203 protein-coding genes, 3 tRNA genes, 1 other RNA gene, 2 pseudogenes and 2 riboswitches (1 of these 211 cut by a window edge) are annotated in these 230,686 nt (G+C 28.6%); of the genes and pseudogenes, 131 read left to right on the top strand and 78 right to left on the bottom strand.

Going from position 1 to position 230,686, the window contains the following annotated elements:
* Window positions 1–446: 446 nt before the first annotated feature.
* Window positions 447–1,487 carry a tetratricopeptide repeat protein gene (locus tag GQX97_RS07975; RefSeq protein ID WP_232473289.1) on the bottom strand — a complete coding sequence of 347 codons (1,041 nt, stop codon included), beginning with the start codon at window positions 1,485–1,487 and terminating at the stop codon, window positions 447–449.
* A 779-nt stretch (window positions 1,488–2,266) separates the two neighbouring features.
* On the opposite strand from GQX97_RS07975, the gene GQX97_RS07980 reads away from it, so the two are divergent.
* Together GQX97_RS07980 and GQX97_RS07985 are read left to right on the top strand one after the other, a co-directional pair.
* Window positions 2,267–3,427, top strand: a complete 1,161-nt coding sequence (locus tag GQX97_RS07980) for an iron-containing alcohol dehydrogenase (RefSeq protein WP_157151416.1) — start codon at window positions 2,267–2,269, stop codon at window positions 3,425–3,427.
* A 137-nt stretch (window positions 3,428–3,564) separates the two neighbouring features.
* Window positions 3,565–5,622 carry a methyl-accepting chemotaxis protein gene (locus GQX97_RS07985; protein WP_157151417.1) on the top strand — a complete coding sequence of 686 codons (2,058 nt, stop codon included), beginning with the start codon at window positions 3,565–3,567 and terminating at the stop codon, window positions 5,620–5,622.
* Between the two features lie 39 nt (window positions 5,623–5,661).
* On the opposite strand, the gene GQX97_RS07990 is transcribed toward GQX97_RS07985, so the two are convergent.
* Window positions 5,662–6,339, bottom strand: coding sequence for a pseudouridine synthase (locus GQX97_RS07990; protein ID WP_157151418.1), 678 nt, complete (start codon window positions 6,337–6,339; stop codon window positions 5,662–5,664).
* A 216-nt stretch (window positions 6,340–6,555) separates the two neighbouring features.
* Here GQX97_RS07990 and GQX97_RS07995 point away from each other — a divergent pair, with 216 nt between their 5' ends.
* Window positions 6,556–7,386 carry a flagellar filament outer layer protein FlaA gene (locus GQX97_RS07995; protein ID WP_157151419.1) on the top strand — a complete coding sequence of 277 codons (831 nt, stop codon included), beginning with the start codon at window positions 6,556–6,558 and terminating at the stop codon, window positions 7,384–7,386.
* Between the two features lie 24 nt (window positions 7,387–7,410).
* Complete coding sequence (locus GQX97_RS08000; RefSeq protein WP_157151420.1) at window positions 7,411–8,097, top strand: flagellar filament outer layer protein FlaA; 687 nt, start codon at window positions 7,411–7,413, stop codon at window positions 8,095–8,097.
* A gap of 203 nt (window positions 8,098–8,300) precedes the next feature.
* Here GQX97_RS08000 and mfd read toward each other — a convergent pair whose 3' ends face one another.
* On the bottom strand, window positions 8,301–11,894 hold the full coding sequence (gene mfd / locus GQX97_RS08005) for a transcription-repair coupling factor (protein WP_157151421.1): 3,594 nt from the start codon (window positions 11,892–11,894) through the stop codon (window positions 8,301–8,303).
* A gap of 143 nt (window positions 11,895–12,037) precedes the next feature.
* On the opposite strand from mfd, the gene GQX97_RS08010 reads away from it, so the two are divergent.
* The 10 genes from GQX97_RS08010 to GQX97_RS08055 all read left to right on the top strand — a co-directional run bounded on the left by GQX97_RS08010 (window position 12,038) and on the right by GQX97_RS08055 (window position 21,642).
* Window positions 12,038–13,762: a bifunctional 2-polyprenyl-6-hydroxyphenol methylase/3-demethylubiquinol 3-O-methyltransferase UbiG gene (locus tag GQX97_RS08010; protein ID WP_157151422.1), complete on the top strand. Its 1,725-nt coding sequence runs from the start codon at window positions 12,038–12,040 to the stop codon at window positions 13,760–13,762.
* 61 nt (window positions 13,763–13,823) lie between these two features.
* Window positions 13,824–14,357 carry a 5-bromo-4-chloroindolyl phosphate hydrolysis family protein gene (locus GQX97_RS08015; protein ID WP_157151423.1) on the top strand — a complete coding sequence of 178 codons (534 nt, stop codon included), beginning with the start codon at window positions 13,824–13,826 and terminating at the stop codon, window positions 14,355–14,357.
* Window positions 14,358–14,378: 21 nt separating this feature from the next.
* Entirely contained in the window at window positions 14,379–15,455 is a 1,077-nt protein-coding gene (locus GQX97_RS08020; RefSeq protein ID WP_157151424.1) for a toxic anion resistance protein, read from the top strand.
* A 2-nt stretch (window positions 15,456–15,457) separates the two neighbouring features.
* Complete coding sequence (locus GQX97_RS08025) at window positions 15,458–16,054, top strand: 4'-phosphopantetheinyl transferase superfamily protein (RefSeq protein ID WP_157151425.1); 597 nt, start codon at window positions 15,458–15,460, stop codon at window positions 16,052–16,054.
* Between the two features lie 95 nt (window positions 16,055–16,149).
* A complete protein-coding gene (locus tag GQX97_RS08030) occupies window positions 16,150–17,139 on the top strand; it encodes a hypothetical protein (RefSeq protein WP_157151426.1) in 990 nt (329 codons plus the stop codon).
* Window positions 17,140–17,213: 74 nt separating this feature from the next.
* A complete protein-coding gene (locus GQX97_RS08035; protein WP_157151427.1) occupies window positions 17,214–18,344 on the top strand; it encodes a DUF362 domain-containing protein in 1,131 nt (376 codons plus the stop codon).
* A gap of 81 nt (window positions 18,345–18,425) precedes the next feature.
* Window positions 18,426–18,890 (top strand): 3-hydroxyacyl-ACP dehydratase FabZ, encoded by a 465-nt coding sequence (gene fabZ, locus GQX97_RS08040; RefSeq protein WP_157151428.1) that lies wholly within the window; start codon window positions 18,426–18,428, stop codon window positions 18,888–18,890.
* Window positions 18,891–18,904: 14 nt separating this feature from the next.
* Complete coding sequence (gene lpxA, locus GQX97_RS08045) at window positions 18,905–19,699, top strand: acyl-ACP--UDP-N-acetylglucosamine O-acyltransferase (protein ID WP_157151429.1); 795 nt, start codon at window positions 18,905–18,907, stop codon at window positions 19,697–19,699.
* 24 nt (window positions 19,700–19,723) lie between these two features.
* Window positions 19,724–20,845 carry a lipid-A-disaccharide synthase gene (gene lpxB, locus GQX97_RS08050; RefSeq protein ID WP_157151430.1) on the top strand — a complete coding sequence of 374 codons (1,122 nt, stop codon included), beginning with the start codon at window positions 19,724–19,726 and terminating at the stop codon, window positions 20,843–20,845.
* 2 nt (window positions 20,846–20,847) lie between these two features.
* Window positions 20,848–21,642: a hypothetical protein gene (locus GQX97_RS08055; protein WP_157151431.1), complete on the top strand. Its 795-nt coding sequence runs from the start codon at window positions 20,848–20,850 to the stop codon at window positions 21,640–21,642.
* Here the strand turns inward: GQX97_RS08055 and infB are convergent.
* The 11 genes from infB to GQX97_RS08110 form a co-directional block, all read right to left on the bottom strand.
* Window positions 21,639–23,957: a translation initiation factor IF-2 gene (infB, locus tag GQX97_RS08060; RefSeq protein ID WP_157151759.1), complete on the bottom strand. Its 2,319-nt coding sequence runs from the start codon at window positions 23,955–23,957 to the stop codon at window positions 21,639–21,641. The genes GQX97_RS08055 and infB overlap by 4 nt on opposite strands.
* Window positions 23,958–24,035: 78 nt before the next feature.
* A complete protein-coding gene (locus GQX97_RS08065) occupies window positions 24,036–24,758 on the bottom strand; it encodes a SurA N-terminal domain-containing protein (RefSeq protein ID WP_157151432.1) in 723 nt (240 codons plus the stop codon).
* 88 nt (window positions 24,759–24,846) lie between these two features.
* The gene (locus GQX97_RS08070; RefSeq protein ID WP_157151433.1) at window positions 24,847–26,340 is read right to left on the bottom strand and encodes a hypothetical protein; all 1,494 of its coding nucleotides are present in this window, start codon (window positions 26,338–26,340) and stop codon (window positions 24,847–24,849) included.
* Window positions 26,341–26,434: 94 nt separating this feature from the next.
* A complete protein-coding gene (locus GQX97_RS08075; protein ID WP_157151434.1) occupies window positions 26,435–27,307 on the bottom strand; it encodes a class I SAM-dependent methyltransferase in 873 nt (290 codons plus the stop codon).
* Window positions 27,308–27,318: 11 nt separating this feature from the next.
* On the bottom strand, window positions 27,319–28,119 hold the full coding sequence (locus tag GQX97_RS08080) for an OmpA family protein (RefSeq protein WP_157151435.1): 801 nt from the start codon (window positions 28,117–28,119) through the stop codon (window positions 27,319–27,321).
* Window positions 28,120–28,137: 18 nt separating this feature from the next.
* The gene (locus tag GQX97_RS08085; RefSeq protein ID WP_157151436.1) at window positions 28,138–28,929 is read right to left on the bottom strand and encodes a motility protein A; all 792 of its coding nucleotides are present in this window, start codon (window positions 28,927–28,929) and stop codon (window positions 28,138–28,140) included.
* A 43-nt stretch (window positions 28,930–28,972) separates the two neighbouring features.
* The gene (locus GQX97_RS08090; protein WP_157151437.1) at window positions 28,973–29,197 is read right to left on the bottom strand and encodes a flagellar FlbD family protein; all 225 of its coding nucleotides are present in this window, start codon (window positions 29,195–29,197) and stop codon (window positions 28,973–28,975) included.
* 63 nt (window positions 29,198–29,260) lie between these two features.
* Entirely contained in the window at window positions 29,261–30,586 is a 1,326-nt protein-coding gene (gene flgE / locus GQX97_RS08095) for a flagellar hook protein FlgE (protein ID WP_157151438.1), read from the bottom strand.
* Window positions 30,587–30,871: 285 nt separating this feature from the next.
* Window positions 30,872–31,303, bottom strand: coding sequence for a PepSY-like domain-containing protein (locus GQX97_RS08100; RefSeq protein WP_157151439.1), 432 nt, complete (start codon window positions 31,301–31,303; stop codon window positions 30,872–30,874).
* A 100-nt stretch (window positions 31,304–31,403) separates the two neighbouring features.
* Complete coding sequence (locus tag GQX97_RS08105; protein ID WP_157151440.1) at window positions 31,404–31,865, bottom strand: YbaK/EbsC family protein; 462 nt, start codon at window positions 31,863–31,865, stop codon at window positions 31,404–31,406.
* Between the two features lie 19 nt (window positions 31,866–31,884).
* Window positions 31,885–32,745 (bottom strand): DMT family transporter, encoded by an 861-nt coding sequence (locus GQX97_RS08110; protein WP_157151441.1) that lies wholly within the window; start codon window positions 32,743–32,745, stop codon window positions 31,885–31,887.
* Window positions 32,746–32,902: 157 nt separating this feature from the next.
* On the opposite strand from GQX97_RS08110, the gene GQX97_RS08115 reads away from it, so the two are divergent.
* Entirely contained in the window at window positions 32,903–33,787 is an 885-nt protein-coding gene (locus tag GQX97_RS08115; RefSeq protein WP_157151442.1) for an MBL fold metallo-hydrolase, read from the top strand.
* A gap of 214 nt (window positions 33,788–34,001) precedes the next feature.
* Here GQX97_RS08115 and map read toward each other — a convergent pair whose 3' ends face one another.
* The 6 genes from map to GQX97_RS08145 form a co-directional block, all read right to left on the bottom strand.
* Window positions 34,002–34,799, bottom strand: coding sequence for a type I methionyl aminopeptidase (gene map / locus GQX97_RS08120; RefSeq protein WP_157151443.1), 798 nt, complete (start codon window positions 34,797–34,799; stop codon window positions 34,002–34,004).
* A 17-nt stretch (window positions 34,800–34,816) separates the two neighbouring features.
* Window positions 34,817–35,083, bottom strand: a complete 267-nt coding sequence (locus tag GQX97_RS08125; RefSeq protein ID WP_157151444.1) for a hypothetical protein — start codon at window positions 35,081–35,083, stop codon at window positions 34,817–34,819.
* 39 nt (window positions 35,084–35,122) lie between these two features.
* On the bottom strand, window positions 35,123–37,726 hold the full coding sequence (locus tag GQX97_RS08130) for an AAA family ATPase (protein ID WP_157151445.1): 2,604 nt from the start codon (window positions 37,724–37,726) through the stop codon (window positions 35,123–35,125).
* Between the two features lie 15 nt (window positions 37,727–37,741).
* On the bottom strand, window positions 37,742–39,718 hold the full coding sequence (locus tag GQX97_RS08135) for a hypothetical protein (RefSeq protein ID WP_157151446.1): 1,977 nt from the start codon (window positions 39,716–39,718) through the stop codon (window positions 37,742–37,744).
* 127 nt (window positions 39,719–39,845) lie between these two features.
* Window positions 39,846–40,667 carry a histidinol-phosphatase HisJ family protein gene (locus GQX97_RS08140; RefSeq protein ID WP_157151447.1) on the bottom strand — a complete coding sequence of 274 codons (822 nt, stop codon included), beginning with the start codon at window positions 40,665–40,667 and terminating at the stop codon, window positions 39,846–39,848.
* Window positions 40,668–40,816: 149 nt separating this feature from the next.
* Entirely contained in the window at window positions 40,817–41,905 is a 1,089-nt protein-coding gene (locus GQX97_RS08145) for an NAD(P)-dependent alcohol dehydrogenase (RefSeq protein WP_157151448.1), read from the bottom strand.
* A 532-nt stretch (window positions 41,906–42,437) separates the two neighbouring features.
* On the opposite strand from GQX97_RS08145, the gene murB reads away from it, so the two are divergent.
* Window positions 42,438–43,340 (top strand): UDP-N-acetylmuramate dehydrogenase, encoded by a 903-nt coding sequence (murB, locus tag GQX97_RS08150; RefSeq protein WP_157151449.1) that lies wholly within the window; start codon window positions 42,438–42,440, stop codon window positions 43,338–43,340.
* Entirely contained in the window at window positions 43,327–44,313 is a 987-nt protein-coding gene (locus GQX97_RS08155; RefSeq protein ID WP_157151450.1) for a radical SAM protein, read from the top strand. The genes murB and GQX97_RS08155 overlap by 14 nt, the downstream gene beginning before the upstream one ends.
* 18 nt (window positions 44,314–44,331) lie before the next feature.
* Here GQX97_RS08155 and GQX97_RS08160 read toward each other — a convergent pair.
* Window positions 44,332–44,406, bottom strand: a tRNA-Gly gene (locus GQX97_RS08160).
* Between the two features lie 145 nt (window positions 44,407–44,551).
* On the opposite strand from GQX97_RS08160, the gene GQX97_RS08165 reads away from it, so the two are divergent.
* The 4 genes from GQX97_RS08165 (at window position 44,552) to GQX97_RS08180 (ending at window position 47,235) form a co-directional block, all read left to right on the top strand.
* Window positions 44,552–45,136 carry an OmpA family protein gene (locus GQX97_RS08165; RefSeq protein WP_157151451.1) on the top strand — a complete coding sequence of 195 codons (585 nt, stop codon included), beginning with the start codon at window positions 44,552–44,554 and terminating at the stop codon, window positions 45,134–45,136.
* 23 nt (window positions 45,137–45,159) lie between these two features.
* Window positions 45,160–45,756 (top strand): OmpA family protein, encoded by a 597-nt coding sequence (locus tag GQX97_RS08170; RefSeq protein WP_157151452.1) that lies wholly within the window; start codon window positions 45,160–45,162, stop codon window positions 45,754–45,756.
* 94 nt (window positions 45,757–45,850) lie between these two features.
* On the top strand, window positions 45,851–46,957 hold the full coding sequence (locus GQX97_RS08175) for a HEAT repeat domain-containing protein (RefSeq protein WP_157151453.1): 1,107 nt from the start codon (window positions 45,851–45,853) through the stop codon (window positions 46,955–46,957).
* A 5-nt stretch (window positions 46,958–46,962) separates the two neighbouring features.
* A complete protein-coding gene (locus tag GQX97_RS08180) occupies window positions 46,963–47,235 on the top strand; it encodes a hypothetical protein (RefSeq protein ID WP_232473291.1) in 273 nt (90 codons plus the stop codon).
* A 66-nt stretch (window positions 47,236–47,301) separates the two neighbouring features.
* Here the strand turns inward: GQX97_RS08180 and GQX97_RS08185 are convergent, their stop codons facing one another.
* The 6 genes from GQX97_RS08185 to galT form a co-directional block, all read right to left on the bottom strand.
* Window positions 47,302–48,000 (bottom strand): flagellar hook assembly protein FlgD, encoded by a 699-nt coding sequence (locus GQX97_RS08185; protein WP_157151455.1) that lies wholly within the window; start codon window positions 47,998–48,000, stop codon window positions 47,302–47,304.
* A 41-nt stretch (window positions 48,001–48,041) separates the two neighbouring features.
* Window positions 48,042–49,553 (bottom strand): flagellar hook-length control protein FliK, encoded by a 1,512-nt coding sequence (locus GQX97_RS08190; protein WP_157151456.1) that lies wholly within the window; start codon window positions 49,551–49,553, stop codon window positions 48,042–48,044.
* Window positions 49,554–50,098: 545 nt separating this feature from the next.
* Window positions 50,099–50,707: a LemA family protein gene (locus GQX97_RS08195; protein WP_157151457.1), complete on the bottom strand. Its 609-nt coding sequence runs from the start codon at window positions 50,705–50,707 to the stop codon at window positions 50,099–50,101.
* A gap of 85 nt (window positions 50,708–50,792) precedes the next feature.
* Window positions 50,793–51,446 carry a TM2 domain-containing protein gene (locus tag GQX97_RS08200; RefSeq protein ID WP_157151458.1) on the bottom strand — a complete coding sequence of 218 codons (654 nt, stop codon included), beginning with the start codon at window positions 51,444–51,446 and terminating at the stop codon, window positions 50,793–50,795.
* A 27-nt stretch (window positions 51,447–51,473) separates the two neighbouring features.
* The gene (locus tag GQX97_RS08205; RefSeq protein ID WP_157151459.1) at window positions 51,474–52,469 is read right to left on the bottom strand and encodes a glycosyltransferase; all 996 of its coding nucleotides are present in this window, start codon (window positions 52,467–52,469) and stop codon (window positions 51,474–51,476) included.
* A gap of 6 nt (window positions 52,470–52,475) precedes the next feature.
* Complete coding sequence (galT, locus tag GQX97_RS08210) at window positions 52,476–53,450, bottom strand: galactose-1-phosphate uridylyltransferase (RefSeq protein ID WP_157151460.1); 975 nt, start codon at window positions 53,448–53,450, stop codon at window positions 52,476–52,478.
* A 481-nt stretch (window positions 53,451–53,931) separates the two neighbouring features.
* Between galT and GQX97_RS08215 the strand changes: the two genes are divergently transcribed.
* From GQX97_RS08215 to araA, 23 genes and pseudogenes are all read left to right on the top strand, one after another.
* Window positions 53,932–55,080 (top strand): double-cubane-cluster-containing anaerobic reductase, encoded by a 1,149-nt coding sequence (locus GQX97_RS08215; protein ID WP_157151461.1) that lies wholly within the window; start codon window positions 53,932–53,934, stop codon window positions 55,078–55,080.
* Window positions 55,081–55,132: 52 nt separating this feature from the next.
* On the top strand, window positions 55,133–56,272 hold the full coding sequence (locus tag GQX97_RS08220; protein ID WP_157151462.1) for an aminotransferase class V-fold PLP-dependent enzyme: 1,140 nt from the start codon (window positions 55,133–55,135) through the stop codon (window positions 56,270–56,272).
* Between the two features lie 65 nt (window positions 56,273–56,337).
* Window positions 56,338–57,408, top strand: a complete 1,071-nt coding sequence (locus GQX97_RS08225) for an acyl-CoA dehydratase activase (RefSeq protein ID WP_157151463.1) — start codon at window positions 56,338–56,340, stop codon at window positions 57,406–57,408.
* Window positions 57,409–57,608: 200 nt separating this feature from the next.
* Complete coding sequence (locus GQX97_RS08230) at window positions 57,609–59,777, top strand: ankyrin repeat domain-containing protein (RefSeq protein WP_157151464.1); 2,169 nt, start codon at window positions 57,609–57,611, stop codon at window positions 59,775–59,777.
* Between the two features lie 116 nt (window positions 59,778–59,893).
* Complete coding sequence (locus GQX97_RS08235) at window positions 59,894–60,787, top strand: radical SAM mobile pair protein B (protein ID WP_157151465.1); 894 nt, start codon at window positions 59,894–59,896, stop codon at window positions 60,785–60,787.
* A 129-nt stretch (window positions 60,788–60,916) separates the two neighbouring features.
* A complete protein-coding gene (locus tag GQX97_RS08240; RefSeq protein ID WP_157151466.1) occupies window positions 60,917–61,825 on the top strand; it encodes a restriction endonuclease in 909 nt (302 codons plus the stop codon).
* A gap of 674 nt (window positions 61,826–62,499) precedes the next feature.
* Window positions 62,500–64,104 (top strand): peptide ABC transporter substrate-binding protein, encoded by a 1,605-nt coding sequence (locus GQX97_RS08245; RefSeq protein ID WP_157151467.1) that lies wholly within the window; start codon window positions 62,500–62,502, stop codon window positions 64,102–64,104.
* Window positions 64,105–65,025: 921 nt separating this feature from the next.
* Window positions 65,026–65,679, top strand: a complete 654-nt coding sequence (locus GQX97_RS08255) for a transcriptional regulator (protein ID WP_157151468.1) — start codon at window positions 65,026–65,028, stop codon at window positions 65,677–65,679.
* Window positions 65,672–66,864: pseudogene (dpaL, locus tag GQX97_RS08260) on the top strand (diaminopropionate ammonia-lyase). Before GQX97_RS08255 ends, dpaL begins: the two are co-directional and overlap by 8 nt.
* A 54-nt stretch (window positions 66,865–66,918) precedes the next feature.
* Window positions 66,919–68,112: an AraC family transcriptional regulator gene (locus GQX97_RS08265; RefSeq protein WP_157151469.1), complete on the top strand. Its 1,194-nt coding sequence runs from the start codon at window positions 66,919–66,921 to the stop codon at window positions 68,110–68,112.
* Between the two features lie 261 nt (window positions 68,113–68,373).
* Window positions 68,374–68,952 carry an MFS transporter gene (locus tag GQX97_RS15075; protein WP_255447338.1) on the top strand — a complete coding sequence of 193 codons (579 nt, stop codon included), beginning with the start codon at window positions 68,374–68,376 and terminating at the stop codon, window positions 68,950–68,952.
* A 26-nt stretch (window positions 68,953–68,978) separates the two neighbouring features.
* A complete protein-coding gene (locus GQX97_RS15080) occupies window positions 68,979–69,260 on the top strand; it encodes an MFS transporter (protein ID WP_157151760.1) in 282 nt (93 codons plus the stop codon).
* 27 nt (window positions 69,261–69,287) lie between these two features.
* Window positions 69,288–69,461, top strand: coding sequence for a hypothetical protein (locus GQX97_RS15110; RefSeq protein ID WP_198391208.1), 174 nt, complete (start codon window positions 69,288–69,290; stop codon window positions 69,459–69,461).
* A gap of 287 nt (window positions 69,462–69,748) precedes the next feature.
* Window positions 69,749–70,351 (top strand): alpha-L-arabinofuranosidase C-terminal domain-containing protein, encoded by a 603-nt coding sequence (locus GQX97_RS15115; RefSeq protein ID WP_198391209.1) that lies wholly within the window; start codon window positions 69,749–69,751, stop codon window positions 70,349–70,351.
* Between the two features lie 265 nt (window positions 70,352–70,616).
* The gene (gene chvE / locus GQX97_RS08285) at window positions 70,617–71,699 is read left to right on the top strand and encodes a multiple monosaccharide ABC transporter substrate-binding protein (RefSeq protein ID WP_157151471.1); all 1,083 of its coding nucleotides are present in this window, start codon (window positions 70,617–70,619) and stop codon (window positions 71,697–71,699) included.
* Window positions 71,700–71,730: 31 nt separating this feature from the next.
* Entirely contained in the window at window positions 71,731–73,260 is a 1,530-nt protein-coding gene (locus GQX97_RS08290) for an ATP-binding cassette domain-containing protein (protein ID WP_157151472.1), read from the top strand.
* A gap of 33 nt (window positions 73,261–73,293) precedes the next feature.
* A complete protein-coding gene (mmsB, locus tag GQX97_RS08295; RefSeq protein ID WP_157151473.1) occupies window positions 73,294–74,481 on the top strand; it encodes a multiple monosaccharide ABC transporter permease in 1,188 nt (395 codons plus the stop codon).
* A gap of 150 nt (window positions 74,482–74,631) precedes the next feature.
* Window positions 74,632–75,615 (top strand): ABC transporter substrate-binding protein, encoded by a 984-nt coding sequence (locus tag GQX97_RS08300; RefSeq protein WP_157151474.1) that lies wholly within the window; start codon window positions 74,632–74,634, stop codon window positions 75,613–75,615.
* 71 nt (window positions 75,616–75,686) lie between these two features.
* A complete protein-coding gene (locus GQX97_RS08305; protein ID WP_157151475.1) occupies window positions 75,687–77,186 on the top strand; it encodes a sugar ABC transporter ATP-binding protein in 1,500 nt (499 codons plus the stop codon).
* 2 nt (window positions 77,187–77,188) lie between these two features.
* The gene (locus tag GQX97_RS08310) at window positions 77,189–78,241 is read left to right on the top strand and encodes an ABC transporter permease (RefSeq protein ID WP_157151476.1); all 1,053 of its coding nucleotides are present in this window, start codon (window positions 77,189–77,191) and stop codon (window positions 78,239–78,241) included.
* Window positions 78,234–79,208 carry a galactofuranose ABC transporter, permease protein YjfF gene (yjfF, locus tag GQX97_RS08315; RefSeq protein WP_157151477.1) on the top strand — a complete coding sequence of 325 codons (975 nt, stop codon included), beginning with the start codon at window positions 78,234–78,236 and terminating at the stop codon, window positions 79,206–79,208. The genes GQX97_RS08310 and yjfF overlap by 8 nt, the downstream gene beginning before the upstream one ends.
* A gap of 98 nt (window positions 79,209–79,306) precedes the next feature.
* A complete protein-coding gene (locus GQX97_RS08320) occupies window positions 79,307–80,983 on the top strand; it encodes a ribulokinase (protein WP_157151478.1) in 1,677 nt (558 codons plus the stop codon).
* A gap of 19 nt (window positions 80,984–81,002) precedes the next feature.
* Window positions 81,003–82,496, top strand: a complete 1,494-nt coding sequence (gene araA / locus GQX97_RS08325) for an L-arabinose isomerase (protein ID WP_157151479.1) — start codon at window positions 81,003–81,005, stop codon at window positions 82,494–82,496.
* Window positions 82,497–82,773: 277 nt separating this feature from the next.
* Here the strand turns inward: araA and GQX97_RS08330 are convergent, their stop codons facing one another.
* From GQX97_RS08330 to GQX97_RS08340, 4 genes and pseudogenes are all read right to left on the bottom strand, one after another.
* Window positions 82,774–83,985 (bottom strand): FprA family A-type flavoprotein, encoded by a 1,212-nt coding sequence (locus GQX97_RS08330; RefSeq protein ID WP_157151480.1) that lies wholly within the window; start codon window positions 83,983–83,985, stop codon window positions 82,774–82,776.
* A 54-nt stretch (window positions 83,986–84,039) separates the two neighbouring features.
* Window positions 84,040–84,819: an FAD-binding protein gene (locus GQX97_RS15150; protein ID WP_368666567.1), complete on the bottom strand. Its 780-nt coding sequence runs from the start codon at window positions 84,817–84,819 to the stop codon at window positions 84,040–84,042.
* A gap of 18 nt (window positions 84,820–84,837) precedes the next feature.
* Window positions 84,838–85,965 (bottom strand): annotated as a pseudogene (locus GQX97_RS14965) (acyl-CoA dehydrogenase); the annotation flags it as partial.
* 57 nt (window positions 85,966–86,022) lie between these two features.
* The gene (locus GQX97_RS08340; protein WP_157151482.1) at window positions 86,023–87,372 is read right to left on the bottom strand and encodes a butyryl-CoA:acetate CoA-transferase; all 1,350 of its coding nucleotides are present in this window, start codon (window positions 87,370–87,372) and stop codon (window positions 86,023–86,025) included.
* 265 nt (window positions 87,373–87,637) lie between these two features.
* Between GQX97_RS08340 and GQX97_RS08345 the strand changes: the two genes are divergently transcribed.
* Entirely contained in the window at window positions 87,638–88,468 is an 831-nt protein-coding gene (locus tag GQX97_RS08345) for an EFR1 family ferrodoxin (protein ID WP_157151483.1), read from the top strand.
* Between the two features lie 57 nt (window positions 88,469–88,525).
* Here GQX97_RS08345 and GQX97_RS08350 read toward each other — a convergent pair whose 3' ends face one another.
* Complete coding sequence (locus tag GQX97_RS08350) at window positions 88,526–89,188, bottom strand: hypothetical protein (protein WP_157151484.1); 663 nt, start codon at window positions 89,186–89,188, stop codon at window positions 88,526–88,528.
* A 363-nt stretch (window positions 89,189–89,551) separates the two neighbouring features.
* Between GQX97_RS08350 and GQX97_RS08355 the strand changes: the two genes are divergently transcribed.
* The 4 genes from GQX97_RS08355 (at window position 89,552) to GQX97_RS08370 (ending at window position 93,033) form a co-directional block, all read left to right on the top strand.
* A complete protein-coding gene (locus GQX97_RS08355) occupies window positions 89,552–90,736 on the top strand; it encodes an acetyl-CoA C-acetyltransferase (RefSeq protein ID WP_157151485.1) in 1,185 nt (394 codons plus the stop codon).
* Window positions 90,737–90,827: 91 nt separating this feature from the next.
* Window positions 90,828–91,604, top strand: coding sequence for an enoyl-CoA hydratase-related protein (locus GQX97_RS08360; RefSeq protein WP_157151486.1), 777 nt, complete (start codon window positions 90,828–90,830; stop codon window positions 91,602–91,604).
* 92 nt (window positions 91,605–91,696) lie between these two features.
* Complete coding sequence (locus tag GQX97_RS08365; RefSeq protein WP_157151487.1) at window positions 91,697–92,536, top strand: 3-hydroxyacyl-CoA dehydrogenase family protein; 840 nt, start codon at window positions 91,697–91,699, stop codon at window positions 92,534–92,536.
* Window positions 92,537–92,658: 122 nt separating this feature from the next.
* The gene (locus GQX97_RS08370; RefSeq protein ID WP_157151488.1) at window positions 92,659–93,033 is read left to right on the top strand and encodes a group III truncated hemoglobin; all 375 of its coding nucleotides are present in this window, start codon (window positions 92,659–92,661) and stop codon (window positions 93,031–93,033) included.
* 60 nt (window positions 93,034–93,093) lie between these two features.
* Here GQX97_RS08370 and GQX97_RS14970 read toward each other — a convergent pair whose 3' ends face one another.
* Complete coding sequence (locus GQX97_RS14970; RefSeq protein ID WP_368666568.1) at window positions 93,094–93,516, bottom strand: MarR family winged helix-turn-helix transcriptional regulator; 423 nt, start codon at window positions 93,514–93,516, stop codon at window positions 93,094–93,096.
* 82 nt (window positions 93,517–93,598) lie between these two features.
* Window positions 93,599–94,429, bottom strand: a complete 831-nt coding sequence (locus GQX97_RS08380; RefSeq protein WP_157151489.1) for an MBL fold metallo-hydrolase — start codon at window positions 94,427–94,429, stop codon at window positions 93,599–93,601.
* A gap of 179 nt (window positions 94,430–94,608) precedes the next feature.
* Here GQX97_RS08380 and GQX97_RS08385 point away from each other — a divergent pair, with 179 nt between their 5' ends.
* The 13 genes from GQX97_RS08385 to GQX97_RS08440 all read left to right on the top strand — a co-directional run bounded on the left by GQX97_RS08385 (window position 94,609) and on the right by GQX97_RS08440 (window position 110,039).
* Window positions 94,609–95,778: an ankyrin repeat domain-containing protein gene (locus GQX97_RS08385; RefSeq protein WP_157151490.1), complete on the top strand. Its 1,170-nt coding sequence runs from the start codon at window positions 94,609–94,611 to the stop codon at window positions 95,776–95,778.
* Window positions 95,779–95,907: 129 nt separating this feature from the next.
* Window positions 95,908–96,627 carry an outer membrane beta-barrel protein gene (locus tag GQX97_RS08390; protein ID WP_157151491.1) on the top strand — a complete coding sequence of 240 codons (720 nt, stop codon included), beginning with the start codon at window positions 95,908–95,910 and terminating at the stop codon, window positions 96,625–96,627.
* Window positions 96,628–96,766: 139 nt separating this feature from the next.
* Entirely contained in the window at window positions 96,767–98,104 is a 1,338-nt protein-coding gene (locus GQX97_RS08395) for a tetratricopeptide repeat protein (protein WP_157151492.1), read from the top strand.
* Window positions 98,094–99,386, top strand: a complete 1,293-nt coding sequence (locus GQX97_RS08400) for a hypothetical protein (protein ID WP_157151493.1) — start codon at window positions 98,094–98,096, stop codon at window positions 99,384–99,386. The genes GQX97_RS08395 and GQX97_RS08400 overlap by 11 nt, the downstream gene beginning before the upstream one ends.
* Window positions 99,387–99,754: 368 nt before the next feature.
* A complete protein-coding gene (locus GQX97_RS08405; RefSeq protein ID WP_157151494.1) occupies window positions 99,755–103,678 on the top strand; it encodes a tetratricopeptide repeat protein in 3,924 nt (1,307 codons plus the stop codon).
* Window positions 103,679–103,748: 70 nt separating this feature from the next.
* On the top strand, window positions 103,749–104,021 hold the full coding sequence (locus GQX97_RS08410) for a hypothetical protein (protein WP_157151495.1): 273 nt from the start codon (window positions 103,749–103,751) through the stop codon (window positions 104,019–104,021).
* Window positions 104,022–104,059: 38 nt separating this feature from the next.
* Entirely contained in the window at window positions 104,060–104,188 is a 129-nt protein-coding gene (locus GQX97_RS15085; protein ID WP_255447291.1) for a hypothetical protein, read from the top strand.
* A gap of 146 nt (window positions 104,189–104,334) precedes the next feature.
* Window positions 104,335–104,616, top strand: coding sequence for a hypothetical protein (locus tag GQX97_RS08415; protein WP_157151496.1), 282 nt, complete (start codon window positions 104,335–104,337; stop codon window positions 104,614–104,616).
* A 28-nt stretch (window positions 104,617–104,644) separates the two neighbouring features.
* A complete protein-coding gene (locus tag GQX97_RS08420) occupies window positions 104,645–105,397 on the top strand; it encodes a MerR family transcriptional regulator (RefSeq protein WP_157151497.1) in 753 nt (250 codons plus the stop codon).
* A 141-nt stretch (window positions 105,398–105,538) separates the two neighbouring features.
* Window positions 105,539–105,829 carry a Bor/Iss family lipoprotein gene (locus GQX97_RS08425; protein ID WP_014936518.1) on the top strand — a complete coding sequence of 97 codons (291 nt, stop codon included), beginning with the start codon at window positions 105,539–105,541 and terminating at the stop codon, window positions 105,827–105,829.
* Window positions 105,830–105,900: 71 nt separating this feature from the next.
* Window positions 105,901–106,527, top strand: a complete 627-nt coding sequence (locus GQX97_RS08430; RefSeq protein ID WP_157151498.1) for a hypothetical protein — start codon at window positions 105,901–105,903, stop codon at window positions 106,525–106,527.
* A 14-nt stretch (window positions 106,528–106,541) separates the two neighbouring features.
* Window positions 106,542–107,525: a hypothetical protein gene (locus GQX97_RS08435; protein ID WP_157151499.1), complete on the top strand. Its 984-nt coding sequence runs from the start codon at window positions 106,542–106,544 to the stop codon at window positions 107,523–107,525.
* A gap of 924 nt (window positions 107,526–108,449) precedes the next feature.
* Window positions 108,450–110,039 carry an alkaline phosphatase gene (locus tag GQX97_RS08440; protein WP_157151500.1) on the top strand — a complete coding sequence of 530 codons (1,590 nt, stop codon included), beginning with the start codon at window positions 108,450–108,452 and terminating at the stop codon, window positions 110,037–110,039.
* Between the two features lie 54 nt (window positions 110,040–110,093).
* On the opposite strand, the gene GQX97_RS08445 is transcribed toward GQX97_RS08440, so the two are convergent.
* Window positions 110,094–111,404: an MATE family Na+-driven efflux transporter gene (locus tag GQX97_RS08445; protein ID WP_157151501.1), complete on the bottom strand. Its 1,311-nt coding sequence runs from the start codon at window positions 111,402–111,404 to the stop codon at window positions 110,094–110,096.
* 274 nt (window positions 111,405–111,678) lie between these two features.
* Between GQX97_RS08445 and fusA the strand changes: the two genes are divergently transcribed.
* The 3 genes from fusA to GQX97_RS08460 all read left to right on the top strand — a co-directional run bounded on the left by fusA (window position 111,679) and on the right by GQX97_RS08460 (window position 115,077).
* On the top strand, window positions 111,679–113,769 hold the full coding sequence (gene fusA, locus GQX97_RS08450) for an elongation factor G (protein WP_157151502.1): 2,091 nt from the start codon (window positions 111,679–111,681) through the stop codon (window positions 113,767–113,769).
* A gap of 81 nt (window positions 113,770–113,850) precedes the next feature.
* Entirely contained in the window at window positions 113,851–114,669 is an 819-nt protein-coding gene (locus tag GQX97_RS08455; RefSeq protein WP_157151503.1) for a PTS sugar transporter subunit IIA, read from the top strand.
* 3 nt (window positions 114,670–114,672) lie between these two features.
* Window positions 114,673–115,077, top strand: coding sequence for a hypothetical protein (locus tag GQX97_RS08460; protein WP_157151504.1), 405 nt, complete (start codon window positions 114,673–114,675; stop codon window positions 115,075–115,077).
* Between the two features lie 397 nt (window positions 115,078–115,474).
* Here GQX97_RS08460 and GQX97_RS08465 read toward each other — a convergent pair whose 3' ends face one another.
* From GQX97_RS08465 to GQX97_RS08475, 3 genes are all read right to left on the bottom strand, one after another.
* Entirely contained in the window at window positions 115,475–116,014 is a 540-nt protein-coding gene (locus tag GQX97_RS08465; protein ID WP_157151505.1) for a CbrC family protein, read from the bottom strand.
* 189 nt (window positions 116,015–116,203) lie between these two features.
* The gene (locus GQX97_RS08470; protein WP_157151506.1) at window positions 116,204–116,743 is read right to left on the bottom strand and encodes a CbrC family protein; all 540 of its coding nucleotides are present in this window, start codon (window positions 116,741–116,743) and stop codon (window positions 116,204–116,206) included.
* Window positions 116,744–116,881: 138 nt separating this feature from the next.
* Window positions 116,882–117,913 (bottom strand): deoxyguanosinetriphosphate triphosphohydrolase, encoded by a 1,032-nt coding sequence (locus tag GQX97_RS08475; RefSeq protein WP_157151507.1) that lies wholly within the window; start codon window positions 117,911–117,913, stop codon window positions 116,882–116,884.
* A gap of 512 nt (window positions 117,914–118,425) precedes the next feature.
* Between GQX97_RS08475 and GQX97_RS08480 the strand changes: the two genes are divergently transcribed.
* Both GQX97_RS08480 and GQX97_RS08485 read left to right on the top strand, forming a co-directional pair.
* Window positions 118,426–118,797 carry a hypothetical protein gene (locus tag GQX97_RS08480; protein ID WP_157151508.1) on the top strand — a complete coding sequence of 124 codons (372 nt, stop codon included), beginning with the start codon at window positions 118,426–118,428 and terminating at the stop codon, window positions 118,795–118,797.
* Between the two features lie 18 nt (window positions 118,798–118,815).
* Window positions 118,816–120,081 carry a 3-deoxy-D-manno-octulosonic acid transferase gene (locus GQX97_RS08485; RefSeq protein ID WP_157151509.1) on the top strand — a complete coding sequence of 422 codons (1,266 nt, stop codon included), beginning with the start codon at window positions 118,816–118,818 and terminating at the stop codon, window positions 120,079–120,081.
* On the opposite strand, the gene GQX97_RS08490 is transcribed toward GQX97_RS08485, so the two are convergent.
* From GQX97_RS08490 to GQX97_RS08515, 6 genes are all read right to left on the bottom strand, one after another.
* Window positions 120,078–121,214 carry an MFS transporter gene (locus tag GQX97_RS08490; protein ID WP_157151510.1) on the bottom strand — a complete coding sequence of 379 codons (1,137 nt, stop codon included), beginning with the start codon at window positions 121,212–121,214 and terminating at the stop codon, window positions 120,078–120,080. The two genes, GQX97_RS08485 and GQX97_RS08490, sit on opposite strands and share 4 nt — an antisense overlap.
* Before the next feature lie 15 nt (window positions 121,215–121,229).
* Window positions 121,230–121,814: a Holliday junction branch migration protein RuvA gene (ruvA, locus tag GQX97_RS08495; RefSeq protein ID WP_013243636.1), complete on the bottom strand. Its 585-nt coding sequence runs from the start codon at window positions 121,812–121,814 to the stop codon at window positions 121,230–121,232.
* A 4-nt stretch (window positions 121,815–121,818) separates the two neighbouring features.
* Window positions 121,819–122,028 carry a heavy-metal-associated domain-containing protein gene (locus tag GQX97_RS08500; protein WP_157151511.1) on the bottom strand — a complete coding sequence of 70 codons (210 nt, stop codon included), beginning with the start codon at window positions 122,026–122,028 and terminating at the stop codon, window positions 121,819–121,821.
* A 380-nt stretch (window positions 122,029–122,408) separates the two neighbouring features.
* Window positions 122,409–122,681 (bottom strand): immunity 17 family protein, encoded by a 273-nt coding sequence (locus GQX97_RS08505; RefSeq protein ID WP_232473296.1) that lies wholly within the window; start codon window positions 122,679–122,681, stop codon window positions 122,409–122,411.
* 277 nt (window positions 122,682–122,958) lie between these two features.
* On the bottom strand, window positions 122,959–124,374 hold the full coding sequence (gene nhaC, locus GQX97_RS08510) for a Na+/H+ antiporter NhaC (RefSeq protein ID WP_157151512.1): 1,416 nt from the start codon (window positions 124,372–124,374) through the stop codon (window positions 122,959–122,961).
* Between the two features lie 156 nt (window positions 124,375–124,530).
* Window positions 124,531–124,875 (bottom strand): hypothetical protein, encoded by a 345-nt coding sequence (locus GQX97_RS08515; protein ID WP_157151513.1) that lies wholly within the window; start codon window positions 124,873–124,875, stop codon window positions 124,531–124,533.
* A gap of 213 nt (window positions 124,876–125,088) precedes the next feature.
* Here GQX97_RS08515 and GQX97_RS08520 point away from each other — a divergent pair, with 213 nt between their 5' ends.
* The gene (locus GQX97_RS08520; protein WP_157151514.1) at window positions 125,089–126,312 is read left to right on the top strand and encodes a DUF6175 family protein; all 1,224 of its coding nucleotides are present in this window, start codon (window positions 125,089–125,091) and stop codon (window positions 126,310–126,312) included.
* Between the two features lie 46 nt (window positions 126,313–126,358).
* Complete coding sequence (locus tag GQX97_RS08525; RefSeq protein WP_157151515.1) at window positions 126,359–126,901, top strand: epoxyqueuosine reductase QueH; 543 nt, start codon at window positions 126,359–126,361, stop codon at window positions 126,899–126,901.
* Between the two features lie 135 nt (window positions 126,902–127,036).
* Here GQX97_RS08525 and GQX97_RS08530 read toward each other — a convergent pair whose 3' ends face one another.
* Window positions 127,037–128,728, bottom strand: coding sequence for a DNA adenine methylase (locus GQX97_RS08530; RefSeq protein ID WP_157151516.1), 1,692 nt, complete (start codon window positions 128,726–128,728; stop codon window positions 127,037–127,039).
* Between the two features lie 174 nt (window positions 128,729–128,902).
* On the opposite strand from GQX97_RS08530, the gene GQX97_RS08535 reads away from it, so the two are divergent.
* Window positions 128,903–129,901 carry an aldose epimerase family protein gene (locus GQX97_RS08535; protein WP_157151517.1) on the top strand — a complete coding sequence of 333 codons (999 nt, stop codon included), beginning with the start codon at window positions 128,903–128,905 and terminating at the stop codon, window positions 129,899–129,901.
* A 229-nt stretch (window positions 129,902–130,130) separates the two neighbouring features.
* Here the strand turns inward: GQX97_RS08535 and GQX97_RS08540 are convergent, their stop codons facing one another.
* The 4 genes from GQX97_RS08540 to cdaA are packed head-to-tail and all read right to left on the bottom strand — an operon-like array spanning window position 130,131 to window position 132,789.
* Entirely contained in the window at window positions 130,131–130,640 is a 510-nt protein-coding gene (locus GQX97_RS08540; protein WP_157151518.1) for a Gx transporter family protein, read from the bottom strand.
* 31 nt (window positions 130,641–130,671) lie between these two features.
* Entirely contained in the window at window positions 130,672–131,049 is a 378-nt protein-coding gene (locus tag GQX97_RS08545; protein WP_157151519.1) for a NusG domain II-containing protein, read from the bottom strand.
* Window positions 131,034–132,002, bottom strand: coding sequence for a YbbR-like domain-containing protein (locus GQX97_RS08550; protein ID WP_157151520.1), 969 nt, complete (start codon window positions 132,000–132,002; stop codon window positions 131,034–131,036). The genes GQX97_RS08545 and GQX97_RS08550 overlap by 16 nt, the downstream gene beginning before the upstream one ends.
* A gap of 1 nt (window position 132,003) precedes the next feature.
* The gene (gene cdaA, locus GQX97_RS08555) at window positions 132,004–132,789 is read right to left on the bottom strand and encodes a diadenylate cyclase CdaA (RefSeq protein WP_157151521.1); all 786 of its coding nucleotides are present in this window, start codon (window positions 132,787–132,789) and stop codon (window positions 132,004–132,006) included.
* 76 nt (window positions 132,790–132,865) lie between these two features.
* On the opposite strand from cdaA, the gene GQX97_RS08560 reads away from it, so the two are divergent.
* On the top strand, window positions 132,866–133,534 hold the full coding sequence (locus GQX97_RS08560; RefSeq protein WP_157151522.1) for a hypothetical protein: 669 nt from the start codon (window positions 132,866–132,868) through the stop codon (window positions 133,532–133,534).
* Between the two features lie 21 nt (window positions 133,535–133,555).
* On the top strand, window positions 133,556–133,951 hold the full coding sequence (locus tag GQX97_RS08565; RefSeq protein ID WP_157151523.1) for a secondary thiamine-phosphate synthase enzyme YjbQ: 396 nt from the start codon (window positions 133,556–133,558) through the stop codon (window positions 133,949–133,951).
* 196 nt (window positions 133,952–134,147) lie between these two features.
* On the opposite strand, the gene GQX97_RS08570 is transcribed toward GQX97_RS08565, so the two are convergent.
* From GQX97_RS08570 to GQX97_RS08590, 5 genes are all read right to left on the bottom strand, one after another.
* Window positions 134,148–134,618 carry a GNAT family N-acetyltransferase gene (locus GQX97_RS08570; protein ID WP_157151524.1) on the bottom strand — a complete coding sequence of 157 codons (471 nt, stop codon included), beginning with the start codon at window positions 134,616–134,618 and terminating at the stop codon, window positions 134,148–134,150.
* The gene (locus tag GQX97_RS08575; RefSeq protein WP_157151525.1) at window positions 134,602–134,964 is read right to left on the bottom strand and encodes a hypothetical protein; all 363 of its coding nucleotides are present in this window, start codon (window positions 134,962–134,964) and stop codon (window positions 134,602–134,604) included. The genes GQX97_RS08570 and GQX97_RS08575 overlap by 17 nt, the downstream gene beginning before the upstream one ends.
* 62 nt (window positions 134,965–135,026) lie before the next feature.
* Complete coding sequence (locus GQX97_RS08580; RefSeq protein ID WP_157151526.1) at window positions 135,027–136,010, bottom strand: glycosyltransferase family 9 protein; 984 nt, start codon at window positions 136,008–136,010, stop codon at window positions 135,027–135,029.
* The gene (locus tag GQX97_RS08585; protein WP_157151527.1) at window positions 136,010–136,777 is read right to left on the bottom strand and encodes a hypothetical protein; all 768 of its coding nucleotides are present in this window, start codon (window positions 136,775–136,777) and stop codon (window positions 136,010–136,012) included. Before GQX97_RS08585 ends, GQX97_RS08580 begins: the two co-directional genes overlap by 1 nt.
* Before the next feature lie 6 nt (window positions 136,778–136,783).
* Window positions 136,784–137,464, bottom strand: coding sequence for an ATP/GTP-binding protein (locus GQX97_RS08590; RefSeq protein ID WP_157151528.1), 681 nt, complete (start codon window positions 137,462–137,464; stop codon window positions 136,784–136,786).
* Window positions 137,465–137,737: 273 nt separating this feature from the next.
* Between GQX97_RS08590 and GQX97_RS08595 the strand changes: the two genes are divergently transcribed.
* The 8 genes from GQX97_RS08595 to nth all read left to right on the top strand — a co-directional run bounded on the left by GQX97_RS08595 (window position 137,738) and on the right by nth (window position 144,703).
* The gene (locus GQX97_RS08595; protein ID WP_157151529.1) at window positions 137,738–138,391 is read left to right on the top strand and encodes a hypothetical protein; all 654 of its coding nucleotides are present in this window, start codon (window positions 137,738–137,740) and stop codon (window positions 138,389–138,391) included.
* A 6-nt stretch (window positions 138,392–138,397) separates the two neighbouring features.
* The gene (locus GQX97_RS08600) at window positions 138,398–138,883 is read left to right on the top strand and encodes a hypothetical protein (protein ID WP_157151530.1); all 486 of its coding nucleotides are present in this window, start codon (window positions 138,398–138,400) and stop codon (window positions 138,881–138,883) included.
* Window positions 138,884–139,008: 125 nt separating this feature from the next.
* Entirely contained in the window at window positions 139,009–140,259 is a 1,251-nt protein-coding gene (gene ftsA / locus GQX97_RS08605; RefSeq protein ID WP_157151531.1) for a cell division protein FtsA, read from the top strand.
* Window positions 140,260–140,467: 208 nt separating this feature from the next.
* Window positions 140,468–141,433 carry a flagellar filament outer layer protein FlaA gene (locus GQX97_RS08610; RefSeq protein WP_157151532.1) on the top strand — a complete coding sequence of 322 codons (966 nt, stop codon included), beginning with the start codon at window positions 140,468–140,470 and terminating at the stop codon, window positions 141,431–141,433.
* Between the two features lie 115 nt (window positions 141,434–141,548).
* The gene (locus GQX97_RS08615; protein ID WP_157151533.1) at window positions 141,549–142,109 is read left to right on the top strand and encodes a hydrolase; all 561 of its coding nucleotides are present in this window, start codon (window positions 141,549–141,551) and stop codon (window positions 142,107–142,109) included.
* 30 nt (window positions 142,110–142,139) lie between these two features.
* Entirely contained in the window at window positions 142,140–142,901 is a 762-nt protein-coding gene (tpiA, locus tag GQX97_RS08620) for a triose-phosphate isomerase (protein ID WP_157151763.1), read from the top strand.
* 102 nt (window positions 142,902–143,003) lie between these two features.
* Entirely contained in the window at window positions 143,004–144,038 is a 1,035-nt protein-coding gene (locus tag GQX97_RS08625) for a PdaC/SigV domain-containing protein (RefSeq protein ID WP_157151534.1), read from the top strand.
* Window positions 144,039–144,049: 11 nt separating this feature from the next.
* A complete protein-coding gene (nth, locus tag GQX97_RS08630) occupies window positions 144,050–144,703 on the top strand; it encodes an endonuclease III (RefSeq protein ID WP_157151535.1) in 654 nt (217 codons plus the stop codon).
* 483 nt (window positions 144,704–145,186) lie between these two features.
* Here the strand turns inward: nth and GQX97_RS08635 are convergent, their stop codons facing one another.
* Both GQX97_RS08635 and GQX97_RS08640 read right to left on the bottom strand, forming a co-directional pair.
* Window positions 145,187–147,136 (bottom strand): TonB-dependent siderophore receptor, encoded by a 1,950-nt coding sequence (locus GQX97_RS08635; protein WP_157151536.1) that lies wholly within the window; start codon window positions 147,134–147,136, stop codon window positions 145,187–145,189.
* Window positions 147,137–147,142: 6 nt separating this feature from the next.
* Window positions 147,143–147,694 carry a hypothetical protein gene (locus tag GQX97_RS08640; protein WP_232473300.1) on the bottom strand — a complete coding sequence of 184 codons (552 nt, stop codon included), beginning with the start codon at window positions 147,692–147,694 and terminating at the stop codon, window positions 147,143–147,145.
* A gap of 83 nt (window positions 147,695–147,777) precedes the next feature.
* Window positions 147,778–147,916: riboswitch (cobalamin riboswitch) on the bottom strand.
* 121 nt (window positions 147,917–148,037) lie between these two features.
* Between GQX97_RS08640 and GQX97_RS08645 the strand changes: the two genes are divergently transcribed.
* The 3 genes from GQX97_RS08645 to GQX97_RS08655 are packed head-to-tail and all read left to right on the top strand — an operon-like array spanning window position 148,038 to window position 150,472.
* Entirely contained in the window at window positions 148,038–149,084 is a 1,047-nt protein-coding gene (locus GQX97_RS08645; protein WP_157151537.1) for a hypothetical protein, read from the top strand.
* Window positions 149,068–149,595 (top strand): NUDIX domain-containing protein, encoded by a 528-nt coding sequence (locus GQX97_RS08650; RefSeq protein ID WP_157151538.1) that lies wholly within the window; start codon window positions 149,068–149,070, stop codon window positions 149,593–149,595. Before GQX97_RS08645 ends, GQX97_RS08650 begins: the two co-directional genes overlap by 17 nt.
* Before the next feature lie 4 nt (window positions 149,596–149,599).
* On the top strand, window positions 149,600–150,472 hold the full coding sequence (locus GQX97_RS08655; protein ID WP_157151539.1) for a DUF1848 domain-containing protein: 873 nt from the start codon (window positions 149,600–149,602) through the stop codon (window positions 150,470–150,472).
* A 46-nt stretch (window positions 150,473–150,518) separates the two neighbouring features.
* On the opposite strand, the gene mtnK is transcribed toward GQX97_RS08655, so the two are convergent.
* The 4 genes from mtnK to GQX97_RS08675 form a co-directional block, all read right to left on the bottom strand.
* Window positions 150,519–151,781, bottom strand: coding sequence for an S-methyl-5-thioribose kinase (gene mtnK, locus GQX97_RS08660; RefSeq protein ID WP_157151540.1), 1,263 nt, complete (start codon window positions 151,779–151,781; stop codon window positions 150,519–150,521).
* A gap of 36 nt (window positions 151,782–151,817) precedes the next feature.
* Window positions 151,818–152,864: an S-methyl-5-thioribose-1-phosphate isomerase gene (mtnA, locus tag GQX97_RS08665; protein ID WP_157151541.1), complete on the bottom strand. Its 1,047-nt coding sequence runs from the start codon at window positions 152,862–152,864 to the stop codon at window positions 151,818–151,820.
* Between the two features lie 79 nt (window positions 152,865–152,943).
* Window positions 152,944–153,891: an arsenosugar biosynthesis radical SAM (seleno)protein ArsS gene (arsS, locus tag GQX97_RS08670; protein ID WP_157151542.1), complete on the bottom strand. Its 948-nt coding sequence runs from the start codon at window positions 153,889–153,891 to the stop codon at window positions 152,944–152,946.
* 278 nt (window positions 153,892–154,169) lie between these two features.
* Window positions 154,170–154,571 carry a rhodanese-like domain-containing protein gene (locus tag GQX97_RS08675; RefSeq protein WP_157151543.1) on the bottom strand — a complete coding sequence of 134 codons (402 nt, stop codon included), beginning with the start codon at window positions 154,569–154,571 and terminating at the stop codon, window positions 154,170–154,172.
* Between the two features lie 364 nt (window positions 154,572–154,935).
* On the opposite strand from GQX97_RS08675, the gene GQX97_RS08680 reads away from it, so the two are divergent.
* Genes GQX97_RS08680 through GQX97_RS08720 form a run of 9 tightly spaced genes read left to right on the top strand, consistent with a single transcriptional unit; the run spans window position 154,936 to window position 161,073 of the window.
* Window positions 154,936–155,670, top strand: coding sequence for a TVP38/TMEM64 family protein (locus GQX97_RS08680; RefSeq protein WP_157151544.1), 735 nt, complete (start codon window positions 154,936–154,938; stop codon window positions 155,668–155,670).
* On the top strand, window positions 155,660–156,328 hold the full coding sequence (locus GQX97_RS08685; protein WP_232473302.1) for a TVP38/TMEM64 family protein: 669 nt from the start codon (window positions 155,660–155,662) through the stop codon (window positions 156,326–156,328). The genes GQX97_RS08680 and GQX97_RS08685 overlap by 11 nt, the downstream gene beginning before the upstream one ends.
* A gap of 25 nt (window positions 156,329–156,353) precedes the next feature.
* A complete protein-coding gene (locus tag GQX97_RS08690; protein WP_157151546.1) occupies window positions 156,354–157,034 on the top strand; it encodes a YdjY domain-containing protein in 681 nt (226 codons plus the stop codon).
* 41 nt (window positions 157,035–157,075) lie between these two features.
* Window positions 157,076–157,768 (top strand): YdjY domain-containing protein, encoded by a 693-nt coding sequence (locus GQX97_RS08695; protein ID WP_157151547.1) that lies wholly within the window; start codon window positions 157,076–157,078, stop codon window positions 157,766–157,768.
* 23 nt (window positions 157,769–157,791) lie between these two features.
* Window positions 157,792–158,199: a hypothetical protein gene (locus GQX97_RS08700; protein ID WP_157151548.1), complete on the top strand. Its 408-nt coding sequence runs from the start codon at window positions 157,792–157,794 to the stop codon at window positions 158,197–158,199.
* Window positions 158,200–158,213: 14 nt separating this feature from the next.
* Window positions 158,214–158,873, top strand: coding sequence for a TIGR04282 family arsenosugar biosynthesis glycosyltransferase (locus tag GQX97_RS08705; protein WP_157151549.1), 660 nt, complete (start codon window positions 158,214–158,216; stop codon window positions 158,871–158,873).
* Between the two features lie 18 nt (window positions 158,874–158,891).
* Window positions 158,892–159,575, top strand: a complete 684-nt coding sequence (locus GQX97_RS08710; RefSeq protein ID WP_157151550.1) for a TIGR04283 family arsenosugar biosynthesis glycosyltransferase — start codon at window positions 158,892–158,894, stop codon at window positions 159,573–159,575.
* A 10-nt stretch (window positions 159,576–159,585) separates the two neighbouring features.
* Complete coding sequence (locus tag GQX97_RS08715) at window positions 159,586–160,590, top strand: (Fe-S)-binding protein (protein WP_157151551.1); 1,005 nt, start codon at window positions 159,586–159,588, stop codon at window positions 160,588–160,590.
* A gap of 39 nt (window positions 160,591–160,629) precedes the next feature.
* Window positions 160,630–161,073, top strand: a complete 444-nt coding sequence (locus tag GQX97_RS08720; protein ID WP_157151552.1) for a hypothetical protein — start codon at window positions 160,630–160,632, stop codon at window positions 161,071–161,073.
* A gap of 100 nt (window positions 161,074–161,173) precedes the next feature.
* On the opposite strand, the gene GQX97_RS08725 is transcribed toward GQX97_RS08720, so the two are convergent.
* Complete coding sequence (locus GQX97_RS08725; RefSeq protein ID WP_157151553.1) at window positions 161,174–162,142, bottom strand: sulfurtransferase; 969 nt, start codon at window positions 162,140–162,142, stop codon at window positions 161,174–161,176.
* 159 nt (window positions 162,143–162,301) lie between these two features.
* On the opposite strand from GQX97_RS08725, the gene GQX97_RS08730 reads away from it, so the two are divergent.
* From GQX97_RS08730 to GQX97_RS08755, 6 genes are all read left to right on the top strand, one after another.
* Window positions 162,302–165,757: a DUF4132 domain-containing protein gene (locus GQX97_RS08730; RefSeq protein ID WP_157151554.1), complete on the top strand. Its 3,456-nt coding sequence runs from the start codon at window positions 162,302–162,304 to the stop codon at window positions 165,755–165,757.
* A gap of 744 nt (window positions 165,758–166,501) precedes the next feature.
* The gene (locus GQX97_RS08735) at window positions 166,502–167,542 is read left to right on the top strand and encodes an alpha/beta hydrolase (protein WP_157151555.1); all 1,041 of its coding nucleotides are present in this window, start codon (window positions 166,502–166,504) and stop codon (window positions 167,540–167,542) included.
* 192 nt (window positions 167,543–167,734) lie between these two features.
* Entirely contained in the window at window positions 167,735–168,736 is a 1,002-nt protein-coding gene (locus tag GQX97_RS08740; protein WP_157151556.1) for a C45 family autoproteolytic acyltransferase/hydolase, read from the top strand.
* Window positions 168,737–171,408: 2,672 nt separating this feature from the next.
* Complete coding sequence (locus GQX97_RS08745) at window positions 171,409–171,741, top strand: STAS domain-containing protein (RefSeq protein WP_157151557.1); 333 nt, start codon at window positions 171,409–171,411, stop codon at window positions 171,739–171,741.
* A gap of 69 nt (window positions 171,742–171,810) precedes the next feature.
* Complete coding sequence (locus tag GQX97_RS08750; protein ID WP_157151558.1) at window positions 171,811–178,791, top strand: PD40 domain-containing protein; 6,981 nt, start codon at window positions 171,811–171,813, stop codon at window positions 178,789–178,791.
* A gap of 120 nt (window positions 178,792–178,911) precedes the next feature.
* On the top strand, window positions 178,912–179,208 hold the full coding sequence (locus GQX97_RS08755) for a Trp family transcriptional regulator (protein WP_157151559.1): 297 nt from the start codon (window positions 178,912–178,914) through the stop codon (window positions 179,206–179,208).
* Here the strand turns inward: GQX97_RS08755 and hemW are convergent.
* The 4 genes from hemW to GQX97_RS08775 all read right to left on the bottom strand — a co-directional run bounded on the left by hemW (window position 179,203) and on the right by GQX97_RS08775 (window position 183,035).
* The gene (gene hemW / locus GQX97_RS08760) at window positions 179,203–180,330 is read right to left on the bottom strand and encodes a radical SAM family heme chaperone HemW (protein ID WP_157151560.1); all 1,128 of its coding nucleotides are present in this window, start codon (window positions 180,328–180,330) and stop codon (window positions 179,203–179,205) included. The genes GQX97_RS08755 and hemW overlap by 6 nt on opposite strands.
* Entirely contained in the window at window positions 180,330–181,184 is an 855-nt protein-coding gene (locus GQX97_RS08765) for an RNA polymerase sigma factor RpoD/SigA (RefSeq protein WP_157151561.1), read from the bottom strand. Before GQX97_RS08765 ends, hemW begins: the two co-directional genes overlap by 1 nt.
* 18 nt (window positions 181,185–181,202) lie before the next feature.
* Window positions 181,203–182,483, bottom strand: coding sequence for a UDP-3-O-acyl-N-acetylglucosamine deacetylase (gene lpxC, locus GQX97_RS08770; protein ID WP_157151562.1), 1,281 nt, complete (start codon window positions 182,481–182,483; stop codon window positions 181,203–181,205).
* 126 nt (window positions 182,484–182,609) lie between these two features.
* Window positions 182,610–183,035, bottom strand: a complete 426-nt coding sequence (locus GQX97_RS08775) for a MarR family winged helix-turn-helix transcriptional regulator (RefSeq protein WP_157151563.1) — start codon at window positions 183,033–183,035, stop codon at window positions 182,610–182,612.
* Window positions 183,036–183,247: 212 nt separating this feature from the next.
* Here GQX97_RS08775 and GQX97_RS08780 point away from each other — a divergent pair, with 212 nt between their 5' ends.
* The 12 genes from GQX97_RS08780 to GQX97_RS08835 all read left to right on the top strand — a co-directional run bounded on the left by GQX97_RS08780 (window position 183,248) and on the right by GQX97_RS08835 (window position 197,299).
* Complete coding sequence (locus GQX97_RS08780) at window positions 183,248–184,840, top strand: class I adenylate-forming enzyme family protein (RefSeq protein ID WP_157151564.1); 1,593 nt, start codon at window positions 183,248–183,250, stop codon at window positions 184,838–184,840.
* Window positions 184,841–184,864: 24 nt separating this feature from the next.
* A complete protein-coding gene (locus GQX97_RS08785; RefSeq protein ID WP_157151565.1) occupies window positions 184,865–186,454 on the top strand; it encodes an acyl CoA:acetate/3-ketoacid CoA transferase in 1,590 nt (529 codons plus the stop codon).
* 13 nt (window positions 186,455–186,467) lie between these two features.
* Window positions 186,468–187,211, top strand: coding sequence for a 3-oxoacyl-ACP reductase FabG (fabG, locus tag GQX97_RS08790; RefSeq protein ID WP_157151566.1), 744 nt, complete (start codon window positions 186,468–186,470; stop codon window positions 187,209–187,211).
* A gap of 30 nt (window positions 187,212–187,241) precedes the next feature.
* Entirely contained in the window at window positions 187,242–188,423 is a 1,182-nt protein-coding gene (locus tag GQX97_RS08795) for a thiolase family protein (RefSeq protein WP_157151567.1), read from the top strand.
* Between the two features lie 32 nt (window positions 188,424–188,455).
* On the top strand, window positions 188,456–189,301 hold the full coding sequence (locus GQX97_RS08800) for a 3-hydroxyacyl-CoA dehydrogenase family protein (protein ID WP_157151568.1): 846 nt from the start codon (window positions 188,456–188,458) through the stop codon (window positions 189,299–189,301).
* A 21-nt stretch (window positions 189,302–189,322) separates the two neighbouring features.
* Complete coding sequence (locus GQX97_RS08805) at window positions 189,323–189,547, top strand: hypothetical protein (RefSeq protein ID WP_157148876.1); 225 nt, start codon at window positions 189,323–189,325, stop codon at window positions 189,545–189,547.
* A gap of 18 nt (window positions 189,548–189,565) precedes the next feature.
* Window positions 189,566–191,116: a sodium:solute symporter family protein gene (locus tag GQX97_RS08810; protein WP_157151569.1), complete on the top strand. Its 1,551-nt coding sequence runs from the start codon at window positions 189,566–189,568 to the stop codon at window positions 191,114–191,116.
* A 79-nt stretch (window positions 191,117–191,195) separates the two neighbouring features.
* Window positions 191,196–191,708 (top strand): hypothetical protein, encoded by a 513-nt coding sequence (locus GQX97_RS08815; protein ID WP_157151570.1) that lies wholly within the window; start codon window positions 191,196–191,198, stop codon window positions 191,706–191,708.
* Window positions 191,709–191,739: 31 nt separating this feature from the next.
* The gene (locus tag GQX97_RS08820) at window positions 191,740–192,879 is read left to right on the top strand and encodes a glycerate kinase (protein ID WP_157151571.1); all 1,140 of its coding nucleotides are present in this window, start codon (window positions 191,740–191,742) and stop codon (window positions 192,877–192,879) included.
* 939 nt (window positions 192,880–193,818) lie between these two features.
* Window positions 193,819–195,027 (top strand): DegT/DnrJ/EryC1/StrS aminotransferase family protein, encoded by a 1,209-nt coding sequence (locus GQX97_RS08825; protein WP_157151572.1) that lies wholly within the window; start codon window positions 193,819–193,821, stop codon window positions 195,025–195,027.
* 299 nt (window positions 195,028–195,326) lie between these two features.
* A complete protein-coding gene (locus GQX97_RS08830) occupies window positions 195,327–196,232 on the top strand; it encodes a glycoside hydrolase family 3 N-terminal domain-containing protein (protein WP_157151573.1) in 906 nt (301 codons plus the stop codon).
* On the top strand, window positions 196,196–197,299 hold the full coding sequence (locus GQX97_RS08835; RefSeq protein ID WP_157151574.1) for a glycoside hydrolase family 3 N-terminal domain-containing protein: 1,104 nt from the start codon (window positions 196,196–196,198) through the stop codon (window positions 197,297–197,299). Before GQX97_RS08830 ends, GQX97_RS08835 begins: the two co-directional genes overlap by 37 nt.
* Before the next feature lie 23 nt (window positions 197,300–197,322).
* Here the strand turns inward: GQX97_RS08835 and GQX97_RS08840 are convergent, their stop codons facing one another.
* The 3 genes from GQX97_RS08840 to GQX97_RS08850 form a co-directional block, all read right to left on the bottom strand.
* Window positions 197,323–197,619, bottom strand: coding sequence for a helix-turn-helix domain-containing protein (locus GQX97_RS08840; RefSeq protein ID WP_157151575.1), 297 nt, complete (start codon window positions 197,617–197,619; stop codon window positions 197,323–197,325).
* Between the two features lie 203 nt (window positions 197,620–197,822).
* Window positions 197,823–198,464, bottom strand: coding sequence for a cyclodeaminase/cyclohydrolase family protein (locus tag GQX97_RS08845; protein WP_157151576.1), 642 nt, complete (start codon window positions 198,462–198,464; stop codon window positions 197,823–197,825).
* 733 nt (window positions 198,465–199,197) lie between these two features.
* Window positions 199,198–200,247: a helix-turn-helix domain-containing protein gene (locus tag GQX97_RS08850; protein ID WP_157151577.1), complete on the bottom strand. Its 1,050-nt coding sequence runs from the start codon at window positions 200,245–200,247 to the stop codon at window positions 199,198–199,200.
* A gap of 277 nt (window positions 200,248–200,524) precedes the next feature.
* On the opposite strand from GQX97_RS08850, the gene GQX97_RS08855 reads away from it, so the two are divergent.
* The 9 genes from GQX97_RS08855 (at window position 200,525) to GQX97_RS08895 (ending at window position 208,979) form a co-directional block, all read left to right on the top strand.
* Window positions 200,525–200,959, top strand: coding sequence for a PepSY-like domain-containing protein (locus GQX97_RS08855; protein WP_157151578.1), 435 nt, complete (start codon window positions 200,525–200,527; stop codon window positions 200,957–200,959).
* 722 nt (window positions 200,960–201,681) lie between these two features.
* On the top strand, window positions 201,682–202,968 hold the full coding sequence (locus GQX97_RS08860; RefSeq protein ID WP_157151579.1) for a folylpolyglutamate synthase/dihydrofolate synthase family protein: 1,287 nt from the start codon (window positions 201,682–201,684) through the stop codon (window positions 202,966–202,968).
* Window positions 202,969–203,649: 681 nt separating this feature from the next.
* The gene (locus GQX97_RS08865) at window positions 203,650–204,030 is read left to right on the top strand and encodes a MerR family transcriptional regulator (protein WP_157151580.1); all 381 of its coding nucleotides are present in this window, start codon (window positions 203,650–203,652) and stop codon (window positions 204,028–204,030) included.
* Window positions 204,031–204,054: 24 nt separating this feature from the next.
* Window positions 204,055–204,492 carry a cyclophilin-like fold protein gene (locus tag GQX97_RS08870; protein WP_157151581.1) on the top strand — a complete coding sequence of 146 codons (438 nt, stop codon included), beginning with the start codon at window positions 204,055–204,057 and terminating at the stop codon, window positions 204,490–204,492.
* An 82-nt stretch (window positions 204,493–204,574) separates the two neighbouring features.
* Window positions 204,575–205,420 carry an aldo/keto reductase gene (locus tag GQX97_RS08875; RefSeq protein WP_157151582.1) on the top strand — a complete coding sequence of 282 codons (846 nt, stop codon included), beginning with the start codon at window positions 204,575–204,577 and terminating at the stop codon, window positions 205,418–205,420.
* 273 nt (window positions 205,421–205,693) lie between these two features.
* The gene (locus GQX97_RS08880) at window positions 205,694–206,581 is read left to right on the top strand and encodes an aldo/keto reductase (protein WP_157151583.1); all 888 of its coding nucleotides are present in this window, start codon (window positions 205,694–205,696) and stop codon (window positions 206,579–206,581) included.
* A 58-nt stretch (window positions 206,582–206,639) separates the two neighbouring features.
* On the top strand, window positions 206,640–207,611 hold the full coding sequence (locus GQX97_RS08885) for an aldo/keto reductase (protein WP_157151584.1): 972 nt from the start codon (window positions 206,640–206,642) through the stop codon (window positions 207,609–207,611).
* A 396-nt stretch (window positions 207,612–208,007) separates the two neighbouring features.
* Complete coding sequence (locus GQX97_RS08890; protein WP_157151585.1) at window positions 208,008–208,511, top strand: flavodoxin; 504 nt, start codon at window positions 208,008–208,010, stop codon at window positions 208,509–208,511.
* 21 nt (window positions 208,512–208,532) lie between these two features.
* The gene (locus GQX97_RS08895; RefSeq protein WP_157151586.1) at window positions 208,533–208,979 is read left to right on the top strand and encodes a cupin domain-containing protein; all 447 of its coding nucleotides are present in this window, start codon (window positions 208,533–208,535) and stop codon (window positions 208,977–208,979) included.
* A 264-nt stretch (window positions 208,980–209,243) separates the two neighbouring features.
* Here GQX97_RS08895 and GQX97_RS08900 read toward each other — a convergent pair whose 3' ends face one another.
* Window positions 209,244–210,125 (bottom strand): LysR family transcriptional regulator, encoded by an 882-nt coding sequence (locus GQX97_RS08900; protein WP_157151587.1) that lies wholly within the window; start codon window positions 210,123–210,125, stop codon window positions 209,244–209,246.
* 557 nt (window positions 210,126–210,682) lie between these two features.
* Here GQX97_RS08900 and GQX97_RS08905 point away from each other — a divergent pair.
* Together GQX97_RS08905 and GQX97_RS08910 are read left to right on the top strand one after the other, a co-directional pair.
* Entirely contained in the window at window positions 210,683–212,158 is a 1,476-nt protein-coding gene (locus tag GQX97_RS08905; protein WP_157151588.1) for a flavodoxin, read from the top strand.
* A gap of 159 nt (window positions 212,159–212,317) precedes the next feature.
* On the top strand, window positions 212,318–212,980 hold the full coding sequence (locus tag GQX97_RS08910; RefSeq protein ID WP_157151589.1) for a DUF4405 domain-containing protein: 663 nt from the start codon (window positions 212,318–212,320) through the stop codon (window positions 212,978–212,980).
* A gap of 832 nt (window positions 212,981–213,812) precedes the next feature.
* Here GQX97_RS08910 and GQX97_RS08915 read toward each other — a convergent pair.
* On the bottom strand, window positions 213,813–214,352 hold the full coding sequence (locus tag GQX97_RS08915) for a flavodoxin family protein (protein ID WP_157151590.1): 540 nt from the start codon (window positions 214,350–214,352) through the stop codon (window positions 213,813–213,815).
* A 291-nt stretch (window positions 214,353–214,643) separates the two neighbouring features.
* Between GQX97_RS08915 and GQX97_RS08920 the strand changes: the two genes are divergently transcribed.
* From GQX97_RS08920 to GQX97_RS08950, 7 genes are all read left to right on the top strand, one after another.
* A complete protein-coding gene (locus GQX97_RS08920; RefSeq protein WP_232473320.1) occupies window positions 214,644–215,114 on the top strand; it encodes a cupin domain-containing protein in 471 nt (156 codons plus the stop codon).
* Between the two features lie 17 nt (window positions 215,115–215,131).
* The gene (locus tag GQX97_RS08925) at window positions 215,132–215,560 is read left to right on the top strand and encodes a cyclophilin-like fold protein (RefSeq protein WP_157151592.1); all 429 of its coding nucleotides are present in this window, start codon (window positions 215,132–215,134) and stop codon (window positions 215,558–215,560) included.
* A 45-nt stretch (window positions 215,561–215,605) separates the two neighbouring features.
* A complete protein-coding gene (locus GQX97_RS08930) occupies window positions 215,606–216,430 on the top strand; it encodes a carboxymuconolactone decarboxylase family protein (protein ID WP_157151593.1) in 825 nt (274 codons plus the stop codon).
* Between the two features lie 328 nt (window positions 216,431–216,758).
* Window positions 216,759–217,310: a flavodoxin gene (locus GQX97_RS08935; protein WP_157151594.1), complete on the top strand. Its 552-nt coding sequence runs from the start codon at window positions 216,759–216,761 to the stop codon at window positions 217,308–217,310.
* Window positions 217,311–217,347: 37 nt separating this feature from the next.
* A complete protein-coding gene (locus GQX97_RS08940; RefSeq protein ID WP_157151595.1) occupies window positions 217,348–218,175 on the top strand; it encodes an SDR family oxidoreductase in 828 nt (275 codons plus the stop codon).
* A 45-nt stretch (window positions 218,176–218,220) separates the two neighbouring features.
* Window positions 218,221–218,922 carry a flavodoxin gene (locus GQX97_RS08945; protein ID WP_157151596.1) on the top strand — a complete coding sequence of 234 codons (702 nt, stop codon included), beginning with the start codon at window positions 218,221–218,223 and terminating at the stop codon, window positions 218,920–218,922.
* 461 nt (window positions 218,923–219,383) lie between these two features.
* On the top strand, window positions 219,384–220,013 hold the full coding sequence (locus GQX97_RS08950) for a DUF4405 domain-containing protein (RefSeq protein ID WP_157151597.1): 630 nt from the start codon (window positions 219,384–219,386) through the stop codon (window positions 220,011–220,013).
* A 7-nt stretch (window positions 220,014–220,020) separates the two neighbouring features.
* On the opposite strand, the gene GQX97_RS08955 is transcribed toward GQX97_RS08950, so the two are convergent.
* Window positions 220,021–220,950, bottom strand: coding sequence for a carbohydrate kinase family protein (locus GQX97_RS08955; protein ID WP_157151598.1), 930 nt, complete (start codon window positions 220,948–220,950; stop codon window positions 220,021–220,023).
* A 103-nt stretch (window positions 220,951–221,053) separates the two neighbouring features.
* On the opposite strand from GQX97_RS08955, the gene GQX97_RS08960 reads away from it, so the two are divergent.
* The gene (locus GQX97_RS08960) at window positions 221,054–221,614 is read left to right on the top strand and encodes a phosphatase PAP2 family protein (RefSeq protein ID WP_157151599.1); all 561 of its coding nucleotides are present in this window, start codon (window positions 221,054–221,056) and stop codon (window positions 221,612–221,614) included.
* A 386-nt stretch (window positions 221,615–222,000) separates the two neighbouring features.
* On the opposite strand, the gene GQX97_RS08965 is transcribed toward GQX97_RS08960, so the two are convergent.
* The 3 genes from GQX97_RS08965 to GQX97_RS08975 all read right to left on the bottom strand — a co-directional run bounded on the left by GQX97_RS08965 (window position 222,001) and on the right by GQX97_RS08975 (window position 226,039).
* Window positions 222,001–222,951 carry a flavodoxin family protein gene (locus GQX97_RS08965; RefSeq protein WP_157151600.1) on the bottom strand — a complete coding sequence of 317 codons (951 nt, stop codon included), beginning with the start codon at window positions 222,949–222,951 and terminating at the stop codon, window positions 222,001–222,003.
* Between the two features lie 612 nt (window positions 222,952–223,563).
* The gene (locus GQX97_RS08970) at window positions 223,564–225,204 is read right to left on the bottom strand and encodes a peptide ABC transporter substrate-binding protein (protein ID WP_157151601.1); all 1,641 of its coding nucleotides are present in this window, start codon (window positions 225,202–225,204) and stop codon (window positions 223,564–223,566) included.
* Between the two features lie 153 nt (window positions 225,205–225,357).
* Window positions 225,358–225,470: riboswitch (TPP riboswitch) on the bottom strand.
* A gap of 47 nt (window positions 225,471–225,517) precedes the next feature.
* A complete protein-coding gene (locus GQX97_RS08975) occupies window positions 225,518–226,039 on the bottom strand; it encodes a hypothetical protein (protein WP_157151602.1) in 522 nt (173 codons plus the stop codon).
* 346 nt (window positions 226,040–226,385) lie between these two features.
* Here GQX97_RS08975 and GQX97_RS08980 point away from each other — a divergent pair, with 346 nt between their 5' ends.
* Together GQX97_RS08980 and GQX97_RS08985 are read left to right on the top strand one after the other, a co-directional pair.
* Window positions 226,386–227,744 carry an MBOAT family protein gene (locus GQX97_RS08980; RefSeq protein WP_232473304.1) on the top strand — a complete coding sequence of 453 codons (1,359 nt, stop codon included), beginning with the start codon at window positions 226,386–226,388 and terminating at the stop codon, window positions 227,742–227,744.
* A 15-nt stretch (window positions 227,745–227,759) separates the two neighbouring features.
* A complete protein-coding gene (locus GQX97_RS08985; RefSeq protein WP_157151604.1) occupies window positions 227,760–229,181 on the top strand; it encodes a hypothetical protein in 1,422 nt (473 codons plus the stop codon).
* 402 nt (window positions 229,182–229,583) lie between these two features.
* Here the strand turns inward: GQX97_RS08985 and ffs are convergent.
* The 4 genes from ffs to GQX97_RS09005 all read right to left on the bottom strand — a co-directional run.
* An RNA gene (ffs, locus tag GQX97_RS08990) (signal recognition particle sRNA small type) lies at window positions 229,584–229,678 on the bottom strand.
* A gap of 24 nt (window positions 229,679–229,702) precedes the next feature.
* Window positions 229,703–229,787, bottom strand: a tRNA-Ser gene (locus tag GQX97_RS08995).
* 16 nt (window positions 229,788–229,803) lie between these two features.
* A tRNA-Arg gene (locus GQX97_RS09000) sits at window positions 229,804–229,877 on the bottom strand.
* A 79-nt stretch (window positions 229,878–229,956) separates the two neighbouring features.
* Window positions 229,957–230,686 carry the 3' portion of an ABC transporter permease gene (locus GQX97_RS09005; RefSeq protein ID WP_157151605.1) on the bottom strand. Its footprint extends 689 nt past the window's final position, so only the last 730 of its 1,419 coding nucleotides appear in the window; its start codon lies beyond the right edge, outside the window; it ends in the stop codon at window positions 229,957–229,959.

Consider the following 230,686-nt stretch of genomic DNA (forward strand, 5'->3'; position numbering starts at 1 on the left):
TTGAATTTAATTAGACCTAAAGGGGGACTTCATAAAATACAGCCTTTTTGCTTCTTTGTGGCACGCCGCAAGGGCACTTCCTTCGGTCGCAAAAGAAGTGGGGGTGCGGGGGCTAGCCACCGATAACAATAAAAAAATAAATTTTAACAAACTTAAAAATTTTTAGTGCATATTAAAATAATAATTTTATATCAACTTTTTTGTCGCTCAAAAAAGTTGCAAAAAACACAAGTACTATAGCTTTGTATTTTTTAAATATGTATTAAGTATAAAATAATGTTTGCATTTTTGGATATGCTTAAAAGCTAATTTTTTAATGCAGTTCTTTTGCTTCTTTTATACCAATACCGAGTAGGTGCCTATCGGCAAAAGAAGTAGGGGCGTGTACCCTAGGGCACGCTTCGCAGGGGGCAAAGCCACCACAAACAAAAAACTTAAAATATATTTTAATAATCTATATTATTATTTTTTAAGAACTCTATGGCAGGCTCTATATTTTCAGCGGCTAATTCTTTCATATTATCCATAATTGCATTCATTTCATATCCATCATTCTTTTCTAAAGCTATTTCATAAGATTTATTAAAATACTCTAATGCTTCACTATTCAATTTATTATAATTTTCTATATTGTTTTTTTCTTTTAAAGCCAATCTTGATTTCACTTCTCCTATATTATTAGGAGGAAGGGCAAGTTCAGAATTTATTTCTAATGCTTTATATAAATTTTCTAATGCCTTGTCATATTCTTTTAATTTTACATAACAGCTTCCCAAATTATTAAAAGCATATTCATGTTCTTTATTTAATTTCACAGTCATTTCATAATCTTTAGAAGCTTCTTCATAATTGTCTAATGCCTCATTAGCAAGACCCCTATTATAATATGTTTCATAATAATTAGGATTTAATTCTATAGACTTATCAAAATCTTTTACAGCCTCTTCATACAAAGATAAATCAAGTTCAGCAATCCCTTTATCATAATATATTTTATAATTATCCGCGTCTAATTCTATAGCCTTTTTATAATCACTAATAGATTCTTTTATTAATCCTGCATTATATTTGGCAATAGCTCTTTCACAATAACATTCATATCCAAGTTTTATCGCCTTAGTATAATTTTTTATGGCTTCATCATAGTTTTCTGACCTTTCATTTAAAGTGCCTCTCAAATTATATAAATAAGCTTTATCAGAATCTGACTTTGCATTATATAAAACTTTATCAAAATCTTTCATTGCCTCATCATATAAATTCAAATTAATCTTTGCCATAGCTATTTTATAATAAGCCTCTATATAATCACTATCTAATTCCAAAACTTTATTATAATCTTCAATAGCTTCTTCATAAAGTTCTAAATCAGATTTATTATAAATATCAATCATCTTTTGCAAGTTGTAAATAGCTTCTTCGTATCTTTCTTCTATAAAAGCATTTTTACCTAATTTAAATAATTGCTGTATTTCTTTTTCTATCATTTATTTATCCTGAGTAGAAATTTAGAATTCAAATATTAAAATATTTTTATAATTTTTCAATTAAATTGAGGCTTTGCCTTATAAAAATGCAATATATTTATAAGCCAAAGCCATGCAAATAATAAAAATAAAGAAAGTTAAAAATTTGCAGTATATAGTAAAACAATTATTCTATATTAATTTTTTGTTGTTCTTTTTCCCGCGTACGAGCTGTACCACCTTGCCGCACGGTAATGCTATGCTTTAATTATAACTTCTTAGTCGTGCGGGGGAGTGCATTTTAATGTACAATTAAATTATAAAAATTATAATAAAAATGCAGTTATTTTGGTTCTTTTATACCAATAAAAGAAGTAGGGGTTTGGGGACCAGTCCCCAAAATATAAAAACAAAAATTGATAAATTAAAAGTTTTCAAATATATAATAAGTTTTTTTGTCAACTTTTTCCCGCCTTCGCACCATAGGCACTTCCTTCGGTCGCCCTGAAGGACTCCTTTCAGTCGTGGTGCGGACTTCGTCAAAGAACCAAAAAGTGCAAATGTTATAGCTTTATATGTTTGGAATATATAAAGCTAAAATAATATTTATATTTTTTATATATAAAAAAATATACTTCATTAAATGCAGTTATTTTGGTTCTTTTATACCAATAAAAGAACTGGGGGTGCGGGGGCTAGTCCCCGCAAATAAAAAAACATAAAAAATATTATTAATTTGATTTAAATACGGCACAGTTGTATAATTTAAATCATTCATTATTATTAATAGGAGCTATATTATGAATTTTAATTTTTATATGCCAAGTAAAGTAATATTTGGTACAGGTTCTCTGAATAAACTACATGAACAAAAACTTCCGGGCAAAAAAGCATTAATTGTTACAGGCGGTACTTCTATAAAGAAATATGGTTATTTAAATAGATTAGAAGAAGAATTAAAAAAAGCAAATGTAAGCTATGTTTTATTTGACAAAATTTTACCAAACCCTATAAAAGACCATGTAATGGAAGGAGCTGCTTTAGCAAAAAAAGAAAATTGTGATTTTGTAATAGGTATAGGCGGTGGAAGCAGTATTGACTCATCAAAATCTATTGCTGTAATGGCGGCAAATGACGGAGATTATTGGGATTATATATTTGGCGGTACTGGTAAAGGTAAAGCAATACCTAATGACCCTCTTCCAGTGGTAGCAATAACAACAACTGCAGGCACAGGTACAGAAGCTGACCCTTGGACTGTTATCACTAACGGCAATGAAAAAATAGGTTTCGGTTATGAGAAAACTTATCCTTATCTTTCTATAGTAGACCCTGAGCTTATGAAAACAGTTCCTCCTAAACTCACTGCTTATCAAGGTTTTGATGCATTATTCCATAGCACTGAGGGTTATATTAACAAAATTGCAACAGATATGAGCGATTTGTTTGCATTAAAAGCAATAGAGCTTATAGGAAAGAGTTTGGCTGATGCTGTTAAAGACGGAAACAACATGAAAGCAAGAGAAGATGTTGCTATGGCTAATACTTTATCTGGAATAGTGGAAAGTACTTCAAGCTGTACATCAGAACACTCTATGGAGCATGCTTTAAGTGCTTATTATCCAAAACTAGAGCATGGTGCGGGTCTTATTATAATAAGTAGAGAATATTACACTACAATAGCAAATGCTCATGATTGCGATGAAAAAATGATTGATATGGCTAAGGCTTTAGGTAAAAAAGATGCTGCTAAGGCTATGGATTTTGTAGAAGCTTTGGTTGATTTACAGAAGGCTTGCGGTGTAGATAATCTAAAACTTTCCGATTATGGTATTACTAAAGAAGATTTGCCAAAAATAGCTAAGAATGCTAGATTTGCTATGGGCGGATTGTTTGAATGTGATCCTCATAACTTTACTGATGAAGAAGTATTAACTATATTAGAAAAATCTTATAGATAATATTTTTTATTAAAAAACATTTAAAAGCTATAGTATTACATTCATTTTAATGCTATAGCTTTTTTATTATATTCTTTTATAATGGTTTTTATTTTATAATATACAATGCAAGATAGATATTATATTAGGAGTTGTTTATGAAGAAATTAAATAGTTTAGGTTTTAAGATACCGTTTGTAATATGTTCTATAGTTGTTTTAATTATAATAGTGATGTTAATATCTTCTGTTAATATAGCAAGCACTGGTATTAGTAAAAGCAAATTAGGCGGTTTTGACAGCACTATAGCTGGATATGCATCCGTTTTAGATACTTGGTTTGATTTGCAAACATCTCTAATAAGTACATATTCTGTAACTCCTACAGTTGTGAAATATTTAGAAAATGACGTTAATTTTACTGAAGAATTATTGTCTGAAACTATAAATAAATTCAAAGATAATAATCTCTATCTCATTAATTTTGGTATAGCCGATTCTGAAGGGGATATATTTTTAGATTCAATGTCTTCTTCTGCTTTGGGTAAAAACCTTAAAGATTATATTCCCAATGCTTGGAACAAATTGATTGCTTCAAATACAGACAGCGTTGTTTATGCTGATGAACTAATGCAATCAGAAATTACTTCAAAATGGGCTATGCCTGCTATAAAGCCTGTTAAAGATTCGTATAATATTACAATAGGCTATATTTATATTTTCTTAGATTGGTATATGCTTCATCAAACTCATTTCACAGGTATAGATTTAGGTAAAACAGGAGGGCTTTTTATAACTACTGATAAATTATATAATATAATGGATTCTTTATATGAAAATATAGCAGTTATGAAAATAAATCCTGTATATCAAGAAGCTTTTAGAAGCGGAAATGTAGACGGAAATTTAACATATGAAATCAATGGTCAAAAAAGAACAGCTGCATATCATAAATTAAAAAACCAACCATGGATAATTGCACTTGCTATGATGAACTATGAAATATATGAACAAAACATGAAATTAATAATAGCTATAAGCATAATAGGTATAATATCTACTATTATTTTAGCTATACTTGTTAATTTGTTTATAAGAACAATTACTAAGCCATTAGAAATAGTGGTAGAAGAGGCATCAAAAATAGAGCATGGCGATTTAAGCAGTTCAAAACAGCGTATAAAACCAAGAAAAGATGAGATAGGCATTTTATCAAAATCTTTTGTGAGTATGAGAAATAAACTAGTAGAAACTATCACAGAAGTTAATGAGGCTTCTAATAATATAGTTAATGCTGCAAAAGAGCTTTCTACTAGTAATACAGATTTATCAAGAAGAACAGAATCACAGGCTGCAAGTTTGGAAGAGACTGCTAGTTCTATGGAAGAGATGGCTTCTACAATAAAATCTTCTACCGATTATGCTATAACAGGAAATAATATGATGGTTTCTTCAAAAGATGCTATAGAAAATGCTGGAAGTATTATTACAGAAACTACAAAAAATATAGAAGCAGTATTTGAAGCTAGTACAAAGATAAAAAATATTACAAAGATAATAGAAGATATTGCTTTTCAAACTAATATATTAGCACTTAATGCTGCAGTTGAAGCGGCAAGGGCAGGCGAGCAGGGCAAGGGATTTGCAGTTGTTGCTAGCGAGGTTAGAAATTTGGCTCAAACTACTCAGTCATCTGTAAAAGATATTACTGATTTGGTAGATAATACAAATGAAAAAATAAATAAAGCAACAGAAACAGCTCATCAATCACAAGAAATATTTATTGATATTCAGCAAAAAATAGAAGATACTGCTAAAATAATGAAAAACATTAGTTCTACTGCAATGGAGCAACAGGCAGGTGTTGATCAGGTAAATATTGCTGTTTCAGAGATGGATACTGTTACTCAGCATAATGCTTCTTTAGTTCAAGAGAGTGCTTATACTTCTGATAATTTGCTTAAGCAGGCAAGAAGTCTTCAGGAGGCTATTAGCTTTTTTAAATTAAGCAGTGATGATGTAAAAAAATCAAAAGAAGATAAATCTAGTAAAAAAATAGATATTACTCCAAAAAAAGATGATATTAAAAAAGTTAATATAGAGTCAAAACCGTTAAGACCAGTTAAAAAAGATGTAAGTATATCTAATGACAGAGAGTTTGGAGAAACTTTTTCAGGATCTGGCAATATAACAGATGATGGTTTTAGTACTTTTTGATTATAATTATTAATTTTATTTTGATTGTATAATGGAGATTTATGACTTCATTATGCAATCAATTTCTTCTTTTGTTAAATATTCAAAACTTCCTTCTTTAAGTTCATTTAGAAATATATTATTAATTCTTAGTCTTTTTAATATGATAACTTCAAAGCCTATCTTTTGGCACATTCTTCTTATTTGTCTGTTTCTTCCTTCTGTAAGAATTATGTTAAATGAGTTTTTTGCTGCTCTTTTTGTTTTAGCAGGCTTTAATTTTTTGCCATCTAAAGATATTCCGTATTCAAGTTTTTTTAATGCACCATCTGGTATATTATCATTTACCTTAACATAATATTCTTTTTCACAGTTAGAGTTTTCACCTATTATTTTTTTAGCAAATACCCCATCATTTGTAAGAAGTATAAGACCATTACTATCTTTATCTAATCTTCCAACAGGATAAACTCCTTTTACTTCATTATTTAATAGTTGATAAATGGTTTTTCCTTCATCTCTGTTTGTAGATACAACATATCCTCTTGGCTTATTTAATTTGATATATATTTTACTCTCTTCATCCTTATTGCATTCTACTTTATCTGTTTCAGTAACTTGAGTTGCAGGGTTTAGTATTATTTCTCCGTTTACTTTAACTTTGCCGTTTTTTATAAGATTGTCAGCTTCTCTTCTGCTTGCTATGTTTAGAGAAGCAATATATTTGTTTAGTCTCATATTTTTCTATTTCTTTCATTAAAAAATTAAAAATAATATTATCATAATATATATTTAAATCAATTAATATAAATATTATGTTATTGCAATACGATATATTAAGGAATGGAAATTATAATTTTATATTTTATAGTTGACAATTTTTATTATTAATAATATAATTGTGCAAGTTATTGGATATAATTGCTTAGCTATAAATATTAAGGAGAGTGCGCTATGAAATTCTATAGAAGTATGCGAGACATTTCTCGCTACCTCATAATCATTTGTCTATTCATATGCTTAGGTTCATTTGCTGTTTATGGACAAAGTGCTAGTGTTTATTTCGAAACAAGAGTGCTTTATAATTTTGAAACACTAGATGAATGGCAGCCTATATCAAATGGAAGTCGTTTCATGTTTACAGGCGATAGAACAAATGAAAATGGTGTTGTAATGAAATACCCAAATATGAGATTATTTGCAACTAAACCTTTTGGTATGGGTAATCAAGGTTACAATTCCACTAATTCATTATCAGTAAGTGTATCATTCTTTAGAAAAGGATACAATTTCTTTGATTTAGTACCAACAGTACAAAAAATTATCCCTGGTAAAGCTCAAACATTTGATGTATGGGTATGGGGTGGAAATTATGATTACACTATGGAAATGTTATTTGAAGATTATCGCGGTTATACTTATACATTGCCTATTGGTTCTTTAAAATATATTGGTTGGAGAAATTTAAGCACAGCAGTTCCTTCTTATATACCTCAAGAGGAGCCTTATGTTCCTAGAGCTAAAGGTTTAAGATTCTTGAATTTCCGTTTCTGGGCTTCACCTGAAGAAAGAGCTGATAATTTTGTTGTATTATTAGACTATTTCCAAACAGTTACAGATACATTTAGAGAATCTTATGACGGTTCTGATATAGAAACTACTCTTGGTCAAGAAGTAGGCGGAAGTTCTGCTGAACAGTATGCTGAAGGCGGTGCAAAAGTTGTTGGTGAAGACGGTGGTACTACTACTACTGGTGATACTACTCAACAAGAAGCGCAACAATAAGGTTTTAGAAGGAGAAAAAATACAATGAAAAGATTAAGTATTTTTATAACAATGTTGATTTTAACTGTTGCATTCTTGTTATTCGCACAGGATGCAGCACAAGATAATGGTCAAGAAGGAAATAATAATTTTGTTACTGAATCTTATACTAATTTCTTAATAGATGATTTTGAATTTGCTAATACTTGGCAAGCATCTATGCCTAGAGATTATGGTGTTATTAGTATAATTCGTCGCGAAGGCGGTCCTGCTGATGTTACTGCTGAAAACGCTGATGCTAATAAATATATTTTGGGTGCTAAAGTAGAGTATTTTAAAACTGGTTATCCTTGGTTTTCTGTTACTCCTCCTAGACCTGTTAAAATTCCTGGCTTCACTAAAGAAATTAGCGTTTGGGTTGCTGGAAGAAATCATAACAATAGAATGAGCTTCTATATTTATGATATTAATGGTAAACCTCAAAATATTGGTGATGAGCCTCTTAACTTTATGGGTTGGAAAAAAATTACTGTACAAGTTCCTGCTAAAGTTAAACAAGAAGATTTTAGAGGTCAAACTGAACAAGGTATAAGCTTTATGGGTATCAATGTTAAAGTTGATCCTAGAGATTCTTATGGTAAATATTATATTTACTTCGATAACTTGGAAGCTAGAACTGATATGTATTTAGAAACTTATAAAGAAGCTGATGATCCATTAGATACTTGGTAATTAGATTTCTTTTAGATATAATAAAAGGTGAGGTATTATTAATTACTTCACCTTTTATTTTATACAATTTTTTATTATGGAGAAATTATGATTAATAAACTTTTACTAATAGGTTTTGTATTACTTTGTATTTATGCTATTACTACAAGAATAGTAAACAATAGAAAAGACAAGAACAAAGATGATAATAAAGATAATAAAGATTAATTATTTCTTTTATTGATTTTTATTATTTTTCTTTTTCTTGCATTATTTTGCTTATTTTTTTTCTGAGATTCTATATTAACATCTGCTAAACTTTTTTCTTTACTACTTTCTTTATATTCTTCTAAGCTTTCTATTTCTAATATTACTTCACGCACTTTATTTATCTTCCAAACTAAACTATCATCTACTACTGGCATTATTAATTGATTAAGATTCTCTTTATCAAAATAAACCCCAGACCCTTCTAAAGAAACTAATTTTGAAACCTTCTTAGCATCTATTTTAGAATATTTATCAAGTTTTATATACATATTATAATGCCCTTCTATCACTGATAATACTCTAACCCTTTTTAATATAACTTTTAATTTGGCTATACTAAATATATCTTCCATCTCTTTAGGCATTTTTCCATATTTATCTATCATATATTCTTTAGCCATATCAATATCTTCATCGCTTTGTGAACGCATTATTAATTTATAAACAGATATTTTTTCTTTAGGGTCTGATATATATTCATCTGGTATAAATAAATTATGCTTAAAATCTATAACAGTATCAAAAGTAACCTCTTTTATTTCTCCCTTATATTCATTAGTAGCCTCTTCAAGCATTTGTGTATAAAGCTCATAACCAACCTGATAAATCATACCAGATTGCTCTTTACCCAATATATTGCCTGCACCTCTTATTTCTAAATCTCTCATTGCTATCTTAAAACCAGCACCTAAATCTGTGTGTTCTGATATAGCTTGAAGCCTTTTATAAGCTACTTCTGTTAATGCTAAGTTTTCAGGATAAAACATATAAGCATAAGCCTCTCTATCACTTCTTCCAACTCTTCCTCTCAATTGATAAAGTTCTGAAAGACCTAGTTTATTAGCATTGTCTATTAATATAGTGTTGGCATTAGGTATATCAATTCCGTTTTCTATTATTGTGGTGGATACTAATATATCATATTTATGATTAATAAAATCTGACATAATTTTTTCTAACTGAACACCAGTCATTCTTCCATGTGCTACACATATAGAAGCTTTTGGGCATAGTTTTTTTATCATTAAGGCAAATGATTCTATTGTGTCTATTCTATTATACAGATAAAATACTTGACCATTTCTTTTTAATTCTCTCTCTATTGCACTTACAACAGTGTTTTCATTAAACTCCATTACGTAAGTTTTTACAGGTATTCTATTTAGCGGAGGAGTTTCTATTATGCTTATATCTCTTATACCTGTTAATGCCATATTCAATGTTCTTGGTATTGGTGTTGCAGATAATGTAAGCACATCGGTTTCAAATCTAAGTTTTTTTAATGCTTCTTTATGTTTTACACCAAATCTCTGCTCTTCATCTATAACTATTAAGCCTAAATTTTTAAACTTAATATCATCAGATAAAAGCATATGTGTGCCTATGATGATATCACAAGAACCATTTTCAAGCATTTCTTTATTTTTTTTAGCCTGTCTTGAAGAGACAAATCTATTTAAGACTTCTATACGAACAGGAAAATCTTCAAATCTTTTTTTGGCATTATTATAGTGCTGCTGAGAGAGTATTGTAGTAGGGCAGAGTATTGCACATTGTTTACCCGCCATAACAGCTTTAAATATAGCCCTAAAAGCAACCTCAGTTTTTCCAAATCCAACATCTCCGCAAACAAGCCTATCCATCATCTTGTCACTTTCCATATCTGATTTTATATCATTAATAGCCCTTAGTTGATCAACAGTCTCTTCATAACTAAATGAAGCCTCAAAGTCGTCTTGCCACTGAGTGTCTGGTCCATAAATATTTCCATGAACACTAGAGCGAATTGCATATATTTTTATAAGGTCTCTTGCTGTAGCCAAAGCATCTTCTCTAGCTTTACTTTTTATTTTATCCCAAGCACTTCCGCCTAATGCTGTTAATTTTGGCTCTTCTCCGCTTCCAGATATATATTTCTGCACAAAGTTCATCTGCTCTACTGGTATATAAAGTTTATCTCCTTTGGCATACTCTAATGTTAAATAGTCTTTTTCTTTTCCGTTTGAGAGTTTTCTCGTTAAGCCTAAATATTTACCTATACCATAATTTACATGAACTGCATAATCACCTATGTTTAAATCAACAAATGTTTCTATAATATTTTTATTTACTTTCGGTATCTTTTTTACTCTTTTTCTTTTTCTTCCAAATACTTCCCAGTCTGCTATAAATATTGTTTTTATATCATCTTTAATAAAGCCTGATGCTGATTGTGTTGTTATTATATAGAAGTTATTTTTGTTATTAGAGAAATCAAGATTTTCTTCATTATCTATTATATTGTTTTCTTCTATTGTTTTACTCTCTTCATTAATGTTTTCTTCTGAGGCAATTAATTTAGGCTCTAAATTATCCATTATCTTATAGAACCTTTTTGCTTGGTCATAATGACTAGTAGAGAGTATAATAAAATAATCTTTTTTTCTATAATCCTTAATATAATCCAAAAACTCTGTTAGCTTTGATTTGAAAGAAACTCCTTCTTCAAAACTAAATTTATGAATATTATTATCTACTATAAAGGGGCTTAAATTAATTGCATTTTTTATAATGTTTTCAAAATAATTTATATCTATATAAAGTGAGTTTATATTATCATAAATAGATTTAAATATATTATCTATATCATTAAAATTCTCTTCTGTAGTTGATAAAACATTTATTAGCTTATTTTTTAATTTTAATGCATCATCTGTAAATATAATGCTTTCATTAGCATAATCAAATATAGTTTGCAAGTTGCTGTTAAATATTCCAAGTAAGTTCTCATTTCCTGCAAAATATTTACTTTTTTGTATATTGTCTTTTAATTCACTGTCAATATCTTTATCTAAAAACTCTTCTATAAGTGAATCTTTATAAATTGATTCCCTCACAGGATATATTGTAATCTCTTCAATATTTTTATATGACTTTCCATCTTCTATATTAAAAAACCTTATACTCTCAACTTCATCATCAAACAATTCTATTCTAATAGGGTCATTGTAAAGAATAGAATATATATCTATTATACTCCCCCTCACAGCACAAGTACCAACCTCAGAAACTTCTCTCTCTATCACATATCCTAAATCATATAAATTAAGCCTTAAAGAATCAATATTTAATTTGTCATTAACTTTTATGTTGATTGTATTATTTTTTAATGTTTCTTTGTTTGGAAGTTTTCTTGCGATTGATTTTATTGTTGTTATTAAAATAAATTTATCTTCATTAATTAATTTATATAAAATACTTAATCTGTCTTGCACTATATCTGTAATTGGAGACATTTTTGTAAAAGGTACGCTGTCATAATCTGGAAAATAATAATTCTCAATATTATAAAAGTTTAAAGCTTGACTTAAGAGCATAGCTTCATTTTCATCTTCTTTTATAATCATTAAGCTTTTATTTTTATCATTAAAAAGAGCAGCAAAAAAAAGAGAATCGCCTCCTCCTTTTATGCCATATATGTTTTTTACAGTGTTTAAATCAAAAGATTTGTATTCTTCGCTATTTTTAAACTTTTCTATTAAGATATTTGATATTTCAGTATTTTCCATAAATATAATAACTACAACAAAATAAATTATTCTATAAATATAAACAATATTTTATTAAATAGCAATATATTATAATGTTTGTAATTCTAAATTTTTATTGTATAATTTTATTAATTTTTTGATTTTATTATATTAGAGTTTGTATGTTAAATGATATAAAAAAGAATATATGTATAATAACAGATATTAATGGTATATACGGCTATGGACATTTTACCCGTATGAGTCTTATTGCTAATAAATTAAGTGATATATATGATTTTACTTTTTCTTCTATAAATAATGAAAGTGAATTATATAAAAGAACTGACATAAAAACTATTGAGTTTAATAAGATAGGAGAAATAAAACCATACATTATAATTGTTGATGCGAGAGAAGTTGAAGAAAAATATATAAGTTATTTAAAAAAAATATCATCTGTTATAATAATAGATAGTATTGGAAGTGAGAGAAGGTTGGCTGATATTGTAATAGAAATGCTTCCTAATTTGGATAACTCTAAAGAGGTAAATATTAAGCCATTTATTGCTACAATATTAAATAATTCTATAAAACCTATATATAATGAAGAATCTCTAATACTTGTTTATTTGGGGTTCAATAAACAACTAAAAGATAAAGCAATTCAAATAATATCAAAAATAAATAATAAAAGATTTATAGTAATAGATGTTAAAAAAGAAAGTGAGTTTTCTAATATAGAGTATATTGATTTTTCAAAAGATATATTTGCTAATTCATATTCTGGAGTTATAACATATTTTGGGCTTACCGCTTTTGAATGCATAGAATCAAAAATTCCTACTATACTTTTTTCACCTACTAAGTATCATGATGAATTGGCTAATAAGTGTGATGATATATTTTTTAATTTGGGTTTTTTTGAAGAAGCTGATATCAATGAGAGTGTAAAAAAAATAGAAGCTTTTATAAACAATAAAGAAAAGCAAAGTAGTTTGATAGAGAATGCTCGGCAAATAAATACTGATGAATCTATAGAGAGATTAAAGACTATTTTTTATAATATTAAAGATTTTAAAGATATAAAATGTCCTTTCTGTAAAAGCTCTAATATAGAGAGAAAAAACAGAAATTTAGAATCAAATTTATATAAATGTCATCATTGCAATACTTTGTTTAGAAAATATTTTTTATCTCCTTTTACAGATTATTCATCAAAATATTTTGTAGAAGATTATAAAAAACAATACGGCAAAACCTATGAAGAAGATGTTGAAAATTTAAGCCGATTAGCAAAGAGAAGAATAGAAAAAATAAAAAAAATAAAACCAAACGGAAAAGTATTAGATATTGGAAGTGCTATGGGTTTTTTTCTTAAAGAGGCTTCTAAATATGGATATATTACTGAGGGCATAGAGATAAGCGAGTATGCTTCAAATTACTGCGTTAATACTTTACACCTAAATGTGCATAATTGTTCTTTGCTTGATTTTAAGTATAAAGAAAAAGAATATGACATAATTACGGCTTGGTATGTTGTGGAGCATATTTATAATTTTGATAAAATTTTTGAACATATTTTGTATTCCCTAAAGGATGATGGAATATTTGCTTTAGCTATGCCTAATGGTTATGGGGTTAGCGGAAGGTTTAATAAAAATTATTATTCTATAGTTCCTAGTGACCATGCTTTTGAGGCTAATCCTAAATCTTTGGATATGTTTTTTTCTAAATATTCTCTTAAAAGAATTAGTTTAGAAAATCAGAGTGTTTATTATAATAGATTTACTGATGTATTTAAGATTTTTAAAAATTCTAAACTATCAGAAAAACTATATAAAAAACTCGCACAAAAATTTAATTTGGGTGATACGTTTGAGTGTATATATCAAAAGGTGAAATAGTATATTGCAATAATAATTTTATTGTTTATAATAAAAGTTAACATATTTTATTGGTTAAAAAATGGAAGAAGATAAATATATTTTTGAAAAATTAAAACTAAATTTAGACAGAAACTTTCCTGTAGATAATAATATAGATAATGATAAAGAATATTCTAATAATAATTTAAATAATTCTAATGATGAAAGTTTAGTGATATTAGAAACGAAAAGAAATATATCAAAAATAAAAGAATATTCAAAAGAGATTAATGATGCTGAACTTAATCCTGCTTTATCTGAAATGATTTCTATACTTGACAATATGGTTGCTTATTCTAAGGCTAACAAAGAAGGAGAGAAGAAACTTGAAAAGATAAATGAATATCATCTTCCAACTGCTATAAAAATGCTTAAATATTATATTGATTTTTGCAATTTACCTGTTAAAAATTCCAATATAGAAAACACTTCTTTAGAGATAGAAGATGCTATAATAAAATTAAATGAGGCTTTAAAAAAAATGCTTCTTGAGATGAATGAAAATAAATTAATTGACATAAATAGCGATATAGATGTATTAAAAAATATGCTTGAAAAAGATGGATTAATATAATTTTTTTGGAGGTTTTTATTTATGCAAGAAAATAATAATAATTCTTTAAGTTTAGAGATTCAAAAAAGTATTGATTCTAAAATAAGTGAGAATGATAATAACAAAATAAAAGAATTATCTAATAGTATAAATTTAGAAGATTCTGTTTCTATAATGTCTTATGGTTCTGCTGCACAAAGTAAAATGGTACAATTTTCTGAAAATACATTAAGTACTGTGATGAATAAAGATTTGGGAGATATAGGAAACACTATTAGTGATTTGATAGTAGAGCTTAAAGGTTTTGATATAGAAAAAGAATCTAAAGGGATATTTGGCTTTTTTAAGAAAGGAATTAATAATTTGGGTAAATTAAAAACTAAATACTCTAAAGTTGAAGTTAATATTGATGGAATAATAAAGATATTAGAAAATCATCAAAGAACATTGTTAAAAGATATTAGTATATTAGACCAAATGTATGATTATAATTTAGATTATTTAAAAGAGCTTGAATTATATATTAAAGCTGGAAAAGAAAAATTAAATAATGATATAAACAAAAAAATATTAGAACTTGAAGAGAAAGCAAAACAAACCAACACAGCAGAAGATGCACAAGCTGCAAGAGATTATAAAGATTTAGCTAATAGATTTGAAAAGAGATTACATGATTTAGAGCTAACCAAAACAGTATCAATACAAACTATACCTCAAATAAGAATGGTTCAAAATAATAATGTAGTTATGAGTGAAAAGATTCAATCTACACTTGTTAATACCATACCTTTGTGGAAAAATCAAATGGTATTAGCTATAGGGCTTTATCATTCTAATGAAGCAGCCAAAGCACAAAGAGCTGTTACTGATACCACTAATGAACTTCTTAGAAAAAATGCTGACATGCTAAAAACTTCTACTATAGAAACAGCAAAAGAGTCTGAAAGAGCTATAGTTGATATTGAAACATTAAAGCATACAAATGAACAATTAATTTCTACATTGGACGAAGTAATAAAGATACAAAAAGAGGGCAGAGAAAAGAGAAAAAATGCTGAAATGGAATTAGTAAACATTGAAAATGAACTTAAAAACAAGATATTGAGTATAAAAGAGTAATTATGATATATTTAAAATATGTTTTTAATAATGAATATAATGGCAATATAGAAAGTTTATCAAAAGAGATGGCTTACAAGCATTATAATAAAGATGGTTTGGTAATAAAAAGAAATGATAATGGTAAGCCTTATTTTGAAAATGAGAATAATATATTTTTTAATGGTTCTCATACCAATGATTTAATTTGCGTTGGAATGTCTGATAGTCTTATAGGGGTTGATGCTGAGTTTATTAAAGAGAGAAAATTTTTAGATATTGCAAGTGAATATTTTTCTTTTAAGGAGTGCAAGTTTTTAAAGTCTTCAAAAAAATTAGAGATAGATTTTTTTACTTTGTGGACATTAAAAGAGGCTTATGTTAAAAAACTTGGTAAAGTGATTTTTGATATAAAAGATTCTATAGAGATAGATTTAGATGAAAGAGTGATATATAATGCTGATAATTTATTTTTTGCTACATTTATTCTTGATGATTCTTACATAATAAGTTTATGTTCTGATATGAAAGATAGAGATATTATAATAACTACTGATGATTTTAATCTTAATATGCTATTTTCTTATCCTGTGCTTCCTCAGATAGATATTTCTATATAGTAGTTTGATTTTTTATAGCTATTGACTTTTTTTGTTCAAGTGTATACAATTATATTACTTGGCGGAGCTTTGAAGTTTGCCGAGGAGTTATGAGTATGAAAAAAACTATATTATTTTTATTGAATATATTTATACTCTTTAGTAGTAATACACTTTTCTCTCAAGATATAACTTTTAAAATCACAGGTATATCTGGAGTTGCTTTTATAGAAAGAGCTGATAAGTCATTAAGGGTTTTCAGAGGCAGTGAAATACATGAAGGCTATAAATTATCAGCAAACAGTAATACAACAGTAGAAATTACAGTATTAAAAAATGGAAACAATATAGGAAGTATTTCTTTAAATGAAAGAAGTATAATGATGGTTAATTCTTCTATTTCTAGTGAAGATTCTTATATATCATTGTCTTTACTTCATGGATATTGTACTCTTAGTATAGAAGATGATTATCAAGTACATACCGCTAATGTTTCTTCTATGGTTACATATAATAACACTCCTGCAAAGCTTGAGATTGCTTTTTCTGAAGATGGTTCTACTATAGTAATTCCTATTAATTCTAAAGTTAATGTTTATACGGATAATGATGAGAGAGTAATTAATCCTAGAGAAGTTTATATAGCTAATTTCGATGGAAATAATAAGGTAGTAAAACAGGGCAGTGATACAGATCCTTTAGTATTTTTAAATAGAGGTGAAGAGAATGCAAGGTTGGATTCTACTTCTACTATAGAAAGTTTAATTTCTGCTATGGAGGATATTTCTCAAAATGATGTTGCTGCAGTTTCTAGGGTATCATTTACTGACGTAGATAATAGCGAAAAAGATATTTATAGTTTTGAGATGAAAAAAAATAGAATGATAGCTGGTAATGAGGGATATTATAGTTCTATAGTTAGACTTATTAATTCAGACTCTGTAAGGAAAAATGAGATGATACCTTATGCAAGAAAATCATTAGGATTATATAGTGCAAATCAAAGGGCTATTAGTAAGATGGACTCTGCATTAAATAGAACACGCGATAAATTTAACAGAATTAAAAAAGAGTTTGACAGCAAGATGTATGGTGTTTCTGAATAGCTATTAATTTTAAGCTTATAATCTTTTATTCTAATATTTATTTAAAATTCATTATATTATAAAAAAGGTATTAAATGAGTAAGGTAGTTATAATTAAATGTGATAATTATGATTTGGATATGGTTAAATCTGCCATTAATCGCGGTATAGATTTACTTGGGGGTATAGATTTATTTGTTCACAGTAACGATAAGGTATTATTGAAGCCAAATTTATTAGCGGCAGAAACAGCTGATAAATCTGTAACTACACACCCTATTGTTTTTGAAGCTATAGCATCAATTTTACAAGAGAAGGGTTGTAAAGTTTCTTATGGAGATTCACCCGGTGTTGGAAAGGGAAGCAGTGTTGCTATGAAGGCTGGTATTGATGAGGTTGCCAGTAGACTTAATGTAGAATATGCTGATTTTGATGAGCCTGTTGGGGTTAATTTTCCTGAGGGAGTTCAAGAGAAAAGTTTTACTGTAGCGAAGCCTGTTACGGAGGCAGATGTTATAATTAGTTTGCCAAAATTAAAATCGCATGCTTTAACTGTGATGACGGGAGCTGTAAAAAATCAATTTGGATGCATACCCGGTTTTAGAAAGGCTGAGTATCATTTAAAGTTGCCTGATTTTGAAGATTTTTCTACTATGCTTTTGGATTTAAATAAATATGTTAGTCCAAAATTATATATAATGGATGCTATACTTGCTATGGAGGGCAATGGACCAAGAAGCGGAAATCCTAGAAAAGTAAATGCATTGCTATTTTCTACTGATGCTGTTGCTTTAGATTATATTGCTTCAAAGATTATATCTTTTGATTATAATAATATACCTACTTTAAAAATGGGTTTTAAACATAATTTCTCTAATAAAGACAATATAGAAGTTTTGGGGGATGATATAGAGATTGTTAAGGTTCTTGATTTTAAAAAGCCTCATAAAAGAATAGGGATAGGAAGAAGTTTGATGAAATTTGCTAACTTTCCTATGGTGAAAAGGTTATTTTCTTTTATTATACCTAAGCCTGTTATAGATAAAAACAAATGTGTAAAATGTGGGGTATGTGTTAAGGTTTGCCCTGTTACTCCTTTAGCTTTAAATTTCGATAAAAAAGGTAAAAATCATCCTCCTGAATATTATTATGATAAATGCATTACTTGCTATTGCTGTCAAGAATTATGTCCTCATAAGGCAATATTTTTAAAAAGAAAGTTTTAAATTGCTTGAAGTTTAGTTAATATTATGGTATCATTATAGAAATATTATAAGTAGAATTTTTTAAAAAAAAGGTAATTATAAATGGAAAATATTAATATAACTAAAATAATGGAGCTTCTTCCACATAGGTATCCTTTCTTACTAGTAGATAAGGTAATAAGTATAGAAGAAGGCAAAATACATTCTGTAAAAAATGTTACTTTTAATGAACCTCAATTTACAGGACATTTTCCAGAAAGCCCTATAATGCCCGGAGTTTTAATGGTTGAGGCGATGGCACAAACTTCTGGTATATATTGCTATATGAAGCTTTTAAAGCCTGAAGAGATTGGCAAAAAGTTTATGTTCTTTGCTAAAATAGATAATGTTAAGTTTAAAAATCCTGTTATACCGGGTGATGTAATGGATATGTTTGTTACTGTTGAGGCTTTTAATGGAACTTTACTTAAAACACATGGTGAAGTTAGAGTAGGGGAGAGTTTAGCTTGTTCTGCTGATTTGGGGTTATTTTTAGTAGATAAAGAAGCTATGAAAATTAATAAATAATTGGACAATGAAAAATGAAAAAAGATATACATGAAACTGCTATTATTTCAGAATCTGCTAAGATATCTGATAATGTAAAAATAGGTCCTTATAGTGTAATAGAAGGCAACGTAACTATAGGAGAAAATACTGTAATAGGTGCTCATAGTATTATAAAAGAGTATACTAATATAGGTAAAAATAATATAATTCATGATAATGTTGTTTTAGGTGATTTACCTCAAGATATACATTTTGATAGAAAGACTGTTACATTTTTAGAGATTGGTGATAATAATGAGATAAGAGAGTTCGCCAATTTGCATAGAGCATCAAAAGAAAATCAAAAAACTATCATAAAAAATAATTGTTATATAATGGCTACTGGTCATGTTGCTCATGATTGTGAGATTAATGATAATGTTATTATATGTAATGGTGCTTTAGTTGCTGGGCATGTAAAGGTTGGAAAGGGAGCTTTTATTTCTGGTAACTGTGTTGTACATCAATTTTGTTCTATAGGCGAATATGCTATGATTAGCGGAATGTCTGCGGTTGGCAGAGATATACTTCCATATGCTTTAACTGCTCATGCTGGTGAAGCTATTGTATATAAACTTAATTTAGTTGGAATGAGAAGAGCTGGTTTTACTTCAGAACAGATTAGTCAGGCTGAAGAGGCTTATGATATGTGGTTTAATTGGAATAAAACAAAACAAGAGTTTTTAGATAGATATTTAAATGATGATAGTTTAAATGATATAGCTAAAAAAATAGTTGTTTTTATATCAGAGTCTAGAAGAGGCATAACTCCAAGAAAAACAGTATAAGAAGGCAGTTAAAAAGATTAATATATGCGAATATTTATAGCTACAGGAGAAGTATCTGGCGACATTCAGGGAGCCTTAATTGCAAATGAGATAAAAAAGTTAGCACCAGAAACTATATTAGATGGATTTGGCGGCGTTGAGATGAAAAAGGCTAATGTGAATATTTTATCAGATATGTCAACTTTATCTACTATGGGTATATTTGAGGGTATTAATCCCAAATTTGCTTTTAAAAAACTTGGTGCTTTCAATATATTAAAAGAGTATCTTAAAAATAATAAAGTTGATATAATGCTTCTTGTAGATAATCAGGGGGTTAATCTTATATTAGCAAAGTATTGTGCAAAAAATAATATTCCTTATATTTATTATTTTCCGCCTCATGTTGGTATATGGGGGGAGTGGAATGCTAAAAGGCTCTTATCTGCTAAAAAAATAATCACTCCATTTAAATTTGATTATGATGTTTATAAAAAATATAATTGTAATGTTGTTTATAGCGGACATCCTTTTGCTGATATTAATTATGATAGAGAAATATCTCCGTTAAATATGGATAAAAAAGAATATACAGTTGGTGTATTATTTGGAAGTAGGTATCAAGAGATTAGAAAACTTGCTCCTGTGTTTATCAAATCTATGAAGATACTTAATGATATGCTGTTTGGAAATATAAGATTTATTATACCTGTTGCTTATCCTGAATATAGAGAGCCTATAGAAAATATTATTGATAGTTATAAAGATTTATTAAAAGGAGTATGTTACTCTGTTATAGACAATAAAGATGATATTTATATATATTCTGATGCTCTTATAATGTCCAGCGGTACAGCTAGTTTAATAGCTGCTTGTTATGGAAAACCTATGGTTATATGTTATAAAATATCTCATTTAACTTTTTTGCTTGGTAAGCTTTTAACTAATATCAAATATGTTGGTATGCCTAATGTTATGCTTAATGAAGAGGCTGCTCCTGAGCTTCTTCAGAGAGATTGTAATGCAAATGCTATTAGCAGTCATATAATGAAATATTTAACAGATAAAGAATATTATAATAAAACTAGTTCTAATTTACTTAGAGTAAGAGAATTACTCGGTGATAAAAATGTATTAGAACGTGTTGCAAAAGAGATTATTAATTAAAAATGATAAATGATGATTTTTTTAATAATATAGAAGAATATATAAAAAAAACCGATATAGAGTTTAATATTCTTTTTATTAATTCAATTACAAAAGATAAAATAGACTTATTAGTAAATAAAATATTAAATAAATACAAAGTTGAAAAATATTATGAAGATGTTATTTATATATTAATGGAGCTTATTAGTAATGCTATTAAGGCTAGGTATTTACATTTAATTAGTTTAAAAGTACTTAATAAGATGTATCCTAATTATTCTTTAGATGAATATTATAATAATGCTGAAATAATGAAAAAATATTCTGATATATTTAGGGATGATGAAAGCAGGGATAAGTTAAAAAGTATTTTAAAGAATGAAAATAAATTTATATCCTCTAATAAAGAAATAGATATTGATAATTTTTATAATGATATTTTATTATTAAATGAAAATACTAAGAAAAAATTTATTATAAAATTACTTATTCATATTACCAAAAACAATATAGAGTTTGATGTTGTAAATGATTCTCCACTTATTATGTTGGGAAGAACAAGAATAGACAGTAAGAGATTAACTTTCAAGGAATATTACAACAATGATATGGTAGAGAGTTTTTTCTTAGAGCAATTAGATAATACTGAAAGTGCGGGTTTCGGTTTGGCTTTGTGTGACCTTAGATTATATAATGTTGGACTTGAACCAACAAAGTATTTAAAAATATATAATGATAATAATAAAACACATTCAAAATTGATAATACCTATAAAAAGTGTATTTAGTCATTTGGTATTCCATAATAAATATTAAAGCTCTTGAGCAATTTCTTCAATTTTAAATATCTCTAATAAATCACCTTTTTTAACATCATTAAAGTTTTCTATAGAAGCACCGCATTCATATCCGCTAGCAACTTCTTTAACGTCATCTTTAATACGTCTTAAGCTTGATATTTTGCTAGTATAAATAAGAACGTTATCCCTCATTACTCTAACACCAGCATTTCTCTCTATTTTACCGCTAGTTACATAACAACCAGCTATAGTGCCAACTTTAGGTACATGGAATACATCTCTAACTTCAACAGTGCCAATATCCACTTCTTTTTTAAGTCTTTCAAGAGATCCCTTCATAGCATTTTGAATAGATTCTATTGCTTCATAAATAATGTCATATCTCTCTATAGGGATAGCAAGTTTTTCAGCTAACTCTCTTGCCTTACCAGAAGGACGAACTCTGTATGCAATTATTATAGCATTAGAAGCATGAGCTAAGTTTACATCACTCTCAGTAACAGCTCCTGATGCACTATATATTGAAACAAAACGTATTTTATCACTTTGTATTTTGTTTAGAGCATCTCTTAAAGCCTCAGCACTACCCTGAACATCAGCTTTAATTATAACCTTAAACTCTTTCATAGCATCTGAAGCTATTTTCTCATAAAGATTTTCTAAAGTAACTTTAACATTAGCCTTTAAAGCCTCTTGCTGTTTTAATTGTACTCTCTTGTCAGCAATAGCTTTAGCTTCTTTTTCATCAAGCATAACATTGAAAGATTCACCAGCTTCAGGAGTCTTCTCAAAACCTAAAACTTCAACAGGTGTAGAAGGCAAAGCTTTTGTAACTCTCTGACCTAAATCATTAACCATTGCACGTACTTTACCAACAGAAAGTCCGCAAACAAAATAGTCTCCTATTTTTAAAGTACCATTTTGAACTAATACAGTACCAACAGGACCTCTTCCTTGGTCAAGTGAAGCTTCTAATACTATGCCAATAGCTTCTCTATCAGGATTAGCTTTTAGTTCTAGCATTTCAGCTTGAAGTATAATAGCTTCTAAAAGGTCATTAATGCCTTGTTTAGTTAAAGCACTCACTCCAATATATTGAGTATCTCCTCCCCATTCTTCAGGAGTAAGACCATGCTCAGATAAAGCAGCCTTAACCTTATCCATAGAAGCATTAGGTAAATCCATCTTATTAACAGCAACTATTATAGGTACATTAGCTTCTTTAGCGTGATTTAAAGCTTCCAAAGTTTGAGGCATAACACCGTCATCAGAAGCAACAACAAGTATTACTATATCTGTACTTTTTGCTCCCCTTGCTCTCATCATAGTAAATGCAGCGTGTCCCGGAGTATCAATAAAAGCTATCTCTCCGCTAGGTATTTTTACTTTATAAGCACCTATATTTTGTGTAATACCGCCGCTTTCTTTAGCAGTAATATTACTATGTCTTATAGCATCAAGAAGTGAAGTTTTACCATGGTCAACGTGTCCCATAATTGTTACAACAGGAGGACGAGGTTTCAAATCTTCTGGCTTATCTTCTTTTATTTCTATAGTAGCCTCTTCTTGTAATGAGATAACATTAACCTTACAGCCAAAATCATCTGCTATAATTGTAGCTGTATCAGAGTCTATTATATCATTAACTCTAGCCATAGTACCCATACCCATAAGTTTAGATATTATGTCTGAAGCTCTTAAATTCATCTTTTTAGCTAAATCTCCAACAGTGATAGTTTCCATTATACTGATTTCTTTCTCAACACTTGCAAGTCTTTGTTCTTGCTGAAGTTTTTTAGCTTGCATTTTATTAAAGATTTTATTTTCTTGTCTTTGAGCTGCTTCTGCTTTAGAGTCTTTTTGAGAAGATTTTTTATCATATTCTTTTTCTTTCTTCTCATAATCTCTTTTTTTGTTGTCTTTTTTGGTGTCTTTTTTGAAAGATACATCTTCTACCGGTGCAGGAGCAATTTGATTGTTTTTATATTGTTGTTGATGTTTATCTTTACTAAAATCTTTATTAAATTCTTTGTTGGATTCTTTATTATAAGTTTTATTAGTATCTCTATTATCTTTATTGTTATTAAATCTATTAAAGTTTTTATGTTCTTGAGGAGTAGGAGCCTCTTTTACATCTTCTTGTTTTTCACTTTTATTATGTATTATGAATTTCTTCTTTTTAATTATAACTTTTTTTACAGTAGCACTAGCTTGGCTTTCTTCATTAGTATTAGAATTATTAGATTTCTTATTAATAATTACTTTCTTAGGTTTGTTATCAGGTGATAAGTTTTGCTGATTTTTGTCATTACTCTCATTTATTTGAGGCATCATCTTCCTTCTTTATTTATAGTATATTACTTGCAAGATAAATTATATTATCTTGCAAGTTTTATTTATTTATATTTATTAATTTGTTGCTCTAGGCAATAAATTATTAGTTACTTGTCCTTGTGTATTTGGCATAGCAGGAGGAACTATAGTTGCTTCTCCTAATACTGCATTATTTCTCTCTATTACTGCTTTATCTTTTAAATCTATTATATCTCTTTGAACATTTTGTTCAGCATAAACTCTTTTATAGATATCAGCTATATATGGAGCTGTTTGTGTATTGTATTCTGTGATACCATATTGTGCTAATTGTAATTGATCTTTTGCTTGATCAAAGAATGCTTTAGCTTGTTCTGGAGTTGGATTTGGTACATTGCTTGCTGCTTGTTCTATTAATTTTTGATAATAATATTGAGCTTTAATGTTTCTAATAGTAGCATCTATTGTAGATTTAGCTTCTTCTGTTTCAAAGAATTTATCTGCTTCTGCTTTTTTTAGTAGAAGTATTTGGTTTATTAAATCTTCAGCGTAATTTTGTTTATATCTACTATCACTTTCCATCATAGCTATTTGTTCAGGACTTGCTCCTTGTGCTCTGAAGGAATTTAAAAATACTTTATAATCTTTATTAAAATTAGTTTGATTAATTGTGAAATCATCTATTTTTAATACCCATTCTCCTTCCCCGCCTTGAAGATATGCTATTGAATCTGAAGAGGTTGAAGAATTTGTTTTTGAACAAGATACAAAAAATGCCGATAGAATTATCAATGATAAAAATAATTTTTTAATATACATAAAGAATACTCCTTAATTTACAATACAACTTAATAGTTGCAATAGTTTATCATATATATATTATTAGTGCAAGCTATTTTATAAATATTTATTTCTTGCCAGAATACATATTTATCACTAAATTATTAAGCTCTTTTTCTAATATACCATACCAGATAGATTTTCTTCTTTTTAGAGCACTGCTATCTAAGGCATATTTCATTAATTTATTATAAGTTTCATTTGCTTTTTGTACATTTTGAAATATAGGTATATGATTGGCAGGAAATATTTCTGTTAGGTTCATTTCTATTTCTTTTTTAATTACTGTATCATATACAGGTAAAACTTTTTCGTATCCATTGCATATACTTTCTGCATATTCTAATACCATAGGGTCAAAATCTGGAATTGTTTTTAGAAGTTTTATTATAAGTGCGAAAGTATCTATTGCTTCTTTATAATTTTCTTTTACTACGTAGGAGCCATTTGCATTATTGCATAAGTCGCATATAGTTTTATTATCATAAGCAGATATATATTCATTAACTCTTTTATTTATTTGGAATTTAGGCATAGAGCTGGCAGCTTTTGAAATTAAATCTAATATGCTTGTAAATAATCTCTGTTTCCACAAATTGCCTTTTATACTTTTTACAAGTTCTTCCATTTCATTAAAGAAAGCTTCTTTATATTTTTCATTAGGGTTAAATATTGCTTCTACTATAGGAATTTCAGTTCCTTTAAAAGATATCATACCATTATCATAGAAAGATATAATATTTTTTTCAAATATTTCACTTTTTGTTTTACTATTTTCTTTAAGAAAGTTAAACTGCAAATTTTTTGTAACAATTATTTTAGTTTCTTTCGGAGATAGCATATTTGCCCTTGCTTGCATTCTTGCTGCATTATTAATTAGAAAGCCAGATAAATCTCCATCTTCTGTGATTATAAGAGAATTGTTGCTCATTCCGCCAGCTATACCAGCACTTACTTTAAATTCTGGAAATATTGATGTATCTATATCAGGGCATTCTGTTAATATTCTTTTTTTACTTAAAGCTCCAATAATAGCCATAGTAGCACTTAAAGCATCGGTTGCAGATGGGCACATCATTACTATTTCATCGCCTTGTTTTCTATGTGATATAACATTATAAAATTTTGTAAGTTCGCCTATTTTGTTTTGCAACAAATCATCTAAAGCATGCATTTTAGAAAGATTGTTTTTATTCTCTTCACAAAACTTAGTATATCCATGAATATCAAGCATTGCTATATAAATATCAGCTATAGTTAAATTAAGTTTTAAATCTCCAGCAAAATTATATTTATGATTTTCTATAACAAATTGATCCCACAACTTTGGATATGTTTCTTTATCTAAATTATTAAAAAATCCCCAATAAATCTTTCTTATAAGTTTGAATAATCCTTTTAAAATATTATTATGGTCATTGATTTTTTCAAAATTAACATTACTAGCATAAGTAAATATTTCTGAGAATGTTCTTATTTTTCCAGATACTATTTGTTCGCTTAAATGAGTGTATAACTCATATTTTGATGTTGATGGGGTATAATCTTCTATTGTGTTCACATTGTTTCCTTAAAAATTATTAATATATATCTCAAACCCATTTAAAACTTTAACTCATAAACAAAAAAAAGCAATAGTAATTGTACTATAATTTTTATGTAAAAAACCTTGCATATATTCCTGATGGCAGTATTAAATCGCTGTTTTCTATAGGAAGAGCTATCTCTCCGCTTTCAAAAGAACCATTATTTTTAATTTGAGTTTGTAAAATGTTTTTAAGAGATATATGAGAAAAACTTGCAGTATAGCAGTTAATTAAAAATAGAATAGGGGAGCTTGATAATAGTTTAACACATTCTTCTACTAATCTTGTTAAACTTGTCTCTATTTGCCAAAGCTCTCCATTAGGACCTCTTCCATATACTGGAGGATCCATTATAATGACATCGTATTTTCTCTCTCTTCTCACTTCCCTTAAAACAAATTTTATAACATCTTCTATAATAAATCTTACTTTTTTATTTTGAAAATTATTAATTTCAATATTAGTTTTTGCATGCCCAACAATTTTTTTTGAAGCATCAACATGCACTATTTCATCACAATCAGCATAAGCACAAGCAACAGTAGCACCTCCTGTGTATGCAAATAAGTTTAGAGCTTTTATTTCTTTATTTTTATGAGTAGAAGATTTTTTTTCTTTAATTTTGTCTATTATAAATTGCCAATTAACAGCCTGCTCAGGAAAAAGTCCAATATGTTTAAAATTTGTAAACTCAATTTTGAATGATAAGTCTTTGTATTTGATGATAAAGTTTTCTTTTGGACTGTTGATATACTGCCAATAACCTCCGCCCTTATCAGAGCGATGATATATAGCATCTAAATTATTCCATTTATTTAATTGCTTTTGCCAAATAATTTGAGAATCAGGACGCGATACTAAAAAACCTCCTATATTCTCAAATTTTTCGCCATTTCCAGCATCTAAAATTTTATAGTCTTTCCAATCTCTCGCTACAATCATACAATTATTTATTATTTTTGATTATAGTAAGTTACATCATTACGAACAACAACTATATCAACTCTTCTATTTAAAGCTCTTCCATCTGGTAAATCATTAGAAGCCACAGGTCTAGTGTCGGCATAACCCGCAACAGAATATTTATTTATATCCAACTTTCCTGTTTGGTCGCTTTCAAATATTTTTTCTAATACAACAATAGCCCTTGCAGTAGAAAGTCCCCAGTTGTTTCCAAACTTTTGTTCAGTAGCACTTCCTTCTAATATTGCACCTGAGTCTGTATGACCTTCTATTCTTATATCATTTGGTAATGTGCTAAGCACTGAAGCTATTTTTATAAAAGTTTCTGTGTTGTTTTGAGTGTTTACTATGTTTGTGGAAGCTGATTCAAAATATTGGTCTGCTCCTAATGTGATAACAAATCCTCTTTCATCTTCAGATACTCTTACTTTGTTGTTTTTTATTTCTGATTCTAATACAGATACAGCTTTATCTACACTTCTGCCCATAGAATAACCTCTATCCATAGCAGGTAAAGCGTCTACATTAGCACCACCAGCAACTAATTTACTCTGCGATAAGGTAACTCCTCCAGATAAATTACCGAAAGAGCCCTGAAAAGCAGTAGCAAGAAGCTGCATAGTAGAATCACTAATAGATTCAGACATAGTAGAAAGCAGTAATACGAAGAAAGTAAGTACCAAAGTAACGAAGTCTCCATATGTTTGAAGCCATAATGGAGCAGAAGGACCCGGTACCTGTGCTTTATCACCAGCTTTTTTAGCTTTTTTACCAAATTTAATAGTAGCCATTATATATCCTTAAATTATTTATCTGTCTCCAACCTGCTCATTAACTTTTTGACGTTGAGGAGGAGGTAAGAAAGATACTAATTTATCTTTAACAATTCTAGGGTTATCACCAGCTTGTATAGATAATATACCCTCAAGCATAATACTCTGTACAATAGCCTCAGAAGCATGTCTTGCAGCAAGTCTGCCAGCTATAGGCAAAGCAAAACCGTTAGCTATAACCGAACCATAGTAAGTAGTAATAAGTGCTACCGCCATACCAGAACCGATGGCTTCAACACCGCCACCGCCTCCTAAGCTTCTAAGCATTATTACAAGTCCGATTAATGTACCAATCATACCCCAAGCAGGATATAATGAAGCAGCATCTTCAAATACCTTTCTTACTGTATCGTGCCTTGCTTCTACGTTATCTATTTCTGTATTCAAAATGTTTTTTACTAGTTCTGGGTCGGTTCCATCTACTACAAGCTGCATACCTTTTTTAAGAAAAGGATCTGCTACTTCTTGTATATCGTCTTCAAGTACAAGCAAACCTTCTCTTCTTGCCTTTTCAGAGAAACTTATTAAAGTAATAATTATTTGTGCTTCATCATAGTTAGGTTTATTCAAAAGAACTTTAATAGCTCTAGGTACACCCAATATAGTTCCTATGTCATTTGCAACGAAAAGAGAAGTAGTTCCTCCTAGTCCTGTTACAACTGCAGAAGCAATGTCCACCATGTGCCCAACATTACCACCACCTGAAATTATACCAAATAAATTGATACCTATAACTAATAAAAAACCTAAAGGTACTATAATATCCATATTTTTTACTCTCTAATATTTTATTTATTTTTTTATTTTCTTTCTAATCTTCATTACCATAGAAAGAAGGTTTTTTAGTAGAATTTTCATTTACTATTCTAGTTCTATATTCCACTATTCTATTTAATACAGTTTCAAAACTATCTTTAGTTACTACTTTTCTTCCAGATAGCATAGTAATTACCAAATCAGGAGTTTCCTCCATAAACTCTATTTGATGTGGATTAATATATAAAACGCTTCCGTCAAATCTAGTTACATATATCATAAATTAAGAAACTCCTAACCATTATATTATACTAAAAAAAAACAAAAAGTCTAATATTTTTATTTATCTTTTAAGTGCTATAACCTCTTGAAGTAGTTGATCAGCTGTAGTTATAGTTCTAGCATTAGCTTGGAAACCTCTTTGAGTAACTATCATATCTGTAAACTGTTCACTCAAATCAACGTTAGACATCTCTAAAGTACCAGCTTTAATAGAACCTCTTCCTTCAGCAGCAGCAACACCAATATTAGCAGCACCAGAGTTATTGCTCTCTACAAATAAAGTATCTCCTGCTTTTTCCAAACCGCCTGCATTATTAAACTTAGCTAAAGCAACCTGTCCTAAAGTTTTTCTGTTACCATTTGTAAATACTCCAGTAATTTGACCGCTGTCATCAAAGCTGAAGCCTTCAAGCATACCCATAGTATAACCGTCTTGCTCTATAGCTTTAGTTGTAGAAGGTGATTCAAATTGTGTGATACCATTAAATAAACCAACCTCTCCTAAAGTAAGGTTAATAGTTTGATTTACTTCTCCGTCTGTACCTGTATATGTGAAAGATACATTAGGCATTAATACGCCTTCAGTTTGAGTGTTAGTACCATCGCTTACAGAAATTAATGAACCAGCATCATTAAATACTAATTGGAAAGTATTGTTTCCGCCGCCTTCAACAGGATCGCCTGCTGAAACACTTACGCTTCCCTCTGTTGCTTCTGGCACTTCTATTACCATATCCCATCTGTTAACATCTGTTCTGTTGAATGTTGCTCTTAATTGACGAGGTATTCCTGTAGAATCATAAATAGTTAAATCTGCTTGGTGAGTATCGCTATTTTTTTGTAGGTTACAAAAGAACTTAGTGTTTTGTGTAGCACGTGCGGGATCTTTTGAACCTACTGGTATAATTAAATCTTCTACGCCAGCAGCTGTGTTTAATTCCATCATTCCTGTTTCTGGATTAAGTACCGCATTCCAACCTTGTACCTTATAACCATTAGAAGGATTAACTAAATAACCATCTTTATCTAAAGAAAAAGCACCATTTCTTGTATAATAAGAGTTATTTCCTCTCTTTTCAATAAAGAAACCTTCTCCTTGAATAGCTAAATCTGTATTTACACCTGTAACTTGTAAAGCTCCTTGTGTGTGTATTGTATCTATAGTAGCTACCTGCATACCAAGACCAACCTGTTGAGGATTGATACCGCCTCTATCTTCCTGCGGTTTAGCAGCTCCGCTCAAAGATTGGCTTATCATATCCTTGAAAGTTACTCTACCTTTTTTAAAACCGTATGTATTTACATTGGATATGTTATTACCAACAACATCCATTCTAGTTTGGTGATTCTGTAATCCAGATACACCTGCAAATAATGAACGCATCATAAGGCGAATTCCTCCATAAAAGTAATTTTTTTATATTTAATTAATTTGTTATATTCTTATAATTATTTTCGGTATAATTAAAATTTGCTTAATATTTTTTTATATACATTTAGTTTTAATATTATGAAATTAATACTTATTGTTTTTTGATAAAATTAGAAAATATTTATTAATGACTTTTAAATTATTGTTAGATTTTTTTAAACATTGAGATACATAAAAAAGAGACGCTGCCTTTCGCAGCATCTCTTAAAAATAATACTTTTTCATAAACCTTTTATATAATTAATCATCAAATTGCTGTCCCATTAATTGTCCATTAGATGATATAAACATTTCCATCATATTATTGAGTTTTATTTTGTAATTACCCCATTCTTTTTCTACGCTTACCATCATAGCTTGAGGATATGTCTTTTTTACTGTATTAGCAACAGCTTGAGGCAATACACTAAAAGGTACCCCATTATAATCTCCGTCTATATTCACCCAGTCACCATTTGTTAAGAAATCTATACTAGCACCATTCGATAACTCAACATCAAATTTTCTGCCATCTCTTTCTACTTTCCATATTTGAGCACTAGGATATATTTTCTTGATAAATGTTACTGCCTGATTTGGCAATGCTGAAGCAGGAACTATCATATCAGCAAATAGAATTGATGTAGAAAAAATTGATAATACTATTAGTGAAGATAATATTTTCTTTATCATATTAAACTCCTCTATAATTTACTACTATGTTTAGTAGCAAATTACATTTATAAAATTAATATAAACAAAAATTAGATTTATGTCAACATATTTTATAATTTTATTCTGTTAAATCTACTTCTATATTTGAAATTTTATTTATTATTTCATCATAACTCATTTTAGCAAGAGAACTATCGCTTCCGCAAGCTATATATAAATCATCAAATCTCTTCATGCTTTTATCAACTAATACTGTAATTCTTTCATCTATTCCAAATGGGCATACCCCTCCAAAAGTAAAGCCTGTTAAATTAAAAGTATCCTCTGCACTTGCAAAATTGGTTTTACAGCCAAAGTATTCTTTAGTCTTTTTTGATGATATTTTTTTATCTCCAGATGCTATTAGCATAAAAAAATCTTTTTTTACCGGTTTTAATAATATAGATTTAGCAACCTGTCCTTTTTCTATATTTAAAGACTTAGCAGCATCTTCAACAGTCTTTGTAGCACCACTTTCTTCAAATTCTTTATGCTCTATGCCAAGCTCATTTAAAACTTTTAATACTTTATCACTAATCATAAATATTCTCCATTTATATTTAATTTTGTTTATGTTCTTTTAAAAATAATCCTATACCAAATAAAATTACTATTATTCCTATAAGTTGATTAATGCTAATACTCTCTTTTAATATAAAATATCCTAATATACAAGCCCCAACAGCCTCTCCCAATATAGTCATAGATACAACACTAGCAGAGAACCATTTTAAAAGCCACATAAATATAACATGTCCAAGCATTGTAGAAATTAAAGCTAAACCTAGTATATTTAACCAAGTATATGAAGGATATCCAATGAGAGGTGTATTTGTTAATATTACTACAAAAAACAAAAATACTGATGCTGCAAAATAAGTTATAGATGTGTATGTTATGGCAGATATTCTCTTTCGTACATATTCACCCAATACAAAGTTGGCACTCATAAGCCCAGCAGCTATAAAAGCTAAAATGTCTCCAAATAATGCATTTGCACTTACCTGAAAATCTCCCCAGCCTATTATTACTGAACCTACTATTGCTATAATAAATCCAAGTATTGCTAGTTTGGTATATCTCTCTTTAAAAATAAAATAACCTGCTATTATAGAAAATAAAGGCTGAAGTGTTACTATTACAGTAGAGCTTGCAACGGATGTGTATTTTAGAGATTGAAACCATAATGAGTAGTGTGCCGCTAATGATATGCCTGATATTAATGATAATAAAAAATCTTTTTTGCTTATTTTTTTAAACTCTTCTAAGTTTTTTATTAAAAATATAGGCAAAATTATTACAAATGAAAATAATAATCTATAGAAGGCTGTTATTGAAGCGGGGGCATTAGCAAGTTTTACAAATATTGCTGACATTGATAATGCTGTTACTCCAATAAGTAAAAATATACTTTTTCCCATTACTGTAACAATTATATATTAATTTATTTTCCCAAAATTATAATATTTTTTTTCTATTTTTCAATAATTAAAATACTATAAATTGTATTATTATTAGATTGATTTTTTTACTTTATAGTGTATGATTTATATATAAAAATTTGTTTAAGAGTATAATTTGAAAGTTAGATTTTTAGGAAGCAGAGGCTCTATACCAACCCCCGGTACTAGTTTTAGTGAATACGGCGGCAACACGTCTTGCTTACAAGTTATTGACGATGAAGGCAATTATATTATCCTCGATGCTGGAAGCGGAATAAAAAATCTTGGATATTATGCTCTTAAAAGTGAAAAAAAAGAAAGCATCATTTTATTAACTCATTTCCATTGGGATCATATAATAGGCATACCTTTCTTTGCACCATTTTATTCTAATAAATATAGCTTTACAATATACGGCCCTAAAGATAATCATGAAGAGATGTATGAAACAATTAATAATATATTAGCTAAAGATTATTTCCCTATAAATCTTGAGCAGTTTGGGGCTTCTATTAAATTTGAACCTTTCTATGAAGGTAAAAAAATAAATTATGGAAATATGATGGTAGAAGCTTTATGGGTAAATCACCCTTGCTATACTTTATCCTATAAAATAACTTCTAATGATAAAACTGTAGTGTATCTTACAGACCATGAACCTTATAAAAAACGTCTTCATATACAGCATCCGTCATTAGACCATTATAATAATAATGCTAATTTGCTTCATGCAAGGCTTATAGATTATGTAAGAGGTGCTAATGTTTTAATTATAGAAGGGGAGTATACAAAAAGCGAATATCTTAATGGGCATGTTGGATGGGGGCATTCTACTTTAAATGATGCCATACAAGTTGGGCTTGATGCTGAAGTACCTTATGTTATTATTCACCATCATAATCAAGACAGAACCGATGCACAAATAAAATTGATTTACAATAAACTTTTAGCTTTTTTAAGAAAAGAAGGCATAGATTTGCAATTAGCTTTTGCCAAAGAGGGTTCTTATATTATCATTTAAGTATTATATTATTTTAATACATATTCTAGATATACAAAGCTAAAACACTTGCACTTTCGCGAAGCGTGCCAGAAGGGCGAAAACTTTGACGAAGTCCGCACAGCGACCGAAGGAAGTGCCTGTGGGTGCGAAGGCAAGAAAAAATTGAATAAAATCATATAATAAAATAATAATTATTTATGTATAAAAACTTTTAAATCAGAGTTACTATGAATTAATCTATTCCTAATATCTCAACACCATGTTTCTTAATTAAAACAGTATGTTCAAAGTGAGCAGCAAAAGAGTAGTCTGCTGTAGATATTGTCCAACCGTCATTTTCTATTACGTATTTATCAGAGCCTTCGGTTATCATTAATTCTAAAGCCAAAACCATATTCTCTTCTAGTTTTACATCATTATGCGGATGATAAAAATTAAATATATACGGAGCCTCATGATATTCATATCCAACACCATGCCCTGTGAGAGATTTTATTATACTATAACCATATTCATTTACTTTTTTTTCAACCTCTCTTCCATAGGTGCTTAAAAGTATATTTGGTCTTAATTTATATATAGCATATTCTAGTGATTCTTTGCAGGCTTTAATTAATTTATATGCTTTTTTGTTGCTTGAGTTTAATTGATTGCCTTTTACAACCATAGTTCTAGCACAGTCTGCATAGTAGTTATTATATTTAACTYCTATATCTATGCATATAATATCGCCTTGCACTAATATCTTTCTATTGGTTGGTCTTCCATGTGCTATTTCGTTTCCTATAGATATGCTAGTAGAATAACCATATTCAGGTACTTCCAAATTAGCAGGATATGCCCCTTTAGATTTTATAAACTTCTCAACATCTTTATCTATTTTTGAAGCTCTTGTTCCTGATAGAGAATGTTTAAATGCTAAGTCTATAGCTTCTTGTGCTATTTTAGCTGCTTTTCTAATATTTTCTATGGCTTTCTCATCTTTGATAGAAGGCTTTACAATATCTGTTGTATTGCTTTTAATAAACATTATTTTACAGCCTTACTTTATTTTAATGATTTAGGTGTGAATATTCTTAGCAGTATAACTAAAATAATGGCACCTAAAATTGCAGATGATAGATTTATGTTAAAATAACTCACTATCTCAGTTAATCTTGGCAAATAATATGAACCAAGCAAAGCTCCAATAGTAGCTATTATAAACATCATAACCCAACCGCCGAATACTTTTATATGCAAAACATTATAAAAAATTAAGCTTATCACTATTCCTATTAATATATAAGCAGCTACTACTATCAAATATTCCATCTTTACCTCTATTATTTATTTTTGATATATATATTAATATCAATTTGAAGAAAGCCCTATAAAGAAAGATTTTAATTGAGCTTCTTCATCTTGTATAGGTATAAATATCATATGAGAAATATTTTCTCTGTCCTTCTCATCAAATTTAATTTTTAAAGATAATGATGAGAAAGGATCTGATACATATAATGTTTTTCTAGATGATAATATCTTTTTAAATAAAGCTTCATTTTCATCTATTTCTAGTTTATTTTTAGTATCTTCTGTAAGGTTTTTGGAATCTACTATTTTGTATATACCATTTTCATCTTTAGTAAGCATAGCAGAATGTAATATATTAAGCCCAGATTTTTCTTTTATCCAATCTAGCATTTCATATAAATTTTTATTTACAAACTTCTCACCTCTAATTGCTTTAAGAATATTTTTCCAATTTGAAGTCATATTATCTCTTACTTTCTCTTCAGCATCTTTATAATCTTCAGGCATAGCAGGTCTTTTCTCTTCAGGGTCGTATAATTCGCTATCTATTAAATCTTCTGTATCAAATACATCATCTTCGCTTGCTTTTCTTATTACTTCATCACTATCATAATCATGTGATTTATCAAATTCGTTTTTATCATCATCAAATAGAAAATCTTTATTAAGAGCAAGATTAAAAGAATCTAAAGAAGAGAAATAATCATCTTCCTTTTTACTAATTTCATCATCAATTATAGAACCGTGACTTATCAAAATATCCTCCTCATCATCAGAAATAATATCATCTATCCCTCTTATAATATCTTTATCATCATATTCTTCATTCTCTTCTAGTACATTATCTAATGTAGGTACATAATCCAATTCTTTATCTTCTTCAGATACAGTATTTATGTTATTATCCAAATTATCTATATTTGGTATTGAATTATACTCTTCTTCTAAATCTTCATCAAGATTATTTATAGTTTCATTTTCTTTAATATTGTCTTCTATATCTTCTAAATCTTCAATTATATGCTCATCTGCATTATTTTCTACATCATCAATATTGTCTATTTTAATAGCCTCATCATCAATATTATCTTCTATATTTTCTAAATCTTCTATATTATCTATATTCAAATGTTCATCAGTGTTATCTTCTACATCATCAACATTATCTATTTTAATAGCCTCATCGTCATCAATACTATCTTCTATGTTTTCTAAATCTTCAATATTTTCAATATTCAAATGCTCATCAGTGTTATCTTCTACATCATCAACATTGTCTATCTTAATAGCCTCATCATCAATACTATCTTCTATATTTTCTAAGTCATCAATATTATCTATATTTAAATGCTCATCTGTATTATCTTCTACCTCATCAACATTGTCTATCTTAATAGCTTCATCGTCATCAATACTATCTTCTATATTTTCTAAGTCATCAATATTATCAATATTTAAATGCTCGTCAGTGTTGTTTTCCACCTCATCAACATTGTCTATTTTAATAACCTCATCGTCAATACTGTTCCCTATATCTTCCAAATCTTCAATATCTAGTGAATTTTCTTTACTTATATTATTTTCTATTTCATCTAAATCAGGTAATTCTAATTTACTATTCTTATCAATATGTTTCTTATTTTTTGATTCTATTCTATTTAAATATTCTATATCTTCATTTAATGTATCTAAATCATAATTAAAATCATCAAGATTATTATCATCATCAAAATTATTATATTCATCATCTTCTACAATATTATCATTATCTGAATATATAACGTCATCTTCTATATCAGTAACATTTTGTGCTTGTAATTTTTTTCTTTCATATAATACGCTTGATATTAAAAATATTAATGAAGAAGAAAGTATAATAAGCAAAATATATTTTAAATATCTTTGTATAATAGGTACATCAAGTTCTAATATTCCAACATTAAAATTATATATGTCTTTAACATTGCTTGAATGTAATATATATGAATAAGCACCTATATTTATTAAACCGGGATTATTCATATATTGATATAATGCATCTCTTGAAATACTATTAATATTTATAGAAGGGTTATAATATATTACACCATTTGGTATAAGTAGGAAGTTTAAATTATACGAAGTGTTTTCAAAAATCTTTTTAAACACACTTGCTACAATATAGCCAACCTCTAAACCTTTATCATTTTTTATAGGTTTAACAAAATAAACCCCATCAAAATCTTGATCGAAATAAGCCTTTTTATCATTTGCTTTTAATGCATTAAGATTTATGCTTTTTCTATTGTCTGGAGAAGAGAATACTGCCTGCCCATCAGAAAAATAAAGCCCTACAGTATCAAAAGCATAATTGCCGCTTCTGAAAATAGATATAATTCTGTTTTTTTCATCTTCATTCATTCCGTTTAATACCACATTTTGAAGTAGTGAAGGAAAATTATAACTTTCTATTATTTTATCTAATCTATTATCATAATCATTTATTAGGCTTAATATACTATTTTGACATATTAAAGATGTTCTATCAAGTTTTTTAGTATCTATATCAAAAGCATCTTTTTTTAATCCAAATACAAAAGTAATAAATAGAGCAATAATTATAGCATTAAGCAAAATAGCTATATATACAAAAATAGAAATATTATTATGTCTATCAAACATAAAAAACCACCTATATTATTTTTTAGTTATACTTTTTCTTGCATCTTCTTCTGCTTTACTTATTATTGAAGATAACATCTTATCAAAAGCAGCAAATACATCTTCTGTTCTTTTAGTGTCTATATTTTTTATTTTTTCCTCATTATTATTTTCTATATTGTTATATGAATTATATATATCCATATTAATATTATTATTTTCTTCTTTTACTTCTTCTGTTTTATCTATATCTTTTGCTTCACTTGTTTCTTTTATTTCTGAATTAAAAGTATTTTCATTACTGTAATTATTATATGATAATGGCAAGTCGCTTTTAATAATTTTTCTATCTCTTATATCTTCAGCATTAGAATATTCATCATTTAAAGAATAATATTCATTATTTTCTGTTTCTTGATAATTGTTGTATTCTTCTTCAGCTTCTTGAATGATTATCTCTTCATCTTTATATAAATCTATATCATCTTGAATATTTTCTATTTTGTACTCATATTCTTCATTATATTCATCATTATTATATTCGCTATTATAGTCATTATGCTCTTGTGTTTTTTCAATATCTTCTAATGTATTATTATATTCTAATATTTCATCATCTTCTTTTATGTTTTCTTCTTCTACAAATTCTATTACATCTTCTTTTTTATCATTTTCTAATTCTTTATCAACTTCATTTTCTATATAGCTTAATGAATAAATATTATCAAGATTAGCTTCTTCTATATTATTATCTTTTGTTTCTGCTGTTTCTTCTATTTTTTCTATTGCTGTATTATTATTATTTATCTCTTCATTTTTATCAGGATCATATTTATTAAACTTTATCATGTTTACAATACTTGATATATCTTTTGCAATACTAAATTTATTTTCTTTTTCTTCTTCTTTTTTATTATCATCAAAGTATTTTTCTGGTATTTTATAATGAAGTTTTTCTATTATTGGAGGCATATCATCTATTGTAGTAGATTTAGGTATATCTGCCTTTACTAAACTTTCATCTATAAATAACTCATTTTCACCCTTCACACTCTCTAAAAAATCTCTATTAGTTTTAATTTGCATTAAATATTTAAAGAAATTAATTATTCCAGTTAATATTAATTGGAATAATAATATAAGTAAAGCAGTAGCAGCTAATACTATCAATTCAAAATAATTAGGATACTCTTTTCCTATCATAGATACAGATAAAGAATCATTAACTATAAAACTAGGCTGTTTTTTATAGTAAGCAAATCTATTAATAACACTAGATACTTTTTCTATAGATTTCTCTCCAACAGATTCTCTTACATTGTAAACCAAATCTCTAGAATCGCTTATATAAAGTCTTTTATCTGCTACTTGATAATACATAGCTATATCAGAAACATAAGAATAATCATTTCTTGTAGTAACAATAATTTCTCCATGTTTATTTTTAATATATTCCATTATATAGAATGCATTTTCATTTTCAGCATTTAATACCAGAGAGCCTTTATTTTTTATTTCTTTTAATAGATTATCTTGCAATTCTATAGGCCAAGATTTATTATTAGCCGAATATAGATTGAGTCTCATTTTACCATCTATAGAAAAAACGGTCATGCTTCTTAAATAAGGGTTTTCTAAAGTCATTTTATAATAATCATTTTTATATTTTTCTAATTCTGCTTTAGAATAATTTTTATATGGGTTATAGTCTTTTAATATATCAGACGTTTGATACATACTATACCCTACATAATCTGATATAGATTGAGTTATTAAATTTACTTGATATTCTGAAACTGTATTTCTTTTTATTTTTAAATTTGTGGCAAATTTATCCATCATTTCCATCATCATATCTAAATAATCATTAATTAATACAGATACTTTACTATTTTGAGGTAATACTGTATTACTTGCTACTCTTGCAAACATAGCAACTATAAAAATCATTAAAAATGATATCATCAAACTAAGAATTGTTTTAATAATTTTTTGCTTTTTATCATTATTCATAACTCTAACCCTTATTATACTACTATAGCTATATCTTTATTATTATATTTTATCGGATAAAGAGTTTTTTACTTGAAAACTTTATTTCAAAAGAATATTTGGTATTTTTATATGTTTTATTGTATTTTTATAAATTATGGAACTCTGGGATCATATTATTATAAGTGCAAAACTGTTTAAATCCTATATCTTTTAGAATTTCTTTTGCTTCATTTATATGAAAACCTAAATGACTAGGCTGATGGCTGTCGCTTCCTATGGTTATAATATTGCCGCCCAATTTATGATATAGTTTTAATATATCTATAGAAGGAGTTGTATCTTTTAAGCCGTATCTAGTGTAAGAAGTATTAAACTCTATTCCTTTGCCATCTTCTATCACTATTTTTAATATATCTTCTATAATAGGTTTTACTTTTTCAAATGGGTAGATTCCTTTTTTATCATATCTTATGATTAAATCTAAATGCCCTAACACAGAATAATTTTTGAATTTTTTTACAACTTCAAGAATCTCTTTATAATATGCTTTATTATATTCTTTTTGAGTTTTATCTCTTTGAAAATCCTGTGTCCAGAATTCTTTATCATTTACTTGATGAACAGAAAGTATAATAAAATCAAAATCATATTTTTTTAAAAGAGCTTCATATTTATTAATAGTATGAGTTTGTATTCCACATTCAAGACCTGTTTTTATATTAATTTGTTTTGAGTATTTTTCTTTCATTTTGTTAATATCTTCTATATATTTGGGATAATTAACATTTGTAATTGTGCTTTTATCTTTTATTTCAATTTCTTCCCAATCTTTTTTTATGCCATAGTCTACATGGTCAGTTATGCAAATATCATCTATATTTAGTTTTATGGCATCTTTTATAACTTCTTCTAATGGATAATTAGAATCATCACTAAAATCTGTATGTACATGATAGTCGGCAAACATATTAATAATTCCTATTTTTATATATAATTATATATGTAAATAATTTTTATTGTATATATTTTTATGATTTTTTTAATAATTAACTATTAAAATAAAAATTAGGTATTAGTACATAAAATACCAATACCTAATAAAATTATAAATATAAATTATTGTAATGTTTTCATGTCTATTACATATCTAAATTTAGCTTGTCCGCTTGTAAGTTTTTGATAAGCCTCATCTATTTGATTAGCAGCAATAATTTCTGTTTCTGGGTATATTTTGTGTTTAAGAGAAAAGTCAAGCATTTCTTGAGTTTCTTTAATACCGCCAATCATAGAGCCATAAACTTTTTTACCTCCAGAGAATATTAATCTTGCTAAATCTATGCTTTGTTTTAATTCGGCAGGAGGAAGTCCTACAATAGCCATTTCTCCGCCGTATTTTAATAAGTCAACATAATTATTAACATCATATCCTGTAGGAATGGTTGATATTATTAAATCAAAACGAATAGTAACATCTTTTGTAGAAGTAAATAAATCTTTTGCTCCCATCTCTAAAGCTTCTTTTTTCTTTTTGTCGTTACGAGCAAATACATAAACATCAGCTCCCATATTAACAGCATATTTTACAGCCATAGAGCCAAGTCCGCCGAAACCAGCAACACCTACTACATCGCCTTTTTTAACACCAGAAAATTTAAGAGGTGAATAAGTTGTAATTCCAGCACATAAAAGCGGAGCAACTTTTTCCATTGGTGCATCTTTTGGCACTGTGATAGCAAACTTTTCACTTACCACTATATTGTTTGAATATCCGCCGTAAGTAGGCTCATCATTGTGAAAATGATCTTTACAGTCATAAGTAAGTACAGTAAGACCTCTTTCGCAAAATTGTTCATGACTTCTTTTGCAAGCCTCACATTCTCCGCAAGAGTTTACCATACAGCCCACACCTGCATAATCACCAACTTTAAATTTTGTAACATTCTTTCCAACAGCTACAACCTTTCCAGCAATTTCATGACCCGGCACCATTGGATATATTCCCTCATGCCACTCACTTCTTGCAGAGTGTATATCACTATGACATATTCCTGCATACATTATCTCTATTAAAATATCATTGTCTCCCATAGAGTGCCTTGAAAACTCAAAAGGCTTAAATGTATCAGTTTTGCTATGAACTGCGTATCCTTTAGCATTTATTCTTTTTCCAGAATTAGCTTCTTCTAAGTTCTTTTCTAATAACATATATATATCACTCCTCATTATTAAATATGTTTTATTATGGTATTTATTATAACATTGAAGTGCACTCTAATGTCAATATTTTTATACTTTAAAATTTTTAAGTTTGTAAAAATTGATTTTTGTTTTAATTATTTGCAGGGCTTTGCCCCCTGCGAAGCGTGCCCTTAGGGTAGCACCCCATTTCTTTTACGACCGAAGTAAGTGCCTGTGGTATTGGTATAAAAGAAGCAAAAGAACTGCATTTTTAATCTAAGTTTATGGTATTATTTTAATACATATTCTAGTACATGGAGTTAAAATATTTGCACTTTTTGCAACTTTTGACGAAGTCCGCACAGCGACCGAAGGAAGTGCCTGCGACTGAAAGGAGTACCTTTAGGTATGGGTGCGAAGGCGGGAAAAGTTGATAACAATTTTACAAAAATATATTAATTGAGAAAATATAGATGTTTAACTATATAAATTTGAAAATATTTTGACAATTTGGCTTTATTCAAGTATATTATTTTTAGTAATTTTTTAGGATAATTATATGCATAAAATTAACGGTGTTCTATATAAACAAAATTGTTCATTAAAAAAATATAATACTTTTAGAGTAAATGCTAAAGCACTTCATTTTTATATGCCTGAAACTATTAATGGCTTTATAGATTTAATTAAATATTTAAATGATGCTGATAAAAGATATATTATTTTAGGCGGCGGGAGCAATGTACTTTTTTTGGATAAAATAATAGAAGTTCCTATAATACACACTGGATTTTTTACAAGAATAGAGCAGACTAGTAATAATATTTTAGCTTATTCTGGGGCTAATGTTATGGATGTTGTAAAGTATGCTTATAGAAATAGTTTTACAGGTATAGAGTTTTTGTATGGGCTTCCGGGAAGTATTGGGGGAGCAGCGTACATGAATGCCCGTTGTTATGAACATTCTATATCAGAGTTTGTAGATAGTGTGGGCATTATAGATGACAATATTGAATATATGCATATAAAGGCAGATGAATGTAATTATGGTTATAAAAAAAGTATATTCCAAGATAAGAAATATATTATAATAGATGTGAGGCTAAAACTAAATAAAGGCTTAAAAAAGATAATTAAAAAAGATATGAATAAATATATAAGAGACAGAAAAAAAAAGAATCAATATAAATATCCATCTGCAGGAAGCACTTTTTTGAATGATTATGAAACTAATATGATAGCTGGTAAAGTGATAGATTCACTTAATATGAGAAACACTAGGGTAGGGGGAGCTATTGTTTCGCCTTATCATGCTAATTTTATTGTTAATTATAATAATGCTACGGGAAGAGATATTTTTGAATTAATGAAAAAGGTAAGAGAGGAAGTGTATACTAAAACAGCTATAAAGTTGAATGCTGAAGTGCGTATCATAGGAAATGATGAAAATGAAGTTTTTTGATAAAGATTTTAATAATTATAATGAAAAGCATTTATATTATATTGATAGTGCTATAGAAAAAGCTAAGGCACTTTATGACAGCTGTATATGCTGCGGACATTTATGCAGAATAAACAGAAACAATAACAAAATAGGAAGATGTAAGATTTTTGAAGACACTAATCATATAAAAGTAGCTTCTCATACTTTGCATTTTGGTGAAGAGCCTATGCTTGTCGGAAACACTGGAAGCGGAACTGTGTTTTTTTCTAATTGCAATTTATCTTGCGTTTTTTGTCAGAATCATCAAATAAGCTCTGAAGGCATGGGGGAGATTATAGACTTAGATACATTGTCATCTTATTTTTTAGATTTAGAGAGAGAGGGTGCTAATAATATTAATCTTGTAAGTGCAACGCATGTAATTTATCCTGTATTAAAGGCTTTAAAAATTGCATTACTAAATGGCTTAAACTTGCCTATAGTTTACAATACAAATGGTTATGATACTAATGAATTATTAGATTGTTTGAATGGGATAGTTGATATTTATTTGCCAGATTTAAAATATTTTAATAATGAGAAGGCTATAAAATATTCTAGGGCTGAGAATTATTTTGATGTTGCAATTAATGCTATAACTATAATGAAAAATCAGGTTGGGGATTTAATTGTAGATGATAATGATATTGCCAAAAGTGGTATAATAATAAGGCATTTAATTTTACCAAATAATGAATCAGATTCTTATGATATATTAATAGAATTAAAAGAGAGAGGATTTTTAAATAGCTATATTTCCTTAATGTCTCAGTATAGTCCAGAGTTTATGGCAAAAGATTATGATAATATTAACAGAAAACTATATGTTAAAGAATATAATGAAGTATTAAACTTTGCATTAGATTTGGGTTTTGAAAATATATTAGGACAAGAGATGGAAAGCAGTGAAAATTATTTACCAGATTTTAGAAAAGACAAGCCGTTTGAATAAAAAGAAATAAATAAAAAATGGAGCGGGCGAACGGAATCGAACCGTCATCTTTAGATTGGAAGTCTAAGGTAATAACCATTATACGACGCCCGCGATTAAAGTTTATTTATTATAACATACAAATAAAAAAAAGCAAGCTATTTTATATTATTATTACTAATATTTTACCAAGAATTTTACTTATTTATTGTAATATGGTTTTACTGTTTAAGAATAATTTTAAATAATTGGGGAAAAAATGAAAAAAATAATATTAATTCTATCATTTATTTTAACTACAGTAGTTGCTTGTTCTAGTACACCTAAGGCGACTACTCCAGAAACAACATCTGGTTTTAATACTCAATTAAATCTTCCAGATGGTGTTAGGGTGAGAGAAACTCCTAGAGGAAAGGTATTAGAGCTTTATGACCCTAAAGCTAAAAGTGATGTTGGTAAGCAGACAGGAATTTATGAAGTAAAATTCCAATTCGACAAAGCTGTAGAAATAGGAGAGTATAAACAAGCTTATAATTTAGTTTATACTATATTAAACAATAATCCTGAAATAAGAATTATGGTAGAAGGTAATTCTAGTAAAGAAGGTAGAGCTCCTTATAACTACAATTTGTCTGTAAGAAGATCTGATACTAGTTACAATTATTTAATAAAATTAGGCACTAAAAATAACAGACTTCTTAAAAATGCTTTTGGTGAGGCTCTTCCAGAATATCCTACTTTAGAAGCTAATAGAAGAACTGAATTTATAGTAATAATGAATGAAGCGGATTTAAAAAAGTATAATGACTTTGCAAAAACTGTCGATGTTAATAAAGAAAATTAATATCTAAGGTTTTGGTAAAGGCTATGAAAAAATTAATATTTATTTTTGCTTTATTTATTTTTGTAATATCTTGCGGAACTACTCCAGAAATGGCGGCTCCTGTTGAAACTGCAGAACCTGTTGTTTTGGCTGTAGAAGAACCTCAAGTTGTTACTAATACTGCTGAACTCTATTTACCTCAAGGTACTTCTATAAGAGATTCTCAAAGGGGAAGAATACTTGAGACTAATCCAAAAATAATATTTGGATTTGCTAAAACTACTATGCCTGCAAATGCTAATGCTGTTTTTGCTAAAATAATAGAGTTTTTAGATAAGAATCCTAATGTTAGATTAGTAATAGAAGGACATACTAGCAATAGGGGAATAGCTTATCCTTATAATTACAATTTATCTGTTAATAGAGTGAGAAGTGCTAGGAATTATTTGGTTAATAATGGGGTTGATGCTAATAGATTAATTGAAAAACCGCTTGGTGAAGCATTGCCAGAGTCTAGTATTCAAGCTAATCTTAGAAGATATGAATTTGTAATTATTGAAAATCAAGCAGATTTGGATAAATATAATAGTTTTGTATCTACTCTTAATGTGAGAAAGGAAACTGTATATACTGGAAATTAATTAATTTTTATGTATACTATTAAAAATTTAACCTCCTTCTTTCTGTAATGGAAATTGGGAGGTTTTCTAAATTCAATTAAAGGTATTATGTTTTATGAAACAGTTTGTTATTTTATTTTTATTAATTATTTCTTTTAATTTAATTGCACAAAGTACTAATGAAACTTTATCATCATCTACTACTAATGAAGCTGCTTCATCAGGCTATGTTGTAAACGAGGAATTAATCAACACTTTTAAATATGGTACTACTTCTCAAAAAATATCAGCTATTTCAAAAATAAAAAAGACTAAAAATGAAAATGATATTTCTGCTATGGTGGAATATTATCCTAATGAAAAAAATAATAAAATAAAAATAGAGATAATTAATTTCTTTAAGCAAAATGTTAATGATAAAGGAAAAACTATAATAGATTATGCTATAGTAGATGAAGATGATAGTGTGCGAAAAGAGGCTTATTATTTATGTTCTATTTATCCTGATATAAAGTATGAGGCAAGTATTATGTCTTCTATTAGCAATGAATCTGGGCTTATATTAGATAGTATGATAAATGCTTTAGGTGCTATTAAATCCACTTTAGCATCAGATTATTTGGCAGAGAAATACACTAATGATGTGATTGGCTCTAGCACAAAGATAGAGATATTAAGATATTTTTCTGAAACTAAAGATAGTAAAGGTGAAGTTATTTGTAGAAATGTGGCACAAAATACTGGAGAGCCTGCTTTGGTTAGATATATGGGAATAGTGGCAATGGGGGCTTATCCTAGTGCTGAAAATTATGAGATATTACAAAAAATATTAAAAGAGGATTTGCCTGAAGTTACTGCGAGGGTTATTTATATACTTCCAGAGTATAGTGCTTATGGGGATATTAAAACGGATATTGTTGAGGCTTGCAAAAATGATAGCGAATCTGTGAGGATATATGCTATTAAGGCTTTGAAAGATTATAAGACAGAATCAGAGATTCAAGAGCTTTTGCTTTATAGACTTCAAAATGACAATTCTGAAAATATTACTCTTGAGGTATTAAATCTTTATAACGATTCTATGCCTACTGGAGAGATGTTTGATGCCATAAAAAAATTAGCTGACTCTTCTGCAAACAAGAAAATTAAAGAAAAAGCAAAATCAATAGTAGAAGGCTCTAATAATACAACAACAGAAACAACTACAGCTACTGCTTATTAATGTTTATGATTTTAGAAGAAATTGTTAAAGAGTTAGAGATTATTTTGTCGGATATCGCATTTTCTGGAATAGACAATATTGACAGTTCATTTGTAGAGAGAATAGAGATGCTTGAAAATAGTGCTAGAGAAAAAAATATACTTAATCTTAGTAATTTATTAAATGATTTTGTAAGTTCAATTAAAGATTATAAATTAGAAGATTCGAGAGAGAATTTGCAAAAAGTTTTTATCAATGTTTCTAAATTAGATTTTTACATAAAGAATGCATCATATTAAAAAACCTACTTAAACTTTTATAATTTAAGTAGGTTTTATATATGTATAATAATAAATTAAATAGTTTTATTTCTTAATAGTTTTATTTCCTATACTATCTTTCTCATCATTTTGTTTATTATCTTCTTTTGCTGTCATCATAATAGAATTATTAATACTATCACCATTTCCATCGTCTTCTGAAGGTCTTACTATTTGAGCTTTATCTGCTAATGATGATTTAAATATTTTTGTAGCTTCATCTTCGCTTTGATTTTCCATAATTGCAGCAGCGGCAGCAGATTCTGAAGCCATTAAATCTCCGCTAGAGTGTACTATCATAACATCTTCAGGTCTAACAGTGATAAGTCCATTAGAAGTTCTAACAGCCAAAGCAACTCCAGTATCATTTTCCATAACCATCTCAACAGGTCCTAAAAATCTATTTCCCGCCTCGTCCATTACTTCAACACTTTTACCAAGCATAGAATAACCGCTTTGACTAGAATAAAATGTTTTCATAGATTCTAAGTTTTTATTAACTTCAGTCATTTGCTCTACAGAAGAAAACTGTGCAAGCTGTGCTATCATATCTCTGTTATCCATAGGAGCCAATGGGTCTTGATGGCTCATTTGTACTGTTAATAGTTTTAAAAAGTCATCTTTACCTAAGGAGTTTTTAGCAGGATCTCTTTCAAAATTATGCTGCAAGTTAAAAGCTCCAACTTCTTGCTTTAATATTCTTATCTCCTTATCACTCATTCTTAATGCTTCTGCTGATATCATAATTTTTTGTCTCCTAAGTTATTTTTTTATTTAATTATTTTTTATATTAATAAGTTTAATTTTCTCTCTGGAACTATATTATAATTTTGTACGCTTACAGTTTCTTCTTCTATATTGTCTGCTCCAAAGCCATTTAAATTATTGTTGTTACCTTCAAACTCAAACTCTCCATTTTCATTTGGCATGTCCTGTCTAAGCATTACATCAAACCCTTCTATGTTTATTCCAATCTCATTTAAAGAACTAATAACAGTGTCTAAGTTTTTTGTAAATATGTCTTTTATCTCAGCATTATCTACAAATATTTTACCTACTAAATTATTGTCAGCGTCCATGCTTATTTTTAATCTCACCTTACCCAAATATTCAGGATTAAGAGACATCAAAACTTCACTCTTGCCATTATTAACAGCAACCTGTGCTTTCTCTACCAATTTTGACATCAAATCTTGAAATCTAATCATATTCTCAGCAAGATTATTAGTGCTTTGTGATTTAGATACATTGTTGTAATGATTATATCCTTTTAAATTAGAAGAAGAATCTTTCATGTTAATGATTGTAAGTTCGCTTCCTTTTTCATCGGATATAGTGTTATTTAAATTATTATTAGCATTCTCTTTAGCTTCTTGCAATCTCATCTCTCTTTTATCAGCAACATTATCATCATTGCTTATAAGAGTTTCTGTAGAATTATTAATTATATCATCATTTATATTTTCTACTATTTTTGTATCTTTTATATCTTTTGCATCTTTCACATCTGCTTTTTCTATATTTTTAGCTTTTTCTTCTATATTATTATCATCTTTAACTTCTACCAACTCAAATATGTCTGATAATTTTTCAACATTAATATCATCATTTTGATGAGATACAGCAATCTCTTCTAAACTCTCTAAAACAATTATTAAATCAATAATTTCTTTTTTATCTTTTTCATCTAATTCTTCTAAATTAATGTTTTTTAGCTCTTCTTTTATGTTCTCGATATCTTTAAGCAATGAAGATAATTTCTCTTCATTAACTTTATTATCAATATTTTTATCTAATTGAGCCTTTTTATCAGCCTTATAATTTTCTATTATGAGTCCTGCTTTATCAATTAATTTTTTTGCTTTCTCTTTAGAAGACATTATATCTTTTTTAATTTCATTATTATCTGCATTTTCAGTGTTTTCTATATTTTTATTTTCTTTGTTTTCGTTTTCTGATATTTCTTCTTTTTTCTCATTTATAGTTTTTTCTAACTCACTATTTTTTACTTCATCTTTATTATTTTCAATGCTTTCTCTTTTTATGTTTTCAGTGCTATCAGCATTTTGAGAGTTTTCATCTGTTATATTGTTTTTATATAAACTATCTTGATAATCTTCTTCTTTTTCTATAGATTTGTTTGTAACACTTTGAGAATAAATCTCCTCGCTATTTTGTGCTTCATCTAGCATTTTAGCAAAACTATTATTATCATCATATATATTATAAGTTGTATTATTATTAGCAGATATATTGCTGTCATTAAAAGATAATACATTGCTAACTGAGTTTATCATAAACATAACCTCTTAAAAAATAAAAATCATATCACTTACTATAATCGGAAATATGGAAATTTGCTTTATAAAAAATATATTGCTTTTACAACTATATTTTTAATGTAAGTTTTTTGCTGTTCTTTTTCCTGCGTACGAGCTGCACCACCTTGCCGCACTACTCGCCTAGCTGTGCACTCCCTACGGTCGGGGGCTTACCGCACGGTAATGTTATGCTTTAATTATAACTTATTAGTCGTGCGGGGGAGTGCCTTTTAATGTACAATTAAATTATAAAATTTATAATAAAAATGCAGTTCTTTTGGTTCTTTTATACCAATACTGAAGGTACTTCCTTCAGTCGCGGTGTGTACTTCGTCAAAGTTGCAAAAAGTGCAAATACTAGAACTTTATGTTAAAAAATACCTATTAAATGTAGTATAAAATATAAATTTTAGTTAAATGCAGTCTTTTTGCTTCTTTGTTCCAATACCGAGTAGGTGCCTATCGGCAAAAGAACTGGGGGTGCTAGTCACCGCAAATAATTAAATAAAATTAATTTAATACTATTGAAATATATGTGCTGTTTGAGAAATGATATTTGTGCCTGTTTCAAATACCAAAAAAGGAAATTTCCCCATAATGCCGGCTACTATATTTGAAGGGGGCATTGTTGATAATCTATTATATTCATTTACATGTGTATTATACGTTTCTATTGCTTTTTTCTCTTCTTGTATTATTGGTCTTATTACTCTTAAAGCTTCTATATAAAATTGATTTGTCCTTAAAACAGGATAATTCCTTGCTGTATAATCTATTTTATTGATATTCTCTTGTATTCTTGCTTGAACATATTGAAACTCTTGAAAAGTTAGCGGCTTTTCTATTAATTTATCATCTATATCTATTTTACTTAGTCTTATTATATAATTACTTAATGAACTTACGGTGTATGTATCTAATCTTGGTATTTTTGATATGGCATTATAATATTGTATAGAAGCTTCTCTTTTTTTTGAATAAATATTTAATATATTATTTAAATGTTCTCTTGATAATTTTTCTTCTGTGAGAATAGATTCTTTTATAGAAGTAGTAGTTACTATCATAAATATACTAATAGCTATAACATTAACTATTATAAATATAATAGCTACAATAGAACCTTTCATTACTTTCCCTTAAATTTTTTTTGTTTAAACAATAAAACAATTATATATAAATAAAAGTAAATTGTCAAAAATAATATATATTGTATTATCTTTTTGAAGTTGATTTTATAACTTCTATATCACTTGAAATGTCAATAATGTTATTATTATATATCGTGTCTAATATAGTTTTTAATTTTTCTTTTATTGCTATAATAGAGTCCATTATATCATTTTTTAATTTAGTATTATCTTGTTCTATTTTTGATTTTTCTAAGTCTATATATGTATTTATTATTTTTACTATTGTAGGTATATTATATTCTAAAAGTTTTTCTAATTCTTTTATTGCTATTTTATTGTCGCTAGTATCTTTTGCAGATATGTCTATTATATTTTTATAAAGTTCATTTAACTCTTTAATATTTTCTTTTAATTTATTGTCTTTAATTTTCATTGATATAGTGTTTATGAGTTTATTATATTTTAAAGACTGTTTTATGATGTTAGATTCTTTTTTATTATTAGAAAAATTATTAGTTAATTCTATTTTATTGTATTTCTCATCAAACTCCTCTTCTGTCATAAATGTAAACTTTAATAAATCTATTACACAGATAATTGTAGGTATAAAAGTCCAGAAGAATAAAACATGTAATATTCCTCTTTTTGTTTGTCCAAGATAGAATTTTTGTATACCAATACCGCCAAGCATTATAGACAATGCAGAATATATTATGGCATATGCTCTTTTTTTCATTTTACAATTTTACCATATTTTTAATTTTTAAGAAAATGATTTATATTTATTTATATTAAATTTTGTTACTCTCTTATAACCAGTTATAATTCTAAAAATAGCATAAAAAAATCCTAATCCGTAAAACAGATGAGTGATAAAAAACATAAAAGGATATATAAATATTCCTAAAATTTTATTTATAAGTCCTTCATCTCTTATAGATTTTATTATACCCGCCAAAATTGTCATTGCAGAATATACAATAAATGGAATAAAATATAATGCTATATAATTAATTTTAGTATGTAAATAAATAGTTAATATTATAGGTAGTGATAAAATATAAACACTAAAAAAAGCAGGTAATGTAAATATTAAGTTTTTTTTATTGAAGTTTTTATAAAGCTGTTCGAATCTTCCCCTTCCATAGTTAAGAAGCATTTTTATATATGATTTTAAATTTCCTCTAGGGGGTCTTCTTACTATTATTTCAGGGTCATACATTAATTTGTAGCCCAAAGAAAGTATTTTATCAATTAATGCATTCTCTTCATTTGGGTATAAATCTTCATCAAAAAGCCCCGCTTCAAATATTACATCTCTTCGCACAAACAAATTACAAAGTATTACATCTCTATCTGTTCCTTCTCTATAAGTAGAAGAGTTTTTACTGTATCTATTTGCTATAGGCCCTACAGCATAATAAGAACGCATACAAGAGTCAATATATCTCTCTTTTGCATTTGAAATAATATGAATAGCAGGCCCGCCAACTATTGCAACTTTTTCATTGCTTTCAAATATCTCTACAGCCCTTTTTATATTAAGAGGATCTACAAGCGAATCATTATCTATAAAATATATAATATCTCCAGAAGCCTTTTTTAAACATTCATTTCTTTGTACGGTAGGATGAGTACCTTCGGCTTGAAATATTTCTATATTATTTTTATTATAATCAGATAGATAAATTCCTACTAATGTACTTTCTATATTTTCACCTATTCTATGAGGAATAATTACAGTTACTTTTAACGACACTTATATTTACATCCCAATATTTCTAAAATAAGCAGTTCTCAAATTAGCAGCCATCTCTTCAGGGCTAGTAGGGTTACAAGGCGCCCAAGCACCTGTTTCTGATGAAGCATTGAATTTTTGTTTTTCTTTGCTTCTCATAGGCGGAAAGAACTCTATATGATAACGCCATATATCATTATAGTTAAAACCATCATTTACAGGTGCACTATACATACACATCATATAAGGAAATTTCATGTCAAATAATGTGTCTAATGTAGTAGTAGCTTTTTTTATAGTATCAGCTAAAGATAAAGATTCTTTTTCATTAAAATCATTTATAGCTATAACATTTCTTTTGGGCATAATCATAATGCCATAAGGATATTCAGAAGCAAAAGGAAGAAAACATACAAAATCATCATTTTCAAATATGATTCTTCTTCCATCTTCAATTTCTTGTTCAAGCATATCGGCAAATAAATTTTTATTTTTTATATTATAATAGCTTGAAGCCATTTCAATTTTTCTTTTAATTCTTAAAGGTATCCAACTATAACCATATATTTGTCCATGAGGGTGCGGCATAGTAACGCCAACTACTTCTCCTTTATTTTCAAAAGGCATAATATATTTTATTTTTTTATTTTCAGCTATTTTAACCATTCTCTCTTGCCATAATTTAACAAGTTTTAATATATGTTCAACAGGCAATTCTGGAAGGGTAGTATTGTGGTCTGAAGAGTATAAAATTACTTCGCATTTTCCTATAGAAGGAGCAGTTTTAAATAGTTTACCATTATCAACATCATCAGGATAAGGCGGTTCAAAAGATAGAGCAGGAAAGTCATTATCATAACAGAGAACATCATAACTATCAGGCACTTTACCGCTTCCCGGGCAAAAAGGGCAATAGTCTTTAGGCATCTGCGGACGTGCTTGCCTATGACTTGCTATCATAACATAATCACCAAGTAAAGGATTATAACGTAATTCTGCCATAATTAATATACTCCTAAAATATTTATTACTTATTAATTATATATCTATTTTTTATAATAAGCAAATATTTTATATTTTTATTATGATACTCTGGCAAATGTTTTTTATAAAAAAATATATAAAGATTATTTTAAAGCTTTTTTAATATAGCTAACATTGAAAACATATAATAATGATGAATAATTATATTAGTTTTTACAAAATAAATAAAAGACGAATTTTTAATACATTAAAATACATTTTATTCATTAATAATATTATAAAATTAGTAAAAATTATATATTATTTTTAATTGACAAATTAGCATATTTTATTATAATCATAAACTATATGATTATTGATTTTGCTATAAACAAATTGATAGTAGTCTTTTCTTACTTATCCAAAAAATACACAAGACATATAATATAATCTTTTAAATTCTATAGGCTATAGAATCTATTTCTATTTTTTAATTAACAATATATTAGGAGTATATGCTATGTCTAATAATTATTTACCAGAAATTTTTGAAACTTTTAATGATGCCCGCAAAAAAGGCTTTATTACAATGAAAGAAGAGAAAGATAAAGGTAGAAATGTAGTTGGTACTTTTTGTACATATACACCAAGAGAGGTGATATATGCTGCTGATGCTATAGCGGTGTCATTATGTTCTACTAGTGATGAAACTATACCTGAGGCAGAGAAGTATTTGCCTAAGAATTTATGTCCGCTAATAAAATCTAGTTATGGTTTTGCTGTTACAGATAAATGTCCTTATATGTATTTTTCTGATATTATAGTAGGTGAGACCACTTGCGATGGAAAGAAAAAAATGTATGAGCTTTTGGGAGAGATAAAAGACACACATGTTATGCAGCTTCCATATTCAAAAAATGAATTTGCTGTTGCTCTTTGGAAAAACGAAATTAAAGAGCTTATAAAAAAATTAGAAGAAAAATTTAATGTAAAAATTACAGAAGAAAAGTTGAAAGAAGCTATAAAGTTATGCAATGAAGAGAGAAAAGTAATAAGAGAGTTTTTTAATTTAGGTAAACTAGTGCCTTCTCCTATAAAGGGAAGTGATATGCATGAGGCTTTGCAGTCATCTAACTATAAATTTGACAGAAAGCTTTATATAGAAGAGATAAAAAATTTAGTTGACACTTTTAATGATAAATATAAAAAAGGAGAATCTCCATTTAATAAAAACACTCCGAGAATACTTATTACAGGATGTCCTACTGGAGGGCTTGTAGAAAAGATAGTAAAGCAGCTTGAAGAGGTTGGCGGAAATGTTGTATGTTTTGAAAGCTGTGTAGGTACAAAGAGTTTTGAGATGCTTGTAGATGAAAACAAAGATCCTATAGAGGCTATTGCTGAGAGATATTTAAATATACCTTGTTCTGTTATGAGTCCTAACAATGAAAGAATGGAGATTATAAAAAGATATATTGATGAATATAAAATAGATGGTGTGGTAGATGTTACTTTAAGTGCTTGTCATACTTATGCTGTGGAAGGCGAAAAGATTAGACGCACTGTAGAAGAATGCGGAAAGTCATATTTACAAATAGAGACTAATTATTCTAACAGCGACACTGCTCAGCTTAGAACTAGATTAGAAGCTTTTGTTGAAATGCTATAAATATATTATTTTTTAATAAACTTTTTATAATATTTAGTTATGGAATTTAAAAATGATATATTTTGACAATGCAGCAACCACATTAAAAAAACCAGACACTGTTGCTAAGGCAGTTTTTGATGCGATAAACAGCTTTGCAAATGCTTCAAGAGGTTCCTATGAATCATCATTAAATAGCGAGAGAATGATACTTGATACAAGAGAGAGAATAGTTAAACTTTTTAATGGATATAGCCCTAATTATGCTGCATTTACAAGCAATTCCACAGAGGCATTAAACACAGCAATAAAAGGCATAATTAATAAAGATAGCCATGTTATAACCACATCGCTTGAACATAATAGCGTTTTAAGACCTCTCTATGAAATGGAAACTTTAGGAACAGAGCTTACAATAATAAAAGCAAATAATAAAGGTGAATTAAATTATAACGATATAGAAAAAAGCATAAAACCAAACACTAAAGCAATTATTTGTACGCATGCTTCTAATGTTATAGGCGATATTTTGGATATAGAGTTTATTTGCAATTTATGCACTAAACATAATATATTATTTATATTAGATGCTTCACAAACAGCAGGAAGTATTGATATAGATATGAAGAAAAACAATATAGATGTTGTATGTTTTACAGGTCATAAAGGTTTGATGGGACCTCAAGGTACGGGTGGATTATGCATAAAAAAAGGTGTTGATATTAAGCCATTAAAAACAGGAGGCTCTGGAATAAAAACATATTCAAAGACACATCCAGAAAATATGCCTACAAGACTTGAGGCGGGTACATTAAATAGCCATTCTATAGCTGGGCTTAATGCTGCTTTAGAGTTTATAGAAAATGAAACTGTAAAAAAAATTAGAGATAAAGAAATGGAATTAGCAGATTGCTTTTATAATGGTGTGAAAAATATAGAAAACATTAAGCTTTATGGAAATTATAATACAAAACAAAGAACTTCTATAGTGGCTTTAAATATTGGGGATACGGATTCGGCAAAAGTGTCTGATATATTATCAAGCAAATATAATATAGCAACGAGGGCAGGAGGTCATTGTGCACCTCTTATGCATGAGGCTTTAGGCACTGTTAAACAGGGTATTGTGAGATTTAGCTTTTCTTATTTTAATACATTTGAAGAGATAGAAAAAGGAATTGATGCTGTGAGGGAGATAAGTAAAAGTTTATAAGTTATATAATAAAAACTATTAGATAGAATAAAAAAATTAAATTAAAGAAAGAAGGAAGAATAAAAATGTATTATGTTGGCATAGATATTGGATCAACTGCTTCTAAGGTAGCTGTTTATGATGATAAAAAAAATGATTTTGTAGAATTGTTTATGATACCTACGGGCTGGTCTGGAGTGGAAGCTTCTTTGCAGATATTAAAAATGCTTGAAGATAAAAACATTAAAAAAGAAGAATCCTATTTTGTTGGCACTGGTTATGGGAGGGTTGCTATAGAATATGCTGATAAAACTATAACAGAGATTACTTGTCATGCTAGGGGGGCTAATTTTTTATTTTCAAATTTAGACGGCACATTGATTGACATAGGAGGTCAGGATACAAAAATAATAAGTATAAAAAACGGCAAAGTTGACAATTTTATTATGAATGATAAATGTTCTGCTGGCACTGGGAGGTTTATAGAGTTAATGGCTAATTCTTTGGGCTGTTCTATACCTATACTTCTTGAAGAAGCTCAAAAATGTGAAAGCACAGATGTTGTAATAAGTTCTATGTGTACAGTATTTGCTGAAACTGAGGTTATAGGGCTTAAGGCTAGCGGAAAAGAAAAAAATGAGATTGCTTATGCTATAGTAAACTCTGTTGCAAATAAAGTGTCTTCATTATGCGGAAAGTTTAAAGATGATACTTATTTTCTAACGGGCGGATTGTGCATGTTTGATTATTTAGTTAAAGTGTTAGAAAAAGCTTTAGGCGGAAAAGTTATAACTGATAAAAGAGGACAGTATGCTGGTGCTATAGGTGCTGCTATTATAGGCTTTGAAAAAAAATCTAATAACACAGCATCTAACAATACAAAAAATAATACAATAGTAGAAAATAATAATAATAAAGAGAAGAGATTAATCATAACATTTAATACCACAACAGATGTTATGAGAGCAGAAAAGACTTTTAAAAATATTATGACTCAAACTAATGAAGTATTGGGAAAGATAATATCTATACCAAGTGAAATATCTGCAGGGTGCGGTATGTGTTGGGAGAGTGAAGTTGATTTTGAATATAAGTTAATTGATATATTAAAAGAAAATGATATAGAATATGATAATTCTTATAAGATAGAAAAATAGTTTTTGCACATTTTAAATTTGTTAAAAATATTTTTAATATAAGTTTATATAATTTTATTATCATAAAGTATATAGTGTGTTACATAACTTACTAGTTTTTTCTCAAATATATTTAATAAGTTCTATAAATTATTAATAACATTGACAGTGAATATTTTTCAATATACAATCAAATAGGTTTTAAGCTATGTGGGGTATATATGAAAAAAGTATTTATTATATTATTCTTGTTTAATATTCTTTTGTATTCTAAAACTTTAGATGAATCGTTATTTTCCGCTGTAGAAGATAATAATATAAAAAAAGTTAAATCATATTTAGATAAAGGTGCAAACTGTAATGCATTAGATTCTTATAATAGAACGGCTTTAATAAATGCTTCTGTATGCGGATATGATGATATAGCAAAATTACTTATAGAAGAAGGTACAGATGTCAATATTAAAGATAAAGCAGGTGCTACAGCATTAATGTACGCTTCTAGAGATACAAATTATGAAATAGTTGAATTTTTATTAAAAAATGGTGCTGATGTAAACATTAAAGATATTGCAGGAGAAACTGCATTATATTATAGTATTGAGCATAATAGTTACGGACAGGAAAATGAAAGAGAAAATGCTGTAAAAATACTTAATTTATTAATAAAATACGGTGCTGATGTAAATACCAAAAATGATGAAGGTGCATCTCTTCTTGATGTATCCTATAGAATTTCAGAATCTTTTGATAAAAATAAAGAAATGTTTAAAATATTAGTTGAAAATGGTTTTGATGTAGAATCAAAAATAAAGTCGGATAGTACTGATTATGATTATACTCCTTTAATGATTTCTGTTTATAAAGAAGATTATGATATGGTTCAATATTTGCTTGATAAAGGTGCCAATCCTAATGCGGCAAATAATGAAAACAAAACCGCTTTAATGATTGCTAATGATGATGGAAATTTTGATATTTCAAAATTACTTATACAACAAGGTGCTAATATAAACGCACAAGATGAAGACGGCTGTACAACATTAATGACAGCTACTGTAAGCGGAGATTATGAAATGGTTAAATTTTTATTAGAAAATGGTGCTGATATAAATACTAAAGACAATGATGGAAACACTGCATTATATTATAATATTTACTATGATCATTACGGAAAAGAAGAAAGACTAGAAAATGCTAAAAAAATATTTAATTTATTAATAAAATATGGTGCTGATGTAAATACTAAAGACAATGATGGAGCATCACTTCTTGATATATCTTATAGACCTTCAACAGCCTTGATACAAAATAGAGAAATGTTTAAAGTATTAGTAGAAAATGGTTTTGACTTAGAATCAAGAATAAAGGGTGGGGATGATTATCCTACTGATTATGATTATACTCCTTTAATGATAGCAGCTTTAAGAAATGACTATGATATGGTTAAATTTTTAGTTGAAAAAGGTGCCGATGTAAATGCTAAAACACATTCTGAATATAGCTCAGTGGAAACTCCTCTATTACTCTCATTAGATTATGAACATATTGATTCTAGATATGATGAAAATTCATCTGTTGCAGAATTTTTAATAAATAATGGTGCTGATATAAATGTAACAAATGAGGATGGAGAGACACCTTTAATGTATGCTTCCAAAGTTCATAATATAAAAGTGGTAGAACTTCTAATACAAAAAGGTGCTGATATAAATGCTTTCAATAATTATGGAAATACAGCCTTAATATATGGTGTAAATAATTTAGAAACAGTAAAATTATTAGTGGAAAATGGTGCAGATGTAAACTTTTATAAAGGAGGAAGTACTGCTTTAATATCAGCATGTGAGTATAGTCATGAAAGAAATATAGATGTAATAAAATATTTAGTTTCAAAAAATGCCAATATAAATGCACAAGATAATGAAGGATACACAGCTTTAAATAAAACTCTTGATACTTCAGATGAAGGCAGTATTGATATATTAGACTTTGAAATAGCTAATTTTTTAATAGAGCAAGGTGCTGATGTAAACATAAAGAATAAACGAGAATATACTCCTTTGATATATCTTGGTATGGGTGAAGGTAATTTTAATAATAAAAGTTTTCAGGAATATCGTATAAAATTAGCTGAAGTTTTATTAGAAAAAGGTGCAGATATTAATGCAAAAGATTATAATGGATACACTTCTTTAATTTGGGCTTGTTCATCATATGGCTCAAGGTTTGCTGAACCATTTGTTAAATTTTTAGTAGAACAAGGGGCTGACATAAATATTACAAATAACTATGGAGATACCGCTTTAGATATAGCAGAACATCTTAAACTTAGAAAAATTGTAAGCATTCTAAAAAAAGCTCAAAGAACTCAAATAAATAGAAAGTAAGTTTTTATGATTAACCTTTTAATTTTACATTTATATTTAATTTTGTTGTAAAGTTTTGAAGCAAGTATAATATATAAAACTGCTAGAATACAAACAAAACAGGAGACATTCATATAATGGATACTATTATTCGTAATATTGAAGTAAAAAATGTATTAACAAAGTCCAATTTACCAGTAAGTGATTATTCGGTAAATCCTTATATAGGCTGCACTCATGCATGTAAATATTGCTATGCATCATTTATGAAAAGATTCACAAATCATACAGAACCTTGGGGAGAGTTTTTAGACATTAAACTATGGCCTGACATTAAAAATCCGCAAAAATACAAAGGTAAAGAATTATTTATGTCTTCAGTTACAGATCCATATCAGCCTGCTGAAGAAACTGCTTGCAGAACTAGAGCTATTCTAAAACAGATGCAGGGAAGCGGCTGCAGTATTGGCATTGCTACAAAATCGGATCTTGTAGTTAGAGATCTTGATATTATTAAAACATTTCCTAATGCAAGAGTTTCATGGTCAATAAATACTCTTGACGAAAATTTCCGTGCTGATATGGATAAAGCAGTAAGTATTGAGAGAAGATTGTCAGCTATGAAAATATTTTATGATGCTCATGTGCGTACAACATGCTTTATATCTCCAATATTTCCAGCTATAACAGATATACCTGCTATAATAAGAAGAGTAAAAAAGCAATGCAATATGATATGGCTTGAAAATCTTAATCTAAGAGGCGGATATAAAAAGATAATATTAGAATATATAAAAGAAAAATACCCAAAGTTTGAAACTTTATACAATGACATATACATTAAAGGCGATATGAAGTATTGGTATGAACTAGATGCAGAAATGACAAAATTTTGCAATGAAGAAGGACTGCTATATGTAAGAAATGATGATTCAATAAAACGTCCTTTCAATGAACCTCCAATAGTTGTAAATTATTTCTTTCATGAAAAGATTATACCTTCTGCAAAGAAAAAAGAAAAAAAATTATAATAAAAAATGCATTTATATATTTTATAGGTGTGTAATTAAGAAAATAAAGAATAAGTTTAAAAAATATTTTCTTGTAAAAAATTTATTGTTGAAGTATGATTTTTTAATAATGGTTTCGGAGTATATATTATGGCACTTTTAGGAACATACGATTATTGTAAATATGTTTTAAGGTTTTTTTATGAAACTACTGGAGCAGTACATAGAAGTAAATCATATGAGAAAGTAAAAGAATATTCAAATACAAGTGATGAAGATTATAATATAGTTTATGAACATGTAAAATCAAATAAGAATGGATATTCAAAATTTAAAGATAAGATAAATTGGAATTTTACTTTTTTAAAACAAGCAGAATTAATTGAAAACGTTGAGAGGGGAGTATATCAAATAACTGACTTCGGCAAAAAATTCTATGAAGAAAATCCAAACTTTGATTTCAAAACGCTAAAAGAAAAAACTCCGTATTTAGAAAATAGCAAAAGCCATGATAATGAAGAAGATAATGATGACATAGAAGAAGATGAAAACAGAAGCGAGGTTGAAAAGAGCATTGAAGAATATTATGAGGGTGTGGAAAAAGATATATTAGACAGATTGCAGCTAATGGGTGAGAGTAGTGTTGATAAGGGGACTAGGTTTGAAAATATATGTTTAGATTTGCTTGAGAAAATGGGCTATGGTAAAAAATATAGAACAGGCGGAAGCGGTGATAGGGGAATTGACGGCACGCTTACTATGGATAAATTCGGTTTTGATATAGTGGGTGTGCAATGTAAATGCTACAAAGAAAATAACAAAGTTAATGACACAGAAATAACAAAATTTGCACATGGTCTTAAAAATGTTAATGGCATAAGCAGAGGAATTTTTATTACAACTTCAGATTATACTCCGCAAGCAAAGAAGGTTGTAGAAGAGTTAAAAGATATAAAAATAATTCTTATAAACGGATATAAGCTTGCTAAATATATGCGTGAATACGAGGTTGGAGTAAAAGTATTAGAGACAAGGAATATATATGATATTATTATTTAATTTAGATGTAGAGAAATAATTATGTTTTGTCATATAAGTTTTTTATTCAACTTTTTCCTGCAGCAAAAACTTTTCGCCCTTTGGGCACGCTTCGCGAAAGTGCAAATATTTAAGTTTTATATCTAGAAAATATATGAAATAATACCATACATTTTTGGCTATATTTTATAAAAATGCAGTTCTTTTGCTTCTTTTATACTAATACCACAGGCACTTCCTTCGGTCGTAAAAGAAGTGGGGTGCGGGGCAAAGCCCTGCAAGTAATTAAAAAATTCAGTATATATTAAAACTATTATTTTAAATCAATTTTTTATTGTTCTTTTTCCCGCAGCTCGCGGTGCGGACTTCGTAAAAAGAACCAAAAAGTGCAAATGAAAAATACTATTAAGTAATACCAGTTATGTTTTATTAATATAATATCTATGTTTTGTATAAAATGCAGTTCTTCGAAAAGTGTGCTGACGAAGTCTAACTATGGCAGCAACTTTTGCAAATCCCACAGAGAATGTGCGACAAAAAAGTTGATAACATCTATATAATGTACATAAGCTAACAAAAACTAATTGTTTAGTTATATTAACATAAAATAGTTGACATAATTATATATTTGGTTATTATATTTTAAAAATTAAATAAAGTAATATGAATAGTATATATAGTATAAAGAGAATAATATGATAAAGAAAGTTATAATAATTTTGCTTGCAAATATATTTTTATTATCATGTTCTAATAGTAAGTCATCTAATGAAGGAATAGTGGTATCAGTTGGAGGGATGCCAAGCAGTTTAGATCCAGCATTTGCAAAAGGCATTAATACAGCAGTTTACATAACACATGCTTTTGAAACTCTTACTCAAAGAGATGAAGATGGTACTATAATTCCTGCACTTGCTGAAAGCTGGGAAGCTATGAGCAATAATACAGTTTATATATTTCATTTGAGAGAAAATGCTAAATGGTCTGACGGGAAGACAGTAACTGCAAATGATTTTGTATACACTTTAAGAAGATTGATAGATCCTAAAGTTGCTTCCCCATTTTCTTTGGGTTTTGATATAATAAAAAATGCACATTCTATAATGTTGGGAGAGAAGCCATTAGAAGAATTAGGAGTTTATGCTTTAGATGATTATACTTTAAAAATAGAGCTTGATATACCGCTTCCTTATTTTGAGGAGGCTATGGCTAGTGATATTGCTTCTCCTGTGAGGGAAGATATTATAGAAGCTTACGGAGAAGATTGGGCATTAAATAAAGAACATTATATAGGAAACGGTCCTTATATAATAACAGAATATGATAAAGCTGTGAAAATAGTAATGGAGAAAAATCCTTATTATTGGGATAAAGATAATGTTAAGGCTGAAAAAATCACTTTTGAGTTTTTAGAAGATGTTAATACTGCAGTTGCGGCAATTTATGCAGAGAGTATATTATTTTATCCGGAGGCACCAGAAAATGAAAGAGCTTCTTTAATAGAGCAGGGCATAGGGATAGAAGTTGACATAACATCAATAGCTTACTATATGGTTAACTTAAAGAGAAAGCCTTTTACTGATCCTTTAGTAAGAAAAGCATTGGCGCTTGGCATAGATAGAAATTATATAGTAAATAATGTTTTAGGAGGAGGAAGGGTAGCAGCTAATGGTTTTGTTCCTATCAATGTAAAGAATGGTACTAATAATTTTAGAGATAATGCTCCTGAATATTTTTCTCTTAAAGAGAGCGATTATCAAAAAAATATTGAAGAAGCTAAAAAACTTCTTGCTCAGGCAGGATACAGTGACATGAAAAAATTCCCTATAATAGAGTTAATTACAACAACTAATCCTTCTTCATTATTTGTGGCAGAAGCTATTCAAAGTATGTATAAAAATAATTTAGGTATAGATTTAAAACTTAGATATGAAGAGCCCACAAGTTATTTGCAGTCTATAAAGGACGGAAGTTTTCAAATGATTAAGGCTGCTACAAGTGTTGCTTACAATCAGGCTACTGGTTATTTAAGACTTTTTCAGCTTGACGGTTTAGGAAATGACGGTGGATATACTAATGAAGTTTATGATTATTTAGTTGATATTGCTATGACTAATGCCAATGAAGATATAAGAATAAAAGCAGCTTATGATGCAGAACGTATACTTATACAAGAGGATATGGCTATTATTCCTATATATTATGATAAAGCTACTGTTATGCAGAGTAAAAAGCTTCATGGTGTGAAATATGATATTTTCTCAATATATGATTTTAGAAATGCCTATATAAGTGAATAATAATATGATTTTAGTTTATAAAGAAATTTTTTATTGTCATAAAAGAAGTTTATATGCTTCTGATATGCTTCACGAGAACTGCATTTTATACAAAACATAGATATTATATTAATAAAACATAACTGGTATTACTTAATACTATTTTTCATTTGCACTTTTTGGTTCTTTTTGCTGCGGGAAAAAGAACTGGGGGTTCTACCCTACGGGTACGCTTCGCAGGGTGGCTAGTCCCCGAAAACAATAAAAATTAATTTTTAATAAAATATCAAATTTTTAGTGTATAGTTAAATAATTATATTTTATTTTAATGTCCGGGGCTTTGCCCCAGACCCCACTTCTTTTACGACCGCAGGAAGTGCCTTCGGTATTAGTATAAAAGAAGCAAAAAGGCTGCATTTTTAGCTAAAATATAAGTATTATCTTACACTTTATACATATTCCAAACGTACATAGCTAAAACACTTGCACTTTTTGGTTCTTTGACGAAGTCCTCACCGCGACTGAAAGGAGTCCTTCAGGGCGACCGAAGGAAGTGCCTGCGACCGTAGGAAGTACCTTTAGGTATGGGTACGAAGGCGAAAAAAAGAACAATAAAAAATATACAAAATTTTTTATTTAATAAAAAAATCTATAATTTTAAATTAATTATCTATTATATAAATACATCATAGCAGTAAGCACAGCTCCGCCTAAATTCCTTGTCTTGTCTGAAATTGTAAATCAATTATTGTATTCTCATTGGCTGTATAACTATATTAATACTTCCGTAATAATTAGAAAATAAAAAAAGAGATTTGTAGGCAATGCATATAGAAAATCAAAAAAGATTTTATTTTTTATTGAAAATCTAAAAAAAAATTAGTATACTATAAACTAATCAATTAATAATGTTAAAATATTTTATCATTTTGTAGGTATTTTATGAGTTCTAATATAATACTTGAAACATTAATAAGTGTAGCAAATGGCATAGCAAAGCAATTTGGAAATAATTGTGAAGTTTGTATTTATGAATTAAAAGATGAAAGCTTAGAACATACAATACTTTTTATAATCAATGATAGAGTTACAGAAAGAAAATTGGGCGATGGTGTTTCAAATGTAGTATTAAAAACTATAGAAAAGATAAAAAAAGGTGAGCCTATAACTAATCATTTATCATATCTTACAAAATCATCAAATGGCAAAATATTAAAGTCTTCAAGTGTATTTATAAAAGATATGGAAGGAAAATATCGATATATGCTTTCTATAAACTTTGATATAAGCAGTTTTATTCCATTTAAAAGTGATTTAGAGTTATTAATTCAAACAGAAGATAAATCTAAACTTGAAGAGATACCAAACAGTGCTCAGGAGCTTATGGATAAACTTATATTAAAAAGTGAAGAATTAATAGGAAAGCCTGCTTCTATAATGAATAAAGATGAAAAAATAAAAGCTATTAAGTTTTTAAATGATTCTGGGGTATTTTTAATAACAAAGTCAGGAGATAAGGTATCAAATCATTTTGGAATAAGTAAATTTACTCTATATAATTATATAGATTCAAAAAAGGAGGAAGTAAATGAGTGAGCTTAAATGGGCAGAAAATAAAATGCCTAAGTCAGATGATAAAAATGCAGCAATAATGTCTATAGATGAAGTAAAAAAGCAAAAGCATTTCATCAAAGTTTTCCTCAATACACACAAACACCATTATCAGAATTAAAAGAAATGTCAAAATATTTAAGTTTGGGGGCAATAAAAGTAAAAGATGAGTCATATAGATTTGGTCTTAATGCTTTTAAAGTATTAGGCGGTTCTTATTCTATTGCTAAATATATAGCTCAAAAAATGGGAAAGGATGTAAGCGAATTATCTTATGAAGTACTTACTTCAAAAAAATTAAAAGATGAGTTTGGTCAAGCTATATTTTTTTCGGCTACAGACGGAAATCATGGTAGGGGAGTTGCTTGGGCTGCTAATAAATTAGGACAAAAATCAGTAATTTTTATGCCTAAAGGCTCTACAGAAAGAAGATTAAAAAATATTCAAGCTGAGGGTGCAACTGCAACAATAGAAGAATATAATTATGATGAATGCGTTAGAAAAGCTGCTCAAGAAGCCGCTAAAGTTCAAAATGGAGTATTAGTACAAGACACTGCTTGGGAGGGCTATGAAGAGATACCTGCTTGGATTATGCAAGGTTATGGTACTATGGCTTTAGAGGCAGATGAGCAATTTGGTGAAAGACCTACACATATATTTGTACAGGCTGGTGTTGGATCTTTTGCTGGTGCTATGGTTGGATATTTTGCTAACAGATATAAAGATAATCCTCCTATAATGGTTGTGGTGGAAGCTGAAGCGGCTGCTTGTTTATATAAAGGTGCTGCGGCAGGTGATGGAAAAATGAGAATAGTAGAAGGTGATTTAGACACTATTATGGCTGGACTTGCATGCGGTGAGCCTAATATTACTTCTTGGGATATACTTAAAAATCATGCTGATTGTTTTATAGCTGCTAAAGATATAGTTGCTGCAAGGGGTATGAGAATGTTAGCAGCTCCATTAAAAGGAGACCCTCAGGTTGTATCTGGTGAATCTGGTGCTTCTTCTTTTGGCGTTTTGGCTACTATAATGCTTAATGATGAATATGTTGAATTAAGAAAAAATTTAAAACTTGATTCTAATTCTAAAGTATTATTATTCAGCACAGAGGGTGATACTGACCCAATCAGATGGAAAAATATCATTTGGGAAGCAAAAGAGAGATAATATAAAAATAATTTATTATGTAAAAATAATTATTGCTTAATTACTTGAATATGGTTGAAAAATTTATATACTAATATTGGTATGAATAATAGTATAGAATATATATGTAATCATATTTTAAAAATTATTCAATCCCCTGTTAGAATTTTTGATTTATCCAATTCATTAGAAAAAATTATAGGCATTGAATCTTATATAGAAGATTTACTCGATGATAATATCAAAAACTTTTTACTTGATAATTCAAATAAAAATTATCCTATTTTAAATGTTGATAAAGATAATATAGTTTATTGCTGTATTTATCTTATTGATAAAAAGATTATTATAGGACCAAATTGTATAAATAAAAATTATAAAAATGTTAATAAAAAGTATGATAATATATTTGAAATGCCATTAGATATATTTTGTGAGGAAATATTATTCATTCATAATTTATATAATAATACTGAAGTATCTTATGATGAAATGCTTATAAAAAATTTTATTAGTGATGAGTTATTGCATAAAATAAGTAAAGAAATTACAGATACTTATATAAATACTTACTCAAATAATAGTTTTCATAATCCTTATGATAGGGAATTGCGTATATTAGAAAGCATTAGAAATGGAGATTTAAATAATTTAAAACAGAGTTTAGATGAGAAATTTATAGGTCAATATGGTGTCATGGCTAAAGACAAAATACGTTCATATAAGAATGTAGCAATATGTCATATATGTTTATCGAGCAGAGCGGCTATAGAAGGCGGTATTTCATCTGAGATAGCTTTTTCTATTTGTGATAATTTTGTTAGACGATTAGAAGATATGGATAAAATAGAACATATACAATCCATAGAAAAAGAAGCTCAGTTTTATTTTGCTCAATTTGTACATAATGAAAAAAATAATGAGTATATAGACAATAAAAATTATTTAATAAACCAATGCAAAGAAATAATAATAAAAAATATTAATAAAAAAATAATAGTAAAAGATATAGCTAAAAAACTCTGTACCAATTCAGAATATCTTTCAAGAGTGTTCAGTAGACAAGAAGGAATCACAATAAAAGATTATATACAGCGAGAGAAGGTACAATTTTCAAAAAATATGCTGATTTATTATAAATATTCATTTGGAGAAATATCACAGTATTTTTCTTTTTATTCACAAAGCCATTATATAAAAATATTTAAAAAATGGACTGGTACAACCCCAAAAAAATTCAGAGATGAATATGGATTGAAAGAAAGATAAATAGAGTATTTAATTATATATTAATATTTATATATAATTTATAAAAAATATTAACAATAGTTATTCAATTATATAATAAATTATCAGTACGAAATTATACTAATTATATTTATCCTTTATAGATAGCTAAAATACTATTGAATTTATAATTTTATTATACATAAATTAATTATATAAAAATTAGTACAATTTAATACTATTATGAATTCTTATAAAAAATCAAAAATATAATATATAAGTAATTTTTATAGTATAACTATTATTTATTATAATTATACTAATAGGAGGCTTGATAGTAGGAACTTAAAAGCTTATGGTAATACTCAAACAAGTTGGGCTATGGCTTATGGTATTTATAGTATTATAGGAGTAATATTATTCCTTATTACATTTAAATACACCAAAGAAAGAGTTGGAAGTATATCAAGTACAACCAGACAAAAAGTTCCTATAGCTGAAAGTTTAAAAAGTCTTTTAAAAAATAAGTATTGGATTATAATTTTTGTTTATAGCATAGTTCAGACTATAGGTATAATAGTAACAAATACTAGCACAGTATATTATGCTAAATATATTTTCGGCGATGAAAACATAGTAAAATATTTTACAGTAACAAATTTCATTCCTGTAATATTAGGTGTTGTATTTTTGATGCCTTTTCTTATTGAAAAATACGGTAAAAGAAATGTGGGGATAATGGGCCGTATTATATATATAATTTCTACATTTATTATTATATTTGCAGGAAATGATTTTACAATTGTAATGATAGGCAATATAATAAGAGGTTTTTCAGGTTCATTCAATTGTGCGGCTGGATGGGCATTTTCTCAGATATAATAGAATATGGAGAATAGAAAAATGGAATTAGAAATGAGAGCGTTATATATTCTGCTGGCAGTTTTGGACAGAAATTTGGATCTGGAATAGCTGCTGCATTGTTTGGTTGGATATTAACTGCTTTTGGATATCAAGCTAATGCGGAGGTCGTTTCATCTGGTACAATATTTGCTATAAAATTTTTATTCTTATATTTGCCTATTTTAGCTAATGTTATACAGATAATACTTTTATATTTATATAAACTAGATAAACTTTATTCTCAGATAATAAAAGAATTACAAGAAAGAAATTTACAAAATAATTAAACAATTTAAAAAAGAGTAGAATGCAAAATGAAAGCAAAAATAAAAATTGATAGAGATTTTATAATATCAGAAATTGATAAAAGAATATACGGTTCTTTTACAGAGCATTTAGGAAGGGCTTTTTATGGAGGAATATATGATCCTGCACATAGTACAGCTGATGAAAATGGATTTAGGGAAGGATGTTATAGATTTAGTTAATCAATTAAAAGTTCCTATAGTTAGATATCCGGGAGGAAATTTTGTTTCTGGATATAGATAGGAAGATGGAATAGAACCTAAAGATAAAAAACCTAAAAGATTAGATTTAGCTTGGAAAACTGTTGAAGATAATAGTTTTGGGCTTCATGAATTTATGGAATTGGCAAAAAAAGTTAATACAGAAATAAATATGGCTGTTAATTTAGGTACTAGAGGAATACAGGAAGCTTGTAATATACTTTAATATTGTAATCATAAGGAAGGTACTTACCTTAGTGATTTAAGAAATGCTATCTTTCGATGAATGGAATGTTTGGTTTCATTCACAATCTCAAGACAATGAGATTAATGAAAAAACTCCTTGGGGTAAAGCACCAAGATTATTAGAAGATATTTATACTTTTGAAGATGCATTATTGGTTGGTTCTTTAATAATGAGTCTTTTAAGACATAGTGATAGGGTAAAAATAGCATGTCTTGCTCAGCTTGTTAATGTTATAGCACCTATATTTACAGAACCTAATGGAAAAGCATGGGCTCAAACTATATTTTATCCATTTATGCAGGCTTCTAATAATGGTAGAGGAACAGCATTAAGAACAGAGGTTAAATCTCCTAAATATGATAGTAAAAACTTTAATGATGTACCATATTTAGATTCAATAGTAATATACAATGAAGAAAAGAAAGAAATAGTTGTGTTTGCTGTTAATAGATCTGATAAAGAAAGCATTGAGACAGAAATAGAATTAGGAGGATTTAAAGCTAATAAAATACTTGAATTTTCTACTATGACTGGTTTCGATATAAAAGCAGTTAATAGTGCAAATAATGATTCTGTAAAACCTAGTGAATGTAAAGATATAGAGATAAATAATAATATTAATTAACATGATATATTAGCGGCATATTTAGTTATGGTTGTTATATTGTATGCATGTAATGGTAATTTTGCTTGTATTTTATGTTAGCTATTATCAAAACAGAAGAAAATTCTTAAATCTAAAAATCTTTGAGTAAAAAAAATCTATTTTTATAATATTTATTTTTAAATAAATCAAATTTGTAGTATAAAAGTAATAATTATAGTATATAATGCGTTTCATTTTTATATAATAAGAAAATATAATCAATAAAATATTTGGAGGGTTTAATATGATAAAAAAATTATCTATTATTCTTTGTTCTTTCGTATTCTTTATGATTTCTTGCTCTGGAGGAAATGAAAGTAGTGGAGATAAACTTTTAGTAGGTGTTGCTATGCCAACACAATCATCAGAAAGATGGATAAATGATGCTGCTAATATGAAAGCTAATTTAGAGAAATTAGGCTATGCAGTAGACATTCAATTTGCAGAAGATGATGTTCAAACACAAGTATCACAAATTGAAAACTTCATAGCTAAGGGAGTGAATTGCTTAGTTGTAGCTTCAGTAGATTCTCAAGCATTAGTAAATGTTTTGGATCAGGCAAAAAATAACGGTATACCGGTAATAGCTTATGATAGATTATTAATGGATACAGATTCTGTTTCATATTATGCTACATTTGATAATAAAGGTGTAGGAACTAAAATAGCTGAATATATAGTAAAAGCAAAAAATTTAGAAACAGCTAAACAAGAAAATAGAAGTTATACTATAGAATTCTTTATGGGTTCACCAGACGATAACAATGCTCTTTTCTTATATAATGGTATAATGGAAGTTTTACAACCATATCTTGATAATGGTGTATTAGTTTGTAAAACTAAAAGAACAAGTTTCCAAGATACTTGTATTTTAAGATGGTCACAAGAAACTGCACAACAATGGGCAGAAAATTATCTTTCTGGCTACTATAATAATCAAAAATTAGATATAGCTTGCAGCGCTTTTGATGGTTTTGCTTATGGTATACGTTCTGCTTTAGAGGCTTCTGGTTATCAAGTTGGTAAAGACTGGCCAATAATAACAGGACAGGATGCAGATTTGATGGCTATAAAAAATATTATTTCAGGTCATCAAACTATGACTATATTTAAAGATACAAGAATATTAGCTGAGAAATGTGCTACTATGGTAGATGCAGTATTGAAAGGCGGAGAGCCAGAAATAAATGATACTACTCAATATAATAATAATGTAAAAATAGTACCTACTTATTTATGTGAACCTATTGCTGTTGATAAAGATAATTATCAGACAGTAATAGTTGATAGTGGATATTATACAAAAGAACAACTTCAAATTAATTAATATTCTTAATTGATTAAGGGAGGACATTCATATGGATAATAATTATATTCTAATGATGGAAAACATTACTAAAGAATTTTCATCTGTAAAAGCGCTTAATGATGTTAATTTAAAGGTAAGAAAGGGTGAAATACATGCTTTATGTGGAGAAAATGGTGCTGGTAAATCAACACTTATGAATGTTCTCTCAGGAGTTTATCCACATGGCAGTTATACAGGAAAAATATATTATAATGGGGAGGAATGTAAATTTAAAAATATTAAAGATAGTGAGCATAAGGGTATAGTTATAATACAACAAGAACTTGCATTAATTCCTTATCTATCAATAGCTGAAAATATATTTTTAGGAAATGAACAAATTTCTTTTAAAGGTGTTATTGATTGGAATAAAACTAGAGAAAAAGCTATTGAAATGCTTAAAGTTGTTGGATTAGAAAATGAAAATGTAATGGACCCTATTTATACTATAGGTGTTGGTAAACAGCAATTAGTTGAAATATCTAAAGCTTTAGCCAAAAAAGTAGAACTTTTAATATTAGATGAGCCTACAGCATCTCTTAATGATAAAGAAAGTATGAATCTACTAGAAATCATTAAACAGCTTAAAAATGAAGGTATTACTTGTATTATTATATCTCATAAATTAAATGAAATAAGTTATATAGCAGATTCAATTACTATTATTAGAGATGGTCAGAGTATACAAACATTACATAAGGGTAAGGATAATTTTGATGAGGATACTATAATAAAAGGAATGGTTGGAAGAGAGTTAACAAATAGGTATCCGAAAAGAGAAAATACTCAAATAGGAAAAGTAATATTTGAGATAAATAATTGGAATGTATTTAAGGGTAGTAAACATGTTTTAAAGGATATATCTTTAAATGTGAGAGCTGGAGAGGTAGTTGGTATAGCAGGTTTAATGGGAAGCGGCAGAACTGAACTTGCTATGAGTATATTTGGAAGGACTTATGGGGATCGCATTAGCGGCAACATGAAAATACATGAAAAAGAAGTTTTCATAAAAAGTGTTAAAGAGGCCATAGACAATAAAATAGCTTATACTTCAGAAGACAGAAAAACTTATGGTTTAGTTCTTATAGATGATATAAAACATAATATGACTATGGCTAGTCTTAGAAATGCTTTTTCTAAGTTTGGGGTTGTTAATGATAATGAAGAAATATTAAAGTCTCATGAATACAAAAATTTATTAAATTTAAAATCTAATTCAATTAATCAGGTTGTTGGTTCTTTATCAGGAGGAAATCAGCAAAAGGTTGTTTTAGCAAAATGGATGCTTTCTAATCCTGATGTTCTTATATTAGATGAACCTACACGCGGTATAGATGTTGGGGCTAAATATGAAATATATTGTATTATTAATGATTTAGTAAAAATGGGTAAGGCTGTAATCATAATCTCTTCAGAATTACCAGAAGTTATTGGAATGTCAGATAGGGTTTATGTATTAAATGAAGGTAAAATAGTAGGTGAATTAAAAGAAGACATAAATCAAGTAAATATAATGAAATGTATTATTCAAGATAGTTAATTAAGAGAGTCAAAATAATAACGGAGGATATTTATGGATAAAACAAACTCTAATACTAATAAATATATTAATATAGATGTAAAACAATATGGGATGATAATAGCTTTAATAGCCATATTTTTTCTTTTCTATATTCTTACAGGTGGGAAAAATGCATCTCCTACAAATATAAATAACTTAATAATGCAAAATGGATATATAGTTATATTATCTATAGGTATGCTATTATGTGTATTGACTGGTAATATAGATTTAGGTGTTGGTTCTATAGTTGCTCTTTGCGGTGCTACAAGTGCAATATTTGTTGTTGATTTGGGTATGCCCACCCCTGTTGCTTTTTTAGCAGCTATAGTTATAGGTACTTTATCTGGTGTTGTTGTTGGATTTTTTGTTTCTGTTTTATCAATACCGCCTTTTATTGTAACTTTGGCTACTATGTTAATGGGAAGAGGTTTGACATACACCATGCTTCAAGCTCAAACTAAAGGTCCTTTGCCTAAAGATTATACTTTTTTGGCTATTGGATTTTTACCTAATATAGAAATTTCATTAGGTGCAATAAAATTAGATTTGGTTCCTATTATAATAGCTTTAATAATAACTATATTTATAATATTATCAGCAATAAAGAAAGACAGAGAAAGAGCTAAATATGGTTTTCCTACTATTGTAAAATGGCAGCAGGCAATAGTACTTTTTGTAATATTAGCTGTATTATGGTTTTTCTTATATAAATTAGCTAGATATAATGGTATACCTGTTGTATTAATATTAATGTCAATACTTATTGCTATATATCACTTCATTACAACAAAAACAATAGCTGGAAGACAGATATATGCTTTAGGAGGAAATGCTAAGGCTGCTAGATTATCAGGTATTAACACTAAATTAGTATTTTTCTGGGTATATGCTAATATGGGACTTTTATCTGCTGTAGCAGGGATAGTATTATCAGCAAGAAATGCATCTGCTACACCTAAGGCTGGAGACGGTTTTGAAATGGATGCTATAGCTGCATGTTATATAGGCGGTGCTGCAACATCAGGCGGTGTTGGTACTATTATTGGTGCAGTTGTTGGTGCTTTTACTATGGGTATATTAAATAATGGTATGTCACTTGTAGGATTATCTACAGATATACAAAAGATAGTTAAAGGCTTGGTATTATTAGGTGCTGTTACATTTGATTTATTGTCAAAACAGAAGAAAAATGCTTAAACCTAAAATCTGTGAGTAAAAATTGTTTTTATGATTTTTATTTTTAAATAAATCAAATTTGTAGTATAAAGGTAATAATTATAGTATATAAAGTGTTTCATTTTTATATAATAAGAAAATATAATCAATAAAATATTTGGAGGGTTTAATATGATAAAAAAATTATCTATTATTCTTTGTTCTTTCGTATTCTTTATGATTTCTTGTTCTGGAGGCAATAATGCTGGAGCAGCTTCTGGAGGAGATAAACAAATAGTTCTTGGTTTTGCTCAAGTAGGTGCTGAAAGTGAGTATAGAACAGCAAATACAAAATCTATAAGAGAAGCAGCTTCAAATGCAAACATAGAGTTGGTATTCTCTGATGCTCAGCAAAAACAAGAAAACCAAATAAAAGCTATACGTAGTTTTATAGCTAGAAAAGTAGATGCTATAGCTTTTTCTCCTGTAGTAGAATCAGGTTTTGAAGCAGTTTTACAAGAAGCAAAACAAGCTAATATACCAGTAATAGTTACAGATAGAAGAGCAACAGTAAGCAGTGATGATTTATATGTTGCTTTTATAGGTTCTGATTTTATAGAAGAAGGAAAAAAAGCAGCTAATTGGTTAGTAGAATATATGAATAAATTAGGCAGAGGTTCAGAAGAGTTAAATATAGTTGAACTTCAAGGAACAGTTGGAAGTTCTCCAGCTAATGACAGACAAAAAGGTTTCTTGGAAGTAATTAGTAATTATCCTAATTATAAAGTTATACGTTCTCAAACAGGTGATTTCACTAGAGCAAAAGGTAAAGAAGTAATGGAAGCTTTCTTAAAAGCAGAACCAAAAATAGATATTTTATTTGCTCATAATGATGATATGGCTATAGGTGCTATACAGGCTATAGAAGAAGCAGGTAAAAAACCAGGTGAAGATATTGTTATAGTATCTATAGATGGTGTTAGAGGTGCTTTTGAAGCTATGATGGCAGGAAAACTTAATTGTACTGTAGAATGTAATCCTTTATTTGGAGATCTTTTAATGGAAACTGTTAAAAAGGTTGTAGCAGGAGAAGAGGTTCCAAAATCAATATATGTAGAAGAAGGCATATTCCCAGCAGAAGTTGCTGCTCAAGAATTCCCTAATAGAAAATATTAATATTCTAAGTGGTTGGGTGTTTGATTTAATAATTTATAATCAAATGCCCAATTAAAAAGGAAACATGCTATATGAAAACTATTTTAGAGATGAAAAATATACAAAAGACTTTTATTGGTGTTCAAGCTTTAAAAAATATAAATTTTTCATTAAATTCTGGAGAAGTATGTGCTCTCATGGGAGAGAATGGAGCAGGCAAATCTACTTTAATTAAAGTTCTTACAGGCGTACATAAATTAGACGGCGGAGAAATTATTTTAGAGGGTAAAAAAGTTTTTCCTAATTCACCTTTAGATGCTCAAAAAATAGGAATCAGTGCAGTTTATCAAGAAGTAAATTTATGCAATAATTTAACTGTAGCAGAAAATATTTTTATAGGTAGAGAGCCTAAAAAATTAGGTATTTTTATAGATAAAAAGAAATTAATATCCAAAGCTCAGGAAGTAGTTGATAACCTATCATTAAATATAGATGTAACCAAACCTCTATCATACTACTCTTTAGGTATACAGCAAATGATAGCTATTACTAGGGCTATTCAATTGAATGCTAAAATACTTATATTAGATGAACCTACATCATCACTTGAAGAAAATGAAGTTAATCAACTTTTTGATATTATTAGAAAATTAAAAAATGAGGGATTAGGTATAATCTTTGTTACACATTTTTTGGATCAGGTGTATAAAATATCTGATACTATTACAGTTTTAAGAAATGGAGCTTTAGTTGGAACTCATAAGACTTCTGAGTTAAGCAAATTAGATTTAATAAAAGAAATGCTTGGAAAAGAGTATGATGATATGTCAACTCTTACATCAAAAAAAGAATATAATGGCGATGTTGATAATTTTATTAAGATTGACAATTTAGGTAAGAAAATGTATATGAGTCCTGTATCTTTCAACATTAATAAAGGAGAGATAGTTGGATTTTCTGGTTTATTAGGTTCTGGAAGAAGTGAAACAGCAAAACTTATATTTGGGGCAGTTAAAAAGGATACGGGTAATATTTTTATAAGAGATGAAAAAAAGGATTTTTCTCAGCCTATAGATGCTATAAATAATAAAATAGGATTTTGTTCAGAGGATAGAAAATTAGAAGGAATTATTGGAGATTTAAGTATTAGAGAAAATATAATATTAGCATTACAGGCAAAAAAGGGAATATTTAAATATATTGATAGAAAAAAACAAGAAAAAATGGCAGATAAATACATAAAAGCACTTAATGTAGTAACGGTAGATGCCAATAAACCTATAAAATTTTTAAGCGGAGGAAATCAGCAGAAGGTTCTTTTAGCTAGGTGGCTTTGTACAAATCCAGAGTTATTGATATTAGATGAACCTACAAGGGGTATTGATATAGGGGCTAAATCTGAAATACAAAAAATGATGCTCGATTTAAGCAGTAAAGGAATGTCATTTATCTTTATATCATCTGAAATGGAAGAGGTTATACGTTCATCAGATAAAGTTGTGGTATTTAAAGATAATAGAAAAATAAAAGAACTTTTTGGAAATGATATTAATGAAAAGAATATATTAAATAGTATTGCTCAGGAAAAATAATTATGGAAAAATTAAATAAACTAAGAAGATATAAATATTTTTGGCCTATTTTGGCTTTGTGTATAATATTACTTTATAATTTAATATTCACGCCAAATTTCTTCAAAATAGAAGTAATGGGAGATAGATTATATGGTAATTTAATAGATATATTACATCGTGCTACTCCTGTTATGTTAGTTGCTATAGGTATGACATTGGTTATTGCTACAGGAGGTATAGACTTATCTGTAGGTGCTATAGTTTCAATAACTGGTTCAGTTGTTGCTAGTTTAATAGGAGGAAAGTTGGTGTTGCTTGCTGACGGCACTCAACATTATGTTTCTAATTATCCTATGCCTTTTGCTATAATAGTGGCTATATTGGTTGGATTATTATGCGGAGGGTGGAATGGATTTTTGGTATCTAAAATAAAAATACCTCCTATTATAGCTACACTTATATTGATGGTTGTTGGAAGAGGAATAGCACAATTAATTACAAATGGAGAGATTATTACAGTTTATTATGCTCCTTTTTTCTTTATAGGAAATGGATACATATTTAAAATACCTTTTACTATAATCATATCTTTAATAATAATTGTATTTACTATAATTTTTACTCGAAAAACTGCTTTGGGATTATTTTTGGAATCTGTTGGTATAAACAGAGAAGCGAGCAGATTATCTGGTATTAAGGCTAGTATAATATTGTTTATATCTTATGCTTTTTGTGGATTTTGCTCAGCTATTTCAGGGTTAATAGTTTGTTCTAATGTAAAGAGTGCAGATGCTAATAATGCTGGGTTATTATTTGAAATGGATGCTATATTGGCTGTGGTAATAGGCGGAACTTCTCTTAATGGCGGAAAGTTTTATATTATGGGCACTGTAATAGGTGCTATTATTATACAAACTTTAACTACAACTATATATTCTACAGGTGTTCCTCCAGAGATTACTTTGGTTATAAAAGCTATTGTTGTGTTTATAATAAGTTTAATACAATCAGAAGAATTTAGAAGTTTTGTAGTAAAACCATTTTCAAAAAAAGGTGGTAAATTATATGAATAATAGATTTGTTTTATTTATTAGGAGAAATATATCTGTATCAATAACAATAATATTATTTTTATTGATGTTTGCAATAGGAAGCATAATGTTTAGGGGATTTTTCTCTGCCCAAGTATTTTATAACCTATTTATAGATAATGCATTTATGATGGTTACAGCTGCTGGTATGACAATGGTTATTATTACAGGAGGTATAGATTTATCAGTTGGTTCTATAATAGCATTAACAACTATGGTTGTAGCACATTTAAGTGAGAAAGTTGGAATAAATCCTATTATAGTTATATTTATGGGATTATCTGTGGGTACAATTTTTGGACTTGTACATGGTGTTGTTATAAGTATATTTAATGTTGCTCCTTTCATAGTAACTCTTGCTGGTATGTTTTTAGCGAGAGGATTATGCTATATTATAAGTACTGAATCTATAACTATTAATAATGCTTTATTTCAAAAGATAGCATTATTTAAAATACCATTCATCAATGGAACTATCACTGTTAATGTTGTAATAGCAATAATAGTTCTTGTTATATCATATATAATTCTTTATTATACTAAATTTGGAAGGACTTTGTATGCCATAGGAGGCAATGAACAATCAGCGATGTTAATGGGATTGAGTGTAAGAAAAACAAAAGTTATTGTATACACTATTAATGGTTTTTTAGCTTCTTTATCAGGAGTTATATTTTCTCTATATATGTTATCTGGATATTCTTTGCATGCTCAAGGGGGAGAATTAGACACTATAGCTTCTTGTGTAATAGGCGGTACGCTTTTATCTGGAGGAGTTGGAAATGTTGTAGGTACTCTTTTTGGAGTATTAATATTAGGAGTTATACAAACATTAATAATGTTTCAAGGTACTTTAAGCTCTTGGTGGACTAGAATAGCTATAGGTATATTACTTTTATTCTTTATACTATTCCAGACATTTTTTATTAAGAAAACAAATGTTAATTAAGTTAATTAATATTCTTAGATTAAACTTTTAAAGTTTTTTATTTTTGCTAAGAACTTTAAGGATTATAATATCAAGAATGATAGGAGAGTAATTATAAAATGAAAAATTTTAATGTTAATGAGCATTATGTATTAGGTGCAGATTTTGGTTCAGATTCAGTTAGGGTTGTTATTTTAGATGCTAAAAATGGCAATGTAGTTGGTTCTTATGTTAGTTATTATCAGAGATGGAAAAATGGTCTTTATTGTAATAACAAAATAAATCAATTTAGACAGCATCCTTTAGATTATATTGAAAGTTTAACAGAAGCAGTTAATAAAGCTATTGAAGAGGCTAAGAAGAATTTTAATGATGTTGCAGAAAAAATAAGAGGCATATGTATAGACACAACAGGCTCTACGCCTTGCTTATGCGATAAAGAAGGTATGCCTTTGGCTATGAGTGAAAAGTTTAAAGATGATCCAGATGCTATGTTTATACTTTGGAAAGACCATACTTCAGTGAAAGAGGCTGATGAAATTAATGAAGTTTCACATAATAATGATGTAGATTATACACAATATCTTGGCGGTGTTTATTCAACAGAATGGTTTTGGGCAAAAACTTTGCATGTTATAAGAAATAATAAGGCAGTAAAAGATGCTGTATATACAGTTATGGAACATTGTGATTGGATAACAGCTTTATTATGCGGCAATACTAATCCTAATACAATAAAAAGAAGCAGATGTGCGGCAGGTCATAAATGTATGTGGCATAAGAGTTGGGGCGGATATCCTCCTAGAAGTTTCTTTGATAAATTTGATACTAAGTTAGGAGATATAAGAGATTCATTGGGTAGAGAAACATATTCAACAGAAACTATTGAGGGATATTTAACAAAAGAATGGGCTTCAAAATTTGGTCTTAATGAAGGTATATTGGTTTGTGTGGGAGCTTATGATGCTCATATAGGGGCAGTTGGCGGCTTGGTAGATGTTGGTGTTTTGGTAAAAAGTATTGGTACTTCTACTTGTGATGTAACTATTGGAAATATTACTTCTGGTGAAGAAAAATTAGTAAAAGGAATATGCGGTCAGGTTGATAGCTCAGTAGTTGAGGGGTATATAGGTTATGAGGCAGGACAGTCTGCTTATGGTGATTATTATTCTTGGTTTAGAAATATGTTAATGTGGCCTTATAAAAATATAATAAAAAGCACAGAAGAAGAGACAGAAATGTTTGAAAAAAAGATATTGCCTTTGTTGGAAGAAGAGGCTAGTAAAATAAAAACAGATGAAAACTCTCCTGTTGCTGTGGATTGGATTAATGGAAGAAGAACTCCTTTTGCTAATCAAAATTTAAAGGCTACTATATTTGGAATGTCATTGGGGGTAGATGCTTCTGTTTTTATGAAGATGCTTTTAGAGTCTACAGCTTATGGTGCAAGGGCTATAATAGAATGTTTTGAGGATGGTGGAATAGAGATTAAAAAAGTTATGGCTATAGGGGGAGTTGCAAGAAAAAGTGTTTTAGGTATGCAGATATTGGCTGATGTTACAAATAGAGAGATATATGTAACAAAAGGCGATCAGGCACCTGCTATAGGGGCTGCTGTATTTGCTGCTAAGGCTTATGGGTTATATGATACAGTTTTTGAGGCACAAAATGCTTTATCTGCTGGTATAGATAGAATACATAAACCTATAAAAGAAAATGTTGAAATATATGAAAAATTATATAAAAAATATAAAGAACTTGCTAAGTTTAGTGAGGATTTAATTAATAATAACTAATAATTTGGAGGTCATAATTATGATAGATTTATCTAAATATGAATTTTGGTTTTTAACAGGAAGTCAATATTTATATGGTGAAGAGACATTAAAAGAGGTTAGGGCTAATTCTAAGAAGATAGTTGAGGCATTAAATAATAGTTCTTTGCCATATAAAGTTGTATGTAAAGAGATATTGACAGATTCTGATAAAATACTATCTCAATTAAATGAAGCTAATTCTAATGTAAATTGTGCTGGTGTTATATGTTGGATGCATACATTTTCTCCTGCAAAGGCATGGATAAAAGGATTAAATGTATTAAAAAAACCTATGTTAGAATTAAATACTCAGTTTAATGTTGAAATACCTTATGACAAAATAGATATGGATTTCATGAATTTGAATCAGTCTGCTCATGGTGATAGAGAGTTTGGTTTTGCTACTTCAAGAATGAATATACCTCGTAAGGTTATAGCTGGACACTGGTCTCATAAACAAGTACAGGATAGAATATCTGTATGGATGAGAGCGGCAGTTGCTTATGTTGATGGTATGGATATGAATATTGTAAGATTTGGCGACAATATGAGAGATGTTGCTGTTACTGACGGTGATAAAGTTGAGGCTATGATTAAATTTGGATGGTCAGTTCAATATTATGCTGTTGGTGATTTGGTAAAATATATAAATGAAGTTAGTGATGCCGAAGTTAATAAGCTTATAAAAGAGTATGAAGATACTTATAATATAGCTTATGGAGACAATAAAGACTTTGTTATCTCACATATAAAAGAACAGGCAAAAACAGAAATAGCCCTAAAGGCATTTTTGAAAGATAAAAAAGCAAAAGCATTTACTAATACATTCCAAGATTTGTATGGAATGAAACAATTACCTGGTTTAGCTACACAGAGATTGATGGCTGAAGGTTATGGTTTTGGTGCTGAGGGAGATTGGAAATTATCTGCTTTGGTTAGAACTATAAAGGTTATGGCTAATGGTTTAAAGGGTGGAACTTCTTTTATGGAAGATTACACTTATCACTTTGAAGAAAATAATATGATGAACTTGGGAGCTCACATGCTTGAGGTTTGTCCTTCAATAGCAGATGCTAAACCTAATTTAGAGGTTCATGAGTTAGGAATAGGGGATAAAGAAGCTCCTGCTCGTTTGGTATTTAATGGTCAGCCTGGAGAGGCTTTATGTGCTTCTATAGTTGAGATGAGAAACAGATTCAGAATGGCTGTTAATGTTGTTAATGCTGTAAAAATAGAAGATAATAAATTCCCTAAATTGCCAGTAGCAAGAGTACTTTGGAAGCCTGCTCCTAATTTAATTACAGCTGCAGAAGCTTGGATATTAGCAGGAGGCGGACACCATACTGCTTACTCTAATGCTATTAATGTTGATTATTTGGTAGACTTCGCTGAAATGGCTCAAATAGAACTTTTAGTTATAGATGAAAATACTAAAATTAATGAGTTTAGAAAAGAAATTAATTGGAATGAAGCTTACTGGAATATGAGATAATATTTAGTTGCTTAAATAAGCTTTCTATTATGATTAACATAGTAGAAAGCTTTTTTATTTTAAATAAATTTTTTTAAAATGACTGATTTTCAATTAGAAAATATATTAACTTTATTAATATAATTAATAAATGATAGGCTATATAGAATAATACTTAATATGTATTTTTTATATTATTGATTGATATATTTATTTATATTAATATATTTATATAGAAAGAAAAAGCCAACCGTGAATTTACGGTTGGCTTTATTATGCTTTTTTAATGATTTTAATATTATTTCATAGATTCAACTATAGCATCAACTAAACCATCAATCTCACCAATATTAGCATCTTTCATAGCAGAAGAAACAGATACTTGTGGATCAATAATTTCGCATTGTTTTAAGTTGTTTTCAATGAACTCTTGCATCAAAGCACCAGATTTAGGAGCCCAAGAACCATTTTCTATGATAGCAAACTTACGCTTTTGAACATTAAGAGCCTTCATATCGCTTAAGTAATTATGCATAGGAGGATAAATATTCAAGTTGTAAGTAACAGAAGCAAGTATAACATGGCTATATTTGAAAGTTTCAGAAATCAAATAAGAAACATGAGTACTTGAAACATCATACATAACAGTGTTAGTAACACCTTTTTCAGCCAATTTAGAAGCAACAACACCAGCCATAGCTTCGGTATTGCCATACATAGAAGCATAAACAATTAATACACCTTTAGTTTCAGGCTCATAAGTGCTCCACTTGTTGTATTTTTCAAGTATATAACCTAAATCTTTTCTCCATACAGGACCATGTAAAGGACAAAGCATTTTAATTTTGTCTATTATACCGCCAGCTTTTTTAAGCAGATGCTGTACATGAGGGCCATACTTGCCAACGATGTTAGTATAATATCTTCTAGCTTCATCAAGCCATTCTCTGTCGAAATTAACTTCATCAGCAAATAATCTTCCATCTATAGCAATGAAAGTACCGAAAGCATCAGCAGAGAATAAAACACCATTAGTGCTGTCAAAGCTAACCATAGCTTCAGGCCAGTGAACCATTTGAGCAGCAATGAAGTGAATTTCATGCTTACCAAATTTTCTAGAATCACCTTCTTTTACCTGTATTTTTTTGTCATCAGTAATAGTGAAACCAAATTGATCCATAAACATGAAAGCTTTTTCAGTAGCGATAACTTGAGTTTCAGGGTGACGAATCAATACTTCTTCAATAGAAGCAGCATGGTCAGGTTCCATGTGGTTGATAATCATATAATCAAGTTTTTTACCGTTTAAAACATATTCTATATTATCTAAGAATTGTCTGCAAACTGCCCAATCAACAGTATCAAAAAGAACAGTTTTTTCATCTAATAAAAGATAAGAGTTATAAGAAACCCCTCTAGTTAAAGGGTGAACATTTTCAAATAGAGCCAAGCGATGTTCATTAGCTCCAACCCAATATAAATCTTCAGTAACTTTTCTAACGCAATGCATTAAAATTCCTCCTTTGTTAGTTTATCAAAATTAAGCATTTTACTTAATTATTATTTACGCCTTAATGAAGTTAGCTTTTTCTTCACTACATTCAGGACATACCCACTCTTCTGGAAGAGCAGTGAAGTCTGTACCTGGAGCTATTTCAGCCTCTGGATCTCCAACGAATGGATTATACTCATAACCACAACCAGAACAAACATATATTTTTGGCATTTCCATAACTTTCTTAGGTACGATTCTTTTAATTTTCTTGTAAGGTACTTCAGCAGGTTTTTTAGCAGCATCTCCGCCCAAAGCAGCAGTAAGTAAAGGAAGTATCTCAGTAACATCACCAACTATACCATAGTCAGCATTTTTGAATATTTTAGCAGAAGCTTTAGTATTGATAGCAACTATGATAGAAGCGTTTTTAATACCTTTCAAGTGTTGGTTAGCACCAGAAATACCGCAAGCAATATACAAGTTACCATTGAATTTTTGACCAGACATACCAACATATCTATTGATAGGTAAGTATCTCAATTCTTCAGCAACAGGACGAGAACAACCAATAGCAGCACCAGCAGCCTTAGCTAAATTCTCAACAAGCTTCATATTTTCTTTACCGCCAATACCTTTACCAGCAGAAACAACTCTCTCAGCATCAACTATAGGTGTATTAATGTCAATACCAACAGAGAAGTCAATTCCATCTTTCTGTAAAGCAGCAACAAGAGCATTAACTTTGTCTTGAGCAGAACCTTCTTTGAAGATGATATTTCTTCTTTCACCAGTGATAGGACCTTTTTTAGCCATAGGACCAGCAACAGCAGCTGCAGGAGATTTAGGCATTTTACCAAGTATAGCAGCAGAAATAACAACTCTTTGAATTTCGTTAGTACCTTCATAGATTGTACAAATCTTAGCATCGCGGTAAGCTCTCTCAACCATGTAAGCACCTTTAATATAACCGTTACCGCCATGGATTTGAAGAGCATCATTAACAACTTCTAAACCTATATCAGAAGCATACTGTTTAGCCATAGCAGCTTCCATACCATAAGGTTCATGTTTTTCTTTAAGATAAGCAGCACTGTAAACAAGTAATCTTGCAGCACGTAATTTAGTAGCCATATCAGAAAGTTTGAAAGCAATAGCTTGTTGCTGAGCGATAGGGCGACCAAACTGTATTCTGTCTTTAGCATATTCTAAAGCAGCCTCATAAGCTCCTTGTGCTATACCTAAAGCTTGAGCAGCAATACCTATACGTCCGCCGTCAAGAGTTTGCATAGCAATTTTGAAACCTTGTCCTTCTTTACCAAGTAAGTTTTCTTTAGGAACTTTTACATCAGAGAAAAGTAATTGAGCAGTAGAAGATGAACGTATACCAAGTTTGTTATAATGTTCACCAAACTCAAAACCTTCCCAACCTTTTTCTACTATGAAAGCACTAATACCTTTAGTACCAATACCAGGAGTAGTAACAGCAAATACTACATAAGTATCAGCTTTAGGAGCATTAGTGATAAATATTTTTTCACCGTTTAATATGTAGTGATCACCATTTAATACAGCAGTAGTTTCTGTACCGCCTGCATCAGAACCAGCTTCAGGCTCAGTTAAACCGAAAGCACCTATTTTTTCTCCTTTAGCTAGAGGAACCAAATATTTTTTCTTTTGTTCTTCAGTACCGAAAGCAGCAATAGGATAAGAACCTAAAGAAGTGTGAGCTGATAAAATTACACCAACACCACCATCAACTCTTGAAAGTTCTTCTACAGCTATAGCATAACTAATAACGTCTAATCCTGCACCGCCGTATTCTTTACCATATGGTATACCCATAATATCTAATTTCTTTTTACCCATTTCTTTTACAGCTTCATCTGGGAATTTATTATCAAGGTCAAGCTCTACAGCAATAGGTTTTACTACTTCTTCAGCCCAAGCTCTGACCTTAGCACGAAATTCTTCGTGTTGTTCAGTTGTTTTAAACATTTGCTTCTCCTTTTTTATTTTATATTAATTTGTTTATTATGAATTTAGTTAATTTTCTTATTTATTGCTCTTTCTCCAGATATTGCATTCTTCAGCTTTTTTGATTAACTCTTCTCTAAAGTCTGGATGAGCTATAGAGATTAAAGCTTCAGCTCTTTGCCAAGTAGTTAAACCTTTTAAATTTACTTTACCATATTCTGTAACAACATAATGAGTATTAGCTCTTGTATCTGTTACAATAGTACCGTTAGTAAAGCTAGGAACTATTCTTGATTGTAATGAACCATCTTTACCTTTTACAGTTGATGATAAACAAATGAAGCTTTTACCGCCTTTTGAAAGATAAGCACCTAATACAAAGTCTAATTGTCCGCCAGCACCGCTTATATGTTTGAATCCTGTTGATTCAGCACTTACTTGACCAAATAAATCTACCTCAACAGCATTGTTTATAGACATGAAGTTATCTATAGAAGATATAACTCTTACATCGTTAGTATAATCTACAGGAGCAGACAAACATTGAGGGTTATTATGAATAAAATCATATAGCTTTTTGGTGCCAGCACCAAATGCATAAGTTTGTCTTCCTTTATCTATATTCTTTTTATTTCCAGTGATTTTACCAGCTAATGATATATCAACGAAAGCATCAACATACATCTCTGTGTGTACGCCTAAATCTTTAAGGTCAGATTCTGCTATAAGTGAACCTACAGCACTAGGCATACCGCCTATACCTAGCTGTAAACAAGACCCATTAGGTATTTCTTCTACTATAAGTTTTGCTACAGTTTTATCTACCTCACATATAGCACCGCCTCCGCCTAATTCTACTATAGGAGGATTATCACCTTCTACTATCATATCAACTTGATTAATATGTATAGCTTCTCCTCCAATATTACTAGCACCTAAACAGCGAGGCATATTTTCATTAACTTCAACTATAACACATTTACATCTTTCTATCATAGCCTGCATATGTGAAGCATTAGGGCCATAATTGAAAAAACCATTTTCATCCATAGGTCCAACTTGGAACATTGCTACATCTATTCCGCGAGGCAAATCTCTATAATATCTAGGCATTTCAGAATAACGAATAGGGTCATAAAAACAAAAACCTCTTGATATTGCTTTTCTTTCTAAACCAGACATGTGCCAAGAGTTCCAAGTAAAATGTTTTTCTGGGTTAAGAATTTTAAATATTTGAGGCTCCCAGCATAATATACCGCCTCTAATATTAATATCTGTTAAATCAGGCATTCTTTCTGCCAATGCTTTATCTAATTCTATTGGTGTAGCTGTTACCCAGCCATAGTCTATCCAATCACCAGATTTTACAACCTTAACGGCTTCATATGGTGAGGTTAACTTCTCATTATAAAGTTTACTATAATCCATAAGATCTCCCACTAAAATGATTTTTTGATATACTCTAGTATAGTAAAATAAATTTTAATTGTCAATCTAAATTTAGAAGATATTACTTTTAAATTTCAATTATCTATTAAGATTAGATATCATTATGACAATTTTATATTTTTTTATTTCACAAAAACTACATTTTTATTTTTTATTTTTGGCTTTTATTTGTTTTTTACTTGACTTATATACATTTATTGACATAATTATTATATAACACATAAAAGTACTATGGGGGTATATTATGATAGTAAAAAAAGTCTATGCCGTATATTATAGTGCTACTGGTACTACTCAAAAAATAGCTTCTTTTATAGCGGAAAATGTCGCTAAAAAACTTAATGTTGAATGCGAAAAATATAATTATAGCTTACCTAAAAGAAGAGAAAAAGTACTTGAGTTTGAAGAAAATGATTTAGTGGTATGCGGAACTCCCACTTATGCTGGAAGAGTGCCAAACATAATGCTTCCATATTTAAAAAACAATATTAAAGGTAATGGAGCTTTGGCTATACCTGTGGTGCTTTTTGGTAATAGAAACTTTGATGATGCTTTAATTGAGCTTAGAAACATAATGGAAGATAATGGATTTCATACTATAGCTGGGGCTGGATTTGTTGGGGAGCATGCTTTCTCTTATACTTTAGGGGCTAATAGACCTGATGAAAAAGATATGCAAGTAGCTTTAGATTTTGTAGAAAAAATAGTAGAGAAAATAAGAACTGTAGAGAATATACCTTCTGAGCCTATTAAAGTGAGAGGAAATGAACCTATTCGTCCTTACTACACTCCAAGAGATAGGCATGAGCATGCTATTGATATATTAAAAGTAAAGCCTAAAGTTAATTTATCAAAATGTACAGATTGTAAAATATGTGCACATGTATGCCCTATGGGTTCTATTGATTTTAATGATGTAAGTAAATATGTAGGAATATGTACAAAATGTGGTGCTTGCATCAAAAAATGCCCAGAAAAATGCAGATATTATGATGATGAGGGCTATTTATATCATCAACATGAGTTAGAAGAACAGTTTGAAAGAAGAGCTGAACCTGAAATATTCTATATGTGATTTTGGTCTTATATAACTTATCATTTTATTTACATATATATGTATTTTAATGATAAGTTATAATTTTATTAACTTCTTAATGTAAGAGTTTCCAATATCAGCAAAATTGCAAGTTTGAGAACCAATAGACCAAGAAGCTCTTAACTCTTTATCAGCATAAACCATATAGCTTATATTTTCTGGAACTAATATTTCATTTGCATCTGCTATATTTATTAATTTATTTGCAAAAAGCATAGGCTCACCCATGCATACTACTTCATTAAATAATACTTCAGTATCTGAAACTTGACAAAAACATAAGTCTCCCATAGCTATTGAGATGCTTACATAAAATCTATTTGCTTTTAATGTGGATATTAACTCTTTAGCACAACTATATGCATCCTTTAAAATATCGCTGTAAGTTGTATTTCTAAATTTAAAATTGTCTGAAAATACTGCCACTATATATTGAGCTGATATTTGATCAACTTTTCCGCCATATTTGTTGTTTATTATAGGTAATGATATACTATAGTAGTCTTTTAGGTATGAATTAATGTTTTTTTGCTTTAATGTGTTTAGAGCTCCATATAAATTACATAGCTTTAATGATAATACCACAGAAGAAGCACTTGTGTTTTTTATGTAAGTTTCGCCTTCATTTATACTAAAAAATACTTTTTTATCGGTAAAATTTGATAAATATTCTTCGTATTGTGATTTTCCTATTATCATAAAACCTCTCCTAAAAAATAAACTATTATTTTTAAATTTTATCTCTTAATATATATAATATAAATAATAATATTTTATATGTCAATAATAAAACACAAATTTAATAATATTTTATTATATTATGATGACATTATATTACATTATGTTAACATTATTTTTGATTATGTTAACATAAATATTATTTTTAAATTATGTTAAATATATGTTTTTTATAATAATATTATACTACATAAGGGTATAATAAAAATTTGTTTATTTTATTTGAATTAATAATAAAAATGTACTATACTTAAGAAAGCATATTATAAAAAATAAAAACGTATAAGATGTGAATAAATTATTTTTTTGGGGAGATTTTTTATTATGGCTAAGAAAGTAGTAATAGCTAGTGCTTGCCGTACACCTATAGGAAGTATGGGAGGCTCATTAAGTACTGTTCCTGCTGCAGAGTTAGGAGCTATAGTGATTAAAGAGGCTTTAAAAAGAGCTAAAGTAGAACCTAATCAAGTGGATATGGTTTACATGGGCTGTGTAATACAAGCTTCTCAGGGGCAAAACGTTGCTCGTCAATGTTCTATTAAAGCTGGTTTGCCAGTTGAAGTTCCTGCTATGACTCTTAATGTTGTTTGCGGTTCTGGACTTGATGCTGTTAATATGGCTGCTAATATGATACTTGCTGGTAATGCTGATATAGTTGTTGCTGGTGGTACTGAAAATATGAGTATGGCTCCTTATGCTTTAAAAAATGCTCGTTATGGTTATAGAATGGGAAATAACACTATTGTAGATACTATGGTTAATGATGCTTTAACTGATGCTTTCCATAATTATCACATGGGTATTACTGCAGAAAATATTTGTGATGATTGGCAGCTTACTCGTGAAGAGTTAGATGAGTTTGCTGCTAAATCTCAGCAAAAAGCTGTTCAGGCTCAAGATTTAGGTAACTTTACAAGAGAGATTGTTCCTGTAACTATAAAAACTAAAAAAGGCGATGTAGTATTTGATAAAGATGAAGGCCCTAGAGCTGGTACAACAGTTGAGAGTTTGGCTAAATTAAAACCTGCTTTCAAACCAGATGGCGGTAGAGTTACAGCTGGTAATTCTTCTAGTATTAATGACGGTGCTGCTGCAGTTGTTGTAATGAGTGAAGAGAAAGCTAATGAATTAGGAATTAAACCTATGGCTACTTGGGTTACTGGTGCTTTAGGCGGAGTTGAGCCTAGAATTATGGGTATAGGACCTGTGGCTGCTACTAAAAAAGTATTGGCTCGTACTGGTTTAACTATTAAAGATTTTGACATTATTGAATCTAATGAAGCTTTTGCTGCTCAATCTATTGCTGTGGGCAGAGAGCTTGGAATAGATGTTGAAAGACAGCTTAACCCTAATGGCGGAGCTATAGCTTTAGGTCACCCAGTAGGTGCTTCAGGCTGCAGAATACTTGTTACTTTACTTCATGAGATGGATGCTAAAGGAGCTAAGAGAGGACTTGCTACTTTGTGTATCGGTGGTGGTATGGGTTGTGCTACCATTGTAGAGATGTAATAATTTTGTTGGGCAGGTTTAGAGAGTGTGTTTTTCTAAACCTGTTTTTAATTTATTACAACATAATAATATTTAATTTAAGGAGAAATTGATGGATTTTGTAAAGTATGAAGAGAAGGGTATGGTTGGTATTATCACTATTAGCAGAGAGAAAGCTCTTAATGCCCTTAACTCTCAGGTTTTAGATGAACTTGACAAAACTTTAGATGCTGTTGATATAAATAATATCAGATGTTTAATATTAACTGGTGCGGGAGAGAAATCTTTTGTTGCTGGTGCGGATATATCTGAGATGAGTAAGGCAAGCAAATCAGAGGGGGAAGCTTTTGGTAAGAAGGGTAATGATGTATTTAGAAAGATAGAAACTTTTCCTTTACCTGTTATTGCTGCTATTAATGGTTTTGCTTTGGGCGGCGGTTGTGAAATAGCTATGAGTTGTGATATACGTATTTGTTCTGATAATGCTGTATTTGGTCAGCCTGAAGTTGGACTTGGTATTACTCCCGGTTTTGGAGGTAGTCAAAGACTTCCTAGATTGGTGGGACCCGGTATGGCTAAACAGCTTATATATTCTGGTAAAAACATTAAGGCTGATGAGGCTTATAGGATTGGTTTGGTTAATGCTGTTTATACTCAATCTGAACTTATGCCTCAGGCTGAGAAATTAGCTCAAACTATTGCTAACAATGCTCCTATTGCTGTTCGCAATTCTAAAAGGGCTATTAATAGAGGACTTGATGTTGAGATGGATATGGCTATTATTATAGAAGAAAAGTTATTTGGGGATTGTTTTGAAAGCGAAGACCAAAGAGAAGGTATGGCTGCTTTCTTAGAAAAGAGAAAAGTTGAAAAATTTGTTAATAGATAATAATTTTTTTTTATTATCTTTTTAAGATTAATTTATTTAATAAAATAAAACTAAAAAATTGTTTATAAAATTATAAAAAAGGAGAAATAAAAATGAAAGTTGGTGTTATTGGTGCTGGAGCTATGGGTTCTGGTATTGCTCAAGCTTTTGCTCAAACTGAAGGTTATGAAGTTTGTTTATGTGATATTAAAGAAGAATTTGCTGCTAGCGGTAAGGCTAGAATTGCTAAAAGTTTTGACGGAAGAATTGCTAAAGGTAAAATGGAGAAGGCTGATGCTGAGAAAATTTTATCTAAAATATCTATTGGTTTAAAAGATATTTGTAAAGATTGTGATTTAATTGTTGAGGCTGCTTTTGAAAATATGGAAGTTAAAAAAACTACTTTCAAAGAATTACATGAAATTTGTAAGCCTGATTGTATATTCTCTTCTAATACTTCTTCACTTTCTATTACTGAAATAGGTGCTGGTATTGGAAGACCTGTTGTTGGTATGCACTTCTTTAACCCTGCTCCTGTTATGAAATTGGTTGAAGTTATTTCTGGTATTAACACTCCTAGAGATGTTGTTGAAAGAATTATCAAAATATCTGAAGAGATTGGCAAAACACCTGTTGAAGTTAATGAGACAGCTGGTTTTGTTGTTAACCGTATATTAGTGCCTATGATTAATGAAGCTATAGATTTATATTCTATGGGAGTTGCATCTGTTGAGGGTATAGATAATGCTATGAAACTTGGAGCTAATCATCCTATGGGTCCTTTGGCTTTAGGCGATTTGATTGGTCTTGATATTGTACTTGCTATTATGGAAGTGCTTCAAAGAGAAACAGGGGATCCTAAATATAGACCTAGTGCTTTACTTAAAAAAATGGTTCGCGGTGGCTTGCTTGGACAAAAAACTGGTAAAGGTTTCTATGAATATTCTAAATAATTAATATATAGTTTGTTTGTTGTTTGCGAAGGGATTAGTTTTAATCTCTTCGCCTTTTTTTATTTGTAATAATTTAAAATATAGTATACTATTTTTATATTACAAAATAAGGATATGTAATTATGAAATACAAAGAAATTAATGATGAAAGTATAGAGAAATTAATGGATATTTTTTATGCTAAAATTAGAGTGCATAAAGAATTGGGACCTATATTTAATGAACATGTTGGAATTGATGATGACTCTTGGGAGAGACATAAAGAAAAGATTGCTAAGTTTTGGAAGACTATGCTTTTAAATCAAAGGCTTTATATGGGAAACCCTGTTCAGCCGCATATTAATCTTATGCCTTTTGATATGAAGTTGTTTGACACTTGGCTTGATTTATTTAAGGAGTGTCTTGATAATGTATTTGAAGAAGAGGCTTCTAATCATTATTATGAAGTAGCATGCAATATTGCTAAAAACTTTAAGGCTGTATTATTTAATCAGTAATATTTTTAAATATTTTAATGGCAGAAGATAAAAACTTACTATATAATTTTATCTTTTGCCTTATATTTCTGATATATTGCTTCTAATTTTCTTTAATGTATTTTTTATTGTTTCAGCATCATTTGGATTGAGTTCTTTTACTATTGTATTTAAAACTTGATTTTCATAATTTTCTATAATTGGTAATTCTTTTTTCGCCTTTTCTGTGAGAAATAATGAAAAAGCTCTTTTATCGAGTTTATTTTCTTTTCTTCTTATAAATGATTTAATTTCTAATTTATCTATCATAGCTTTTACAGTATTTTGATCTTTATCAAGTTTTATAGATAATTCTTTTTGAGATATACCTTCTTCTTTTGCAAGTTCTTTTAATACGATTAATTGTTCTGGTGTGATATCGAAATTAATTATTTGTTTTCCTATATACTGATATATTTTTCTTGCGGTATAGCATATATCATAGCCTATGTTATTAATGATAATAAACTCCTTATATAATAAAAAATGCTATCATAACTTTCACTATGATAGCATATAATTTATTTTTTGTATATAATATAATTTATTATTTAGCCCTTTCTATTAGAGAGTTCAAATATTTTTCCATTTGTGGTTTTGTCATAATAAATGGATTTGCTTCTCCTGCTTTTAGATTAGCAACTTTTTCTAAATTAGCGTATCCATTATCTGCAAATAGATGTGCTGTTAATGATACTAATGCATTTCTTGCAAGAGCTTCTTTTTTGAAATACTCTGCAGACTCCTTGTATTTTACTACTAATTCTTTTTCTTTTGGAAGTCCTGTTCCGCCCCAAAGTACAGCAGTATATTCTTTTCCTTTATATTTTACAGGGAATATAAAAGAGCTGCATCCTGCAGTGTGGCCCGGAGTTTCTAATATTGTTATGCTTGTATCTCCAAGTTTTATTACATCTTTATCTTTTGAGTATATATCAACTTTTGTTTTTGGAGAGCGCGGAGAGTTTGCTCCAGTATTTAAATTGTACATTAAGTCGGTATCAGTTTTTGTTAATAGCACTTTAGCACCATATTTGTTTCTTAAATAATTAGCTCCGCCATAATGATCGCCATGACCATGACTTATTATTATGTATTTTAAGTCTTTAGGGTCTAATCCAAAACCTTTAATGCCTTCTTCTATGAGTTTGGCATCTCTGTCGTCCCACATAGCGTCTATTAAAATAAGCCCGTCAGAAGTATCAATTACCCAAGCAACAACACTTACGGTTCCTATGCAGTATACGTTATCGAATACTTTAGTAGGTTTTAGGGGAGTGTTGTCGTTTAGATAATCCATAGGTGTTTTTTCAGCAGCAAATACTGAAAAAACTGATACTAAAAAAATGAAAAAAGTTTTTTGTAATAAATTAATCAATTCTCTATCTCCTATTAATTATTTATTTTAAATATAGTATGTATACGTATTATTTTCAATATGAAAATTAATTTTTTTTTTGTTTTTTATATAAAATTAGATAAAAAAAATTATAAATGAATGACTATAATAATATTTTATATATGTTATAATTAAAAATATATTATTTTGGATTAATTATGTTAAAGAGATTAGTATTTATAATTTTATCTTTAAATATTTTGTATTTAAATAATTTGTATTCTCAAGATTATAATGAAGAAGAGCAAAATCCTCCTATAGATATTCCTATAATTAAGGCTATTGCTGAAGATGATATTAATACTTTAAAAAATATTATAAATAGCGGTGAAGATTTGGAGATTAGGGATGAGCAGGGTAATACTCCTTTAATATGGGCTTCACTTTACGGAAATGCTGATATAGTAAGAGAGCTTATTAAGGCTAATGTAGATGTTAATAATACTAATAATTTTGGAAATACTGCTTTGATGGGTGCCGTACTTGAGGGGCATTATTCTGTAATTAAACTTTTAATTGATAACAAAGCAAACATTAATATAACAAATAATGACGGCTGGTCTGCTTTGATGTGGTCTTCTATAAGGGGGAATATTGATATTTTTAATTTGCTTATAGAATATGGGGCTGATATTAATGTTGCTGATAGAAATGGTAATACTCCTTTGATGATAGCTTCAGATTCTGCTTATATAGATGTTGTTGATAGGCTTATAAAGTTAAAAGTTGATGTTAATAGGGCAAACAATTTAGGAGATAATGCTTTGCTTATGGCTTCTATATCTGGAAATGTTGATATTGTGAGAAAGTTAATTGAAGCAGGGGCTGATGTTCATTTTAGAGGTTCTAATGGGGTGAATGCTATAATTTATTCTTCTAGGTTTGGAAGATTAGAGATAGTAAAAGAGCTTATAAAAAATAAAAGTGATATAAATAGCTCTTCTTCTGACGGTACTACTCCTTTAATTGCTGCTTCTATAGACGGCTACACTGACATAGTAAAAGAATTGTTAAGAAATAAGGCTGATGTTAATAAAGCTAACAACTCTGGATATAATGCTTTAATTATAGCTTCTATAGAAAATCATATTGATATAGTAAAAGAGCTTATAGTATATAAAGCTAATATTAATGCTGTTACAGAAGAGGGTTATACTGCTTTGATAGGTGCTGCTGCTGCGGGTAATTTGGATATTGTAAAGGTATTAATTGATGCTGGTGCTGATATTAATTACAAATCAAAGGCAGGGGACACTGCTTCAAGCATTGCCAAGAGAAAGGGTCATTTAGATATATTTGAATTTTTAAATGGCATTTCTAAAAAATAATTAAAAAAACTTTACTTTTTATTGTTTTTTAGTAAAAAATATTTACTTTTACTTGACATTTACTTTACAATTTGCTATAATAAATAATGTCCTTCATTGATATACATAATTAAAAAAAGGAGATTATTTATGAGAAAGCTATTTCTATTAATTTTTTCATTATTTTTAATTCAGTCATATAGTATTTTTGCTGCAGATTTAGGAATTGGTATAGTAGTTCCTCTTGGGGCTTCTATATCACAAAGTTCTATAACTCACAAGGCTGGGGTAGATACTAAAAATGGTGCTTTAAGTACATCTGCTGGTTTTGAATGGGGGGTTGGTATTACTCCCGGTTTTTATAAAGATTTTGAGGATTATTTGGGCTTTTCTTTCGCATTAGATTTGGCTTATCATAGAGATGTTTTTGCATATAAAGAAAGTGTGGCTACTGGAAGTACTTATTCTACTGTTAATACTTCTTATAATTTTGACACTATATCTGTTGGTATTCTTCCAAAGCTTAATATAGCAAGATTTTTTATAGGACTTGGAGCTGGAATTAAAATTCCTCTTGCTTTAAATGAAACTACTAAAACATACAACGAACAAACTCAGCAATTAGTAGATGCTAATAATAAATATAATTTTAATGATACAAAAAATAAATTTGATATGTTTGTAATACCTTATATAAAACTAACAGTCGATTATTTATTTTTCTTTAATAAAGAAGCTGCATTCGGACTTGGAATATATGCAGGATACGATTTTGGTCCTTCATTTAAAGCAGATGATAGATTTAGCAAAAAGTCTTTGGGTGCTTTTGATATAGGAGCACAAATAAGCCTTTATTTTGTAGATAATTAATCCCCTCTATATAAAAATTTCATAAAAACAATTCAATGTTTTGAGGTGTATGCAAAAAATGCATACACCTTTTTTATTGATATTTATTAATTTTTATATTATTATTTTTTATAATTTAATTCTACTTGGCTTTATAATAATGAAAAATTATAATATAAATAATTTAATATATTTTGTTAATAGTTCTTTCAAAAATAATTCATATAATTTAACACTAAAATTATTAGAAGAATTAATTAAGTTAGATAAAACTTCTTATAAAGCATATTGTCTTTTAGGATATATTATTTTTATAAAGTCAGAAAATAATATAGAAAAATTAAAACAAGCTATTAAGTATTTTGATATATCTATAAAGATTCAAAAATATTATCCATTATCATACTATTATAGAATTAAGTCAAAAAAGAAACTAATTAAAATTAATGGCGAAGAAGTTCCTACAATTAAAGAAGAGATAAAATCAGATATCGCTCAATTAAAAAAACTTGCAAATAATTATTTAATAAAAAATTTAATAAAAAATTTCTTAAAAAATCCATTATGCTGTCAAAATAAGAAGAAATTAATTTTAAAAAATATTGAAGAGATAAAAGCCTATATGATAAAATTTAATAATCAAAAAGTAAAATATGATTATTTTGATATTATAGAAAATTATAATTATTTTATAGAAACAAACAACAATATGGAATATGATTTATATAATTTGAGAGGTTTTATTAAATTCAATTTAAATATATATGATGAAGCTTTAGAAGATTTCAATATTTCAATAAGTAAATATCCGTATGGCTATTATAATAGGGCAAAGCTAAAATATAAATTAAAAAAATATGATGAAGCTTTAAAGGATTTTAAAGAAGCTAAAAAAATATTTATGAGAGAATCTTCTTCAAGTGTTGTAGATAGAATAAAATGCGATCATTATATTGCTTGGTGTAATTATGAATTAAATAATAGAGATATTGTTTTTGATGATATTGAAGTTGATTATAAAGATGATTCTTTAGCTTATTATAACATAGCAAAATTAAAACTTCAGTTTAAGAAATATGATGAGGCTTATAAATATTTTTCTAAAATAGATGAAAATTGCAAAAATTACAAAAAAGTAAAACATTATATTCCAGTGTGTAAATATAAAATTAATAATAATTATGATGATATAGACTTTTTAGAAAATATTTTAAAATTAATCTCTATTTATAAAGAAGAGAACGATTTTGGGAGCGTGAATGATATTTGCTATAAAATTTTAGAGCATATTGAAAGGTTTGATAAGAAGTCTTTTAATTATCATTATTATAAAGCTTTGGCATTATACCATATTTATGAGATTGGTAGTTATAATAAAAAATTAAAAAAGCAATTAGTAGATAGTTTAAAAAGTGTACTTATCATGATAAAAGATAAAAAAAGAGAATATTATATAATAAAAAAAATATTTACGGATTTACAAATATATGGCATCTAAAAATAAAGATATTAGTTATAATAGTTTGAAAGACAATAAAAAAAATATTATACCTTCATTAGAGGATATAAAAAATAGCAATAAAAATATTTATATTATAGAAAGCATTTCTGGAAGGGAAAAAGAAAAAAATAAAGATTATAAGATAAGAAAAATATTATTAGAAGATATAGATACATTTGATTATGATATAAAAAATATAAATAAAAAAGAAACTAAAATAGATAAAAAAAATATCTATAAGACTATTTCAAATATTGAAGGATTTTGTTTTTTGAGTGTAGATGCTTTTATAGAATATTATAATTATATTACAAATAAAAAGATAGAAACACAAAATGATATAAATAAAATAAAAGACAAACTTAAGCAAAAATCTTACAGAGAACAAATACTTCCTGCATATAAATTAAAGAGTAAAGAAAATGATAATTACTCTTTTTTCTATGTACTTGAAGAATTAGAAATACTTGATTTTTTAATTGATAATCTTGAGTTTGGCACAAAAATAAGAAATATATTGAATGCTAAATATATAGATTATGTTGATTTTATAGAGAAGAAAATTAAAGCTTTAGTTAAACATATAAACAAAATTGATAAGCAGGATAATGATGAAATATATAATTATGATAAAGTATATTATGATTATAAATTGTATTATATGCCATTTTTTATTTATGATTATTTTAAACAAAAAAAGATTACTGAAAAAGACTATTGTAAACTTTTAGAGGTTTATAAAAAAGAATATGAATCTTTAATAAAAAAAGAAGATGAAAAATATGTCTACTACGGAGAGGAAGTAGAAAATAAAAGAAGTTATTATAATATAGATTTATTGAAAAGATATGATGGTTTTGTATATGATTATGATTTTAAAGAGTATATTAATTTACATTATAAGCTTATAGATTATCAGATAGAACATAAAAGATATTTAAAAAGGTATATAGATTTTTTTAGCAGTCAAATAATAGTATTTTTATATTTTTTAGGACATATTTCTAGGGATGATTTTTTAGGCTTAAGAGAAAAGATAAAAAAATTAGAAGAAATTAGTTTGCCTTTAAAGAAAGAGAGTATAAATTTAAAAGAAGATGAAGAAAATATAATTTTTGAAGTATCATCTAATAATGATTTTAATAGAGTTTTAGTAGATTATATAGAGCTATATAATTTTACAAGACTTTATTATAATAAGAATATAAAACTTTCGTATGATAAAAATATAAAATTAATCTTAAAGTCCAGTGAATTTAAAAAAATTTTGAAGTATTAAAATAAAAATTATACTCCAAATGCTAAATATTTAGTATTTGTTATTATCTAACCATACTGATATGTAACTGATATATAAGGGAGTATAAATATAAAAAACATATAATTATAATTCTTACATTTCAAATACTAACAAAGCTATATAAGCATGTATGTAATTATGATGAGTTTTTAAAAAAAAATAATACATAAAAAAGAAAACATACAAAGTGTATTTACAAGTGTATTTCTAAATGTATTTATATGTGTATTTAATCTGTATTTAATCTGTATTTATGTATTTTGTGTAAGATTAGACGTATTTGTTTATTGTTTTTTATAACTAATTTTATTATAATGAAAATATAGAGATTAATTAAAGAGGGTTTTATGATAAAGTATAATATAAATAACAGCAGTTATTCAATGCCTGAAACAATAGAACGATTTATTACAATAGAAATGAAAAAAGGTAAAAAAGATATGTATATAGTATCTTTCAAAAATGGAACTTATAAAAAAGCCCTTTTGGATAATGAATCTTTAAAAATAAAATCAGATAAAAGTAGCGTAAATGATGAAGAGATTAAAAAAATTATACAAAATAGTTTTTTTGAACATGGTACTTTCATACGTTTAATAAAATTTAAAATTGATTTGGTAGAAGAAAAAATAGGAAAACTTTCAAACTTAAAAAAATATACTAGTAATAAGCAAGATGAAACCTTAAGAACTCAATTTCATAATGGTAAATATAAAAAAATATTAAATCCTTATAAAATGGAGGCAAAAGATTTATACTTATACTGCTATCATCATTTTATAATTCTTGATGAAATAGCAAGATTATTAAATGAAGGTAAATCAATAGAAGAAATTGAAAATTTAAAAAAGATAGAGGAGGAAAGTAAAGAAAAGATATCATTGGCAAAGGAAAAACAATATGCTGGCAATTATGAAGCAGCTTTGGAAGATGCTGATAAAGCATTAGAACTTGATAATCAAAGTGCAGAAGCTCACTATATCAAAGGAGAATCAAATTTCAATTTAAAAAAATTTGAATCAGCATTAGAAGATTTTGGTAAAGCTTTTGAACTTGGATATGATGAAAAAAGTATTTATATTTTTAGAGGCAAATGTCTTTATTATTTAAGAAGATTTAAAGAAGCTTTTAATATTTTTAATGAAGCTTTAAAATTGAATAATGAAGATTCTGAAATATACTGCTTTATAGGTATATGTTGCTATAAATTTGGCAGTATAGAAGATGCTTTATCTAATTTAAATAAAGCAATAGAATTAAAAACAAAAAATCCTGAAGCTTTCTATTATAGAGCATGTTATTACTATTCAAACAACAAATATATTGATGCTTTAGATGATTTATCAGAGGCTATTAGATTAGATAATAAATATTCTAATGCATATTTAAAAATTGCTGTTATAGCATTAAATAATAATGATGAAAAATATGCTATAGATAATATAAATAACGGTTTCTTATATTATTCAGATGATTGTCAAGTTATAGAAGAACTTATAGATATATTATTCAATGACTTTGATTTGCATAGAGTAACTTTATATCATTTATTAGGTGTTTATGGAAATCATAATGAATCAAATATAATATATTTACTTAATAAAATGATTCTATACTTTTTGAAAATGAGTTATCTAAAAAATTATACTCCTTTATATAATAAAGATTCTAATGATTTGTTTAGTTATAATCGCAGTGATTATGATATAGAATCTAATATAAGTGATAAAATTCAAGAAATAATAGAATCGCTTGATGAAGAAGTATATGAAGACCATGAACTTCTATTTAATATATGCAGATTTTATTTTGTATATTATAAAGAGTACAATGATAAAGAAAGATTTAATAATATAAAAAAGTATTTTGATAAAGCTTTAGATTTATTAGAAAATGATAAAGAAAAAAGCCTTATATATTATTATCTTGGAAATATAGGTTTTTATCAGTATATAGAGGCAGCAGAGTATATAGAAAGAGCATTAAATTTGTATAGTGATAATTCCATTTATAAATGCAGTTTATTAAATATTTTTCAATCTATATTTCCTATGCCTAAAAAATGGAGAGAAAAAATAAAAGAATACTTAAATACTGATAATCTTAGCCATAAAAACTATTTATGCTTTGTTATGGAAATTTTCTTATATAATAGACAATACAAAATTGAAAATATGGAGGATTTAAAAAATATAATTACTTCTTTGCATAATGACTACAGATCTGTAATTGATATTAATATAGATATTGATTATGTTAATTCTAATATAAAATTGTTCGGTGGTAGTAATATTATAGAAAGACATTTTATATTTTCGTATGAAGCTTTATTCATATTATCAAATGAAGACTGTAATACTTATAATATGAAAGTAAAATATTTGATAGAATCTGGAAAATTCTTTTTAAGAATTTCAAAGTACGATGAAAGCATCAAATGTTTTAGTGAAGCATCAGATAATATTGAATGTAGAATAAAAGATTATGAAAAACTTTTGAAAGATATTAAATCTGATGAAAAATATTATCATGGTGTAAAACATAAATATTATGTTGAAATTTTGGAATCTTTATTAAAACAATTAAATGATTATAAGAAGGAGGTAATATATTACTCAGCTATAATTAAATATAAAGATGATAAATATGATGAAGCTTTAAGTCTTTTTCAAAGTATTGATAATTTTCAATACAGCAGCATATATATTTCATTACTCTATTATGAAATTGGAGATAATGAGAAGTATGTTGAAAGTGTAGATAATATTCAGGAAAAAGATTATATTAAATCTTATTTAAAATATTTATACACAAACAACAATGCTTCTAAAGATGAAAGTATACATTTAATAGCTTCTTTTACAAAAATAGCTCAGTTTTTATTAGAGGATAACTTAAAGGAAAAATCTTTAAAATACTATAACTGGGCTTTGATTAAATGCGATGAGTATATAGATAAATTTACAACAAATAGTATTTTTTACTATATGAAAGGAATGATAAAATATTTAATTTTTGAACTTGATATAAATAGAGTAGATATTTTAGAAGAAGCATTTGAGTACTTGAAAAAAGGATATAAATCTGAAGCTCAATTAGAAAGAATATTTACTGAAGCTATTTATAAATATGGATTTATAAAAAATATGTATAGAGAAAAAGCTGACAATATGCTTAGAGAATGTTTATATAAAGAGGCTTTAGAGTTTTATTATAAGGCACTTTATATTAAATATGAAGAAGAGATATTAATGTATATAGGTATATGTCAATGCTCTCTTGAAAATTATGATGAAGGATTGAGATTATTTTCAGAGGCTTTGAAAGTTAATGAAGAATCATATAAAGGCTATATTTATTTGGCTAAGTATCAGTACAACAAATACTGCAAGACAAATGATAATAGTTTAATAGAATCTATACTTTATAATATTGATATAGCATATAGTAAAGCTAGTGATTCAGATAAAAATATATTAGATGAAATAAAGCAGTACTATAAATATGAATTGAATAATTCTGTTTCTAATACTATAGAGTATGTTGAAATGCTATGCAATATATACAGAAATTTAACAGAGTATTATGAAAAAGAAAAGAATATTATAATGTCTGTTTTATTTATAGATATAGATTATCTGCATAAAAAAATTGTATCTCTATGTTCTAATGAAAATTTAGGAAATGAGAGATTTTATTTTTTAGCGGTTATTGACAGCTGCTTTTATTCCTTAACAGGAGAAAAAAGAGATAATGTTATTAATAGTCTTGAAAAATTATTTGAAAATTATAATGGAGAGAATTATATAAAAAATAATATTAATTCTTTAAAAGAAATTAAAGGTTTGCCTTTATATATTATTTGTGAAAATATATTGAATAGAAATTTCAAAGAAGGATTATATGAAAAGACTATTAAAATAGCAGATTCAATTACAGAGCTTATAAAATTAGAATCTATTAATTATAGTTATAATTTTAAAGAATATACAGCAAAGTGTTTATATGAACTTGGAAAATATGATGAGGCATTGAATTACTTTGAAAATTCAAGCAGACCTAGTGATATATATAAATACTTATGCCATATAAGGCTTAATAATTTTTATGATGCTCAGAAAATATTTATTAATGAATTAATTGATTTTAATGAACACTGGCGTGATTATGATTATATAAAAGAAAAATTAAGGGGTATATCAAATGATGGAAACAAAGAACAAAAAGAAGCCGTCGCAAGATTTTTAAAGAAAACTGACACTGTCATTTAATAAGATTTAAATCGTATAACGTATAAAAACCTATTTTTATATACATATTAATAATTAATGGAGGAAAACTATGCTTAATAAATATGATTTTCATGGCAAAAGTGCCAAAGAAACAAAATTGGAATTAATAAGTATATTAGAAACATTAATTAATAATAATTTTTCTAATACTATAGAGCTTGTATTTGGAAGAGGGTTGCACAGTATAGGCAACAAACCAATTTTGAAATACGTTGTTATTAAGGTATTAAAAAAATACAAAAAAATCGGATACATAAAAAAGTATTTTTTAAGAAGGAGAACTTTAGGCGGTTCAATGATAGTTAGATTATGTAATCAGTAACATAATATATATAAAAAATAATTATAAGGAGGAGCAATATGAGTAAAAAATCAAATCATAATGCTGACATTTCAAATGCCAACAAAGGTACATCTGGAACAAACATTACCTATGACAAAAATCAGGGTAACAGAGGTAAACAGATGAACCCTAATCAGAAGAAATAAAATTTATTTCTTCAGGCTGCCTCAAATTATTTATTAGTTTGGGGCGGCTTAAACAATTAGAAATTATTAAAGTTGTGTAAAAAGTTTATATGTAATGATGATTAGGTATAAAGAAAAATTAATATTTATAATAAGGAGATTGTATAATGAACACTTATTTATTTGTTGATTTGCATAGAAAAAGTGCAAGAGAAGCTAAAAACTATTTCATAAATTTATTGAAGATATTATACGGATTAAAAATATTATTTGGTGATAATTTAAGTATTAATATGGAGGTGGTCTTTGGAAGGGGGCTTCATAGTGAAAATAAAATATCTGTTTTGAAATATGTTATTTTAAGACAAGCTAAAAAATATAGAGATTTTGGCTATCAATACAAATTGAATAGAAAAACAGCTAATGGTTCTATGATTATAACTTTTTAATTTTGTACTATAATAAGGTAACTGTAACATGGCAAGAAGAGATGAAAACAACAATATAGATAGAAATGCTAGAAGGGATATAAACGCTTTTGATGTGCATTATTTTATAAAGAATAAAAAATATGCTTTGCCGGAATATTCATTTATTTTGAGAAGCAAAAAGAGATTAATGTCCATAGGAGAATTTTTAAATCTTTTGGAAGAAAACAATATAAAAAATATGAGCATTAATTTACTTAGAGAGTGGGACAATAAAGAGCTTCTTCCTGCATATAGAGTTACGCGTGGAGCAATTAGGACAGAAAGCAGATACTATATAATGGAGCATCTTGATATTGTAAGAGAGATAGTAAAATTAAAAGCTTATGGTCTTGAAATAAGAGAAATAGAAAAGATTATTTTTGAAAATAAGTCTTTTGAAATACTTTTCTTATCAAAATTAATAAAAAATAAAGAGGCATTTACTAAAATGAAATATATTGTAAAGAACATAAAGCATATAGAAGATGAGTTAGTAGGTTCTATATGCAATGAAGTAAAAAATATATTTAATATTAATGATGATGATTTTAAAGAAACTTTTAATGATAAGTATTTAAATAGCATATTAAATGATTATAAAAACAGTGATTTAAATCCTGATGAATCAAGTGTATTATTATTATCTTTAATACTTTTAAGTTTATACAATTCTTATGATAATAATTTTTTTGACAGGAAAAAATTCTCTAAACAGTTTTACAGTATTATAAGTGAGAATAAAACTAATACCTCACCATAGTGATGTATGTAGTTTACATATTGTTTGTATTGATTAAAGTATGAAACTAAATATATTATTTTGTAAAAATTATATGTTTGAATAATATAGGAAAGTATAAATTCCTACTATTATAAAATTTTATTTTAAGGAGATAAAAAGATGAAAAAGTTTATTGTTCTAATGTTTGTTGTGGCATTATTTGCAACTTCCTGTATATCACAACATAGGCACATAGTTGGTAATGGACCTCAAACTGGTGTGAAAGTTGAAAGAAAACAGTGGTATGCTTTATGGGGTTTAGTTCCTGTTGGTTTTGTAGATACTAAAGAATTAGCAGGTGATGCAAAAGATTATGAGATATACACTAGACAAAATGCTGGAGACTTTTTCTTAAATCTTTTAACAGGTATAGTTACTTTCCAAAGTAGAACAGTAACTGTTACTAAGTAAATTTAATTTATATTTAAGGACTATTGTAAAAGTTTTATGATAGTCCTAATTATTAATTTAGGTAAGTATTGATGAAAAGAAACATTTTTTATTTATTATTAATCTTCTTATTATTATTAAGCTGCAATAAAAAAGAGAATATAAATGAAGCTTATAATAATGATACAACAAATTATGCAGATTTATTTTCTAACAAAGAAATTAATTTTAAAAAATTAGAGTTAGGCAGAGATATTTCTACTAATGAAAGATATTTTATTACAAATGCTTCTGTAAGTTTTATTCCTCCAATAAACTCTATTAAATTGACAGATAAAGAGAGAGATGATATAATTTCCAAAACAGGTTATGGAAAAGGTTATTTTGATGTTGATAGTATGTTTATAGACGAGAAAGTAAAAATAACATGTTTAGCAGGATATACTAAAAAAGATGCAAATAATCTCAATTCTTTAATTTCTTTTATAAGAAAGATGGATAATGGAGATAATTTTACAGAAGAATATTATACTATTAATGGTATAAAAAATATTCAGTTTAAAATTAATATGAACAATGCTACTAGCATACTTTATACAATCTTTGAATCTAATAATGGATATTATTTTATATTAAATTACACATTTCCTGTTTCCTATTTGGAAGATTCTTTAATTAGGATAGCAAATTCTCTAAATAGTGTTAATTTCAATTTTTAAGAGTTATATTTTTTATGAGATTAAAATTCTTTTTTTTAATATTTTTATTTCTTTCATTATCTTTGTATTCACAAAATAATGAAGTCATGGATTCTAATACAAAGGAAGTAAAATCTAAATGGTTATTTAATCCTTTTAGACTTTATGATACTGATAAATATTTATATGGGTGGTTGGATCCTTATGTTTATAATAGTAAATATTGGATAGGGGATATATTTAATATAGAAACTATGTATAGCAATCCTAATTACAATTTTAACAATATGGCTTTTTTTCATCAGCCTACTTTAGGGTCAGAGATTACTCCAATATGTTTTAATTATCAAGATAAACATAGATTCAAGATAGGTGTTGGTTTTCTCACTCAGTTTTTTTTATCTGTTTATAAACCTAATAGCAGTGTTTTTTATGGGGAGAGTTTATTTTTTGGCACTTATATGCAAGTAGAGTTATATTTTGATTATATATATAATGATACATTAAGATTTAGATTTACCCCTGTTCGTCATATATGTACTCATATAGGAGGGGATATACTTGGTGATGATAAACTTTATGATAGAAATACGGAAGAGTTTAGAGATTCTAGTATAGAGCTTATGAATTTTTCTCTTAACTATAAATATGGATATTTTAGTTTTTATGGTGGATTTTCTTTTGCCATGACAGGTTTCAATGAATCTAATTTTATCAATCTATTTAGTGTATATTATGGTACAGACTTTAGATATCCTTTGTGGGGTGAGATAAGTTTGATAACAGGTTTTTATTTGGGGCTTGATTATGATAGGATTAATACAGTTGAAAGAACAACAAATGGTTATAATATTTTAGATAGTTATGATAAATTATATCCTGCTATAGTTTTTGGAATTGGCGTTGAAATTTATAGATTTACTATAGGAGTAAAATATGAGTATATGCGTTCTAGACAACTATATGCTTATAGGAGCATGGAAAATAAATTAGGTGTTGAGGTTACATTGTTTTTTTAAGTATTATATATTTTAAATGGTAATAGAATAAACATTAGTTCATAATAAATAAGATTTACAAAAAATAGTTTCAAACTATAAATAAAGTTTCAAAAGTACAATTTTTTATTTTATTAATGTTTTGTATATTGATAAAAAATTAAAAGTTATCATTAAAAAATTAATGATATTAAAAAGTCTGCTTTAATATTTTAGGGCGGGCTTTTTTATTTTAACAAAGATTATTTTATCACGAGTTAAGCTAATCATCAAAACAAATTTCTAATATTACTAAATCTATTTACAACTAGTCTTTTTTGCAACTTTGACGAAGTCTGCTTTAGCATGGGCACAAAAAAGTTGATAAGATATTTTAAACACGCGTTGAATTCGCTATAAAAATAAAGCTAGTTAATAATTAAACATTTATTATAAATTTAAATTCTGCTTACCGCGTGCTGTTAAAGTTTATAAATTTAAAAAAACTTGGGCGGGCGTGTTTTTACTTGATAGGCAGTAAATATAAATAGGATGTTTTTTAAAATAAATTTATAATTTTAAAGGGTGGGGTTTATAAATAAATTTATAGCTTTAATAATTATCAACTTTTCCCGCCGCAAAAGTTGCAAAAGTGCAAATTTTTTACTCATTAAATGTTCATATATTAATAGAAAATTAAAGTCATAATAAAAAACAAAATTATAAATATAATTGACACTTGGGCGGGTGTGCTTTTACTTGATAGGCAGTAGGTATAAAAAATCTTTGTTGCAAAATAAAATTTATAATTAAAAAGGGCGGGGAGTGTGAATAAATTTTAAATTTTTTTAAGAAAACTATTATAAACACTTATATTCTATTGCTTTTTATTTTGTTGTAATATACAATATACGCGTAAAATTTGATATCAGATTTTTACCAAATTATAAAGATTGGAGAAAATCTATGATTCAATTATTACCTATTCTTCTTTTATCCGCATTTTTTATCGGATGCGGTCAACAGCCTTACACTAATTTAGAAAATACCCCAAAAGCTAAAAACGTTATAGTACTAATTGCAGACGGACAAAGCTCAGATGTAATCACATATTCAAGATGGTTTAAAGGCGGAGACTCATTGGCAATAGATGAGATGTTAAGCGGAGCTATGAGAACACATAATGCAGATTCTCCTATAGCAGATTCAGCACCTGCAGGTACAGCTTTAGCTACAGGCTATAAATCATCTTATCAGCAGTTTATAGGTGTTCTTCCAGATGAAGCCATACTTCCTAATTCATCAATACCTACTGAAGCAAGAGCACCTATAGCAAATGTGTTGGAGGCAGCAAAGCTTCTTGGCAAATCTACAGGAGTAATTTCAACTTCAGAAATTATGCATGCCACTCCTGCAGCTTTTTCTGCACATGACATCACTAGAAAAGATTATGATGATTTAAGTGAACAGCAAGTGTTTCAAGATATAGATGTTATATTAGGAGGAGGGTATAAGTTTTTTACTAAAGAGGCTAGAAAAGACGGAAAAGATTTAATATCAGAAATGACTAATTTAGGATATTCTATAATTAGAACTTCAGATGAATTAGATTCTTTTAGGGGTGATAAAGTTGTAGGACTTTTTGCTGATGCAGATTTAGCTTATGAAATAGACAGAGAAGAGACAACTCAGCCTTCATTAGCTCAAATGACTTCAAAGGCCATAGATATACTTTCTAAAAATAATAAAGGTTTCTTCTTGATTGTGGAGGCTTCAAAAGTGGATTGGGCAGCTCATGCTAATGACCCTGTTGGGTTGGTGTCTGATACTTTGGCTTATGTTGATGCTGTAAAGGCGGCATTAGATTTTGCTAAAAAAGATAACAATACTATGGTTATAGCAGTAACTGACCATGGAAACAGCGGTTTTACTATGGGTAATTATGACACTTCTTCAGACTATCACAAAAGAAAATTAGAAAGTTTTATAGAGCCTGTAAAAAAAGCTTCACGTTCTGCTGAGTATGTGGCAAGAAAAATAGAAGCTGGAGAAGATATAAGACTTGCTATGCAAAAATATTATGCTATAGATGATATGACAGAAGAAGAGGTTAATTCTCTTAGAGGAAAAACAGGCGATGATTTACATTATGCTATAGGGCCAATATTAGCAAAAAGGGCTTATTTAGGTTTCAGCACACATGGGCACACTGGAGAAGATGTTCCTCTATATACATATTTACCTAATAACAAAAGAATTATAGGAGTTATAGATAATACAGATATAGCTAAAAATGTTGCTTCTGCTATGGGAATAAATTTAGATGAAGCTACAAAAAAATTATTTATGAGTGAAGACGAAATAAAAAAAGCGGGTGTGGAATTAACATCAGAGGGAGATGTGCTTACTCTGTATATGGGTGATAAAACTTCTCAAATAATGAAAAATAGAAATATAATAATTGTAGATGGAGAGAAAAAAACTTTAGATGGTGTTGTGGTTTACAATGAATCTAAATGGTACTTTCCTTCTCAAGTGTTGGATATGTTAAAATAATATTATTTAAGGTTTTATAGGGCGTAAGCATTTTTTAGTGCTTACGCTTTTTTATTATATTTCATTATTTTTTAGCTTTTTCATTATTACAGCAAAATAAATTATATATATTATTATAGTTGATATTAGTATAGCCAAACCAAATCTCAATGTTATATTTAATAAGGTTATTTCATATGCACCTTTTAAATATAAAATAAAATATGGAATGTTAAAGAAAGTATTAACTAAGAAAGACTGCAACAGCATATATTTTATTTGACCTATTGCATATAATAAACTTGAAATTATAGTGTAGTATGCATAACATATATAAAAAGGGAAAAGTATTATAATCAAGTTCATAACCGATTCAAGATTTTGAGCATTCATTATATATTTCATAAAATATTTGTATGTTGGTATTAAAGCTATCCATATCAAAACAAATATAGTTGTTAATAATACATAAGGTTTTAAGCTTCTATTATGCTTTTTTGATAAATCAGTTTTTATGAGAGTACCTATTTGATTTATTGGTATTAATAGCCAAGCCCAGTAAAAAGAATTAGCAATCCAATAATTTCCCTGTTCTCCTACAATGTTTATCATTCTCACAAGCACTATACTATAAATTAAGTTTCTATAAAAAGATTCAAGTCCAGATACTACATTTAGAGAAGTAATTTTTTTATTCCATAGAAAAGTTAATTTTGTTTTAGAGAAAATATTGTATCCGCATTTATTCAATAAAAATATAGCAATTATAACTGATATTAAATTAGATATTATATTATTATATGCTATACCATTAACGCCTAAGTTTAATGATATGCTATATTGAGAGACAAATAATATATCAAGTATAATTGTTAGAAACATTTTTATTGTTGTAATTGCAAATATTGATTTATAATTTTCTAAAGAAGTATGTGCTACAATTACTAAATGAAATAACACTATAGCAATATTAGCAAAAGATTCTAATTTTATATATGTTGTTGTTTGAGCATATAGATCTTCCTGCTGTTTCATTGCTGTAACAAGGTTTCCAGCGAATACATTTATAATTAAAGCCATTATAATATATATAAAAGTTATTATTATAATAGAGCTTCTTAATTTATTTATAAAAATTTCTTTATGATTATTAATATCATCATCTTTTATATTCCCGAGAAAGAAGAATAAAGGAGCTATTATTGCTTCTTCAAAGACTTCGTATATAATTCCAAGCCACATTTGCTGTGATGCTATATTTATACCGCTTGCATCAGGGTAGCTGTCTAATAAATATATTCTAAAAGTTGAATAAATAGAAGGTATTAAAGCTTGTATGATTAGAACTATAAACAATTTAAAATTAATTTTTCTAAGTAAATTCATAAATATTTAAGTCTCTGTACTCCAAAATGATACATATCATACATTGATATAAACATTTTATCAATAATTTTTCATATGTTAATGAATAAATATTAATTTTTGTATTAAAAATGGATAATAGAATTTGATTTTTGATATTTTTTTTACTATACTTGAATTAACATGCAGTATTTAACTTTCTATGAACCTGCTTATCTTCTAAGCAATCACAAGTCAATAGAAAATCATAAAACATCAATAATAAAAATAACCGCCATCATAAGGAGGAATGTTTATGGGAAAAATTTATAACCCAGAAAGTATTCGTAATGTAGCCCTATTAGGGCATGTTGGAAGTGGTAAAACTTCTTTAAATGAATCACTTCTTTTTAGAGCCAAGTGTATTGACAAGAAAGGAGAAGTGGCAAGAGGTACTACAGTAAGTGATTATACAGATGAAGAAATCAAGCAGAAAATGTCTATTCGTACTTCTATAAGCTTTATAGAGTGGAAAGACCATAAGATTAATTTGCTGGATATTCCGGGTTCGGGCGATTTTAGCGGCGATATTAACCCAGCTTTGAGAGTGGCAGAATCATGTATTGTTGTAATAGATGCTGAGTTTGGAATACAAATAGAAACAGAAAAACATTGGCAAATGGCTAATAATTTTAAAAGGCCTAGAATTGTCTTTATTAATAAAATTGATAAAGAGATGGTTGACCATAAGGCTTTATTAGAGAAGATAGAAAACAACTTTAAAGAGCCTCCTGTAGTGCCTATACAAATACCTATGGGTAATGGTAAAGATTTCAAGGGTATTATAGATGTTATTTATCATAAGGCTTTCTTTAGAGATGAACAGGGTAAGATAATAGAGGCAGAGATACCAGAAGAGTATTATGATGAATATAGGGCTACAAGAGATAGACTAAAAGAGCTTGTATGTGAAGTTGATGACAGCTTAACTGAAAAGTTCTTAGATGGCGGTAAGTTTACCGATGAAGAATATATAGAAGCTTTAACAAAATCTATTCTTCAATACAAGGTAGTACCTATTCTTTTCGGTACATCCATTAGAGATATAGGAATGGGTGCTGTACTTGATACAATAATAAGATATATGCCTTCACCTTCTTATATACCTGTTACAGACGGTACTGATCTTTTAACTAATGAGCCTGCTACAAGGTCTATATTAGGTGAAAACAATCCATTTGCAGCTTTTGTATTTAAAACTACAATAGACCAATATGCAGGACGTATTTCTTTCTTTAAGGTTCGTTCTGGAAGCATAAAAAGCGGCGATGAAATATATAATTCTAGAACAGGCAAAAAAGAAAAAGTTTCACACATATATATAGCAAGAGGAAAAAAACAAATAGAGGCAGATACTATTACTGCAGGAGATATTGGAGTATTAGCAAAACTTTCTGATTGTAGAACTGGAGATAGTATAAGCGTACCATCTGCACCATTTCAGTTTAGTCCAATTAAAATCCCTCAGCCAATATATTTTACAGCAATTAAAATACTTAAAAACGATGTAAAAGCATTGGAAGTATTAGATACTATTAGCCAAGAAGACTTAACATTCCACGTAGAGTTTGATAGCGAAACAAAAGAAACTATCATAAAAGCTATGGGAGATTTACAAGTAAAATTGGCATTAGATAGAGTTATTGCCCTCACAAAGGCAGAGATAGAGCAAAGTGTTCCAAGAGTTGCATATAGAGAAACAATAAGAAAACAATCCCAAGCACAATACAGACATAAAAAACAATCAGGCGGAAGCGGACAATTTGGAGAGGTTCATTTAGAAGTTTCACCGCTTCCACGTGACGGCGGTTATGAATTTGTAAATGATATATTTGGAGGTGCTATACCTAAGCAATATATACCCGGTGTAGAAAAGGGTATACAAGATGCTTTATCACAAGGGCCATTAGGAAGATACCCTATGGTAGATGTTAAGGTTAGAGTTTATGATGGTAAATACCATGATGTGGATTCTAATGAATTATCATTTAGAATAGCTGCATCTATGGCTGCGAAGGAGGCTTTTAAAAATGCTTCACCTGTATTGCTTGAACCTGTTATGAAGGTTACAGTTTATGTGCCTGAAGAGTTTACTGGTTCTATAATGAATGAGCTTACAGGTAAAAGAGGCAAAATTTTAGGAATGGAGGCTGCGTCAAACACTGTACAAATGATTAAGGCAGAAGTTCCGCTTTCAGAGATGCTTACTTATTCTATAGAAATGAAGGCTTCTACTTCTGGAAGAGGTACTTTTGAGATGGAACATTCTCATTATCAAGAGCTTACTGGTCCTTTGGCTGATAAGGTTATTGAAGAGCGTAAGGCTTTACTTGGTGGTGCTGAATAAAGTTAAAAAATGTATATAAATATAAGTTGATATTTTTTATATACTATAATATAATATTTTAATAATAAATTAGGAGATTATATGCTCAAGATTATTGACAAAATAAAAAAAGAACATGTATTTGAAGACTTAGAATCAAAAGATAAGGATTCTCTTTTCAGAGCTTTAAGTGAAAAAATAGCTTCTGTTTCTTCACTTTCTACTGATTCTATATTTGATGCTTTGAAAAAGAGAGAAGATGAGTACACAACTAATATTGGTAATGGCGTTGCAGTTCCTCATGGTAGAATTCAGGGTTATGGTAAAACTGACATATTTGTAGGTTTCCTAAAAAATGAGATAAACTATGACTCAGATTCTGATGAAAAGAGTCCTGTTAAACTCGTATTTGCTATACTTTCTGATCTTGAAAACCCTCAAGATTATCTTTTAAATCTTTCTCAGATATTCTTTTTAGTTAACCAAAAAGAAATATTAGACAAAATAATAGCTACTAAGAATTTTGAAGAGTTAGAAACTGTATTAGAATCTTTCAAAAAATTAGATGAAAAATTCGAAGCAGAAAAACAAATTAAATTCCTTATAGAACTTGAAAGAGCTGAAATACAAATTAAAGCTTATGAGCTCTATAGTTCTACTCACTCTCAGCAAAAATCAGATTTAGTTTTAGAAGAGTACAAAAAATATAAAGACACTATTTTAAGCAAAATTGATGTTGCTGTATTAGAAAACTATAAGAGAATTAAAGAAAATAAAGGTGAAGCTCTTGCTAAAATTGAAAATTATAAATGCAGTGCTTGTAATGTAGCTATACCTAAAATGACTGTTAATGAAGTTAGAAGACAGAATCAGATTATTATGTGCTTCCACTGCGGAAGAATATTATTCACTACTGACTAATTAATGAAAAATAATATTTTTAAAAGAATAGCTAAGGTATTTTTAATAACTTCTTTAGCTATTCTTTATATATCTTGTTCCACAAATAAACCTAGCTCTAACATTAAAGAGTTTTTTAATTATCCTAATCCTTTTAATAGTAAAGAAGAAGCATATACTACTTTTAAAGTTTCTATTGGTACTGGAGAGATAATAGAAGCTAAGCTTTATATTTATTCTCAAGAGGGTAATTTAGTAGATGAAAAAACTATGACTATATCTACCGACAAAAAAGAAGCTACAGCAATATGGTCTGCTATAGACAAAAACGGTAATTATTTGCCTGCTTCAATATACACTTCAAAAGTTATTTTAAAAGACAATCAAGACTCCACATTTGTTAGCGAGTTCAAAACTTCTGTAATATAGTTGTTGATTTACATACTAAGAAATTTTAGTTCATCAAAAAACATATTTTAGTTTTTTATTTGCAGGGCTTTGCCCCGCACCCCAGTTCTTTTACGACCGTAGGAAGTGCCTTCGGTATTGGTATAAAAGAACCTTATATCCTTCGGATACGCTTCGCGAAGAACTGCATTTTTGGCTAAAATATATAATAAATATTATTAGTATTATTCTTTTACTTGCACTTTCGCGAAGCGTGCCCGGAGGGCAAAAACTTTGACGAAGTCCGCACCGCGACCGAAGGAAGTGCCTGCGACCGTAGGAAGTACCTTTAGGTATGGGTGCGAAGGCGGGAAAAAGTTGAATAAAAAACTTATTTCTGATAAACTGAAAAAAATTTCTATATACAGCAAATATAACATTAATCGCAGTCGGTATGCAAAATTAATTGCCCGCATTTCAAGCATTCAAACAAATATCCTTGAAACCTTCCTCCTATTTCTAAATCTTCAATATATTCTCTTACAGAATCTTCATCATTATCAGAGGATATAATTATTTTATCTAATAAATTTTTTTCTTTTAATTCTTTATAGCCTACATAAGAAATAAATTTACAAAAATCATCACAATGATTTGGATAATATGGCTCTTGCCAAGCTGAATATTGAGGAGTTCTTTTTGTGAGTTCCTCAATTTTTTCATCTATGTTTTCTATAATATTATCACTGTCAAAAGGTATATCAATAAAGTCACAATCAAATTTTTTAGCTGCTTTTCCATTTGCTATACATTCAGGGCATAACGGTTTTATATTGTCTTCACAATATGGAATAGTATAATAAACCAAATCTGTTTCCTTTTCGCAGCATTTGCATAATACTTTATTATCTTTTTTTTCAAAAAAATTTTGAACAATATTATCATCGACATATTTAAATTTAGGTATCTCGTTAGACATTTTATTTATACTCCTTTATCATTTATTACTTTTAATTAAACCTAAACAACTACATCTTGTCAAAAATGAATTTTTAGAATTGAAATATTTGCAGGGCTTTGACCTTAACGAAGTACACACCGTGCAGCATCTAAGTTCTTTTACCAAGTATGTACCTTCAGTAATTGTGTATATACATCAAATATCACGTTAATCAAAGTCAGTATGCAAAATTAATTGCCCGCATTTTAAGCATCCAAATAAATATCCTTGGAAATTTCCTTCCGCCTCTAAATCTTCAATATTTTTTCTTACAAAATCTTCATCATTATAAGAGGATATGATTATTTTATCTAATAAATTTCTTTCTTTTAATTCTTTATATCCAATATAAGAAATAAATTTACAAAAATCATCGCAATGATTTGGATAATATGGCTTTTGCCAAGCTGAATATTGAGGAGTTCTTTTTGTGAGTTCCTCTATTTTTTCATCTCTATTTTCTATAATATTATCACTGTCAAAAGGTTCGTCAATAAAATCACAATCAAATTTTTCAGCTGCTTTTCCATTTGCTATGCATTCAGGGCATAGTGGTTCTATATCATCTTCGCAATATGGAATACTACAATAAACTAAATTTGTTTCCTTTTTACAGCATTTGCATAATACTTTTTTCCTTTTCTTTATAAAAAATTTTTTAACAATATTATCATCAACATATTTAAATTTAGGCATGTCGTTAGGCATTTTACACTCCTTTATTGCTTTTTATTATTTCTATGCTGTAAAATTTTTTTCTTTTGATTTTTTCAATAAAGCAGTCATATAACTTATAATACTTGTGTCATTTATATTATCAGTTAATTTTTTTATTCTTCTTTATTTTTATATATAATTAAATTTCCCATAAGTAATATCTTTGTGAAGTTTAATAGCCTCAGAATCTGTGAGATGTGCTACATAGTCTTTTACTAATTCTTCATCACTGTTATAAGGAATATCTGCCTTTTTAAATAATTTATCTTCTTCCACAATCTCTAAATGTTTTAATAAATATTCAAATATAGTAGATATTATTCTGTTTACTCTCTCAACATCTTCCAATATTTCTTTGCTCTCATAAACCTTTTTAAACATAAAAGCCCTTAAATCATTAATAGCTTTTAATACTTCTTTATCTATATCTATCTCCATTTTCTCCATACTAGCATTAATAACACCCATTATCATAGTATCAGCTCTTTCGCCGTAACTTTTTCCAAGAACATTTATTATATCTTTTGGTATATCATGATAATTTAAAAGACCGTATCTTATAGCATCATCGACATCATGATTAGCATAGGCTATAGTGTCAGCAATTCTCACAATCATACCCTCATTAGTAGAAGGTCCTGATGAGTCTGTAAGTAGTTTTCCTGTTTTCCCTTTAGTGTGTTTTAATATTCCATCTCTCACTTCAAATGTGAGGTTAAGCCCTTTGCCTTTTTCTAAATGTTCTACCACTCTTAAAGATTGCACAGAATGGTGAAAGCCTTTGAAATATTTTGATATAGCTTTCTCTCCTGCATGTCCAAATGGTGAATGCCCCAAATCATGCCCTAATGCTATAGCCTCTGTTAAATCTTCATTAAGCCTTAATGCTCTCGCTATGCTTCTTGCTATTTGCATTACTTCTAATGTATGTGTGAGTCTTGTTCTAAAATCTCCCACAGAAAGCATTATTACTTGTGCTTTGTCTTTTAATCTTCTAAAATATTCGCTATGTATGATCCTGTCTCTGTCTTGCATATAAAGAGTTCTTATATCATCTTCTTCTCTTGGGTGTTGGCATCCTTTGCTATTTGAAGAAAATGATGCTGCAGGAGACAAAAAACTTTTTTCTCTTGTTTCTATATCTAATCTTATTGTTCTCAAAATAATATCCTTTTTACATATTATGTTAATATTACATTATAATAAAAAAAATACAATTATATAAAATAATTGATATGTTATGAGCTAATTCTTTTGCTACCAAAGGAAGTGTCCTTTCGGCGTGACCCAAAGAATCAAAAGAACTACATTTTGACTAAATATATAATCAATATTATTATTCTTTTGTTTGCACTTTTTGCAACTTTTTGCGGTGGGAAAAAGTTGAATAAAAAACTAATTTCTGATAAATTTTAAAATTTTTACTATATACCTAAACAACTATATTTTGTCAAAAATGAATTTTTAAAATTGAGTATTTGCAGGGCTTTGCCCCCTGCGAAGCGTGCCCGTAGGGTAGCCCCCCACTTCTTTTGGCGACCGTAGGAAGTACCTGAGGGTATGACCCAAAGAAGCAAAAGGACTGCATTTTTTAATCCACAAAAAACTATTGTATTATATATATTCCCATTATATAAAATTAAAATACTTCATTTTTCATGAAGCATACATGTATGCAAAAAATTGATAACATCTCTATAAAAAGACAACCATATAAAATATTTGACATAATACATATATATATTATAATTTTAGCTATGAGTAAATATATTGTTATACATAAGATAATTAATGCTTCTATATTTATGCTTTTTCCTATAGCAGCATTTATAATAATGGCACATAAGAATCTTACTTCTGGATTTAATTTAGTAATGCTAATTTTATTAAATGTTATAGAGATAGGTATTTTTATTTCTTTTATAGCTGTATCTGCAAGATGCGATTGGGGTACTAGAAAACAGCATGCATTAGTAAAGGCTTTAATTTCTTTATCCATATATGTTTTAATAATATTATTTACATTAATGATCATTATTTTCTAATTGTTGGAAAGTTTTATAATGCAGTTATTTCTTCTTTATATATATTTTATTTTTGGATATATTGCTTATCCTTTTATTTTTATAGCTTTTTCTATTATGATGTTTTTTAATAAACCTATAAGAAAAGGTGCTTTATCGAGATTAGGTTTTATTTACCCTAAAGAAAATAAAAAGAATGCTGTGTGGATTCATGCTGTGAGTGTGGGGGAGATAGTTGCTGTTAGAGAGATGGTGTTTACTTTAATTGAGAGGGGATATACTGTTTATTTATCTACAACTACTGTCGGAGGATATGATATTGCTAAAAAAAATTATGGCGACAAAGTAGAGCTTTTTTATTTAACTTTAGATTATCCTCATATGATTAACAAGCTTATAAATTTAATATCTCCAGAATATGTGATGATAGCTGAAATTGAGATATGGCCTACTATGATATATATGCTTCATAAGAGGCTCATACCTATATTTTTAATCAATGGAAGAATTGGCAAAAAAGAGCTTAAAGGATATAAAAACTTTCAATTTTTCTTTAAGCCTTATTTTAATATGTATGCCAAAATACTTGCACAAAGCAATATTGATATGCAAAACATGATTACTATAGGTATGCCTAAAAAATTAATATCTGTTACTGGTAATTTAAAATATGATATTAATTATAGTGTAGATGAAAAAAAGATAGACAGTTTAGAGAGTATGATACCTGTAAATAAATTTGTAATAGTTGCAGGAAGTACGCATAGTAATGAAGAAGAAATTATATTAAGAGCTATAGATAAAATAGGTATAAAAGATAATGTATATATTGTAATAGTGCCAAGAAACATAGAGAGAGGAGAAGATATTAAAAACACAGCTTCAAAGTTAGGATATAATTTACCTCTTTATACTGATTATGATAGAAGTTCTGAAGACGGTATTATTATAAACACAATAGGGGAACTTCTTAATTGGTATAAACTTTCTGACCTTGTTATAATGGGAGGCACTTTTATTGGTAATATGGGCGGGCATAATATACTTGAAGCTATTTATTTTAAAAAGGCTGTGATAGTTGGAAGGTATATGTATAACTTTATAGAGATTTACGAATATATGAAAGAGAGTGTTTTTAATTGTAAAGATAAAGAAAATCTTCCAGAAGTTATAAAACTTGCATACGAAAATAAAGAGCTTAGAGAAAAATTAGCAAATAATGCCTATGAACTTCTAATACAAAATAACGGTGCTAGTAAAAAAACTATGGAGTTTATAGATAAATATAACGGCATAGTTTATTAATTTGTTTTTACTTTCCTATAATATAATAAAGCTACAAATGCACATATTACAGCACTAGCAGTTAAAAATATATATGCTATCTCTATAGAATACATTTCCACTATTTTACCTGTTATGATAGGGTAAATAAATATTCCTATTGAATAAGCCGTTTGATAAAAACCCATAGCAGAAGATTTTTTATCTCTATCTACTTCTATAAGTGCCTCGCTTGTAAGATATGATGCGAGCATTCCTATTGATAATCCTGAGAGTATTTGAGAAGCTACTATTACAAATATATTTTTTGTGAGTATTACAGATACACAATATAAACCTAAAAGTACAAAAGAAGATGGAACATAAAATTTAGAGCCTCTTTTGCTTGCAAATGAAGTGCTTGCTATATATGCACTCACTATTGCAAAAAACATGTTAAGCAGTGATGCTATTCCAACAAGGTATGATGCACCTCCCAGTTCTTTTATTCTGTTTAGAGTAAATGACACAGATGCAGCCATATGTATGCCTTGCTCTATTATGCTTAACACTGAGAAAAATAATAATCTCTTGTTTTTTATAACTAATATTAAATCTTTTATATTGCTTTTTTTCTCTCTTTTATCTTCTTTTAAGAATAGTGCCAATATAGTTGCAGCAAAACCAGCGAAAGCTGCAGCAATAAGCATAAGGTTCATTCCAAACTTTTGATAAAATATAGTGGCAAACAAAAATCCTAAAAACATTCCTATAACATTAGCAACCAAACATTTACTAGCAGCCATATGTTCTTTGCTTCTGTCAAAATAAGAATAATACAAAACCATATACATAAGCCAAGTAGAAGCAGCAACGCCTGTTAATATATTACCAATCAAAAAACCATTAGCACTAGGATAAACTATTTTTATAATACAAGAAATAGCAGATAGTAATGAACCGAGTACTATAAAAATTTTATACTTGCCAAAATAATCACTTATTATACCGAAAGGAAATCTAAGTATCATCTGTGAAGCACCATAAAGCCCAAGTATTATACCTACTATAGATGGTGTTACATTTAGAGCATATAAATATGGTACTTGAAAAGGTATGTAAGTATATAAAGAAAACCAGTATAGTATCATTATTATAAAAAGAGTATTAGGCATTTTTGAAAATCCTTTTTATATGCTGCTTAAGTTTCTTAATGCTAAGCTAATTAAATCTTCTGTTGTTTTATTTTCTTTGTTTTCTATGTTTGACAATGCTTTTACAGCTTCATTATTTGAAAAGCCTAATGATATAAGAGCTTTTATTACATCGCTTTCATTTTCATTATATGATATTTTAGAAGAAGAAATATTTATGTCTATCTTTTCTATTTTATCTCTAATTTCAAACAAAAGTTTTTCAGCCTTTTTTACACCCATTCCCTGAACTTTTTTAAGCATATTAATATCTTTATTAAATAGTATATGCATTATTTCATCTATTGAATATGTAGAGAGAACTTCCATTGCAAGTTTTGCCCCAACACCAGAGGCAGACATTAAAGTATTAAACATCTTTTTCTCTTCTCTTGTTTTAAAACCATAAAGCGTCATAGAATCTTCTTTATGTATTAATTGAGTGTATAGCCTTATATTATCATCATTATTAACGTTTAGTTTTTTTGATACTATAATCTCATAAGCCACCCCATTAGAACATAAAAGAGCAATGATTCCCTCTGATATCGTGCAAACTTTACCTTCTATAAAAGCAAACATATTATTATAAACTAGGCTCGTATTCTAATTCTTTAATTACTTCAAGCATTTTATCTGTAGTAACTTTGCTTTCATCATATTCTACTTCAGCACAAGCATTTTCTAAACTCACATTAACTTTGTTTATACCGTCTAAAGCAGTAAGCTCTTCAGTAACAGCCTTAACGCAATTTTGACAGCCCATTCCTTTAATTTTAATAGTAATATTTTTCATTTAAGTCTCCTTAATAAAAATGTTTTAGTATTATAACAAATATTATATACTAATTGGGAGTATTTTTCAATAATGAATATTCTATAAAAAGGCATTAAATTATTTAAAATATTTTAAGGCTTATATATTGAAACAAATGCATTTTGTCATAAATTTTTTTCTTCAACTTTTCCCGCCTTCGCACCCATACCTAAAGGTACTTCCTACGGTCGCCCTGAAGGACTCCTTTCGGCCGTAAAAGAACTGGGATGAAAGCCCTGCAAATATTTTAAATTTAAAAAATTTATTTTTGACAAAATGTAGTTGTTTAGGTATATACTTAAATATGCATATCTATAGAAAGAGAAGCAAAGAAATTATCAAAATATATATGACTTAAATTAAACTGAGAATATCCATAAAATCAAGCTGCATATTATCATTATAAATCCTGAAATACCTGTAATTATTCTAACTCCCATTTCTCCAAACATCTCATATATACAAACCTTAAAATTTTTACCATTTGGATTTAAAAGCCACTTCCAATTAAAAATTGCAGCTAAAACAAATAATAGTCCTGCTAATATTAGAAATAAATAAGGAAATTTTTTTATATAAGGCTCTACGGACTCCATAAATTTTATATATAAATCGCTTATAGGATTATTCATAATTAATGAAACCAATCATTATCAATAATGTAAAAAATTAATTATTTAATTTATCAATAGAATCCAATAATATATTAGCAAGATATTTGAAGCCCGAATCCTATATATAAATCATTCAAAGTAGGGTAGTCTCCTATAACATTTTTGTCTAAACTTGTAGGACTACTCTCAAAGTTAGTAATAAATAAGGTTCACCTGTTGCAACATTTTGCAATCTTGATAAAAGCATAATTTTGACAAAACGTAAAATTTTTGGTATATAATTACTATAATAGGATTAAATTTTACTAATACCCACAGCGAATTTCGGGAGCGTGAGCATATAGATAAATGATATACCTATGCTTATTAAATTAAAAAACGAATAAGGCATATATTCTAAAGTGTGTACTCCAAGTATGGTAGTCATATAAACACCCGTGATTGTCCATGGAAGTAAAACCTCTGTAAGTGTTCCACCTTCTTCCATAGTTCTTGAGAGTACACCTCTATTTATATTATATTTATCGTATACTGTTTGAAGCACATTTCCCAAAGTTAAGAAAGTAAATTGTAAACTGCTTAATGCTGAGTTTATAGTGAATGTTGTAAGCCATGTGATAAATATTACACTTCTTCTTCCTCTGGTTATTTTTATTAATAATGTTATTAAAGTTTGAAAAGTACCCAAAAGTTCAAGCATAGCTCCGTAGGTTAGTGCTAATATTAAAAACAATACACTAGGCATAGTGCTAATCATACCGCCTCTGTTTAATAAACTATGAAGGTTTTGAGGCACACTTTCAGGATTAACTGTAGGAGACATTGATATATTAAACCCTGTTACAAATGATTTCATAGCATTAATAAAACCAAAGTTTTGAATAAAAGAGCCTAATATTATTGCAAGCAAACTTCCTATAAACATTGTTATTACAGGATTAACACCTTTTACACTTGCAGCAAGTACAAATATTGGAGGAATAAGCAGTAATATATTGAAATTATAAATATTTTCTAATGAAGTTAATATTTCGCTAGCTTCTTTTAGGTTTAGAATATCAGAATTAATTGGAGCTGCATTAAAACCCAACACTGTAAAAACTACAGCAGCAAGTATTGCAGAAGGAATAGTGTTTACAAGCATAGTTTTTATGTGATTTTGTAAAGTGGTTCCCGCTCCAAGAGCAGCCAAAACAGTAGTGTCAGATATAGGAGAGTTTTTATCGCCAAGATATGCCCCGCTTATAACAGCACCAGCAACCAATGGAAGAGGTGTATTTGTAGCCTGAGCGATACCAATGAATGCAACTCCTGCAGTAGAAGCAGAACCCCAAGAAGTACCAGTAAATATAGAAAGAAATGATGTTACAATAAAAGCCATTACAGGTATAAAAGAAGGGTGAATAAATTTTATGCCGTAATATATTAACATAGGCACTGTTCCAGAATATACCCAAGAGCCTACTACTATACCTATTAATATAAATATTAAAACACCAAGCCAAGTATCAACAATTTTTTTTATGAAGGCATTTTCCATGTCTTTCCATTTATATCCTGCAAAATATGCTGTTATGCATGCTATTAATGTTCCTATTGTAAGCAAAAACTCTATTGGAACTCCATATTTTACAGTAAATATTAAAACAGTGATAAGTATAAAAATAAGAGGAAATAGTTTGAAGAATGTATTTATTTTTTTTGTATGCATAAATGGCTCCATAATTAAATATGTTCTTTAAGTATTTTAAATATTGTAATAATTGATATTACAACAATATATAACATATTTTCATTATGATGTCAATATTTATAGTAAAATTTTTTATTATAGGAATATGTATATAAAAAATAGCTTTTATGTTTTTTATATATTGATTGTTATTTTTATATCATCTATACAACCTTTATTCTCGTACATTGTATCAAATATTATTTCTTTTAAATAATAATCTCCGCATATTGCATCACATTTAGGACAACCAAAAGAAATATATTTTTCATTTCTTGTGTTACTGTATCTTTCTTTGATATCACCAAATATAAGATTATTTTTCTTGATGAATTCTTTTACTTTTGATATTACTTCATTATTAAATATCAAATTATTATTAAATTTTTTTTCATCTGGCATAACATAATATATATTATATTTTTCATTACATTTCCAGCATTCAACTTCAATAAACCTTATTACTATTTCTTTTTGCATTTTCTTTTCCTTAATAATAAATATAATAAATATAATTAATAGTTTATCAATTTATAAAAAATTGCAATGAATTATAGTTGGTTTTTATGTTAAAATTTTATTATTTAATAATTATAATGTCTAAATCTTTAAAAATATTATCGCTTGAAAAAATAAGGCTTTAATTATAATATATATACATATTAAAAAATATTTTTTAGGTTTATGAGTTTTATGAAGAGATTATATAAATTATTTTTAGCAATGTTTTTAATGATATTTTTTATATCATGTGCAACTACTTCAAAGAGTACACAAAGCGGAGTTCTTATAGGAGAAGATACTGGTGAGATAGGAGTTGTTAATAATTGGAAGAACCCAGATTTTAAAGGCGGCAAAACTACAAAGATAGTAGCCGAAGGTTTTGCTTCTTCAGATAATAGAGGCGAGGCTAATGCTATAGAGAGGGCTTTAGAAAGTGCTAAGAGAAATGCAGTTGAACAGGCTGTTGGTTCTATAGTTAATGGTACTACTTTAGTTGAAAACAATAAACTCATAAGCTCTAAAATATATGATAACACTACTGGATATATTTCTTCTTATAAGGTGCTTTCTATTACAAAAAGTTCATCTGTATGGTATGCAAAAATTGAGGCGGTTGTTGGAGTTGATATGCTTCAGGACAATTTGCAGGCTATGGGTATATTGTTAGACAGAAAAAATATGCCTTTAATAGTTGTGCTTGTTACTGATGATAATGGCGAATTAAGCGATGCATTTAATGTGGAACTTGAAAAAAATATGAGCGATAAGGGTTTTAAATTTGTAAGTGCTAGTTCTTTAAGAAATGTTGTAAGAAGTGAAAATATTAGCTATTCTGATAATTCATCTTCTACTGTAAAAAAAATAGCAGATGCAACAGGAGCTCAAATTGCTATACTTGGCAAGGCTGATGCTGCATATTTTACCACTATACAGGGAACTGCTTTAAAAAGTTATAGAAGCGATGTTGCTATTACTGCTGTGAATGTATCTGATTATAGTACTATAGCTCGTGCTACTCATCAGGCTGGAGGTGTAGGCGGAAGCGAAAAAGATGCTCATTCTATTGCTTTGGTGAAATCAGCTGATTCTATTTCTGAAGATTTTATTAATCAGATAGTTACTAAATGGCAGAGTGAAGTTCAAAATGGCACTGAATATACTATATATGTAAGCGGGCTTGATTTTAATGATTCTATAGGTTTTGAGGAAGCTCTTAAGAAAAATATAGAAAATCTTAAAAGCGTTTATAACAGAGGAATAAGCGGAGATTCATCAAGATACGTTGTGCAGTATGTTGGAAGCAGCAGAGATTTAGCTGTTGATATTAATGCTAAGGCGAAAAATATGGGCTATCAAATAATTATAAACAGTTTTGATGACAAGACTATTAATTTAAAAGCCAACAAAAGATAAAAATAAAGAAATAATCATAATAAAAAAATAATTGGTGCTATTAAAAATGAAAGAGAAATTAGTTGTTCATACATGCTGTGCTGTTTGTATGTGTTATCCTAGAACTTTACTTGAAGATTATGACACTATTTTTTATTTTTATAATCCTAATATTTATCCTATAGAAGAGTATAACAGACGTAGAGATGAGTTTATAAAGTTTACTAAGGATAATAATATAGACATACATATAGAAGAAAATGAAGCGTATGTAAAAGATTGGTATAATGATATAAAGGGTTTTGAGAATGAACCTGAAAAGGGGGCTAGGTGCAATATTTGTTTTAAGCATAGAATAGCTAAGGCTTTTGAATATGCTCATACTATTAATGCAAAATATGTTACTACCGTTATGAGTGTAAGTCCGCATAAAAACAGCAAGGCTATAGAGATGATAGGAAACAGTATTGCTTCTAAATATGATAATATAGAATATTTGCATATAGATTTCAAGAAAAAAGACGGCTTTAAAAAGACTAATATAATAGCTAATGAGGCAGGGCTTTATAGACAGCACTACTGCGGATGCGAGTTTAGCATAAGGAATTAAAATTTATTAATATATTTTTTTTATTTTATTCAACTTTTTCCCGCCTTACACGGTGTGGACTTCGTCAAAGTTTTTGCCCTTCAGGACGCTTCGCAGGGAGCTAGTCCCCACAAAAATTAAAAATTTCACTATAAATTATAATTTTACTAATATGTTGTTTTTATTCTCTTCTGATATCTCTGAATGTGATATATTATAAACTATTCTCTTTTTTATTTTGTCTATATATATTATATCATCAATTTTATAGTAGGATATGATGTTTAATATTTCATTTGTAATATCAACTATATATTCATTAGACCTCTTTGAGCATAATCTAGTATATATTGTTAGTATATAATTTGAAAAATATTTTATTAATTTTTTATCGTTTATTAGTATGGCGTTTTTTAAGTGCGATAAATATATTTTTAATGCTTCTATATTATCTTCTTTTATATGCTTATTCAAAAACTCTGAAAACAATTTTATATATTCCAATGATTTATTTTTTAATATTTGGCATATTTCTTCTTGATTTATTATATGCGTTGTATATTTTAATTTTAATATAATATTTCCTTCTTTTTTATTTTCAAATACCAAATTATCTTTTATAGTGTTTATGGGGTTATTTAATTTTAATCTTATATTTTCAATGTATTTTATATTATTATTTTTGCTGCTTGTATTATTTTTTTTAGTGTCAACTATAAATAAATATTCTACATTTTTAGTTTTATTTATTACAGAGCGTTTTGCCCCTCTATATTTTGTATACTCTGATGTTACTATTTTTAATTTTCCTTTGCTTTCTAATATTGAAATTAAATCATCATAGTCTATTATACCGTCCGTAGAATAACTCAATACTATATGACTTGCATTTATATTATCTATTAAGTTTTTAAATGCATCTTTTGCTGTTTTTTTATAGCAGTAATCTGATTTTGTTTTAACCCAATCTTTTCTTATACCGCCTTTATCTGTTTTTTTGCCGTTTATATATATTTCTCTATTTATTGTAGGTTTATCCCATAATGCTATTGTGTTTAATAAATGATAATTGCTTCCATATTGATGCTGATTATAAGGAGGATCTAAATACACCAAATCAAAATGCTTATCTTTATTTTTTAATACATATTCATTTGCATCAAGCATGCTTACTTCGCCGTTTATTCCATCGTATAGAGAAAGCTCTTTCAATGATATTGGTGAAAGTATTCTTTTTAAAGCGTCTTTGTTTCTTCCCCCAAAACCAGAGTGAAAAGCTTTAAATACGCCAGATGTGTTTGTATGTGTTGCCCCTTCATATATTATAGAAGCTAATAAATAATAATATTCTTTTTTATTTATTGCTTTATTTTTGTAAAGTTCTTCTATGTTGTGTCTTATTATGTCTATTCTTGTGGCATTATATTGAGTGTAGAATAATCTTTCATTTTTTAAATCTGGATTGTTATCATCTAACGGAGCATAATATTTTGAAATGTATCTGTCTTTATCATCAATAGTTTTGATGTTGTTTATTATATTAATAGTGTTTTCTACACCTCCAGTATGCTTAAACATATTATTTACATCTTTTTGGTTTATGCATATATGTGCGTAGTTTAATATATATGAATAATACTCCCAATCATTTGAATATACTTTTAAATTAAGAGTTTTTAAAAGTCTTGACACACTTCCGCTTCCAGCAAATAAATCTAATGCCGTTTTTATATTTTTATCTTCTTCTAAAATATTTAGAAAGGCATTTTCTATAAAAGGCAGAAGTCTTCTTTTATTACCGATATAGGCTATCAGGTTATTTTTGAGGTAGTTATCTTTAGTTATCATAATTATATTAACATAATCATATTAACATAATATAGATAAATAATCAATAACTATTTTTGCAGTTTTATTTTGTTGATATATAATAAATATGAATAAGATGTTAGAATATAATTATTAAAACTTATATACTTAATTTTGGCAAGATTATATTTATAATATTTAGGAGAATTTTTTATGACAAAAGAAAAGTTTGGAGAAAACGTGTTTTTATATACATTAGAAAACAGTAATGGATTAAAATTAAAGTTAGCAGATGTTGGAGCTTCTATAACAGGTATATTTTTTAAGAACAAAAAAGGAGATAATATTGAAGTAGCTTTTGGTTCTGACGATGTTAGCTTTTATAGTGCTAAAGCAAAAAATGGTCATATGGGGGCTACTGTTGGAAGGGTTGCTGGTAAAACTTTGAACGCTGCTTTTAAAATAGGAGATAAAGAATATAAACTAAATCCAAACAAAGCACCTCATCATACGCATGGAGGAGTAGATGGTCTTTCTTATGTATTTTTTACTTCAAAAGAAATAGCTGATAACAAAATAGAGTTTCATTATTTATCAAAAGACGGTGAAGAAGGTTATCCGGGTAATTTAGATTTAACTGTTACATATACGCTTACAGAAGATAATGAAGTTATAATAGATTATAAAGCAACCACTGATAAACAAACTCCAGTAAACATAATGAACCATTCTTATTTTAATTTGAATGGAAAAGGTAAAATTAATAATCATAAAATATCAATAGATTCTAATTATTATTTGCCGGAAAATGAAAACGGAGACAGTTCTGGAGAAATTATTAAAGTTGATAATACTCCTTATGACTTTAGAAATATGAAAGAGATTGACACTATAATAAAATCCAAAGGCGGATGCGATAACTGTTTTGTATTTGATGATAATGACATAAAAAAATCTAGAGTAAAAGTTGTTTCAGAAGAGAGTTTAATATCTTTAGAAGTATTTACAGATATGCCTTCTGTTTTGTTTTACACTGCTAATTCTTTGAACAATTTACAAGTGAGAGGGCAAGTATTAAATAAACATGAGGCTTTTTGTTTGGAGACACAATATTTTACTTTATCACTAAATTATAATCATTTTCCAAGTATAATACTTTATCCAGACAGGGAGTTTAAGCATAGAACTATTTATAAGTTTACTGCTTTGTAATGTATTTGTTTAAAAATTAAATTGATAAGTATTTATAGTATTTTTAATTTTATTGTTTATATATATGAGTTTTTTATTCAACTTTTCCCGCATCTACGCGGTGCGGACTTCGTCAAAGTTTTTACCCTACGGGTACGCTTCGCGAAAAGTGCAAGTATTTAAGTTCTTTATTTATGTTTAGTGAAAGTGCAAATATTTCAGTTTTATATGAAATATGTAAAATTATTTTTTATTCTCTGTTAAAAATAATAGTGAATATTCCTATTATGCTCCCTGTTATTAATGATATTATTAAAACAGGAAGTATTAAAAATTTTATATCTGGTAAATTAAAAAGATATTGTGAGAGTATCGCTTGTGATAAATTGCTTACTAATGCTCCAACAATACTTACACCCAAAAGAGAAAAAATATTTTTAAAGTTTCTCATAGCTTTCATTACTATAACCGACATAATCCCACCAGTTATTCCAAGATAAAATGGAGGGGTGAGAATATAGGCAAACACTATAGCAACAGATATGTTTTTTATAGCTATCATAAGAAGAAGCTCTTTTAAATTAAATGAATCTAAAACCATTAATATAATAATAAAAGAAAAACCTATCCTAAAATATGGTATAGGCCTCGGAAACATATTCTCTATTGCTGCAATAAACGAAGATAAAAAAGCAAAAAATATTATATCATAAACTCTTCTTTTTCCAGTATGTGTTTTAATCTCTTCAAAAAGTGTCATATATTAAAAAACCTTTATTTATTGTATAATATTATTGTACAACAGAATCTATTGTTATATCATTTTCAGTATTTTTTTCAAATCTTATTAACACTCCATTGGGCATGCATATTATAGGAGCATTTTTTAATTCGCCTGCTTTTATGCAAAGCTTATCTCGGCATGGAGAATGTTCAAATTTTACTTTTTTGTCTTTTATAATAATTGTAGTCTCTCCAATAAGCCCTTCTGCTTTTATTTCTCTGTCAGTGTTTAAATCATATCTTAAAGATTTTGAAGGAGTATCTATGATAATTTTACTTCCTTTGTTTTCTATTAGGTTTTTTGCATAATAAAAAATAGATATTACTATAATTAAAATAATAATAATATCTCCAAACCTAATATTTTTTATTATTGATTTGTCCATATTTTTTCTACTTCTATATCAAAAAATGAAGGCTCTATATATGATAATTTAGCATAATCTGGAATATTTGCTTCTATTGACATATTTGAATATATACCTTCATTTGTAATGTTTATTAAATTTAATGAAAGTGATATATCCTCTTTTTTTAAGTTTTCTATTAAGTTTTTATTCATTTCTAATACAATTTTTTTCACAATTAAAGGTTCGCTGTATTTTATATTGAATCTGCTATTTAAATTATTTATATTCAATTCTATATTTTCAAAAGTTACTATTTCTATATCTTTATTAAAAATTATACTAGCATCTACTCTAGCAGTATCAGATTTCACATTTGGCGGTATGTTTAAACTAAGTTTAGTATTATAATCCAAATATTTATTATCAAGGTCTATGGTTCTGGTATATAATCTATCAATTTGAGATATTAAAGTTTTAGGTCCTGATATTATAGTATTTGAAGGGTTAATGATTATATTTTCAATCTCAAGACCCAATGATGCTTTTCCTACAGTTTGTACTTCTATAGGAACAGTTTTGTATGCTAATTGATCTAACACTACAGGTATTTTGTTTGGAGTTATATTTATATTAAGTGATGAATAATCAGCATCATTTTCTAAATATACTCTATACATATTGCTTCCAATTTGTGCATTAGTTAAATCTATATAAGCAGAAAAATCTCTCGGAAGTTCATATATATTATCTTTAAATCCCTTTACACTAACAGTTATAGTTTCTTTGATGTTATTTGCAATTAATAGTTTTGCGGGAAGATTTTTTATATTTAGTTTTGTAGTATATTCTTTGTTATATTCCTGCTGATATCTTACATACAAAAAAAGCATAAAAGACATTACTAAACATAAAGCTTTAATCCAAAATCTATTTGTTATATAGGATAACAATTTTTTATGTTTAAATCTTTTTATTATAATATCTTTCATATTAATCTACTTTTACCTCTAAAAGCTCTCCAAGCCTTTTATATAATTCGTCCCTACTTAAATTATATTCTAATATTCCGCCATGAACAATAGAAACGCATTGAGTCTCTTCTGAGACTACCACTACAACAGCATCAGTTTGCTCAGATATACCAAGTGCAGCTCTGTGTCTAGTACCTAGTCTTCTATTTTTTATTTGCGGTTCTGTTTCTGTGAGGGGTAAATATGCACTTGCAGCCGCTATTCTATTTTCCATTATAATTGCAGCACCATCATGTATGGGGTTATTTTTAAAAAATATAGATTCTAATAATTCTATGGATATATCAGCGTTAATCTTTACTGCCTTGTCTACAAGAGAGTGTAAAGATATATTTCTTTGAAACACTATTAAAGCACCATAACCTTTGTAGGATAAATTAAAAGTTGCACTCATGATTTTTTGTATTTGATCTTCGTTGTATCCGAAAGATTTTTTAAATAACGCTCTTCCGCCTAATATTCTTAGACCATGTTTAATTTCTGCCTGAAACAGCACCACTATTGCAATAAGACCTACTTGGAAAAACTTATCAAATAACCATGATAGGGTAGTGAGTCCGAAGATTTTAGCTATTAATGTGATAAAGAAAAGTATTATAAAACCTAGGGCTATGCTATATGCTCTAGTATTATACATAAGCATGTAGAAAATGTAGAATAATATCGCTACTAAAATTATATCAAGACTATAAAAAAGATAACGCCAATTTGAAGTTGATATAAAATTATTGATATTATACAGCATATGATTATTATATCATATATATGTATATTTGCAAATAATAAAAAATATTATAATATTAAAACTGAGGTATTTTTTGATGTATTTTTTTAAAAGGCTATTTTTAATAATAATTTTTATTTTTACTTTGAGTTTTAATGTATTTGCACAAAAAAATAGATTTGAAGTATTGTTAAATGTGCCTTTTGGAATGAGCATTGGTTTTTCAGATTCTAAGCTTATTAATAATCCTACGGTTTTAAGTATGAAGAGTTTTGTAGATTTTGAAATAGGGGCTTCTTTACAATTTGGATATATGTATTTTCTATCTGATAGAATGGCTTTGAGCATATTAGCAGAGTTTGGATATAGCCATGATAGTTATTCTTATAGGTCTAAAGATTTAAAAAACACTTATTCTTATTATTTTGAAAATATTCTTGTTGGGGTTTTGCCTAAGTTTAGTATAGATAATTTTTCTATTGGTTTTGGAATAGGTGTAAAGATGCCTACTACGGTAAATTATATAGAGAAAGTTAATAATAAAAATGTTTACAATACAAGCTTATATTATAGCGAAGCTGCTCCCATTACTTTTATTAAACTAACTTTTGATTATTCATTTCCTATCAATAGATATTTAAATATTAATCTTGGAAGCTATATTCTTTATGATGTGTTTGTACGTGTTAATAATCCTAATTATCAATATCATAATATAAGTGCCCTTAGTGTGGGGATGCAATTAGCTTTAAGATTTATTATATAATAAAAAATAAGGAGTGTACTTATGCATACTATTAATGTAAAAACTAACTCAAGATTTGACATTATAGACATAACAGAAGAGGTTAGAAGATGTGTTTTAGAAGAGAGGGTAGAATCAGGCATAGCTGTTATATTTACCCCTCACACCACTGCAGGTGTCGGCATCAATGAAAATGCCGATAGTAATGTTTTATTTGATATGAAAAATGCTTTTAATAAGGTAGTTGCTCAGCATGATAATTATAGACACTCTGAAGGCAATTCACAGGCGCATGTTTTGTCATCTTTGGTTTCGCCTAGTTTAACGGTTATAATAGAAAATAGAGATATAGTTTTAGGTGTTTGGCAGGATATATATTTCTTTGAGTTTGATGGGGCGAGAAACAGAAAAGTTTATGTACAAGTAATGAAAAAATAATTAGTATTATTGCACTTGGGAGGAGTAGCCCTTGTGCAATAATATTTAGGTTAATGTTTGTCTATTTTTGAAGTTTCTTTTTTATAAAGTTTATAATTGAACCAATTAAGTCTATTAATATTCACATATATGTACCTTTTATAATAAATAGTATATACAAAAAAAGTTATTTGTCAATATACATATACGAGGTATTTTAAAAAATCATTGGGTGAAAATGAACGCCGTTTTCTACTTTTATATTGTCGTAAATGGCAACAAAGCCCAATTTCTTATAGAAGTCTACAGCATAATCGCTAGAATTAACAGAATATTTATCGCTTGGCATTATATCTTTAACTTTTTCAAATAGACTCTTTCCTAAACCTAGTCTAAAATACTCATCATCAATAAATAAAAGTGATATATGATTATAATTTCTTATTTCTATAAAGCCTATAATAATATTTTTTTTTATATCTTTTGCTTTAAGAATTAGAGAGCCGTCAATATATGTTCTCATTAATAAGTTATCATAATTAATAAATGTTAATATATTATTTATCCCTTCATCTGTATCTAATGATGAATTGTATTTAAGATATATTCTTTTAGCTAAATTGCTAATTTCTTCTAAATCTTCTAATTGAGCTTTTTCTATTTCAAAATCATTATTGCTGAAACACATTCATAATTCTTTGAAATGGCAAATGATTAGTGTCTTTAATAAAATTGCCGTTTTTATAATATCTCAAATAAGGAATAAGGTCATTTTTCCATTCATTTTCTTTGAAGTTCATAAACTCTTCATAAAGACCGCTTTCATTATATATACATATAAATACAGTTAAATCTACTTCACTATTTTGTTCATTAGCATTTAATTCTCTTTTTAATCCTTTCCAATCTCCGCACCAATTTTGTGTAAATACAGCAAGCACATTCTCTGAAGCATTTTTTATATTGCTGCTTACTTCTTTATTTTCTATAATGTATTTCATTTCATTATCATCTATGTTTTTAAAAGTTATCATAATATCTCCATTTATTATTTAATTATTTTATTATGAAATAATATAGCATATAACATTTTTTATCAATATATTATGCTTTCAAATTTTTCTATTACTTCATTTGGTTTTATCACTTCTCGGCATTCAAAAGTGTTAAGGGAGCATTTTCTGCCGCCGCAGATGCAAGCTTTATTATCTGGTTTTTTTTCTATTATATGGCTGTTAACACCTATTGGGAGGTTTATACCGGCGGGTGTGGCAAAATATAAAGCCAAAGTAGGTATGCCAACTATAGAAGCAACATGCATAGCTCCGGAATCATTTCCTATAAATCCATCGCATAGGCTAAGTATGGCAGCTATATTATCTAATGAAGTATATGGTATAATAGGCTCTTTGTTTAGCATTGCAGATATTTTATCAGATATTTCTTTTTCGCTTGGAGTGGTTATAAATAAAGCCAAAGCATTATGTTTATGAGATAAATAATTTATAACTTCAGCAAAATATTCTTCTTTCCAGATTTTACCAAAACTATTAGTAGCTCCTATTCCATATGCAAATATTTTTTTGTTTTCAGGGTTTATAGTTTTAATATATTCTTTGGCATTATTTAGAATATCTTCTTTTATATTTAGTTTTATAGTTGGTCGAGATTTTTTTATATTTAAAGTTTTAAGTAAATTAACATAATAATCTGAAGTATGCCACCACCTAACAGGCTCTCTTTCTACTATATCCGTAAGCATAAAACTCCTATAATCAGCCCTATATCCTATGCGTCTTTTTATGCCATGCCCAAATATCCTAAAAGCACTTTCAAAAGAATTAGGAAAAAGTAAAGCAGCATCAAAATTATATTTTCTCAAAGCAGGAAATCTTTTTAATTCTATTACATCATCAACTAATCCGCTTACAGTAAGTATTCCAAACATAGATTTTTTTGCTAATGCAGTTATTTTAATATCTTTATATTCTTCTTTTATTAAATGTATCGCAGGTAAAGACATCACTATATCACCAAGCCAATTTGGAGCATGTATTAATAAGTTTTTTATTTCGTTCATTAAGATATATCCAGCTGAGAAATGAACTCTTCATATTTAGCTATAATGCCAATACAAACATTTCTATTCATAACAAGTTTATTAGTCTTTCTAGTATTAATAAAATAATCATAAAGCATAGCAAAATCATTTCCATAAAAAGTGCTAAGCCAAGTGTCTCTCGCTTCATCTACAATAGAAGTATTTTTAGATTTTATTATATAATAACTTAATTTCTCTTCTTTATCTTGAAGAGATATAACAATCTCTATTTCATTATCATTTATTAAAGTAATTTGATCTTGTATATATGTTTTTTCTATTATATTGTCATTATTTTTTATAATTGATTCTTCTTTATCTATGATGTTGTTAGAAAAACAGTAAACATTTTCAAATATTATTTTTACTATAAATGGTTTTATATCCAAATTAATAGCTTTTGTTTCTATTAAAGTTTTAGCTAATTTATTTACTCCTGTATCAATAAGAGTTAATACAAGTTTATTATTGTTATCATCTATTTCTAAATTATCAATAATACATCCATGCATCTGATTAAGCCCCAAATAGTTTAAAGATTTTCCAAGTCTATTTGAGTTTGATAAAATAAAATTTCTATATATTTTTTCTTCTATAAAAACATCATCAAATACTTTATCATCTAATATAATAGCATTTTTATCAGCCCTTATTTCGTATTGATTATAAAATATAGTTTCGTATATGCTAGGTGAAAGCAAAGGTGCTAGCTCATATAATTTTTTATTACTATAATAACATTCCATACTAACTTATATAACGTTTCCTATATTTTTTATATCATATTCCATATTAAATAATTGATATTTTGTTTTTATATTTTGTTTAATTAAATTACTATTAACGCAACTGCATATCACATCTATATTTTTTTCTTTAGAGATTTGTTCTGCTATCTCTTCGCCTTTTATAATATCTTCTAAAGTAGTATCATTCATAAGATGAGTATTATTTACTATCCCTGTAACCTTTAATGCAAGTGTAGCTTCTATAGAGATGAGATGACCTAAAGCAAGTTCAAAAGTGGAGTTTTCTTTTCTGTTGGCATTTAAAACAAAAAATACATCAGTTTCATCTGTTTGAACACACTCTCTAAAAGTGGCAAAAGATAAGCTTCCAACAGAGTTTCCTCCCATATCTATTATTCCTACAATATCTTTATTATTAAATATAGAATAAACTTCAGCAGACACAGCAGGCAAATCTGAACCAGATTGAGGCAAGTAGCTTCCTATTATTTTTATATCTTTATCTTTTAAGTTTTGAGCATGTTCTCTTGAGCGAAAATAAGGATTTACAACATCCAAGTCTGCTATATATATTTGTTTGTCTGTTTTGTTTCTTAAATAGATGGCATAATTAATGGAGAATGTTGTTTTCCCTGATCCATAATGCCCGCATATTATAGTTACTCTATTATTTTTTATATTCATATCCACCTACATTAAAAAACTTTCTTATAGAATATTTCATATTATAATATAATATATTTTAGAATATTTTCAAATTTTAGTATACATAATTATTATGTAATTATTATAATAGTATGTTTTTTATAAAAAAAATAATTTTATAATAAATAATTTTATAAGTTTTATATATTATATATGTAAGTTATAAATATATATTTTAAGTATATGTAAAAAAAATAATTAAATTAAAAATATAGTCGATACTATATTATAGTTTAAAGTAGGTAAAATATTATGAGATATATATTAATAATGATGTTTTTGTTTTGTTTAAATTTGTTTAGTCAGAATGCAACTAATGACGCTTATACTCCGCCTCAAAATAATAACAACAATACAACAACAGAAGAAGAAAGTTATATCACAAATGATTCTATAGTTGGAAGAAAACCAGCAATAATTAATGTACCTATTACTGGATTTAAAAATATAAGATTAGGCTCTACTAGAGAAGATACGATTAGAGCCATATTGGAAGATAATACTATGATGCTTCCTAAAGAATATATGCTTAATACTAATGGAGTAGATTTAGCTTCAGAAGAGAGTGATACTTTTTTGTCTTTAGAAGAGAATAAGTTTTATAAGAGCGGATATTTTATTTTTAAAGATGATTCATTATATTCTATTACTATATATTTTCAGCCCGATCAGGTGGATTTTTTAGAGTTACTTTCTTCTTTATCTGTAAAATACGGCAAGGGAGCTTTTTTGGATGCAGAAACTGTTTCTTGGCAGAATGGGGATAATAGAATTATATTAGAGCGTCCTAGTATTGTTAAATATCTCAATATGAATAATATTACAACTACTTCGCAAACTAGAATAAGAGAGAAAGAATCTATACCTCCTCAAAACAATAGAAAAGAGATATTGGAAGGGCTTTAATTTTTTATGAATAATATTTTAACAATTTTTTTATTTGTTTTATTTAGTTTATTTGTTTCTTGCGGGAGCGGCAGCGAGAAAGTAGAAATTATTTTAAGCGATGATGAAAACAAAGAGGCTATTGAAGTAAAAAATTATGATGAAGATGCATTAAAAACATCGGCTTTAAAATCTTTAGAAGAGTTTTTGTCTTTACCGTATGATGAAGAGAGCGTGAAGTTAGCTTATAATAATTTTTATTCATCTAGCTATAAAGAAGTTTTAGCTAAGACCCGTAATGTAAAAAATGCAGATGAATATGCTGCATCGAACCCTTCATTAGATTTTGAGTTTGAAACAAAGATAGATAAAGTTTACAGCATAAAGCTTGAGGGGAAAAATGCTTATATAGATGTTGGTACTTCAGTTTATGATAGGGTAAATAAATCTACAGCAAATATGAGACAAACATTTATTATGGCTCAGGAAGGCGATAAGTGGGTTATTGATTAATAATTATGTAAATCTTATAAAAATATAAAAAATCTATACAAAAGAATATTAATAACAAAAAAATATTAATGAAAATAATAATATACCGACAATATTAACATAATACTTTATTTAGGAGTTTAACCTTGAAAGAGCCAATAATAGCTGGTGTAGATATCGGCACTTCATCAATAAAAACTGTAATAGCAAGGGTTAATGAGGATAAACTTGATATTATAGGGATAGGGGAGAGTGAGAGTGACGGCATTAGAAAGGGTATTATAGTAAATATAGATGCTGCTGCTGATGCTATAGAGAAATCTATCAACAAAGCGGAAGATATGGCAGGACTTCAGGCTCCTGATGTTATAGCTACTATAGGCGGCGACCATATAAGCGGAATGAATAGTAAAGGGGTTATTGGTGTTAATACAAAAGATAAAGAAATAACTCCATTAGAAATAGAGAGAGTATTAGAAAGTGCTAAAAATGTTCGTTTGCCTTCAGATGTAGAGATTATAGAAACAATAGAACAGGAATATTCTTTAGACGGTCAAGATGAGATAAAAAACCCTATAGGAATGTCTGGAACAAGATTAGAAACAAAGGTTCATCTTATCACTGGGCTTAAATATGTAAGTGAGAACTTAAGAAGAACTTTAAATAAAATGAAGTTTAGCGGCAAAGATTTTATAGTGAGTGTACGCGGAAGTGCTGAGGCTTGTCTTACAGAAGATGAAAAAGAGCTTGGGGTAGTTGTGTTTGATATAGGGCATTCTACTACATCGCTCATGGTATTTTTGGAAGGCTCTGTTTGGCATACTGCTGTTATACCTATAGGAAGTCAGCATATTACTAATGATATAGCTGAATGTTTAAGAGTAACTATTCCTACAGCAGAAAAATTGAAATGTGAATATGGCTGTGCTTTTGTGGATATGGTAGGCGACAGAGAGATAGTTGAAGTTCCTACTGCAAGCGGCGAAAGTAAAGCCATACTTAAAAAGTCTTTAACAGAAATTATACAGGCTAGGGTAGAAGAGATACTTAGCTTATGCGGTAAAGAATTATCAAAGATGAAGTATATAGATTCTTTATCTGCTGGTATGGTATTTACGGGAGGAGGTGCATTACTTCCCGGTTTGGTTGAATTAGCTAAGGCATATCAAAGAACAGTAAAAGGAGCTATGCCTATTACAGCGAGAATAGGTGTTCCTAATAATATTTACGGCATTAGAGATATTGCTAATAATCCTTCTTATTCTGCTGTTATTGGCATACTTATGATGAGCTTAGATGAGGCTACTAAAGTTAATATACCTAATGCTAAAAAAACAGGCGATAAGAAAAAGTTTAAGTTTAATATAAAAAAGTCATTTATGGAGTTTTTTAAATAATAAATATTTTTAATAAAATTATAATAAAAACTATACTCATCAAATAAGTTCCATTTTGTATTTTAATTTAAACATTATGTCAACTAAAATTACATATTATTTTTGTAGATTTAGTTATTTTTATTAAATCTACTTGACAAATTGGGTAATTTAGTGTATAAAATACTATTATTATGCTTATTAATTAGTACAAGGAGTGCAATAAATTATGAAAAAGTTATTCGCAGTATTAGCTTCTATTTTTGTTGCTGCATCTGCTTACGGTGTAACAAATTCAACTTTAATTGATTTTGCTATAACAGGTAATGCTGATAACTTGCAGCCTGCAGGAGATGATACAAATGAAGTAGTTTCTGTTCAGCAAAATCTTTACAACGATAACTGGGTAGTATGGTTGAATGAATCTGCTAGATTAACAGAAAACCGCAGGAATTCATATGTTACTAACGTAGATAGTAAAGGTAATAACGGAGCTTGGGAAGCTGGTAAAGTTCTTGGTGTAAGAGTACATTTCCCTCTACAAGCTTGGAATAGCTATGCTTTAGTAAAACCTGCTTTTCAACTTGAAATGTACGGCGGAACTGACGGTACAAAATATACAGACGGTAAAGGTGTAGTACACAATGTTGGCGAAATTAAATCTATTAGCTCTTGGGTATATGGACGTAATTATTTAGTTACTTATTTTGTAAACTTACAAAATGAATTAGGTGAATTAAAATCTTATCCTATGGGTGCTCTTTACTTCAGCGGTTGGAGACAATTAAGATGGGAAAACAGAGAGTATTTAGCTAATGTTCGCGACAGAGTATTAGTAAGAAAACCTCTTTATCCTAGAATGATCCCTTCTGTAAAATTAGACTCTTTAGGTTTCTATAGAACTAAAGATACTCAAGGTGGTGATTTCATTACTTATGTTAAAGATATAACTATGGAATATGATGTAGTAGTTGTTGATTTCGAAGAAGATATCGATGATGAAGCTACTTGGCAGTTATTAAAAACTGAAAACGAAAGAAAACAAGCTATTGAAAATGCTAGAGTTCGTGAAGCTGCTGAGTTACAAGAATTAGAACAAAGACGTATTAATGGTGGCGGTGATGCTCAGCAACAACAAGATACTGGTGCTGCAGCAACTGAAACTACACAAACTGAAGAAACTGCTGCTCAATAATAATTAAGTGAGTTTTTGAAAGTTTTTTAAGGGGAAGCAAATATTTATGTTGTTTCCCCTTATTTATGTTTTTTGTATTCTTTGATATTTATATAGTGCTTTTAAGGATTTGTTTATGAAACTTATGAATGAACCTATTTTGGATAAAAATAATTCTTTATATATTTGTATAGATTTGCAAGCTAAACTTATGCCTTCTATGGATAATTTAGATACTCTTATAAAAAAGTCTAATATATTACTTAAAACTTCTGAGATATATGATATACCTGTTTTGGTCACTGAGCAGTATCCTAAAGGTTTAGGAGCTACTGATGAGAGAGTAATGCTTCCTAAACATCATAAATTATTTTCTAAGGATCATTTTAGTGTATTTGCTACTGAAGATTTTGTTGAGGAGTTTAATAATTTAAATAAAAAGAATATTATAGTATTTGGAGCTGAGACACATGTATGCGTATATTATAGTGTGTATCATTTGCTTCAAAATGGATATAATGTTTATGTGGTTGCTGATGCTTGTGCTTCTAGAACTGACAATGATAAGCAAATTGGTTTAGAACAGATGAGGAAATTGGGGGCTAATATTATAAGTACAGAGATGGTTCTTTTTGGATTTATAGAAGGTTCAAAAGTACCTAATTTTAAAGATTTAAGTAATTTATTAAAAAATTAAGTATAATATTTTATAATAAGGAGAATAATTATTATGAGAAGAAAACTTATAGCTGGTAACTGGAAAATGAATAATACTAATAAAGAGGCTTTAGAGTTAGTAAATCAGTTAAAAGATTTAGTAAAAGATGCTAAAGACAGAGACATTATGATAGCACCTACTTTTACTTGTTTAAGTGATGTTTGTAATGCTATTAAGGGAAGCAATATAAAATTAGGAGCACAGAATTTATATTATGAAGAGAAGGGTGCTTTTACAGGACAGATTTCTGCTGATATGCTTTTGGCTGTAGGATGTGAGTATGTTATAATTGGTCACTCTGAATGCCGTGACATATTTGGTGAAAAAGATGAGCTTATAAACAAAAAAGTAAAAAGAGCTTTAGATAAAAATTTAGTACCTGTTTTATGTGTAGGTGAACATTTAGAAGAGAGAGAGAAGGGAATTACTTCTGATATAGTAAGCAGTCAAGTAAAAGAGGCTTTTAAGGGTTTAAGTGAAGCTGAGGCTAAAAAAGTAGTTATAGCTTATGAACCTGTATGGGCTATTGGTACTGGTAAAACTGCTACTCCTCAAGATGCTGATGATGTACATAAAACTATAAGAGATACATTAAAGTCTATTTATAATGACAGTGTTGCTGAGGGTATGATTATACTTTATGGCGGAAGCGTTAATGAAAAAAATGCTGATGATTTACTTAATATGCCTAATATAGATGGTGCTTTGGTTGGCGGTGCTTCTTTAGTTGCTGATAAGTTTGCTAGAATAGTTAATTATATAGCTAAGTAAGTTATTAAATAATTTTTATTTGTAAGGGGGGATATAAATCCCCCCTTGTTTTATTTTTTCATTTATATTATTATAGTTAAAATATAATTTATGGGTTTTTAAATGAAAAAAGTTGTTTATATTTTTTTGTTATTTTCTTCTTTGCTGTTTTGTCAAAATATAGATATATCAAAAAAAGATTTTTATTTTCTTAAAGGAAACATTGGCAGTACTCCTATAAGTATGTATTTATATATAGATAATAATAATCTATCAGGTAAATATTATTATGACACTATAAAGCAGATTATTGATATAAAGGGTAGTATAAATGGAAATACATTTCGTCTTAATGAGAGCATTAATGATAGGGTAATAGGTTCTTTAGAAGGTGAAATTAGTGATGATATGATTTTTACTGGTAATTGGATTTCGGCTGACAAAAATAACACTTTCAACTTTTCTTTTTCTCTAGACAATAATTATCCTATAAATAAAATTAGGATTATAAATGCTAAATTAGATATTAAAGATGATAATGGAAGTTTTGAATCGAGTAGAGATGCTGTTGTTATAGAAAATGACAAAAACATAAAAGCTATAAATAGAATATCTTTAGACATTGATGATACTAAATCTATAGATGAAGAAAAAGTTATAGATACACTTAATAATTTAATTTCATCGCAATACAATACTTGGAAAGAAACTATAGAAGAAAATGATAAGTTTAATATGCAAAGAAGTATTGAGGTGTCATTTATAGATGAGAATATAATATCATTTTCTATATATAATTATTCTTATGCAGGCGGAGTTCATGGCATATACAATGTTCAGCCTAATATATATTTAATATCCACAGGAAAGAGAATTGGTTTAAGTGTATCAGAGCTTATAGATGATGTTGCTGATATTGATTTAATTAATTTGATGCGTTCAAAACTTACAAAAACTATGTCAGAATCTGATTTCTTTGATTTTGAGAGTATTACATTAAGCGATACATTTGACATTACTCCCACAGGTATCAAGTTTATATGGCCTGCTTATAAAATATCCGATTATGCACATGGTATTATTGAAATAGAGTTTAGATATTCTGAATTAAAGCCTTTTGTAAAACAAGATTCTGTATTTATGTATTTATTTGAATAGGTGAGTTTTTTATGAATGATAAAGATATACACCCTATAATGAAAGAACTTATAAAAGTTACTAAGTCTATGCCTATGCCTGTGGTAACAGAGATAAAACTAATCACAAATAGAGATGCTTATAAAATATTAATTTCTACTATGCTTTCTCTTAGAACAAAAGACCCTACAACAAGAGATGCTTCTATGAGGCTGTTTGAAAAGGCAGGAAGTGCAAAAGAGATGATAAAGCTTACAGAAGAAGAGATTGCTAAACTTATTTACCCTGTTGGTTTTTATAATGTGAAAGCAAAAAATATACTTGAAGTTTCTCATATGATTATTAATGATTATAATGGTGAAGTACCTGATGAGATAGATGAGCTTTTAAAACTCAAAGGGGTAGGGAGAAAGGTTGCGAATTTAGTAGTTACAGAGGCTTTTGATAAAGACGGCATATGTGTTGACACGCATGTACATAGAATATCAAATAGATTCGGTTACGTTCACACAAAGACACCTGAAGAGACAGAGTTTGCCTTGAGGAAGAAATTGCCTAAAGAATATTGGCGGGTTTATAATGACACATTAGTTGTTTATGGGCAGAACCTATGTAAGCCCATTAGCCCTTTATGCAGTGAATGTACAGTTTCACAGTATTGCGACTATTTCAAGAACAAGAAATAAAATTTTATGTTTTTATTTTTATTCAACTTTTTCCCGCCTTCGCACCGCAGGCACTTCCTTCGGTCGCTGTGCGGACTTTGTCAAAGTTTTTGCCCTCAGGGCACGCTTCGCGAAAGTGCAAATAAGAGAATAATACTAAATAATATTAATTATATATTTTAGCTAAAAAATGCAGTCTTTTTGCTTCTTTGGGTCACCAAAAGAAGTGGGGGTGTGTACCCTAAGGGCACGCTTCGCAGGGGGCTAGTCCCCACAAACAAAAAAAGACAAAAAATTTATTATTCTTTTTCCCGCAGCAAAAAGAACCAAAAAGTGCGAGTAAGAGAATAATACTAAATAATATTAATTATATATTTTAGCTAAAAAATGCAGCCTTTTTGGTTCTTTGTGGCAATAAAAGAACTGGGGGGTTCTACCCTACGGGCACGCTTCGCAGGGGGGCTAGTCCCCGAAAACAATAAAAAATAATTCTCCAAATATAAACTAAAAATTATACCCAACTTCAAATTCAAAAGTAAATGGCTTTGCTACTGAATAGGTTGATAACATAGGGGTTCTATTCAATATGTTCTTAAAATGCATAGAAAATATTAAATGCTTAAACCATATAGAATAAAATGATATATTCAAATTATGAAACTCTTCTGAATAATATACGGGCTTATTTGATGTCATCGCTCTTGGGCTTGAATATATATAATAAATATTAAAAGATAATGAGCTTAATATTTTACCATCTGAAACAAAATCATATCCAAGCAGTGCCGTTACAACATTATTAGGCAAACCTATTTTTGGAAGTTTTTCTGCGTTAAGATATGCTAGCTGATAAGAATATTCTATTTTTGCTTTTATTTTATTGTAGGTTAAAAAGTAAATATCATATCCTATGCTTGAAGAAAATACATGAGCTATAGCACTGTCTGCATTTTCTGGAATACTGCTGTACCATATTATTTTATTTGTGTAGGTGGTGTATGTGTATGCGGATTCTATTTTTAAGTTTGTTATTGGTTCTAATGATATTTTAGTGAGTATTTGATTATAGGTTTCTGGTTTTAAGTTTGGGTTGCTGAAGTTGCCGTAATACAAATCATTAAATGTTGGGCTTGTATAATCGCTCATATAGGCAAAATACAAACTATAGCCTTTATAAAAGTTTAAATTAAATCCTGCATTATATGCTAAATAATTATTATGTTTTTGATTTGTAAAAAGTTCATTTTGATATTCATATTTTATACTTGGCATAAGTGTGAATATTGGAGTATTATTATCCCAGTATCCGAACGAAAGCTGAAAATCATATTTTATATTTAGTGAATGTCTTTGAGGGTTATATTTAAAATTAGTTTCTAAGGCATTTTTTTCTTCTGTAAGTATATCGTATCTATATTCGGGAGTTAGTTGGTTATATAATGTAATAGTGTTTGGTATAAGTTCATCCATTCTTTTTAATGTTGTATTTATAGCTAATCCATGTGATTTATAATCTGATACAAATTTTCCGTTTTGAAGATATGGTCTGTCTACAAATGAATCAAACAAGTATGAGAGATTTATATTATAATCCAGCACATCAGAAAAGCCGTTGTATGATATAGATGAAGCTAGAGTTGTAAAATTAAACCATGAATCAGTATAGATTATTGGAGGAATTTGATATTGTGATGCTGAACTTGAATATGATATATTTGCAAATGCATTTATATAGTCTTTATTTTTAAATATATATTTATAGTTAGCAGAAGAGTTTATTATAAATTGTCTGTTGTCTTCAATGTTTCCTTCAACCCATTTGCCTGCTAGGTTTGTGAAGTTATAATAATAATTAGCGTCGCTGTAATAAGAATCTGCTGTAAAGGTGAATATTTGATTATCGTCTATATTTTTTGAAAACAGTATTGAAGGGGCTATTGTATTGTATGAGCCATATGATAATGATAAAAGTATAATATCTTCTTTTGGAGTTTTTGTTGTGATGTAAATTGAAGAGCCTATTATCTCTATTTTTTCTATGAGGTTTGAAGGTATTCTTCTTAAGTCCACACCTGCATCAGCATTACCTTTAGCAGTATTCATCAAAACGCCGTTAATATATATTTTTATATTGTCAGCATTTCCAAAAGCAGGGTCAACCACTTCATTACCCATATAGCTTCCCTTGTTTACAAAGCCAGCCTGATTTTCTAATACTTCTTTAGCATTGTTGTAGCCCATTCTCTCTATTTCTTCAGAGGTGATAGTTTTGTTATTTACATTTATAGGGCTTTTGTATGATGAGTTTGAAGAGTTATTATTTGTTTGAGTATTATTGGTTGTTTCTACCTGTGAAGTAACCCATATACCTCCTTTAAGCTCTCTTATAAGGTAAGTTTGCGAATACAATAAATTTATAGAAGCAAAAAAGAAGTATATGATAAAACGTTTCATAATTATTTATTGTTGTTGATTATAATTAAAGTCTTTTATTATACCTGTAATATATGAACCCCAGCTAGACATTATTTTTTTCCAATCTTCTTCTGTTGGAGGCTCTGCACCTGTAGCACCTGTATCAAATCCTGAAGCAAGCATAAAGTTTCCATCTGTATCTATATGAAATAACATCCATTTACTATCATATTCTGGTCTTCTTGGGTCTTCATATAATGCACCTATCCAGTTTGTGCCTTTCCATTCTATATTTGTAGCATATATAAAATTACCTAACACTTCGCCGTTTTCTAAATATGTGCCTTTTTCATCTGTTTCTCTTGTGGCAGTTGTTACGCCTGCGGGTATTATTGCTTGATTTGTGAATGTATTTAGCCAGTTGGTGCGGAAATATTCTTGCTTATTTTTATCAGTCCAGCTTAGGCTTAAAATACTTTCATCTGTGAGAAGTTTATATTCTCCTCTTTGTGATTGTGTGGTATTAGGTTGGTTTGGGTTAGTACAAGATAAAAAAGAAAAAATTATTAATGTTGAAACAAATATTGTTTTAAACATAAAAAAACTCCTTTAAAATTAGGAGCGAATACATAAAAAGTTTATAAGTTTAAAAAAGAATAAAACTCATAATATAGTGCACTCGACTCGATTATTTTACAATAAGGCATTCCGACTTCGTTAGTTTTTTAGAACTAAGCTTTACGGTTGCGGGCCAGCGTGGGATTTTCACCCTCATTCCCCCTATTGCACAAAAGAGTATACAGCAAAAAAAATCTATGTCAAGAAATATTATTTTTTTTATCTTATTTCATATTAATATTATGCTTGACATAGAGCCGTTTTTTTATTATTATATCACAAATATTTTTTATGCTTACTAGTTTTATGGAGAGAGAGTATTGTGATTAGCTATTTTCAAAAAAACAAGAAAAGAAAAAGTATATTAAATAAAATTAAAGAAAAAAGAATAATTATAAATGATTTTTATGTGCCTTTGGGAATAGTTCCTATAGAATCTTCCAAACCTAAAGAGGGCGTGAGTATAGAATTAAAAACTTCTGAGGACAGTGCTGATATGTATTCCTACAGCATTTCAATATCAGCAAATAGGCTTTCAGATTTGTTTCTAAAATTAATAAAATTACTTCCATATTATGCTACTATGGTGATAGAGAGAAAAAGTGAGGATATAAACAGAGACTTTGATGTGCTTATGAGCGACCCTGATATATCTTTAAGCGAGATTAGAAGGGTGTTTAAAAAATATAATGAGCTTTGGGTAGAATGCGGATTTGTTGGCTTTGGGGTTGTTGATGAGTATAATGATTTTGAGATTTTTATTAATTTGGATAAAGAAATTATTATAAATACTCCTTTTAAAAATATTAAAAAAATCAATAGAATATTAGATTCTTTTAATCTATTAGACGAAACTCCTGTTTTTATTAGTGCGGACATTCACTGGCATTATTCTTTATCTTCTATAGTATCCTATGAGAGCTATAGCGAGACTTATGAATATATATTTGATTATTATGATATTATTAACAATTTAAAGCATAGTTTTGGCTTTGTGATGATTAATGATGATGAGAAAATATATAGAGAGCCTAAATGGTGGAATGTTACTGTCCGCTGTCTTGGAAAGTGTAAGACGGTATCTTTTGTTTCTTCATATTATATAGTGGCAAACACAATAGAAGAGATGGAAACTGTAATAGAAGAAAAGATGAAAGATATTGGTATAGAATATTATTATATATATGATTATTATAATGTTGACCCTAATAATTATCATTATAAGAGTGTAAACTTATCAAACAAAGATAATTTATTTTTTAATAAGGCACCTTTTGGTATATGGGCGGAGTCTGACATATTTATAAGCAAGGTAAAAGATATTAGTTTATTTTATATAAATAATAGAAGTTATGAAAGAGCATATTAAAAATCAATTTAAATACTGTCCTTACTGCGGAGAGAAAGATTCTTTTATATATAATGGAGTCAAGATATTTAATTGTTCAAAGTGCGGTAGGAATTATTTTATCAATCCTGCATGTGCGGGCGGGATGGTTGTCGAAACACCTAAGGGCATAGTATTTGTTGAGAGGAAGTTTGAGCCTAAGAAGGGTTATATTGATTTGCCGGGCGGGTTTTGCGAGCCTTATGAAAAAATAGAAGATGCTGTTAGAAGAGAGCTTTTTGAAGAGACTAATATAAAAGTAGATAATATACATTTTCTTATAAGCGGAAGTAATGAATATATTTATGAGGGTATGATGTATGTTACTACTGATATGTTTTTTTATGCTAAGATAGATTATGTGCCTGATGTTAAACCTGCTGATGATGCCTCTGAGGTGGTATTTATAAAAAAAGAGAATATTGATTTTGACAGATTGGCTTTCAAGTCATCAAAAGAAGCTTTAAGAGAATATATAAAAATAACTCAATAATTATATGATAATAAGTGCAAGCAGAAGAACGGACATTCCTTGTTATTATTCTGATTGGTTTTTTGATAGAATAAAAGAAGGGTATTGTTTGGTAAAAAATCCTTTTAATAGTCATCAGGTAAGTAAGATAGATTTGTCTGTTGATGCGGTTGATTGCATAGTGTTTTGGACTAAAGATGTTTCTCCTATGATAGATAAATTACATTTGCTTAAAAGTTATAAATATTATTTTCAATTTACAATTAACTCATACGGCGAAGATATAGAGAATGTTATTTCAAAGAGAAAAGAAAAAATAATAAATTCGTTTAAAAGGCTTTCAGAGAAAATAGGCAGAGAAAAAGTTTTGTGGCGATATGACCCTATTATTTTAAGCGATAAATATAATATTGATTATCATAAAAAACATTTTGAATATTTAATAAAAGAATTACATAACTATACAAATAAATGCATAATAAGTTTCGTTGATATTTACAAAAAGATAGAAAATAAAATAAAATATATAAATATTAAAAAAGATGATGAGCATATTTTTGAGATGTGTTCGTTTATTAATGATATTGCTAAATATTATAATATAACTGTAGAGGCTTGCTGCGAGGATTTGCCTAATATTAATAAAGCTAAATGCATTGATGCTGAGCTTATATCAAAAATAGTAGGCTATAGTATTAAAGCAAAGAAAGACAAAAATCAAAGGCTTAATTGCGGGTGCGTTGAAAGTATTGACATAGGGGCTTACAACACTTGCTTATCTGATTGTATTTACTGTTATGCTAATAAAAAAAATAATATTAAAGACTCTTCTATATTTTTGAAGCAATATAAACAATTAAGCGATTTGTATACTATAAAAAATAAAGAGTTATTTTAAAAACAATTAAAACAACTCTTTAACTCTTTATAAAAAATAAAAATATTTATATTTTATCAATATTAGAATATTCGTTTACAATTTTTTCTACTTTTTCTATATTGTCGATATTATCTTTATTTACTAAAAACTCTCTTCCTATGTTTAGGCATATCCAATCTAATCTTGCCCTTTCATTTAAATCTTCAATTCCTGATATATCTTTATTTTTAGCAAGACCTAATGTTCTTCTTATAAGCACGCATCCTGCAAAACCAACAGTATCTCTAAATATTCTATTTAATACGGTTTTTATATATTCTTCTGAATGTTTTTTTCCTTCTTCGTATTGCCAATATAAGGGTTTAGTTTTTTCTAAATGACTTTTCCATAGAGCTTCAAATTTAGTTAAAGTTCCACTAAGCATATATTTAGCAGTATCAAAAAGCCATTTTCTATATTCTTTTGAATTAGTGCCTAGTCTTTTTTGATGATATTCATGCGAAACATAAGCCATAAAGAAATTAGCCATAGCCTTTCCAATATCAAAACCAATAGGGCCGTAGAATGCAAACTCTGGGTCTATTACATAAGTCTCTTCTTCATTTACCATAAAGCTTCCTAAATGAAAATCACCATGAAGAAGTGCTTCTGCTTTAGTCATAAAAGCATATTTCATTTCAGCTGCGGCTGTTTTTAATTTTGAATCTCTTTGGAATTTTTTTACTTTATCTATATTTAATTCATCATAAAACACATTAGTATCATTATCTTCAAAAGGATAAGTAAAAATAAAATCTTCTGTAAGGCTGCATAATTCTGCATTCATATATTCAGCAACAAGAGCTTTTTTTGTTTTTGAATTCAAATAATAATCAGAAGTGTAGAATAAAGTTTTTGAAAGGAAGTCTGTTAAATCTTCAGCTAGTTTAGGGAATCTTTTACCTTCTATAATTTCTCCTCTTAAAACTTTATGTTTATTTAAGTTTTGCATTATAACAACGCACATATCTTCAGAGTCATAATATATTTTAGGCACTAAATTAGGACATAATTTATATTCTTCTTTAAGCGTTTTTATCTCTATTTTCATTCTGTCTTTTTCTAATGGATAGCTTTCTCCTATGCATCTTAAAAAAGGCACAGATTGTTTTAATATTACAGTTTCTTTATCATTATTTTTATTTGTGATGCTGTATACAAAATTTAAATTTCCATCTCCAATTTCTTTTATGATTAAATCATCAAAGCTTGAGAATATATTTTTCATTTCATCTATAGTTTTTAAATAATCTATGATTGTATTTATATTTAATTGTTTATAAGCCATATGTAAAAAACTCCTTTTATTTATTAGTTTAAATAGTTAGTTTAAATCAAAAGCCTTTTTCAAACTTTTTTGATATGGAGGCTTTATTATTCCTTTTTCTGTGATAAAACCTGTTATAAGTTCATTTGGAGTAACATCGAATGCAGGATTTCTCACTTTAATATTTGAAGGAGCAGTTTGAACACCTGCGAAATTTATCACTTCTTTAGCCTCTCTCTCTTCTATTACTATGCTGCTGCCTGTTTTTGTATTTAAATCGAAAGTAGTAGAAGGACAAGCAATATAAAAAGGTATATTAAAATGTTTAGCTAAAATAGCCACTCCCATAGTACCTATTTTGTTAGCGGCATCCCCATTCTCAGCAACCCTGTCGCATCCTACTATCACCAAATCAATAAGCCCCTTAGACATTATAAAAGCAGCCATATTATCGCATATCAAAGTAACATCTATTCCAGCCTCCTGCAGCTCAAAACTTGTTAGTCTTGCTCCTTGAAGAAGCGGTCTAGTTTCGTCAGCGTATACTCTTATATTTATTCCTCTTTGATGTGCCGTATACATTGGTGCAAGTGCTGTTCCTATTCCGCTTACTGCTAATCTTCCTGCATTACAATGGGTTAATATTCCAGAGTTTTCTTTTAAAAGTGTTGCCCCATATTCGCCTATTTTTTGACATATATCAATATCTTCAGAATGTATATTTTTAGCTTCACTTTCAAGCAAATCATATAGCTCTAAAGAAGTTTTGTCTTTCTTATTATTTATAGCATTAAACATTCTGTTTAGAGCATAACTTAAATTAACAGCCGTAGGTCTTGAAGAGTTTAAATATTTAGCTCTCTTTTCTATTAGGCCAATAAAATCATTGCTTGATAAATTAGTTTCTTTTTTTAAATCTATTAGCAAAGAATAAGCAGCAGCTACTCCAATAGCAGGAGCACCTCTTACCTTTAACTCTTTTATAGCGTTATAAGAATCTTCAATACTTGATAACTTTATTTCTTTAACAGTTGCAGGCAATAATGTTTGATCAAGTATAAATAATTCATCTTCGCTCCATCTTACTGTAGGTATATTTGGCATTAGTACTCTCCTAATTTTTTATAAAACTTAACAGAACAATTATTAAATTATTATTTTTTTTATAAATTTAATAATAATATTATTGCAAATTTCCCTGACAGCTGCTTCCTTCTCCCGCAGTACATCCATAACAATAATCTTCCACTACAATAGAGTTTTCTTCTAAATCATCAATAGTTAAATCTCCTATATATTTATTGTGTACAGATGCTAATTTTTTCATTTGATTAAAATCACAGTCATACACCTTACCATCATAACCAACATTGATTGTATTTAAACACATAACCTTATAAGCGTTTGATGCATTAAAATTATCTTCAAGAAGCTGCATATATTTGTCGTACTTATTATTTTTTTTAAGCTTCTCTTCAAATCTTCCTATAGGTATATTAGTGATAGTATATAAATTATTAAATACTATTTTATGTTCATTTTTTAAATGTTCTTTATAATCTTTTTCTAATTCAGCCTGAGAGCCGGGTAAATAATCATCTAGTGGATTATAAACTAAATTGATAATCAAATCTTTATCAACACCATAACCTACAGAGTTTAGATATTTAAGCATATTTATACATTTTTCATAAGTGCCGTTTCCTCTCTGTTCATCTACATTTTCTTTAGTATAGCAGGGAAGTGATGCTACTAATTCTACTTTGTTATTTTTAAAAACTTCTATAAGTTCTTTTTTATCTTCTAAAATAGTTAAATTGCTTCTTAATATAATTCTATTTACATTTTTTAATTTTCTTGCATCTTCTATAAACTTAGATAGAAACATACAATTTTCAGGAGCACCTCCTGTTATATCAACATCTATTTTTTTGTTGTAATTTTTTATGAATTTTAAACAATCATCTAACACCTCTTTGCTTATAGATTCATTTCTGTTTATTCCAGCATCCACATGACAATGACTGCAATGCAAATTACAATTATACCCAACATTAATTTGTAAAGTTTCTATTTCTTTCTTTTTTAATTCTATATTATGTTTTTTTAAAGTTTCAGAAAAATGTGCCATTTTTGTATACTCCTTAATTTATTACAACCTATTGTTTTATAATCTAATTTTTGAAATACAGTCTTTAAAACAAATTTAAACTACAATAAAATTTCTTATAAACTTAATTATAGAAATCTATATTATATAAATATTATTTGTTAAAATTATTTTATTAAATTATTTTTTATTGAATATGATTATTTAGATTCACGATCTAATTTGATTAGAAAATAAGAGGGATTTTATTTTTGTAATAAATTGAAAGACTGTATTTCATAATTAAATGCTGTTTTTTATTATTTAGCTAAAGCCTTAGATAAATCATCATAACCAGCATTATTAAGGTTATTCACATTAGAAAAACCTAAATCAGCCATTATTTTAGAAGCCTGTCCAGAGCGGTTTCCAGTTCTGCAGAATAATATATATTCTTTGCTTTTGTCTAATGATGAAACTTTTTCTTTGAAATCTGCTGCTTTGAAGTCTATATTAGTAGAACCTTCTATAGCACCTATTTCAGCAATCTCTTCCGGAGTTCTAACATCAATCACTATAATGTCAGGATTTGATTGCCATAGAGTGATAACTTCATCTACAGTTAGATTATTATAATTTACTGCATCTTCTGAAGTTTGTGATGAATTGCTGCAGCTTATTAATAATAATAATGCAAAAGAAATTATAATGCTTTTTCTCATAATAAAAACTCTCCTTTTGTTTATAAAAATTTCAAATATGATAACATATAGATGATTATAGTCAATAAATAAATTATCTTTTAAGAATATATAATAATTTGTATGAAAAATTAATAATTATTTTTTATAGTCTACTTGATATTTTTACTTTTTTTGGTTAATATTTTATGTATTAATTTATTGGAGCTTATATGCTAAAAGTATATTCCAAAATAAAATTTAGCACATTTTTTAACAAGCACAAATTCCCTCTTCAATAATAATCTATCATAGTCCGTGAGACTTATATTTATCAAATTCAAATAATTATTAAAAAAAATAAAAGTTTTTGTATACTTTTGTATATATTTAGGAGTTTAGACCTATGTCTGAAAATAAGAAATCATTAATAAAAAAAATTATTTTACTGCTAATAATAGTAATTTGTGTGTTAGCATACTTTTTTATACCAGTAGTAAACAGCAATATTAATGCAATATTTAAAATGTTTGCTACAGGAGATTTTAATGTTGTAAAAGAGTTTGTAGCTTCTTATGGACATTATGCTATGGCTGTTTCATTTATGCTTATGGTTTTTCAATCTATAGCAGCTCCTTTACCAGCATTTTTGATTACATTTGCAAATGCTAATTTATTTGGATGGAAGGCGGGGGCTTTATTATCTTGGTCTAGTGCTATGGCGGGTGCTGCTGTATGTTTTTATATAGCAAGAATATTGGGAAGAGATTTTGTTGAGAAACTTACAAGTAAAACGGGGCTTAAACAGATAGATGACTTCTTTGCTAAATATGGAAGGCAAAGCATTCTTATAGCAAGACTACTTCCTTTTATTTCTTTTGATATAGTAAGTTATGCTGCTGGGCTTACCTCAATGAATTTTTTAAGCTTTTTTATAGCAACTGGTATAGGTCAGCTTCCTGCTACAATAGTTTATTCTTATGTGGGAGGAATGCTTACTGGCGGAGCTAAATTGTTTGTTACAGGGCTTTTAATATTATTTGCTTTATCTGCATTAATAATTCTATTAAGACAAATATATAAAAACAAAAAAGATAAAACTGAAAATAATAATTTAAAAAAAAATGAAAATGAAATCTAAATATATAAAATTAGCAATATTTATATTAGCGGTAATTGTAATCGTTATTGTTAATCATCATTATAAATTGCATGAGAGGTTTCATAATTTTGATGATTTTAAATATATGATAGGCGACAATATTATTAAAGCATCTATAATATATATTATAGCAACTGCTGTTGGAAGTTCTGTATTAGCATTGCCCGGAGTTACATTTGCATTATTTTCTGGAATATTATTTGGGCCTGTGCTTGGTATTATATTATGTTCTTTATCTTCTACTTTGGCTGCTGTAATTTCTTTTTTGATTTCAAGATTTTTTCTTAAGGATGCTGTAAAACCGCTTGTAGAGAAAAATAAGTGCTTGAATAAACTTTTATTTGAAGATGGAAATAAAAATGCTATGCTTCTTTTAATGATTACTAGGTTAGTGCCTTTGTTTCCATATAATATACAAAATTTTGCTTATGGCATTACTGATGTAAGTTTTATAAAATATTCTCTATACACATTTTTGTTTATGCTTCCCGGAATATCTTTATTTACCATAGCATCTGTAGGCATAGTTTCACAGGATAATAAATATTTATATTTTTTAATATCTGCGGCTATATTGATATTTGTGCTTATTATATCATTTTTGCTTAAGAAGAAATATTTAAATAAATGTACTTAAAAAAAATTAAAAAAGGAGCAATAAAATGTATAAAAAAATTATTTTATTTGCATGTTTATCAGTAATGCTGATATCATGCGGCAATCAAGCATCAAATGCATCTTCTAATTCTCAATTAACTAATTCTATTGGGAGTGCTATATTAAGAGACAATGGTGCTGAGCCTGTTATTATTAATGCTGACAAAAAAGAGATAATAATAGAAGCTATAGTAAACGGCAAATATTTTACTAATCCTTCAAGACATCATGGCATAGTGTTTGAAGGCGGAAAATATGGAGATAGGGCAGTTTTAATAGGCTTATCAGATGAAAGAGAAGTTTATCAGGCTTTAATTGATATAGGAGCTATAGCTGGAAATAATCTAAAATTAGAAGAATATACAAAGGTGAGTAAGAATGTAGACGGACAGCAATTAGATGTATATGTTACTTGGGACGGTTTGGGTAAAGAGATTCCTTTTGCTGAGATAATAAAGTCAGATGATGTAAGGGATATGGATATTAGATTTGGAGGAAACTTCGAGGCTGCTAAAGACAATAGAACAGGATGCATACTTTGTCTTGACAGCTGTCCTATAGCTATAACAAGTGATGCAGCTTATGCTACTGCTGAATTAGAAAATAAAAAGATAGACAAGTTTATAAGAGAAGATATATTGCCAAAAGACGGAGAGAGAGTTTCTGTTATATTTAGAATAAAATAATTAAATATTTTATATAAAAAATTTAAAAAGGAGATAGTAGTATGAATAAAAAAATTATTATTATTTTGTCTGCATGTTTATCACTAATGTTTATATCATGCGGAAATCAATCATCACAAAATGCATCTGAAGGTGTTCAATTAACTAATTCTATGGGAAGCGTTATATTAAGAGATGAGGGAGCAGAGCCTGTTATAATAGATGTAGAAAAGAAAGAAGTTATAATTCCTGCAGAAGTAAACGGCAAATATTTTAATTCGCCGACAAGACATGGTGTTGTATTTGATAGGGGTTCAAACGGGGATAAATCTGTTTTAAGGGGATTAGCAGATGAGAGAGAATTTTATCAGGCTTTGATTGATATAGGAGCTGTAGCTGGCAATAATCTCACTATGGATGACATGAAATTAGGAAAAACAGTTGATGGACAAAAATTAGATGTATTTGTTACTTGGGACGGTTTGGGCAAAGAGATTCCTTTTGCTGAAATAATAAGATCAGATGAAGAAAGACCTATGGATATAAGATTCGGCGGAAATATAGAAAATGCTAAAGCAAAAAGAACAGGATGTATACTTTGTCTTGATAGCTGTGCTGTTGGTATAACAAGCGACGCTGCTTATGAAACTGGTGCTGTTGAAATGAAAAAAATAGGAAGATACGGCAGAGAAGATGTATTGCCTGCAGATGGCACAAGAGTTTCTGTTATATTTAGAATAGCTCAAGATAAATAATTAAATTATAAAAGGATTGATAGGTGAAATATTTTATTGTGCTGTATAATACTTTTTTATGGGCTATGATTATTTCTTTTATTATGTTTAAAAATCTATGGCTTGAAATGCGTATGAATATAGGTTTATGCTTTTTTATAATATGGGCTTTACTTTTTATTATATTTATTTTTATTAATAACAAAAAACATATTTTTGAAAAACATTCAATATTCTCGCTTATCAATCTTATTGTATGTTTTATAATTGCTTTAATTATATTATCGCCTTCTGCTATATTATATACTCCTTCTTCTATTATAAGAGATGGTTTGTATGCTAAGAGATTATTAAAATTAAACACTATTAATATAGCTTTGTTTATATTTATGTTTGGCGGTATTTTAATTATATTAATTTCATCTTTAAATAAAAAATTTAATAAAAAATAAAGAAGTGCGGCTAAATGAAATCTAATGCTTTAATAATATTTACTAGAATACCTATCGCAGGCAAAACAAAAACTAGACTTCAGAAAAAATTATCAGCTGAGGAATGCTGCAATCTTCATAAATGTTTTTTAAAAGATATTTATAAAAAAATTATAAGCTTAAAACAAAATAATATTGATATTATAATAGCATATAATCCGGATGGGGATTTAAATATACTAAAAGAAATATTTTATGATGAGGAAAAATATATAAAACAAGAGATAAACTCTCCTAATGAAAATGAAAAAATATATAATTCTATGAAAGAAGTATTTTCTCTTGGATATAAGAAGTGCATATTAATAGGAACTGATATACCGGAGATAGATGAAAAAGACATTATTGATTCTTTTGAGTTATTGGATAATAATGATTTTGTATTTGGGCCTAGCTATGATGGTGGGTATTATTTAGTAGGAATGAAAGAGTATAATGATATAATAGTGAAAGTTAATAGCGGCACTCTTAATAATATTTTAGCTGCTATAGAAAATATTAATTTGAAATATTTTCTTATAGAGAAAAGACATGATATTGATGAATATGATGATTTATTGGCTTTAAATAGCAGGATAAATAATGATAAAAAAATAATAAACACAAGTAATTTTTTAAAAAGCATTAATTTATAATAATTAGGATTTTTTTAAGTGTCTGTTTCTATAATCATACCAATTTTAAATGAAGAAAATACAATAGAAAAATTGATAAGCAATTTAAATGAGCTTGAAGGGGAGTTTGAAGTTATATTCTCTGACGGTGGAAGCAGCGATAAAACATTAAGCATATTAAACAGTGTAATAAAAAATAATTATAAAATAGTTCATTCTCAAAAGGGAAGGGCTAAGCAATTAAATAATGGAGCTAAAGAGAGCAGATACAACATTCTTTTGTTTTTGCATTCTGACAGCATTTTAGAAAAAGATGTTTTAATAAAAATAGAAAACTTTATTAAAACTAATAAAGCAGGGTGCTTAAAAATAAAATTTGACAGCAGAAAAATATTAATGCATATATGCGGATTTTTTTCTAATTTGAGAGTTTCATTAAGGCATATAGCTTTTGGAGATCAGGGTATATTTATAAAGAAAGAATTATTTTATGATATAGGAATGTTTGATGATATAGCTCTTATGGAAGATTATAAATTGTCTATAAAATTAAAAAAGGTTTGTCCAATAAAGGCTATTGATTCATATATAATTTCATCTGCTAGAAGGTTTGAAAAAAATGGCATTATAAAGACTATGATTTGTATGCAGAAGCTTCAGTATATGTTTAGAAGCGGTGAAGATATAGAAAAGATAGCTAATATATATAACAATATGAAATGAGGATTTTTTTATGAAGATGCCAGATAATGTAAAAGACTGTATTCATTGTAACAAGTGCATAAAAAAATGCAGTTTTTTAACTAAATATAACATGGATTTGGAAGAGTTTTCTAAAAGAGGATATTTGGCATATCATTGTTTTTTATGTAATGATTGTAAGATAGTATGCCCTAAGGATATAGACGGCTCTAAGATATCTTTAGCTTTGAGGCATAGTAAAGTAGAATCATCTAAAGATAACAAAAAGGAAATAGAAAAAAAATATAGAGCTTTATTGTTTGAGAAAAAAGATTATATATTTAAAAACTATAGTAATGTGATAAGTGAGTCTGTAATTTTTCCGGGATGCAATTTTTCATCATTTTATCCTGATGCTTTAAAAGATATATTACACAAATTTAAAAAAGAATATAATATTGGAGTGGTATTTGACTGCTGCGGGAAACCTATAGCTGAGTTGGGAATAGAAGAATATGAAGCAAATATAATAAAAAAATTAGAAGAGAATATGCTTTCAAGGGGAGTTAAGGAGATAATAACTTTATGTCCTAATTGTTATTATTTTTTAAAGCCTAGAATTAATATAAAAATTATCACTATATATGAGAAGATGAATGAGCTTGGATTAAAATTTAATTTAAATAAAAAAGAAGAGATAAATCTTTTTGTACCTTGCCCAGATAAAGAGACAAAATATATAAAAGATTCTATATTAAAGATTATTGATTTGGATAAAGATAAAATAAAAGAGATAAATGATGTTAATTGCTGCGGGTTAGGGGGATGTGCTATTTCTAATGAAAGAGAATTGGCGGAAGGATTTATAGATAAACTTAAAGAGAAGAATATTGAAGAGTTATATGTTTACTGTGCTACTTGTGCGGGTAATTTTAATAGGCATAATATAAAAAATATTCATCATATTTTACTTGATATGTTTAATATGGATAATTTGAAAATAAAAAATAAAACTTCTATACTGAGCAGAGCTTTATTTAAGTTTTTTAAATTGTAAGAAATAATATATAATTGAAACTTACAAATAGGATTAAAAATGATTAAAAAAATATTATTTGCTTTAATAACTATAATTCAAGTTTTGTTTGTAATACTAGCTTTTGTTTTGCATGTTCTATCTAAAAAGAAAATGGGCGTAATGCGTCATTTTGTATACACCAACAATAAATTAAACAGCATTTATAATATGGAAAATGTTATGAATATTGCTTCTATTATAGTTTTAATTATAATCATACTTTCTATAGTGATGTTTATTTATATTATCAAAAAAAAGCCTCGCATATATTTGTATGTATTAAATATTTCATTATTTTTATTTGGAATACTTTTAATTTCTTTTTTTAATATATTCTCTCAAAAGACATTATTATCATATTATTATATGTCATTAATATTTTTTATAGCTTATGCAGTGGAGTTTATAAAAACGGTAGTATATTTTATGATATCAAAATCTTCTATTACGAAAATAAAATAATAAAAATGAAATAATAAAAAATAATAATTATAAAAATATAAATAAAAAATAAAAGCGGACATCAAAAAAGAATGCCCGCTTATAATAAACTTTACAATAATTAATTATTAGTTCTAGGGTCTCCTAATTGAATAGGAAGTTCTGGGTTCATCTGCCATACATACCAACCGCCGTCAAACAAAGTTACATTAGTCCAGCCTTCCTGATAAGCTATTAAAAACGGTATAGCAGCTCTCCAGCCAGTTCCGCAATAGAATGATATTTCATTGTCTTTTGTTACTCCCCATTCATTCCATATTTCTTGTGCTTCATCTATGCTTATAACTTTTCCATTATCATCAACATAATCAAACTCATCTCTTCCCCAAACAGCTCCCTTAGGCTCTCCAACTTTTTCTATATAACTATAACCGCTTATTTTACCTATAAACTCATCCCAGCTTCTTATGCTTACAAGTTTGAAATTAGGATCTTTTTGTTTTTCTATTATTTGTTCAGGAAGTGATATAATATATTCAGGATGAGCAGGAACAGTAACTCCAACATCTTCTATAGGAGCAGCTTTTTCAGCATTATTAGAAGTAGCATATCCCATATCAGTCCAAGCTTTCAAATTGCCGTCTAATATATGAACCTCTTCAACTCCAGCCCAAAGAAATGTAAGAGCAACTCTAGCAGCAGGAGAAGGCTCTCCATAAATGATTACAGCAGTATCTTTTGATATTCCGAAATCTTTCATAACCTGTTCTATCTCTTCAGGAGTTCTCACATTCCAATAATTAGGCTCTTCTATTAAGTCTGTGTTTATATGCAAAGCACCGGGTATATGAGCATTCTTATAATCGGCACTTGGCTCTCCCCAAGAAGCTTCTAAAATAACATAATTTGATGACTGAGGCTGATTTCCATCTATAACACTCTTCACCCAATCGGCACTTACATACACTCTCTGCTTTTCTACAGGAGAAGCATTTACTGAATCTGTTTGTGTTGCTGTTTGATTTGTTGTTTCTGTTTTTCCGCATGATAAAAATAAAAATAATATAAAAAGTAAAGATAACTTTTTCATTTTTTTGTTTCTCCTAAAAAAATATTTTGTTTAGATTATATTATTAATTTATGTGTTGGTCAATAATTTTTAGTTTATATTTTGTTTAGTTAAATATATTCAATTTTTATATTTTATAATTTTTAAAAATATATATAATAAAAAATTATGGAGGATGTTATGGACTTAGAAAAAAAACTTGAACAATATTATCAAAGCTCTTCTATAAAAGATGATATGGCAAAATGCGAATCTACAAATGATTTAAGCAAAATAAATAGGAGTACTTATGATTATTTTCGTGGACAACAAGATGATTTTTTGAAAGATTATTTTTCTATAGAAGATGAGAAATTAAAGAAAAGATATGAACATTTCATGAAGATAATTATTTATGGAAGAGATAAGGGAGGAGAAGGCGGAACTAAATATGTTATTTTTGATTATATAGTCAATAAAGATTTTGAAAAATCACTCAGATATCTTCTTTATGGATATGAGAAAAAATATAAAGAGAATGCAAGAACTCTAAATGGTCAAGGTTCAATATATAAAGTTTTTGAAAATTTTAATAAATACTTTAGTAAAGAGTTTCAAGAATATACAGATAAATATATTGATATTATTAATAACAATGATAATAAAAAAATATTAAAAAAAATGGACAGAGATGCTGTAATACCATTGATTGCAATATGTTCTGTGATAAAAAATAATAAAGAATGCGATGAAAAATATATTAATGCAGCTGTAAAATCATTCGATGTTCTTCCTAATCTTTATGACACTTTAAATGTAATTGCTGCTGTTTTAGATAAAAATGAGGCTGTAAAAAATAAATTTATAGAAGTGCTTAATAAAAATGAAGAATATATCATTGACATTAATATTATACTTGGATACCATTTAAGATTATTAGATTATAAAAATCCTTATAAAGCTAGAGAGAAATTCTTTAAAGCTATAAATTATCCAAATGATTTCACATTTATAGCACAGCATTTTGATAACTATTATCATTATGAGTTCATTTATGGGGCAAGAGATTTATATTTAAATCATAAAGAAGATTTTTATAAAATTTATAATTTTGTAGAAAACAGTTTAAATAGTGATAGAAATAATGATAGAAACAAAAGAATATTCATAATACTTAGCAGTGTTTTATTAGAGCATAATGATAATAAAATAGACACAAATAATTTAAAAAAATCTGCAGTTGTATTACAAACTATAGTTAATGAATTTACAGAAGATAAGTTTAATAAGTATGCTAAAAGACCTACTCTCAGTTCTACAGAAAATATTGAAGAAATATTTGATAAAGATAAAAATAAACTCTTTGATACGCTTATAGATTATTATACAGACAAAAAAAATACATACGCTCTATACAGTACATACAGATGGGGAAATACTCTCCCTGGATATAGTCTTAATACAGATCTTTATTATTTATTCTCTTTATTTAATTATGACATTCCTGAAATGAAAAACTATAAAAAGTTTGCTCTCGATATTCTTAAATATTTACCAATTCAGATTGGAATAAGAAAATATATAGAAGTGCAGGCATCTGTAGGAAGTAAAACTTTAAAAGAAGTTATTGATAGCTTATTAAATAATAAAGAATTAAATATTACATTAAAAGAAATCTTATTATCATACTATTTTGATTATGTAGGAGATATTTCAAATTGGGATTATGAATATGGCGACGAATCTCTTCCTACTTTATATAAAGAGCTTAGATGCTTAGATGAAAATAATAATGTTATTATAAATAGTGTGAAAGATGAATTATTAAAAAGCTATTTTGATGAAGTGGTAAATATATTAAATGATGATAAGTTTATAAAAGACAATATAGCAAGCAATAAAAATACAGCCTTAGATATATTAAAGACTTTATATAATAAATATAATTATAATGATTATCATTTACTTTATACAGTTCTTGAAAATACAAAGAGAGTCGAAGTAAAAAGGCATTGTATTAAAGTTATTTCTGACAATGAATCTATTACAAGAGAATATGTTGAGAAGATGTCAGAGAAAGCAAGATCATCAGAACTTAAAGGGGCTTTAAAAAATATTATTAAAAATTGGAACTTAAAAAAATACGGTGATAATTTTAAGAGTATTGATGAGGCATTAGAGTTTATTGACACTTACTACAATACAAACTATGAGAAAAATATAAAATTCTTAGATGATATTCATTTGACAAAAGTTTTATACATGAACGGCAAAGAGGCTGATGAGAGAATATTTAAATATATTGTTATGGAGTATATGAATTTAGTAGAGCCTGCAAAATTAAAAGACTGCGATATGCTTGCGGGTATTCTTGATACTGCTTCATTTACCGATGCTTTGGAAATGTTATATATTCATTGGAGAGATTCTAACTATGAAGCTACAAAGAAAAATATTTTAATACCTTATTTGATATATTCTGATGATTTGAAAGTAGATAAAGTTTATCCTCTTGTAAAAGAGTTTGCAAAAAGTTCACGCACTGTTATGGCTGCATTTATTATAAGATGTATGGCTTTGAATGGAAAAAATTATGCCTTAATATTGGTAGACGGGCTCACAAGAAAAGCTCCTACTGCAAAGATAAAAGAAGTAGCAATAGAAACAATGGAGAATGCTGCTTATATGCTTGATATGACCGCCGATGAGCTTTCGGATAGAATAATACCTAATTTTGGATTTAGTCAAAAGGGTGAGAAAGTTTTAAACTACGGCGGAGAAGCAAAAAGAACTTTTACATTATCAATAAACAATGACCTTGAACTTACAATTACAGACAATGAAAAAGGAAAAATAATCAAATCGCTCCCTGCACCAAACAGCAAAGACGATAAAGCAGAAGCTGACAGTGCCAAAAAAGAATGTACTACTCTTAAAAAAGAGATAAAAACTTTAATACAGAATCAGAAAATAAGACTTCAAAGAGTGTTATTAAATGGAAGGAAATGGACTTACAACAATTTTAAAACCGTATTTGTTGAAAACCCAATAATGAATATGTTTGCTTTAAAACTCATTTGGGGTGCTTATGATGAGAATAACAGTTTAATAGAAAGTTTCAGGTATATGGAAGACGGCACATTTAACACAGTTGATGAAGAAGAATACACTCTAAAAGAAAATAGCTTAATAACTTTAGTTCACCCCTCAGAATTGGATGCTGACACTATAGCAAAATGGGAAAGTCAATTATCAGATTATGAGATAGTTCAGCCAATAGATCAGCTTGATTTCAAATATGAAGAGATTACAGAGAAATACATAAGCGAAGACAAAATCAATTCTCTAAACTCCAAAACAATAAAAGCAGGAGTGTTAATGTCATTAGCAAGCAAGTATGATATGGCTAGGGGCGAGGCTATGGACGGAGGAACTTTCTTTGAGTACATATTAAAAGACACTTATCTTAATATATCAGTTCACATAACATTCGACTATATGTATTTTGGAATAGATGCTAATGAAGATGTTAGTTTTGGGGACATTGAGTTTTATGAGATTGATGACGGCATTGAGAGTTTGATTAATCCTTTAAAAGTTAATAAAAGATTTGCTTCATCAATTTACAGCATAGTGAAAAGTATTTTTGGAGAGTAAATTTATTTAATACGCACGGTGATTAGATTAGAAATTTAAAGTAGTTAATAATGCAATTTGTGTTGTTAACTACTTTTTTATTTATCGTGCGGTGTGTATACCAAAACAACTATAGTTTGTCAAAAATAAATTTATATTTTTGTTTTGATATCTAGGGCTTTGCCCCAGACCCCACTTCTTTTGGTGCCACAAAGAAGCAAAAGGACTATATTTTAGCTTAAATTAATAATTTATATTACATGTAATACTATTTTAGTACTATTTAGTATTAATTTTATATTTGCACTTTTTGGTTCTTTTTGCGGCGGGAAAAAGAACAATAAAAAAATTGACAAATTTAAAAATTTTTAGTGTATACTAAAAATTTAAATAACGCTAGGGCAGGATATATAAATTAAGTTTTAAAATTTAATTACATTTCTCCACCCTTTAGGCTTTTAGTTTTTTTCTCTCATTTCTATATTATTTTTCTTTTTTGTTTATTCTGTTATTTTAGCCGCCCGCCCAAGATTTTTTTAAATTTATGATTCGCACAACGCACGCTAAGCTAATCAAAGTTTATAAATAAATCAATAATGCAGTTTTTGTTATATTTAGAAACAAGCTCAACGTGCGAGTTTTTAAACTTAAATTCTTATCTTTGTATTATACCTAAAAAGTATACATTATCATAAATAATAAATATTTGATATACATAATTTTTCTATTATAATAACATTAAATTAATAAGCGGAGGATAAGCTAATGATTAAAACTTTTTTAAAAAGAGTAGTATTATTTTCAGTATATATGCTTTTCCCTATAAGCACTATTATGGCGCAAAATAATACATTGAAATGGGATAAAACTTTTAAAAAAAGCGATAAGGTAACAGTAAAAAAAGTTTCATTCTATAATAGATTAGGAATAAATATAGTTGCTGATTTATATGTTCCTAAAGATATTAACACCAATCAAAAATATAGAGCATTAGTTGTAGGCGGACCTTACGGAGCAGTAAAAGAGCAGGCAGCAGGAGTATATGCTCAGGCTATGGCAGAGAGAGGATTTATAACTATAGCATTTGATCCTTCATACAACGGCGAAAGCGGAGGCTCTCCTCATTATACTGCTTCTCCTGAGGCATTTGCTGAAGATTTCAGTGCTGCTGTTGATTTTCTTGGAACGCTTGATTATGTTGATAGAAATGAAATAAGTGCTATAGGGGTGTGCGGAAGCGGAAGTTTTGTTTTGAGTGCTGCTCAGATTGACACTAGAATAAAAGCTATAGCAGTGGCAAGTATGTATGATATGGGAAGAGTAGCTCGTCAAGGTTTATATGATTCTGTAACTCCTGAAGACAGAAGAAAAATGATAGATGATATTTCTAAACAGAGATGGAATGAATATGAGGGAGGAGAGAAAAAATATCAAATAGGCACACCTGAAACCATAGATGAAAACTCACCAGATATAGTAAAAGAGTTTTATAGTTATTATCGCACTGATAGGGGTTTTCACCCACGTGCAACAACTACAATGTCTATTATAAGTACTGTAAGCTTGATGAATTATTATCCTTTGGAGCAGATTGATTTTATATCACCAAGACCTATACTTTTTATAGCAGGAGAAAATGCTCATTCAAGATATTTTAGTGAAGATGCATATCAAAAAGCAAAAGAGCCTAAAGAGTTAATAATAATACCTAATGCAAATCATGTTGATCTTTATGATAGAGTTGATTTAATACCTTTTGATAGATTAGCTAATTTTTTTAATGAGAGTTTAACTAATAAAAATTAGGAAAAATTGAAAAGTATAAACGGTAAGTAGATTATAAACATAAACTAGTTAATAATACATTTGTATTGTTAGCTAGTTTTTATTTATATCGAGGTTGTTAGCTTATATTATATTTGAAAAAATTTTTTATTCATATTTACTTTAAATTTTTATTATGCTAGCCTTCTATAAATTCAAATTGCGGAGTATAGTATGTATCATTCAAGATTTAAAGGAAGTCATTATGAAGCAGGTTTCAAATATGGAAGTATACTTTCTAAAAATAATATAAACCCTTTAAGTAAAATAAATATATCAAGAGAGCGTAAGGCCTTTTCAACAAAATGCATGCCAATATATAAAGAATTTTTTCCTGAAATAATAGAAGAAATAAAAGGGATGGCTGACGGATTAAGCAGCAATAATATAAAAACTGATTATGAAGATATAGCAGATTTTTTATTTGCAATATATGCTTTTACGTTTGAAAATAAATGTTCTTCTTTTGCATTTAAAACTGATGATAATATTATTTTAGCAAAAAATAGTGATTTTATAAAAAGCATAAAAAACTATTGTGATAGCGTATATTACAAATTAAATGATTCATATTCATTTATAGGAAATACAACGGCATTCATTGAAATGGAAGATGGTATTAATGAAAAAGGGCTTGCTTGTTCTTTGACTTTTGTATATCCTGTCAAAATAAATTATGGTTTTAATGCTGGTATGCTTATACGATATATATTAGAAAAATGTAATGATGTGAATGAGGCTTTATCTTTTTTAGAAGAAGTGCCTATATCATCAGCACAAAATATTATTATAGCAGATAGAAATTCTAATATAGCATTAGTTGAATGCAACTGTGATAAAAAGCATATAATAAAAAATGATTATGTATTTACTTCCAATCATTTTGTAAGTGAATGTATGAGAGTTTATCAAACAGATTTAGAAGATAATGTGCATTCTCATGAAAGATATAATACATTAGAAAATGCTTTTAGAAACTATAAATATGATTTAGATTTTTCAAAAGAATTATTATCAGGCAAATATGGTTTTATATGTCAGTATGATAAGGAAGATTATATTGATACTATTTGGTCAAGTATATATTCTATAAAGGATAAAAAGATATATAGAGCAGAAGGCAATCCATCAAGAAATAGTTTTAAAGAGGATAGAAGATTAAAATTTTCTTATTAAATAATTTAAATATTAATTGAAAATAATTTTAAAATTCTTTTAACGCACGGTTAATAAAATTTTATATATAATTGAGTTTAAATTATTAATTTATTCTAAGTTTAAAAAAATATTCTGCGTGCGGCGTATATACAATAAATTTAAATAATGCTAGGGTGGGGCTTTAAAATTCTGTTTAATCAAATTAAGAAAATAAAAGTTAAAATTAAAAATAAAATCAATAAAGAATAATGGGCGGGGAATCTAATAAAAATTTTAAAGTTTGTCAATTTTTTTTGTTGTTCTTTTTCCAGACCTTTAGGCTTTCTGTTTTTATTCAACTTTTTCCCGCAGCAAAAAGTTGCAAAAAGTGCAAATGTTTCAACTTTACCTTTTTTGAATATATAAATATAAAATAATATCTATTTTATCTATACATAAAAAGTTATACTTTATTAAATGCAGTCTTTTTGCTTCTTTTATACCAATATCGAGTAGGTGCCTATCGGCAAAAGAACTGGGGGGCGTACCATAAGGGTATGCTTCTCAGGGGGCTAGTCCCCGCAGATAATTTAAAATAAAAAATTAATCACGTTCACCACCATTTAGGTTTTATGTTTTTTATAGTGTATGTGTTATTTTTCCTTTTTTGCTTTCACAGTTATTTTAGCCACCCGCCCAAGTTTTTTTTAAGTTTTTAGTTTACATAACGCACGCTAAGTTAAACAAAGTTTGTAAATCAATCAATAATGTAGTTTTTGCTATATTTATAAACAAGTTCACCGTGCGGTAAATGAAGCCTATATTCAAATAAAATTTCATTACATTCCCCGCCCTTTAGAATTATTAGTTTTTCTCTCGTTTATGTGTTATTTTTCTTTTTTGTTTTCGCTGTTGTTTTAGCCACCCGCCCAAGTTTTTTTAAATTTATAGTTCGCACAACGCACGCTAAACTAAATAAAATATATAAATAAATTAATAATGCAGTTTTTGTTATATTTGAAAAGTTTTTCACCGTGCGGAAAATGAACTATTAATTTCAATAGAATTTTCATTACATTCCCCGCCCTCTAGGTTTCCTGTTTTATCTCGTTTATGCGTCATTTTTCTTTTTTGGTTTATGCCGTTATTTTAGCTGCCCACCCAAGTTTTTTTAAATTCATAGTTCGTACAACGCACGCTAAGCTAAACAAAATATATAAATCAATCAATAATGCAGTTTTCATTATATTTGAAAAGTTGTTCACCGTGCGGTAAATGAAACCTATATTCAAATAAAATTTTAATTACATTTTCCCGCCTTCTAGGCTTTCTGATTTTTCTAAATTTTTATATACTAAAAAATTTTTAAGTTTGTAATTTTTTATGTTGTTCTTTTTCCCGCCGCAAAAAGAACCAAAAAGTGCAAGTGCTATAGCTTTATATTTTTGGAATATATAAAATAATGTTTATATTTTTGTTATACATAAAAAGCTATACTTCATTAAATGCAGTTCTTTTGCTTCTTTTATATCAATAAAAGAAGTGGGGTGCGGGGCAAAGCCCTGCAAATAAATAAAAAATAGAAATTTAGAAAATATAAAAATCTTTGGTATATATTAAAGTTATTATATTTTTATAAATTATAATTATTAACTCTTTCCCGCAGCTTGCACCCATACCTAAAGGTACTTCCTTCGGTCGTGGTGCGGACTTCGTCAAAGTTTTCGCTCTCCGGGCACGCTTCGTAGGTGGCAAGCCATCACAAATAAAAAAACTAAAAAATATTTTAACAAACTCAAATTTTTTAATATACACTGAAACAAATGTATTTTATTAATTTCTTTCTATTATATAAATGTTATCAACTTTTTTATCGCTCAAAAAAGTTGCAAAAAACGCAAATATTTTTACTTTATATGTATGAATATCTATAAATATGGAATAATATTTTTTGTTTACACCTAAAGGTATAGTTCTAAAAATGCAGTTCTTTTGGTTCTTTTATACCAATAAAAGAACTGGGGGTGTGGGGGGCAAAGCCACCACAAACAAAAAACTTAAATTTTTTTAGTATATATTAAATAACTATAATTTATGTTTTTATTTTTATTCAACTTTTTCCCGCCGCAAAAAGTTTTCGCCCTTCGGGCACGCTTTGCGAAAGTGCAAATATTTTTATTTTATATGTATGAATATCTATAAATATAAAATAATATTTTTTGTTTACACTTAGAGGTATAGTTCTAAAAATGCAGTTCTTTTGCTTCTTTTATACCAATACCTAGTAGGAGCCTATCGGCAAAAGAACTGGTGGTGCGTACCCTAAGGGCACGCTTCGCAGGGGGGCTAGTCCCCGCAGATAATAAAAAACATAAAAATTTTATTGTTCTTTTTCCCACCCTTTAGGTTTTATGTTTTTTATCTTGTTTGTGTGTTCTTTTTCTTTTTTGCTTTCGCTCTTGTTTTAGCCGCCCGCCCAAGTTTTTTTAGTTTGTAGTTTCTACAACGCACGCTAAACTAAACAAAATATATAAATCAATTAACAAGGCAGTTTTTGTTATATTTTAAAATCTACTCACCGTGCGGTATTTTAAACCTAATAAAATTTATATTTGATACCTAAATCATACCTATCATTTTACTTAATTATTGACTTTAATATTATGTTTGTTATAATATTTTTGAATAAATCTTTAAGGAGAAAATATATTATGAGTTTAAATATAGAAGATAAAGGTAAAGCAAAAGTTGTAAAATTAGAAGGTAAATTAGATGTTAATTTATCTGTATCTATAGAAAGCGAATTAGATGCTCTTATAGAATCTGGAAGTATTAATTTAATTTTAGAGATTTCTAAAGTTGAATATTTAAGTTCAAGCGGAATTAGAGTATTTATTAATATGATGAGAAAAGTAAAAGATAAAAATGGAAAACTCGTTTTAGCTTCTGTACCTGATGCTATAAAGAAAATATTAAAAACTGTAGATTTAGAAGATTTATTTGAAGTTTTTGACAGCGTTGATGATGCTTTAGCTTCATTCTAAAATATTTTAAAAGTTTTATTAAAAAAATAGTAATTTATTTTAATATTACTTATATATTTTTAAAGGTTTATGAAATTAAGGTTATTATTATTACCATTATTTATTTTGCTATCTTGTGCATCCAGTCAAAAGAGTGCAGATTCTATTTTTAACAGCAGACCTTTCCTAAGAGAGTATAAAAGATATTCTCTTACTTCAGGGGAGGGTAATCCTGTATTAGATTCGGTTATAGACAGAGAAGGAACTTGGGTATATTATTCAAGGGAAAATGCGGGTAATACCGATATATTTGCAGTAGATTCTTATACGCTTGAAACTTTTAGGCTAACAAGAAGCCCCGGAATAGATTCTTCTGTGTCTGTAGATAGTAAATCAAAATATTTGGTATTTTCTTCTACTAGGGACGATGCTTTTGCTGATATTTATCTATACAAGCTAGTTAATTTTGGTATTAGAGCTTCAAAAAATAATTTGGAGAACTTAGAGCAGAGTATAGTAAGAATAACAGATCATAAAGGATATGATACAGACCCAGAAATCTCTCATAATGCTGATATGATAGCCTTTGTTTCAGACAGAGAAGATAATATTAAAAAACTCTTCACAGTTAAGCCAAATGGTAAAGAAGTAATTAAAAGAGCAGATATAGAATCCTCTTCTCCTACATTCTCTTTTAATGACAGGCATATTGCTTTTATTACTTCAAAAATAGGCGAGCCTTATTCACAATTAGCAGTAATAGACTTGCAATCAAATTCCTACGTTACAAATGATATTCAAACCAATTTGATGATTTTAACCGACACAAAAACCTTTAAGTTTAATCCGTCATTTTACAACAATGACACTATAATTTATTTTGAAATAATAAATGATACAGATAGAGATGGTAATTTAACATATAACGATAAAAGAAGATTAATGTCTTATTCTTTGTCTACAGGACAATATTATGTATTAGAAGAAAATACAAGTTTAAGCACATTCAATGTAGCATATGAATCTGCTTTGGTTGGAAGCTATGTATTAAGTACTTCAGGCACCAGTATAGCAACTATGGGATCTACCAAAGAATATTTTATTAAAGATGCTAATGCCAATGACATGTATAATACCTTTGTTGCTTTGCCGTATAATAGAAAAGTTGAGGTAATAGAGAAGTTTTCAGAATATTTTCCTTCAGAGAAAGATAGGGGTAATGTATCAAAGGCTTATTTTGATGTAATGTATCAATCTTACACTAACAACAACAGAGATATTTATAATACTTCTAAAAATGTTTTAACAACAGAATATACTAACACTTTTTACGGATTTTTGGCTTTAAAAATAGATGAAGATTTTGACACTAATGATAATTGGCTTAGTGCTAAATACTATACTACAAATGAATCAATTATCACAAGCAATGAAAACATAGTAAATGCATTATCATGGGCGGGCTACATATCTGCTAATGAAAAATATAATAGAAACAACACAAATGCTTCAACATTAGAAATGCTAAATAGTATAATAGACTATGATAGTACTAAAGATTTATATGTATTAATATCAAAATTATATTCTCATTCTCTTGAAGATAATAATTATAAATACCCAGAAGATGAGGAACTATATAATAAACCTTATAGAAGAAAAGATTTAATATTTGCAGATAGACTTGAAATAGCAAAAGATTTTATAAAAGATTCAAAGATTCCCTATCAAACTATAATAGATAATTCACATGAATATGCCCCATTATCTGTTGCAAGCAGGCTTATATATTTAGATGGATTAATACTTTCTAAAAATTATGATGCGGCCACTAATTTATTTCAGCCCTATATGGAATCAAGAAACGACACAATGCTTGCTTTGGGATATTATGCTAATGCTAAAATATTATTAGATAAAAAAGATGATGCAGCCTATCAATTATTGGTTAATGCTGTAAAAACAGGCGGTAAAAACTTTGAGCCTACATCTGAAGCTAAAGAATCTAAAATGATACTTGCCAACTATTATAGAACTTTAGCAGACAATGCATATAATGAAGAGAGATATAATATTGCCTATGACAATTATCAAGAGGTTTTAGTTTATAACCCTAATGATGCTAATGCTTCTTCAAGAATCATTGAAAGCGGTCTTAGAGCATATAGCACTATAGAATCACTTGAATATACTATAGCAGAGAGGGAGAGAAACCTTTTATCTACAAGGTATTCAGAACATTCAGCACATGCAGAGCTTGCTAATGCCTACTATTATTTAGCTAATAGATATTATGGCATAGCTATGGCTAAACAAGATGATAGTGAAAGATATGTAGTTAGCGAGAAGAAAAGAGAAGACGGATTTTATTTGTATTTAAATAAGTCTTTTAATACTATAGTAGATAAAGCAGTTTCTTATATGGATTTTGCCATATTTCTTTATCCTGATGAAGAGAATTACTATATAAAAAAGGCTGAAATGCTTACCTTTGCAGAAGCATTAAAGATGCAGGTTCTTCAAAGCGATAAAACATATAAAAGCATAATGGAATTAGTGCCAAGCTATAAAGACAATAATGTAAATAATGATAAATATATAGGTTACAATCAATTAACCCTCCAAACACCAAATTTAGAAAGCGAGATAATTGATGCCCTTATAATGGCTAAAAGTAAGATAAAAACTAAGCCTAATGTTGTATCTATAATGCTTGCAAACTCATATTTAATAAACGGCAGATACTCTGATGCGGCTAATGAATATAAAGAAGCAGAAGCGTTATTAAACAGTGTTGGAAGTGAAAAAAGCAAGGCTTGGTATCATTTCTTTTATGGATATTCTTTGTGGATGAACAATGATATTAACGGTGCTTACAGAGAATATGACAAGGCTAGAGAGATTTTTGAAAAACTTGGAGACAGCGAAGCAGTATACAAAATAGTAGGCTACACTTCTGTAGCTGCCATAGAGCAAAAAGACTACACTAAAGCAATAGAATCACTTCTTGAAAGAAACACTATCATCACAAACAATGTAGAGCAAAATGAACTTAATGAACTTCTTATTGCTGCTTGCTACTTAAAACTTGAAGATTATAATAATGCCTTAAAATACTGTGATAATGTGAAGGTTAAAATAGACAGTTTAGATTCTTCTTCATATAACCCTAATTATGTGAGCATTACTTTATATGGTGCTAATATTAATATTGTAAACTTGGGACTTGCTTCTTTTGGAGGATATATACCGGGTGAGCCTCTTAATGTTGATAAACAGCAGATGCTTTATTCTATATATCAAGAGCTTTATGAGAAGATGGGAAGATATTCTGAAGCAAGAGACGCTTTAGCTTCTTATAGAAATTATATTATTAAAGATAAACCAAAAAAATCAATACAGCCTCTAATGCTTGCTACCTACTACAATAATGAAGGTTATTTATATTATAGGCAGGGTTCTGTTTCTAATTCTGTTATCTCTTTTAGAAAGTCTATAGAAGAATATAGAAAAACTATAAACTCTAATGCTCTTAATAATAACCCTAGTTTAATATACGAAAATGCTCAAAATGATGCTAAAAACTATTTGAGTTTATCATCGCTTTATTTAAGATATTTATCTCAAAATGATTTAACTGCTATGAGAAGAGACTTTTTTATGGAATTATTCACTACTGTAAAAACTCTTCAAGAACTCTCTACTAATAACAGCGTAAGCACTAAAGACAGATTATTATTATATTCACATATAGCAGCTTTTCAATATATAATGGCTTTGAAGCTTACTTCTGAAGCTAATGATTTGATGCTTAACAGAAAGAAAAATGACGGTTCTTTGGATATGAGCATGCATGATGTTAATGTTCAAAGACTTTATATGTTAAAAGATGCCATAGACAGATATAAATATATTCTCTCATCAAACTCAAACTTCCCTGTGGATTTGAAGACTGATATAATTATTCGCTATAATTTGGCTAAGGCTTATGAGCTTGCGGGCAATATTGAAGAGGCGGCGAGGGAATATATATCTGCTTTTTCTAAGGCGAAAGTAAATGCTTTTGCAGTTGAGGAGATTGCTATACTTACAACTTTAATAGATTTTAGCGAGAAGTATAGGGATATTTATCCTGATAGTCTTGATGAGCCTGTAATGTATGTGTTTAGAATATTGCAGAGAATAAGAGAAAGTGTGTTTATGATTACTTTTGTAGAGGAAAATAATCTCATACTGCAGGATGCTAGATATAAAGTTATAGAGTTTTTGGAAGGCAATTATCCTGATGCGAGCATTAATATACTTGCTATGTTTGATGCAATAGACATGCGTAGAAAGTTTTTAGATAAAAGGCTCTATACACTAGGCGAGAATAATTATTATCTTAGAGATTATTATAAACTATATGAAAAAGCACTTTATGCCTATCAAAAATATTTATCAGCAGTAACAGCTGCTTATGATAAAAAATTAGAAGCCTCATCTCTAAAAGAAATTACAGAGTATGAAAAAGAAGCTATTAAAACTTTTGAAAATACTCCTATAAAAAATATAGTAATTTGTGATGTAAAGGCTACTGATATAGATAAATCAATGCGTAGTGATGAAACTTTAATATGGGATACCTATTTGGGGTATAGATTTGTGAGGGAGAACAAAAAGACTTATTTTTATTATCAAACTAATGACTTAATAAAGACAAAAGATTATGTTACTCATATTGGAGAGAGTCCTATTGTTTTGAGCAGTAATAATAACGCATTTGTGCGAGAGCTTTATGATTCTACTGAATATATGCTTCCTCCAAAGGTTGCTTATGTTGACAGTAAATTAATTTCTTTTTATAGAGTTAATAGAAATGACAGAAAAAACATAGATATGACAGCCTCTTTATCTGCAGCAAGCAACTCTCTTACTACAAATAATATCAATGCAAGCTATTCTTCAAATAATGTAAGAGTGATGCAGGTTAATTATACTGATAATGTTGATGATAATGAAATTAATAATAATGAAGTAAGCACTAATAAATATAATATAGTTGTTACTACTACTAACAATGCTACTAATAACACCGCCCGCTCTACAAACAGAGTAAGAAAGTTTAGGTTTATACCTTTTGAGGATTTATTAACTAACTCCTATGTACCTTTAGTTGTGGATATTACAGACACTAAAGCTTCTGATATATCAAACCTAATGAAAAAGAATTTTTATATTCTTTATGCGGATAAGAAAACTTTTGATGAAAATAAAGAAGTATTAAAAGAAGTTAATAATATAGCATTAGTTGTAGGCAATTCTAACACATATTCAAGAATGATGTTTTATACTAATTATTTTCAGAGACTTGTAACTAATTCTTTGGAAGAGAGTATGCAAGGCTATGATAATAATTTATTTACAATATACGGAAAGCCTGACAACAGCATGACAACGCTTTCAAATGAAACTTATAATTTCAAAAGCCGTTTACTTGCGTCATATCAAAAAACACCTTCTGTTGCTATGATTTCTAATATTATAAGCTATTCTCAAACTCCTAATGAAGTTATGCATAATTATGCTTATTTTATAGAAGAGAGATACAACCTTAAAGACACTAACACCGCATACACTCTCTCTGAAAATGGATATCAATACTTCACTAACTATTACAGCAATATAAGCGATTCTAATGCCTACTATTTTATGAAAGCTATGCTTCCTGTTTATAGAAGACTTGGAGATGAGGGGGCTGTTAAGGGTGCTAGAAGAGCCTTGCATTTTATGTACCTATACACAAATGAAAATTATCATTTAGTAGATGAATATTTTACACCTAGAACATTATCAAGATTCTTAAAGTCAGGGGAGACTGTAGAAAATAATGTGAGATATGTAAATTATATAGCTCAGAGAACTACAGGCACAAACAAAAACAAAATATTAGAAATAGCAGTGCTTTATGATTTGATATATGCTAAAACTCCTTTAGATAAAGTAACAAACTTGCTCACCCTAATGACAAATACAAACGAAATACTCACCGTTGCAAATACCATATTAGATAATAAAACTACAAATGAAGCTAATATATTCTTAACTATGGATTATATTTACGGCAATCAGTATATATTTGAGCCTAATACTATTTCATCATTTGCTAATTTATTTTATTCGCTTTATAAAGATAAGCCAAGTTATATATACGGGCTTTTAAATAAAATAAGAGTGCCAGAGAGTGATTTTAGAGAGAATATTTATAATGCATATAACATATTCAGCAATGAAAACACCAACACTATGTTTATATTCTATTCTTATGAAGATGATAAATATACCTCTTATAGTTTTGTTGTGGGTGATAAAGAAGTATCAAGAAACTCTCTTGTATCCATTGATAAAGTAAGAGATAGTTTAACTAGCTTTACAAATGCTGCTGATGCTAGAGAGAGAATGAGAGCATTAAGAAGATTAGAGTCTCAAATGCTCCCTTCAGATATATCTAAAAATGCCTCAAGGGTGAACACTGTTTATATTACAGGCTCTTATCCTAATTTGTTTACTATACCTTTCGCTTATTTTAATGATTTTAAGAATGCTGATGTTATTAAAATAAGAGAATTAAAATACGTGCCTATGGACGTTATTAATATTGGTAAAGTTAATATTAAATTAAACACTCAAACTAATTTTTATACATCATTAGAGAGTTTGGCTGTTGGTTATGCTAAGGGCAGCAGAAAAGTGCCTCTCACTCACTATATAGGAATAGATACCAACTACAATAAGCCTTATAGTAAAGAAGATATATTCTTGTCTCCTGCTAGAAATGCTGATATATTTATGTATTTGAATGATAGAAGTAATAATAAATTAATGTTTACATACAACACAGACTTATCTGGTGATTATTATACCACTATGAAATATTTATATATGAACTTTAATAATGGCGTTATAGATTCTTATAGATATATTAAAAATAATTCTGTAAGCCCTAATGTTATTAATGCTTCAGATATGAATACTTTATTTAAAAGAAGCTATACTTTATTTGATTATATACTTCCGGGAATACCAAAATAAAAGCATATTTTTAAGATAAAAACATAATTACACTTGCAAAAAATTATATTTGTTCTATACTTAACTATATATAAATATCATAAAAAGTAATATTATATTTAATAATATATAGGAGTATCAATGGACTTATTAGCACATATTTTAGCAACAGAAAACGATGAAAAATTTATTAAAAGCTTACTCTCCGAACTTTTTACGAAGGATGAGCAAGATATGATTCAACAAAGGCTTAGGATAGTCACCTTGCTAAGGAGGAAGATGCCGCAATATGAAATAGCAAAAAGCTTAAATGCTAGTCTTTGTTCCATTACAAGAGGGGCAAAGGAGTTAAAAAAACAAGATAGTGCTTTAGCCGTTATAGTCGATAAATACCTAATGAACAATAAAGAGTTCCAGGAATCATTAAACAAGTCATAAAAATAATAAACTAATCTCATCTGCATAATTAAAATAATTTTCTTTTATAGATAAATATTCATCTGTTATAAGGAAATAGTTTTTGTTGTCTTTTATAATGGATGAATATTTGTCTCTAAAATTTTCTTTAAATAAATTATTATAATTATTTATGTCTATACCCTTTACAGTTCTTAGAGAGAGAAATATAAGCTCTTTTTTTTGAGTTTCTTTGTCTATATATTCTATTTCTTTAATGGGTTTTTTATTTTGTTTAGTGTGTTCGATATATGTTTTTACACTTTTTATGTTTTCGTATCTCTTGTTGTTATAATACCCAACAGCAGAAGCCCCTAAGCTCAAATAATTTTTTAGTTTCCAGTAGTTTGAATTATGTATTGACTCATAATTATTAATAGCATAATTTGATATTTCGTATCTCATAAAGCCCAAATCTTTTAATGTGTTTGAAGCTGTTTCATAATATTCTACACTTTCCTCTTCTTTTGGAAGATAATCCTTCCATTTCTCTTCTAATGATTTTGTTAGCTCCAAATAGTAAAGCGATATATGTTTTGTTTTGGGTAGTAGTTCTAATGCTTTTATAATGTCTCTTTTTGTTTGAAGTTTATCATTTAGAGGGAGGCCTGATATAAAGTCAAGAGAAATGTTTTCTATGCTAGATGCGTTTAAAAGTTTTAGAGCATTTACTATCTCGCCTAATTCTGTGTGCCTGTTGATTAGATACAAAGATTTTTCATTGAATGTTTGAAGGCCTAAGGAGATTCTTATATTTTCTACACTCTCTAAAAAATTAATATATTCACCATTTATATCATTAATGTTTGATTCTATAGTTATTTCTTTTATTAGTTTTATATCTTGATAATTTTTAAGAATATTTAATATGTTGTCTAGTAAATATTTAAGTAAATTAGCGTTTAATACTGAAGGCGTGCCTCCTCCAAAATATATTGTATTTATCTCTTTTTTATAATCATTTATCCTTAATTTTAATTCTGCAATTAATGCCTCAACATAGTTTTTATATATTTCTCTATCATTCATATTAACAACAGAATAAAAATTGCAGTAGCTGCATTTGTATGTGCAAAAGGGTATATGTATGTAGAGTCCAGACATTAGTTTAAGAAATCTTTAAGAGAGTTATATCTTTTGGAGTGCATTTTTTWAAGAGCCTTTTTTTCTATTTGTCTTATGCGTTCTTTGGTGAACGAATACTTCTCTCCAACTTCTTTTAATGTTTTTTTCTCTTGGTCAAGACCGTATCTTGCGTTGATTATCTCTTTTTCTATATCAGAAAGCTCTTCCATAGCAATTTTTAACTCTTCAGTAAGCTCTTTGTCAGATAAAATATCCTCTACAGTTTTGCTGTTTTTATCTTCAACCACATCAACTAATCTGTCTTTAACCCCATCCATATTAAAGTCTTTTTCAAGAGAAACATATTCATTGTTCATAGCCATAATATTTCTAATTTCTTTAGGCTCTTTTTTTAATATAGAAGCCAAATCTTCAACATCAGGCATATGACCAGTTTTGTAGTAGCATTGATGAACAGCCCTCTCCAAATCCACCAAATCCATAGCCTTGTTCAAAGGAAGCCTTATGAGTCTTGATTTCTCATTGATAGCCCTTAATATACTCTGCCTTATCCAATAAACAGCATAAGAAATAAAATGATATCCTTTGTCAGGGTCAAACCTGTCCGTTGCTATTATAAGCCCTAAATTGCCTTCACCAATTAAATCTTCTAAAAGTAAACCGCTGTTTTTATACTGTTTAGCAATGCTTATTACAAATCTTAAATTGCTTCTTATAAGTTTAGCCCTAGCCTGAGAATCTCCCTTTTTTAGCCTTTGAGTTAATTCTATTTCCTCTTCTCTTGTAAGAAGTTTCTCTCTCTTAGCATCTGCAAAATATAAAGATATATTATTATTTTCTTCTATATTAGTCTTTGTTTTACTGTTTGGCATTTAATTTTATGCTGTCCTTTACAAATATCTATTAGCAAGATCATGTACCACAGAATGATTAAAAGAATGCGAAGATTTATTCGCCACAATCTTTCCTATTACAGGTCTTCCTAATATATATAAGTCTCCTATTATATCCAAAATCTTATGTCTTACAAACTCATTATCGAAATGAAGTTTTGTATTAATAACCTTACCATCGCAAAGCAGTATATGACTTCCTATCATACCGCTTCCAGCCATACCCATCTTTTGAGCATAATCAATATTGTCTATAGTGTTAAAAGACCTAGCCCTTCCTACTTCATCAGTGAATTGGTCAAAATTATCAAACTTATATGTGTATTCCTGAACTCCAATACTTCCTGCAAAATCTATACGCAAACTCACCTCAAGCCCATTGTATGGAGAAAGTATTATATAAGTTTCATTATCATTAACATTTCCATAGGTTAGAGTTTCATCTATCACTATAGGCTCTATATAATCATCTTGCTCAACAAACCCAGCCTCTTTCAAAGCATCGCAAAATACCAAAGCAGAACCATCAACATTAGGAACCTCTCCGTCGCATTTTACTATAAGGTTAGTTATTCCCATCATATGAAGTGCTGCCAAGAAATGCTCTGTTGTTTTTATATATCTGTTTCCTGCTACTAACGCTGTAGAGTTTACCGCACCAGATTTATCTTTTGAAAGTATATTGGTATGGTCTAGTTTTATTTGCGTGTTTGTATTAATATCCACAAAAACTATGCCAGTATTTACTTCAGCAGGCACTAAAGTAAGTGCTGTTTTTCTTCCTTCCATTAATGCAAAGCCACTTACAACTATACTTTTAGCAATGGTTCTTTGTTTTACTTTATATTTGTTGTTAGTTTTATGGTGATGAGTATTGCTGTCGTTTGATGTATTATTTTCTATGCTGTTTTCATTTTTTTTAAATACTTCATCGCAAGAAGATAATAGTTTACTCACACTAATAGGCTTTTCTAAAAAGTCATAAGCTCCCATTTTTGTGGCTCTTACAGCAGTTTCCACCCCAGCATGTCCGCTCATCATAATAACATTAGTGTCAGGATATTTTTCTTTTATATTTGATAATATATCCAAACCGTCTACATTAGGAAGCCATACATCTAAAAACACTAAATCTATTTTTTTGTTATCAAATGTTTTTAAAGCTTCCTCATAGCTATTTGCAATATCAACATCATAGCCTTCATCTTCTAATACATTTTTGCATGCATTTAAAATATCTTCTTCATCATCTATTATTAATACATTATTCTTCATCATAATTCAATTTTCCTATCTAAATATAATATTATATTAATCATATAAAATCAATATATTATATATATAAATTATCGGAATTATGTTAATAATATATATTTTTCATAATGTTTCAATATTTTATATTACTTATTTATTAGATTTTCCTAGTTTCTTGAGTAAAACGATTAATTGTTCACTTTCTTCATCGGTTAAAGGATTTAATTTTTCTAAAAAATCAGCATGTATAGGAAATATATTTTGCATAATTTTTTTACCTGTTTTAGTTAAAGATATTTCTACAAATCTTTTGTCTAATTCACCCTCTTTTTTAGAGATATATCCTCTTTTTATAAGTTTGTCTATTGTATATGCCGTTGTAGCTGTGGTTAATAATATTTTTTCGGACAACTCTTGTACATTTACAACACTTTTTTTGTTGTATAAATATTCTAAAGCCCCAAACTCACTTCCTGAAAAACCAAGAGATTTTATATTTGCTTTTACTTTTTTTATATAGGCATTATGAGCTTTAGATAAAATTACGACAAGTTTTAAACTATTATTAGTATTCATATAAAGCTTCCTAAAATATTTTTTTGAATTATATAAAAAATTATGTAATTTGTCAAAAAAAAAATTCTATAAATTAGAAATAATGAAAAAATATTTTATAGAATTGAAGTTTTTATTGACAACGGAATATTTTTTGACTATATTATATATAAATCAATTAGAATTCTAATTGATTTATATATAATTATCCTTAAGTATATGTGAGGTATTTTATGATATCTGGTGAATCATTTTGGGATGATAATATAAAAAGAGATATGCAATACATACAAATAGGCAATAAGAAGGTATATACATACAAAGAAAATCCTAATAGTATGTATGATATATTATTAAATAGTGCTGATAAGTATAAAGAAAAAATAGCAATAGTTGATAGTTACGGAAATAAATATTCTTATATTCAATTATTAAAGCTTGTAGATGAGTTCGCTTATTATTTGAATAAAAAGATTGGTGTGGGCAAGGCAAGTAAGGTTGGCATATTATTATCTAATAGAGTAGAGTTTTGTATTAGCATTATGGCATTATCTAAGTTATCTTCTATTTCTGTAATATTTCCATCTAAATATAAGGCATCTGAAGTTAAGTCATTGTATGAAAAAATTTCTATAGATTGTTTGATTGTTGAAGATTTATATTTGGATTATTTTGCTGATGAAGAGAAATTAAATAAAGTAGTATGTAATAATGATTATGGGTTTAATTATATATATGATAATAACTTTTCGTTTAATAATGAAGATATAGTTTCGAGAGATTTACAAGATGATGCTATTATAATGTTCACATCTGGCACTACTTCTAAGAGCAAGGCAGTATTATTAAAGAATTATAATTTAGTTCATGCCATTATAAGTTACAATAGGATTTTATCTATCACAGAGAAAGATATATCTATAATAGCTACACCGATTTATCATATAACAGGCATTATAGCATTATTTGGACTTTTTATTTATTCTGGCGGACTTTTATTTTTAAAGAAATCATTCAATGCCAAAGAAGTATTAGACAGTGTATTAGAAAATAATATAACATTTATACATGCATCTCCAACAGTATTTGCTCTTATCATAGAGTTAATGGATAGTTATCCGTCTCTTCCTAGTTTGAGAAGTTTTGCTTGCGGAAGCAGTAATATGACACCAAATAATATTTTAAAAATAAAAGAATGGCTTCCTCAGGTAGACTTTCATACTGTATATGGTCTCACAGAAACATCTTCTCCGGGCACTATATTTCCTATAGGGGCAGCAGACAGTAAGTATATAGGTTCATCTGGATTACCTATACCGGGATTTGATGTAAAGATAGTAGATGAAGAGTTTAAGGAATGTAATTTTGGAGAGGTTGGCGAGATATGCGTTAGTGGAGCTGTTGTATTAGAGAGATATTACAATTTGGATAGTGACAGCATAGTAGACGGATGGTTAAAGACGGGAGATATAGGGTATTTGAATGAAGATGGATATTTATATGTGGTAGATAGAAAAAAAGATTTAATTAATAAAGGCGGGGAGAAGATTTGCAGTTTTGATGTTGAGAATGAGATATCTAAGATTGAGGGTGTATTAGAGTCTGCAGTAGTTGCAAGATTAGATGATAAATATGGAGAAGTTCCTGTTGCTATGGTAAGACTTATGTCTGGATATAGTTATAGTTATGAGGACTTTTATAATATTTTAATTAAAAACTTAGCTAAATATAAAGTTCCTGTAGATATTATATTTACAGATGAGCTTCCAAAGACTGCAAATGGTAAAGTAGATAAAAAAGAAATAAAAAAAATTTTTAATAAATAAAAAAAAGAAAAAGGAAAGGATTGTATGTTAAAAAATAATTTTATAACAGCACAAGAAGCAGCAGAAATAATTGAGGATAATAAAACTATATGTACTATAGGTATGACACTAGTAAGTGCCAGCGAGTCTATATTAAAAGCTTTAGAGAAGAGGTTTTTAGAGACTAAACATCCTAGCAATCTTACTTTATTACATTCTTGCGGTCAGAGTGATAGAAAAGACGGTATACAGCATTTTGCTCATGAAGGTTTTGTTACAAGAATTATAGGTTCGCATTGGGGATTGCAGCCAAGATGGATGGAGATGATTGCCAACAATAAAGTAGATGCTTATTGTATGCCTCAAGGACAAATAGCTCAGCTTTATAGGAGCATGGCTTGCGGCTTGCCGGGTAAAATATCTAAAGTTGGTTTAAAGACATTTGTTGATCCTCGAGTGGAGGGAGGAAAGATGAATGATAGAACCAAGAAGATTGATAAAGAGATGTCTGAAATTATTATGATAGATAATGAAGAATATATATTATACAAATCTATACCTATAGATTATTGTATAATAAGAGGAACTGTATGCGATGAAATGGGCAATTTAACAACAGATGAAGAGGCTATGAAGTTGGAAGTATTACCTGCTGTATTGGCTGCAAAGAGATTTGGCGGAAAGGTAATAGCACAAGTTAAGCATGTGGCAGAAACAGGAACATTAAATCCAAAGAGCGTTACAGTACCCGGAGTATTTATAGATCATATAGTAGTTTGTGATAATCCTTTTGAGGATCATAGACAAACATCTTCTTGGTATTTTGATCCTTCTTATAGCGGTCAATTAAGAGCACCTCAAAGTAATATACAGCCATTAGAGTTTAGTGTTAGGAAGTTTATAGGACGCAGGGCTTGTATGGAAATAAAGGCTGGAGATATTATCAATTTAGGAACTGGTATACCTAATGATGTTGTTGGAAAGATATGCAATGAAGAGGGAGTTTCTGATGACATTATGATTACAGTAGAATCTGGAATATATGGTGGAGTGCAAGCTAGCGGTATAGATTTTGGTATAGGAAAGAATCTATACGCTATGATTACGCATCATGAACAGATGGATTATTATAATGGAGCGGGCGTTGATGTTACATTTATGGGGGCTGGTGAATTAGATCAATATGGAAATGTTAATTCTACTAAGATGGGAGACAGATGTACTGGAGCTGGCGGTTTTATAGATATTACTCAAAACGCTAAAAAGGTAGTATTTTGTGCTACTTTTACGGCTTCTGGATGTGAGTATTCATTTGAGAACAATCAATTAAAGATATTGAAAGAGGGCAAGATTAGGAAGATGGTTTCTAAGGTTGGGCAGATATCTTTTAATGGAGAAATAGCTAGGGCTAAAGGTCAGAAGGTTATTTTTGTAACAGAGAGGGCTGTATTTGAGATTGTAAAAGAGGGGGTTGTGCTTACAGAGATAGCTCCGGGTATAGATTTACAAAAGGATATATTGGACCTTATGGATTTCAAGCCTATTGTTGCTGAGAATTTAAAAGTAATGGATTTAGATTTATTTAACATTAATGGTAAGTCTAATTTGAAAGAAAAAATTATTAATAAAAAATAGGGGGAAATTAGATATGTCTAAGATTTTAGAGGGCAAGGTAGCTATAGTTACTGGTTCTGGAAGGGGGCTAGGAAAAGGGATAGCGAAGAAATTAGCTGAGAAAGGTGCTAAGGTTATAGTTTCAGATGTTATTATAGAGAATGCTAAGGAATGTGTTGAAGAGATAAAAAGAGATGGGGGAGAGGCTTTATGCGTTGCTTGTAATATTGCAAAGTTGGAAGATGTTTGCAATATATATGCTGCTGCTATTAAAGAATATGGAAGCGTTGATATAGTTGTAAATAATGCTGGTATTAATAAAGATGCTATGCTTCATAAGATGACAGATGAGCAGTGGGATAATGTTATAGCAATTAATTTAACAGGAACTTTCTATATGACTAGAGAGGCTGCTAAGATAATGAGAGAGAAGGGATATGGAAGAATTATCAATATTTCTTCTATGAGCTGGCTTGGTAATATTGGTCAGGCTAATTATGCTGCTTCTAAGGCGGGAGTTATTGGTGTTACTAAGACTGCTGCTAGAGAGTTAGCTTCTAAGGGTATCACTTGCAATGCTATTTGTCCCGGTTTTATAGAGACAGATATGACAAGAGGCGTACCAGAGAAGGTATGGGATATAATGATTAGCAAGATACCTGCAGGAAGGGCTGGAAGTGCTGAAGATGTTGGAAATATGGTTGCTTTTTTAGCATCTGATGAGGCTTCTTATATAAATGGGCAGATAATAGAAGTTAGCGGAGGAATGATATTATAATTTTTATATAAATCAAAGGAGTTAATTATCATGAATAAAAAAATAGTATTAATTAGCGGGGTTAGAACTGCTATTGGCGAGTTTATGGGAGGTCTTAGTTCTATAAATCAAATAGATTTAGGCGGTATTGTTATTAAAGAGGCTGTAAATAGAGCTAAGATATCTAAAGAAAAAGTAGATGAGGTTATAGTAGGTAATGTAGGACAGATAGCTGACAGCGGATTTATAGCAAGGGCAGCAATGTTTAAGGCTGGATTAGAAAAAGAAACTACAGCATATAGCGTTAATAGACAATGCGGAAGCGGATTACAAGCTATAGTAGACGGAGCTTTAGAAATAATGACAGGCAATTCTAATGTTGTAGTTGCATGCGGTACAGAGAATATGTCAAGACTTCCTTATTATGTTACTAATGTTAGAGGCGGCTATAGAATGGGTCATCAGCAATTAGAAGACGGTCTTATAGATATATTAACTTGGCCTTTAGGACCTTATCATAATGGTACTACTGCTGAGAATGTTGCTGATAAATATTCTATAAGCAGAGAGGATCAAGATAAGTTTGCTTTATCAAGTCAGGAGAAGATGATAAAAGCACAAGATGAAGGCAAGTTTAAAGAAGAGATAATACCTGTAGAGGTAAAGACAAAAAAAGAAACTATGATTATAGATACAGATGAGCACCCTAAAAGAGGACTTACTTTAGAGAAATTATCTAAGTTAAAGGCAGCTTTTAGAGAGGGCGGTTCTGTTACAGCTGGTAATTCATCTGGTATAAATGACGGTGCTGCTGCTGTGGTATTAACTACTGAGGATATGGCTAAAGAATTGGGAGCTAAACCTTTGATGGAGTTTGTGGGTTATGCTGTGGCTGGTAATGAGGCTGAATTGATGGGATTTGGTCCTGCTTTATCTACTAAAAAACTATTAAAAAAACTTAATATGAGTATAAAAGATATTGATTTGGTAGAATTAAATGAGGCTTTTGCTTCTCAGAGTGTGGCTGTTATCAGAGACCTTGGTTTAGATGAAAGTATAGTTAATGTTAATGGGGGAGCTATATCACATGGACACCCTGTTGGTGCTACTGGATGTATATTAACTGTAAAAATGATGCATGAAATGAAGAGAAGAAAATCTGAGTTAGGTTTGGTAACTATGTGTATAGGCGGCGGTCAAGGAATTTCTGCTATATTTAGAAATTTGCAATAATAATAATAATAATATTATTAGGAGTATAAATTATGGAAAAGAAAGTTTCTGTTATAGGTTCAGGATTGATGGGCAGCGGCATAGCTCAGGTGTTTGCATATTCTGGATTTTCTACTACTTTAATTGATATTAAAGAAAGTCTTGTGGAAAATGCTCTGAGCAAAATAGAAAAACAATTAGAACGTATGGTAGAAAAAAATAAATGTTCTAATGATGAAAAAAATGCTGCTTTATCAAGAATTAAAATTTCAACCAACTACGATGACGCTAAAGATAGCGATTTAGTTGTAGAGGCTGTAAATGAAAATATGGAGATAAAAAAAGAAGTTTTTAAAAAGCTAGACAGTATATGCGGTGAAAACACAATACTCGCTTCTAATACTTCTACTTTATCTATAGCTTCTTTAGCATCTGTAACTAATAGAGCAGATAAGGTGATAGGGATGCATTTTTTTATTCCAGCACCTGTGATGAAATTGGTTGAGATAATACCTTCTATTAATACTTCATCAGAAACTTTAAATTTTATTAAAGAGGTGTCTGATAAATTAAATAAAGTTTCAGTAACAGCTAAAGATTTTCCGGGCTTTATTGTTAATAGAATATTTGTTCCTATGTGGAATGAAGCTATGTTTTTAGTTATGGAGGGCATAGAACCAGAAGATATAGATAATGCCATGAAATATGGAGCTAATTTACCTATGGGACCTTTAGAGTTGGCAGATTTTGCCGGACTTGATACTGTGCTTTCTGTAATGAATACATTATATGATGGGTTTAAAGATTCTAAATTTAGACCATGTCCTCTTCTTGTGAAAAAAGTTGAATCTGGTAATTTGGGAAGAAAAACAGGAAAAGGCTTTTATGATTATAAATAAACATTATTCAAGGATATTATTATGAAAAAAAGTACAAAAATATTGTTTATACTATTTAATATTTGTTATTTTCTATTTGACTATGTAATAGTAACAATTATACCTAATCCTATATTATTTGGATGGTTGCCGCTTCAACTTTGTATATTGTTATTCTTGCCTGTGCCTGCTTCTATAGTTTGGGGATTGTATTTTAATGCATTCTTTAAAACACAAGAGCATGTTAATTATTCAAAAAAACAATAATTTGGGAGAAAAAAAACTATGATGAATTCAATTCTTATTTCTATTGGTATATTAATATATTCTGTATTTATAGTTTTCCATGGGTTTAGAACTTTTAAAACTACTAGCAAATCATCTGAAAGTTTCTTTACTGCTAATAGGGGATTAAATCCATTTATACTATTATGTACTACTTCTATATCAGTATTTTCTGCTTTAGCTTTTTATGGGGCTCCTGCAGGAATTTATAAAGATGGTATAGGCTTCTATTCTAATACTGGAGGAATGGTAGCTGGTTTAATGTTCGTAATGCTTGGATATAGATTATGGATATTAGGTAAGGAGTATGGTTTCAGCACTCCTGTTGATTTCTTGAGATCTAGATTTTATTCTGAGTTTTACGGTATATTAATAGCTGTGGTATTAATAGTATTTATAGTTCCTTATGTAGCAATGCAATTAATAGCAATAGGTGATGCTGTAGTTGTAACAACTAATAGTTTAGTTCCTTATGTAATAGCTGTTGCTGTTGGCACTATAGTAGTATCATTACACATTATAGGCGGCGGTATGGGCGGCGTAGCTTGGATGGATACTTTCCATATGATATTGGGATTTGGTACTTTAATTATATTGATATCATATCTTACTATCAAACATTTCCCTGACGGCGGATTTGCTCAAGCTGTAAAAATTATAATGGAAAATCCTGAGACTGCTCCTATTTTATCTATGCCCGGACCTAGGGGTACTTTTAATTGGCAAGGTATGATAGGTAATGCTTTAACTGGAGCTATAGCTACTGTTGTATGGCCGCATATATTTATGAGAACTTTCGTAGCTGCTAATAAAGATAATTTTAGACAAATGTCTTGGGCTATGCCTTTATCATATGTTTTAGTTTATACTCCTATAGTACTTATAGGTGCTATATTAGCTCCTGCTATATTGGGACCTAATTTCCCTCAGCCTGATAATGTTGTAGCTGTTTTATCTACAGAGTTTGCTCCGCCTTTTGTATCTTTCATTTCTTTATTGTGTTTGTTTGCATTTGGCGTATCTACTGCTGACTCTTTATTGTTGTCTGCTTCTGCTATTGCTTCTAGGGATATTTATTTACACAAATTTAAAAACGATGTTACTACTTCTTCTAAAGATGTTGTAACTTTTGGTAGAATAGTATTATTTGGATTAATGATTATAACTTTAGTAATTGTAGCTATAAGACCTGCTTCTATTACAGATTATGCTTATAAATTGTCTTCTCCTTTCTTTGCTCAGATACTTCCAGAAACTATAGGAGGATTATTCTGGAGAAGAAGTACTAAAGAAGGTGCTATAGTTGGTACTATAGCTGGATTAATCACTGCTATAGTATTTACATTCTTTGTAGCTCCGCCTTTGGGTTTCTCTGCTCTTATATGGGCTTTAGTTGTTAATTCTATATTATTTATAGTTATTAGTCTTGCTACTAAATGTCCTAATGAAGTTGTAGTAAAATTCCATGATAGATTAGATTCTATTATATACTCTGGTGCTGAAACTTCTGCTATGACTGAAGATTCTATATCTAATATTATGAATAAATAATAGATAATTAAATAGAGAGAATAGATGCAAGAGAAAAAAATTGCATCTATTCTTTAATTATAAAAATTACGGTAAGTTTATGAATACAAATATTGAAAATGCAATGACTTTTAGTGTTTATGGTATAAAAATTAAACATCCTAATAATTGGAATATATTTATTAATAATCAGATGCCTTTTAAATTTGATAATGGTTTTGTAAAAATTGATTCTTCTGCTGTAAAGAAAAATGATTCCAGTATGATTTTAAGGTGGGTAAAGAGCGATAAGATTAATTCTATTGAGGATTATATAAATGAATATAAAAGACAATTTGATGTTAAAAATAAGAAATATAAAAATGATTTTTATCAATTGTTAGAATTAGAAAAAATAAATGATAATATGTATTTTTCTTGGGCTAGAATTACAGCAAATCATAGTATTTTTAGAATATTAAAAAATAATGAAACTTTTGATTCTTTGCAATTATCATTTTTTGATTCTAATAGCGGCAGATTAGTAATACAAACTATTACTACCGATACAAACAATATAGAAACAAAATTTCAATATTATAAAGACATGTTATTGCAGTTACAATGTGAATAATAAAAAAAATTAATATTAGGATATTTTATTTATGAAGAAAATAGTAATAATACCAGATTCATTTAAGGGTAGTGCTAGCAGTTTAGAGGTTTGCGAATGTATAGAGAGAGGGGTATTAAAGGCTGTTAAAGATGTTGTTATAAAAAAAATACCTATAGCAGATGGCGGAGAGGGAACGGTTGATAGTGTGATTTATGCTGCGGGGGGAGAGTTTATAAGAGTTGATGTAAAGAACCCTTTGGGAAGAACTGTTAATGCTAAGTATGGTTTAATAAATAATAATCAGGCGGTTATAGAGATGGCAGAGGCTTCTGGGATTACATTAGTAAACGAGAAAGAGAGAAACCCGTTAAAATCTTCTACCTATGGAACTGGGGAGCTTATAAGAGATGCTATTAATAGGGGAGTTAAAGAGATACTTATTGGAATTGGTGGAAGTGCTACTAACGATTGCGGTATTGGAATGGCTAATGCTTTGGGGTATAGGTTTTTAGATGAAAATGGTAAGGAGCTTGACAGTATTGCTGAGAACATGATAAAAGTAAAAAGCATAGATGACAGTAATGTTGATAAAAGGCTTTTTGACATAAAAATAAATGTGGCTTGCGATGTAAAGAATGTGCTTTATGGAGAAGATGGTGCTACAGCTATATATGGCAAGCAAAAGGGGGTTACTGAAGAGAGTTTTGATGTGCTTGATAATGGGCTTAAAAATATTGCTAGGCTAATAAAAGAAAAATATAAAAAGGAGATCGATTTTATAGAGGGAGCAGGTGCTGCTGGCGGTTTAGGCGGCGGGCTTATTGGCTTTTGTAATGCTCAGATTAAAAGCGGAATTGATGCTATGCTTGATATAATTAATTTTGAAAGAGAGTTAGAGGGGGCTTCTTTGGTTATTACAGGAGAGGGTGCTATTGACGGACAAACCAAAAAAGGAAAAGTGCCTGTGGGTGTTGCTAGAAGAGTAAAAAATTTAAACAAAAATATTTCTGTTATTGCTATAGTTGGAGATATTAGAGACGGTGCTGAGGCGGTTTATGATATGGGAATAGATTCTATTATGCCGGCTTTAAAGAGGGCTATGCCGCTTGAGGAGGCTATTGCTAATTCTAAGATTTTGATAGAAGATGCTTCTGAGAGGGCTTTGAGGTTTATTAATATCAATATGTGAAAAATTGTATTTAGCTGTTTGCATATGGGTTTTATTGTTGTATGTTTTTTCCTGTATGCAATAGCTTTTAATTTTATTTCAAAAAATTATTTATTATTATTTTATAAGTGTTATTTACAATTTATAAAAATATAATCACTTTAACACTTACTAAAGATTTTTGTATTTTCTAAATTTCTATTTTGAAGTTAATATTTTCGGGGACTAGCCCCCTGCGAAGCGTGCCCTTAGGGTACGTACCCCCAGTTCTTTTGCCGATAGGCACCTACTCGGTATTGGTATAAAAGAAGCAAAAGAACTGCATTTTATAAAATATAGCTTTTTATTTATAACAAAATATAAATATTATTTTATATACTCCAAATATATAAAGCTAAAACACTTGCACTTTTTGGTTCTTTTGACGAAGTCCGCAGAGCGAAGGCGGGAAAAAGAACAATAATTTTTTTATCTTTTTTTATTTGCAGGGCTTTGCCCCGCACCCCACTTCTTTTATTGGTATAAAAGAAGCAAAAGAACTGCATTTTATAAAATATAGCTTTTTATCTATAACAAAATATAAATATTATTTTATATATTCCAAAATATAAAGCTATAGCATTTGCACTTTCGCGAAGCGTGCCCGAAGGGCGAAAACTTTGACGAAGTCCGCACCGCGACCGAAGGAAGTGCCTGTGGGTGCGAAGGCGGGAAAAAGTTGAATAAAAATATAAATTATAGTTATTTAAATATATACTAAAAAACTTAAAAATTTTATTCTTCTTTTTCCTGTTAGCAAATTCATCATTATTAAATTAAAAACCACAAAAACATTCTAAACTATATTAATAATCTAAATACTCATTCTACATTATTGATTTTATATTTTTTAGATTTATAATAGTAAACATAATTTAATTAACATATTTATTTAAAATTATAATAACAAGGAAACCCACTATGAACAAAATTATACCTTTCTCGCCGCCGGATATTACAGATAATGAAATTGAGGCTGTAGTTAATGTTTTGAAGTCTGGATGGATTACTAGCGGACCTGTAAACAAGGAACTTGAAGAAGAGCTTTCTAAATATATAAATGTTAAGAGGGTAAAGTTATTATCTAGTGCTACTATGGCTATGGAGTTAGCTTTAAAAATATTTGGGGTTACTGAGGGCGATGAGGTGATAGTGCCTGCGTATACTTATGCTTCTACTGCTAATGTGGCTATACATTTGGGAGCTAAGGTTGTGTTTATTGATGCGGCTGATAATGATTTTAATATAGATTTAGAAAAGCTTGAAAGTGCTATTACAAGTAAAACAAAAGCTGTTATTGCTGTTGATATTGGGGGTAAGCCTTGCAATTATGACGGCATTATAAAAATACTTGAAAAGAAAAAAGATTTATTTACTGCATTAGATACAAACAAATATCAAAAGCAATTAAATAGGGCTTTGTTTTTGCTTGATGCTGCTCATTCTATTGGTGCTGTTTATAAGGGAAATAGGGTAGGCTCTCAGGCTGATTTTTCTTCTTTCTCATTTCACGCTGTAAAGAATGTTACAACTGCTGAGGGAGGGGGATTGAGTTTTAATGATATTGGAGATATTAACGCTGATGAGATTTACAAGGAATTATCTATTTGGTCATTGAATGGTCAGACTAAGAGTGCTTTAGATAAAAGTAAATTAGGAAGCTGGAGATATGATATTGAGGTTGCGGGTTATAAATGTAATATGAGTGATATTCATGCGGCTATTGGTTTATCACAATTGAGAAGATATGATGATATGCTTAAAAACAGAAAAAACATTGTGAATATATACAACAGTGTTTTGGGTGCGAATAAAAAAGTTATGCTTCCTGTTTTTAAAGATGAGGAGGCTGAATCATCTTATCATTTGTATTTATTAAGAATTAAGGACTATGAGGAGGCTGATAGGGATTTGCTTATAGAGAAGATGGCAGAGCTTGGAATAGTGCTTAATGTGCATTATTTGCCTCTTCCTTTTCACAATGCTTATAAGGATTATTATAATAATGATTATAAGAATGCTTTTAATTTGTATAAGAATGAAGTGACTTTGCCGTTATACAGCACGCTTAAAGAGGAGGATGCTTTATATATTGCGAAGAATATTTTTAGGTATTTGGAGAGCAATTGAGCTTAGAAAGAGCGGTTGTGTTTTTTTATGTTTTTTGTTTGTGGGGACTAGCCCCCACACCCCCAGTTCTTTTATTGGTATAAAAGAACCAAAAGAACTGCATTTAATAAACTATAGCTTTTTATGTATAGCAAAATATAAATATTATTTTATATATTCCAAACATATAAAGTTAAAACATTTGCACTTTCGCGAAGCGTGCCCGGAGGGCAAAAACTTTTTGCGGCGGGAAAAAGTTGAAAAAAAAAACAAAAACTTATGACAAAATATAATTATTTAGGATACATTGAGAAATTATAATGTTTTATATTTTTGTTAGTTTGATTATTATTATAATAGCTATTTTTTTCTGCTATGAAATAAAAACACACAACACTAAAAAAATAAATAATAATCTGCAAATAATGCTCGCTGTTAAAAATTATGATAATGACCTAATTAACATAATAAAAGATGATGATGTTAAAGGAATAATCATTAACATAGCTGATATTAATACTATTGAAAGACTCATAAAAAATATAAAAGAAAATCTAAACAAAAAAATATTTATAGCATTAGACGAAGATTATAAGCCAACGCATAATTTGTTTTTTGACCAGCACTTTAAGGTTTATCAAAGCTATATTGGTGAGAGGCAAAGCGAAACTTACGCATACAACATCGCTAAAAAAAGAGCATCTGCCCTTAAATCTATGGGCATTAATATGTTTTTATCTCCTGTAGTTAATACTCTCTGTAATGAAAAATCTCATCTAAAAGAGCATATCTTCAGCGGCGATAAACAAATTGCTTCAAAGTTAATATCTCAAACAATTAAAGCGTATAAAGACAGCGGCGTCCTCACCGCCGCAAAATATTTTCCAAAATACTACGATGATGAGTTATATATAAATGATAATATAAAAAATGCTGAAAATATAATCGACTCTAAACAAACCTTTTTGTCGGCAATAGATAGCGACTTTTTTGTGATGAGCCATATTAAAAATGAAAAATTATACAGAGATTATCTTTTTAATAGCCTTCATTTTAACGGCGTTGTAATGACAGATTATATTAATAAATACTCTCTTATAAATAATAATTTGCTTAATGTTATTGATTATAGGTTTTATAAAGCAAACAGAGAAAAGATAAAAAACATTAAAACAGAGGACAGTGAATTATGTTTAAAAATTTCAAAGTTGTTAAGTCAATTATAATTTTATTTAGTTTTGTGATTATTGGGTTAGTGATTAATTCTTGCTCTAAAGATGAAGAAAAAAAAGCAGCGGATTTAAAAACAGAAGAAGAGAAATATATTATAGAATTAAAAAATAAATATCCCTATTTGTCTAACTATATAGATGAAGTTAATAGCATGAACGTTGAAGAAAGGCGTGGTCTTCTTACTATGGTGGGTATTACTGACACAGTATTAAGCGAAGAGACCATAAATACTTTAAAAGATAATCATATTGCCGGCGTTATACTTTTTAATTACAACATAGTAGATGAGGCTCAGCTAAAAAAACTCACATCAGACCTAAAAAAATATGTTAACAAAAATATGTTAATCTCTATAGACGAAGAGGGCGGCGAAGTATTTAGAATACCTTTTGACAAATACAAAAATATTTCAGCCAAAATGATAGGCGATAGCAATAGCAGCGAATATGCCTACAACATCGCCTACAACAAAGCAAAGTTTCTAAAAGAGATGGGAATTAATATGATATTAGGTCCATTATGCGATGTGCCAAGCAATAAAGATTCTTATATATATAATAGAAGCTTTTCAACAAATGTGGAAACGGTTTCAAAAATGGTAGAAGCTACAATAAAAGCTCAAAAAGATGCAGGCATTATAAGCGTTGTTAAACATTTTCCGGGTCATGGGGACACTTCAGTTAATTCTCATGATGAGTTTCCTGTAATAGATAAAACCTTAGAAGAGCTGAAAAATAAAGAATTAATACCTTTTCAAAAGGCTATAGATTTGGGAGCGGAGATGGTTTTGGTTGCTCATATAAAAAATAAATACATAGACGACACACTTCCATCAAGCATGTCTGAAAAATACAGAAAATTGCTTGAAGAAGATATGGGCTTTAAAGGCGTAATTATCACTGATGACCTTGTGATGACAGGAAAGATTAAAGGTACTATCAATTATGGAATAAATCTTACAAGCAATATTTACAAAAATGTAGAGGGCATGTTTAGAAATATTGAGCCTGATATAATTTCATGTGCTAAGGTATTAAAGATAATGAGAGAAAATACTTAACACATAAAATTATTATTTAATTATTAATTAGCTTTTTTCTTTTTTCTGTTGCTGTTTGGGTTTCTTTTATAAGTTAAAGTAGAATCTAAACCTTTATCAACAAACTCATTTATTATGTTTACTACGGTATGATATGTTACGTTGTATTGTTTAGCGATATCTGTATGTGTCAGGCCAGTATTCTTTTTCTCGTCTAAAGCTAATATAATATTTGCTCTCGATATCAACCTTTTAGATTTACCCTCATTCTTAATAAACTCTTTAATCTTTTGCTTTTCTTCATCCTTTAAAGATATTATGTGTTTAGTAGTTATACTCATTTTTTAAACCTCCAATTTTTATACTAAAACAACTAATAAAGATATTGTTTTAAGTTAAAAAAGATATTTAACTTAAGCCTATAACATAAAAACACAAAGAAAATATAAAAATACCATTTAATTCATACCATATTTAAATGGAAATATAACACATTATAAAAAAATATCAATATGAAAATAGTTACATGAAAATATGCTAATAATTATTGAATATCCAATAATTCAAAATTTACCTCCTTATATGTTGTTTTCATACCATTCAAATAATATAAACATATATCTTTAGTATTATGTAAAAAGTTTTCATCATTTATAGAAGATAAATTTATATTAATATTAACTATAGAGCATTTACTAGCGGCATATAAAATTGTATACGCACATACTATATCACTTATAACGCCCTCATTACCATATTTATGAATTATCTCAAAATGCTCTAATAACTCATAACAGCTTTTAAGTGTCTGAAGTGGGGGCTCTAATGCTTTTTTTGCTGCCTCAGAAATAGCGTTTTTTCTTATCTCTTTTTGTTCATCGGTGTCTTTAGGCAATTTGTATGCGTCCATAATTAATTGAAACATATCAGCATCTTTATCTACAATTTCTATTAACTGATTTTTTATTTGTTTTATATTTTCTACAGCGTTATTGAAAGCAGTTTGTGTTTCTTCATCTAGTTCTTTAAACTTTTTTTTGTTTACGGTGAGATGAGCAACCATTCCAGCCAAGGCACAAGCCAAGCTAGCGACAACAGCAGTAACACTTCCGCCGCCCGGAGCAGGCAATGATGAATCTACATCATTAATATAATCTAATACGCTTTTGTTTATAAGCTTTTCCATTTTTCAAAAATCTCCTTAAAGTTTCATATGATGTGTTATAATAATTTATTTGAGAGTTCAATATACTAAGAAATTCAGGTTTTGTCAAAATAAATTTATGTTGTTTGCGGTGCTTTGCCTCGCATTACAGTTCTTTTACGACCGTAGGAAGTGCCTTCGGTATTGGTATAGCAAAAAGACTGCATTTAATAAATTATAGTTTTTTATGTATAACAAAATATAAATATTATTTTATATATTCCAAACATATAAAGCTAAAACACTTGCACTTTTTGGTTCTTTTTGCTGCGGGAAAAAGAACAATATAATTAATAGTTTTTTTATTTGCAGGGCTTTGCCCCGCACCCCAGTTCTTTTATTGGTATAAAAGAACCAAAAGAACTGCATTCAATAAAGTATAGCTTTTTATGTATGCGAAAACATAGATATTATTTTATATATTCCTAAGTATAAGGCTATAACACTAGCACTTTTTGCAACTTTTTGCAGCGGGAAAAAGTTGAATAAAAATAAAAACATAAATTATAGTTGTTTAATATATACTAAAAAATTTTTATCTTTTTTATTATCTGCGGGGACTAGCCCCCGCACCCCCACTTCTTTTGGCGACCGAAGGAAGTGCCTGTGGGTATGACCCAAAGAAGCAAAAAGACTGCATTCAATGAATTATAGCTTTTATGCATATACAAAATATAAATATTACTTTATATATTCCAAAAATATAAAGCTATTATCACTTCCTTTTTAAGTGCTTAAACTGCTCCTTTGTCGCTTCTATTACCTCTTCTAATGTCATGCTCTCTCTGCCTAATGCCCTCTCTAATTCCTCCATCTTTTTACTCTCTTCAAGTAATGCTTTCTCTCTCTCCCTTTTTTGTTTCTGTAATTTCCTTGCTCTTTCTAATAATTCCTCTTCTGTGTAATGTGGCTTTATGAGTTTTTCTTTGTCTCCTTCTCTTAAATAGATTTTTAGAAAACTTAAAAAATCAAGCCATAATGTTGGTATGTTGTTTTTCTCTCTTGCTTTTAATTTCGCATATTTAATACATTCCCTCCAATCAAACTTTCTTTCGTTAAAAATCTTTAATAATAACTCTTGTTTTTCTTTGCTCTTAAAACCATATAGCTCAGAGATTTTGGAAGCGTTGTTGTAGGTGAAACTGTTAAACACTTGGCATAATTCTAAAACAAAAGTATCAAACTCTGAGAGAAAATTTTTATTAATTGTACTATTAGTTATATTATTATTTGTATTATTAATTATATTATTATCTTTAACTTTTTCTTTAATACTATCTAAGCAATTTTGATTATACTCTTTTATATTATTTTGTATTACGGTATCATCATTTAATTGAATTCTATTAGAAAGTTTTATGTTTTTAAATGAAAAGGCATCATCATTTTGTTTAATACTTCTATTTTTATTAATGCTTTCATTTTCTTTAGTATCTTCAATGTTTATATTATCAATTTCTTTATTTTCTAATTTTTTGTTTTCAAGATTATTTATATATATCTTTCTCTTGTCTACATTCTTCTCCTTTATATCATAAACCACCCTTATGTAATTATGCTCCTTTAACTCTGATATGCATCTCGATATGCTTACATTGCTCATAGAATACAAATTAGCAAAATAGGCGTTTGTAGCAAAACAGTAGCCTTTTTCATTGGTGAGAGCTGTAATTTCACCGTATATTAATCTTGTGAGAGGGCTTAATCTTTTGTCGTATCTAACATTTGCAGGTATTATGGCGTAATAGTTTTTTTTGTTATTCATTATGAAACCACCTATTAAATAATTTTCTTTATAATAAATTCAATTTTTATAATGATTTATAAGCTTGATTTTTGTATTTTTATGATTTTTTGTAAATTTTTTTCTAATTTTTTATGATTTTTCTTATAATTAATATGATTTTTATTACGATTTTTAATCATTAGGTATGAAAGACATAAATATCATGCTAAACTGTAAAAAAAAAGTAAAAAAATGTAAATAAATATTGACATTTCTTGAGATTTTTTGTATATTATAGTTAGGGAGTTTATTATTGATGGCTAAAAAAAGATATTCACTTATAATTATCGTTTTTGTAATGCTGTCTTCTGCATTGTTTGCTGATGATTGGATGGTTCCAGCTTCTTCATTGCCTCAAAAAGCCCAAGCCTTCATTGCTTCCACCTATCCGGGTGTTACAATATGGAAGGTAGAGCGTGATGACGGCAAGTTTGAGGTGGATTTATCTAATGGAGTTTCTATAGACTTTTTTATGAACGGCGATTGGAAAAGCATTGACGGTGAATATATGGGTGTGCCTAAGACTGTGCTTCCTGCCAATATAGCAAACGTTGTTGATAAGACCTATCCTTCTTCTATAATTATAGAAATAGAGAAAGAGTGGGGCAATTATAAAGTAAAACTCAATAACATGATGGAATTATATATTTCAGCAGATGGTCAATTAATGGGTCAGAAATTTGACGACTAAAAAAATAATCAAAAATAATACCAATTATATTTTAATAATATAAAATATATGTATGGCTAAAAATATAGCCTTTTTGCTTCTTTGGGTCACGCCTCCGGCACTTCCTTCGGTCGCAAAAGAAGTGGGGGTGTGTACCCTAAGGGCACGCTTCGCAGGGGGCAAAGCCACCACAAACAACAAAAAATATAAAAATTTTCTTGTTCTTTTTCCCGCCTTCGCACCCATACCTAAAGGTACTTCCTACGGTCGCCCTGAAGGACTCCCTTCGGTCGCAGGCACTTCCTTCGGTCGTGGTGCGGACTTCGTCAAAAGAACCAAAAAGTGCGAGTGTTTTTAGCTTTATATTTTGGAATATATAAAATAATATCTATGTTTTTATATACATAAAAAGCTATAATTTATTAAATGCAGTCCTTTTGCTTCTTTGGGTCACCAAAAGAAGTGGGGTGCGGGGCAAAGCCCTGCAAATAACACAAATTTAAAAACTAAATTTTGACAAAATTCAATTTTTTTAGTATATATTAGTGATTATATTTTATTAAATTTTTTTATTGTTCTTTTTCCCGCCTTCGCTGTGCGGACTTCGTCAAAAGAACCAAAAAGTGCAAATGTTTTTTTTATAAATATTAGGAATATCTAAAAATATAAAACAATATTTGTATTTTGATAAATTGAAAAAATTTTTAATATATATTTTAATAAAAGAAACGGAAAACTTAAATATGGAAAATATTAATGATGCTTTAGATTATCTATACTCTTTTATGAATAAAAAAAATCTTCATAAAAAAAATAATAATCATATAAGCAATGTAGAAAACATTTTAAATATATTAGGCTATAAACAAACTTTTAAAATAATACACATAACAGGCACGAAAGGAAAAGGCTCTGCTACTTTAAGTTTGGCTCATATGCTTAGCGCCTGCAATTACAAAACAGGTGCTTTTATATCTCCCCACATCATAAACGAGAGAGAGAGAATATCTATTAATGATGAATGGATTAGCGAGAATGATTTTATTTCTATAGTAAAAAAGATAAAGGGCATAATTGAAGAAAATAAGCTTGATGAGAGTATAACAGTTTTTGAGTTTTTTACTATAATAGGTTTGTATTACTTTTTTATTAACAAAGTGGATTATGCTTGTATAGAGGTTGGCATTGGAGGGAGGTTTGACTGCACCAATATTGTAGATTCTTCTATTAGCATATTAACTTCTATTTCTTATGATCATGTGGATATATTGGGAAACACCATAGAAGAGATAACTTATCAAAAGGCTGGCATTATAAAAAATAATTCTATAGTGATATCAGCAATGCAAGAGAAAAACTCTATTGAGATAATAGAAAATGTGTCAAAAGAAAAAAACTGCAAGCTATATGTATTTAATAAAGACTTTTGTTCTAATATAATAAAAAATACAAGCAAAATATTAGAGTTTGATTATATAGAAAAAGAAAACAAATATCATTTTACAACAACACTTTTAGGAGAACATCAAAGCGAAAATATAGCATTATCATTTAAGGCTTTTACATTGTTAGAAGATAAAAAAGAAAATATAGAAAAAGCAATAGACTCACTTCGCAATTTTAATATAAAGGCAAGATTAACTTTTATAGAGAGGAATCCAGACATTATAGTAGACGGTGCTCATAATGCGAAATCATTAAGCAGAATATTAAAGACTATTTATAAATGGTATGATAGTGTGGTGATATTATTTGCCCCTATAAGCGAAAAAGATGTCGGCGGAATGTGCGAGATATTAAAAGAGAGTGAAGACATAATTATAATAAGTTCTACGAAATCAAAATATAAAAACTCTGACAGTTTTAAAACTTATGAATATTTAAAAGAAAAAGAGAATGTGTATCATATAGAGAGTTTTGACTTGGCGGTAGAAGAGATGAAAAAGATATCTAAGGAGAAAAATATACCTGCATTAGTGATAGGTTCGCTTTACAGTGCTAGCGACTATATAATTTCAGAAGAAGGGTGAAGTTATATTTTTTGATGTATACTAAAAATTTTTAAGCTTTTTTATTATTTGCAGGGGCAAAGCTTTGCAAACAGTAAATTTGAAAACTTAAAATTTTTTTAATGTATATTTAAATAACTATAATTTATGTTTTTGTTTTTATTCAACTTTTTCCCGCGTACGAGCTGTACCACCTTGCCGCACGGTAATGCTATGCTTTAACTATAACTTCTTAGTAGTGCGGGGGAGTGCCTTTTAATGTACAATTAAATTATGAAATTTATAATAAAAATGCAGTCCTTTTGCTTCTTTGGGTCATACCCATACCTAAAGGTACTTCCTACGGTCGTCCTGAAGGACTCCCTTTGGTCGCAGGCACTTCCTTCGGTCGCCAAAAGAAGTGGGGGTGTGGGGGCTAGTCCCCACAAATAATAAAAAGATAAAAATTTTATTGTTCTTTTTCCCGCAGCAAAAAGAACCAAAAAGTGCGAGTGTTTTAGCTTTATCTTTTTGGAATATATAAAATAATATCTATATTTTCGTGTATATAAAAAGCTATACTCCTCCATGCCTTTTGGTTATAAATAATTATAAAACATAAGTATTTGATATAATTCTATAATAATTTAAACTACTATTAAGTCTTGACATTGGAGTAAACTCTAATGCTATAATTAAAACAAAAAAGACTAGGGGTAAATTATGACAATAGCTGAAGTAAGCAAAAAGACAGATTTATCAACCGATACTTTGAGGTATTATGAGAGAATAGGCCTTATACCAGAAGTAGAGAGAACCGAAAGCGGTATACGAAATTATACTGATTATGATATAGGTTGGATAGAGTTTGCTAAATGCATGCGAAGTGCCGGAATGGGTATAGAATCATTGATAGAATATAAAAAACTCTACAACAAAGGTGATGCCACAATAGAAGCAAGAAAGCAATTACTATTAGACCAGAGAGAGATAATAGAAACTAAAATTAATGAGCTTAAAGATACTTTAGAAAAATTAAATTACAAGATAGATAATTATGATACAAAGATGAGAGAGTGTGAAATAAAATTGTCAAAGAAATAATTAAATTAGAATGAGGATAAAAAAATGAAAATATTATTAAGTTTTTTAATTTTTATAATGACAGCATGTAATAATTCTATTTATGGAGATAGTACAACTATGAACACATTAAATAATTATGTTACCTTAACAATCAACAGCAAAGAATACAAATTAATATTGTATGATAATGACACAGCTAGAGATTTTTTAAGAATGCTTCCGCTCACAATTACAATGAATGATTTAAACAGCAATGAAAAATATCATAATCTAAGCACAACACTTACAACAAAAAGCGAAAGGGTAGGCAGTATAAAAAGAGGAGACTTTATGTTATACGGCAATAATTGTTTGGTTTTGTTTTATGAAAGTTTTTCAACATCATACAGCTATACAAGAATTGGATATATAGAAAATACAGACGGCTTAAAAGATTCGCTTGGAAGGGGGAGCATAGAAATAACTTTTAGTGCGAACTAGTTTTTTGAAAATAATATTTAAGAAAAAACTAAGTTCATAAAATAAGTTCATGCATAAAAGAGGATTTTTAAAGGAGTTTTGTATGAAAAAAGTAAAATTAAGTAATGGGCTTGAAATGCCTATACTAGGTTTTGGTGTTTTTCAAATACCAGATTATGAGGAATGTAAGAAGTCGGTACTTAATGCAATTGAGGCAGGATACAGATTAATAGACACAGCATCAGCATACAACAATGAAAAAGCGGTAGGAGACGCCATAAAAGAAAGCGGAGTAGACAGAAAAGAATTATTCATCACCACAAAATTATGGATAAGCGATGCTGGTTATGATAATGCTAAAAAGGCTTTTGAAGTTTCTATGAATAAGCTTAATTTAGATTATTTGGATTTATATTTGATACATCAGCCTTTTGGAGATTATTACGGCTCTTGGCGGGCTATGGAAGATTTGTATAACGAAGGAAAAATTAAAGCTATAGGGGTGTGCAATTTTTATCCTGATAGATTATTAGATTTTGTTATGCATAATAAAACAGCTCCTATGGTTAATCAAATTGAAACGCATCCATTCTTTCAAAGGGAAGAAGACAACAAACTTATGAAAGAGTATAATATTCAAATAGAGTCTTGGGGACCATTTGCTGAGGGCAGAAATAATATGTTTACTAATGAAGTACTTAAAAAAATAGCAAGTAAACATAACAAAACAGTTGCTCAAGTTATATTAAATTGGCTTATAAAGAGAGATGTTGTTGTGATACCTAAGAGCGTACACAAAGAGAGGATTGCAGAAAACTTTAATGTGTTTGATTTTGAGTTGGATGACAATGACATGAAAGAAATTTCCAAACTAGACACTAAGCAGAGTTTATTTTTATCGCACACAGATATTGAAACAGTAAGATATTTATGCAATTATAAGATTTAGTATTTTTTATTATTATATTGATTTCATTCTTGAATAGCTTCAGTAAAAGTATTAAATCATACTAATTATTTTAATATAGAATAAATTATTTTAAATAAAAAAATAGCCTTTTTGCTTCTTTGTGGCACGCCGCAAGGGCACTTCCTTCGGTCGCAAAAGAAGTGGGGTCTTACCCTACGGGCACGCTTCGCAGGGGGCAAAGCCCCAGATATAAAATATAACTGTATCTTATTTTTATGCATGATAAGTGCATTCTTTATAAAAGGAAAAATAATGAAAAATACTTTTATAACTTTATTACTAATTTTTATAACATCAATAAACATAAAAGCAGAGGATAATAATATGAAAGGCAATTTTAACTTCAATACAAAAACTGTTAAACTAAATAATGGTTATGAAATACCTTTAAATGGAATAGGCACATACAGCTTATTAAATGATGTTTGCTACAACTCTGTGCTTTATGCTTTACAAAATGGGGTGAGATTAATTGACACGGCTTATATATACCGCAATGAAGAGGAGGTTGCAAGAGCTGTGAGAGATTCTAAGATTGATAGAAAAGATATTTTTGTTATTACAAAGCTATATCCTAATCAGTATAATGATGCCGAAAATGCAATAAATGAAGCGTTAAAAAAATTAGGCTATATTGATATGATGCTTCTTCATCACCCGGGTAACAATGATGTTGAAGCGTATAAGGCAATAGAGAAAGCTGTAAAAGAAGGAAAGATAAAATCCATTGGTCTTTCTAATTGGTATATAAAAGAATTAAAAGAGTTCTTACCAAAAATAAATATTATGCCTGCTTTGGTTCAAAACGAAATACACCCATATTATCAAGATACTGAAGTGGTGGAATATATTCAAAGTTTGGGAATAGCTGTTCAAGCGTGGTATCCATTGGGGGGAAGAGGTCATCAAAGAGAGCTTTTAAATGATAGTGTATTAAAAGAGATAGCTAAAGAGCATAATAAATCTGTTGCTCAAATTATATTAAGATGGCATTTACAGAGGGGAGTGATTGTAATACCCGGTTCAAGCAATAGGGCTCATATAATAGAAAACACAGAGTTATATGATTTTGAGTTAAGCGATGATGAGATGAGAAGAATATCAGAGCTTAACCGCAATGAAAAGCATGACTGGTATTAATTAAAATATTAATTTAAATTATATAAACGATATAAATAAATAATAAGGAGTTATTAATATGCAAAAAAGAAAACTTGGAGATTTAGAAGTTTCAGCCGTTGGTTTAGGCTGTATGGGTTATGGTGTAGTGTATGATGAGAATTATGATAAAAAACAATTAATATCTATCATACATGAAGCTATAGAATTAGGCATTAATTTTTTTGACACAGCGGAAGCCTATGGTCCATACAAAAACGAGGAGATTGTAGGCGAAGCATTAGAGGGCCTAAGAGATAAAGTTGTAATAGCTACGAAGTGCGGAATAAAAACTGTAAATGGAAAGCCTATGTTAGATGGCAGAAAAGAGACTATAATATCATCTGTTGAAGGTTCATTAAAAAGACTGAAAACTGATTATATTGATTTGTATTATCTTCACAGAGTTGACCCTAACACGCCTATTGAAGAAGCGGCAGAGACAATGAAAGAATTAATAAAAGAAGGCAAAATTAAACATTGGGGCATTTCAGAGGCAGGAGCAAACAGCATAAAAAAAGCTAATGAAGTATGCAAACTCACAGCCATACAAAGCGAATATTCTATGATTTGGAGGGAGCCGGAAAAAGAGATTATACCGTTATTAGAAGAATTAAATATTGGTTTTGTGCCTTTCTCTCCATTAGGTAAAGGTTTTTTAACAGGCAAGCTTAACAGCGACTTTTCAAAAAATGATTTTAGAAGTTCTATACCAAGATTTCAAAAAGAAAATTTTGATAAGAACAAAGCATTGATTGATATTTTGGAAGAGATTGCTAAAGCCAAAAATGTATCAAAGGCTCAAATAGCATTAGCTTGGGTGCTTCATCAAAAACCGTTTATAGTGCCAATATTTGGTGCAAGCAAAACAGAGAGATTAAAAGAGAATGCCTATTCTGTTAATGTGGAGTTTAGCAAGGAGGAATTAAACAAGATAAACGAAGCTATATCACAAATAACGATAGAGGGCGATAGATATCCGAAGGAGCATTTGGAGATAGTGGGAAAATAATTTTATAAGTTTTAGATTTATTTCAAAACAAATTAATAGATATTTATATTGTTTTTGATTTAATATTTAGTATATAAAATATAATTAGTATTATTTTATATAATTTCTTAGATATAAATTTAAATACTTGTACTTTTTGCAACTTTTTGCTACGGGAAAAAGTTGAATAAAATAAAAACTTACATTATGAAATATAGTTATTTAACTATATACTAAAAATTTTAAGTTTTTTATTATTTGCAGGGCTTTGCCCCGCACCCCAGTTCTTTTGCAGCCGCAAAGAACCAAAAAGGCTGCATGTTTATTACAATTAATTATATACTTTTTAATATTAAATAATCTTATCAAGTTGTTTTGAAGTAAGTCTATTAAATAAAAAAATAATAGGAGCTTAAAATGAAAATATTGATAGCGTATTATTCGCATTCAGCAAACACTAAAAAACTTGCTGACTCTATAGCAAAAATTATAAAAGAAGAATCACAAAATACTGTGGTAGATTTTTTTAATACAGAGCCTGAGAAAGCATATTCGCCAAACTACAGCACCGTATTAAACGAAGCTAAAAGAGATATAAATAGCGGGCATAAACCAAAATTAAAAAACACCATAAAGAGCATAGACGATTATGATATTATATTTGCAGGAACTCCAAACTGGTGGAACACAATGGCTCCTCCGTTAAATACATTTCTAAATAGTTTTGACTTTTCAAATAAAATAATAATGCCTTTCTGTACGCATGGAGGCGGAGGGTGTGGAAGCATTAAAAGAGATATAGAAAAAGAATCAAAATCTAAACAGGTAGCAAAAATATTAAGCGTGTACGGAAGTTCTGCAACGAGTGCTGAGAGTGAAATAAGAAAATGGGTTAAGGATATATTTGTAAAGATAAAATAATAAAATAAAGGAGAAAATGAAATGCCGGATTATAAATATCAAAAATCACCAGAAAAAACTGTTCTTATAAAAAACGGAGAAGGTAAAAAGTTTAAAGGAGCTAAAGAATATTTTACAGGCGATGTTGAAGTAGAGATTCTCACAGAGGCTAATGAAGATTCACATTTCTCTGTAGCCTATGTGACATTTGAGGCAGGTGCAAGAACAGCATGGCATACTCACCCTTGCGGTCAGCATTTGATAGTAGTTGAAGGAATAGGACTCACACAAGAAGAGGGCGGAGAAGTTTTAGAGTTTCACAAAGGAGAGGCATTATATTGTCCAAAAGATAAAAAGCATTGGCATGGAGCTTCACCAGATTGCAGAATGAAGCATATTGCGATAACAGGCGATAAAGACGGTAACAATGTAACTTGGTTAGAGCATGTTACTGATGAAGAATATAATGCTTATAAAAAGAACAAATAAGTTTAATGATTATATTTTATCTTAATATCTGGGGCTTTGCCCCAGACCCCACTTCTTTTGGTGTCCCAAAGAAGCAAAAGGACTGCATTTAATAAAGTATAGCTTTTTATGTATAAAAATATAAATATTATTTCACATTCATTTATTTCATACATATTACTAATATACAAAGTTAAAACGCTTGCATTTTTTGGTTCTTTTTGCGGCGGGAAAAAGAAMAATAAAAAAAATCAAAATATAATTTTTTTATATAAACTAATATTTTTATAATCTATTTCTTAGCTTGCCCAAGAACACTTTTGATGCCTCTGAAAATATTTGGTTTCGCTTCCATATAACCCTCGATTCTATTTCCAATTTCGGCTTAAATGGAACAAAGCAAAGTTCTTCTGAATTGTTTACTAGTTTATCCATAGTTACAACATATCCAATATTCGCTTCAGCCATAATGGCGGCATTGTAAATAAGATTGTAGGTTAATATAATATTTAATTTGTCAAAATCTTTTCCTATCCATTCATCAAACTTTGAAGTTTGCATTCTATTGTTAAAAAATATCTTAGGGCACATTATAGGTATGTTAAGCAAATCTTTTTTTTCTATAAATTTCTTTTTTGACAGAGGCGAATCTTTTTTCATTAATAGTCCATAAACTTCTTTGTATGGTATCTCCAAGCATTCATATTTGGAAGAGTCAAAATTACCTATCACAACTCCAAAATCCAAAAGCCCTTTGTCAAGTTTTTCTGTAATCTCTGAATATGCACCGCTATGTATATGATAAATTATATTAGGATACTCCTCTCTCATATTTTTTATAACATCAGCAATAAGCTTAACATAATAAGTTTCAGCACTTCCTATATGAATGTCGCCTGCTATAATTTCATCAGAGGATTTAAACTCTTTTTTAGTTTTTTCCATCAAGTCAATAATCTCTTCAGCTCTTTTTTTTAGAAGCATTCCGTCGGAGGTGAGTTTTATGGTGTAGTTGCTTCTAATAAACAATTTCTTTCCTATTTCTTTTTCTAAATTAGAAATTTGTCTTGATAGGTTAGGCTGAGTGAGATTAAGAGAGTTTGCTGCTTTTGTGATGCTTCCTTCTCTTGCGGAAATTAGAAAATATTTCAAAGCTTTTATGTCCATTATAGTACCTCATAGATTTATAAATGTATTTTTAATTTTTTTATTTGTGGTGGCTTTGCCCCCTGCGAAGCGTGCCCTTAGGGTACACACCCCCACTTCTTTTGGTGTCCCAAAGAACCAAAAGGAATGCATTTAATAAAGTATAATTTTTTAGATATATACAAAATATAAATACTATTTCATATATTTAAAAATGTAAAGCTAAAATACTCGCACTTTTTGGTTCTTTGACGAAGTCCGCACCGTGTAGCTGCGGGAAAAAGAACAACATAAAAATTGACAAACTTAAAAATTTTTAGTGTATATAAAAACTTTATCCATAATATATTTTCAATAAAAAATTATAAAAAAATTAAAAATTATAATAATTAGCTATTGACATTGAAGTTCACTCTAATGATAAAATCAGAATACAATTTATTAATACATAAAGAAGCAGAGATATAAAACTATTTCCATTATAACACTAATAATGTTAATAACTTACAGTATGCTGCTTATAAAAGTATAAATTAATAAATATTCATAATTTTTATTAATCAATGGAGGATAAATTTATGAAAAATAAAAAAATAACATCAACATTCACCGTTTTAAGTATTATTTTAATAGCTGGTATAATATTTTTTACATCACAAAAAAACAATAACAATATAATACCTGAACAAAAAATTTTTGCTCAAGATATTAATATAAACAATTCAGGAGATATTCAAATGGTTAATGACGGTTTTATATTATTAAAAGGCGGCAGCTTCATGATGGGAAGTCCAGACAATGAAGCTCAACGAGATAAAGATGAAGTTTTGCATGAAGTTATAATAAATCCATTTTATGCAGATCCTTATGAAGTTACACAAAAAGATTATCAAACAGTAATGGGAGAAAATCCAAGCTATTTTAAAGGAGAAAATTTACCTGTAGAAAATATCACTTGGTATGATGCTGTAGAATACTGCAACAGATTAAGTGAAATGAGAGGACTAAAACCTGTATATATAATAAATGGCAATAATGTAACTTGGGATAGAAGTGCCAACGGTTACAGACTTTTAACAGAAGCAGAATGGGAATATGCTGCAAGAGCAGGTACAAGAACCATATTTAATTCAGTTAATCATATTACAAGTGATAATGCTAATTTTGAAGGGAGCTATCCTTATCTTATAGAAGAAAATTATGTTAACCATCATAATCCTAATGTAAAAACAAGCCGTTACAGAGGAGAAACTATAGAAGTTGATAGTTTAAGCCCAAATCAATTTGGACTTTATAATATGCATGGAAATGTTTCTGAATGGTGCTTTGATTATTATGGAGAATATGACATAGCAAATAAAAATAATCCTACCGGAGCAAGTAATGGATATTTAAGAGTAAGCAGAGGCGGAAGCTATATTGATTTTGCAAAACATTTAAGGTCTGCATATCGTTCTGCATGCAATCCTTTAAGTACTGACAGAAATACTGGATTTAGAATAGCAAGAAATGCAAATGCAATTAATGATGTTATAGCAACAAGACATTCATTAAATATAGAAATACCAAAAAATCCAAAAATATTAATAGCATATTTTTCTTACTCTGGAAATACTAGAAATGCAGCAAATATTATAAAACAAAAAACAGGTGCGGATATAATAGAAATTGAAATGAAAACGCCATACAGAGGCAGAGGAAATATATATGAAGTATCTCAAATAGATTTAAATAGAAATGTTTATCCGGAATTAACTCAGCATGTAAATAACATGTCGCAATATGATGTAATATTACTTGGCTACCCTACTTGGTGGGCAACTATGCCTATGCCTGTATTTTCATTTATAAGAGAATATGATTTTACAGGAAAAACAGTTATTACATTCAGCAGTCATGGAGGTACTATGTTTGGTGAAAGTGTATCTGATTTGGCTAAACTTATACCTAATGCTTATGTAGGATTGGCATTAGAATTTAATTATTCAGGAGGAAGAGGATTAGAAAATAGAATTTCTGATTGGCTAAAATTAAACGGCATTCAAGAGAAATAAATAATAATATATTTTTTATTTTGTTTCACTTTTTAATATAGTTTTACAGCTTATGATTTAATAAATATAATTAAAAATTTATAAGTCTGTATAAGCCTCTAGTTTAATTATAAACAACTAGAGGCTCCTAATAAAATATTAGTTATATGAGAAGATTATATGAAAACATTAATAAAAAAAATTATTAAAATCATTATAGATATTGTAATGTTTATTATATTCATTTACCTTATGAGTTACAGACCCGGCAGAGGATTATCACAGCATGGAATTCTAGGCTTTACATTATTTGTTTTATTTATACTTCATCATATTTTAAATATAAAATGGTATGGAACTATAATTAAAGGCAAATATACGTTTGCTAAAAAAATGTTCATAATAATAAATATGATATTATTTTTAGATATGATTATTATGGCAATAAGCTCTATTATGATGTCTGGAGATATATTTGCATTTTCGCCTTTTACATCAACACAGTTTGCAAGAAATATACATGTATCATCAACGGCATGGGGATTTATATTTATGATACTTCATATAGGACTGCATACTCATAATATATTCAAAAAAATATATACAAGTTTAAATAAAACATATTTTAAATATATTTATACGGCAATATTTACAGCAATATTATGTTTGGGTGTATATTGTTTTATAACAAGCAAAATAATTAATTCTATGCTGCTTATACCTAAACAAAATCATTCATTTTATGCTTTATATTTTTATTTTGAATATATAATGATGACTATAGCAGCATCGCAAATTATTCATTTGATTTTTAAAATTAGAACTATTATAAAAAAACAATAATAATTATTTTTTATAAAGTTTATCTCATAATATTTTTGAATCTTTTGAAAATACTTCTTTATAATTTTTTATAAAATCATAAAACAAATATTTATCAATACTTTTTTATTATAACTAATTATAAGATATAAGTATTTAATATATTTCAATAATAACTTAAAATTAACTCATAAAACAATAAAGGGAGGACATCATAACTATATCATAAATAATAAAATCAATAGGTTCATCAAAAGATACTTTGAGAGATTATAAAAAATAGGAATAATATCTGAAATATGCAAAATAAAAGCGGTATTATAAATTAAAATGATTATAATTTGCAATGCATGAAATTCTCAAAGTCAATGCACTATATTGGAATATATACTGAAAATTTTTAACTTTGTCAATTTTTTTATTCAACTTTTTCCCGCCTTCGCACCAATACCTAAAGGTACTTCCTACGGTCGCCCTGAAGGACTCCCTTTGGTCGCAGGCACTTCCTTCGGTCGCTTTGCGGACTTCGTCAAAAGAACCAAAAAGTGCAAATGTTTTAGCTTTATATCTTGGAATATATAAAATAATATTTATATTTTGTATATACATAAAAAGTTATACTTCATTAAATGCAGTTCTTTTGGTTCTTTTATACCAATAAAAGAACTGGGGTGCGGGGCAAAGCCCTGCAAATATCATAAATTAAAAAATTAATTTTATACAAAATATATTTATCTTACATTTTTTACTATATGTTAAAAAGAAATTGGCATATTTTAAAAAGCTATACCAATTTCTTAATTATATTGAAATAAATTATATGACTTACTTTTTAAGCCTAAAAATTAAATAATCAAACATTCAATCCCATATTGTATGCTTCTTGCATGAACTTTTTATCATTGATTTCGCCTTTATTCCAAACGCTATGTGCTAATATAATTCCTCTCTCTCTAATATCTTCTAAACAATCCAAAAATCCTCTAAAACCGTCAATAGTTCTCTCCATCTCTTTTTCATCTTCGGTAGCAGCGGTTGCGATAAAATAAAAATCTTTGTTTTTGATTTCTAAATATCTAGTAACACATCTGTCTATAAATGTTTTCATTTGAGCATTCATTGTGTAAAAGTAAACAGGTGTAGCCATTACTATTACATCAGCCTCAACCATTTTCTCTAATATTCCTTCCATATCATCTTTTTGTACGCAAGGCTTATTATTTTTATAGCAAGTTCCGCAATCTTCGCAGTAATTAATTTTTTTATCTTTAAGAAATATTTTTTCAGCATTATGTCCTTTTTCTTTAGCACCCTTTAAAAACTCATCGCATAATGTATCAGAATTGCCGCCTTTTCTTGGGCTAGATGATATTATCAATACTTTTTTACTCATTTTATAACCTCTTATTTATTTTTATTAATTATATTATAGCATTAGAGTATACTCCAATGTCAAATGATTTAGAAAGTTTTTTTATATTTTTTTATTTAATAGAAAATGATATTTTGATTGAGTGTAAAAAAACTATATTCTCTAAATATATATACTTTTTTGTTATAATTAATTATAAGACATAAGTATTTGATATATTTCTCTTTTTAGTTAGAATAAAGCCAAGTGTTAAGAACAATATTACAAAAAGGAGAAAATATGAAAATAGTAGCATTAATTATATTATTGGTTATGATAATATCATGTAATTCAAACAATTCAAACTCTTATTCCTATCAAAAATCGCCAACAGAAACTGTATTAATAAAAAACGGTGAAGGACAAAAATCAAAAGGCTCAGCAGATTATTTTACAGGAGATGTTGAAGTAGAAATTATAACTAATCCAAATGAAACATCTAAGTTTTCTGTAGCTTATGTTACTTTTCAGGCAGGGGCAAGAAGTGCATGGCATACTCACCCAGCAGGCCAGCATTTAATAGTTGTTGAAGGAATAGGGCTTACTCAGGAAGAAGGAAAACCTATACAAGAGTTTAGAGCGGGGGATACTTTATATTGCCCTTCTAATATTAAGCATTGGCATGGTGCTTCTTATGATTCTCCTATGAAGCATATTGCTATTACAGGAGATTCTAATGGAAATAATGTTACTTGGATGGAGCATGTTACTGATGAGGAGTATTATAGATATACTAATCAATAATAGAGGGTTTAATATTTATGAAAAAAATTGTTGCAGCTTTTTTATTATTTGCGGGGTTATTCACTATGAACGCTTTTACACAAACTACTAGAATAAAATTAACATTCAATAATAATGAAGTTTATGCGGTAATAAACAATTCAAAAGCAGGAAACGATTTTTTATCTCTTCTTCCTTTAAGTGTTAAAGCAGAAGATTTTAACTCCACAGAAAAAATATTTTATTTAAGCAAAAAATTAAATACTCAAAATGAACCAGACGGCATAAATCCAAAAGCAGGTGATATCACATACTATGCTCCTTGGGGAAACATTGCCATATTTTATAAAAACTTTAGATATTCAAATAATTTAATTTATTTAGGTAAGTTTGAAAATGCATTGGATGCAGAAAAACTTTCAAACATTAAAGGAGATTTTTACATACGAATTGAGAGGGCGAATTAAAGAACTATATATAAATTAAAAAATAATTAGGATAGGAGGATTAAAATGAAAAATATATTAAAAATTATTATTTTGCCATTAATTTTATTTTCATGCGTGGAAAACTCGCAAAGCAAAGGAGGAAATCTAATTATGACAGAAAAAGCAAAAACTAAATACAATGAACTCTTGAAAAGAGAAGCCGCTTCAACAAAGCCTAATGATGAAGAATTAGAGAGCATATTTAATAATTTTGTTTATGGAGAAGTTTATAATCACGGCACAACATTAGAGCCTAAATTAAGAGAGCTTGTAACATTAGTTTCTCTAACAGCTTCACAGGGTACTGATATGATAAAAGAGCATGTTGAAATAGCTTTGAATGTTGGGGCTAGCGGAGAGGAGATAAAAGAGGCATTATATCAATGTGCTCCTTATGTTGGTTATCCGAGGGTGTTTGCTGCATTAGAAAAAGCAAATGAAGTTTTTAAACAAAAAAATATAACAGTAAAATCTCAGGCAACCGTTACAGAAGATACAAGATTTGACAAGGGCTTAGAAACACAGGTAAGCATATTTGGAGATATAATATTATCTGCTCATTCTAATGCTGCTCCTAATCAAAAGCATATACAGAATTTTTTATCGGCTAATTGTTTTGGAGATTTTTACACAAGAGAAGGTTTAGATTTACAAACAAGAGAGTTATTAACATTTATAATGATAATATCTTTAGGGGGAGCAGAGCCTCAAGCGACAGCACATGCGAATGCCAATATTAAGATGGGCAACAGTAAAGATATGATGCTTGAAGCAGTAACACAATGTTTGCCTTACATAGGCTACCCAAGAACCTTGAACGCCATAACAATAATTAATAATATAGAATGAGATGTATTAAGAAAGGTTGTTACATACTGAAAAATTAGTTTTTACATTTTATATTTGTGCTGACAGGGGGGAGTTCCTCTCAAATAATTAAAAAGTTGTTGTTCTTTTTCCCGCGTACGAGCTATACCACCTTGCCGCACGGTAATGCTATGCTTTAACTATAACTTCTTAGTCGTGCGGGGGAGTGCATTTTAATGTACAATTAAATTATAAAATTTATAATAAAAATGTAGTTCTTTTGGTTCTTTTATACCAATAAAAGAACTGGGGTGCGGGGCAAAGCCCTGCAAATAATTAAAATAAAAAATTCATTAAAGGAAGGTTTATAATGATGAAAATAATTAAAACAATGTTAATGTCATTGCTTATTTCAAGCACATTATTAGTTGGAGGATTAAACGCTCAAAGCTCAAAAACTTTAATAGTGTATTTCTCTTGGGGCGGAAACACTAGAACCGCTGCCAATATGGTTAAAAACATCACTCAAGCAGATATGTTTGAAATAAAAACTGCTGAAAGCTATCCAACTTCTTATAATGACACTGTGAATCAGGCAAGAAAAGAATTAAATGATAATTTTTTACCAAGATTGAGTGCTAATATAAATAATTTAGATAACTACGACACTATAATATTATGTTACCCTAATTGGTGGGGCACTATCCCTCAGGCGGTAAAACAATTATTATTAACTCATAATTTCAGCGGTAAGAAAATTGCTCCTTTATGTACTCATGGAGGCGGAGGAGTTGGAAGAAGCATAAACGATATAAAAAATTTATGCCCTAATTCTACTATATTAGATAGCTTGAGTATATCAGGAAGAAGAGTAAATAGTTCAGAAGATAGTATTAGAGAGTGGCTAAGAAACATTAATTAAAACATTATAAGAATTTAATTATAGGAGAATTTAAAAAATGAAAAAAGATGTTCTTGTTTTAATAGGTGCGGGTTCTATTGGAATTGCTATAGCAAGAAGAGTAGGAATTGGAAAGCATATTGTGCTTGCCGATTTCAATATAGAAAATGCTAAAAGAGAATCACAAATATTATACAATGCAGGGTTTGAAACTTCTGTATTTGAAACGGATATTTCTTCAAGAGAATCAATTTTAAAACTTATAGATTTCTTAAAAGGTTTAGGAAAAGTAAAATATTTTGTTAATGCTGCAGGCGTTTCACCATCTCAGGCGTCTATCGAAGATATTTTGAAAGTTGATTTATATGGAACTGCAGTTTTGCTTGAAGAGTTCGGCAAGGTGATAGAAGATGGAGGAAGCGGAGTGATAATATCTTCTCAGTCTGGTTATCGTTTGGGCTCTCTCACAGACGAAGAAAATAAAATACTTGCTACCACTCCAACAGAACAATTATTATCTTTGCCAATACTTGAAAAAGCTTCAGACACATTAAAAGCCTATCAATTATCAAAAAGATGCAACTGTCTTAGGGTGATGTATGAGTCTAGCAATTGGGGCAAGAGGGGAGCAAGGTTAAACTCAATAAGCCCGGGCATAATAATAACTCCATTAGCAAACGATGAATTAAACGGACCAAGGGGAGCGATGTATAAAAGAATGCTAGAGCTTTGTCCTTCAAAAAGGGCAGGCACTCCTGACGATGTTGCTAATGTTGCTGAATTATTGATGACAGAGAGAGGTTCATTTATTTCTGGAAGCGATTTTCTTATGGACGGGGGAGTAACAGCATCTTGGTGGTACGGCGAATTATCAGAGAGTAAATAAAGTTTTTTTAAATTGCAAACTAAAAAATTATTAAGGAGTGTATTAATGAGAGTATTTAAAATAATATTTATGCTTTTATCAATAATTATGTTATCTTGCAGTAATAATGATACTCAAAAAAAAGATTATATAGTTTCTAATATTGAGAGTTTAGAAAGTTCAGAAAACATTAATGCTCTGAATATTAACGGCACTCAAAACAAAATATTAATAGCATATTTTACATGGTCAGACAACACAATAGTAGAAAATCCTTCATCTATTGACGTAGACGCTGAAACTTCTGCAAGTGTGTTATCTCCGGGCAATGCCGAATTAATTGCTAATTGGATAGCTGAAGAGACAGGAGGAGATTTATTTAGCATAAAGACACAAAATAAATATTCAAGCGATTATGATGAATGTTTGAATCAGGCAAGAAGGGAGAGAGACAACAATGAAAGACCAGCGTTAGTAGGCAGAGTTAATAACATTGATGATTATGATGTTATATTTTTAGGCTTTCCGAACTGGTGGTATACATGCCCAATGGCAGTTTTTACATTTGTTGAAAGCTATGATTTATCAGGCAAAACAATAATACCATTTTGCACACATGGTACAGGAGGACTTTCAAGAACAATAAGAGATTTAAAAAACTTACTTCCAGCAAACTGCGAAGTGTTAGAGGCTATAGGGGTGTATAGACCAGAAGTAAAGAACTCAAAAAGTAGAGTTTTGGATTGGCTAAGGAAGCTTGGCTATTAAAGTTTATAAGATGTTTTTATAAAAATAAAATGCCTGTAGTTTTTATATTGTAAAAATATAGATATAAAACAATACTTATACTTAAAAATGCAGCCTTTTTGGTTCTTTGATGAAGTCCGCAATTTTTTGTTATTTGTGGTGGCTTTGCCCCCTGCGAAGCGTGCCCTTAGGGTACACACCCCCACTTCTTTTGGTGACCCAAAGAAGCAAAAGGACTGCATTTAATAAAGTATAGCTTTTTATGATATACAAAATATAGATATTATTTTATATATTCCAAGATATAAAGCTAAAACATTTGCACTTTTTGCAACTTTTTGCGGCGGGAAAAAGTTGAATAAAAATAAAAACATAAACATTATTTTAGATTTATATATTCCAAAATATGGAGCTAAAACACTCGCACTTTAAATAATTAAAATATGTGAAACTATAAAACAGCAAACTAAGGAGAAGCTTCGATGAAAAAAATAATTAAAATTACTGTAGACATAATAATGACGCTGCTCTTTTTTGTTTTAATGGCATATCACTTTACAGGTGATGCCATGCATGAATATTTGGGCTTTATGCTTTTTATATTTTTTATACTTCATCATATACTCAATTTTAATTGGTATAAAAATATTTATAAAGGCAAATATAATTTTAATAGAATATTAAACACATTCATTAACACTATGCTTTTTTTGTGTATGGCGGGACTCATGATTAGCGGAATATTATTTTCTCAAAGAGTGTTAGGTTTTCTTAATATTCACAACAGTGGAATGTTTACAAGACGCCTTCATATGATTTCAAACTCTTGGGCTTTTATATTTATGTCGGCACATTTGGGAATGCATTGGGGTATGTTTATAAATAAAAAGTTTATTAAAAAACAAATATCTATAATAATAGCTTTGTTTGTTTCTATATACGGAGTTGTTTCATTTATTAAAAGAGGATTATACAACAAAATGTTTCTGCTTGTGGATTTTGCTTTTTTTGATTATGAAGAGCCTGTAATATTTTTCTTTATGGATTATGTATCTATAATGGGGCTGTTTATATTTATAACATATTGCTTAAGAAAAATATCAAAAGGATAAATTTTATTTAATTAAATATCATGTTTAGTCTTTGCTGAACATTTTCTAAGCTTATATTATTGTTAATAGTCTCTTCGCTTTCTAATGCAAGCATAGACATAATGGCAGCAAACTTTACTTTGTAGTCCAAATCAAAATTGTTGTATATAGAATAAATTATTCCAGCCATAAATGCATCTCCCGCTCCAGAAGCATTTAAAATGTTTACTTTGGGTGCTTTTAGATGTGCGGGCTTTGTTTTGTATGAGGCGTAGCATATTCCTTTCTCTGCGAACGTTATGTATATTTCTGATACTCCTATATCTATAAATCTACCCACCGCCTCCAAACCTTCTTCTATAGTGCTAATGTCTTTATTTAAGAGAAATGAAGCCTCGTTTGAATTAAGCTTCAATGCATATATATGTTTTTCTAACCCTTTTATATTTTCTGCTTTTTTTACAGATACAGCATCGCATAATAATTTTTTTTCTGGAAAGTTTTTTATTAAATATTCAAAAATCTCTCTTTTTATTACGGCATCTATTGTGATGAACTTTGCATTTTTTATTATTTCTTTTATGCTTTCTAAATATTCTATAGTAATGTTTTCATCAAGAGCGTCCATATCAGAAACGCCTAAATACATATCTTTATCATTATTCATAATAGCCATATATGTGGTAGATGAGCCTTTTTTTATGATATATGAAGTGTCTATATTAAGAGATTTTATATTGTTTAGAAGAATGTCGCCGAATATATCATTTCCTATGGATGTGATAAACTTAATATTATGAAGACCTAAGTTTGATAGGTTATGAACAATGTTTCTTTCAACGCCTCCTGCACATATATTAATTTTTGCAGGATTTGATTCTCTTAATAAAATATTTTCCTTAGAGAAGCCTTGTATATCTATATTAGAGCCGCCTATAGAAACTATATACTCATTCATAAACTGTTTTTCCTTTTTTGTTTTTTTATGTTATATTAAAAGACATCATTTGACAATATGTTTTATATATTTTTTTGATATAAATATTTATGAGTTTTAGTTTATGATAAGCGGTATAATAAATAAATTAGACGTTTCTGCAATAGAGTTTGTACATAGTTTGCATAATAATTTTAATTACTTGGACTATTTTTTTTCATTAGTTACAAATATGGGGGAGGCTTTATTTTTGTGTGCAGTGATTATAACTTTTTTGATATTTAGAAAAACTAGACTCTGCGGCATAAATATGGCCATTAGTTGTTTTATAGTATTCATCATTACAGCTGTTATATTAAAGCCTTTGATAGCGAGAGAGCGTCCATTTACAGAATATTATGATTATTGGGTCGCTGTAGGCAGTCACATTGAAACATCATTCTCTTGCCCGTCATCTCATGCCGCTCTCTCTTTTGCTGTGTACTTTCCTATATTTTTATATTTTAATAAATTATATAGCTCTTTGGCTGTAATTATTGCTTTGATTATAAGTTTTTCGAGGGTCTATTTGATAGTGCATTATGCAAGCGATGTTATTTTTGGGGCTTTGATTGGGCTTATTGTTTCATCTATTGTATATATTATTATAAATAAAAATAGGTTATTATTTTATAAGTTTACATAATATAATAGTAGAAAAGTTTTAATAAATCTTCGCAGTTGTTTCTTAATGAGGCAGAGGATTTTATAAAGGCCATAAAATATTTTAAGTTAAAGGAAGAATAATAGTATATAACTATGTTTTGTAGAAAAGTTTTTATTTTTTGTGTATGTCTTTAATAAAATTGCATTTTCGTAAAGCGTGCCCAGATGGCAAAAACTTTGACGAAGTCCTCAGAGCGACCGAAGGAAGTGCCTTTAGATATGGGTGCGTAGGCGGGAAAAAGTTAAATAAAAATACAAACATACAAGATAAAATTTAATTATTTAGATATATATAAACTCAAAAAATAAAAGCACTATTTATTAAATAGTGCTTTTTTATTATATAAAAAGTTTTATTAACCGCTATTATTTTATAGTTTCAAATTTCATCTCTCTAAATCTTTTATATTCTTCTTCTATCTCAGGCTTTTTAGACATGAAATTAGCCCTTGTCTCCATTATCTCTTGTAAATGTACTGCTCTTGCTTCGTTAATGTTTCTGTCTCTTATAAGACCGTTTTCAGCAAGCACAAATTTATATTGTCCATCTTCTCCTTTTACTAAATCGCCACCCGCACCACAAACAGCACATTCAAAATTAAACTTAACTCCGTCCCAATGCTCTTCACCCGGATATATTAAAGAGGAATGACATCTTGGGCATAAACCTAAATTAGGATCTCCAAGCCATTTTCTCTCTTCAACAGGAGTGTTAATTGCTTGGGCAATGTTTTTTCCCATTTTGTAAGCTCTCTCCAAATAGTCTTTATGTATGAGAACATTTCCTGGTCTTCCAACACTTGTAGCTAAATACATATCAACTACTGTAATAGATTGAGTAAACATTGTAGCAGCAAGTCCTTCCAAACTCATAGTCTGCCAGTCATGTTTAGAGCCGCCAACTCCTATAAGGCCTGCTACTGTGTGAGGGTCTTTTTTTACTTGTCCTATCTTTATTCTAAATGATAACTCATAAGCCAAGAATCTCTGAGCGAATGATAAATATAATGAAGAAGGAAGCAAATCATAAGTAGGGCAGCCCACTATTATTCCTTCGCATTCATTCATAACATTAACTATCTTGTCCATATCATCTTTTTCTTTGTAGATGCAGCCTTTATATTCTTTTTTTTCTTTGAATGCTTTCTCCATACCTATTGTACATGATTCGCATCCTGAACAAGGCTTTATATCATAATCAAATAAATTAATAAGTATTGCTTCGCCTCCTGCATCTTTCACTGCTGTTAAAGCTTGTTTTACTAAAATTTCGCTGTTTCCATTATGTCTGCCAGCAACTATTCCCATAACTTTCATAGAATATAATTCTCCTTTTTTATTAAAATCACTGGATAGGCTGCCAGTCTTCGTATTTTGATTTAAAAAATGATATTATCGAAGTTTATCGGAAATCTTATATTTGTTACTAAATATAAGCACCTACCTTATTTTGATTAATTTATTATACATTATAATTTAGAAAAAATCAAGAAAAAAAGTTTATTATGTTTTTTGCTCTTTTTTAATCCCCGCCCTATTGGCTTTTGTGTTTATATACAAAATATTGTTTTAATATTCTTTATTGCATAATTAAAAAAAGCACACCCACCCAAGCTTTGATTAGACTAATAATCTATTTTCCCGCACGGTAAATATTTTTTAGAAAAATAATAAAAATCGTATTTCAAATTAAAATTATATATTTTGTTTTGCTTAACGTGCGGTGTGATAATTTTTTAATTTAAAAACCACTTGGGTGGGGCGCTAAAAATTCTCATTGTGCAATGAATATAGAGAAAGTTTAAATTTAAAATTAGAGCAGAAAGATAAAAGGGTGGGGTGTGTAAATAAAATTTTTTAAGGAATAAAATACTATACTTAAAATAGCACTTTATTCCTTAAATTTATTAAAATTATAATTTATTAAAACTACTCTTCTATATATGCATAATTAAATTTATATCTTCCCAAAGGCTCATCAATATAATTTTTTAATTTTGGATTAACAACTAAAAAATCTGTTCTATATATAAAAGGTATTATAGGTGCCTCTTCAAAAAGAATAGCCTCTGCTTCTTTTAAAGCTTCCATTCTATCTTTTTCATTTGTTGAAGTAGTGGCAAAGTTTATTAAATAGTCATATCTTTCATTTGAAAATCCGCCGTAGTTTATATCACTGTCGCTTGTCATAATCTGAAGAATTGTAAGCGGGTCATTATAATCGCCTGTCCAGCTTGTTCTAGCTATTTGGTAATTGCCTGATTGTCTGAAAGGAAGTGTGATTTTTGACTCTTCTGTTCTAACTGCAACATCAATATTCAAATTATTTTTCCACATCTGCTGAATTGCTTCTAATACAGTGGTATAGAAACCAGATGAAACTTTTACTTCTAATATAGGGAAATTTTCTCCGTTAGGGTATCCTGCTTCGGCTAATAATTTTTTTGCTTCTATTATATTATTGCTGTAATTGTTCGCTATTATAAAATTGCTGCTCTCTTCTCTAAAAGATTTTTCAAAACCTTTTACAACAGGAGCAACAAAGCTTTCTGCTGCTATTAGTCTGCCGTAGCCAATATTGCTTACAATGTAATTTCTGTCTATTGCCAAAGATAATGCTTTTCTTACTCTCTTGTCGGATAATGTTTTATCTTTTGTGTTTAAATCTAAATAATATACTCCTATAATATCGCTTACAGCCATGAGATTTTCTTTTATTAGGTTTTCTATTTCACCAATAGGAGGAGCATTAATAGAAAAGTCAACATTTCCTGTTCTCACAGCATTAAGAGATATGTATTCATCAGCTATCAAAACAAAATTGATTTTTTTAGCAATCTGATTTTTGTAATCCCAATAATTAGTATTAAGTTCAAATGCAATAAGTTCATCAGGCTTTCTATCTGTCATCTTATAAGCACCATTTCCAATATAGCTTTCAGGTTTCCATGTCCAATCATCGCCGTATTTATTTATAATGTCCTCTCTCACAGGAACATAACAACCACCAGAAGCTAAAATATCTTCAAAGTATAATGTAGGGTTTTCAAGTTCTATTGTAAGAGTGTTTTCGTCTACCGCAGTAACGCCTAAACTTTCAACAGGCTTTTTGCTCATGTTTATATCTTTTGCATTTTTTATATAATACATTAAATATGCTATAGGTGAAGCTGTTTTAGGATCAACCACTCTTCTATATGAATAAACAAAATCATTGGCTGTTAGTTTTTTACCGTCGCTCCATTTGGCGTCTTCTCTTATGTGGAATGTATATTTTAATTTATCTTCGCTTATCTCCCATTTATCTGAAGAGCCTCCAACTATTTTGTTGCTTATATCTTTTGTTAATAATCCTTCAAAAGCATGATTAATATAAATAAACCCATATGTTTCATCGTTTATTGCTGGGTCAATGGATTGAAGCTCATATCCTAAGTTTATTGTAAGTTCATCTTTAATGTTTTTTGTTTCTTTGCTGCAAGAGATGATTAGCAAGAAAGTTAGAAAAATAAAAAATGTTTTAAATAAACTCTTAATAAAAAAGTTTTTTGTTTTAAGATTATAAGTCATAAAAAACTCCTAAAAATATTAAATAGAGATTTTTATAACGCCGTTTGTCTTGTTTTAATTAATTATTTTTAGTCTTGTTATTGATATAGTCTAATTTAATAAAACAAGACCAACATTAGAAAAGGTCTCATTTTATTAATTTATTTAGAATTAAGTAATAAAAGAGATAATTCCCTACGCTGGCATTACCCAAACAGGTTATAAGGGTCGAAGTTTAATTATGTAAACTTCCTCTCAGCCTTTTATAAGCTCCCCATGTTGATAATATGATATAATATTTTCATTTTTTTATCAATATTTTATAATTAATATTTTATGAAACTATTCTAAAATAATCATATAGTAATAAATATATTAAAATTTGTATAATTATTAATAGGGATATATATGCTAATATGAGTTTATTTTCTTTGATTATTGAAAATATATAAAATAAAAATATAAGAAATAAATATATTATAAAAGCGTATAAGTATACATTGTTTTTTATTTTTAAAGTATATTGTATGTTGTCAATTTTATTATTTGTATCTATTGGCTCAGTAGTTATTAATCTACCAAAAGGACTTCCGTTTTCTCCCATTTTAATTTCTTTTATAAAACTATTATCTTTAAGGATTTTATCAATATTTAAATATACTCCATAAACATCTCCATTTCTAAAAACTTTATCATAATAATTTATTTTAAATGAGTATGTGTTATTTTCAATATGTTTTATATTTGTTAAATATCCTATTCTATTTATATTGCCTAAAATTACAAAAGTTGCTAATAAAATTAATGTGAAAATCATTGAAATAATGCAAATAAAAAGAGTTTTTTTATTTTTCATAAATAAGACCTTATAAGTATTAAATCTAATGTACATGATATACAAAAAAAATCAAGTAATTTACATATTTTTGTTGATTTTTATTTGTTATAATATATAATAAATTGTCATGATTATAGTTAACCAAACCAAACCAAACCAAACCAAACCAAACCAAACCAAACCAAACCAAACCAAACCAAACCAAACCAAATAGAATACTTTTGCATTTTTTTCTGGGAGTTAAATAATGCTGTTTAATTCCACAGAATTTATGATCTTTTTTCCTATAACACTCGTTTTATACTGGATATTTCCAAAAAAGTATAGATATATTTGTTTGTTTATAGCTAGCTATACATTTTATATGTTTTGGAACCCTAAGTATGCTTTATTAATGGCTACTTCTACAGTTGTAACATTTTTAAGCGGTATATTAATAGAAAAACTAAAATATAGAAGAACAGTAGTTGCTTTTAGTTTTATTATCAATCTTGCTATATTGGTATTTTTCAAATATTTTGATTTTCTTCTACAGAATATTAATATTTTATTGTCAGTATTTAATATAAAATTGGTAGAAAAGCCTCTTGATATTATTTTACCTGTAGGAATATCTTTTTATACTTTTCAGGCATTAAGCTACACAATAGATGTTTACAGAGGTGAGATAAAGTCAGAGAAAAATATTATTAAGTATGCGTTGTTTGTATCATTCTTCCCTCAATTAGTAGCAGGGCCAATAGAGCGTTCTAAAAATTTGCTTATTCAGGTAGAAAATTTAGATAAAGTAAAAAGATTCGATTATGATAGAATGACAGAAGGTTTATTATTAATGCTTTTTGGTTATTTTCAAAAGATGGTCATAGCAGACAGAGCAGCAATATTAGTAGATACAGTATTTAATAGTTATTATGAGTATAACAGTATGGCTTTAATTTTAGCAGCAGTATTTTTTTCTATTCAGATATACTGTGATTTTGGAAGTTATTCATTAATAGCGATTGGAACAGCTAAAGTTATGGGAATCAATTTAATGGAGAATTTTAACACTCCATATTTTGCTAGAGGGATAAAGGAGTTTTGGGGTAGATGGCATATATCATTATCTACTTGGTTTAGAGATTATCTTTATATACCTTTGGGCGGAAATAGATGTTCAAAGCTTAGAAAAAGTTTTAACATATTAGTAACGTTTTTAGTAAGCGGACTTTGGCATGGAGCTAATTTTACCTTCATTGCTTGGGGAGCTATACATGGTATTTGTCATATAATAGAAGAACAATTAAAACCTATCAAAGAAAAATATTTAAATAAGTTTAATATTAGAACAAATGTCTTTAGTTTCATTATATTAGAAATAATCATTACTTTTATAATAGTAGATTTAGCTTGGATATTTTTTAGGGCTGAAACTATATATGATGCCCTTCTTTATATAAAAAGAATATTTACAAGAATAGATTTATGGACATTGTTTGATGGTACTTTATATAATTTGGGATTGAACATTTTTGAGATGAATATACTCATAATAGCTTTATTTATATTGATATCAATAGATTTAATAAAGTACATAAGAAAAGAGAGTATATTTGAGTTTTTAAGTAAGCAAAATCTATATTTTAGATGGTTTGTGATGTTATTTTTAATTTTTTACATAATTGTTTATGGTAAATATGGAGCAGGATTTGACCCTAAACAGTTTATATATTTCCAATTTTAATATTGTGAGAGAATTATGAAAATAAAAATTATTAAAATTGTACTTTTTATATCTATTTTTATATTTATTTTTATCAAAATAAATAAAACTCTTATTTTAAAAAGTACTTACGGTATCAATCAGTTTAATATTTTTTATAAACAAGAAAAAAGATCTGTAGATGTACTATTTTTTGGAAGCAGTAGGGTATTTTTTGGCATTAATCCTGGAATATTGTATAAAGATTATGGAATATCATCCTACAATTTGGCTACTTCTTTAACTCCATTTTGGCAGATATATTTTTCTGTAAAAGAATCATTAAAGACTCAAACCCCAAAACTTATAGTTATTGAAGCTTATACTACAGTATTTGTACGAGAATACACTACAAAAAGTAGTATATTAAATTTTATTTCTGGATTAAAAATATCAGAATTAAAATTAAATGCTATAAAGGTTAGTGTACCAAAAAAAGAAATAGATAAGTATTTTAATTTTATGTATCAATATCATGATAGATATTCTATTCTGAAAAAGAATGATTTTATAAACGATAACAGTTTGCAATATTTTAAAGGATTTTCCTATCTTTATAATACAGAAAAAAATGTTAAATATAGCACTAATTTAGTGAGGGAGAATTTGAAACTTTATTCAAAAACAGAAGAATATTACAGAAAAACTATAGAACTAGTAAAAAAATATGATATTCCTATTTTAATAATTCTTTCTCCATATATTAATATTCCATTGACATATAACCATAAAAAAATTTTTAATAGTGCTGAAAATATAGCTAATGAATATGATATACCCTTTATTGATTTTAATTTATACTATGATGAGTATAAATTAAATTTTTATGAAGATTTCAATGATTGGACTCATTTAAACTATAAAGGTTCAACTAAATTTACGAGATATTTAGGAAAATATTTAAAAGAGAATTATGATTTAGCTGACAGACGAGGAGATCCTAAATATTATTCTTGGGAGATAAATGCTGAATATCAGGATAAAGAAATTTATAATTTTGAATTAAAACAATATACTAATTTAAATAAATATATAGAAAAAGTAAAAAATGCTGATGATTATGTTATAGGTATTACTATGCTTGGAAATTATCAAAGTAACGATATCATTGTTCAAAATATAATATCAAATTTTAATATTAATGATATTTATTTACAAAATTCATCTTATGTAATAGATAATAATAAACTTATATATTCTTCATCTAGTTCAAATCAATATTTATTTTATGATGAAATAGGAAACTATACTGATTTAGTTGTAGATAGTGGTAGAAAATTATCTATTAATAGGACAAACTATATTAAAACAACAAATGGAATTAATATGGTAATTTATGATAAATTTACAGAAGAAATAGTTGATAATATATATTTGGAATATAAAGATAATTCTATTGACACTACAATTAAGAGATAATTATATTTTAAAAAAGTTTTTTATTTCTAATCAAGAGAGCATAGCATGAATTTTTAAGTTTGCTAATTTAGAGTTTTTTTATTTTATTATTTTTGGGATTAGACCTCAAGCCCAACTTCTTTTACCGAGTAGGTACATTTCGGTATTGGTATAAAAGAAGCCTATATCCTTCGGATACGCTTCTCGAAGAACTGCATTTAATGAAGCATAGTTTTTTATATACATATATAAGTATAAACATTATTTTTATATATTCCAAAAATATAAATCTAAAGCATTTGCACTTTTCACTAAGCGTACCCGTAGGGTAAAAACTTTGCGGCGGGAAAAAGAACAACAAAAAAATTATATAGAAAAAGATGTTTATTTACATTAAAAAATCATTGTGAATAAAAAGGCCCCTTATAACAGGAGAACTAGCACCCAGTTGGGTTGACTTACCGTTGCTTCCTTCCGAACCTGGCGGATTCATCATCAACTGCCGTAGAACCCCGTTATAAGAGATGTAGGAAACTAAACTACGGAGAGAGTGGGATTCGAACCCACGGTACTGTTACATACACACGACTTCCAATCGTGCTCCTTCAACCGCTCGGACATCTCTCCATATATTTAATTTAAACGTGCCTGAGAAGATTTGAACTTCCAACCTTCAGAACCGCAATCTGATGCTCTATCCAATTGAGCTACAGGCACATAGGTTTTATAGTTTAAAAATTATAACATAAAAATATTTTTTTGCAAATATTTATTTTTATAATCTAATTAATTATTCTTATCTGCTCTTTAGTTTTGGATGAAGTATCTTATCTAATGCAAAACCCAAAAAGGCAAAAGACATTCCCAATATAGCAATTAATATTCCCGGAGGTATTATCCACCACCAAAGCCCAGAAAGCACAGCAGAACCCTTCATAGCATCATGCAAAATCTGCCCCCAAGTAACTATAGTGGCATCTCCAAGCCCAAGTAAAGATAATGAAGACTCATAAACTATGGCAGAAGGCACCGCCAAAGCCATAGAAGCAAATGAAAAAGGCAAAAGTAGCGGTGCTAAATGATTAAATATTATTCTAAAATGCGAAGCCCCTATTGTACGTGCTGCCTCAATGTATGTCTCTTCTTTAAGCTGCATAGCCATAGAACGAACAGTCATAACTGAACCAGTCCAAGAGAAAAATATCATCATGCTTATCATAGTCCATATTGTAGGCTTAAATATTGCACTCATTACTATCATTACAGGCAAAACAGGTATGCCTATAAATATCTGATACACAAACTGCATAAAACTATCAACAAACCCTCCAAAATATGCAGACACTATTCCATACATCACGCCAATTATAACCGATATAAAACTCGTAGCTATGCCTATAAATAATGCCCACTTAAGACCTGATATTAAACCAGAAAATATATCTCGCTTCATATTGTCAGTGCCCATTATTCCAGACATTGAGCCTACCAACACCATATAAGGATTTTCAAAACTTGAATTAGCG

It is taken from the genome of Brachyspira sp. SAP_772 (assembly GCF_009755885.1).
In the GTDB taxonomy this organism is placed as follows: Bacteria; Spirochaetota; Brachyspiria; order Brachyspirales; family Brachyspiraceae; genus Brachyspira.

Coding starts and splice junctions, on each gene's coding strand:
- GQX97_RS08075 (WP_157151434.1), bottom strand. CDS start 27,307: ATGATTGTAGCGAGAGATTGGAAAGACTATAAAATTTTAGATGCTGGA.
- GQX97_RS08365 (WP_157151487.1), top strand. CDS start 91,697: ATGAAAGTTGGTGTTATTGGTGCTGGAGCTATGGGTTCTGGTATTGCT.
- araA (WP_157151479.1), top strand. CDS start 81,003: ATGATAGATTTATCTAAATATGAATTTTGGTTTTTAACAGGAAGTCAA.
- GQX97_RS08855 (WP_157151578.1), top strand. CDS start 200,525: ATGGCTAAAAAAAGATATTCACTTATAATTATCGTTTTTGTAATGCTG.
- GQX97_RS08300 (WP_157151474.1), top strand. CDS start 74,632: ATGATAAAAAAATTATCTATTATTCTTTGTTCTTTCGTATTCTTTATG.
- GQX97_RS08655 (WP_157151539.1), top strand. CDS start 149,600: ATGATAATAAGTGCAAGCAGAAGAACGGACATTCCTTGTTATTATTCT.
- GQX97_RS08135 (WP_157151446.1), bottom strand. CDS start 39,718: ATGAATAATGATAAAAAGCAAAAAATTATTAAAACAATTCTTAGTTTG.
- GQX97_RS08860 (WP_157151579.1), top strand. CDS start 201,682: ATGGAAAATATTAATGATGCTTTAGATTATCTATACTCTTTTATGAAT.
- GQX97_RS08595 (WP_157151529.1), top strand. CDS start 137,738: ATGAGATATATATTAATAATGATGTTTTTGTTTTGTTTAAATTTGTTT.
- GQX97_RS08750 (WP_157151558.1), top strand. CDS start 171,811: ATGAAATTAAGGTTATTATTATTACCATTATTTATTTTGCTATCTTGT.
- GQX97_RS08055 (WP_157151431.1), top strand. CDS start 20,848: ATGATAAATGATGATTTTTTTAATAATATAGAAGAATATATAAAAAAA.
- GQX97_RS08155 (WP_157151450.1), top strand. CDS start 43,327: ATGAAGTTTTTTGATAAAGATTTTAATAATTATAATGAAAAGCATTTA.
- GQX97_RS08970 (WP_157151601.1), bottom strand. CDS start 225,204: ATGACTTATAATCTTAAAACAAAAAACTTTTTTATTAAGAGTTTATTT.
- infB (WP_157151759.1), bottom strand. CDS start 23,957: ATGCCTCAAATAAATGAGAGTAATGACAAAAATCAGCAAAACTTATCA.
- GQX97_RS08890 (WP_157151585.1), top strand. CDS start 208,008: ATGAAAATATTGATAGCGTATTATTCGCATTCAGCAAACACTAAAAAA.
- mfd (WP_157151421.1), bottom strand. CDS start 11,894: ATGGAAAATACTGAAATATCAAATATCTTAATAGAAAAGTTTAAAAAT.
- GQX97_RS08185 (WP_157151455.1), bottom strand. CDS start 48,000: ATGATATCAGCAGAAGCATTAAGAATGAGTGATAAGGAGATAAGAATA.
- GQX97_RS08445 (WP_157151501.1), bottom strand. CDS start 111,404: ATGAATTTACTTAGAAAAATTAATTTTAAATTGTTTATAGTTCTAATC.
- GQX97_RS08820 (WP_157151571.1), top strand. CDS start 191,740: ATGAAGAAAATAGTAATAATACCAGATTCATTTAAGGGTAGTGCTAGC.
- GQX97_RS08880 (WP_157151583.1), top strand. CDS start 205,694: ATGAAAAATACTTTTATAACTTTATTACTAATTTTTATAACATCAATA.
- GQX97_RS08105 (WP_157151440.1), bottom strand. CDS start 31,865: ATGATTAGTGATAAAGTATTAAAAGTTTTAAATGAGCTTGGCATAGAG.
- GQX97_RS08825 (WP_157151572.1), top strand. CDS start 193,819: ATGAACAAAATTATACCTTTCTCGCCGCCGGATATTACAGATAATGAA.
- GQX97_RS08345 (WP_157151483.1), top strand. CDS start 87,638: ATGATAGTAAAAAAAGTCTATGCCGTATATTATAGTGCTACTGGTACT.
- GQX97_RS08400 (WP_157151493.1), top strand. CDS start 98,094: ATGGCATCTAAAAATAAAGATATTAGTTATAATAGTTTGAAAGACAAT.
- GQX97_RS08565 (WP_157151523.1), top strand. CDS start 133,556: ATGCATACTATTAATGTAAAAACTAACTCAAGATTTGACATTATAGAC.
- GQX97_RS08625 (WP_157151534.1), top strand. CDS start 143,004: ATGAAAAAAGTTGTTTATATTTTTTTGTTATTTTCTTCTTTGCTGTTT.
- GQX97_RS08740 (WP_157151556.1), top strand. CDS start 167,735: ATGTATCATTCAAGATTTAAAGGAAGTCATTATGAAGCAGGTTTCAAA.
- cdaA (WP_157151521.1), bottom strand. CDS start 132,789: ATGCTGTATAATATCAATAATTTTATATCAACTTCAAATTGGCGTTAT.
- fabZ (WP_157151428.1), top strand. CDS start 18,426: ATGGAAAATATTAATATAACTAAAATAATGGAGCTTCTTCCACATAGG.
- GQX97_RS08640 (WP_232473300.1), bottom strand. CDS start 147,694: ATGTTTAAAACAATATTTGTTTCAACATTAATAATTTTTTCTTTTTTA.
- GQX97_RS08695 (WP_157151547.1), top strand. CDS start 157,076: ATGAATAAAAAAATTATTATTATTTTGTCTGCATGTTTATCACTAATG.
- GQX97_RS08215 (WP_157151461.1), top strand. CDS start 53,932: ATGTCTAATAATTATTTACCAGAAATTTTTGAAACTTTTAATGATGCC.
- GQX97_RS08540 (WP_157151518.1), bottom strand. CDS start 130,640: ATGACACTTTTTGAAGAGATTAAAACACATACTGGAAAAAGAAGAGTT.
- GQX97_RS08225 (WP_157151463.1), top strand. CDS start 56,338: ATGTATTATGTTGGCATAGATATTGGATCAACTGCTTCTAAGGTAGCT.
- GQX97_RS08985 (WP_157151604.1), top strand. CDS start 227,760: ATGAAAATAAAAATTATTAAAATTGTACTTTTTATATCTATTTTTATA.
- GQX97_RS08240 (WP_157151466.1), top strand. CDS start 60,917: ATGGCACTTTTAGGAACATACGATTATTGTAAATATGTTTTAAGGTTT.
- GQX97_RS08170 (WP_157151452.1), top strand. CDS start 45,160: ATGAAAAAATTAATATTTATTTTTGCTTTATTTATTTTTGTAATATCT.
- GQX97_RS08615 (WP_157151533.1), top strand. CDS start 141,549: ATGAAACTTATGAATGAACCTATTTTGGATAAAAATAATTCTTTATAT.
- GQX97_RS08845 (WP_157151576.1), bottom strand. CDS start 198,464: ATGGAAAAGCTTATAAACAAAAGCGTATTAGATTATATTAATGATGTA.
- GQX97_RS08145 (WP_157151448.1), bottom strand. CDS start 41,905: ATGTTATTAGAAAAGAACTTAGAAGAAGCTAATTCTGGAAAAAGAATA.
- GQX97_RS08520 (WP_157151514.1), top strand. CDS start 125,089: ATGAAGAGATTATATAAATTATTTTTAGCAATGTTTTTAATGATATTT.
- galT (WP_157151460.1), bottom strand. CDS start 53,450: ATGGCAGAATTACGTTATAATCCTTTACTTGGTGATTATGTTATGATA.
- GQX97_RS08140 (WP_157151447.1), bottom strand. CDS start 40,667: ATGTTTGCCGACTATCATGTACATACAGATTTTAGTGATGATTCTAAT.
- GQX97_RS08935 (WP_157151594.1), top strand. CDS start 216,759: ATGATGAAAATAATTAAAACAATGTTAATGTCATTGCTTATTTCAAGC.
- nth (WP_157151535.1), top strand. CDS start 144,050: ATGAATGATAAAGATATACACCCTATAATGAAAGAACTTATAAAAGTT.
- GQX97_RS08560 (WP_157151522.1), top strand. CDS start 132,866: ATGTATTTTTTTAAAAGGCTATTTTTAATAATAATTTTTATTTTTACT.
- GQX97_RS08735 (WP_157151555.1), top strand. CDS start 166,502: ATGATTAAAACTTTTTTAAAAAGAGTAGTATTATTTTCAGTATATATG.
- GQX97_RS08200 (WP_157151458.1), bottom strand. CDS start 51,446: ATGAAAAAAAGAGCATATGCCATAATATATTCTGCATTGTCTATAATG.
- GQX97_RS08020 (WP_157151424.1), top strand. CDS start 14,379: ATGCAAGAAAATAATAATAATTCTTTAAGTTTAGAGATTCAAAAAAGT.
- GQX97_RS08130 (WP_157151445.1), bottom strand. CDS start 37,726: ATGTTTGATAGACATAATAATATTTCTATTTTTGTATATATAGCTATT.
- GQX97_RS07975 (WP_232473289.1), bottom strand. CDS start 1,487: ATGATAGAAAAAGAAATACAGCAATTATTTAAATTAGGTAAAAATGCT.
- GQX97_RS08505 (WP_232473296.1), bottom strand. CDS start 122,681: ATGAATAATCCTATAAGCGATTTATATATAAAATTTATGGAGTCCGTA.
- fusA (WP_157151502.1), top strand. CDS start 111,679: ATGGGAAAAATTTATAACCCAGAAAGTATTCGTAATGTAGCCCTATTA.
- GQX97_RS08360 (WP_157151486.1), top strand. CDS start 90,828: ATGGATTTTGTAAAGTATGAAGAGAAGGGTATGGTTGGTATTATCACT.
- GQX97_RS08085 (WP_157151436.1), bottom strand. CDS start 28,929: ATGGATATTATAGTACCTTTAGGTTTTTTATTAGTTATAGGTATCAAT.
- GQX97_RS08470 (WP_157151506.1), bottom strand. CDS start 116,743: ATGCCTAACGACATGCCTAAATTTAAATATGTTGATGATAATATTGTT.
- GQX97_RS08800 (WP_157151568.1), top strand. CDS start 188,456: ATGGAAAAGAAAGTTTCTGTTATAGGTTCAGGATTGATGGGCAGCGGC.
- GQX97_RS08090 (WP_157151437.1), bottom strand. CDS start 29,197: ATGATATATGTAACTAGATTTGACGGAAGCGTTTTATATATTAATCCA.
- GQX97_RS08415 (WP_157151496.1), top strand. CDS start 104,335: ATGAACACTTATTTATTTGTTGATTTGCATAGAAAAAGTGCAAGAGAA.
- GQX97_RS08720 (WP_157151552.1), top strand. CDS start 160,630: ATGATTAAAAAAATATTATTTGCTTTAATAACTATAATTCAAGTTTTG.
- GQX97_RS08960 (WP_157151599.1), top strand. CDS start 221,054: ATGATAAGCGGTATAATAAATAAATTAGACGTTTCTGCAATAGAGTTT.
- GQX97_RS08410 (WP_157151495.1), top strand. CDS start 103,749: ATGCTTAATAAATATGATTTTCATGGCAAAAGTGCCAAAGAAACAAAA.
- nhaC (WP_157151512.1), bottom strand. CDS start 124,374: ATGCATACAAAAAAAATAAATACATTCTTCAAACTATTTCCTCTTATT.
- GQX97_RS08390 (WP_157151491.1), top strand. CDS start 95,908: ATGAGAAAGCTATTTCTATTAATTTTTTCATTATTTTTAATTCAGTCA.
- GQX97_RS08485 (WP_157151509.1), top strand. CDS start 118,816: ATGCAGTTATTTCTTCTTTATATATATTTTATTTTTGGATATATTGCT.
- GQX97_RS08025 (WP_157151425.1), top strand. CDS start 15,458: ATGATATATTTAAAATATGTTTTTAATAATGAATATAATGGCAATATA.
- GQX97_RS08870 (WP_157151581.1), top strand. CDS start 204,055: ATGAAAATATTATTAAGTTTTTTAATTTTTATAATGACAGCATGTAAT.
- GQX97_RS08580 (WP_157151526.1), bottom strand. CDS start 136,010: ATGAACGAAATAAAAAACTTATTAATACATGCTCCAAATTGGCTTGGT.
- lpxC (WP_157151562.1), bottom strand. CDS start 182,483: ATGATGAAGAATAATGTATTAATAATAGATGATGAAGAAGATATTTTA.
- GQX97_RS08590 (WP_157151528.1), bottom strand. CDS start 137,464: ATGAATATAAAAAATAATAGAGTAACTATAATATGCGGGCATTATGGA.
- GQX97_RS08675 (WP_157151543.1), bottom strand. CDS start 154,571: ATGAGAAAAAGCATTATAATTTCTTTTGCATTATTATTATTAATAAGC.
- GQX97_RS08230 (WP_157151464.1), top strand. CDS start 57,609: ATGAAAAAAGTATTTATTATATTATTCTTGTTTAATATTCTTTTGTAT.
- GQX97_RS08895 (WP_157151586.1), top strand. CDS start 208,533: ATGCCGGATTATAAATATCAAAAATCACCAGAAAAAACTGTTCTTATA.
- GQX97_RS08480 (WP_157151508.1), top strand. CDS start 118,426: ATGCAAAAAATTGATAACATCTCTATAAAAAGACAACCATATAAAATA.
- GQX97_RS07990 (WP_157151418.1), bottom strand. CDS start 6,339: ATGAGACTAAACAAATATATTGCTTCTCTAAACATAGCAAGCAGAAGA.
- GQX97_RS08385 (WP_157151490.1), top strand. CDS start 94,609: ATGTTAAAGAGATTAGTATTTATAATTTTATCTTTAAATATTTTGTAT.
- GQX97_RS08340 (WP_157151482.1), bottom strand. CDS start 87,372: ATGGATTATAGTAAACTTTATAATGAGAAGTTAACCTCACCATATGAA.
- GQX97_RS15115 (WP_198391209.1), top strand. CDS start 69,749: ATGCTATCTTTCGATGAATGGAATGTTTGGTTTCATTCACAATCTCAA.
- GQX97_RS08900 (WP_157151587.1), bottom strand. CDS start 210,125: ATGGACATAAAAGCTTTGAAATATTTTCTAATTTCCGCAAGAGAAGGA.
- GQX97_RS08940 (WP_157151595.1), top strand. CDS start 217,348: ATGAAAAAAGATGTTCTTGTTTTAATAGGTGCGGGTTCTATTGGAATT.
- lpxA (WP_157151429.1), top strand. CDS start 18,905: ATGAAAAAAGATATACATGAAACTGCTATTATTTCAGAATCTGCTAAG.
- GQX97_RS08080 (WP_157151435.1), bottom strand. CDS start 28,119: ATGGCTACTATTAAATTTGGTAAAAAAGCTAAAAAAGCTGGTGATAAA.
- GQX97_RS08550 (WP_157151520.1), bottom strand. CDS start 132,002: ATGAAAGATATTATAATAAAAAGATTTAAACATAAAAAATTGTTATCC.
- GQX97_RS08515 (WP_157151513.1), bottom strand. CDS start 124,875: ATGCAAAAAGAAATAGTAATAAGGTTTATTGAAGTTGAATGCTGGAAA.
- GQX97_RS08255 (WP_157151468.1), top strand. CDS start 65,026: ATGAGTTCTAATATAATACTTGAAACATTAATAAGTGTAGCAAATGGC.
- GQX97_RS08320 (WP_157151478.1), top strand. CDS start 79,307: ATGAAAAATTTTAATGTTAATGAGCATTATGTATTAGGTGCAGATTTT.
- GQX97_RS08600 (WP_157151530.1), top strand. CDS start 138,398: ATGAATAATATTTTAACAATTTTTTTATTTGTTTTATTTAGTTTATTT.
- GQX97_RS07995 (WP_157151419.1), top strand. CDS start 6,556: ATGAAATTCTATAGAAGTATGCGAGACATTTCTCGCTACCTCATAATC.
- GQX97_RS08980 (WP_232473304.1), top strand. CDS start 226,386: ATGTTTTGGAACCCTAAGTATGCTTTATTAATGGCTACTTCTACAGTT.
- GQX97_RS08950 (WP_157151597.1), top strand. CDS start 219,384: ATGAAAAAAATAATTAAAATTACTGTAGACATAATAATGACGCTGCTC.
- arsS (WP_157151542.1), bottom strand. CDS start 153,891: ATGGCACATTTTTCTGAAACTTTAAAAAAACATAATATAGAATTAAAA.
- GQX97_RS08490 (WP_157151510.1), bottom strand. CDS start 121,214: ATGCCTAATACTCTTTTTATAATAATGATACTATACTGGTTTTCTTTA.
- GQX97_RS08310 (WP_157151476.1), top strand. CDS start 77,189: ATGGAAAAATTAAATAAACTAAGAAGATATAAATATTTTTGGCCTATT.
- GQX97_RS08535 (WP_157151517.1), top strand. CDS start 128,903: ATGACAAAAGAAAAGTTTGGAGAAAACGTGTTTTTATATACATTAGAA.
- GQX97_RS08930 (WP_157151593.1), top strand. CDS start 215,606: ATGAAAAATATATTAAAAATTATTATTTTGCCATTAATTTTATTTTCA.
- GQX97_RS15150 (WP_368666567.1), bottom strand. CDS start 84,819: ATGCCTAAATCTCCTGCAGCTGCTGTTGCTGGTCCTATGGCTAAAAAA.
- GQX97_RS08905 (WP_157151588.1), top strand. CDS start 210,683: ATGAAAAATAAAAAAATAACATCAACATTCACCGTTTTAAGTATTATT.
- GQX97_RS08685 (WP_232473302.1), top strand. CDS start 155,660: ATGAAATCTAAATATATAAAATTAGCAATATTTATATTAGCGGTAATT.
- GQX97_RS08000 (WP_157151420.1), top strand. CDS start 7,411: ATGAAAAGATTAAGTATTTTTATAACAATGTTGATTTTAACTGTTGCA.
- GQX97_RS08725 (WP_157151553.1), bottom strand. CDS start 162,142: ATGAAAAAGTTATCTTTACTTTTTATATTATTTTTATTTTTATCATGC.
- GQX97_RS08830 (WP_157151573.1), top strand. CDS start 195,327: ATGTTTTATATTTTTGTTAGTTTGATTATTATTATAATAGCTATTTTT.
- GQX97_RS08705 (WP_157151549.1), top strand. CDS start 158,214: ATGAAATCTAATGCTTTAATAATATTTACTAGAATACCTATCGCAGGC.
- GQX97_RS08805 (WP_157148876.1), top strand. CDS start 189,323: ATGAAAAAAAGTACAAAAATATTGTTTATACTATTTAATATTTGTTAT.
- GQX97_RS08955 (WP_157151598.1), bottom strand. CDS start 220,950: ATGAATGAGTATATAGTTTCTATAGGCGGCTCTAATATAGATATACAA.
- murB (WP_157151449.1), top strand. CDS start 42,438: ATGCATAAAATTAACGGTGTTCTATATAAACAAAATTGTTCATTAAAA.
- GQX97_RS08745 (WP_157151557.1), top strand. CDS start 171,409: ATGAGTTTAAATATAGAAGATAAAGGTAAAGCAAAAGTTGTAAAATTA.
- GQX97_RS08730 (WP_157151554.1), top strand. CDS start 162,302: ATGGACTTAGAAAAAAAACTTGAACAATATTATCAAAGCTCTTCTATA.
- chvE (WP_157151471.1), top strand. CDS start 70,617: ATGATAAAAAAATTATCTATTATTCTTTGTTCTTTCGTATTCTTTATG.
- GQX97_RS15085 (WP_255447291.1), top strand. CDS start 104,060: ATGAGTAAAAAATCAAATCATAATGCTGACATTTCAAATGCCAACAAA.
- GQX97_RS08010 (WP_157151422.1), top strand. CDS start 12,038: ATGTTAAATGATATAAAAAAGAATATATGTATAATAACAGATATTAAT.
- GQX97_RS08835 (WP_157151574.1), top strand. CDS start 196,196: ATGTTTAAAAATTTCAAAGTTGTTAAGTCAATTATAATTTTATTTAGT.
- mtnK (WP_157151540.1), bottom strand. CDS start 151,781: ATGGCTTATAAACAATTAAATATAAATACAATCATAGATTATTTAAAA.
- GQX97_RS08035 (WP_157151427.1), top strand. CDS start 17,214: ATGAGTAAGGTAGTTATAATTAAATGTGATAATTATGATTTGGATATG.
- GQX97_RS08165 (WP_157151451.1), top strand. CDS start 44,552: ATGAAAAAAATAATATTAATTCTATCATTTATTTTAACTACAGTAGTT.
- GQX97_RS08780 (WP_157151564.1), top strand. CDS start 183,248: ATGATATCTGGTGAATCATTTTGGGATGATAATATAAAAAGAGATATG.
- GQX97_RS08810 (WP_157151569.1), top strand. CDS start 189,566: ATGATGAATTCAATTCTTATTTCTATTGGTATATTAATATATTCTGTA.
- GQX97_RS08650 (WP_157151538.1), top strand. CDS start 149,068: ATGAAAGAGCATATTAAAAATCAATTTAAATACTGTCCTTACTGCGGA.
- GQX97_RS08815 (WP_157151570.1), top strand. CDS start 191,196: ATGAATACAAATATTGAAAATGCAATGACTTTTAGTGTTTATGGTATA.
- GQX97_RS08545 (WP_157151519.1), bottom strand. CDS start 131,049: ATGGACAAATCAATAATAAAAAATATTAGGTTTGGAGATATTATTATT.
- GQX97_RS08100 (WP_157151439.1), bottom strand. CDS start 31,303: ATGATAAAGAAAATATTATCTTCACTAATAGTATTATCAATTTTTTCT.
- GQX97_RS08290 (WP_157151472.1), top strand. CDS start 71,731: ATGGATAATAATTATATTCTAATGATGGAAAACATTACTAAAGAATTT.
- GQX97_RS08690 (WP_157151546.1), top strand. CDS start 156,354: ATGTATAAAAAAATTATTTTATTTGCATGTTTATCAGTAATGCTGATA.
- mtnA (WP_157151541.1), bottom strand. CDS start 152,864: ATGCCAAATATACCTACAGTAAGATGGAGCGAAGATGAATTATTTATA.
- GQX97_RS08440 (WP_157151500.1), top strand. CDS start 108,450: ATGATTCAATTATTACCTATTCTTCTTTTATCCGCATTTTTTATCGGA.
- GQX97_RS08965 (WP_157151600.1), bottom strand. CDS start 222,951: ATGAAAGTTATGGGAATAGTTGCTGGCAGACATAATGGAAACAGCGAA.
- GQX97_RS08015 (WP_157151423.1), top strand. CDS start 13,824: ATGGAAGAAGATAAATATATTTTTGAAAAATTAAAACTAAATTTAGAC.
- hemW (WP_157151560.1), bottom strand. CDS start 180,330: ATGTCTGGACTCTACATACATATACCCTTTTGCACATACAAATGCAGC.
- GQX97_RS08110 (WP_157151441.1), bottom strand. CDS start 32,745: ATGGGAAAAAGTATATTTTTACTTATTGGAGTAACAGCATTATCAATG.
- GQX97_RS15110 (WP_198391208.1), top strand. CDS start 69,288: ATGAAAGCAAAAATAAAAATTGATAGAGATTTTATAATATCAGAAATT.
- ruvA (WP_013243636.1), bottom strand. CDS start 121,814: ATGTTTGCTTTTATAGAAGGTAAAGTTTGCACGATATCAGAGGGAATC.
- GQX97_RS08125 (WP_157151444.1), bottom strand. CDS start 35,083: ATGGAATATTTGATAGTAGTAGCTGCTTATATATTAATAGGAATAGTG.
- GQX97_RS08575 (WP_157151525.1), bottom strand. CDS start 134,964: ATGATAACTTTTAAAAACATAGATGATAATGAAATGAAATACATTATA.
- fabG (WP_157151566.1), top strand. CDS start 186,468: ATGTCTAAGATTTTAGAGGGCAAGGTAGCTATAGTTACTGGTTCTGGA.
- mmsB (WP_157151473.1), top strand. CDS start 73,294: ATGGATAAAACAAACTCTAATACTAATAAATATATTAATATAGATGTA.
- GQX97_RS08030 (WP_157151426.1), top strand. CDS start 16,150: ATGAAAAAAACTATATTATTTTTATTGAATATATTTATACTCTTTAGT.
- GQX97_RS08680 (WP_157151544.1), top strand. CDS start 154,936: ATGTCTGAAAATAAGAAATCATTAATAAAAAAAATTATTTTACTGCTA.
- flgE (WP_157151438.1), bottom strand. CDS start 30,586: ATGATGCGTTCATTATTTGCAGGTGTATCTGGATTACAGAATCACCAA.
- GQX97_RS08920 (WP_232473320.1), top strand. CDS start 214,644: ATGATAATATCATGTAATTCAAACAATTCAAACTCTTATTCCTATCAA.
- GQX97_RS08635 (WP_157151536.1), bottom strand. CDS start 147,136: ATGAAACGTTTTATCATATACTTCTTTTTTGCTTCTATAAATTTATTG.
- GQX97_RS08755 (WP_157151559.1), top strand. CDS start 178,912: ATGGACTTATTAGCACATATTTTAGCAACAGAAAACGATGAAAAATTT.
- GQX97_RS07985 (WP_157151417.1), top strand. CDS start 3,565: ATGAAGAAATTAAATAGTTTAGGTTTTAAGATACCGTTTGTAATATGT.
- GQX97_RS08220 (WP_157151462.1), top strand. CDS start 55,133: ATGATATATTTTGACAATGCAGCAACCACATTAAAAAAACCAGACACT.
- GQX97_RS08455 (WP_157151503.1), top strand. CDS start 113,851: ATGCTCAAGATTATTGACAAAATAAAAAAAGAACATGTATTTGAAGAC.
- GQX97_RS08065 (WP_157151432.1), bottom strand. CDS start 24,758: ATGTATATTAAAAAATTATTTTTATCATTGATAATTCTATCGGCATTT.
- GQX97_RS08330 (WP_157151480.1), bottom strand. CDS start 83,985: ATGCATTGCGTTAGAAAAGTTACTGAAGATTTATATTGGGTTGGAGCT.
- GQX97_RS08195 (WP_157151457.1), bottom strand. CDS start 50,707: ATGAAAGGTTCTATTGTAGCTATTATATTTATAATAGTTAATGTTATA.
- GQX97_RS08530 (WP_157151516.1), bottom strand. CDS start 128,728: ATGATAACTAAAGATAACTACCTCAAAAATAACCTGATAGCCTATATC.
- GQX97_RS08945 (WP_157151596.1), top strand. CDS start 218,221: ATGAGAGTATTTAAAATAATATTTATGCTTTTATCAATAATTATGTTA.
- GQX97_RS08500 (WP_157151511.1), bottom strand. CDS start 122,028: ATGAAAAATATTACTATTAAAATTAAAGGAATGGGCTGTCAAAATTGC.
- GQX97_RS08785 (WP_157151565.1), top strand. CDS start 184,865: ATGTTAAAAAATAATTTTATAACAGCACAAGAAGCAGCAGAAATAATT.
- GQX97_RS08435 (WP_157151499.1), top strand. CDS start 106,542: ATGAGATTAAAATTCTTTTTTTTAATATTTTTATTTCTTTCATTATCT.
- GQX97_RS08865 (WP_157151580.1), top strand. CDS start 203,650: ATGACAATAGCTGAAGTAAGCAAAAAGACAGATTTATCAACCGATACT.
- GQX97_RS08840 (WP_157151575.1), bottom strand. CDS start 197,619: ATGAGTATAACTACTAAACACATAATATCTTTAAAGGATGAAGAAAAG.
- GQX97_RS08525 (WP_157151515.1), top strand. CDS start 126,359: ATGAAAGAGAAATTAGTTGTTCATACATGCTGTGCTGTTTGTATGTGT.
- GQX97_RS08180 (WP_232473291.1), top strand. CDS start 46,963: ATGATTTTAGAAGAAATTGTTAAAGAGTTAGAGATTATTTTGTCGGAT.
- GQX97_RS08910 (WP_157151589.1), top strand. CDS start 212,318: ATGAAAACATTAATAAAAAAAATTATTAAAATCATTATAGATATTGTA.
- GQX97_RS08245 (WP_157151467.1), top strand. CDS start 62,500: ATGATAAAGAAAGTTATAATAATTTTGCTTGCAAATATATTTTTATTA.
- GQX97_RS08795 (WP_157151567.1), top strand. CDS start 187,242: ATGAATAAAAAAATAGTATTAATTAGCGGGGTTAGAACTGCTATTGGC.
- GQX97_RS08715 (WP_157151551.1), top strand. CDS start 159,586: ATGAAGATGCCAGATAATGTAAAAGACTGTATTCATTGTAACAAGTGC.
- GQX97_RS08465 (WP_157151505.1), bottom strand. CDS start 116,014: ATGTCTAACGAGATACCTAAATTTAAATATGTCGATGATAATATTGTT.
- GQX97_RS08395 (WP_157151492.1), top strand. CDS start 96,767: ATGAAAAATTATAATATAAATAATTTAATATATTTTGTTAATAGTTCT.
- GQX97_RS08975 (WP_157151602.1), bottom strand. CDS start 226,039: ATGAAAAATAAAAAAACTCTTTTTATTTGCATTATTTCAATGATTTTC.
- GQX97_RS08190 (WP_157151456.1), bottom strand. CDS start 49,553: ATGATAAACTCAGTTAGCAATGTATTATCTTTTAATGACAGCAATATA.
- GQX97_RS08585 (WP_157151527.1), bottom strand. CDS start 136,777: ATGGAATGTTATTATAGTAATAAAAAATTATATGAGCTAGCACCTTTG.
- GQX97_RS08875 (WP_157151582.1), top strand. CDS start 204,575: ATGAAAAAAGTAAAATTAAGTAATGGGCTTGAAATGCCTATACTAGGT.
- GQX97_RS08460 (WP_157151504.1), top strand. CDS start 114,673: ATGAAAAATAATATTTTTAAAAGAATAGCTAAGGTATTTTTAATAACT.
- GQX97_RS08610 (WP_157151532.1), top strand. CDS start 140,468: ATGAAAAAGTTATTCGCAGTATTAGCTTCTATTTTTGTTGCTGCATCT.
- yjfF (WP_157151477.1), top strand. CDS start 78,234: ATGAATAATAGATTTGTTTTATTTATTAGGAGAAATATATCTGTATCA.
- GQX97_RS08405 (WP_157151494.1), top strand. CDS start 99,755: ATGATAAAGTATAATATAAATAACAGCAGTTATTCAATGCCTGAAACA.
- GQX97_RS07980 (WP_157151416.1), top strand. CDS start 2,267: ATGAATTTTAATTTTTATATGCCAAGTAAAGTAATATTTGGTACAGGT.
- GQX97_RS08420 (WP_157151497.1), top strand. CDS start 104,645: ATGGCAAGAAGAGATGAAAACAACAATATAGATAGAAATGCTAGAAGG.
- GQX97_RS08235 (WP_157151465.1), top strand. CDS start 59,894: ATGGATACTATTATTCGTAATATTGAAGTAAAAAATGTATTAACAAAG.
- GQX97_RS08915 (WP_157151590.1), bottom strand. CDS start 214,352: ATGAGTAAAAAAGTATTGATAATATCATCTAGCCCAAGAAAAGGCGGC.
- GQX97_RS08425 (WP_014936518.1), top strand. CDS start 105,539: ATGAAAAAGTTTATTGTTCTAATGTTTGTTGTGGCATTATTTGCAACT.
- GQX97_RS08925 (WP_157151592.1), top strand. CDS start 215,132: ATGAAAAAAATTGTTGCAGCTTTTTTATTATTTGCGGGGTTATTCACT.
- GQX97_RS08775 (WP_157151563.1), bottom strand. CDS start 183,035: ATGAATACTAATAATAGTTTAAAACTTGTCGTAATTTTATCTAAAGCT.
- GQX97_RS08570 (WP_157151524.1), bottom strand. CDS start 134,618: ATGTGTTTCAGCAATAATGATTTTGAAATAGAAAAAGCTCAATTAGAA.
- GQX97_RS08885 (WP_157151584.1), top strand. CDS start 206,640: ATGCAAAAAAGAAAACTTGGAGATTTAGAAGTTTCAGCCGTTGGTTTA.
- GQX97_RS08850 (WP_157151577.1), bottom strand. CDS start 200,247: ATGAATAACAAAAAAAACTATTACGCCATAATACCTGCAAATGTTAGA.
- GQX97_RS08350 (WP_157151484.1), bottom strand. CDS start 89,188: ATGATAATAGGAAAATCACAATACGAAGAATATTTATCAAATTTTACC.
- lpxB (WP_157151430.1), top strand. CDS start 19,724: ATGCGAATATTTATAGCTACAGGAGAAGTATCTGGCGACATTCAGGGA.
- GQX97_RS08305 (WP_157151475.1), top strand. CDS start 75,687: ATGAAAACTATTTTAGAGATGAAAAATATACAAAAGACTTTTATTGGT.
- GQX97_RS08175 (WP_157151453.1), top strand. CDS start 45,851: ATGAAACAGTTTGTTATTTTATTTTTATTAATTATTTCTTTTAATTTA.
- GQX97_RS08370 (WP_157151488.1), top strand. CDS start 92,659: ATGAAATACAAAGAAATTAATGATGAAAGTATAGAGAAATTAATGGAT.
- GQX97_RS08355 (WP_157151485.1), top strand. CDS start 89,552: ATGGCTAAGAAAGTAGTAATAGCTAGTGCTTGCCGTACACCTATAGGA.
- GQX97_RS08430 (WP_157151498.1), top strand. CDS start 105,901: ATGAAAAGAAACATTTTTTATTTATTATTAATCTTCTTATTATTATTA.